The 229,226-nt window shown below is 59.6% G+C and carries 205 protein-coding genes, 2 tRNA genes and 6 pseudogenes (2 of these 213 running past the window's edge); 124 read left to right on the forward strand and 89 right to left on the reverse strand.

Features of this window, described 5'->3' with window-relative positions; genetic code table 11:
* The 13 genes from rpsB to lpxB form a co-directional block, all read left to right on the forward strand.
* On the forward strand, positions 1-386 hold the 3' portion of the coding sequence (rpsB, locus tag CCGE525_RS09765; RefSeq protein ID WP_120704078.1) for a 30S ribosomal protein S2. 382 nt of this gene lie to the left of the window's left edge; only the last 386 of its 768 coding nucleotides appear in the window; the start codon falls outside the window, past its left edge; it ends in the stop codon at positions 384-386.
* Between the two features lie 273 nt (positions 387-659).
* Positions 660-1,586, forward strand: coding sequence for a translation elongation factor Ts (gene tsf, locus CCGE525_RS09770; RefSeq protein ID WP_120704079.1), 927 nt, complete (start codon positions 660-662; stop codon positions 1,584-1,586).
* Between the two features lie 157 nt (positions 1,587-1,743).
* Complete coding sequence (pyrH, locus tag CCGE525_RS09775) at positions 1,744-2,463, forward strand: UMP kinase (RefSeq protein ID WP_120704080.1); 720 nt, start codon at positions 1,744-1,746, stop codon at positions 2,461-2,463.
* 56 nt (positions 2,464-2,519) lie between these two features.
* Positions 2,520-3,080 carry a ribosome recycling factor gene (frr, locus tag CCGE525_RS09780; RefSeq protein ID WP_120704081.1) on the forward strand — a complete coding sequence of 187 codons (561 nt, stop codon included), beginning with the start codon at positions 2,520-2,522 and terminating at the stop codon, positions 3,078-3,080.
* 106 nt (positions 3,081-3,186) lie between these two features.
* Complete coding sequence (locus tag CCGE525_RS09785) at positions 3,187-3,933, forward strand: isoprenyl transferase (protein ID WP_120704082.1); 747 nt, start codon at positions 3,187-3,189, stop codon at positions 3,931-3,933.
* A complete protein-coding gene (locus tag CCGE525_RS09790; RefSeq protein ID WP_120704083.1) occupies positions 3,933-4,766 on the forward strand; it encodes a phosphatidate cytidylyltransferase in 834 nt (277 codons plus the stop codon). The genes CCGE525_RS09785 and CCGE525_RS09790 overlap by 1 nt, the downstream gene beginning before the upstream one ends.
* Positions 4,767-4,790: 24 nt before the next feature.
* On the forward strand, positions 4,791-6,458 hold the full coding sequence (gene rseP / locus CCGE525_RS09795) for an RIP metalloprotease RseP (RefSeq protein WP_162950145.1): 1,668 nt from the start codon (positions 4,791-4,793) through the stop codon (positions 6,456-6,458).
* 204 nt (positions 6,459-6,662) lie between these two features.
* Complete coding sequence (gene bamA, locus CCGE525_RS09800; RefSeq protein ID WP_120704084.1) at positions 6,663-8,996, forward strand: outer membrane protein assembly factor BamA; 2,334 nt, start codon at positions 6,663-6,665, stop codon at positions 8,994-8,996.
* A gap of 50 nt (positions 8,997-9,046) precedes the next feature.
* Positions 9,047-10,114 (forward strand): UDP-3-O-(3-hydroxymyristoyl)glucosamine N-acyltransferase, encoded by a 1,068-nt coding sequence (gene lpxD / locus CCGE525_RS09805; protein ID WP_120704085.1) that lies wholly within the window; start codon positions 9,047-9,049, stop codon positions 10,112-10,114.
* The gene (gene fabZ, locus CCGE525_RS09810; protein ID WP_120704086.1) at positions 10,107-10,580 is read left to right on the forward strand and encodes a 3-hydroxyacyl-ACP dehydratase FabZ; all 474 of its coding nucleotides are present in this window, start codon (positions 10,107-10,109) and stop codon (positions 10,578-10,580) included. Before lpxD ends, fabZ begins: the two co-directional genes overlap by 8 nt.
* Positions 10,577-11,392 (forward strand): acyl-ACP--UDP-N-acetylglucosamine O-acyltransferase, encoded by an 816-nt coding sequence (gene lpxA, locus CCGE525_RS09815; protein WP_120704087.1) that lies wholly within the window; start codon positions 10,577-10,579, stop codon positions 11,390-11,392. Before fabZ ends, lpxA begins: the two co-directional genes overlap by 4 nt.
* 1 nt (position 11,393) lies before the next feature.
* The gene (locus tag CCGE525_RS09820; RefSeq protein WP_120704088.1) at positions 11,394-12,275 is read left to right on the forward strand and encodes an LpxI family protein; all 882 of its coding nucleotides are present in this window, start codon (positions 11,394-11,396) and stop codon (positions 12,273-12,275) included.
* Complete coding sequence (gene lpxB, locus CCGE525_RS09825; RefSeq protein WP_120704089.1) at positions 12,272-13,453, forward strand: lipid-A-disaccharide synthase; 1,182 nt, start codon at positions 12,272-12,274, stop codon at positions 13,451-13,453. The genes CCGE525_RS09820 and lpxB overlap by 4 nt, the downstream gene beginning before the upstream one ends.
* A 30-nt stretch (positions 13,454-13,483) precedes the next feature.
* Here lpxB and gltA read toward each other — a convergent pair whose 3' ends face one another.
* Positions 13,484-14,773 carry a citrate synthase gene (gltA, locus tag CCGE525_RS09830; protein WP_120704090.1) on the reverse strand — a complete coding sequence of 430 codons (1,290 nt, stop codon included), beginning with the start codon at positions 14,771-14,773 and terminating at the stop codon, positions 13,484-13,486.
* A gap of 280 nt (positions 14,774-15,053) precedes the next feature.
* Between gltA and CCGE525_RS09835 the strand changes: the two genes are divergently transcribed.
* Positions 15,054-17,513, forward strand: coding sequence for a ComEC/Rec2 family competence protein (locus tag CCGE525_RS09835; protein WP_120704091.1), 2,460 nt, complete (start codon positions 15,054-15,056; stop codon positions 17,511-17,513).
* Here the strand turns inward: CCGE525_RS09835 and lexA are convergent.
* The 3 genes from lexA to CCGE525_RS09850 form a co-directional block, all read right to left on the reverse strand.
* Positions 17,494-18,216 (reverse strand): transcriptional repressor LexA, encoded by a 723-nt coding sequence (lexA, locus tag CCGE525_RS09840; protein ID WP_120704092.1) that lies wholly within the window; start codon positions 18,214-18,216, stop codon positions 17,494-17,496. The two genes, CCGE525_RS09835 and lexA, sit on opposite strands and share 20 nt — an antisense overlap.
* Positions 18,217-18,647: 431 nt before the next feature.
* Positions 18,648-19,121: a DUF2721 domain-containing protein gene (locus CCGE525_RS09845; protein ID WP_120704093.1), complete on the reverse strand. Its 474-nt coding sequence runs from the start codon at positions 19,119-19,121 to the stop codon at positions 18,648-18,650.
* Positions 19,122-19,295: 174 nt separating this feature from the next.
* Positions 19,296-21,182: a mechanosensitive ion channel family protein gene (locus CCGE525_RS09850; protein ID WP_162950146.1), complete on the reverse strand. Its 1,887-nt coding sequence runs from the start codon at positions 21,180-21,182 to the stop codon at positions 19,296-19,298.
* 703 nt (positions 21,183-21,885) lie between these two features.
* Here CCGE525_RS09850 and CCGE525_RS09855 point away from each other — a divergent pair.
* From CCGE525_RS09855 to CCGE525_RS09925, 15 genes are all read left to right on the forward strand, one after another.
* Entirely contained in the window at positions 21,886-22,773 is an 888-nt protein-coding gene (locus tag CCGE525_RS09855; protein ID WP_120704095.1) for a VOC family protein, read from the forward strand.
* Complete coding sequence (kdsA, locus tag CCGE525_RS09860; protein WP_120704096.1) at positions 22,770-23,609, forward strand: 3-deoxy-8-phosphooctulonate synthase; 840 nt, start codon at positions 22,770-22,772, stop codon at positions 23,607-23,609. Before CCGE525_RS09855 ends, kdsA begins: the two co-directional genes overlap by 4 nt.
* A gap of 149 nt (positions 23,610-23,758) precedes the next feature.
* Positions 23,759-25,033 (forward strand): phosphopyruvate hydratase, encoded by a 1,275-nt coding sequence (eno, locus tag CCGE525_RS09865; protein WP_120704097.1) that lies wholly within the window; start codon positions 23,759-23,761, stop codon positions 25,031-25,033.
* A gap of 284 nt (positions 25,034-25,317) precedes the next feature.
* Positions 25,318-25,629 (forward strand): FtsB family cell division protein, encoded by a 312-nt coding sequence (locus CCGE525_RS09870; protein WP_120704098.1) that lies wholly within the window; start codon positions 25,318-25,320, stop codon positions 25,627-25,629.
* Positions 25,630-25,787: 158 nt separating this feature from the next.
* Positions 25,788-26,831 (forward strand): pyruvate dehydrogenase (acetyl-transferring) E1 component subunit alpha, encoded by a 1,044-nt coding sequence (gene pdhA, locus CCGE525_RS09875; protein WP_120704099.1) that lies wholly within the window; start codon positions 25,788-25,790, stop codon positions 26,829-26,831.
* 18 nt (positions 26,832-26,849) lie between these two features.
* Complete coding sequence (locus CCGE525_RS09880) at positions 26,850-28,232, forward strand: pyruvate dehydrogenase complex E1 component subunit beta (protein ID WP_120704100.1); 1,383 nt, start codon at positions 26,850-26,852, stop codon at positions 28,230-28,232.
* 15 nt (positions 28,233-28,247) lie between these two features.
* The gene (locus CCGE525_RS09885; RefSeq protein ID WP_120704101.1) at positions 28,248-29,615 is read left to right on the forward strand and encodes a pyruvate dehydrogenase complex dihydrolipoamide acetyltransferase; all 1,368 of its coding nucleotides are present in this window, start codon (positions 28,248-28,250) and stop codon (positions 29,613-29,615) included.
* A 25-nt stretch (positions 29,616-29,640) separates the two neighbouring features.
* Complete coding sequence (locus CCGE525_RS09890; RefSeq protein ID WP_120704102.1) at positions 29,641-30,282, forward strand: SGNH/GDSL hydrolase family protein; 642 nt, start codon at positions 29,641-29,643, stop codon at positions 30,280-30,282.
* A 128-nt stretch (positions 30,283-30,410) separates the two neighbouring features.
* Positions 30,411-31,856 carry a dihydrolipoyl dehydrogenase gene (gene lpdA / locus CCGE525_RS09895; protein WP_120704103.1) on the forward strand — a complete coding sequence of 482 codons (1,446 nt, stop codon included), beginning with the start codon at positions 30,411-30,413 and terminating at the stop codon, positions 31,854-31,856.
* A 55-nt stretch (positions 31,857-31,911) separates the two neighbouring features.
* On the forward strand, positions 31,912-32,172 hold the full coding sequence (locus tag CCGE525_RS09900; RefSeq protein ID WP_120704104.1) for a GlsB/YeaQ/YmgE family stress response membrane protein: 261 nt from the start codon (positions 31,912-31,914) through the stop codon (positions 32,170-32,172).
* 7 nt (positions 32,173-32,179) lie between these two features.
* Positions 32,180-32,428, forward strand: a complete 249-nt coding sequence (locus tag CCGE525_RS09905) for a GlsB/YeaQ/YmgE family stress response membrane protein (RefSeq protein ID WP_120704105.1) — start codon at positions 32,180-32,182, stop codon at positions 32,426-32,428.
* Between the two features lie 36 nt (positions 32,429-32,464).
* On the forward strand, positions 32,465-33,436 hold the full coding sequence (lipA, locus tag CCGE525_RS09910; protein WP_120704106.1) for a lipoyl synthase: 972 nt from the start codon (positions 32,465-32,467) through the stop codon (positions 33,434-33,436).
* 156 nt (positions 33,437-33,592) lie between these two features.
* Positions 33,593-34,186, forward strand: coding sequence for a P-loop NTPase family protein (locus CCGE525_RS09915; RefSeq protein ID WP_120704107.1), 594 nt, complete (start codon positions 33,593-33,595; stop codon positions 34,184-34,186).
* Between the two features lie 31 nt (positions 34,187-34,217).
* Entirely contained in the window at positions 34,218-34,793 is a 576-nt protein-coding gene (locus CCGE525_RS09920; protein WP_120706351.1) for a P-loop NTPase family protein, read from the forward strand.
* Positions 34,794-34,802: 9 nt separating this feature from the next.
* A complete protein-coding gene (locus CCGE525_RS09925; RefSeq protein WP_120706352.1) occupies positions 34,803-35,249 on the forward strand; it encodes a type II toxin-antitoxin system RatA family toxin in 447 nt (148 codons plus the stop codon).
* A gap of 15 nt (positions 35,250-35,264) precedes the next feature.
* Here CCGE525_RS09925 and CCGE525_RS09930 read toward each other — a convergent pair whose 3' ends face one another.
* Both CCGE525_RS09930 and CCGE525_RS09935 read right to left on the reverse strand, forming a co-directional pair.
* Positions 35,265-35,762: a CinA family protein gene (locus tag CCGE525_RS09930; protein WP_120704108.1), complete on the reverse strand. Its 498-nt coding sequence runs from the start codon at positions 35,760-35,762 to the stop codon at positions 35,265-35,267.
* Positions 35,759-36,979, reverse strand: a complete 1,221-nt coding sequence (locus CCGE525_RS09935; RefSeq protein WP_120704109.1) for a bifunctional 2-C-methyl-D-erythritol 4-phosphate cytidylyltransferase/2-C-methyl-D-erythritol 2,4-cyclodiphosphate synthase — start codon at positions 36,977-36,979, stop codon at positions 35,759-35,761. The genes CCGE525_RS09930 and CCGE525_RS09935 overlap by 4 nt, the downstream gene beginning before the upstream one ends.
* Positions 36,980-37,203: 224 nt before the next feature.
* Between CCGE525_RS09935 and dusB the strand changes: the two genes are divergently transcribed.
* The 8 genes from dusB to hflX all read left to right on the forward strand — a co-directional run bounded on the left by dusB (position 37,204) and on the right by hflX (position 47,445).
* A complete protein-coding gene (gene dusB / locus CCGE525_RS09940; protein WP_120704110.1) occupies positions 37,204-38,232 on the forward strand; it encodes a tRNA dihydrouridine synthase DusB in 1,029 nt (342 codons plus the stop codon).
* A complete protein-coding gene (locus tag CCGE525_RS09945) occupies positions 38,229-39,383 on the forward strand; it encodes a two-component system sensor histidine kinase NtrB (protein WP_120704111.1) in 1,155 nt (384 codons plus the stop codon). The genes dusB and CCGE525_RS09945 overlap by 4 nt, the downstream gene beginning before the upstream one ends.
* Positions 39,380-40,831 (forward strand): nitrogen regulation protein NR(I), encoded by a 1,452-nt coding sequence (gene ntrC / locus CCGE525_RS09950; protein ID WP_120704112.1) that lies wholly within the window; start codon positions 39,380-39,382, stop codon positions 40,829-40,831. Before CCGE525_RS09945 ends, ntrC begins: the two co-directional genes overlap by 4 nt.
* A 285-nt stretch (positions 40,832-41,116) precedes the next feature.
* Positions 41,117-43,390: a sensor histidine kinase NtrY-like gene (locus tag CCGE525_RS09955; RefSeq protein WP_120704113.1), complete on the forward strand. Its 2,274-nt coding sequence runs from the start codon at positions 41,117-41,119 to the stop codon at positions 43,388-43,390.
* On the forward strand, positions 43,380-44,744 hold the full coding sequence (gene ntrX, locus CCGE525_RS09960; protein WP_107107966.1) for a nitrogen assimilation response regulator NtrX: 1,365 nt from the start codon (positions 43,380-43,382) through the stop codon (positions 44,742-44,744). The genes CCGE525_RS09955 and ntrX overlap by 11 nt, the downstream gene beginning before the upstream one ends.
* Positions 44,745-44,817: 73 nt before the next feature.
* Positions 44,818-45,681, forward strand: a complete 864-nt coding sequence (locus CCGE525_RS09965; RefSeq protein ID WP_120704114.1) for a D-amino-acid transaminase — start codon at positions 44,818-44,820, stop codon at positions 45,679-45,681.
* A 108-nt stretch (positions 45,682-45,789) separates the two neighbouring features.
* Complete coding sequence (gene hfq, locus CCGE525_RS09970; protein WP_007693481.1) at positions 45,790-46,032, forward strand: RNA chaperone Hfq; 243 nt, start codon at positions 45,790-45,792, stop codon at positions 46,030-46,032.
* 60 nt (positions 46,033-46,092) lie between these two features.
* Positions 46,093-47,445, forward strand: a complete 1,353-nt coding sequence (gene hflX, locus CCGE525_RS09975) for a GTPase HflX (protein WP_162950245.1) — start codon at positions 46,093-46,095, stop codon at positions 47,443-47,445.
* A gap of 14 nt (positions 47,446-47,459) precedes the next feature.
* Here hflX and mazG read toward each other — a convergent pair whose 3' ends face one another.
* Together mazG and CCGE525_RS09985 are read right to left on the reverse strand one after the other, a co-directional pair.
* Complete coding sequence (gene mazG / locus CCGE525_RS09980; protein WP_120704116.1) at positions 47,460-48,296, reverse strand: nucleoside triphosphate pyrophosphohydrolase; 837 nt, start codon at positions 48,294-48,296, stop codon at positions 47,460-47,462.
* A 26-nt stretch (positions 48,297-48,322) separates the two neighbouring features.
* Complete coding sequence (locus CCGE525_RS09985) at positions 48,323-48,910, reverse strand: deaminase (RefSeq protein ID WP_120704117.1); 588 nt, start codon at positions 48,908-48,910, stop codon at positions 48,323-48,325.
* A 289-nt stretch (positions 48,911-49,199) separates the two neighbouring features.
* On the opposite strand from CCGE525_RS09985, the gene cysG reads away from it, so the two are divergent.
* The 5 genes from cysG to CCGE525_RS10010 all read left to right on the forward strand — a co-directional run bounded on the left by cysG (position 49,200) and on the right by CCGE525_RS10010 (position 54,215).
* Entirely contained in the window at positions 49,200-50,642 is a 1,443-nt protein-coding gene (gene cysG / locus CCGE525_RS09990; protein ID WP_205587445.1) for a siroheme synthase CysG, read from the forward strand.
* 3 nt (positions 50,643-50,645) lie between these two features.
* A complete protein-coding gene (locus CCGE525_RS09995; protein WP_120704119.1) occupies positions 50,646-50,960 on the forward strand; it encodes a DUF2849 domain-containing protein in 315 nt (104 codons plus the stop codon).
* 7 nt (positions 50,961-50,967) lie between these two features.
* Positions 50,968-52,647 carry a nitrite/sulfite reductase gene (locus CCGE525_RS10000; protein WP_120704120.1) on the forward strand — a complete coding sequence of 560 codons (1,680 nt, stop codon included), beginning with the start codon at positions 50,968-50,970 and terminating at the stop codon, positions 52,645-52,647.
* Between the two features lie 10 nt (positions 52,648-52,657).
* Positions 52,658-53,170 carry a DUF934 domain-containing protein gene (locus CCGE525_RS10005; protein ID WP_120704121.1) on the forward strand — a complete coding sequence of 171 codons (513 nt, stop codon included), beginning with the start codon at positions 52,658-52,660 and terminating at the stop codon, positions 53,168-53,170.
* 232 nt (positions 53,171-53,402) lie between these two features.
* Positions 53,403-54,215, forward strand: a complete 813-nt coding sequence (locus CCGE525_RS10010; protein WP_120704122.1) for a ferredoxin--NADP reductase — start codon at positions 53,403-53,405, stop codon at positions 54,213-54,215.
* A 155-nt stretch (positions 54,216-54,370) separates the two neighbouring features.
* Here CCGE525_RS10010 and CCGE525_RS10015 read toward each other — a convergent pair whose 3' ends face one another.
* The 4 genes from CCGE525_RS10015 to CCGE525_RS38260 form a co-directional block, all read right to left on the reverse strand.
* Positions 54,371-54,985 (reverse strand): GntR family transcriptional regulator, encoded by a 615-nt coding sequence (locus CCGE525_RS10015; protein ID WP_120704123.1) that lies wholly within the window; start codon positions 54,983-54,985, stop codon positions 54,371-54,373.
* A 284-nt stretch (positions 54,986-55,269) separates the two neighbouring features.
* On the reverse strand, positions 55,270-55,476 hold the full coding sequence (locus CCGE525_RS10020; protein WP_120704124.1) for a hypothetical protein: 207 nt from the start codon (positions 55,474-55,476) through the stop codon (positions 55,270-55,272).
* A gap of 161 nt (positions 55,477-55,637) precedes the next feature.
* Positions 55,638-55,895: a GlsB/YeaQ/YmgE family stress response membrane protein gene (locus CCGE525_RS10025; protein WP_120704125.1), complete on the reverse strand. Its 258-nt coding sequence runs from the start codon at positions 55,893-55,895 to the stop codon at positions 55,638-55,640.
* A 133-nt stretch (positions 55,896-56,028) separates the two neighbouring features.
* A complete protein-coding gene (locus tag CCGE525_RS38260) occupies positions 56,029-56,319 on the reverse strand; it encodes a hypothetical protein (protein ID WP_162950147.1) in 291 nt (96 codons plus the stop codon).
* A gap of 381 nt (positions 56,320-56,700) precedes the next feature.
* On the opposite strand from CCGE525_RS38260, the gene CCGE525_RS10035 reads away from it, so the two are divergent.
* Positions 56,701-56,776: transfer RNA gene (locus tag CCGE525_RS10035), tRNA-Lys, on the forward strand.
* Between the two features lie 54 nt (positions 56,777-56,830).
* On the opposite strand, the gene CCGE525_RS10040 is transcribed toward CCGE525_RS10035, so the two are convergent.
* Positions 56,831-57,064, reverse strand: a complete 234-nt coding sequence (locus CCGE525_RS10040; RefSeq protein WP_120704127.1) for a helix-turn-helix domain-containing protein — start codon at positions 57,062-57,064, stop codon at positions 56,831-56,833.
* An 878-nt stretch (positions 57,065-57,942) separates the two neighbouring features.
* On the opposite strand from CCGE525_RS10040, the gene CCGE525_RS10050 reads away from it, so the two are divergent.
* Together CCGE525_RS10050 and CCGE525_RS10055 are read left to right on the forward strand one after the other, a co-directional pair.
* Entirely contained in the window at positions 57,943-58,695 is a 753-nt protein-coding gene (locus CCGE525_RS10050; protein ID WP_120704129.1) for a cytochrome c biogenesis CcdA family protein, read from the forward strand.
* Positions 58,696-58,740: 45 nt separating this feature from the next.
* Entirely contained in the window at positions 58,741-59,703 is a 963-nt protein-coding gene (locus CCGE525_RS10055) for an AEC family transporter (RefSeq protein ID WP_120704130.1), read from the forward strand.
* Here the strand turns inward: CCGE525_RS10055 and CCGE525_RS10060 are convergent.
* Entirely contained in the window at positions 59,680-60,882 is a 1,203-nt protein-coding gene (locus CCGE525_RS10060) for a UbiH/UbiF family hydroxylase (RefSeq protein WP_120704131.1), read from the reverse strand. The genes CCGE525_RS10055 and CCGE525_RS10060 overlap by 24 nt on opposite strands.
* Before the next feature lie 214 nt (positions 60,883-61,096).
* Here CCGE525_RS10060 and pcsA point away from each other — a divergent pair, with 214 nt between their 5' ends.
* The 16 genes from pcsA (at position 61,097) to CCGE525_RS10140 (ending at position 80,338) form a co-directional block, all read left to right on the forward strand.
* Positions 61,097-61,822: a phosphatidylcholine synthase gene (gene pcsA / locus CCGE525_RS10065; protein ID WP_120704132.1), complete on the forward strand. Its 726-nt coding sequence runs from the start codon at positions 61,097-61,099 to the stop codon at positions 61,820-61,822.
* Positions 61,823-61,834: 12 nt separating this feature from the next.
* Positions 61,835-62,815: a quinone oxidoreductase family protein gene (locus CCGE525_RS10070; protein ID WP_120704133.1), complete on the forward strand. Its 981-nt coding sequence runs from the start codon at positions 61,835-61,837 to the stop codon at positions 62,813-62,815.
* A 41-nt stretch (positions 62,816-62,856) separates the two neighbouring features.
* Positions 62,857-64,431 (forward strand): ABC transporter ATP-binding protein, encoded by a 1,575-nt coding sequence (locus tag CCGE525_RS10075; protein ID WP_120704134.1) that lies wholly within the window; start codon positions 62,857-62,859, stop codon positions 64,429-64,431.
* A complete protein-coding gene (locus tag CCGE525_RS10080; protein ID WP_120704135.1) occupies positions 64,421-65,506 on the forward strand; it encodes an ABC transporter permease in 1,086 nt (361 codons plus the stop codon). Before CCGE525_RS10075 ends, CCGE525_RS10080 begins: the two co-directional genes overlap by 11 nt.
* A complete protein-coding gene (locus tag CCGE525_RS10085; RefSeq protein ID WP_120704136.1) occupies positions 65,503-66,423 on the forward strand; it encodes an ABC transporter permease in 921 nt (306 codons plus the stop codon). Before CCGE525_RS10080 ends, CCGE525_RS10085 begins: the two co-directional genes overlap by 4 nt.
* 53 nt (positions 66,424-66,476) lie before the next feature.
* A complete protein-coding gene (locus CCGE525_RS10090) occupies positions 66,477-67,553 on the forward strand; it encodes a BMP family ABC transporter substrate-binding protein (protein ID WP_120704137.1) in 1,077 nt (358 codons plus the stop codon).
* Positions 67,554-67,698: 145 nt separating this feature from the next.
* Positions 67,699-68,661, forward strand: a complete 963-nt coding sequence (gene ytfQ, locus CCGE525_RS10095) for a galactofuranose ABC transporter, galactofuranose-binding protein YtfQ (RefSeq protein ID WP_120704138.1) — start codon at positions 67,699-67,701, stop codon at positions 68,659-68,661.
* Positions 68,662-68,862: 201 nt separating this feature from the next.
* Positions 68,863-70,386 carry a galactofuranose ABC transporter, ATP-binding protein YtfR gene (gene ytfR / locus CCGE525_RS10100; RefSeq protein ID WP_120704139.1) on the forward strand — a complete coding sequence of 508 codons (1,524 nt, stop codon included), beginning with the start codon at positions 68,863-68,865 and terminating at the stop codon, positions 70,384-70,386.
* The gene (locus CCGE525_RS10105; protein WP_120704140.1) at positions 70,383-71,411 is read left to right on the forward strand and encodes an ABC transporter permease; all 1,029 of its coding nucleotides are present in this window, start codon (positions 70,383-70,385) and stop codon (positions 71,409-71,411) included. The genes ytfR and CCGE525_RS10105 overlap by 4 nt, the downstream gene beginning before the upstream one ends.
* Positions 71,408-72,376 (forward strand): galactofuranose ABC transporter, permease protein YjfF, encoded by a 969-nt coding sequence (gene yjfF, locus CCGE525_RS10110; RefSeq protein WP_120704141.1) that lies wholly within the window; start codon positions 71,408-71,410, stop codon positions 72,374-72,376. The genes CCGE525_RS10105 and yjfF overlap by 4 nt, the downstream gene beginning before the upstream one ends.
* 16 nt (positions 72,377-72,392) lie before the next feature.
* Positions 72,393-73,139 carry a FadR/GntR family transcriptional regulator gene (locus CCGE525_RS10115; RefSeq protein ID WP_120704142.1) on the forward strand — a complete coding sequence of 249 codons (747 nt, stop codon included), beginning with the start codon at positions 72,393-72,395 and terminating at the stop codon, positions 73,137-73,139.
* Positions 73,140-73,241: 102 nt separating this feature from the next.
* A complete protein-coding gene (glmU, locus tag CCGE525_RS10120) occupies positions 73,242-74,603 on the forward strand; it encodes a bifunctional UDP-N-acetylglucosamine diphosphorylase/glucosamine-1-phosphate N-acetyltransferase GlmU (protein WP_120706353.1) in 1,362 nt (453 codons plus the stop codon).
* A 118-nt stretch (positions 74,604-74,721) separates the two neighbouring features.
* Positions 74,722-76,548, forward strand: a complete 1,827-nt coding sequence (gene glmS / locus CCGE525_RS10125) for a glutamine--fructose-6-phosphate transaminase (isomerizing) (RefSeq protein WP_120704143.1) — start codon at positions 74,722-74,724, stop codon at positions 76,546-76,548.
* 177 nt (positions 76,549-76,725) lie between these two features.
* Positions 76,726-77,430 (forward strand): DUF502 domain-containing protein, encoded by a 705-nt coding sequence (locus tag CCGE525_RS10130; protein ID WP_120704144.1) that lies wholly within the window; start codon positions 76,726-76,728, stop codon positions 77,428-77,430.
* Between the two features lie 59 nt (positions 77,431-77,489).
* Entirely contained in the window at positions 77,490-78,581 is a 1,092-nt protein-coding gene (locus tag CCGE525_RS10135; protein WP_120704145.1) for an IS630 family transposase, read from the forward strand.
* A 278-nt stretch (positions 78,582-78,859) separates the two neighbouring features.
* Positions 78,860-80,338 (forward strand): esterase-like activity of phytase family protein, encoded by a 1,479-nt coding sequence (locus CCGE525_RS10140; protein WP_120704146.1) that lies wholly within the window; start codon positions 78,860-78,862, stop codon positions 80,336-80,338.
* A gap of 43 nt (positions 80,339-80,381) precedes the next feature.
* On the opposite strand, the gene recG is transcribed toward CCGE525_RS10140, so the two are convergent.
* Complete coding sequence (gene recG, locus CCGE525_RS10145) at positions 80,382-82,487, reverse strand: ATP-dependent DNA helicase RecG (RefSeq protein ID WP_120704147.1); 2,106 nt, start codon at positions 82,485-82,487, stop codon at positions 80,382-80,384.
* A gap of 172 nt (positions 82,488-82,659) precedes the next feature.
* Here recG and CCGE525_RS10150 point away from each other — a divergent pair, with 172 nt between their 5' ends.
* Complete coding sequence (locus CCGE525_RS10150) at positions 82,660-82,974, forward strand: FAD assembly factor SdhE (RefSeq protein WP_120706354.1); 315 nt, start codon at positions 82,660-82,662, stop codon at positions 82,972-82,974.
* Positions 82,971-86,471 (forward strand): transcription-repair coupling factor, encoded by a 3,501-nt coding sequence (gene mfd, locus CCGE525_RS10155; protein WP_120704148.1) that lies wholly within the window; start codon positions 82,971-82,973, stop codon positions 86,469-86,471. Before CCGE525_RS10150 ends, mfd begins: the two co-directional genes overlap by 4 nt.
* Before the next feature lie 62 nt (positions 86,472-86,533).
* On the opposite strand, the gene CCGE525_RS10160 is transcribed toward mfd, so the two are convergent.
* The gene (locus CCGE525_RS10160) at positions 86,534-87,442 is read right to left on the reverse strand and encodes a LysR substrate-binding domain-containing protein (protein WP_120706355.1); all 909 of its coding nucleotides are present in this window, start codon (positions 87,440-87,442) and stop codon (positions 86,534-86,536) included.
* 107 nt (positions 87,443-87,549) lie between these two features.
* Here CCGE525_RS10160 and CCGE525_RS10165 point away from each other — a divergent pair, with 107 nt between their 5' ends.
* The 4 genes from CCGE525_RS10165 to CCGE525_RS10180 are packed head-to-tail and all read left to right on the forward strand — an operon-like array spanning position 87,550 to position 91,305.
* A complete protein-coding gene (locus tag CCGE525_RS10165) occupies positions 87,550-88,296 on the forward strand; it encodes an SDR family oxidoreductase (RefSeq protein WP_120704149.1) in 747 nt (248 codons plus the stop codon).
* Between the two features lie 2 nt (positions 88,297-88,298).
* Entirely contained in the window at positions 88,299-89,003 is a 705-nt protein-coding gene (locus tag CCGE525_RS10170) for a cupin domain-containing protein (RefSeq protein ID WP_120704150.1), read from the forward strand.
* Complete coding sequence (locus CCGE525_RS10175) at positions 89,000-90,103, forward strand: flavin monoamine oxidase family protein (protein ID WP_120704151.1); 1,104 nt, start codon at positions 89,000-89,002, stop codon at positions 90,101-90,103. The genes CCGE525_RS10170 and CCGE525_RS10175 overlap by 4 nt, the downstream gene beginning before the upstream one ends.
* Positions 90,100-91,305 (forward strand): MFS transporter, encoded by a 1,206-nt coding sequence (locus tag CCGE525_RS10180; protein ID WP_120704152.1) that lies wholly within the window; start codon positions 90,100-90,102, stop codon positions 91,303-91,305. The genes CCGE525_RS10175 and CCGE525_RS10180 overlap by 4 nt, the downstream gene beginning before the upstream one ends.
* Before the next feature lie 101 nt (positions 91,306-91,406).
* Here CCGE525_RS10180 and CCGE525_RS10185 read toward each other — a convergent pair.
* Positions 91,407-91,707 (reverse strand): annotated as a pseudogene (locus CCGE525_RS10185) (DsbA family protein); the annotation flags it as partial.
* Between the two features lie 253 nt (positions 91,708-91,960).
* On the opposite strand from CCGE525_RS10185, the gene CCGE525_RS10190 reads away from it, so the two are divergent.
* The 3 genes from CCGE525_RS10190 (at position 91,961) to CCGE525_RS10200 (ending at position 94,787) form a co-directional block, all read left to right on the forward strand.
* On the forward strand, positions 91,961-92,365 hold the full coding sequence (locus CCGE525_RS10190) for a YciI family protein (protein ID WP_120704153.1): 405 nt from the start codon (positions 91,961-91,963) through the stop codon (positions 92,363-92,365).
* The gene (locus CCGE525_RS10195) at positions 92,362-93,624 is read left to right on the forward strand and encodes an RNA polymerase sigma factor (protein WP_120704154.1); all 1,263 of its coding nucleotides are present in this window, start codon (positions 92,362-92,364) and stop codon (positions 93,622-93,624) included. Before CCGE525_RS10190 ends, CCGE525_RS10195 begins: the two co-directional genes overlap by 4 nt.
* Positions 93,625-93,806: 182 nt before the next feature.
* On the forward strand, positions 93,807-94,787 hold the full coding sequence (locus tag CCGE525_RS10200; protein WP_120704155.1) for an SDR family oxidoreductase: 981 nt from the start codon (positions 93,807-93,809) through the stop codon (positions 94,785-94,787).
* A gap of 97 nt (positions 94,788-94,884) precedes the next feature.
* Here the strand turns inward: CCGE525_RS10200 and CCGE525_RS10205 are convergent, their stop codons facing one another.
* Entirely contained in the window at positions 94,885-95,556 is a 672-nt protein-coding gene (locus CCGE525_RS10205) for a DsbA family oxidoreductase (protein WP_120704156.1), read from the reverse strand.
* A 110-nt stretch (positions 95,557-95,666) separates the two neighbouring features.
* The gene (locus CCGE525_RS10210) at positions 95,667-97,475 is read right to left on the reverse strand and encodes an extracellular solute-binding protein (RefSeq protein WP_120704157.1); all 1,809 of its coding nucleotides are present in this window, start codon (positions 97,473-97,475) and stop codon (positions 95,667-95,669) included.
* 267 nt (positions 97,476-97,742) lie between these two features.
* Here CCGE525_RS10210 and CCGE525_RS10215 point away from each other — a divergent pair, with 267 nt between their 5' ends.
* On the forward strand, positions 97,743-98,402 hold the full coding sequence (locus CCGE525_RS10215; RefSeq protein WP_120704158.1) for an invasion associated locus B family protein: 660 nt from the start codon (positions 97,743-97,745) through the stop codon (positions 98,400-98,402).
* Between the two features lie 150 nt (positions 98,403-98,552).
* Here the strand turns inward: CCGE525_RS10215 and hspQ are convergent, their stop codons facing one another.
* The 3 genes from hspQ to CCGE525_RS10230 form a co-directional block, all read right to left on the reverse strand.
* Positions 98,553-98,882 (reverse strand): heat shock protein HspQ, encoded by a 330-nt coding sequence (hspQ, locus tag CCGE525_RS10220; RefSeq protein ID WP_120704159.1) that lies wholly within the window; start codon positions 98,880-98,882, stop codon positions 98,553-98,555.
* A gap of 233 nt (positions 98,883-99,115) precedes the next feature.
* A complete protein-coding gene (gene glnA / locus CCGE525_RS10225) occupies positions 99,116-100,525 on the reverse strand; it encodes a type I glutamate--ammonia ligase (RefSeq protein WP_120704160.1) in 1,410 nt (469 codons plus the stop codon).
* Positions 100,526-100,587: 62 nt separating this feature from the next.
* Positions 100,588-100,926 carry a P-II family nitrogen regulator gene (locus CCGE525_RS10230; protein WP_003539626.1) on the reverse strand — a complete coding sequence of 113 codons (339 nt, stop codon included), beginning with the start codon at positions 100,924-100,926 and terminating at the stop codon, positions 100,588-100,590.
* Between the two features lie 348 nt (positions 100,927-101,274).
* On the opposite strand from CCGE525_RS10230, the gene CCGE525_RS10235 reads away from it, so the two are divergent.
* Positions 101,275-102,750, forward strand: a complete 1,476-nt coding sequence (locus tag CCGE525_RS10235; RefSeq protein ID WP_120706356.1) for an NAD(P)H-hydrate dehydratase — start codon at positions 101,275-101,277, stop codon at positions 102,748-102,750.
* 6 nt (positions 102,751-102,756) lie between these two features.
* Here the strand turns inward: CCGE525_RS10235 and CCGE525_RS10240 are convergent, their stop codons facing one another.
* Both CCGE525_RS10240 and uvrA read right to left on the reverse strand, forming a co-directional pair.
* Positions 102,757-103,563 (reverse strand): DUF72 domain-containing protein, encoded by an 807-nt coding sequence (locus CCGE525_RS10240; protein WP_120704161.1) that lies wholly within the window; start codon positions 103,561-103,563, stop codon positions 102,757-102,759.
* 29 nt (positions 103,564-103,592) lie between these two features.
* Entirely contained in the window at positions 103,593-106,514 is a 2,922-nt protein-coding gene (gene uvrA / locus CCGE525_RS10245; protein ID WP_120704162.1) for an excinuclease ABC subunit UvrA, read from the reverse strand.
* A 291-nt stretch (positions 106,515-106,805) separates the two neighbouring features.
* Here uvrA and CCGE525_RS10250 point away from each other — a divergent pair, with 291 nt between their 5' ends.
* Complete coding sequence (locus CCGE525_RS10250) at positions 106,806-107,366, forward strand: single-stranded DNA-binding protein (RefSeq protein WP_120704163.1); 561 nt, start codon at positions 106,806-106,808, stop codon at positions 107,364-107,366.
* A gap of 69 nt (positions 107,367-107,435) precedes the next feature.
* Here the strand turns inward: CCGE525_RS10250 and CCGE525_RS10255 are convergent, their stop codons facing one another.
* Positions 107,436-108,068 carry a MarC family protein gene (locus tag CCGE525_RS10255; RefSeq protein ID WP_120704164.1) on the reverse strand — a complete coding sequence of 211 codons (633 nt, stop codon included), beginning with the start codon at positions 108,066-108,068 and terminating at the stop codon, positions 107,436-107,438.
* A gap of 226 nt (positions 108,069-108,294) precedes the next feature.
* Between CCGE525_RS10255 and gyrA the strand changes: the two genes are divergently transcribed.
* Positions 108,295-111,096: a DNA gyrase subunit A gene (gene gyrA, locus CCGE525_RS10260; protein WP_120704165.1), complete on the forward strand. Its 2,802-nt coding sequence runs from the start codon at positions 108,295-108,297 to the stop codon at positions 111,094-111,096.
* Positions 111,097-111,202: 106 nt separating this feature from the next.
* On the opposite strand, the gene CCGE525_RS10265 is transcribed toward gyrA, so the two are convergent.
* From CCGE525_RS10265 to CCGE525_RS10270, 4 genes are all read right to left on the reverse strand, one after another.
* Positions 111,203-112,093, reverse strand: a complete 891-nt coding sequence (locus CCGE525_RS10265) for an NAD-dependent epimerase/dehydratase family protein (protein ID WP_120706357.1) — start codon at positions 112,091-112,093, stop codon at positions 111,203-111,205.
* A 229-nt stretch (positions 112,094-112,322) separates the two neighbouring features.
* The gene (locus CCGE525_RS39565; protein ID WP_281024653.1) at positions 112,323-112,457 is read right to left on the reverse strand and encodes a hypothetical protein; all 135 of its coding nucleotides are present in this window, start codon (positions 112,455-112,457) and stop codon (positions 112,323-112,325) included.
* 40 nt (positions 112,458-112,497) lie between these two features.
* Positions 112,498-112,656, reverse strand: coding sequence for a hypothetical protein (locus tag CCGE525_RS38265; protein ID WP_162950149.1), 159 nt, complete (start codon positions 112,654-112,656; stop codon positions 112,498-112,500).
* Between the two features lie 93 nt (positions 112,657-112,749).
* Complete coding sequence (locus CCGE525_RS10270; RefSeq protein ID WP_120706358.1) at positions 112,750-112,965, reverse strand: hypothetical protein; 216 nt, start codon at positions 112,963-112,965, stop codon at positions 112,750-112,752.
* Positions 112,966-113,160: 195 nt separating this feature from the next.
* On the opposite strand from CCGE525_RS10270, the gene coaD reads away from it, so the two are divergent.
* The 6 genes from coaD to CCGE525_RS10300 all read left to right on the forward strand — a co-directional run bounded on the left by coaD (position 113,161) and on the right by CCGE525_RS10300 (position 118,197).
* Positions 113,161-113,664, forward strand: a complete 504-nt coding sequence (coaD, locus tag CCGE525_RS10275) for a pantetheine-phosphate adenylyltransferase (protein ID WP_120704166.1) — start codon at positions 113,161-113,163, stop codon at positions 113,662-113,664.
* 37 nt (positions 113,665-113,701) lie between these two features.
* Positions 113,702-114,274 (forward strand): peptidylprolyl isomerase, encoded by a 573-nt coding sequence (locus CCGE525_RS10280; RefSeq protein WP_120704167.1) that lies wholly within the window; start codon positions 113,702-113,704, stop codon positions 114,272-114,274.
* Between the two features lie 29 nt (positions 114,275-114,303).
* Positions 114,304-114,813 (forward strand): peptidylprolyl isomerase, encoded by a 510-nt coding sequence (locus CCGE525_RS10285; protein WP_120704168.1) that lies wholly within the window; start codon positions 114,304-114,306, stop codon positions 114,811-114,813.
* A 73-nt stretch (positions 114,814-114,886) separates the two neighbouring features.
* Positions 114,887-115,972 (forward strand): tRNA preQ1(34) S-adenosylmethionine ribosyltransferase-isomerase QueA, encoded by a 1,086-nt coding sequence (gene queA / locus CCGE525_RS10290; protein ID WP_120704169.1) that lies wholly within the window; start codon positions 114,887-114,889, stop codon positions 115,970-115,972.
* 6 nt (positions 115,973-115,978) lie between these two features.
* On the forward strand, positions 115,979-117,109 hold the full coding sequence (tgt, locus tag CCGE525_RS10295) for a tRNA guanosine(34) transglycosylase Tgt (RefSeq protein ID WP_120704170.1): 1,131 nt from the start codon (positions 115,979-115,981) through the stop codon (positions 117,107-117,109).
* Positions 117,110-117,426: 317 nt separating this feature from the next.
* Positions 117,427-118,197, forward strand: a complete 771-nt coding sequence (locus tag CCGE525_RS10300) for a cell wall hydrolase (protein ID WP_120704171.1) — start codon at positions 117,427-117,429, stop codon at positions 118,195-118,197.
* 94 nt (positions 118,198-118,291) lie between these two features.
* Here CCGE525_RS10300 and CCGE525_RS10305 read toward each other — a convergent pair whose 3' ends face one another.
* From CCGE525_RS10305 to CCGE525_RS10325, 5 genes are all read right to left on the reverse strand, one after another.
* On the reverse strand, positions 118,292-118,714 hold the full coding sequence (locus CCGE525_RS10305) for a DUF4864 domain-containing protein (RefSeq protein ID WP_120704172.1): 423 nt from the start codon (positions 118,712-118,714) through the stop codon (positions 118,292-118,294).
* Positions 118,715-118,814: 100 nt separating this feature from the next.
* Positions 118,815-120,080: a beta-ketoacyl-ACP synthase II gene (gene fabF, locus CCGE525_RS10310; protein ID WP_120704173.1), complete on the reverse strand. Its 1,266-nt coding sequence runs from the start codon at positions 120,078-120,080 to the stop codon at positions 118,815-118,817.
* A gap of 21 nt (positions 120,081-120,101) precedes the next feature.
* Positions 120,102-120,608 carry a winged helix-turn-helix transcriptional regulator gene (locus CCGE525_RS10315; RefSeq protein WP_120706359.1) on the reverse strand — a complete coding sequence of 169 codons (507 nt, stop codon included), beginning with the start codon at positions 120,606-120,608 and terminating at the stop codon, positions 120,102-120,104.
* A gap of 219 nt (positions 120,609-120,827) precedes the next feature.
* Positions 120,828-122,729, reverse strand: a complete 1,902-nt coding sequence (locus CCGE525_RS10320) for an ABC transporter ATP-binding protein (protein ID WP_120704174.1) — start codon at positions 122,727-122,729, stop codon at positions 120,828-120,830.
* A 2-nt stretch (positions 122,730-122,731) separates the two neighbouring features.
* Positions 122,732-124,576, reverse strand: coding sequence for an ABC transporter ATP-binding protein (locus CCGE525_RS10325; RefSeq protein ID WP_425375898.1), 1,845 nt, complete (start codon positions 124,574-124,576; stop codon positions 122,732-122,734).
* A gap of 370 nt (positions 124,577-124,946) precedes the next feature.
* Here CCGE525_RS10325 and CCGE525_RS10330 point away from each other — a divergent pair, with 370 nt between their 5' ends.
* Entirely contained in the window at positions 124,947-125,603 is a 657-nt protein-coding gene (locus tag CCGE525_RS10330) for a dihydrofolate reductase family protein (protein ID WP_120706360.1), read from the forward strand.
* A 158-nt stretch (positions 125,604-125,761) separates the two neighbouring features.
* Positions 125,762-126,181, forward strand: a complete 420-nt coding sequence (locus tag CCGE525_RS10335; protein WP_245472120.1) for a hypothetical protein — start codon at positions 125,762-125,764, stop codon at positions 126,179-126,181.
* A 276-nt stretch (positions 126,182-126,457) separates the two neighbouring features.
* On the opposite strand, the gene CCGE525_RS10345 is transcribed toward CCGE525_RS10335, so the two are convergent.
* The 7 genes from CCGE525_RS10345 to CCGE525_RS38940 all read right to left on the reverse strand — a co-directional run bounded on the left by CCGE525_RS10345 (position 126,458) and on the right by CCGE525_RS38940 (position 137,064).
* On the reverse strand, positions 126,458-127,651 hold the full coding sequence (locus tag CCGE525_RS10345; protein ID WP_120703951.1) for an IS91 family transposase: 1,194 nt from the start codon (positions 127,649-127,651) through the stop codon (positions 126,458-126,460).
* Positions 127,652-127,661: 10 nt separating this feature from the next.
* Entirely contained in the window at positions 127,662-128,549 is an 888-nt protein-coding gene (locus tag CCGE525_RS10350) for a tyrosine-type recombinase/integrase (RefSeq protein ID WP_120703950.1), read from the reverse strand.
* Positions 128,550-129,025: 476 nt separating this feature from the next.
* On the reverse strand, positions 129,026-130,219 hold the full coding sequence (locus CCGE525_RS10360) for an IS91 family transposase (RefSeq protein ID WP_120703951.1): 1,194 nt from the start codon (positions 130,217-130,219) through the stop codon (positions 129,026-129,028).
* A gap of 10 nt (positions 130,220-130,229) precedes the next feature.
* Positions 130,230-131,117, reverse strand: coding sequence for a tyrosine-type recombinase/integrase (locus tag CCGE525_RS10365; RefSeq protein WP_120703950.1), 888 nt, complete (start codon positions 131,115-131,117; stop codon positions 130,230-130,232).
* Between the two features lie 476 nt (positions 131,118-131,593).
* Positions 131,594-132,787: an IS91 family transposase gene (locus tag CCGE525_RS10375; protein WP_120703951.1), complete on the reverse strand. Its 1,194-nt coding sequence runs from the start codon at positions 132,785-132,787 to the stop codon at positions 131,594-131,596.
* A gap of 10 nt (positions 132,788-132,797) precedes the next feature.
* Positions 132,798-133,685: a tyrosine-type recombinase/integrase gene (locus CCGE525_RS10380; protein WP_120703950.1), complete on the reverse strand. Its 888-nt coding sequence runs from the start codon at positions 133,683-133,685 to the stop codon at positions 132,798-132,800.
* A 610-nt stretch (positions 133,686-134,295) separates the two neighbouring features.
* Positions 134,296-137,064, reverse strand: coding sequence for an autotransporter family protein (locus CCGE525_RS38940; protein ID WP_245472121.1), 2,769 nt, complete (start codon positions 137,062-137,064; stop codon positions 134,296-134,298).
* A gap of 925 nt (positions 137,065-137,989) precedes the next feature.
* On the opposite strand from CCGE525_RS38940, the gene CCGE525_RS10395 reads away from it, so the two are divergent.
* Together CCGE525_RS10395 and CCGE525_RS10400 are read left to right on the forward strand one after the other, a co-directional pair.
* Complete coding sequence (locus CCGE525_RS10395) at positions 137,990-138,730, forward strand: class I SAM-dependent methyltransferase (RefSeq protein ID WP_162950150.1); 741 nt, start codon at positions 137,990-137,992, stop codon at positions 138,728-138,730.
* Between the two features lie 585 nt (positions 138,731-139,315).
* Positions 139,316-140,053, forward strand: a complete 738-nt coding sequence (locus CCGE525_RS10400) for a hypothetical protein (protein WP_120704177.1) — start codon at positions 139,316-139,318, stop codon at positions 140,051-140,053.
* Positions 140,054-140,059: 6 nt separating this feature from the next.
* Here CCGE525_RS10400 and CCGE525_RS10405 read toward each other — a convergent pair whose 3' ends face one another.
* A complete protein-coding gene (locus tag CCGE525_RS10405; RefSeq protein WP_120704178.1) occupies positions 140,060-141,487 on the reverse strand; it encodes an ISNCY family transposase in 1,428 nt (475 codons plus the stop codon).
* Between the two features lie 407 nt (positions 141,488-141,894).
* On the opposite strand from CCGE525_RS10405, the gene CCGE525_RS10415 reads away from it, so the two are divergent.
* Positions 141,895-142,197 (forward strand): adenylate cyclase, encoded by a 303-nt coding sequence (locus CCGE525_RS10415; protein WP_205587446.1) that lies wholly within the window; start codon positions 141,895-141,897, stop codon positions 142,195-142,197.
* A 97-nt stretch (positions 142,198-142,294) separates the two neighbouring features.
* Here the strand turns inward: CCGE525_RS10415 and CCGE525_RS10420 are convergent, their stop codons facing one another.
* The 4 genes and pseudogenes from CCGE525_RS10420 to metG all read right to left on the reverse strand — a co-directional run bounded on the left by CCGE525_RS10420 (position 142,295) and on the right by metG (position 145,973).
* Complete coding sequence (locus tag CCGE525_RS10420) at positions 142,295-142,786, reverse strand: YbaK/EbsC family protein (protein WP_120704180.1); 492 nt, start codon at positions 142,784-142,786, stop codon at positions 142,295-142,297.
* Positions 142,783-143,610 (reverse strand): MBL fold metallo-hydrolase, encoded by an 828-nt coding sequence (locus CCGE525_RS10425; protein WP_120704181.1) that lies wholly within the window; start codon positions 143,608-143,610, stop codon positions 142,783-142,785. The genes CCGE525_RS10420 and CCGE525_RS10425 overlap by 4 nt, the downstream gene beginning before the upstream one ends.
* Before the next feature lie 4 nt (positions 143,611-143,614).
* Positions 143,615-144,397 carry a TatD family hydrolase gene (locus tag CCGE525_RS10430; RefSeq protein WP_120704182.1) on the reverse strand — a complete coding sequence of 261 codons (783 nt, stop codon included), beginning with the start codon at positions 144,395-144,397 and terminating at the stop codon, positions 143,615-143,617.
* A 14-nt stretch (positions 144,398-144,411) separates the two neighbouring features.
* Positions 144,412-145,973: pseudogene (gene metG / locus CCGE525_RS10435) on the reverse strand (methionine--tRNA ligase).
* A 305-nt stretch (positions 145,974-146,278) separates the two neighbouring features.
* On the opposite strand from metG, the gene CCGE525_RS10440 reads away from it, so the two are divergent.
* On the forward strand, positions 146,279-147,022 hold the full coding sequence (locus tag CCGE525_RS10440; protein WP_245472122.1) for a sulfite exporter TauE/SafE family protein: 744 nt from the start codon (positions 146,279-146,281) through the stop codon (positions 147,020-147,022).
* A 13-nt stretch (positions 147,023-147,035) separates the two neighbouring features.
* Here the strand turns inward: CCGE525_RS10440 and CCGE525_RS10445 are convergent, their stop codons facing one another.
* The 6 genes from CCGE525_RS10445 to CCGE525_RS10470 all read right to left on the reverse strand — a co-directional run bounded on the left by CCGE525_RS10445 (position 147,036) and on the right by CCGE525_RS10470 (position 153,104).
* Positions 147,036-148,073: a DNA polymerase III subunit delta' gene (locus CCGE525_RS10445; RefSeq protein WP_120704183.1), complete on the reverse strand. Its 1,038-nt coding sequence runs from the start codon at positions 148,071-148,073 to the stop codon at positions 147,036-147,038.
* A complete protein-coding gene (tmk, locus tag CCGE525_RS10450) occupies positions 148,070-148,753 on the reverse strand; it encodes a dTMP kinase (RefSeq protein ID WP_120704184.1) in 684 nt (227 codons plus the stop codon). The genes CCGE525_RS10445 and tmk overlap by 4 nt, the downstream gene beginning before the upstream one ends.
* Positions 148,754-148,904: 151 nt before the next feature.
* The gene (locus tag CCGE525_RS10455) at positions 148,905-150,116 is read right to left on the reverse strand and encodes a D-alanyl-D-alanine carboxypeptidase family protein (protein WP_120704185.1); all 1,212 of its coding nucleotides are present in this window, start codon (positions 150,114-150,116) and stop codon (positions 148,905-148,907) included.
* 71 nt (positions 150,117-150,187) lie between these two features.
* On the reverse strand, positions 150,188-151,366 hold the full coding sequence (locus CCGE525_RS10460; RefSeq protein WP_120704186.1) for a septal ring lytic transglycosylase RlpA family protein: 1,179 nt from the start codon (positions 151,364-151,366) through the stop codon (positions 150,188-150,190).
* A 249-nt stretch (positions 151,367-151,615) separates the two neighbouring features.
* Positions 151,616-152,488: a sigma-70 family RNA polymerase sigma factor gene (locus tag CCGE525_RS10465; RefSeq protein ID WP_120704187.1), complete on the reverse strand. Its 873-nt coding sequence runs from the start codon at positions 152,486-152,488 to the stop codon at positions 151,616-151,618.
* Positions 152,481-153,104: a flavodoxin family protein gene (locus CCGE525_RS10470; RefSeq protein ID WP_120704188.1), complete on the reverse strand. Its 624-nt coding sequence runs from the start codon at positions 153,102-153,104 to the stop codon at positions 152,481-152,483. Before CCGE525_RS10470 ends, CCGE525_RS10465 begins: the two co-directional genes overlap by 8 nt.
* Before the next feature lie 224 nt (positions 153,105-153,328).
* On the opposite strand from CCGE525_RS10470, the pseudogene CCGE525_RS10475 reads away from it, so the two are divergent.
* Positions 153,329-153,777, forward strand: a pseudogene (locus CCGE525_RS10475) (helix-turn-helix domain-containing protein); the annotation flags it as partial.
* Between the two features lie 205 nt (positions 153,778-153,982).
* Positions 153,983-154,378, forward strand: a complete 396-nt coding sequence (locus CCGE525_RS10480; RefSeq protein ID WP_120704189.1) for a cupin domain-containing protein — start codon at positions 153,983-153,985, stop codon at positions 154,376-154,378.
* A gap of 65 nt (positions 154,379-154,443) precedes the next feature.
* Here CCGE525_RS10480 and CCGE525_RS10485 read toward each other — a convergent pair.
* Positions 154,444-154,533: transfer RNA gene (locus tag CCGE525_RS10485), tRNA-Ser, on the reverse strand.
* Between the two features lie 123 nt (positions 154,534-154,656).
* Complete coding sequence (locus tag CCGE525_RS10490; RefSeq protein WP_120704190.1) at positions 154,657-154,911, reverse strand: hypothetical protein; 255 nt, start codon at positions 154,909-154,911, stop codon at positions 154,657-154,659.
* Between the two features lie 199 nt (positions 154,912-155,110).
* Here CCGE525_RS10490 and CCGE525_RS10495 point away from each other — a divergent pair, with 199 nt between their 5' ends.
* Positions 155,111-155,707, forward strand: a complete 597-nt coding sequence (locus tag CCGE525_RS10495) for a DNA-3-methyladenine glycosylase (RefSeq protein ID WP_120704191.1) — start codon at positions 155,111-155,113, stop codon at positions 155,705-155,707.
* A 119-nt stretch (positions 155,708-155,826) separates the two neighbouring features.
* Here CCGE525_RS10495 and CCGE525_RS10500 read toward each other — a convergent pair whose 3' ends face one another.
* From CCGE525_RS10500 to CCGE525_RS10520, 6 genes are all read right to left on the reverse strand, one after another.
* Positions 155,827-157,371, reverse strand: a complete 1,545-nt coding sequence (locus CCGE525_RS10500; RefSeq protein WP_120704192.1) for a DHA2 family efflux MFS transporter permease subunit — start codon at positions 157,369-157,371, stop codon at positions 155,827-155,829.
* Positions 157,364-158,602 (reverse strand): HlyD family secretion protein, encoded by a 1,239-nt coding sequence (locus CCGE525_RS10505; protein ID WP_120704193.1) that lies wholly within the window; start codon positions 158,600-158,602, stop codon positions 157,364-157,366. Before CCGE525_RS10505 ends, CCGE525_RS10500 begins: the two co-directional genes overlap by 8 nt.
* Positions 158,595-159,059 carry a MarR family winged helix-turn-helix transcriptional regulator gene (locus tag CCGE525_RS10510; protein WP_120704194.1) on the reverse strand — a complete coding sequence of 155 codons (465 nt, stop codon included), beginning with the start codon at positions 159,057-159,059 and terminating at the stop codon, positions 158,595-158,597. The genes CCGE525_RS10505 and CCGE525_RS10510 overlap by 8 nt, the downstream gene beginning before the upstream one ends.
* A 262-nt stretch (positions 159,060-159,321) precedes the next feature.
* Positions 159,322-160,545 (reverse strand): glycosyltransferase, encoded by a 1,224-nt coding sequence (locus tag CCGE525_RS10515; protein ID WP_425375887.1) that lies wholly within the window; start codon positions 160,543-160,545, stop codon positions 159,322-159,324.
* On the reverse strand, positions 160,506-160,943 hold the full coding sequence (locus CCGE525_RS39820) for a hypothetical protein (protein ID WP_425375888.1): 438 nt from the start codon (positions 160,941-160,943) through the stop codon (positions 160,506-160,508). The genes CCGE525_RS10515 and CCGE525_RS39820 overlap by 40 nt, the downstream gene beginning before the upstream one ends.
* A gap of 602 nt (positions 160,944-161,545) precedes the next feature.
* A complete protein-coding gene (locus CCGE525_RS10520) occupies positions 161,546-162,340 on the reverse strand; it encodes a helix-turn-helix transcriptional regulator (RefSeq protein ID WP_120704195.1) in 795 nt (264 codons plus the stop codon).
* A 1,064-nt stretch (positions 162,341-163,404) separates the two neighbouring features.
* On the opposite strand from CCGE525_RS10520, the gene CCGE525_RS10525 reads away from it, so the two are divergent.
* The 5 genes from CCGE525_RS10525 to CCGE525_RS10545 all read left to right on the forward strand — a co-directional run bounded on the left by CCGE525_RS10525 (position 163,405) and on the right by CCGE525_RS10545 (position 170,800).
* Positions 163,405-164,319 (forward strand): fibrinogen-binding protein, encoded by a 915-nt coding sequence (locus tag CCGE525_RS10525; protein ID WP_120704196.1) that lies wholly within the window; start codon positions 163,405-163,407, stop codon positions 164,317-164,319.
* A gap of 154 nt (positions 164,320-164,473) precedes the next feature.
* On the forward strand, positions 164,474-166,513 hold the full coding sequence (locus tag CCGE525_RS10530; RefSeq protein WP_120704197.1) for a hypothetical protein: 2,040 nt from the start codon (positions 164,474-164,476) through the stop codon (positions 166,511-166,513).
* 26 nt (positions 166,514-166,539) lie between these two features.
* Positions 166,540-168,900 carry a type I secretion system permease/ATPase gene (locus CCGE525_RS10535; protein WP_120704198.1) on the forward strand — a complete coding sequence of 787 codons (2,361 nt, stop codon included), beginning with the start codon at positions 166,540-166,542 and terminating at the stop codon, positions 168,898-168,900.
* A 5-nt stretch (positions 168,901-168,905) separates the two neighbouring features.
* On the forward strand, positions 168,906-170,267 hold the full coding sequence (locus tag CCGE525_RS10540) for an HlyD family type I secretion periplasmic adaptor subunit (protein WP_120704199.1): 1,362 nt from the start codon (positions 168,906-168,908) through the stop codon (positions 170,265-170,267).
* Positions 170,268-170,308: 41 nt separating this feature from the next.
* Positions 170,309-170,800 carry a hypothetical protein gene (locus CCGE525_RS10545; RefSeq protein ID WP_120704200.1) on the forward strand — a complete coding sequence of 164 codons (492 nt, stop codon included), beginning with the start codon at positions 170,309-170,311 and terminating at the stop codon, positions 170,798-170,800.
* Positions 170,801-170,877: 77 nt separating this feature from the next.
* Here CCGE525_RS10545 and CCGE525_RS10550 read toward each other — a convergent pair whose 3' ends face one another.
* Entirely contained in the window at positions 170,878-171,159 is a 282-nt protein-coding gene (locus tag CCGE525_RS10550) for a hypothetical protein (RefSeq protein ID WP_120704201.1), read from the reverse strand.
* Between the two features lie 180 nt (positions 171,160-171,339).
* Here CCGE525_RS10550 and CCGE525_RS10555 point away from each other — a divergent pair, with 180 nt between their 5' ends.
* Genes CCGE525_RS10555 through CCGE525_RS10575 form a run of 5 tightly spaced genes read left to right on the forward strand, consistent with a single transcriptional unit; the run spans position 171,340 to position 176,830 of the window.
* Positions 171,340-173,232, forward strand: coding sequence for a peptidylprolyl isomerase (locus CCGE525_RS10555; protein ID WP_120706363.1), 1,893 nt, complete (start codon positions 171,340-171,342; stop codon positions 173,230-173,232).
* Between the two features lie 25 nt (positions 173,233-173,257).
* The gene (gene trpD / locus CCGE525_RS10560; RefSeq protein ID WP_120704202.1) at positions 173,258-174,274 is read left to right on the forward strand and encodes an anthranilate phosphoribosyltransferase; all 1,017 of its coding nucleotides are present in this window, start codon (positions 173,258-173,260) and stop codon (positions 174,272-174,274) included.
* Positions 174,275-174,286: 12 nt separating this feature from the next.
* Entirely contained in the window at positions 174,287-175,102 is an 816-nt protein-coding gene (gene trpC, locus CCGE525_RS10565) for an indole-3-glycerol phosphate synthase TrpC (RefSeq protein WP_120704203.1), read from the forward strand.
* Position 175,103: 1 nt separating this feature from the next.
* Entirely contained in the window at positions 175,104-175,598 is a 495-nt protein-coding gene (gene moaC, locus CCGE525_RS10570; RefSeq protein ID WP_120704204.1) for a cyclic pyranopterin monophosphate synthase MoaC, read from the forward strand.
* 5 nt (positions 175,599-175,603) lie between these two features.
* Positions 175,604-176,830, forward strand: coding sequence for a molybdopterin molybdotransferase MoeA (locus CCGE525_RS10575; protein ID WP_120704205.1), 1,227 nt, complete (start codon positions 175,604-175,606; stop codon positions 176,828-176,830).
* A 67-nt stretch (positions 176,831-176,897) separates the two neighbouring features.
* Here the strand turns inward: CCGE525_RS10575 and gnd are convergent, their stop codons facing one another.
* Entirely contained in the window at positions 176,898-177,923 is a 1,026-nt protein-coding gene (gene gnd / locus CCGE525_RS10580; RefSeq protein ID WP_120704206.1) for a phosphogluconate dehydrogenase (NAD(+)-dependent, decarboxylating), read from the reverse strand.
* Positions 177,924-178,388: 465 nt separating this feature from the next.
* Here gnd and CCGE525_RS10585 point away from each other — a divergent pair.
* The 3 genes and pseudogenes from CCGE525_RS10585 to CCGE525_RS10595 all read left to right on the forward strand — a co-directional run bounded on the left by CCGE525_RS10585 (position 178,389) and on the right by CCGE525_RS10595 (position 180,813).
* A pseudogene (locus tag CCGE525_RS10585) lies at positions 178,389-179,380 on the forward strand (MBL fold metallo-hydrolase).
* Positions 179,381-179,404: 24 nt separating this feature from the next.
* Positions 179,405-180,406 (forward strand): dicarboxylate transporter/tellurite-resistance protein TehA, encoded by a 1,002-nt coding sequence (tehA, locus tag CCGE525_RS10590; protein WP_120704207.1) that lies wholly within the window; start codon positions 179,405-179,407, stop codon positions 180,404-180,406.
* A 35-nt stretch (positions 180,407-180,441) separates the two neighbouring features.
* Positions 180,442-180,813, forward strand: coding sequence for a VOC family protein (locus CCGE525_RS10595; protein WP_120704208.1), 372 nt, complete (start codon positions 180,442-180,444; stop codon positions 180,811-180,813).
* Positions 180,814-180,892: 79 nt separating this feature from the next.
* On the opposite strand, the gene CCGE525_RS10600 is transcribed toward CCGE525_RS10595, so the two are convergent.
* A complete protein-coding gene (locus CCGE525_RS10600; protein ID WP_120704209.1) occupies positions 180,893-182,029 on the reverse strand; it encodes a citrate synthase in 1,137 nt (378 codons plus the stop codon).
* An 84-nt stretch (positions 182,030-182,113) separates the two neighbouring features.
* On the opposite strand from CCGE525_RS10600, the gene CCGE525_RS10605 reads away from it, so the two are divergent.
* Positions 182,114-183,202, forward strand: a complete 1,089-nt coding sequence (locus CCGE525_RS10605; RefSeq protein WP_120704210.1) for a citrate synthase/methylcitrate synthase — start codon at positions 182,114-182,116, stop codon at positions 183,200-183,202.
* A gap of 29 nt (positions 183,203-183,231) precedes the next feature.
* On the opposite strand, the gene CCGE525_RS10610 is transcribed toward CCGE525_RS10605, so the two are convergent.
* A complete protein-coding gene (locus CCGE525_RS10610) occupies positions 183,232-184,107 on the reverse strand; it encodes a LysR family transcriptional regulator (protein ID WP_205587447.1) in 876 nt (291 codons plus the stop codon).
* A 100-nt stretch (positions 184,108-184,207) separates the two neighbouring features.
* Between CCGE525_RS10610 and CCGE525_RS10615 the strand changes: the two genes are divergently transcribed.
* Positions 184,208-184,807, forward strand: coding sequence for a LysE family translocator (locus CCGE525_RS10615; RefSeq protein WP_120704211.1), 600 nt, complete (start codon positions 184,208-184,210; stop codon positions 184,805-184,807).
* 256 nt (positions 184,808-185,063) lie between these two features.
* Positions 185,064-186,962 (forward strand): TPR end-of-group domain-containing protein, encoded by a 1,899-nt coding sequence (locus tag CCGE525_RS10620; protein WP_162950151.1) that lies wholly within the window; start codon positions 185,064-185,066, stop codon positions 186,960-186,962.
* Positions 186,963-186,981: 19 nt separating this feature from the next.
* On the opposite strand, the gene CCGE525_RS10625 is transcribed toward CCGE525_RS10620, so the two are convergent.
* The 5 genes and pseudogenes from CCGE525_RS10625 to CCGE525_RS10645 all read right to left on the reverse strand — a co-directional run bounded on the left by CCGE525_RS10625 (position 186,982) and on the right by CCGE525_RS10645 (position 191,671).
* Positions 186,982-188,841, reverse strand: coding sequence for a CHASE2 domain-containing protein (locus CCGE525_RS10625; protein ID WP_120704213.1), 1,860 nt, complete (start codon positions 188,839-188,841; stop codon positions 186,982-186,984).
* A 13-nt stretch (positions 188,842-188,854) separates the two neighbouring features.
* Positions 188,855-189,382, reverse strand: a complete 528-nt coding sequence (locus CCGE525_RS10630; protein ID WP_120704214.1) for a FecR domain-containing protein — start codon at positions 189,380-189,382, stop codon at positions 188,855-188,857.
* 86 nt (positions 189,383-189,468) lie between these two features.
* Complete coding sequence (locus CCGE525_RS10635; protein ID WP_120704215.1) at positions 189,469-190,518, reverse strand: HoxN/HupN/NixA family nickel/cobalt transporter; 1,050 nt, start codon at positions 190,516-190,518, stop codon at positions 189,469-189,471.
* 170 nt (positions 190,519-190,688) lie between these two features.
* Positions 190,689-191,122 (reverse strand): annotated as a pseudogene (gene tnpA, locus CCGE525_RS10640) (IS200/IS605 family transposase).
* 156 nt (positions 191,123-191,278) lie between these two features.
* A complete protein-coding gene (locus CCGE525_RS10645) occupies positions 191,279-191,671 on the reverse strand; it encodes a rhodanese-like domain-containing protein (RefSeq protein ID WP_120706365.1) in 393 nt (130 codons plus the stop codon).
* A gap of 65 nt (positions 191,672-191,736) precedes the next feature.
* Between CCGE525_RS10645 and ftrA the strand changes: the two genes are divergently transcribed.
* Positions 191,737-192,774 (forward strand): transcriptional regulator FtrA, encoded by a 1,038-nt coding sequence (gene ftrA, locus CCGE525_RS10650; protein WP_120704216.1) that lies wholly within the window; start codon positions 191,737-191,739, stop codon positions 192,772-192,774.
* Here ftrA and CCGE525_RS10655 read toward each other — a convergent pair.
* The 4 genes from CCGE525_RS10655 to CCGE525_RS10670 form a co-directional block, all read right to left on the reverse strand.
* Positions 192,737-194,365, reverse strand: a complete 1,629-nt coding sequence (locus CCGE525_RS10655; RefSeq protein ID WP_120704217.1) for a CTP synthase — start codon at positions 194,363-194,365, stop codon at positions 192,737-192,739. The two genes, ftrA and CCGE525_RS10655, sit on opposite strands and share 38 nt — an antisense overlap.
* Before the next feature lie 144 nt (positions 194,366-194,509).
* Complete coding sequence (gene secG / locus CCGE525_RS10660; RefSeq protein WP_120704218.1) at positions 194,510-195,073, reverse strand: preprotein translocase subunit SecG; 564 nt, start codon at positions 195,071-195,073, stop codon at positions 194,510-194,512.
* Between the two features lie 115 nt (positions 195,074-195,188).
* Positions 195,189-195,959 carry a triose-phosphate isomerase gene (gene tpiA, locus CCGE525_RS10665; protein WP_120704219.1) on the reverse strand — a complete coding sequence of 257 codons (771 nt, stop codon included), beginning with the start codon at positions 195,957-195,959 and terminating at the stop codon, positions 195,189-195,191.
* A gap of 139 nt (positions 195,960-196,098) precedes the next feature.
* A complete protein-coding gene (locus tag CCGE525_RS10670) occupies positions 196,099-196,995 on the reverse strand; it encodes an alpha/beta fold hydrolase domain-containing protein (RefSeq protein ID WP_120704220.1) in 897 nt (298 codons plus the stop codon).
* Positions 196,996-197,195: 200 nt separating this feature from the next.
* Here CCGE525_RS10670 and parE point away from each other — a divergent pair, with 200 nt between their 5' ends.
* From parE to CCGE525_RS10685, 3 genes are all read left to right on the forward strand, one after another.
* A complete protein-coding gene (gene parE, locus CCGE525_RS10675) occupies positions 197,196-199,259 on the forward strand; it encodes a DNA topoisomerase IV subunit B (RefSeq protein ID WP_120704221.1) in 2,064 nt (687 codons plus the stop codon).
* Between the two features lie 165 nt (positions 199,260-199,424).
* The gene (locus tag CCGE525_RS10680) at positions 199,425-200,558 is read left to right on the forward strand and encodes an esterase-like activity of phytase family protein (protein WP_120704222.1); all 1,134 of its coding nucleotides are present in this window, start codon (positions 199,425-199,427) and stop codon (positions 200,556-200,558) included.
* 139 nt (positions 200,559-200,697) lie between these two features.
* A complete protein-coding gene (locus CCGE525_RS10685; protein WP_120704223.1) occupies positions 200,698-201,876 on the forward strand; it encodes an AI-2E family transporter in 1,179 nt (392 codons plus the stop codon).
* Between the two features lie 103 nt (positions 201,877-201,979).
* On the opposite strand, the gene CCGE525_RS10690 is transcribed toward CCGE525_RS10685, so the two are convergent.
* The 4 genes from CCGE525_RS10690 to CCGE525_RS10705 form a co-directional block, all read right to left on the reverse strand.
* On the reverse strand, positions 201,980-202,465 hold the full coding sequence (locus CCGE525_RS10690; RefSeq protein ID WP_120704224.1) for a GNAT family N-acetyltransferase: 486 nt from the start codon (positions 202,463-202,465) through the stop codon (positions 201,980-201,982).
* A 12-nt stretch (positions 202,466-202,477) separates the two neighbouring features.
* Positions 202,478-203,632 carry a DUF2336 domain-containing protein gene (locus CCGE525_RS10695; protein ID WP_120704225.1) on the reverse strand — a complete coding sequence of 385 codons (1,155 nt, stop codon included), beginning with the start codon at positions 203,630-203,632 and terminating at the stop codon, positions 202,478-202,480.
* Positions 203,633-203,746: 114 nt separating this feature from the next.
* Positions 203,747-204,352: a flavin reductase family protein gene (locus CCGE525_RS10700; RefSeq protein ID WP_120704226.1), complete on the reverse strand. Its 606-nt coding sequence runs from the start codon at positions 204,350-204,352 to the stop codon at positions 203,747-203,749.
* Positions 204,352-204,939, reverse strand: coding sequence for a nitroreductase family protein (locus CCGE525_RS10705; RefSeq protein ID WP_120704227.1), 588 nt, complete (start codon positions 204,937-204,939; stop codon positions 204,352-204,354). Before CCGE525_RS10705 ends, CCGE525_RS10700 begins: the two co-directional genes overlap by 1 nt.
* A 110-nt stretch (positions 204,940-205,049) precedes the next feature.
* On the opposite strand from CCGE525_RS10705, the gene CCGE525_RS10710 reads away from it, so the two are divergent.
* A complete protein-coding gene (locus tag CCGE525_RS10710; RefSeq protein WP_120704228.1) occupies positions 205,050-206,174 on the forward strand; it encodes a hypothetical protein in 1,125 nt (374 codons plus the stop codon).
* A 39-nt stretch (positions 206,175-206,213) separates the two neighbouring features.
* On the opposite strand, the pseudogene CCGE525_RS10715 reads toward CCGE525_RS10710, so the two are convergent.
* The 5 genes and pseudogenes from CCGE525_RS10715 to CCGE525_RS10735 all read right to left on the reverse strand — a co-directional run bounded on the left by CCGE525_RS10715 (position 206,214) and on the right by CCGE525_RS10735 (position 210,744).
* Positions 206,214-207,052: pseudogene (locus CCGE525_RS10715) on the reverse strand (lysophospholipid acyltransferase family protein).
* 145 nt (positions 207,053-207,197) lie between these two features.
* On the reverse strand, positions 207,198-209,183 hold the full coding sequence (gene thrS, locus CCGE525_RS10720; RefSeq protein WP_120704229.1) for a threonine--tRNA ligase: 1,986 nt from the start codon (positions 209,181-209,183) through the stop codon (positions 207,198-207,200).
* 123 nt (positions 209,184-209,306) lie between these two features.
* Positions 209,307-209,837: a DUF1697 domain-containing protein gene (locus CCGE525_RS10725; protein ID WP_120704230.1), complete on the reverse strand. Its 531-nt coding sequence runs from the start codon at positions 209,835-209,837 to the stop codon at positions 209,307-209,309.
* Positions 209,838-209,841: 4 nt separating this feature from the next.
* A complete protein-coding gene (yidD, locus tag CCGE525_RS10730) occupies positions 209,842-210,264 on the reverse strand; it encodes a membrane protein insertion efficiency factor YidD (RefSeq protein ID WP_120704231.1) in 423 nt (140 codons plus the stop codon).
* 15 nt (positions 210,265-210,279) lie between these two features.
* Complete coding sequence (locus CCGE525_RS10735; protein WP_120704232.1) at positions 210,280-210,744, reverse strand: iron-sulfur cluster assembly scaffold protein; 465 nt, start codon at positions 210,742-210,744, stop codon at positions 210,280-210,282.
* Positions 210,745-211,035: 291 nt separating this feature from the next.
* Between CCGE525_RS10735 and folE the strand changes: the two genes are divergently transcribed.
* The 3 genes from folE (at position 211,036) to CCGE525_RS10750 (ending at position 213,208) form a co-directional block, all read left to right on the forward strand.
* The gene (folE, locus tag CCGE525_RS10740; RefSeq protein WP_120704233.1) at positions 211,036-211,659 is read left to right on the forward strand and encodes a GTP cyclohydrolase I FolE; all 624 of its coding nucleotides are present in this window, start codon (positions 211,036-211,038) and stop codon (positions 211,657-211,659) included.
* A gap of 25 nt (positions 211,660-211,684) precedes the next feature.
* Positions 211,685-212,134, forward strand: coding sequence for a phosphoribosyl-AMP cyclohydrolase (gene hisI / locus CCGE525_RS10745; protein WP_120704234.1), 450 nt, complete (start codon positions 211,685-211,687; stop codon positions 212,132-212,134).
* 108 nt (positions 212,135-212,242) lie between these two features.
* Positions 212,243-213,208: a patatin-like phospholipase family protein gene (locus tag CCGE525_RS10750; RefSeq protein ID WP_120704235.1), complete on the forward strand. Its 966-nt coding sequence runs from the start codon at positions 212,243-212,245 to the stop codon at positions 213,206-213,208.
* 175 nt (positions 213,209-213,383) lie between these two features.
* On the opposite strand, the gene CCGE525_RS10755 is transcribed toward CCGE525_RS10750, so the two are convergent.
* Together CCGE525_RS10755 and CCGE525_RS10760 are read right to left on the reverse strand one after the other, a co-directional pair.
* Complete coding sequence (locus CCGE525_RS10755; protein ID WP_120704236.1) at positions 213,384-213,818, reverse strand: CBS domain-containing protein; 435 nt, start codon at positions 213,816-213,818, stop codon at positions 213,384-213,386.
* A gap of 166 nt (positions 213,819-213,984) precedes the next feature.
* Positions 213,985-214,755: a rhomboid family intramembrane serine protease gene (locus CCGE525_RS10760; RefSeq protein ID WP_120704237.1), complete on the reverse strand. Its 771-nt coding sequence runs from the start codon at positions 214,753-214,755 to the stop codon at positions 213,985-213,987.
* 322 nt (positions 214,756-215,077) lie between these two features.
* Here CCGE525_RS10760 and CCGE525_RS10765 point away from each other — a divergent pair, with 322 nt between their 5' ends.
* From CCGE525_RS10765 to CCGE525_RS10795, 7 genes are all read left to right on the forward strand, one after another.
* Complete coding sequence (locus CCGE525_RS10765) at positions 215,078-215,740, forward strand: PAS domain-containing protein (protein WP_120704238.1); 663 nt, start codon at positions 215,078-215,080, stop codon at positions 215,738-215,740.
* An 84-nt stretch (positions 215,741-215,824) separates the two neighbouring features.
* Complete coding sequence (locus tag CCGE525_RS10770) at positions 215,825-216,454, forward strand: PilZ domain-containing protein (RefSeq protein ID WP_120704239.1); 630 nt, start codon at positions 215,825-215,827, stop codon at positions 216,452-216,454.
* A gap of 70 nt (positions 216,455-216,524) precedes the next feature.
* Positions 216,525-217,502: a prolyl aminopeptidase gene (gene pip, locus CCGE525_RS10775; protein WP_120704240.1), complete on the forward strand. Its 978-nt coding sequence runs from the start codon at positions 216,525-216,527 to the stop codon at positions 217,500-217,502.
* A 386-nt stretch (positions 217,503-217,888) separates the two neighbouring features.
* A complete protein-coding gene (locus CCGE525_RS10780) occupies positions 217,889-218,494 on the forward strand; it encodes a transglutaminase-like cysteine peptidase (protein ID WP_120704241.1) in 606 nt (201 codons plus the stop codon).
* A gap of 441 nt (positions 218,495-218,935) precedes the next feature.
* Positions 218,936-219,706 carry a hypothetical protein gene (locus CCGE525_RS10785; protein WP_120704242.1) on the forward strand — a complete coding sequence of 257 codons (771 nt, stop codon included), beginning with the start codon at positions 218,936-218,938 and terminating at the stop codon, positions 219,704-219,706.
* Positions 219,707-219,824: 118 nt separating this feature from the next.
* On the forward strand, positions 219,825-221,363 hold the full coding sequence (locus CCGE525_RS10790) for a serine hydrolase (protein ID WP_120704243.1): 1,539 nt from the start codon (positions 219,825-219,827) through the stop codon (positions 221,361-221,363).
* A 132-nt stretch (positions 221,364-221,495) separates the two neighbouring features.
* Positions 221,496-221,771 carry a hypothetical protein gene (locus tag CCGE525_RS10795; RefSeq protein ID WP_120704244.1) on the forward strand — a complete coding sequence of 92 codons (276 nt, stop codon included), beginning with the start codon at positions 221,496-221,498 and terminating at the stop codon, positions 221,769-221,771.
* Between the two features lie 58 nt (positions 221,772-221,829).
* Here the strand turns inward: CCGE525_RS10795 and CCGE525_RS10800 are convergent, their stop codons facing one another.
* A complete protein-coding gene (locus tag CCGE525_RS10800; RefSeq protein WP_028753281.1) occupies positions 221,830-222,264 on the reverse strand; it encodes a DUF1489 family protein in 435 nt (144 codons plus the stop codon).
* A 105-nt stretch (positions 222,265-222,369) separates the two neighbouring features.
* Between CCGE525_RS10800 and CCGE525_RS10805 the strand changes: the two genes are divergently transcribed.
* Positions 222,370-223,392, forward strand: a complete 1,023-nt coding sequence (locus CCGE525_RS10805; RefSeq protein ID WP_162950152.1) for a serine hydrolase domain-containing protein — start codon at positions 222,370-222,372, stop codon at positions 223,390-223,392.
* Positions 223,393-223,427: 35 nt separating this feature from the next.
* Here the strand turns inward: CCGE525_RS10805 and CCGE525_RS10810 are convergent, their stop codons facing one another.
* The gene (locus CCGE525_RS10810; RefSeq protein ID WP_120704246.1) at positions 223,428-224,834 is read right to left on the reverse strand and encodes an L-serine ammonia-lyase; all 1,407 of its coding nucleotides are present in this window, start codon (positions 224,832-224,834) and stop codon (positions 223,428-223,430) included.
* Between the two features lie 200 nt (positions 224,835-225,034).
* On the opposite strand from CCGE525_RS10810, the gene CCGE525_RS10815 reads away from it, so the two are divergent.
* The 3 genes from CCGE525_RS10815 to CCGE525_RS10825 all read left to right on the forward strand — a co-directional run bounded on the left by CCGE525_RS10815 (position 225,035) and on the right by CCGE525_RS10825 (position 227,285).
* Complete coding sequence (locus CCGE525_RS10815) at positions 225,035-225,727, forward strand: DUF599 domain-containing protein (RefSeq protein ID WP_120704247.1); 693 nt, start codon at positions 225,035-225,037, stop codon at positions 225,725-225,727.
* Between the two features lie 82 nt (positions 225,728-225,809).
* Positions 225,810-226,799 (forward strand): acetyltransferase domain-containing protein, encoded by a 990-nt coding sequence (locus tag CCGE525_RS10820; RefSeq protein WP_120704248.1) that lies wholly within the window; start codon positions 225,810-225,812, stop codon positions 226,797-226,799.
* A gap of 12 nt (positions 226,800-226,811) precedes the next feature.
* On the forward strand, positions 226,812-227,285 hold the full coding sequence (locus tag CCGE525_RS10825; protein WP_120704249.1) for a methyltransferase family protein: 474 nt from the start codon (positions 226,812-226,814) through the stop codon (positions 227,283-227,285).
* Between the two features lie 46 nt (positions 227,286-227,331).
* Here the strand turns inward: CCGE525_RS10825 and CCGE525_RS10830 are convergent, their stop codons facing one another.
* The 3 genes from CCGE525_RS10830 to mgtE form a co-directional block, all read right to left on the reverse strand.
* The gene (locus CCGE525_RS10830; RefSeq protein WP_120704250.1) at positions 227,332-227,781 is read right to left on the reverse strand and encodes a hypothetical protein; all 450 of its coding nucleotides are present in this window, start codon (positions 227,779-227,781) and stop codon (positions 227,332-227,334) included.
* Positions 227,782-227,874: 93 nt separating this feature from the next.
* A complete protein-coding gene (locus CCGE525_RS10835) occupies positions 227,875-228,261 on the reverse strand; it encodes a MerR family transcriptional regulator (protein WP_028753287.1) in 387 nt (128 codons plus the stop codon).
* 124 nt (positions 228,262-228,385) lie between these two features.
* On the reverse strand, positions 228,386-229,226 hold the 3' portion of the coding sequence (gene mgtE, locus CCGE525_RS10840) for a magnesium transporter (RefSeq protein ID WP_120706366.1). Its footprint extends 578 nt past the window's final position; only the last 841 of its 1,419 coding nucleotides appear in the window; its start codon lies off the right edge, out of view; it ends in the stop codon at positions 228,386-228,388.

Consider the following 229,226-nt stretch of genomic DNA (forward strand, 5'->3'; position numbering starts at 1 on the left):
AGGGCTTCACCAAGAAGGAACGTCTGAACCTTGAGCGCGAGCGTGAAAAGCTAGACAAGGCTCTTGGCGGTATCCGCGATATGGGCGGCACCCCGGACCTGATGTTCATCATCGACACCAACAAGGAAAAGATCGCGATCGACGAAGCCAAGCGCCTTGGCATTCCGGTCGTCGCAATCATCGATTCGAACTGCGATCCGGACCTGATCGACTATCCGATTCCGGGCAATGACGACGCCTCGCGTGCTATCGCTCTCTACTGCGACCTCATCTCGCGCGCTGCCATCGACGGCATCGCTCGTCAGCAGAGCGCATCCGGCCGCGACCTCGGCGCTTCCATCGAAGCTCCGATCGAGGAGACTCTGGTGGACGGCACCGAAGCCTGATCGCGCCCCGCGGCGGACAGACCTTTGTCCGTCTGGGCCTATTGAAATCCGGGATAAGGCCGTTTGCGACTTCAAGAAGTTCGGGCGGCCTTATCGCGTTTTACATAACGCCTTGCCTGGGCGGTAAATCCAGGCTTGTTCCAATCGAGAATTCCACAGTATGACGCAGCTTCATAACGCTGTCATACTTACGGGTACATTTCGTCCCTCAAATCGGTGCCGCTTCGGCTCAAAACCGCATGCCGCACCGTATGAACCGACAAGAGGAAGCTTATGACCGAGATTACGGCTGCACTGGTGAAGGAACTGCGCGAAAAGTCTGGCGCAGGCATGATGGACTGCAAGAAGGCGCTGACCGAAACCAACGGCGATATCGAAGCCGCGATCGACTGGCTGCGCGCTAAGGGCATCTCCAAGGCCGACAAGAAGTCCGGCCGCACCGCCGCTGAAGGCTTGGTCGCCATTGCCGGCGCCGGTCACAAGGCCGTTGTCGTCGAGCTCAACTCCGAAACCGACTTTGTGGCCCGTAACGATGCCTTCCAGGACCTCGCTCGCGGCATCGCCGAAGTTGCGCTGTCCACCGACGGCACGGTCGAAGCCATTTCGGCTGCGACCTATCCCGCATCCGGCAAGCCGGTCGCAGACACCATCAAGGACGCGATCGCAACCATCGGCGAGAACATGACGCTTCGTCGCGCGGCCAAGCTGGAAGTCGAGCACGGCGTCGTGGCGACCTACATCCACAACGCTGCAGGCGACGGTATCGGCAAGCTCGGCGTTCTGGTCGCGCTGAAGTCGGTCGGTGACAAGGCCGTTCTGACGTCGATCGGCCGCCAGGTTGCCATGCACATTGCTGCGACCAACCCGCTCGCTATCCGCGCCGAAGAAGTCGATGCCGCGGTCGCCGAGCGCGAACGCAACGTCTTCATCGAGCAGTCCCGCGAATCCGGCAAGCCGGACAACATCATCGAAAAGATGGTGGAAGGCCGCATGCGCAAGTTCTTCGAGGAAGTCGCTCTTCTCTCGCAGGCTTTCGTCATCAACCCGGACCTGACCGTCGCTGCTGCCATCAAGGAAGCTGAAAAGACCGCCGGCGCGCCGATCGAAATCACCGGCATGGCCCGTCTGCTTCTCGGTGAAGGCATCGAGAAGGAAGAGACCGACTTCGCTGCCGAAGTCGCCGCTGTTGCCAAGGGCTGATAGGCGAAATCATTTCGCCTGTTGACGAAACGAAACCATACCCCAGATAGGTGAAACCATATCAGGGGAAACCCGTGGGCATCGCGTGACAACGCGGTGCCCTTCGTGTATCCGGCATTCACAATTAATCCCCCCGCGATCACTTCAAGGAGCCACGATGTCCCAGCCGATCTACAAGCGCGTATTGCTCAAGGCCTCCGGCGAAGCTCTGATGGGCAGCCAAGGGTTCGGTATCGACGTTACCGTCGCTGACCGGATTGCATCCGATATTGCTGAAGCGCGCGAGATGGGTGTCGAAGTCGGCGTCGTCGTCGGCGGTGGCAATATTTTCCGCGGCGTCGCCGTGGCCTCCAAGGGAGGAGACCGCGTGACCGGCGACCATATGGGCATGCTCGGGACCATCATCAACGCGCTGGCATTGGCCACCTCGCTGCGCAAGCTGGACATCGATACGGTGGTACTCTCCGCCATTTCCATGCCGGAAATCTGCGAAAGTTTTTCGCAGCGCGCCACGCTCTATCATCTCTCGCTTGGCCGTGTGGTGATCTTTGCCGGTGGCACCGGCAATCCCTTTTTCACCACCGATTCCGCGGCAGCGCTGCGCGCCGCCGAAATGGGCGCCGAGGCAATCTTCAAGGGCACGCAGGTCGATGGCATCTATTCCGCCGATCCGAAGAAGTTCCCGGATGCTGAGCGCTTCGAGCATCTGACCCATAGTCAGGTGCTGGAAAAGGGGCTCGCCGTCATGGATGTGGCGGCTGTGGCACTGGCGCGGGAAAATTCAATTCCGATCATCGTCTTTTCAATTCATGAAAAAGGCGGCTTCGCGGAAATCTTGACCGGCGGCGGCCACAAGACCATCGTATCAGACAACTGACGTTCCGGTGGCACCGGCTCCGCCCGGCGCCGCCTACTACATGGGAGTTTAAACATATGAGTGAAGGCACCGACCTCAAGGAACTGAAGCGCCGCATGGATGGCGCCATTGCGGCATTCAAGAGCGATATCGCCTCGCTGCGCACGGGGCGCGCATCCGCCAACATTCTCGACCCGGTCACGGTAGAAGCCTATGGTTCGCGCATGCCGCTGAACCAAGTCGCCAACATCACCGTGCCCGAGCCCCGCATGCTGACCGTCTCCGTCTGGGACAAGGCGATGGTGGGCGCCGTCGAGCGGTCGATCCGCGAATCCAATCTCGGCCTCAACCCGATCGTCGATGGACAAAATCTGCGCATTCCGTTGCCGGAACTCAACGAAGAGCGCCGTCGTTCGCTGGTCAAGGTCGCCCATGAATATGCCGAGAAGGCGAAGGTGGCGATTCGCCATGTCCGCCGTGACGGCATGGATGGTCTCAAAAAGGCCGAAAAGGACGGTGTAATCGGTCAGGACGAAAGCCGTGCCCAGTCCGAGCGTGTGCAGAAGATGACGGACGATACGATTTCGGACATCGACCGCTTGCTAGCCGAGAAAGAAAAGGAAATCATGCAGGTCTGATTGCATGCTAGAGCATCCCGCTTTCGGTCAGGAGACATTGAAAGCGGCGAGGGTGCGCTAGATTTATAAGCCTAGAGCATTTCCTGCCGAACGAAACCGGATCCATATGTCAGCTCCCACCTTCTCTGCCATACCCCATCACGTTGCCATCATCATGGATGGCAATGGGCGCTGGGCCAATGCGCGCGGTCTGCCGCGCACCATGGGTCACCGTAAGGGCGTAGAGGCGGTGCGGGAGACGGTGAGAGCCGCCGGTGATGTCGGTGTAAAATACTTGACGCTCTTTGCATTCTCCTCGGAGAACTGGCGCCGTCCCGAAACAGAGGTGAGCGATCTTCTTGGTCTGCTCAAAGCCTTCATCCGACGGGACCTTGCGGAATTGCATCGCCAGAACGTCCGCATTCGGGTGATTGGAGATCGCTACAATCTGCGCAGCGATATCCTGCCGTTGTTGATCGAGGCGGAAGAGACCACCAGGGACAATACTGCCCTGACGCTGGTCATTGCCTTCAATTATGGCTCACGCGACGAGATCGCTCGCGCCGTTGTCGGTCTCGCCAAGGACGTCGAAGCCGGGCGACTGCGCCCGCAGGATATCCACCCCGAATTGATCGATGCCCGGCTGGATACTGCCGGAATACCCGATCCCGATCTGATCATCAGGACCAGCGGTGAGGAGCGGCTGTCGAACTTTCTACTCTGGCAGGCCGCCTATTCGGAATTCATGTTCATGCCGGAATACTGGCCGGATTTCAGCCGCGATCTTTTCTTCTCCGCGCTGGAGAAGTACGCCGCGCGCGACCGGCGGTTTGGTGGCCTTTCAGCCAAGCAGGCCGCGGCCGTGGGGTCGTGATGAGTCGTGAGCTCAGGCTGCGCATCATTTCCGGCGTCATCCTCGCCGCGGTCGTTCTGGCTGCCACGTGGTATGGCGGCCTGAGCTTTCGCATCCTGGCGGCGGCGATAGGCCTGCTCGTCTATTATGAATGGTCGACGATAACGGATCTGCATGGCCGCGATCCCCAGGGCAATGCACTCGGCTGGTTGGGCCTGGTCCTGATAGCCGGCGCGACGCTGATGGAGGAATCGGTCTATTCCCTGGAAGTGTTGGTCGTCTTCGTTGCGATCACGGCCATCATGGTCACTATACGCCACAAAAGCTGGTGGCTGCCCGGCGGAATATTCTATGCGGGATTGACGGCCATAGCCCTCGCCGAGATCCGCGACGACGATCTGCGCGGCTTCGTGCTGATGCTGTTCATCTTCGCCACGGTTTGGGCGACGGATATTTTCGCCTATTTCGTCGGCCGTGCGATCGGAGGACCGAAGCTTGCCCCGCGCATATCGCCGGGGAAGACATGGTCGGGCGCGATCGGTGGTGCTATCGCCGCCGTTATCGCCGGCACGGCGGTCGTCTGGAGTTTTTTTTCTGCGGATGATTTATGGATTCCGGCGCTCGCGCTTGTGCTGTCAATCTGCAGTCAGATCGGTGATTTATTCGAGTCTTTCATCAAGCGCCGTTTCGGAGTCAAAGACTCCAGTCACCTGATTCCCGGCCATGGCGGCGTCATGGATCGGGTCGATGGACTAATTTTTGCTTGTTTTGCGGCGTTTTTGTTAGCTATCGTAATATCGCTGACAATGAGCGGCGAGACTATGTCATTGGGCGGCGTTCTGCTCGGTGTCTGAAATCAACGCGAACAGGATCGTTGCATGGGTAGCGCGGCAGGCATCATCGGCTTCTTGACGAACAACGTCATCACGTTTGTTTTCGTGCTGTCATTGCTCGTTTTTGTGCATGAGATGGGTCATTATTTGGTCGGGCGCTGGTCCGGCATCCGTATCATGGCATTTTCGCTCGGTTTTGGTCCGGAAATCGCCGGCTTTACCGATCGCCACGGCACCCGCTGGAAGCTGTCGATCATCCCCCTTGGCGGCTATGTCCGTTTCTTCGGCGACGAGGACGCATCGAGCAAGACCGATGTCGACCAACTCTCAGCCATGACGGAGGAGGAGCGCGCCCGGTCCTTTGCCGGCGCCAAGCTCTGGAAGCGGGCGGCAACCGTCGCGGCCGGTCCGATCGCCAATTTTATTCTCGCCATCGCAATCTTCGCCGTGCTCTTCAGTGTCTATGGCCGCACCGTCGCCGATCCGGTTGTCGCCATGGTCACGCGCGGAGGTGCAGCCGCTGAAGCGGGGATTGAACCCGGCGACCGTCTCGTCGCCATCGACGGCACGAAGGTGACGACTTTCGACGAGGTGCAGCGCTATGTCGGCCTGCGCCCCGGCCGCAATATTGTGCTGACCGTCGAACGCGACGGTCAGAAGCGAGAATTCGGGATCGTGCCGAAACTCGTGGAAGACACTGATCAGTTCGGCAACAAAATGGAGATGGGCCGCATCGGCATCGCTCTCGTCGATCCGCTGGTGACGGCGGTCGCGCCGAGTGGACCGGCCGCCCAGGCGGGAGTGCAGGCAGGCGACCGTCTGATCGCCGTCGACGGCAACAATGTTGCGACCTACTACGATATCGCACGCTATGTCGCCGATCGCCCCGGCAAGAGCCTCGTCCTGACCGTCGAGCGCAACGGCCAAACACGCGATTTTCCGATGGTGCCGGAAACCCTGACGGCAACCGACGCTTCTGGAAACAAGAAGGATGTCGGTAGCATCGGCATTTCGCCGGTGGACCCGCTCGTTGCTTCGATTGTACCGGGCAGCCCTGCCGAAGAAGCGGGCATTATCGTCGGCGACCGCATCCTGTCCGCGGATGGGCGCACGATCGATGCCATCGGCGAGGTGCAGCGTTATGTCGCTTCCCGCCCGGACAAGGCCGTGACGCTGTCCGTCGAGCGCGGCGGCAAGACGCTTGACGTCCAGGTGGTGCCGAAGAAGGCGGAAGAACCCGATGCCTTCGGCAACCAGATGGAGATCAGCAGCATCGGTATTGCCGACGGCCAGAAGCCGATCAAACTCCGCTATGAGACATATGGTCCGCTCCAGGCACTGAGCGAAGGCGTCAAGCAAACCGGTAGCATTGTTTCCGGCACCTTCGAATACCTCGGCAACGTCATCGGCGGTTACATGAAAGCGGATCAGCTTGGCGGCCCCATCCGGGTCGCGCAACTTTCCGGGCAGATGGCAACCCTGGGTTTTTCGGCGGTGCTCCAATTCGCCGCCATACTTTCTGTTTCCATTGGGTTATTAAATTTGATGCCGGTGCCGGTACTTGATGGCGGGCACTTGATGTTCTATGCGATTGAAGCCGTAAGGGGAAACCGCTGGGTGCGCGGGCGCAAGATATCGCTTTCCGAATTGGTTTTGCGATGGTGCTGTCACTCATGGTGTTTGCGACATGGAACGACATCAGCTCCAGGATAGGCTGATGGGGCAGTAAAGAGGAAATAACGATTTATTTACGCTGTTTCAAAGCTGTAGTGGCGAATGAGCCACGGTTTGAAATGAAGTAAACAGAAATTAACGTGCTCCCTTGCTTGTATGTCAAAAGCGGGTAAAACGACACACGTGGCCGGAATCGGGTTCGCTCGGGGCTGGGGACGACTGATAAAAAGGTAAGAAGTTAAGATGAAGGCTGGTTCAAGATTTTTGAACGCAGTATCGGCGGTAGCGCTGTCTGCTGGTGTTGTTGCGTCGGGCGCTGGTGTTATCACCCTTGCTTCTGCCTCCGTTGCAGAAGCCGCTGTCATACAACGGATCGATGTCAGGGGAGCTGAGCGCGTTGGTGCAGAGGCTGTTCGCGACAATATGACGATCAAGCCTGGCAAGAACTTCTCGCCTGCTGATATCGATAATTCGGTAAAGCAGCTTTATGCCACCGGATACTTCTCCGATGTGCACGTGACCGTCTCTGGCAGCACGCTGGTCGTTTCCGTCAAGGAAAACCAGCTGATCAACGCGGTGGTCTTCAACGGCAACCACAAGATCAAGGACGACAAGCTGCAAGGCATCGTTCAGACCCATGCTGCCGGCCCCTACAACGAAAGCCAGATTCAGGCCGACATCAAGACCATCAAGGACGCCTACGCCGCGATCGGTCGTAACGACGTCCAGGTGACGACGCAGACCGTTCCGGTCGCGGAGGGTCGCATCAATGTGGCCTTCGTCATCAACGAAGGTGAGCGCACGAAGATCGACAAGATCAACTTCTCGGGCAACCAGGCTTACAGCAGCGGTCGCCTCGCTTCGGTCATCAGTACCAAGAAGAGCAATTTCCTGTCGTTTCTGACCCGCAAGGACGTCTACAGCGCCGAGCGCCAGCAGGCGGACCAGGATGCGCTGCGTCAGTTCTATTACAATCACGGTTATGCCGATTTCCGCATCGTCAGTGCCGATGCGACGCTGAACGAGCAAACCAACGAATACACGCTGAACTTCAACGTCGATGAAGGTCCGCGCTATACCTATGGCGACATCAATGTCGTTTCGACGGTTGAGGGCATCAATGCGGACGACCTGAAGAGCCTGGTCATCACCCACAAGGGCGATGTCTACAGCGCCAAGGACATCCAGACCTCGATCGAAAACATTTCCAAGCGCGTTGCGTCCGCCGGCTATCCGTTTGCTCGCATCACGCCGCGCGGAAACCGTGATCTGAGCGGCCACACGATCGGTATCGAATATCTGGTCGATCAGGGCGAGCGCGCCTATGTCGAGCGCATCGAGATCCGCGGCAACACCCGCACGCGTGATTACGTCATTCGCCGCGAGTTCGACCTCAATGAAGGCGACGCTTTCAACCAGGAAATGATCACTCGCGCCAAGCGCCGTCTCGACGCGCTCGGCTACTTCACCAAGGTCGATATCTCCACCGCCCAGGGCAGCGCACCGGATCGCGTCGTTGTTATCGTCAACGTCGAAGACCAGCCGACTGGTTCGTTCGGTATCGGCGCGGGTTACGCCGTCGGCAACAATGGCGGTCTGTTGCTGGAAGCTTCGGTTGAAGAAAAGAACTTCCTCGGTCGTGGCCAGTACATCCGTATCGCTGCAGGTGCCGGCACGCAGGGCAGCCGTACCTATAACATCTCGTTCACCGAGCCCTACTTCCTCGGCTATCGTCTGGCTGCCGGCTTCGACATCTTCAAGAACCAGACCTCGAGCGACGATTTCTACGACTATTCGGAAGAAGGCTTCTCGCTGCGCGTTACCGCGCCGATCACCGAGAACTTCGCGACGACCCTGCGCTATAACTACAAGCGCCTCGAGTACACCGGAACGAATGATTGGCAGGATAACCTGTCCGCTCCCTATATAAATCTCGTGGAGAATGGCCCCTGGATTCAGTCGACGGTTTCGCAGACCTTCACTTACAATACCCTGGACGACCAGAACCTGCCGCGTGAAGGTATCATCGCCAAATTCACGCATGAATATGCGGGTCTGGGCGGCGACTCCGACTTCTACAAGCTGAGCGGTAAGGCTCGTTACTATAAGATGATCAGTGACGAGGCCGATATTATCGGCTCACTGACGGTCGGTGCTGGTTACGTGCTGCCAACCAACGGCAACCTGAACGTCTTCGATCAGTTCACGCTCGGTGGTCGCGAAGTCCGCGGCTTCGAGAATGCTGGTATCGGTCCGCGTACGTCGCATGGCGACCCGCTTGGCGGTACGACCTACTTTACCGCTTCGGCTGAGGCGAGCATGCCGATGCCCGGCGTTCCGCAGGATATCGGTCTGCGGCTCGCAGCCTTTGCCGATGCGGGCACGCTCTACGGCAACAAGGCCGATCTCTTCGGTGACGTATTGCACGACAGCAGCGCGATCCGTGCCTCGTTGGGTGCGGGCCTGATCTGGGCGTCGCCCTTCGGCGTCATCCGTGTTGACTATGCTGTGCCGGTTCTCAAGCAAGACTTCGACAAGACTGAGAATTTCCGGTTTGGCATTGCCAACCAGTTCTGATATCCGCAGCCCAGAACTGCAGACTTAACACCGTTCTGGAGCTGGTGCTTATGGAACATATCGGTTTTTTCCCGCCCCATGATGGCGTCAGCCTCCGTGCGCTGGCCGAGCATCTTGGGGCGGAGCTTGTTGATGAGGCCTTTGCCGGTGTCATCATCAAGTCCATCGCTCCCGTTTACCGGGCTGGCGAAGGCGACGTTTGCTATATTCTTTCCCGGAAGAACCGGGCGGAACTGGAGACCTGCCGGGCTTCGGCGATCATTTGTCTGCCGGCATTGAAGTCTTTCGTTCCCGCCCACATTCCGGTTCTCCTTTCCAGAAAGCCACATACGGATTTCGCGCTGGCCGGTGCTTTGCTGCATCCGCAAGCCATGCGCCCGGTTGCGTTGACATCGGCCCCGACATTGATTTCGCCGGCGGCCTTCATCGATCCGACTGTCAAGCTTGAAGCGGATGTCGGCGTGGAGCCATGCGCAGTCATCGGAGCAGGTGCTGAGATCGGCGAGGGAACACGCATCGGAGCAGGCGCCATGATCGGTCCGGGCGTCAAGATCGGGCGCAATTGCACGATCGGCGGCGGCGCCAGTGTGCTTTGTTCCTATCTCGGTAATGGCGTGATCATCCACAATGGCGCGCGTATCGGCCAGGACGGTTTTGGCTATGCGCCGGCACCGCGGGGCATGGTGAAGATCGTGCAGATCGGCCGCGTCATCATTCAGGATAACGTCGAGATCGGCGCCAACACCACGATCGATCGCGGCACCATGGATGATACGGTCATCGGCGAGGGCACCAAGATCGACAATCAGGTACAGATCGGACATAACGTCCGTATCGGCCGCCATTGCGCCATCGTCAGCCAGGTCGGCATAGCCGGCAGCACGACGATTGGCGACGGTGTGCAGATCGGCGGTCAGGCCGGCCTGAATGGTCATATCCATATCGGCGACGGTGTTCAGATCGGCGCCAAGAGCGGTGTGATGAACAGCATTCCGGCGGGTGAGCGTTATGCGGGCCTTCCGGCCCGGCCGTTGTGGGATTTTCTGAGAGAGTCGGCGGAGATCGCAAAACGGTCAGGAGCCAGGGACAAGAAGGACGGGAGTGCGGAGCATGACTGAAGAAGCCAAGACGTCGCTGTCGACGGCGGACGTCATCGAAATTATGAAGCTTTTGCCGCATCGCTATCCTCTCCTGATGGTCGATAAGATCATCGAGATCGACAGCGATAATTCCGCGATCGGTATCAAGAACATCACGGCCAATGAGCCGCAGTTTACCGGCCACTTCCCGGGATCGCCGATCATGCCGGGCGTTCTGCTGATCGAAGGCATGGCGCAGACGGCAGGCGCGATCTGCGCCCGCAAAGACGGAATCGGCGGCAACCTCGTCTATTTCATGACAATCGACAATGCCCGTTTCCGTAAGCCGGTCGTGCCTGGCGACCGTGTTGAATTTCACGTCGCCAAGCTCAAGCAGCGCGGCACGATCTGGAAGTTCCACTGTGACGCCAAGGTCGATGGTTCGCTGGTTGCCGAGGCCGATATCGGCGCGATGATCGTACGGAAGGACCAAGAGCAGGCATGAGCAGCATCGCAAAAAGCGCGCGCATTCATAAGCTCGCGGTCGTCGAGGACGGAGCGGTCATCGGCGAGAATGTCGTCGTCGGCCCGTTCTGCCATGTCGGTCCCAAGGTCGTGTTGAATGATGCTGTCGAGCTGCTGACGCATGCAATCGTGACCGGCCGGACGACGATCGGTAAGGGCACGAAGATATTCCCCATGGCGGTCGTCGGTGGCGATCCGCAGAGTGTGCATCACGGCGGCGAAGAGACGACGCTGGACGTCGGCGAGAATTGCACGATCCGCGAAGGCGTGACTATCAACACCGGCACGGCTGACTACGGCGGTAAGACCATCGTCGGCAACAACAATCTGTTCCTTGCCAATTCGCACGTCGCCCATGATTGCCGTGTCGGCAACAATGTCATCATGTCGAACAATGTCATGCTGGCCGGGCATGTCACCATCGAAGACCGCGCTATCCTCGGCGGCGGCTGCGCTGTGCATCAATTCACCCGCATCGGTCGGCAAGCCTTCATCGGCGGTCTTTCGGCCGCGAGCTATGACGTTATTCCCTATGGCATGCTGAACGGAAATCCGGGTGTGCTCTCGGGTCTCAACATAGTCGGCATGTCCCGCGCGGGAATTGAGCGCTCGATCATCCATACGGTTCGCCGCGCCTATAAAAGCATTTTCGAAGGCGAAGGCTCGATCCGCGACAATGCGGCCGCGATCCGCGATGAATATGCCGATTGCAAGGAAGTGATGGAGATCCTCGATTTCATCGCCGCCGACAGCGATCGCGCGTTGTCGTCGCCCAATCGTGGCAAGAGCTGAGGTGGCCGCGAGCGGTCAAGACCATAAAGGCCGGCTGGCGATCATCGCGGGTAGTGGCTTTTTGCCCGCCTATGTTGCCGATGCCGCGCGCCAAGCCGGCGAAAATCCGGTTGTTATTGCACTGACGGATGAAGCGGATCGGGATTGGTCCGGTTTCGACCATGCCAATCTCGGTGTCGGCAATTTTGCCGGCCTCGAGACCATGTTCCGCCGCTATGGCGTCGACCGGGTCGTGATGTCCGGCGGCGTTGCGCGCCGCCCCGCCTGGCGCGATGTGCGCCCAACCTGGCGCGTGATCAGGGAGCTGCCATCGACCATCCGCACCCTTCTTTCCGGCGGCGACAATGCCGTGCTGCAGATGGTGATTCGCCTGATCGAGGCCGGTGGCGTCCGGGTCGTCGGCGCACATGAAATCGCACCGGATCTACTGGCGACCACCGGGCCACTTGGCCGCCTCTCGCCGTCGGAAGAGGACCTGCGCGATATCGCGCAAGGTGCAAAGGCAGCCGATGCCTTGGGGCTGCTGGATGTCGGGCAGGGCGCCGTCAGCGTCGGCGGTCGCGTCGTGGCGCTGGAAGGCGCCGAGGGCACGGACAAGATGATCGAGCGTGTCGCAAGTTTGCGGGCTGAGGGGCGCATATCAACGCGTCGCCGCGGCGTGCTGGTCAAGCTCTGCAAGCCGCAGCAAGATGTGCGCGCCGATCTGCCATCGATCGGAGTTTCGACTGTGCTCAACGCCAAGAAGGCTGGTCTTGCCGGTGTTGCCGTCGAGGCGGGCAGGGCGCTGGTGCTCGACCGCGAGGCGGTCATCGCTGCTGCTGACGAGACCGGGCTTTTCGTCTGCGGCATCGACCGTGGCCTCAGCGCGGAGGGCTTCATGTGAGCGGCGTGCCATTGAAGCTGGCTGTAGTCGCTGGTGAGGTCTCCGGCGATCTGCTCGGCGGCGATCTCGTCGCGGCACTGAAGCAACGATTCGACGGTCCTGTGGAACTGATAGGCGTCGGCGGCGATGCGTTGGAGGCGCAGGGCTTGCGCTCGCTTTTCGATTATTCCGAACTGTCGATCATGGGTTTTGCGCAGGTTATCAAGCGCTTGCCGAAACTGCTTGCTCGCATCCGTCAGACGGCGGACGCCATCATCGCGGCCAAGCCTGATGTCCTTCTGATCATTGATAGCCCGGATTTCACCCATCGCGTCGCCAAAAAAGTGCGCGCAGCGCTGCCGGATTTGCCGGTCGTCGATTATGTCTGTCCGAGCGTCTGGGCGTGGAAAGAGTACCGCGCGCAGAAAATGCTCGCCTATGTCGATCACGTGTTGGCAATCCTGCCGTTCGAGCCGGCGGCAATGCAGCGGCTGGCGGGGCCGGCGACGACCTATGTCGGCCATCGCCTGACAGTGGATCCGAGCCTGCTCGAGACCCGCCGCCGGCGCAAGCTTCGCGTTCTGAGTGCGCCTGATGGCGAGAAGACGATCCTGCTGTTGCCTGGTTCGCGCTCCTCGGAAATCCGCCAGCTTCTGCCGGTTTTCGAGCAGGCGGTACTGGAGCTTAGCCGGCGAGATGATCGCGTTCGTTACCTGCTGCCCACCGTTCCGCGACAGGAGGCATTGGTGCGTTCCCTCCTTGAAAACTGGAGCGTCAAGCCGGATGTTTTCGTCGGTCAGGATGCCAAGTGGAACGCTTTTGCGGAAGCGGATGCGGCGATGGCGGCCTCCGGCACGGTGATCCTGGAACTGGGGCTTGCCGGTGTCCCCGTTGTCTCGACCTACAAGACCGAGTGGCTCGCCCGGTTTGTGATGACGCGCATCAAGACCTGGACAGCGGCCTTGCCGAACCTGATTGCGGATTATGCGGTCTTACCCGAGCTGATCAACGACGTGCTGCTGCCCGGCCTGCTGGCGCGCTACATGGAGCGACTGTCCAACGATACGACGGAGCGGGCGGCCATGCTTCAGGGCTATGATCTGGTGTGGCAGCGTATGCAGACTGAAGAGCCACCCGGCGAAAAGGCGGCGGCGATCGTTCTCGATGTCTTGTCCAAGAAAAAACCCGGCCATTTCTGACCGGGTTTTTTTTGTTGTTTGCTTTTCGGCTTAACGCTTGGAAACCGGAACGTATTCGCGCTGCGCTGCGCCGATGTAAAGCTGGCGCGGGCGGCCGATACGCTGATCCGGATCTTCGATCATTTCGTTCCACTGAGCGATCCAGCCGACGGTGCGGGCAAGAGCGAACAGCACCGTGAACATGGTGGTGGGGAAGCCCAGAGCCTTCAGCGTAATGCCGGAATAGAAGTCGACATTCGGGTAGAGCTTCTTCTCGATGAAATAGTCATCGGTCAGTGCGATACGCTCGAGTTCGATCGCGATGTCGAGCAACGGATCGTCTTTGATGCCGAGTTCGCCGAGAACTTCGTGCGCCGTCTTCTGCATGATCTTGGCGCGCGGATCGTAGTTCTTGTAGACGCGGTGGCCGAAGCCCATCAGGCGGAACGGATCGTTTTTGTCCTTGGCGCGGGCGATGTATTCCGGGATGCGATCGACCGTGCCGATTTCCGTCAGCATGTTCAGCGCAGCTTCATTGGCGCCGCCATGGGCAGGACCCCAGAGGCAGGCGATGCCGGCAGCGATGCAGGCAAACGGATTGGCGCCCGAGGAGCCGGCGAGGCGAACCGTCGAGGTCGAAGCGTTCTGCTCGTGATCGGCGTGCAGGATAAAGATGCGGTCCATGGCGCGGGCGAGCACCGGGTTGACCACATATTCCTCGCAGGGCACTGCAAAACACATGCGCAAGAAATTCGACGCGTAGTCGAGATCGTTCTTCGGGTAAACGAAGGGCTGGCCGATATGGTACTTGTAGGCCATGGCGGCAAGCGTCGGCATCTTGGCGATCATGCGTAGGCTCGCAACCATGCGCTGGTGCGGATCGGTGATGTCGGTCGAGTCGTGATAGAAAGCCGACAGAGCGCCGACGCAGCCGCACATTACGGCCATCGGATGCGCATCGCGGCGGAAGCCGGTGAAGAAGCGGGACATCTGCTCATGCACCATGGTGTGGTGCACGACGCGATAATCGAAGTCCTTCTTCTGAGCTGCGGTCGGCAATTCGCCGTAGAGCAGCAAGTAGCAGACTTCAAGGAAATCGCCGTGTTCGGCAAGCTGTTCGATCGGATAACCGCGATGCAGCAGAACGCCTTCGTCGCCATCAATAAAAGTGATGCTGGATTCGCACGACGCAGTCGAAGTGAAGCCAGGATCGTAAGTGAAAGTGGAGGTGTTCTTATAAAGGGCACCAATATCAATGACACTTGGGCCGATGGTTCCGGTTTTCACCGGGAGCTCCACCGTCTTTTCGCCCCAAGTTAGTTTCGCGCTTTGTTCCGTCATGCTGATCCTCCAAGATTTGGCGGGATTGACGCCTTAAAAAGCGCCAAAGGGTTAAGCGGCTAACGATTAGCTATATGATCCAGAGCCTAATGCCAAGTTATCCTTACGCCTATTTGTGCATTGCAGTATCAACTTTTGGGCACTGCGATAAGCCGATCTGCCTTGTTCATCTGCAGATTGCTGTCATTTCTTGACGATCAGGCCGATTTCGGTTGAATTCACCGTACGGTGACGGCAAAAATCCCGTTATAGCTGTAGTTTTGCGTAGGCGTGGGGGCGAATGCCTAATTTAGAGGCACCGGATCAGCCGGCGGATAGCCGGGATATTGCTGCGGTTGCCGTGCGTGACCGCGGCATGACCGCCACTATTCTTCGTGCCAAAGTGACCCAACCGCAGCGGACGCAGGATCACGTGCCGCTTGTTGCGCGTCTTCGTCTCGCGGCGGCCAGTATCAGACTCACCATTTACCATTTGGCCGAAGAAGAGGCGGCGCATGGTCGCGCAGTGCTTTTTGCTCCGGTCTATATCGGCACCGGCGCGATTTTTTGGTTCACGGCTGGCGCCGATCCGCCGCCGCAGGCCGTTTTTGCCGCTCTCCTGATTTTCGCGGTCAGTTTCTTCCTCAAGCGGGAGGTGGGCCGAGTGCCGCGGCACTTGCTGTTTGCCGGCATGCTGCTGAGCGCCGGCATGGCTTTGGCACAATGCGAAACCTGGCGCGCATCAACCGTAATGCTCGACTCCGCGGTCACGACCACCATCACCGGGGGGATCGAACGGCGCGAGGCCGACGACAAGGGGCGTTGGCGTTATGTCGTCGCTCTCGAGGCAACGGAAAAACCAGCAATTCGGCGGCAGCCGGAGCGTGTCACCATCTTCGAGCGCAAGCAGCCGCAGCCTTTCGAACTTGGCGATCGCATCCAAGGCAGGGCGCGTCTGACGCCGCCGGCCGGACCCGCCTTGCCCGGCCTCAACGATTTTGCCTTCAGCGCCTATTTCGACGGCATCGGCGCAAATGGCTTCGTGTATGGAACGCCGACGCTATTGTCACCGGCCGGAGATATTGCCGAAAGATCGATTCTCGACAAAGCGGATATCTGGCTTGCTGGCTTGCGCAGCAGCATCGGCGACAGAATCAGAATGCTGCTGCCTGGTGACACCGGCGCCTTTGCGGCTTCTCTTGTCACCGATGAGAGACGCGCAATCTCAAAGGATACGACGGAAGCGCTACGGACCTCCGGCCTTGCGCATATCATCGCCATCTCCGGCCTGAACATGGCGCTCTCAGCGGGCATTTTCTATGTCGGCCTGCGTTATGCTCTCAGCCTGTTTTTCGGCGTGGCACAGGCCTGGCCAACGAAGAAGATCGCAGCCTTCGGTGCGCTGATCACGGTGACTGCCTATTATCTTATTTCCGGTTTCGGTGTGTCGGCGGAACGCGCATTCATCATGATGGCGATCATGCTGATCGCCGTGCTTTTCGACCGGCCATCCCTCAGCCTCCGCAACGTGGCGCTGTCGGCGATCGTCATCCTCATTCTGTCGCCGTCACAGGCGCTCGGACCAAGTTTCCAGATGTCCTACGCAGCGACCCTGGCATTGGTGTCAGGCTATACGCTCTGGACTAGGAGACGGCATCGGGAAAGCATACTCTCCCGCTTCCAGATCATGCGTCCGCTGCTCTTCGTCTCACGATTCTTCGGCGGCATATTGTCGACCTCCTTTATCGGCGGCGCGTCGACGGCGATCTTCTCGATAGAGCATTTTCACCGCTTGGCGACATATGGTCTTGTCGCCAATTTGGCTGCCATGCCGGTCGTTTCCTTCATCGTGATGCCGTTTGGCATGGCGGCGACGCTGCTGATGCCATTCGGTGTTGATGCCCCCTTTTGGCAGGTCACCGGCACGGGACTTGATATCGTCATCGTCATTGCCAAAACGGTGGCGGCCTGGGGCGGCAATATTCCCTTCGGGCGACTGCCAGTCTGGTTGTTCCCAACGATTATCGTCGGTTTCTTACTGATGACGTTGCTGAGGACGTGGCTGCGACATGCAGGTGCGCTTCTGATCATCGGTTCGGTCGCAATTGTCGCACTCAGCCCTGATGTCCGAAAGCCTGACCTGATAATTTCCGAAGACGGCACGTTGGTCGCCTTGCTGCGGAATGGTGCGTTGACGACCAATCGCGAAAAGCCGCCCGATTTCATCTTCGAGCAGTGGCAACGAGCGCTGGCGATGACCGAGCAGCATCCGCCGACGATACTTCCGCCGGACAATCAGCTACCCAAGATCAGCAAATCGGACGCTCATCGCCGCCTCAGTTCCGACGAGCAGACTGCCGTGCGAAAGGCGATGGATGCGGCGCTGGACAATACCGGCGAAGGCGGCTTCGCCTGCCAGAAGGGGGCGTGGTGCGTGGCGATACTGGATAATGGCGACATGCTCGTCGCCATCGAAAACGCTGCCTATCTCGCTCCGGCCTGCGACACCGCCAATATCGTCGTGACTCCCATCCGGCTGCGTCTCGATCGCTGCCGCTCCGGCGCAGTGCTTTTTACGGGCGCTACGCTACGCCGGACAGGCTCCATTGAAATGGACCTCAGCGCCGACAAACCGGCAACAACAACCGCGTTTCAAACTTTGACGCGGCCATGGAATTTGCATCGCGCCTATGATTGGCGATCGGGCACCTTTGGAGCGCCGATCGCACCGATGTCTCCGGTCAGTGATAACGGCGAATGAGGCCGACGAGCTTGCCCTGCACTTTGACGCGATCCGGTCCGAAGATGCGGGTCTCGTAAGCCGGGTTAGCCGCTTCAAGCGCGATCGACGCACCCTTGCGGCGGAAGCGCTTCAATGTTGCCTCTTCATCATCGACGAGAGCGACGACGATATCGCCGGGGTTGGCGGTCGTAGCGTTGCGGATAATCACCGTATCGCCGTCAAAGATGCCGGCGTCGATCATCGAATCGCCTTTGACTTCAAGCGCATAATGTTCGCCCGAGCCAAGCATATCGGCTGGAACGGTGATGTCGTGGGTATTGTTCTGGATCGCTGAGATCGGTACACCGGCAGCAATGCGGCCCATGACCGGTACGGAAACGGAACTGTTGTTTTCGTCATTCACCGGCCTGGCAGGAGCCGGCGGCGGTACCAGCTGCGGCTTGCCAAGGCTGCCCTCGATGACGCTCGGCGAAAAGCCGCGGCGTGGCTGCAGGCTGGGACTATAAGCCTCCGGCAGCTTGATGACCTCCAGCGCGCGAGCCCGGTTCGGCAGACGGCGTATGAAGCCACGCTCTTCCAGAGCAGTGATGAGACGGTGAATGCCGGATTTGGACGCGAGGTCCAACGCATCCTTCATCTCATCGAAAGATGGCGGGACACCGGACTCCTTCATTCGTTCGTGAATGAAGAGAAGCAGTTCCTGCTGCTTGCGTGTCAACATCGTCTTCGGACCCCAAAATTGAGAAAAGCGTCGTGAAACAAATCCAGAACGGACACTATATGTTCCATATGTGTTCCGCAAGCCCTTAAATTTTGGTGAATATTTTGTAACCGCATCAAAGAAATAAGAACATAACCGGTCCCAGCCCGACGGTTTTTCAGGGTATCCGTGTGCTAACAATCGGAAATATAAGCGGAATCTGAAATGGAAGGAATTTTTCCGATTGAAAGCCACGTGTTTCCAAGGCGATGAAAAGCCACGCTATTTGCGTAATAAGCTCTTTGGAGGACGATGTTCTCCGAATGACGGAATTGCAGGCGGTGGATCAAGCTAAGGGGGCCGAATCTAAGAGTGACGCGACTGCGGGAATCGGTACTTCCGTGACGAGATCGGGCGCGAATTCAACAGGCTGGGCGGATTTCAGATATGTTTCACAATCCCTCGCGCCGGCGCTCGAGCAAGGCGCGGTCGTTGGCTATCTGCTTCAGCATGCTGCGCCCGGCCAGGAACATCTCGAAGAGAAAGGCCGCAAAAGCGCCCATGAGCGCGACGACGGCAAGGCCGAAGAACCAAAGCAGCATCTGTTCGCGAAACTGCTGGCGAATCGCTCCGCTCATGAGGCCGAGCGTTGCTAGGCATGTGCACACGCCCGATAGCGTGCCGAGGAGGACGGCAACCTCGAGCGCCAAAGTTCGCCGTCGCAGATAATAGAGCTGCAGCAGCCGTGCTTCATCCGGATCGTCTGAAGTCACCCGCTCGAAAAGGTTGTTGACCCGATCTGAGACACGAGCGAGCCGGGCCGAGAAGACATTGAGGCACCCGGCGGTGCCTGCAAGCAGAAAGACCGGCGTCAAAGCTATCTGAATGACGTGTGCAGCATTGGATGTTAGCTGGTCGCTCAGCACGTTTGGTCTCCTTCAAATCCAATGTCATCCGGTATCAGGCGCTTGCGGCTGTCATTGCGTCAACGACGCGGGCAAAAGAAGGTTACAAGTGACGGCAACCGTCGTTGGCGCGCATTTCTCCGTCAAGGCCGAGTCCCCGACCTCCTCCTGTCGGTGACCGGCGGCGCACACGTTTCATGTTCGCGGCGATGGCGATCCCGCCAAATGTTCACCCCACTTCTTTTGCAGCATCAAAGCGGCGTCGGATTTCTCTTCTCCGCTCGCGTGCACGCCCGGCTGAGCGAATTCGATGCCATTTTCCATAAAAGCGTCGCGGATCATGGTATAGGCCTGCCGTCGAATGTAGGTCTGCCGGCCTGGGAGAGCGGTAAAGGCAAAGCTGAGTTCGACACCGAAGTCGCCGATCTGCTCGACCCCCTTCATCTGCAGTGTCTCAAGGATCTGCGGTCCGATTTCCGGATCCGCCTTCATTTGCTCGCCGATCTGTTCGATGATTCTTTTCGCCTTGGCGACATCGGTGTTGAAGGGAAACCGCAGCAAGAATTTGTCGGTCGCCCAGTCGCGACTCATATTCTGAACCGCGCCGAGTTCACCGAAAGGAACCGTAAACACGGGGCCGCGATGATGCCGAAGCCTGACGGAGCGGAGGCTGAAGGATTCCACCGTTCCCATATAGCTCCCGCTTTGAATGTACTCTCCGACGCGGAAAGCATCGTCCATGAGGTAGAAAATACCGCTGACAATATCCTTGACGAGCGTTTGCGAGCCGAAGCCTACCGCCACGCCGAATATTCCGGCTCCCGCGATCAGCGGTCCGATCTGTACGCCCATTTCCGCGAGCACGGTAAGGACGGCAGCGGCAATGACGACGGCCGCAAGCGCGTTGCGGAAAATTGGTAGCAGGGTGCGCAGGCGGCTTGCGCGCGCCGCTTCCGCGGATGGCGACGATGCGGCGTTGTTGGCGTCACCCATTCTTGCATCAATGAAAGCCTTCGATAATTGCCAGCAAAGATCGGCTAGAATCAGAATGACGATGCTCTTCAACGCACCGCGGACCGTGGCGTCAACCGTCGGATTTTCTCGTGCGAGAATGTTGGGATTGTATTGCCAGATGAATATGATCCACGCGACCGCCGCAACGATGACAAGCGCCCGCGCGCCCCGAACGGCCAGCACCATGCGCGCGCTGTTCTTGTTGTCGTTGGGCCAATGTCCTTTTGCGAAAGCCTCGGCCGTTTGCCCGACGGCAACTAACAGCTTGGGAAGAACAATGAGATAGATTCCCGCCCAGAAAAGGCCGAGGAAGTTGGTCGCCCAGAAAAACCAGATGCAGATCATGTAAAGCGAATAGAGGACGTTCACAACGGTTTGCTGTCCGGTGGCGGTTACATTTTCCGGTCGTCGCCAGACCGCCTCGATTGCGATCAGCAATAGAAGAATGGAGGAGCCATAGGAGACGATGGTTTCGACGTCTCTGTCGATGAAGAGCGGTCTAGCCAGCGACGTGGTGGCGCCTGCTATCGCCAGAACGGCAATAAACAGGCGGATCCTGCGATGGCCGAAGGCGGACAGAGCGCCGGCGTCCGCCAATATCTTGCAGACGGCAAACGCCAGGCGGGCCATGATGAACGCCAGCAAATAAAACAAAATCACCACGTGTAGAAGCGGTGGCCAGTCTACGGCAAGGAAGATGGCGGAGCTGACGAGGGCGAAGGTGACCCACGGCCCGAATTCGCCGACCGCGAGTGCGATGAGAGGATTCTGGAATCGCGCTTTAACGACGGTTTTCTTGAAAAACCATTCCGCCGCGAGGCCGACACCGACCAATGCGGCGAACAACACAAAAACCGGTGCAAAGCCGTTATTCCTTGCCTGTTCCCGCACCCTGCTAGTTGCAGCGGCAATCTGCGCCGGTATGTTTGGAATGGCTGATCGTAGCGCCTGATATCGGCTGCGAGCCCGGGCTTCTCCGGTTTCGATCATGGTCTCGGCAATTGCAGGTGCCTGTGGCTCGGCTGCCTGCCGCTTTTCCAGCCATTGGCGCAGCTCCGGATCGTTCATCAAGCGAAGCAGTTCCGACAGCTTCGCGGGAGGTGGCGTTTCTGGCGATTGTGCCCGACATGGCTGCAGCGAAAGCGCCATGAAAAGAATGGTGAACACAAAAAGGATCAGGCTACGGGGGAGGAGAGAAACCTGCTTCACGTCCCCCGGATATGCTCCCTAAAGGCAAGATAGAAACGAGCCGGCAGAGACAAGATCGCGCGTGCGGGCGCCCCCTCGACGAGCATCAAGCGCATGTCTCCCCGCAAGCACCCGATAAACCAAATTAAGTACTGCCGCGAAAATAGAAGTAACGGCAGATCGCTCTCGTATCTTTCCGGGCTCGGATGGTGAACTGTGCTGGCTTTGGATCATCCGAAACGGAAGAATGCGTATTTTTGTCTTGCTGTCGGGAAAGAGGCTTTCGGCGCTATCGTCACCACCATCAATTACCTGCGACTGCATTCCAGGTCATTTTATTGCAGTATGGCACGGATACTGATCGAATTGTCGTGCTTCCACAAGGGAGAGTTTCATGCCGAAGCCTATGTAATTCGGCTAGGTCGGTAGGGGTTTATCAGTCTACGAGGGAAGCACCAAAGTTTTGGTCCGGCTGCTCCAAAGAGTTTCCTGCGGGGAGAACCATGCTTCGGTCTACTGCAGTGCTTTCGTCTTGAATTGAGTGGCAGATGAGCGCAAACCTGCGGACCTGAAGGAAGAGACCATGACCTCATCACCGCATCCGCTCGATCATCTCGTTCTGCCGACGGTCAATATCGCTGTGGCGCGAGAACGGCTGGGCAAGCTCGGCTTTACCGTCGCCGCCGATGCCCGCCATCCTTTCGGTACTGAGAATGCCTGCGTTTTCCTTTCCGACAAGACCTATCTGGAGCCCTTGGGCGTTGCTTCCCGCGAGCAATACGAGGCGAGCGCCGAGGAGGGCAATGTCTTCGTCGCCCGCGACCAGGCCTATCGTTTTCGCATCGACGAAGAAGGCTTTTCGGCCATTGTTTTCGGTACTGACGATGCGGTCGCCGACGACGAGCGATTCCGGGCCGGCGCCATCTCCGCCGGAAATATGCTGGATTTTACTCGGCCGATGCGCATGCCGGATGGCTCGGAAGTGACAGCCGGTTTCCGCCTTGCATTTGCGGCCGATCTGCGTTCGCCGGATTTCTTTACCTTCTGCTGCCAGCGCATAAATCCATTGCCGGCCAATCGCAGCGCCCTGGAGCGCCATGCCAATGGCGTGACCGGCATTGCACGGGTTGCCGTATCGACGCCGAAGCCGGCAGCGTTTCGCGGCTTTTTCGAACTGGTCGCCGATGGACCGAAGATATCGACACATTCCTTCGGCGTCACGATCGAGACAGCCAATGCCAAGATCGAGGTCCTGACCCCGGAAGGCATGGAAGCCTTTTATGATCTACCCGTGCCTGAGGACGATCCCGGCCTTCGAGCACGGGCAATCCTTTTCAAGACGCGCGATCTTTCCGTGACATCGGCGCATTTGGCTGCTAACGGCGTCACATACACGCGTAAAAACAATCGTATTCTGGCAAAGCCCGCCCCTGGACAGGGCGCGCTGTTCGCCTTCGAGGAGATAGCATGAGCACCAATTCGGAAGTGATCGCCGGCGAGGGCGCATCCAAGGTTCTGTTTTCCAATACCGCCAGGCTGTCGCTGATTGCTGGCCCCTGCCAGATGGAGAGCCGCGATCATGCCTTCATGGTCGCCGGTGTGTTGAAGGAACTCTGCGGCAAGCTCGGTATCAGCCTTGTCTATAAGTCGTCCTTCGACAAGGCGAACCGCACGTCACTCTCCGGCAAGCGCGGCATTGGGCTTGAAAAATCCATGGAAGTCTTTGCCGATCTGAAGAAGGAATACGGCTTCCCGGTACTGACCGACATCCATACGGAAGAGCAGTGCGCTATTGTCGCCAAGACGGTGGATATTCTGCAGATCCCCGCTTTTCTGTCCCGACAGACCGACCTTCTTGTCGCCGCCGCCAAGACCGGTCGCGTCGTCAACGTCAAGAAGGGTCAGTTCCTTGCGCCCTGGGACATGAAGAACGTGCTGGCGAAGTTGAATGAGAGCGGCAACCCGAATGTGCTTCTCTGCGAGCGCGGTGCTTCCTTCGGTTACAATACTTTGGTCTCCGACATGCGCTCGCTGCCGATCATGGCGGCGATGGGCGCACCGGTGATTTTCGATGCGACTCATTCCGTGCAGCAGCCGGGCGGCCAGGGTGGTTCCACCGGTGGTGATCGTCGTTTCGTGGAGACCCTGGCACGCGCAGCTGTCGCTGTCGGCGTCGCCGGCGTCTTCGTCGAGACACATGAAGATCCGGACAATGCCCCATCTGATGGCCCCAATATGGTCTACCTGAAGGACATGCCGCGGCTTCTGGAAAAGTTGCTGGCCTTCGACGCAATCGCCAAGGCCTGAGAATCAAGAGGCATTCAACAGGCTGACATCAAGTTGCGCTACGCGGCCTGTAGGAGTGTTTGATCGAGGTGCGGAGCAGCATTGTAATTTCCGCGTCTTCGATTAAGACGATTTAAATCGATTTATAAACCAGCGAGCAGGAAGCTATCATGACCGCAATCACCGACATTATCGCCCGCGAGATTCTCGACAGCCGTGGCAATCCCACCGTCGAAGTCGATGTCTACCTCGAAGATGGCAGCATGGGCCGCGCAGCGGTTCCGTCGGGCGCCTCGACGGGCGCGCATGAAGCCGTCGAAGTTCGCGACGGCGGCAAGCGTTATCATGGCAAGGGTGTCGAGAAGGCCGTCGAAGCCGTCAATACCGAGATCTTCGACGCGATCGGTGGAATCGACGCTGAGAACCAGATCCAGATCGATAACATCATGATCGAACTCGACGGCACTCCGAACAAGTCCCGCCTCGGCGCCAACGCCATTCTCGGCGTGTCGCTTGCCGTCGCCAAGGCTGCCGCCCAGAGCGCCAACCTGCCGCTCTATCGCTATGTCGGCGGCGCCCATGCCCGCCTGCTGCCGGTTCCGATGATGAACATCATCAACGGCGGTGCCCATGCCGACAATCCGATCGACTTTCAGGAATTCATGATCCTGCCGATCGGCGCAGATACCCTCCGCGACGCCGTGCGCATGGGCTCTGAAGTTTTCCACGTTCTCAAGAAGGAACTGGCTTCGCAGGGCCACAACACCAATGTCGGTGACGAAGGCGGCTTCGCACCGGGCCTCTCCAGCGCCCCGGCCGCCCTCGACTTCATCATGAAGTCCATCGAAAAGGCCGGCTACAAGCCGGGCGAGGAGATCGCTCTCGGCCTTGACTGCGCTTCGACGGAATTCTTCAAGGATGGCAAGTACGTTCTGGAAGGCGAAGGCCGTACGCTGGAATCCGGCGCCATGGCCGAATATCTTGCCGAGCTCGCCGCCAAGTATCCGATCATCTCGATCGAAGACGGAATGGCCGAAGACGATTGGGAAGGCTGGAAGATCCTGACCGATCTGACCGGTAAGAAGACGCAGCTCGTTGGCGACGACCTGTTCGTCACGAACTCGGCTCGTCTGCGCGACGGCATCCGCATGGGCGTCGCCAACTCGATCCTCGTCAAGGTTAACCAGATCGGCTCGCTGACGGAAACGCTCGACGCCGTCGAAACCGCGCACAAGGCCAACTACACGGCCGTCATGTCGCACCGTTCCGGCGAAACCGAAGATTCGACCATCGCCGATCTCGCAGTTGCTACCAACTGCGGTCAGATCAAGACCGGCTCGCTGTCGCGCTCCGATCGTCTTGCCAAGTACAATCAGCTCATCCGCATCGAAGAAGCGCTCGGCCCTCAGGCACAATATGCCGGCCGTTCCATCCTTCGCGGCTGATAATTCATACCCCTGAAAATCCACGGGATTTTCGGAAAGGTTTAGTTTGCGGCGGATAACGATCCGAGTCGCCTTATAAGCCAATATTTTCCTGGCCTTGGACCGCGCCTTCGGGCGCGGTTTTTTGTTGGAAAAATGGCAGAGTCAACGGATGGTTAATCTCTCGCGACTAGTGTCGTCATAGATGTTTGATTTAGCGTGATCTTATCCGGAACTGCTTCGCATCCGTTGTGCGTGCCCAAGGTTCGGGATCATTCTCGGTAGAGCGTTTTGAGCAAGCGAGTATGTGGACAAAATATCATAAGAAGAGAAAGTTCGGCCGTTTCATTCTTCCCGCCATCACGATCGCCTTCGTGAGCTATTTCGGCTATCACTGCATTCATGGCGATTACGGCCTGAAGGCGACCGAGGTCTTCGAGCAGCAGCGCATCGATCGCAGCAGGGAGCTTGCCGATCTCGTCGCCAAGCGCGAACACCTTGAAAAGGAAGTAGCATTGCTCAGCGACGGCTCGCTGGACAAGGATATGCTCGACCAATATGCGCGCTATCAATTGACCTATTCCAAAGCCGACGAAATCGTCATTTTCAATAAATAGTCACAATTAACCTAATTTCGGTTAATCGCCTTTTTCATAAGCATATCAATCGCTTGTGAAGAATATGAGCCATGCAATTATAGCATTGCTGTGGCGAACAATCTTCCTTATGTTACGCAGCACTACAGAACCGATGCTACTCACATAGGGAGGGTTGAATGGCGCCGCGAAAATCCGCGTCCGTTTCCAGCCGCAAGACAACATCCAAACCCGTCAAAGAAACCAACGGTGGCGCGATCGCGGAATTCGACCGCGATGCGGAGCTCAAGGCCTATCGTGAGATGCTCCTGATCCGCCGCTTTGAAGAGAAGGCCGGCCAGCTCTATGGCATGGGCTTCATTGGCGGCTTCTGTCACCTCTACATCGGCCAGGAGGCCGTCGTCGTCGGCATGCAGCTGGCGCTGAAGGAAGGCGACCAGGTCATTACTGGCTACCGCGACCACGGCCACATGCTGGCGACCGGCATGAGCGCTCGCGGCGTCATGGCGGAACTCACTGGACGCCAGGGCGGCTATTCCCGAGGGAAGGGCGGCTCCATGCACATGTTCTCCAAGGAAAAGAACTTCTACGGCGGCCATGGCATCGTCGGCGCGCAGGTCTCGCTCGGTACCGGCCTCGGCTTCGCCAACTGGTATCGTGGCAATGACAATGTCAGCGTCGCCTATTTCGGCGACGGCGCTGCCAACCAGGGCCAGGTCTACGAAAGCTTCAATATGGCGGAGCTCTGGAAGCTGCCGGTGATCTACGTGATCGAAAACAACCGCTACGCCATGGGCACGTCCACGGCGCGCGCAACCGCGCAGGCGGACTTCTCCAAGCGCGGCGCCTCTTTCGGTATCCCCGGCATCCAGGTCGACGGCATGGACGTTCGTGCCGTCAAGGCGGCTGCCGATGAAGCTGTCGAATATTGCCGTTCCGGCAAGGGTCCGATCATTCTGGAAATGCTGACCTATCGCTACCGCGGCCATTCCATGTCGGACCCGGCCAAGTATCGCTCCAAGGACGAAGTGCAGAAGATGCGCTCCGAGCATGACCCGATCGAGCAGGTTCGTGCCCGCCTTCTGGAAAAGGGTTGGGCGTCGGAAGACGAGCTGAAGGCGATCGACAAAGATGTCCGCGACATCGTCGCCGACAGTGCCGATTTCGCCCAGGCCGATCCGGAGCCGGATGCATCCGAGCTCTATACCGACATTCTGCTCTAAATCGGGGAGGGACGATCCATGCCCATCGATATTCTCATGCCCGCCCTTTCTCCGACGATGGAAGAGGGCACCCTTTCGAAATGGCTCAAGAAGGAAGGTGACAAGGTCACTTCCGGTGATGTCATTGCCGAAATTGAGACCGACAAGGCCACCATGGAAGTGGAAGCCGTTGATGAAGGCACGATCGGCAAGTTGCTGATCGACGCCGGCACCGAAGGCGTCAAGGTCAACACCAAGATCGCGATCCTCTTGCAGGACGGCGAGTCTGCAGACGCGATTTCTTCCGCCAAAGCGGCACCCGCTGCCGAGCCCGTAAAGACTGAGGCCCCGGCAGCCGCTCTGGCGCCCGCAGCAGCACCGGTTCCGGCCCAGCCGAAGGTTGCCGCTCCTGCCGATCCGGAAATTCCGGCCGGCACGGAAATGGTGTCGATGACAGTGCGTGAAGCGCTGCGCGACGCCATGGCCGAAGAAATGCGCGCCAATCCGGACGTGTTCGTCATGGGCGAAGAAGTCGCCGAATACCAGGGCGCATACAAGGTCACCCAGGGCTTGCTGCAGGAATTCGGTCCGCGTCGCGTGATCGACACCCCGATCACCGAGCATGGCTTTGCCGGCGTCGGTGTCGGTGCCGCGATGGCTGGCCTTCGCCCGATCGTCGAGTTCATGACCTTCAACTTCGCCATGCAGGCGATAGACCAGATCATCAACTCCGCCGCCAAGACGCTCTATATGTCGGGCGGCCAGATGGGTGCTCCGATGGTCTTCCGTGGCCCCAACGGCGCGGCAGCGCGCGTTGCTGCCCAGCACAGCCAGGACTATGCAGCCTGGTACAGCCACATTCCGGGTCTCAAGGTCGTCATGCCCTACACGGCAGCCGACGCCAAGGGCCTGCTGAAGGCGGCGATCCGCGATCCGAATCCGGTCATCTTCCTTGAAAACGAAATTCTTTACGGCCAGCACTTCGACGTGCCGAAGCTCGACGATTTCGTTCTGCCGATCGGCAAGGCCCGCATCCACCGTCCCGGCAAGGACGCAACGGTCGTCTCCTTCGGTATCGGCATGACCTATGCCACCAAGGCGGTCGCCGAACTGGAAGCCCAGGGCATCGATGTCGAGCTGATCGACCTTCGCACCATCCGCCCGATGGACCTGCCGACGGTCATCGAATCCGTCAAGAAGACCGGTCGCCTGGTCACCGTCGAGGAAGGCTATCCGCAGTCGTCCGTTGGAACGGAAATCGCCACCCGCGTGATGCAGCAGGCCTTCGACTATCTCGATGCGCCGATCCTGACGATCGCCGGCAAGGATGTGCCCATGCCCTACGCCCACAACCTCGAGAAGCTTGCGCTTCCGAATGTCGGCGAAGTGGTCGATGCGGTGAAAGCCGTTTGCTACAAATAAGGGGAGGGCTCATCGATGCCTATCAACATCACCATGCCTGCCCTCTCGCCGACCATGGAAGAGGGCAACCTCGCCAAGTGGCTGGTCAAGGAAGGCGATAAGATCAAGTCCGGCGACGTCATCGCCGAGATCGAGACCGACAAGGCAACGATGGAAGTCGAAGCTGTCGACGAGGGCACCGTCGCCAAGATCGTCGTTCCGGCCGGCACCGAAGGCGTCAAGGTCAATGCGCTGATCGCGGTTCTGGCCGGGGAAGGCGAGGACGTTTCCGCCGCTGCCTTGGGTGCTGCTGCTGCTGCGCCTGCCGCTGCTGCTGCGCCTGCCGCTGCGGCGCCTGCGCCGAAGGCGGAGACGGCTCCGGCTCAATCCGCGCCGGCTGCACAGCCCGCGCCAGTTGCGCCAGCGGCCCTCTCGACGGATGGTCATCGCACCTTCGCCTCGCCGCTCGCTCGCCGTCTTGCCAAGGAATCCGGCATCGATCTGGCCGCGCTCGTCGGCTCCGGTCCGCATGGCCGGGTGATCAAGAAGGACATCGAAGCCGCTGTTGCCGGTGGTGGCGTTGCAAAGGCCGCTCCGGCGGCTGCCCCCGCTTCGCAGCCGGCCGCCGCTGTTCAGGCTCCGGCGGCAGCCGCGCCGAAGGGCATGTCGGAAGATGCCGTTCTCAAGCTGTTCGAGCCCGGTTCCTACGAGCTCGTGCCGCATGACGGCATGCGCAAGACCATTGCCAAGCGCCTGCAGGAATCCAAGCAGACCGTTCCGCATTTCTACGTCACCGTCGATTGCGAGCTGGACGCACTGTTGGCGCTGCGCACGCAGCTCAACGATGCTGCTCAGAAGTCGAAGGATGGCGTTCCGGCCTATAAGCTCTCCGTCAATGACATGGTCATCAAGGCGCTGGCGCTGGCGCTGCGCGATGTGCCGGATGCCAACGTCTCCTGGACCGACAACAACATGGTCAAGCACAAGCACGCCGATGTCGGCGTCGCCGTCTCCATTCCGGGCGGTCTGATCACGCCGATCATCCGCAGCGCCGAGTTGAAGACGCTGTCGGCCATCTCCAATGAGATGAAGGACTACGGCAAGCGCGCCAAGGAGCGCAAGCTGAAGCCCGAGGAATATCAGGGCGGCACCACTGCTGTGTCCAATATGGGCATGATGGGCGTCAAGAACTTCTCCGCTGTTATCAACCCGCCGCATGCGACCATTCTCGCCGTTGGCGCGGGTGAGCAGCGTGTGATCGTCAAAAAGGGTGAAATGGCCATCGCCACCATGATGAGCGTCACGCTGTCGACCGACCATCGCTGTGTCGACGGTGCGCTTGGCGCGGAACTTCTGGCAGCCTTCAAGGGCTACATCGAAAACCCGATGGGGATGCTCGTCTGAGCCTTGTCGTCAAGCGGAGGCATGAATGACCAAGACCGTTCTGTGTTATGGCGACTCGCTGACATGGGGCTATAACGCCGAGACGATCGGTCGTCATGCCTTCGAAGATCGATGGCCGAGCGTGCTGCAAAAGGCGCTCGGCGATCGGGTTCGGATGATTCCGGAAGGGCTGAACGGCCGCACCACCGCTTTCGACGACCATCTCGCCGATTGCGACCGCAATGGTGCGAAGGTCTTGCCGACGATCCTGCAGACGCACGCGCCGCTCGATCTTGTCATTATCATGCTGGGCACCAATGACATGAAGCCGGTGCTTGCAGGTTCGGCCTTTGCCGCCTTGCAGGGCATCAGCCGGTTGATTCAGCTCGTGCGCAATCATACATGGGCGTTCGGTCACGAAGTCCCCGATATTCTGATCGTTGCGCCACCCGTCATCACCGAAACCGCCAATCCGGCTTTCGCCGCCAACTATCTCGGCGCGATCAAGGAGTCGGCGAAGCTTGCGACGCTCTATCGCGATCTGGCCGACGAGCTTGGCTGCGGCTTTTTCGATGCGGGCACGGTTGCCGTCACCACGCCGCTCGACGGCGTGCATCTCGATGCCGAAAATACCCGGGCGCTCGGCCGTGGTCTCGAGCCGATCGTGCGCATGATGCTCGGGCTCTAACGATTTGATTGAGTGCGACCTTACTCGAAAACCGCTTTCGCTTTGTGGTTCTTCGGTTCGGCATCGTGCTTCGGAAAAATTAAGGCAGGCTGAGCCTCGACCGGCCGCCAACCAAAGGCAGGAAACATATGGCTGAGAATTACGACGTCATCATTATCGGCTCCGGTCCCGGCGGCTATGTCGCCGCCGTGCGCGCCGGCCAGCTTGGCCTGAAGACGGCGATCGTCGAACGCGAGCACCTGGGCGGCATCTGCCTGAACTGGGGCTGCATTCCGACCAAGGCGCTGTTGCGTTCGGCCGAAATCCTCGATCATTCCAATCATCTGAAGGACTACGGCCTTGTCCTCGAAGGCAAGGTTACGCCGGATGTGAAGGCGGTCGTCGCCCGTTCGCGCGGCGTTTCTCTTCGCCTCAACATGGGCGTCGGCTTCCTGATGAAAAAGAACAAGGTCGACGTGATCTGGGGTGAGGCCAAGATCACGAAGCCCGGCGAAATCGTGGTCGGCAAGTCGACCAAACCTGTCGTCGAACCTCAGCATCCGTTGCCCAAGAACGTCAAGGGCGAGGGTACCTACACTGCCAAGCACATCATCGTCGCCACTGGCGCCCGCCCGCGCGCACTTCCCGGCATCGAGCCGGACGGCAAGCTGATCTGGACCTATTTCGAGGCGCTGAAGCCGGATTTCCTGCCGAAGTCGCTGGTGGTCACGGGCTCGGGCGCGATCGGCATTGAATTTGCGAGCTTTTATCGCTCGCTGGGCGTCGATGTCACCGTCGTCGAAATCATGCCGACCATCATGCCGGTCGAGGATGCCGAAATTTCCGGTATCGCCCGCAAGCAGTTGGAAAAGCGCGGCCTGAAGATCTTCACCAGCACGAAGGTCACCAAGGTCGACAAGGGCGCCAACAGCATCACCGCACACATAGAAACCGCAGACGGTAAGGTGCAGCAGATCACCGCCGACCGCATGATCTCTGCCGTCGGCGTGCAGGGCAACATCGAGAATCTTGGCTTGGAAGCGCTCGGCGTGAAGACCGATCGCGGCTGCGTCGTCATCGACGGCTACGGCAAGACCAACGTACCGGGCATCTATGCGATCGGCGACGTCGCCGGCCCGCCGATGCTGGCGCACAAGGCCGAGCATGAAGGGGTAGTCTGTATCGAGAAGATCGCTGGCCTGCCGAACGTGCATCCGACCGACAAGAGCAAGGTGCCGGGCTGCACCTACTGCCAGCCGCAGGTCGCCTCGGTCGGCCTGACGGAAGCCAAGGCGAAGGAACTCGGCCGCGACATCCGCGTCGGCCGCTTCCCGTTCACGGCCAACGGCAAGGCGATCGCTCTCGGCGAGGACCAGGGGCTTTGCAAGGTCATCTTCGACAAGAAGACCGGCGAACTGCTCGGCGCCCATATGGTCGGCGCCGAGGTTACCGAATTGATCCAGGGCTTTGTCGTCGCCATGAATCTGGAGACGACGGAAGAGGAACTGATGCACACGATTTTCCCGCATCCGACCGTTTCGGAAACGATGAAGGAAGCCGTGCTGGACGCTTACGGCCGCGTGCTGAACGCTTGATAATTTCCTGCTTCGCCCTCTATCCACAGGGTGGAAAATTGCAAAGGAAATCATCATGTCTATCGGTACTGAGGCTTGGATCGTCTTTCTGCTGATCGGTCTGGTGGCGGGATTTCTCGCCAGCCTGGTCGTCGGCGGAGGCGGCTTGATCAGTTGCTTGTTGAGCGGCGTGATTGGTGCTTTCGTGGGCGGGTTCCTATTTAATTCGTTTGGAATTTCGCTGGGCATACAAAATGCGCTCGTGGTCGAGATCATTCATGCGACGGTCGGCGCGATCATTGTGGTACTGCTTGCGAGGGCGATAGCGTGGGGGTAAAGGCGCGATGGAAGGCGTAGGCTGGCTTGGTCTGATTATCATCGGCGGCCTTGCGGGCTGGCTCGCGGGCAAGCTGATGGAGGTGCGCTACGGCATCATCCTCAACATCGTTCTTGGCATTGCCGGCTCGGTCGTTGCCGCGGGCATTCTGGTGCAACTGCATGTCGGCGTGCCTGGCGGCCGGCTTGGTTATTTCGTCACCGGTTTCATCGGTGCATGCATTCTGATATTTCTCGCCAAACTCGTCCGGCGATGAAAAGGCCGTGAGTGAGCGGCGGAAAGTAGACGTTTCATGGTCACGATTCTCGACACGATCAATCCAGACGCAAAGCGCGTACGGCATCCGGAAAAGGCGCATCGGCCGGATACGGAAGTTCTGCGCAAGCCGGATTGGATCCGTGTCAAGGCGCCGACATCGAAGGGCTATGCCGAGACCCGCTCGATCGTGAAGGAGCACAAGCTCGTTACCGTCTGCGAGGAGGCCGGCTGCCCGAACATCGGCGAGTGTTGGGACAAGAAGCACGCCACCTTCATGATCATGGGCGAGATTTGTACGCGCGCCTGTGCCTTCTGCAACGTCTCGACCGGCAAGCCGAATGCGCTCGATATGGCGGAGCCTGAAAATGTCGCCAAGGCCGTCAAGGAAATGGGCCTCAGCCACGTTGTCATCACGTCCGTTGACCGCGACGATCTGGAAGACGGTGGTGCCGAGCACTTCGAAAAGGTGATCTGGGCGATCCGCGCCGCTTCGCCGGCAACGACGATCGAGATCCTGACACCGGACTTCCTGCGCAAGCCGGGCGCTCTCGAACGTGTCGTTGCCGCCAAGCCCGACGTTTTCAATCACAATCTGGAAACGGTGCCGTCGAAGTATCTGACGGTGCGTCCCGGTGCCCGCTATTTCCACTCGATCCGCCTGTTGCAGCGGGTCAAGGAACTCGATCCGACCATGTTCACCAAGTCCGGCATCATGGTCGGCCTCGGCGAAGAGCGCAACGAAGTGCTGCAGTTGATGGATGATCTCAGGACCGCCGACGTCGACTTCCTGACCATCGGCCAGTATCTGCAGCCGACCCGCAAGCATCATCAGGTCATGAGCTTCGTCACCCCGGACGAATTCAAGTCCTACGAGACGGTTGCTTACACCAAAGGCTTCCTGATGGTCGCCTCCAGCCCGCTCACCCGCTCGTCCCACCACGCCGGCGACGATTTCGCCCGCCTGCGGGCTGCCCGCGAGAAGAAGGTTCTGCTGGCGGCTGAATAAAATTCAATCTCTTGCCTTTTGAACGAACCGCGGCGATTGTGCCGCGGTTTTTGTTTGTGCCGTCATCAAATCATCATCTGCGCGGCTTAGGGAACACAGCCCCGCCGTTTGTTACCGGTATCGGCGCCTGTCTTGGTTGTATATGGAGCCGACCCCGTGGAGCAGATATCAGCGCCGCAAGCGCCGCCCTATGCCGTCGACATCGAGACTGCAGCGTCCATCCTCGATAATGCCGAACGCATCCTCATCATCGGTTGCTCCGGCACCGGCAAAAGCACGTTGGCGCGATCGATCGCGTCATTGCGTGGGCTGACTTACGTATCGATGGACCGTGACATTTTCTGGCTGCCCGGTTGGAAGCATCGGCCGCGCCCGGAGGCTATCGCGCTGATCAAGCAGGCGGTTGCTGGCCCACGTTGGATCATGGACGGTAACAGCCCTGGAACCTTGCCGTTGAGGCTGCCACACACCGACATCGTCATATGGCGAAGACCGCCGCGGCATGTGGCGTTGAGGGGCGTTATTTCGCGATGGCTGCGCTACCGCGGCCGTTCGCGGCCCGAGATGGCGGCCGGATGCCCCGAGCGGCTGACCTCGACTTTCCTTCGCTATATCTGGACTTTCGAGAGGGAAGAAGTTCCGCAATTCATGGAAATGCTCGCGCTTCATGGCCGCCAGGTGCCGGTCCTGACACTGAAGTCCTACCGCGAGGGTGATGAACTGTTGGCGCGTCTGCGCTCTGGCCGGTGAGAGCGGAGGAAACGTCGTGGATCAGATCGCAATGAAGCTGCGTAACGAGGTGACCGACCTGAGGCAGGCGGCGGATCGTATCCGCAGCGCCGACCGCATCCTCGTGATGGGATGCTCCGGAGGCGGTAAATCGACTTTGTCTCAGAAGATCTGCGCGTGCTTGGATCTGCCTTACGTCTCGATGGATCGCGAGTTTTTCTGGCTGCCGGGCTGGGTGAAGAGAGACAAGGCCGAGGAGCGCGCCCTGATCGCAGCAAAGGTTGCCGAGGAGCGTTGGCTGATCGATGGAACGGCACCATCAAGTTTTGATCTGCGGTTGCCACGCACGGAGTTTGTTCTTTGGGTGCGCATGCCGCGCTGGTTGTGTATGTGGGGGGCATTGTCGAGAGCCGTGCGGTGGCTGGGACGGTCCCGCCCGGACATGGCGCCGGGTTGTCCCGAGCGCATCGATTCAGATTTCCTGCGTTACATCTGGGACTGGGAGCGCAAATTTGCGCCTAAAGTGTTGGTCGGCCTCGCTCAACACGGCCCCGACGTGCCGGTCCTACAGCTAAAATCCCGCCGCGAAATGCGCAGGCTTCTTGATCTTCTGGGCCGTCCTGCTTAATTGCCGCTCATGCCTCAGTTTGAAACGCACCGCCCCGTCCCGCACACGCCTGACCAGATGTTCGACCTCGTCGCCGATGTCGAGCGCTATCCGGAATTCCTGCCGCTTTGCGAGGCGCTGGTTGTCCGCAATCGCAAGGAGCGCGACGGCAAGGTATTGTTGGTCGCCGACATGACCGTCGGCTACAAGGCGATCCGCGAGACTTTTACGACGCAGGTGCTGCTCAACAAGGCGGAGCGGGCGATCGACGTGAAATATATCGACGGGCCGTTCAAATATCTCGACAACCGTTGGCGCTTCACGCCGTCGGAAAGCGGCGGCTGCAGCATTGATTTCTTCATCGACTATGAGTTCAAGAGTCGCATCCTTGGCGCCCTGATGGGATCGATGTTCGATCGCGCTTTCCGTATGTTCACGGATGCCTTCGAGACACGCGCGAAAAAGATCTACGCCTGAAGCGGGAGTTCGGCGTTACTTGCCGAGATTGATCAGCATTTCCAATGCGGTCTTCAAGGTGGCGAGCCGAACCTTGTCGCGGCCGATGTCGCCATAGCGCATTTCGTGATGGATGAGTGCGCCGCTACGCGCCTTGGCGGCTAGATGGACCAGCCCCACGGGCTTTTCCGCAGAGCCGCCACCGGGTCCGGCAACACCGGTGACTGCGACGGCAAAGTCAGCCTGAGAGCGGAAAAGGGCGCCATGCACCATCTGCAGTGCCGTCTCTTTCGACACGGCACCGAACTGCGCGAGCGTCTGCTCTTGGATGCCGAGCATGTCCATCTTCGCCGTATTCGTATAGGTGACGAAGCCGCGGTCGACGACTGCCGATGAGCCCGGAATTTCCGTCAGAGCGCCCGCGATCAGCCCGCCGGTGCAGGATTCCGCGGTAGCGACCATCCAGCCCTTTGCTGTGAAATCGGTGATGATGCCGTTGGCGAGTGCCAGTATATCGTCGGGAAAATGAGTCATGCCTTGCCTCCGCGATAAACGACGGTCGCCGTGGCAATGGCCGCAATGCCTTCGCGGCGGCCGACGAAGCCGATCTTCTCGTTCGTGGTTGCCTTCACCGAGCAACGTTCGAGGTCGATCCCCAAAAATTCCGAGAGTTTGGCGCGCATCGCCTCGCGGTGCGGCCCGACCTTCGGAGCTTCGGCAATCAGCGAGACATCGGCATTCATGATTGTGCCGCCATGGTCGCGGACGATCTTTGCCGCATGTTCGATGAAGATGCGGGAGGGGGCGCCCTTCCATTGTGGATCGGAGGGCGGAAAGTGGTCACCTATGTCGCCGGCTCCGCAGGTGGCGAGCAAGGCGTCGGTCAGCGCATGCAGCGCCACATCGGCGTCGGAATGGCCCTTCAGCTTCTGGTCATGCGGAATGAAGACGCCACAGAGCGTCACGCCATCGCCCGGCTCGAGCTGGTGGACATCGTAGCCGTTGCCGGTGCGTACATCCGGCAGGAGGCTGGCGGAAAGCTTTTCATCGGCCATGACGATATCCCTTTTGACCGTCAATTTGACATTATCGGAACTGCCGGCAACGAGCGTCACCGGCAAACCGCTCCATTCGGCGATCGCGGCATCGTCGGTGAAATCCGTCTTGTTCTCGGCAGCTGCCTTTTCATGTGCGGCCAGAATATCGGCGAATCGGAAGGACTGCGGCGTTTGCGCGGCGTAGAGCCCTGTGCGCGGCACGGTTTCCGTTACCCGTGCATCGGCATCAGCGCGTTTTAGTGTATCCGTCACTGGCATGGCGGGCAGCACGGCAGGCGCGCCGGCGGCCAGAGCCACCGCGACGCGATCGAGCAGTGCGTGATCAAAGAAAGGGCGTACCGCATCATGGATCAGGACATGCGTGACGCCGGTATTTTCCAGTTGCCGTAGCCCGGCAAGCACGGATTGCTGGCGGGAAGCGCCGCCGAAGGCAATCCCGACCTCCGGCGAATCGGCAACCTGTCGCAGCGCAACCTGCAGCAGCGCCTCGTCGTCGCGATGGATAACGATCACGATCTTTGCCGCTTGCGGCCATGTCACGAATTTTTCAAGCGTATGCGCAATAACCGGCCGGCCGCCGATCGGGCGATACTGCTTCGGGCCTTCCTCCGGCGATCCCGCCCGCTCGCCACGCCCGGCAGCAACGATCACGATTCCGACCGACATCGGTTGCATTGAGTGCATTTGCGTCATAAACCCCCAGAGATGAAAGGCTTTCGCTCCAGCATGATCTCCAAAAGTGTAAAGCGGTTTTTGGACAGGATCATGCCAAGCAGATCGCCAAAGCGAGATCTCGCTCTATCTAGCAGGGTCTATCGCCTCGAATGGGCATTTTCCAGCATTTGCCCGAAAAATATCGGCATTCTCCGAAACCCCTTGGCAAGCCTCGTAAGACTGTCTAAAAATAGTGCAGATATATGGTGTGCCTGAAAGATAATCATTTGTTTCCGTCCGAGCTTGCAGCCCCATTTTCCATTGGCCCCGTGCCCATTCGCAATCGCGTGATCCTCGCGCCGATGTCAGGCGTGACGGATTTGCCTTTCCGGCAGCTCGCTTTGCGCTATGGGGCTGGCCTCGTCGTGACTGAAATGGTCGCCAGCCGCGAATTGGTGCAGGACACGGCGGAATCCTGGGCGCGGCTAAGAAGTGCCGGGCTGAAGCCGCATATGGTGCAACTGGCCGGTCGCGAGCCGCATTGGATGGCCGAGGCGGCTAAGATTGCCGCCGATAATGGCGCCGACATCATCGACATCAATATGGGTTGCCCGGCCAAGAAGGTCATCGGCGGCTATTCCGGTTCGGCGCTGATGCGCGATCCGGATCATGCGCTGAGTCTGATCGAGGCGACGGTCAAGGCGGTCGATATTCCCGTGACACTGAAGATGCGGCTCGGCTGGGACGAAAATTCCATCAATGCGCCGCACATCGCCCGCCGTGCGGAGGAAGCCGGGATAAAGCTCGTGACCATTCATGGCCGCACGCGCATGCAATTCTACGAGGGCAGGGCGGATTGGGATGCTATCCGCGCCGTGCGCGATGTCGTGTCCATTCCGCTGGTCGCCAATGGTGATGTCGACACGCCTGAGGACGCGCGAGAGATACTCCGGCGCTCCGGTGCCGATGCCGTCATGGTCGGTCGCGGCTGTCAGGGGCGGCCATGGCACGCAGGTGTGCTTGCCGGTCATCGCCACCCGGACCGCAGCGAAATCGCCGATATCGCCCTCGAGCACTATCAGATGATGCTGGCGTTCTACGGCGAAGCCGTGGGTATTCGCCATGCCCGCAAGCATCTCGGCTGGTATCTCGACCGTTACGCTCCCATTGTAACAGGTGCTGAAAAAGCGGGAATCGTGACTTCGAAAGACAGCCGGGAGGTTGCGGCATTGTTCCATGCAGCACTGCAGACCGGGTCCGATCTCGGCCAAAGCGTCCAGGAGGCCGCATGAGTTCCAAATCCGATTCCGGAGCGACGGATCACATGGGCAGCATGGCCATGGCCGTTCTCAACGCGATCCAGAACCCGGTCGTTATGGTCAATGAGGCCGGCCTGATCGCATTCGCCAATTGGGAGGCCGAAGCCTTCTTCGGCGCCAGCGCTTCGCACCTGTCGCGCTATGAAATTTCCACATTCATTCCTTTCGGCAGCCCGCTACTGGCCCTGATCGACCAGGTGCGCGAACGCCGCGGTCCGGTCAATGAATATCGCGTCGATCTCAGTTCGCCGCGCCTCGGCCAGGACAAGCTGGTGGACATCTATGTCGCGCCCGTTTCGAGCGAGCCCGGCTCGGTGGTGATCGTCTTCCAGGAACGGTCCATGGCCGACAAGATCGACCGGCAGTTGACGCATCGTGCCGCCGCCCGTTCGGTGACGGGCCTCGCCTCGATGCTGGCGCATGAGATCAAGAATCCGCTCTCCGGCATCCGCGGTGCGGCCCAATTGCTCGAACAATCGGTTGAGGATGACGACCGCGGCCTGACGCGTCTCATCTGCGACGAGACTGATCGAATCGTCTCGCTGGTCGACCGCATGGAGGTCTTTTCCGACGAGCGTCCGATCGACCGCGTGCCGGTCAACATCCATTCCGTCCTCGATCATGTGAAGGCGGTCGCGAAGGCGGGTTTTGCACGCAATATCAAGGTCACCGAGAATTATGACCCGTCGTTGCCGGCGGTCTATGCCAACAGAGACCAGCTCGTGCAGGTTTTTCTCAATCTGGTGAAGAACGCTGCCGAAGCCGTCGGCGAGCGGCCGGATGGCGAGATTATGCTGACGACCGCCTATCGCCCCGGTATCCGCCTTTCCGTCGCCGGTACGCGCGAGAAGATCTCGTTACCGCTGGAATTCTGTGTGATCGACAACGGTCCAGGCGTGCCCGCCGACCTCTTGCCGCATCTCTTCGATCCGTTCATCACCACGAAGACGAACGGTACCGGCCTCGGTCTGGCGCTAGTCGCCAAGATCATCGGTGACCATGGTGGCATCGTCGAATGCGACAGCCAGAGCCATCGCACCACTTTCCGCGTCCTGATGCCTGCCTCCAAGGGCACCACGCTTGAAGACGCTCCTCTTCCGAACTCTACAGGGACTACTCGATGACAGCTACGATCCTTGTCGCCGACGACGATGCGGCCATCCGTACCGTGCTCAATCAGGCTTTGAGCCGCGCGGGCTACGATGTGCGCATCACATCCAATGCCGCCACGCTCTGGCGTTGGGTTTCCGCCGGTGAAGGCGACCTCGTTGTAACCGACGTCGTCATGCCTGACGAAAACGCCTTCGATCTGCTGCCGCGCATCAAGAAAGCACGACCGGAGCTGCCTGTTCTGGTCATGAGTGCGCAAAACACGTTCATGACGGCGATCAAGGCCTCGGAAAAGGGCGCCTACGATTATCTACCGAAGCCTTTCGATCTGACGGAATTGATCGCCATTATCGGCAGGGCCTTGTCCGAGCCGAAGCGCAAGCCTGCCAAGCTGGATGACGACATGCAGGACGGCATGCCGCTGGTCGGTCGTTCAGCCGCCATGCAGGAAATCTACCGCGTGCTGGCGCGGCTGATGCAGACCGACCTGACGCTGATGATCACCGGCGAGTCCGGAACCGGCAAGGAGTTGGTGGCCCGCGCGCTGCATGATTATGGCAAGCGCCGCAATGGCCCCTTCGTTGCCATCAACATGGCCGCCATCCCGCGCGATCTGATCGAATCCGAATTGTTCGGCCACGAGAAGGGCGCCTTCACCGGCGCGCAGACGCGTTCGACGGGCCGTTTCGAGCAGGCCGAAGGCGGCACGCTGTTTCTTGACGAAATCGGCGACATGCCGATGGATGCTCAGACCCGTCTTCTTCGCGTGCTGCAGCAGGGTGAATATACGACCGTTGGCGGCCGCACGCCGATCCGTACCGACGTCCGGATCGTTGCTGCCACCAACAAGGATTTGAAGCAGGCGATCAACCAGGGCCTCTTCCGCGAGGATCTTTATTATCGCCTCAACGTCGTGCCGCTACGCCTGCCGCCGCTGCGCGACCGCGCCGAAGATATTCCCGATCTCGTCCGCCATTTCGTGCAGCAGGCGGAAAAGGAAGGGCTCGGTTCGAAGCGGTTCGATCAGGAAGCGCTGGAACTGATGAAGGCCTATCCCTGGCCGGGCAACGTGCGCGAGCTGGAGAACCTGATCCGCCGACTGATGGCGCTTTATCCGCAGGACGTGATCACCAAGGAGATCATCGATGCGGAGCTGCGCGCCGATGTGCCCGACAGCCCGATCGAAAAAGGCCCGGTTCGCACGGGCTCCATGACCATTGCCCAGGCGGTCGAGGAGAATATGCGAACCTATTTCGCCGGCTTTGGTGAGAATCTGCCGCCGCCGGGGCTCTATGATCGCGTTCTTACCGAAATGGAATATCCGCTGATCCTTGCCGCGCTGACCGCGACCCGCGGCAATCAGATCAAAGCCGCCGATCTGCTTGGCCTTAACCGCAATACGCTGCGTAAAAAGATCAGAGAACTGGGTGTTTCCGTCTATCGAAGCTCCCGCACGGCTTGACAATGTGATCGGATGCGTTGCATTTTCGCCACAATGCGTTGCTTAAAGGTCACGCAGCCGGTTCGCTGTTTTGGCGGTAGCGATTCGTCGAGTGCGCTTATGCGCAAGGGGAAATTGTTCAAAAACTTCAGATCGTTGCTTAAATGATTTGAAACCTGGGTTTCGCGTCGACGCAAAACCGGATGACAGTTCCAGCCTTTGCCGATCGCTCGTATTGCCGTCAAAACAGTGCTGATGCAATTTGGCCAAGGCGTCAACCGTCGCCTGTGCCCGGAGATATTGGGAATGAAGCAGGACGCGGTGTCGCCGGCAGCGAGCGACGAGGCGGTCGTCAAAGTGACGGATCGCCGAGCATCCTTTGCCCTTCCTGGCCTGATCCTGGCCGGCGGCGCACTGTTGTGCGCCATTGCCACGCTGCTGGTACTGCTGGGGCTGACGCCGATTGCCCCTACATCATCTGTCGTCTTCACCTCGGTCGTGATCAACGGCCTGTTCGTTCTGGGGCTGATTGCCCTGATCGCGCGTGAAGTTGCGCGCCTTTTGAAAGCGCGCAGCCGTGGCCGCGCTGCGGCGCGCCTGCACATACGCATCGTCGTTCTCTTTTCCATCGTCGCGATCACGCCCGCAATCCTCGTGGCGATCGTTGCCAGCTTGACGCTGAATGTCGGCCTTGATCGCTGGTTTGCGCTGCGCACGCAGCAGATCATCAGCTCCTCGCAGAATGTGGCGCAGGCCTATCTGATGGAGAACGCCAGCTATCTGCAGGGCCAGACCGTTTCCATGGCGAACGACCTGGAGCGCAATCGTACGCTCTACAGTCTCGACCGCACCGGTTTCGCCGATCTGATGACCCGGCAAGCCAAGGGCCGCGGTTTGCTTGGCGCTTTCCTGGTGCGCCGTGACGGCACCGCGATTGTTCAGGCCGACATCAAGACCGAGCGCCCGCTGCCGGCAATACCGAAGGATGCGCTCGAAGCCTCCGCCGACGGCCAGCCGACCCTCATCCCGCCTGGAGTGACCAACCTCGTCGGCGCCATCATCAAACTGGACGAAATTCCCGGCTCCTTCCTCTACACGGTCCGCGCCGTCGACCCGCGTGTCATGAACGCCATGCGCATGGTCGAAGACAACACGGCTGAATACAAGGCGATGGAAGAGGGGCGCATGTCCCTTCAGATTGCCTTTGCCGTCCTCTACATCGGCTTTGCGCTGATCGTGCTTCTCGCAGCAATCTGGACCGCAATCGCGGTTGCCGATCGCATCGTTCGGCCAATCCGGCTTTTGATCAGCGCCGCTGACAATGTCGCGTCCGGCAACATGAATGTACTGGTGCCGGTGCGTGCCGCTGATGGAGACGTTGGCAGCCTGTCGCGAACCTTCAACAAGATGATCTCGGAGATTCGCACGCAGCGTGACGAGATCCTCGAAGCCAAGGATGAGGTGGACGATCGCCGCCGCTTCATCGAGGCAGTGCTCTCCGGCGTTACCGCAGCCGTGATCGGCGTCGAACATGACCGGCGCATCACCATCGCCAATACATCCGCCGAAGAGCTGCTGACCCTGAAGAGCGATGAGCTGGTGGGAAAGAACCTGGCTGAGATCGCACCCGAGGTCGATCAGGTCGTTACCGAGGCCACGACGCGGCATCGCAGCGATTTCCGCAAGCAGATCAGCCTGGTGCGTGGCGGCACGGTGCGGACGCTAAGCGTTCAGGTGACGCGGGAAGAATCGCGCGACTCGAACGAATCCTACGTCATCACGCTCGACGACATTACCGATCTGGTCATCGCTCAGCGCTCGACCGCGTGGGCCGACGTCGCCCGCCGCATTGCGCATGAGATCAAGAACCCGCTGACGCCGATCCAGCTTTCGGCCGAACGTATTCGCCGTCGCTTCGGCAAGAATATCGCCGAAGCCGATCGCCCGGTCTTCGATCAATGCACCGACACGATCATCCGCCAAGTCGGCGATATCGGCCGCATGGTCGATGAATTCTCGTCCTTCGCCCGCATGCCGAAACCGACAATGGAACCAAGCGACTTGCGCGATATCCTGCGTGACGCGGTGTTCCTGCGCGAAATGGGCAACAACCATGTCAAATTCGAGCGCGAACTCGGCGATGAACGGCTGGAGGGCATGTTTGACACGCGCATGCTCGGCCAGGCCTTCGGCAATCTCATCAAGAATGCTGTTGAGGCGATCGAGGGTGTGCCGAGCGGCGAGACCCGTGAGGAGCCCAAAGTCCTCGTACGCTCGTTCCTCGATGCCGAACGCGACCGCTTTACCGTCGATGTCATCGACAACGGCCGCGGCCTGCCGGTCGAGAACCGGCACAGCATTCTCGAACCCTACATGACGATGCGCGAGAAGGGCACCGGCCTCGGGCTCGCCATCGTCAAGAAGATCATTGAAGACCATGGCGGGCAGCTCGAGCTGCATGATGCTCCCGCCGATTTCGACCAGGGCAGGGGCGCCATGATCCGCGTGCATTTGCCGCGCCGTGAGCAGGCCGCCGTCGCCCAGCCAGCAAGTGATAAGGAAAGTGTATATGGCATCTGATATTCTCGTGGTGGATGATGAGGAAGACATTCGCGAAATCGTTTCGGGAATTCTTTCGGATGAGGGGCATGAGACTCGCACCGCGTTTGACAGCGACAGCGCTCTGGCAGCGATCTCCGATCGAGCGCCGCGGCTGATCTTCCTGGATATTTGGATGCAGGGCAGCAAGCTCGACGGTCTGTCGCTGCTGGATGAGATCAAGACGCGCCATCCGGAACTGCCGGTGGTGATGATCTCCGGTCACGGCAATATCGAAACCGCCGTCTCGGCTATTAAGCGTGGCGCCTTCGATTTCATCGAGAAACCGTTCAAGGCCGATCGGTTGATCCTGATCGCTGAGCGCGCGTTGGAAAATTCCAAGCTGAAGCGCGAGGTTTCGGAGCTTAAGCGCCGCACGGGCGATGCCGTCGAATTGATCGGCACGTCGGTTGCCGTCTCGCAGCTTCGCCAGACCATCGACAAGGTCTCCCCCACCAATAGTCGCGTGATGATCTTTGGCCCGTCAGGTTCCGGCAAGGAGCTCGTGGCCCGTATGATCCACAAGAAGTCGACACGGGCCAATGGTCCTTTCGTCGCGCTGAATGCCGCGACGATTACGCCCGAACGCATGGAAATTGCCCTCTTCGGCACCGAGGGTTCGCCCGGTCAGCCGCGCAAGATCGGCGCGCTGGAAGAGGCGCATCGCGGCATCCTCTATCTCGACGAGGTCGGCGAGATGCCGCGCGAGACGCAGAACAAGATCCTGCGCGTGCTGGTCGATCAGCAGTTCGAACGTGTTGGCGGCTCGAAGCGGGTGAAGGTCGACGTGCGTATCATATCGTCCACGGCCTACAATCTCGAAAGCCGGATTGCCGAAAGCCTGTTCCGCGAAGATCTCTACCACCGTCTTGCCGTGGTGCCTGTGCGCGTGCCGGCGTTGGCCGAACGACGCGAGGATATTCCTTTCCTCGTCGACCAACTGATGCGGCAGATTTCCGAGCAGGCCGGCATCCGCTCGCGCCGGATCGGCGACGACGCCATGGCGGTGCTGCAGGCGCATGATTGGCCGGGCAATATCCGCCAGCTGCGCAACAATATCGAACGTCTGATGATCCTGGCGCGCACTGATGGCCCGGAGACGCCGATCACGGCGGAGATGCTGCCGACCGACCTCGGCGACATGCTGCCGAAGGTCTCCGCCAAGAACGACTATCACATCATGACACTACCGCTGCGCGAAGCCCGCGAAATGTTTGAGCGGGACTATCTGATCGCGCAGATCAACCGTTTCGGCGGCAATATTTCCCGCACGGCCGAGTTCGTCGGCATGGAGCGCTCGGCGCTGCATCGCAAGCTGAAGTCGCTCGGCGTCTGAAGTCGTTTGCGTGGCAGTTTCGATCTGCCACGCAACTCTCTCATATTTTTATAAATTCTGATCAGGGTCCGCCATGCCGAGAATAGCTTATGTCAATGGTCGTTACGTCAAGCACAGCGACGCCATGGTTCATATCGAGGATCGCGGCTATCAATTTGCCGACGGCGTCTATGAAGTCTGCGAAGTCCGTCACGGCTTGATCGTTGATCTCACCCGCCATCTCGACCGGCTCAACCGCTCGCTCGGAGAATTGCGCATAGCCTGGCCGATGAGTCGCGCCGCGCTGATCCAAGTGATTCGCGAAACCGTGCGCCGCAATCACGTCCGCAATGGCCTGTTCTATCTGCAGGTCACCCGCGGCGTCGCCCGCCGTGATCATGTCTTCCCGGCCGACGGCACGCCATCCTCGATCGTTGTCACTGCCAAGAGCACCGATCAGTCCGCCATCGTCAAGAAAAATGCCAATGGCATCAAGGCAATTACCGTGCGCGACAATCGCTGGGATCGGGTCGACATCAAGTCGGTCGGGCTTTTGTCGAACGCGTTGGCTCGTCAGCAGGCCAAGGAAGCCGGCGCACAAGAAGCAATCTATATCGACCATAACGGCATGGTGAAGGAGGGTGCTGCGACCAACGTCTGGATTGTCGATCCCGATGGCAACCTGGTCACTCGTCCCGCCGAGCATGGCATTCTGCGCGGCATCACGCGCACGACGCTGATGGATGTGGCCGCGATACTCGAGCTTCCTATCGTCGAGCGCTTCTTCTCCGTCGAAGAGATGATGGCGGCGCGCGAAGTGTTCATCACGGCAGCCACAAGCATTTGTTTTCCCGTGGTTGCTATCGATGGCGAGACCATCGCCAACGGTCATCCTGGAAGCGTTTCGCAGAAAATTCGCGAAGCCTTTTTCGACGTTGCGGAAAAGACTGCGATTTGATACCAACATGCGCTGGGGAGGAGAGAATGAGGATATCTCCTATCCGGGGTCTCAGTATATCTTGATATTTCACCGGCTTAGGCTGGCAAAAAAGAAAGAAGCGGCGCGATGGCGGAACGTTCTCAGAATTTGCAGGACCTATTTCTCAATACAGTTCGCAAACAAAAGATTTCACTCACAATCTTTTTGATCAATGGCGTAAAGCTTACGGGCGTTGTTACGTCCTTCGACAATTTCTGCGTCCTGCTGCGCCGCGATGGCCATTCGCAGCTCGTCTACAAGCATGCGATCTCGACGATCATGCCTGGCCAGCCGATGCAGATGTTCGAGAGCGAAGAAGTCGCATCCTAACTAGGATTTGCCGCTATCACGACACGCGATACGAAAAATGATTCCATCATCCCGGAAGCGATAAAGCATCGGGATGACACGCATGCCGTTGTTGTTGTCCCCGTTCTGAAGCAGGCGCGCGCGGCGCGTTCCGCGCAGGCTGATGGTGCGATAACAACCTCACGTTCCCCCGAGAGCCGGCTCGAAGAAGCCAAGGGTCTCGCACTGGCGATTGACCTTGATGTCGTCAACGGCTCGATCGTGCCGATCAGCGATCCGCGTCCGGCAACGCTTCTCGGCACCGGCAAGATCGAAGAGATCCGCGCACTGCTTGATGAATTCAATGCCGGCCTGGTGATCGTCGATCATCCGCTTACGCCGGTACAGCAGCGCAATCTCGAAAAGGAATGGAACGCCAAGGTCATCGACCGCACGGGCCTCATCCTCGAAATCTTCGGCCGTCGCGCCTCCACCAAGGAAGGCACGCTACAGGTCGAACTTGCGCATCTGAACTATCAGAAGGGCCGATTGGTCCGAAGCTGGACCCACCTTGAGCGCCAGCGCGGCGGTGCGGGCTTCATGGGCGGCCCCGGCGAAACTCAGATCGAAGCCGACCGGCGCTTGCTGCAGGAGCGGATCATCCGGCTTGAGCGCGAGCTGGAGCAGGTGGTGCGCACCCGTCAGCTTCATCGCGCCAAGCGCAGGAAGGTGCCGCATCCGATCGTGGCGCTGGTAGGCTATACCAATGCCGGCAAGTCGACGCTGTTCAACCGGATCACTGGCGCCGGCGTTTTGGCCGAGGACATGCTATTCGCGACGCTCGATCCGACGCTGCGGCGCATGAAGTTGCCGCATGGCCGCACCGTGATCCTGTCCGATACCGTTGGCTTCATCTCCGACCTGCCGACCCATCTCGTGGCCGCTTTCCGCGCCACGCTGGAAGAGGTCTTGGAAGCCGACCTGATCCTGCACGTCCGCGATCTTTCGGATGACGACAATCAGGCGCAGAGCGCCGATGTCATGCGAATCCTCGGCGATCTCGGCATCGGCGAGGCGGAAGGAGCGGAACGCATCCTCGAAGTCTGGAACAAGATCGACAGACTGGAACCGGAGACGCACGACGCCATTGTCCAAAAGGCGTCGACCACCGAAAACGTTATCGCGGTCTCGGCAAAAAGCGGTGAGGGCGTCGATCGCCTGATGAACGAAATCAGCCGCCGGCTCTCCGGTGTTCTGACCGAGACGACGATCACGCTGCCCGTCGACAAGCTGGCGTTGCTGCCCTGGCTCTACAATCACGCCATCGTCGATGGTCGCGAAGACAATGAGGACGGCACGGTCACGCTAGACGTACGCCTGACCGAGACGGAAGCGGCGGAGCTGGAGCGGCGCATGGGCCATGGCCCAAAGCCGCAACGCGAGGACTGGGAATAGCGTCCCGCTGCGTTCTATTCAGCGAGTTGACGCTCAATCGCCTTGGCCGCCTGCCAGATATCTTCCATCCGCTCCAGTGAGGCACCGTCCAGCGTCTCGCCTTCGGCAGCTAGTGTCGTTTCGATGTGATTGAAACGACGGCGGAATTTCGTGTTTGTGCCGCGCAACGCCTGCTCGGGATCCGCTTTCACATGCCGCCCGATATTGACGACTGCGAAGATCAGGTCACCCAGCTCGTCACTGACTTTGGCCTTGTCGCCGCTCGCAAGCGCCACCCGCAATTCGTCGATCTCTTCCTCGATCTTGTCGAGGATCGGTTCGGGCGCTGACCAGTCGAAGCCGACTTTACCGGCGCGTTCCTGCAATTTCAGCGCCTCGGTCAGGGCGGGGAATGTGCGCTGCACCGAACCGAGGAAACCGGTTTTGAAATCCTCGGAAATACCCCGCCTTGCCCGGCGCTCGGCGCGCTCGCGCTTCTCTTCTGCCTTGATCTGTTCCCATTGCAGCTTCACTGCATCGGGGGTATCTGCGGCGGAGACGGCGAAGACATGCGGGTGCCTGCGGATCATCTTGCGGGTAATGGCTTCCACCACGTCGCCGAAGGAGAATTCGCCCGCTTCCTCGGCCATACGGGCGTGGAAAACGACCTGTAGCAGAAGATCGCCAAGCTCCTCGCAGAGGTCGTCCATGTCCTTGCGTTCGATCGCGTCCGAAACCTCATAGGCCTCCTCGATCGTGTAGGGCTTGATGGTCTCGAAGGTCTGGACGATGTCCCAGGGGCAACCGGTCTCGGGATTGCGCAGCGCCGCCATGATTTCGATCAGGCGGGATATGTCTCGCGATGCTTCCATCGGGGCCTCTATCAATCTTGTCTTGGTCAGTTCAGTGGAATGTCGTTTTCGCTCTTGGACGCCTGATAGCTGTCGGAGAGCCCGGCATAGGCGGCCTTGATGCGCGCCGTCTGTTCCCGAAGTGTCGTTTTCAGTGGATCCGCCTCGGTTTCGATGAGATCGGCGACCGCAAAACTGTTCCAGAAAGCATTCTGCCGGCGATAGCCGCCCGGTTCCAGTCCGAATACCTCTTTCAGGATTTTCAGGTCATGCGGAATTGCAAAGGCGTCGCGGGAATCCTCGTGACTGAAGAAATAGTAGAAATTATCGAAACCAGCCCAGGTGATGGCTGACATGCACATGGTGCAGGGCTCATGGGTCGAGAGGAAAATCAGATCCTTGGTCGCCGGCTTTTCGTCGAGTTCATAAAAGCGCTTTAGCGCATGGACCTCGCCATGCCAGAGCGGATTTTCCAGCTCGTTGTTTGTTTCGGCGATGACCAGCGACAGGTCTGATTTGCGCAGGATCGCTGCGCCGAATACCTTGTTTCCAGCGGCCACCCCTCTTTGTGTCAGTGGCAGGACATCGAGTTCCATGACATCGAGGAGGCGAGCGGCGATGGTGTTGGCAGACAAACGGTAGACTCCGGGGCGTTTTCGTTTACTTTAACGGCATTGTCGGCGCGGCGGAATGCGCAAATGACGTATGGACTCCATTTGCCACAGGGAATAGGACTGTCTTTGATGGCAAGAAGTCTCAAAAGTCTATGGATTTCCTGTATTTATGTTATTCTGAGTGTCTGGTGAGTTTTGCTCAAATCGGAGAGATGTCGAGCAAAAGAATACGGACTCGCCGGGGCATTAGAATTTCTGTTTCTTCATTCTCTTGGCCGCTAGGGTGATATTCGGGCAATCTCGAAGTGGAATGATAATGCCTCCCAAGACTGACAAGCTTTCGGTGTTTCCCGCCTTCTTTCGTATGGAGGGACGGACGGCGGCTGTTTTCGGCAATGGTGATGAAGCCTTCGCCAAGACGCGGCTGCTGATGAACACGCAGGCGAAGATCGTCGCCTACACGCAAACGCCGGAAGCCGACTATCATTCCTTCCTGATCGCCAACCGCATCGAAACCGTGCGCGCTGCCTTTTCGCCGGATCAGGTCAAGGGCGCTGCTCTGGTATTCGCCGCCACCGGCGATGCCGAAGCCGACCGCGCCATTGTCGATGCTGCTCGCGCCGAAAGAATTCCGGCGAACGCTGTCGATCAGCCGGACTATTGCGATTTCTACACTCCGGCGCTCGTCAACCGCGCCCCCGTTGCTGTTGCCATCGGTACCGAGGGCGCAGGCCCTGTGCTGGCGCAGATGATCCGGGCGCAGATCGACCAGCTGCTGTCGCCCTCGCTCGGCAAACTCGCGGAGCTGGCGACGAGCTATCGCAAATCCGTCGATCGCCTCGTTCCGCGCGGCGTCGCTCGCCGCGTCTTCTGGCGTCGCTTCTTTTCCGGCCCCGTCGCCGACGCCGTCAGTGCAGGTCATTTGCCCCAGGCCGAACGCGCCGCCGACAGCTTGCTGCACTCGATGCACAAGGTTGAAGGCCATGTGTGGCTGGTGGGCGCCGGTCCGGGCGCGGAGGATCTGCTGACGTTGCGCGCTCAGCGCGTGATGATGGAAGCCGATGTCGTCGTCTATGACGCGCTCGTGCCGCAGGCGATCGTCGACATGGGCCGCCGCGATGCCGAGCGTCTTTCTGTCGGCAAACGCAAGGGCTGCCACACCAAATCGCAGGAAGAGATCAACGATCTGCTGGTGCAGCTTGGCCAAGACGGTAAACGCGTCGTGCGGTTGAAGTCTGGCGATCCGCTGGTTTATGGCAGGGCAGGCGAAGAGATGGCTGCCCTGCGTGCCGCCGGCGTGACCTATGAGATCGTTCCGGGCATCACGTCCGCCTTTGCCGCGGCTGCCGATTTCGAGCTTCCGTTGACGCTGCGCGGCGTCGCCTCATCGCTGGTCTTCACCACCGGTCACGACCTGACCGGCGACGTCCTGCCGGACTGGGCGAGCCTCGCCTTATCCGGCGCGACCATTGCCGTCTACATGGGCCGCACGGTCGCCGCTTCCGTTGCCGGCCGCTTGATGAACGCCGGGCTTCCTGCCGAGACGACCGTCGCCGTCATCGAGAACGCCAGCCGCCGCGATCGCCGCCTGATGCACGGCACATTGAAGGATCTGCCTGACCTGGAGCATCGCGATGAGCTGAACGGCCCGGTCATGGTCATCATCGGCGATGCGGTCGCCGGCGCCAATTTCGAACAGTCCGAGCCGCTGGTCCGTCAGGAGACCGCCGCTCAAGAATTTGCAAGGAGCTGACCGATGGTCGACAAGGTTCTGACCGCCAACCGGCTGACCGATGGCATTGCCGTCTGGTTGAATGCCAATGGTGAGTGGGTGCCCTCGCTGCAGGAGGCGCTTGTCGCTCGTCATGCGGAGGCGGAAGCTGCGCTCGAGGCGATCGGTAAGCAGGCCTACGCCGACAACAAGGTTGTCGATGTCGCCTTGATCGAAGTTCAGGCAACCGGCGGCAAGCTCTGGCCGCTGCGCCTGCGCGAGCGCATCCGTGCCGAAGGTCCCACCATGGAATACGCGCCGGGCTACGCCGCGGCCGATCCGGAATTCATTGCAGTCTGAGGAAATCATGTATCGCTACGACGAATTTGACCACGCCTTTGTCGCGGAACGGGTTGCACAGTTCCGCGATCAGGTGCAGCGGCGCCTTTCGGGAGAACTCTCGGAAGATGCGTTCAAGCCGCTGCGTCTGATGAATGGCGTCTATCTGCAGCTCCATGCCTACATGCTGCGTATCGCTATTCCCTATGGCACGCTAAGCTCACGCCAGGTGCGCATGCTTGCGCATATCGCCCGTACCTATGACCGTGGTTATGGCCATTTCACCACCCGCCAGAACCTGCAGTTCAACTGGCCGAAGCTGTCCGATATACCCGATGTGCTTGCCCAGCTTGCCTCCGTTGAGATGCACGCCATTCAGACGTCAGGCAATTGCATTCGCAACGTCACGGCCGACCATTTTGCCGGTGCCGCCGCCGACGAAGTCGCCGACCCGCGTCCCTATGCGGAAATCCTGCGCCAGTGGTCTTCCGTCCATCCGGAATTCTCCTTCCTGCCGCGCAAGTTCAAGATCGCCGTCACCGGCGCCGAACGTGACCGTGCCGCCATCCAGGTGCACGACATCGGCCTGCATCTGAAGAAAAACGATAAGGGCGAGATCGGCTTCGCCGTCTATGTCGGCGGCGGGCAGGGCCGCACGCCGATGGTCGCCAAGCTGATCCGCGACTTCCTGCCGGAAGAAGACCTGCTCTCCTACACAACCGCCATCGTGCGCGTGTACAATCTGCACGGCCGTCGCGACAACAAATACAAGGCCCGCATCAAGATCCTCGTGCACGAAACCGGCGCCGAGGAACTGGCTCGTCAGGTCGAGGTCGAGTTTGCGAAACTGAAGGACACGGAACTGAAGCTTCCTGAGGCCGACGTTCAGGCGATCGCGACCTATTTCGCGCCGCCGGCTTTGCCAGAGCGCGCCGAAGGCTGGGAAAACCTTGCTCGATGGAAGAAGGCCGATCCCGATTTTGCCCGCTGGGTGCAGCAGAACGTGCAGCCGCACAAGAACCCCGATTACGGCATGGTGACGATCTCGCTGAAGCCGATCGGCGGCATTCCGGGCGATGCTTCGGATGCGCAGATGGACGTGGTCGCCGATATCGCCGAAGAATATGCTTTCGACGAAATCCGCGTCAGCCATGAGCAGAACCTGATCCTGCCGCATGTGGCGCTCGCCGATCTCGAAGCCGTCTATCGCGGCCTGGTCGCTGCCGGCCTGGAGACCGCCAATGCCGGCCTGATCACCGACATTATCGCCTGCCCAGGGCTCGATTATTGCGCTCTCGCCAATGCTCGTTCGATCCCTGTTGCGCAGGAAATCTCCAAGCGCTTTGGGTCGGCCGAGCGTCAGGCCGAGATCGGTGAGCTGAAGATCAAGATTTCGGGCTGCATCAATGCCTGCGGCCATCACCATGTCGGCCATATCGGTTTGCTGGGCGTCGAGAAGAAGGGTGCCGAGCTCTATCAGATCACGCTTGGCGGCTCCGGCGATGAGCATACTTCGATCGGTGAGATCATCGGCCGCGGCTTCGAGCCGGACAAGGTGACCGATGCGATCGAGACGATCGTAGACACCTATCTCGGCTTGCGCCTGGAACACTCCGAAACCTTCCTCGCCGCCTATCGTCGCGTCGGACCGCAGCCCTTCAAGGACGCGCTTTATGGCTCGTCCTCGAATGCGGCCGAAGCGGCATAAGGAGATGATCATGACGAAGATTTGGCGGGAAACAGGTTTTGTCGCAAACGATCCCTGGGTCATCGAGACCGATGATGTCAAGGCGACCGAAGAGCAGAAGCCGCTGCTCGGCCTCGACGCATTGATCGCCAGGGCTGAGGAAAGCAACGATGTCGGCCTGGGCGTTTTGATCAAGCCGGCCGACGATGTGACGAGGCTGGAGCCCTATCTCTATCGCTTGGAGATCGTCGCCGTCGCGTTCCCGGCTTTCAACGATGGCCGTGCCTTCAGCCACGCTTCACTGCTCCGTCAGCGTCTAGGCTACACCAATGAGCTGCGCGCCGTGGGCGATGTGCTGATCGATCAGATTCCGTTGATGCTGCGCGTCGGCATTGACAGTTTCGCGGTCACCAACGAAACGGCGCTCAAGCGGCTTTCGGAAAATCGCCTGCCGGGCATTCCGCACCACTATCAGCCGGCCGTCAGGCACGCGGAAGGCGGCCAGGCCTTTAGCTGGCGGCGGTTATCGGCTAAATCGGCTTGACCATCGCGAAGGTGGCAACTCGCGGCAATTTGACAAGGTCGATTGCCATGTTCTTGCCGATCACCATATGTATTCTGGTGTCGGTTAAATCTTGACCGGAATACGCATATTTCAGTCCCGCATCGCGAGATGGAATAGAATGCCTTTAAATGCGGGCTATATTATAATATCAGCCTCGCAACGAGCAGACCGCAAGAACGACATAGACGACGAATACGGGATCCGATACCGAATGAACGCCCCCGCCAAGACCGAAGAATTTGTTTCCGCAGTGCCCGCCGGCGTTTTCGCCGAGAAGGTGCTGAGCGTGACTCATTATACCGACCGGCTCTTTCGTTTCACGATGACCCGGCCGCAGGGCTTCCGTTTCCGCTCGGGTGAATTTGCGATGATCGGGCTTATGGTCGACGGCAAGCCGCTTTACCGCGCCTATTCGATCGCGAGCCCCGCCTGGGCGGATGAGCTCGAATTCTTCTCAATCAAGGTGCCCGACGGTCCGCTGACGTCGCATCTGCAGAATATCAAGCCGGGCGACGAGGTACTGATGCGCAAGAAGCCGACCGGTACGTTGGTGCTCGACGCACTGACGCCGGGCAAGCGGCTGTATATGTTCTCGACGGGTACGGGCATTGCGCCTTTCGCCAGCCTAATCCGCGATCCCGAGACCTATGAAAAGTTCGAGGAAGTAATCCTCACCCACACCACCCGCGATGTGGCGGAGCTGAAATACGGCTTCGATCTCGTCGAAGAAATACGCAACGATGAAATGTTGAGCGAAATCGTCGGCGACAAGCTGCGCCACTATGCGACCGTCACCCGCGAAGAGTTTCCTTTCAAGGGCCGGATCACCGATCTTATCGAAAACGGCAAACTCTTCGCCGATCTCGGCGTTCCCGCGTTGGATCCTGCGATCGACCGCGGCATGATCTGCGGCTCCTCGGCCATGCTGAAGGACACCAAGGACCTGCTTGAAAAGGCGGGCCTCAATGAAGGCGCCAATAGCAAGCCGGCCGAATTCGTGATCGAACGTGCTTTCGTCGGCTAAAGCAATCCAGGAAAAGTGCGAAGCCGTTTTCCGTCCCGGATTGCGAAAAACAAAAGATGGAGCGGTTCAGCGTTTTCGTGAAAAGCGGAGCCGCTCTGAGAGTTTTTCAAATATCGGAATAGGGAAGGGCGGTCTCAGCACCGAGGCCGCCCTTTTCATTTGTCGCTGAGATAATCAATCAGTGTCGCCATCGCTTTGCGGGCGTCTTCGGCACTGCCCTGATGGATCGCCCTGATGACCCGCACGTGCAGAGCGATCGACCGGTCCATGCCGTCGGGCGTTGCGGTCGAATACCAGAGCCGCCGCGAATGGGTCTGCACCGGTCCGAGTGCGGCCGTGATGAAGCCATTCGGGCAGGCCTCCTCGAGGATTTCATCGAATGTCTTGTCGGCGGCGAAGAAGCCCGAAAGATCGCCTGTGGCGGCGCAATCGGTCATCAACCTGGCACAGTCGAGTAGTTGCTCCCGTTGTTCCCGGGTGGCATGGCTGGCGACCAGCGATGCTGCCATCGGCTCGAGTTCGCGTCTGACCTGCATGACGTGTATATGGTCTCCCGGTCGAATTTCCGCGATCTGCAACCCGACGCGGGGCCGCACATGGATCAGCCCCTGCCATGCCAGCTTCTGGATTGCCTCGCGCACCGGCGTGCGTCCGTGGCCTGCCAATTCGATCAGTTGCTTCTCCGTTACCAGCGCACCGGGTTTCAGCGCCAGCGTAACGATCCGATGCTCAAGGGCGAGATAGGCGAGATGGCTTTGCGAATCCTGCATTCCCGGCTGATTCCGATCAGTACTGATATATCACATACTGGCACGTCGTTTTCGCGATGGCAAGCTGTCGTGATATATCAGGTCAGCGTGGAGCGACCGGGGCTGAGTTGATGCAGGCCAGCCGTCTGGCGAACGGCACCATCTGCCGCTGTCGGTGAAGCCTGCCTCAGGCTCGTTGCCGTCATCAGGAACACGCCGGCGAGCCGTCGGGAACTGCCGAAGTTCTGATCTTGGTACAGCGGGGGGCGCGGCGAGAGTTCGATTCAAATCGCCGCAATATCGGATCAAATGCCGATTGCGGAGGAAAGGCTTGGCGGTTTCCGCTTGGCAGCCATCAGCAAATCCAGCTCCGTCGAAGACGGGCCGAATTTGTCGTACAGCCGCTTGGCCTCTTTGTCGTCGAGGTGATATTTCCGCGCAAATTCAGCGATGCTATACGGGCGACCGCGTATCACCTTCCGGCCCGGCATCTGATTGGCGCTTTCCGTCATGCTTCCAACCTCCTCTTGCGTCCTATCAACGAAGCTAGGGCCGCAGGCGAGGTTGAAAAGGTCGCGACGTCACACAAACGTAATAAAAAGGGAAGACGAACTGTCTCGTCTTCCCTTTGAATGGCCCTGCTCTAAAGGGTTTCTTGCCGTGCGGCGCGCGTCTATCGTCTGATCAATCGGCCGACGAAAATCAGGATGCAGGCACCGATAAAGCCGGTGATCAAATAGTTGATCCACGCGTTGAACGGCAATGCGATGTGCAGGATTCCCAGGAGCCAGCTAGCTACAATTGCCCCGACAATGCCGAGGATGATGTTCATGATGAGGCCCATGTTGCTTTCCATGAGCTTCTCGGCGAGCCAGCCAGCAAGGCCGCCGATGATGATTGCTGCGATCCAACCGACGTGTGCGTCTTCCATAGAGAACCTCCTGAGGGAATCGGCGGGTTGTTAACAAATGTCGATATACACCAAAAGCGATTCGGCCCGCAAACAAATGGGCGTGGCTCGCGATCGGGCTACTCGTTGCAATCGTGATTATTGAGGGAAAATGTTACGGTTGTTCCGGCACACCAAGGCAAGCTCTGAGATCGGCAAGCTGTTTTCCCAGCTCCTCGGTGATTTCATCGGTCGTGTCTATGAAGCGGTTGTTTTCGACGGCGTGCACCCGGATACGGCCTTGTTTCAGACAACGCAAATGAAAACGCAGAAATTGTTCCTGTGCTTTGCACCATTTGTAAAGCTCGGGTTTCTGCTTCATGGCGTCCCCCAGTGCCGGACCAAACCTGATACCGAACAGATGACCTGAGAATGCAGCAACAAGCTTCGACAACGTCGTATACATTCAAATCATCGTATTAAAACTGTGGTAACATTCTAAAGTAACGCTCGCCGAGTCATTCATTTGAATGAGAAAGGCGTAGTTGGCACGCAAAAATTGCGCGGCAAGCTCCCAAAAAGGCAAGGATAAACCAAAGCTAGTCTCAGAATTGCGGAATTGCTCAGTGCTTTATCATCAAAACGACCGATCACCGCATCTTGTGACAAAAGCCCCAGCTGTCCGCTGATCTTCGCGGTTCAGCCGGCGAGAAGGACAGGTTTCACCACCTCGACATGGGGAAAAGCATTTTGCATCGCTGCAACGACGATTTTGGGTTGACCGCGATAGGGTGTCTGCATATGTTCCGCGCACTTCCAGCCGGGGTGCAAATCACCCGCGGACGGGGAGAGCGTAGCTCAGCTGGTAGAGCAACTGACTTTTAATCAGTAGGTCATGGGTTCGAATCCCATCGCTCTCACCAAAACTTCGCAAAAATCAGCTATTTGCGATGGGACGAACGGTTTCTGCGCCGCCGCTACCCGGCGGACGCTCGTTCCACATAGCGCATGATTCGGGTCACGGTAGAGCGACTGACGCCTGCCTCGCGGGCGATGCAATCCATCGACTTTCCTTCGGCCTTCAGTCGCAACACGTTTTCGGATTTGTGCCTCATCGCATCGGCCGACGAATCATGTGCCGGAATCATGCCAAGGGAGTTGCCATTTTCGCCCCTCAAGGCTTCGAAATGCTCTGTATCGACAGGCGCCATAACACGCTCCTCGCAGTCATTGGACGATTAGAAACAATGGTGCCCATGTTGAAGCAGGTAAATTCGGATATTAGCGGTATGTGAAGAAGGCCCTAATTGGTGAGCCGCTTCCGCCATCCGTATACGCCGCTATACGGCCCATAGCTCAGAACGAACGCGAGAGGCCGTCGGCAGTTCCCTGCGACCGGCTTCTCGCTTCGGGCATCGAGATACGTGTTTTTGAAATGTCGCTATTGAGCATGGGGCGCATGAGTTATATTCGGTCTGTCTCGCAGCGAGTTTGCGCGGCGTGGTTATATGCAATTGGGGATTGCGGATAGCGTAGGCGACCGACATTGGGGGTAGGGTCGAACGAGTTCTTTAAAGGAATTACCCGATGATGGGACGACATCGATTGAATTGGTTGGCAGTGACGATTTTCGCGGAGCTTGCCACAGCCACCCAGGCAGCCCCTCCTGCCAGCAAGCCCGATACCAGCAATCCCGCCTCCAGCTTCCAATACAGGCGTGCGGACCTCGGCAGCGGATACGCGACCGTCAATATATTGAAGATGCCGGACCGGTCGTCATATTTCATCACCTGTAACTGCGACGATCGCACCCTTCAGGACATGGTCTGCCCGACCCGGGCATATGCCTGCACGTGCGTGCCGAGCGCTTATTTGGTGTGCCAGTAATAGAGCTGGGAAAGCCAGCATTCGCCGACCGATTTTTTAAGAAACGACAGAACCCGCTTCGGCGGGTTTCTTTTGTGCCTCAACGATTTTCTGTTCGCTGACCAACGTCACGGCGTCGCCCGCGCCACCCGCGAAAAGGTGATTGGCCTTCCGGCTGCCATGACGCTAGTAAGACGATGGAATGACATAGCCGGAGTCTATCGTGTCGCTTGCAGATATCTCGCTTCTGAGCGCCTTGTTCGCCGGAGCGCTTTCGTTTCTTTCGCCCTGCGTATTGCCGCTGGTGCCGCCTTATCTCTGCTATATGGCCGGCATTTCCGTCGAGCAATTCCGCGGCGGCGGAGCGGCTGTGGCAGTGGGGCCAAGCGTTCGCGGCAATGTCTTGTTTTCGGCGCTGTTCTTCACGCTCGGCTTTGCGACCGTCTTCATTGCCCTGGGTGCTGGAGCGTCCTCGATCGGCATCCTGCTGCGTCAGCATCTCGATATCCTTGCCAAAATCGGCGGCCTGATCATCGTCATTATGGGCCTGAATTTCCTCGGCGTTTTCCGGCTTGGCTTTCTCGCGCGCGAGGCTCGTTTTCAAGGTGGTGGCAAGCCGGCAACGCTGACGGGCGCCTATATCATGGGCCTTGCCTTCGCCTTCGGCTGGACACCCTGCATCGGTCCTGTGCTCGGCGCGATCCTCGGCGTTGCGGCTTCGCGCGAGACAATCGGCGCGGGCGCCGGGCTGCTTGCCATCTATTCGCTCGGCCTTGCCATCCCCTTCTGGATTGCCGCTGGCTTTTCCGGTGCCTTCATGAGCTTTCTCGTCCGTTTCCGCCGCCATCTCGGTACTGTCGAGAAGGTCATGGGCGGGCTGCTCGTATTGACCGGCTTGGCGTTCATATTCGGCTATGTCAGCGACATGGCGATCTGGTTCCAGCAGACCTTTCCAATTCTGATGCAAATCGGTTAAGCCCCTCCCGCCTTCATTTCCAATCACCCAAAATGGATATTCCCGATGGCTGACATTGTCGGTCTGTTGCTGCCGTTCTTCGGCCTGATCGTGATCGGTTACATCGCCGCGCGCATCACGAAACAGCCGACCGAGGCGCTCGGCTGGCTCAATACCTTCATCATCTATGCCGCGCTGCCGGCCTTGTTCTTCAAGCTCGTCTCGCAAACGCCGATCGAGCAGTTGACGCGTGCCGATTTCGTCGTCACCGACATTGCCGCGACCTACCTGATCTTCCTGCTGCTGTTCCTGATCGGATGTTTCCTGCGCCGCAATTCGCTGGCCGACAGCACGATCCAGGCCTTTGCTGGTGCTTACGGCAATATCGGCTATATGGGTCCCGGTCTGGCGCTGCTGGCGCTCGGCGAGAAGGCCGCCGTTCCCGTCGCCCTGATCATCTGCTTTGAAAATGCGCTGCATTTCATCGTCGCGCCGGGGCTGATGGCAATCGAGGGCGGTGATAAACGTTCGCCCTGGCGACTTGCTGGCGACATTGCGAGAAAGGTGCTGCTGCACCCCTTCATTTTGTCGACCGCCCTCGGCTTTGCCGCCGCCGCCCTTTCGATCCACCAACCGGTCGCCTTCCAGCGTTTCGTCGACTATCTCGCCCAGGCTGCCGCACCCTGCGCGTTGTTCGCCATGGGCGTGACATTGGCGCTGCGGCCGCTGAAACGTATCCCGACCGAGATCGGTTATATCGTGCCGGTCAAGCTCATACTGCATCCGCTGGTGGTTTATATCGTGCTGCAGGCCGTCGGCGGGTTCGACGCGATCTGGATCGAATCGGCGGTGCTGCTCGCAGCCTTGCCAACGGCGACGAATGTATTCGTCATCGGCCAGCAATATGGTGTCTGGCAGGAGCGGGCCTCCGCCACGATCCTGATCACCACCGCCTGTTCAGTGGTGACGGTGTCGCTAGTGCTTTACCTGATCAAATCCGGTGCCTTACCTGCGCAGCTTTTCTCTTAGCATAGAGGGAAAGCCGCGCAGGCTGCCGCCCGGCTCGATGCCTTCGCGCATAACCAAGTTGCGCAGCGGGGGAATGGCCGAAAGGACGTGCAGCCCCGCAGCCCGAAGCATCTGGACAGGCAGGAAATCCGTAAGCAGCGAGCGGTTCAACAGGTCGACGCTCGCCGTGCGGCTGATGATATCGAGCCGGCGGCGGCGGTCGAAACTGTCGCCTGCAGATGCCGAAATCGGCTGGCCGGTGGGGCTTGCCAGAATTTCGACGAGCGTCAGGATATCGCGCAGGCTGAGGTTCAACCCCTGAGCGCCGATCGGCGGAAAGACGTGGGCGGCTTCGCCGATCAGCGCGACGCGCCCCTTGCCGAAGCTGTAGGCCGTCATGCCGGAGAGCGGCCAGACCTGTACGCTGTCTTCGACGGTGATTTTGCCGAGCATCGACTGCATCCGATCCTCGATCACGCGGCCGAGGTCTTCCAGCGATTTCTCGGCATTGACCGCGGCGTCCGCCGGCTTCTGCACCCAAACGAGGCTCGAGCGATTGCCAGGCAGGGGGACCTGGGTGAAAGGCCCGCTTTCGGTGTGGAACTCGGTCGAAATGTCCTGATGCGGCAGTGAATGCGCGAAGTTCAGCACCATGGCCGATTGCGGATAGGACCAGCGCTTCACCTTGATCCCGACGGTTTCCCGCACCATCGAATTGCGTCCGTCCGCGCCGACGACGAAAGCCGCTTCGACCGTCTCGCCATCCTCCAGCGTAATGGCAACGCCATCGTCGCGCACGGCGATCCCTGCCGCGCTGGTCTCGATAAGCTCGATGTTGCCTTCCGCCTTTACGGCTTCGCTGAGGGCATTGAGCAGCGACTCGTTCGGGATATTGTAGCCGAAGGCGTCGAGGCCGATCTCCGAAGCACGAAAGGCGACGGTCGGCGCACGCAGTAGCCGCGTCGTGCCGTCGATGATCTGCATCGTGGTCAACGCTGCGGTGGAAGGCGCAATCTTGTCCCACAGCGCCAGCCGCTCCAGGAAGCGAATCGATTGGTCCATCAGTGCCGTCGTCCGCCGGTCGGCTTTGTGATGCGCCGCCGCCACGAGGGCAACAGCCCGCCCACCGCGCGCCAATGCGATCGCCGCGATCATACCTGCCAGACCGCCGCCGATAACAGCTATTTCAACCTGCTTCATATTGATGCCTCATTGTCTTTAGCTCTGAAAATAAACGCTTAGCCTGTTGAAATCCATGGGATGAAACATCGCAACGGGTGAAAATGACAGGAACTCACGCTAGCCTGTGGCGGCGCAAGCGTTTTTGCGCTGGCAGTGCCGTGCAAAGGGTGCATATTAGCAAGAAAAAATCGCCTGCCGGGGCAGGTAGATAAGCAGGCGAGTGACGGGGCGTATGAAAATCTTCAACTACAAGCGGGTGCCTTACGCGGAGATTCGTGCTTTTTCCGTGCATATATTGACGGCATCCGGCTCTTTTCTTGCCTTCCTCGGCGTCGTCGCGGCGTCGGAACATCGTTTTGTCGATATGTTCTGGTGGCTCGGTCTGGCATTGCTTGTCGATGGCATCGATGGACCGATTGCCCGCAAGGTCCGCGTCAAGGAAGTGTTGCCGAATTGGTCCGGCGACACGCTCGACAATATCATCGACTATGTCACCTATGTGCTTCTACCCGCCTTCGCGCTTTATGAAAGCGGCATGATCGGCCAGCCCTGGTCCTTCGCCGCCGCCGGGATGATCGTCGTCTCCAGTGCCATTTACTACGCCGATACGGGCATGAAAACGGACGAATATTTCTTCTCCGGTTTCCCGGTCGTCTGGAACATGGTGATCTTCACGCTCTTCGTCATCGGCGCCAGTGCGACGACCGCCCTGGTCCTCGTCGGCGTTTCGGTGGTCTTGACATTCCTGCCGATCAATTTTCTGCATCCTGTGCGGGTCAAGCGGCTGCGCCCGCTCAATCTCGGTATATTCCTGTTCTGGTCCGCACTCGGCATGTATTCGTTGCTGATGCACTTCGTCATGCCGCAATGGGCTGTTGCCTTGTTTGTCATCAGCGGCATCTACCTCTATTGCATTGGCGCTGTTCTGCAGTTTTTCCCGTCCCTCGGGCGCCAATAGGATTTACAAGCCATGAAGAAGACCCAGGCCATTCGCATCCATCAAAACGGCGGTCCGGAAGTCATGAAGCTGGAGGAGGTAGATCTGCCTTCACCAGGTGCCGGCGAGGTGCAGATCCGCCATGCCGCGATCGGACTGAATTTCGTGGATATCTATTTCCGATCGGGCCTCTACAAGGCGCCTTATTTCCCGCTGCCGCTCGGCAAGGAAGCGGCCGGCACGATTTCAGCCGTTGGACCGGGCGTGAGCGATTTTGCCGTCGGCGATCGTGTTGCCTATGTTGGCGGTGATGGTGCCTATAGCGTCGAGCGCAACATCGAAACGCGTTATGCGGTCAAGGTGCCGGATGATATCGAGCTAGAGACCGCTGCGTCGATGATGCTGAAGGGGATGACGGCCGAATATCTCCTCAACCGCACCTTCAAGGTCGGACCCGAAACCGTGCTGCTGTTTCATGCCGCGGCCGGTGGCGTCGGATTGATCGCGGGTCAATGGGCAAAGGCGCTCGGCGCCACGGTGATCGGAACGGCCGGTTCGCCGGACAAGGTCAAAATGGCGCTGGCGCATGGCTACGACCATGTCATTGATTACAGCCGCGAAAGTTTCGTGGACCGCGTCCGGGAGATCACAGGCGGCAAGGGTGTCGATGTTGTCTACGATTCGATCGGCCGTGATACCTTTCCGCAGTCCCTCGATTGTCTGCGGCCGCGCGGCATGTGGGTGACCTTCGGTCAATCCTCTGGCCCGATTGAAAATTTTGACCTTGCGATCCTCAATCAGAAAGGTTCACTTTTCGCCACACGGCCAAGCCTTTTCGCCTATATCGCGACTCCTGAGGAGCTGAGAGCTAGCGCAAAGGCATTATTTGCTGTTGTGCAAGGCAGCAAAGTGCGTATCAATATCAACCAGACCTATCCGTTGAGCGATGCGGGGCGCGCGCACACGGACCTGGAAACAAGAAAAACGAGTGGAACTACGCTGCTGATCCCATAGATCCAAAAAGGGCAGGATGTTGGGAAAGAAATGAGGGGAACGTGTCGTCATCCGATGTGCCGGCAACCGGTGCGTTATTGTCGGTTCGCAAACTGACGAAGCTGTTCGGTAGCTTTGCTGCCTGCAATGGAATTGATCTGGAAATCCAACCGGGCGAGATTCATGCACTGCTCGGCGAAAACGGTGCAGGCAAATCCACGCTGGTCAAGATGCTATTCGGCGTTTTGGAGCCGACTGAAGGCGAGATTGCCTGGGAAGGCCAGCCTGTTTCGATCGGCTCGCCGGGTGAAGCGCGCAAGCTCGGCATCGGCATGGTGTTTCAGCATTTCTCGTTGTTCGAAGCGCTGACGGTCGCCGAAAACATCGCCCTTTCCCTCGATGATGGCATCCCGATCGGCAGGATCGCCGAGGAGGCTGCGACCCTGTCCCGAGCCTATGGCCTGCCGCTCGATCCCGATGCGCATGTTGCCGACCTTTCCGTCGGCGAGCGCCAGCGCATCGAAATCGTCCGCGCGCTGCTGCAGAATCCGAAGCTGATCATTCTCGACGAGCCGACCTCGGTGCTGACGCCGCAGGAAGCCGACCGCATGTTTGAAACGCTGTTTCAGCTTCGGGACGAAGGCCGCTCGGTCCTTTATATCAGCCACCGTCTGGAGGAGGTGCAACGCATCTGCTCGCGGGCGACGGTGCTGCGTCACGGCAGGGTGACCGGCGCCTGCGACCCACGGCAGGAAACGCCCGCTTCGCTCGCGCGCATGATGGTCGGCAGCGATGTTGCGAGCGTGCATCATGAAAGTCTTGGAAAAAAGGGTGATATTCAGCTCGAGGTCGCTGGCCTTTCGGTGCCGGCGCGCACGCCTTTTGCCATGTCGCTAAAGGACGTTTCGCTGCGTGTTCGCGCCGGCGAAATTCTGGCGATCGCGGGAGTCGCGGGCAATGGGCAGGGAGAGCTGTTCGATGTCGTTTCCGGTGAGCATACTGTAGCGTCGGACGATCTGATCCGGGTGCGCGGCCAGGCGGTCGGCACCAAGGGCATCAACGCGCGCCGCCTGCTCGGCGCAGGCTTCGTGCCCGAAGAGCGGCATGGCCATGCCGCCGTTACCAGCCTCAAGCTCTCCGACAATCTCGTGCTGGCGCGCAGCCAGTCCGACCGCAAGGCATTCCTCGGTGGCGGCTTCCTGAAAGTTATCAGGCACGGTGCCGTCAGGCAGGCGGCCAAGCGTATCTCCGAAGCCATGGACGTGCGCAAGAGCGGCGACGACCCGATGGCCGGATCGCTGTCGGGCGGCAATCTGCAGAAATTCATTGTCGGGCGTGAACTCGACCGGCAGCCCGCCGTCCTTGTCGTCAACCAGCCGACCTGGGGCGTGGATGCCGGCGCGTCGAGCCGCATCCGCCAGGCGCTCGTCGATCTTGCCAGCAATGGATCGGCCGTTCTGGTCATCAGCCAGGATCTCGACGAGATATTCGAAGTGGCCACCGATGTTGCGGTGATCTCGGAGGGGCGGCTGTCGCCTTCCTACACTATCGGCGAGCTGACGCGCGAGAAGATTGGCCTGCTGATGGGCGGCCTGCATGAATCCAAGACCCATTCGGAGCCTTCGCATGCGCATTGAACTCGAAAGGCGCCTGCAGGTCTCGAAACTGTTCGGCTTCCTGTCGCCGCTGCTTGCGCTCATGCTGGCGCTGATCGCCGGCACCATCATGTTCGCCCTGCTCGGCAAGGATCCCGTGGAGGCGCTGGACGCTTTCTTCGTTGAGCCGCTGCTTGAGATCTGGTCGCTGCACGAACTGGCGATCAAGGCCGGTCCGCTGATCCTTATCGCCGTCGGCCTTTGCGTCTGCTACCGCTCCAACAACTGGAACATCGGCGCGGAAGGCCAATTCACCATCGGTGCGGTTGCCGGCTCCTACATTCCGATCGTCTTCACCGACTGGCATTCGCCGATGGTCCTGCCGCTGATGCTGATCGCCGGCGCCATCGGCGGCGCGCTCTATGCCGCCATTCCAGCGTTGTTGAAGGCGCATTTCAATACCAATGAGATCCTGACGAGCCTGATGCTTGTCTATATCGCACAGCTCTACCTGGATTGGCTGACACGCGGGCCTTGGCGCGATCCGCAGGGCCATAATTTCCCGCAGAGCATCGATTTTCCCCCCGAAGCGACGCTGCCGGCGATCTGGGAGGATTCCGGCCGCGCGCATTGGGGGATAGTCTTCGCCATCGTCGCGGCGATCCTTGCCTGGTTCATGATGAAATACACGCTGAAGGGCTTCGAGATAACCGTTCTCGGCCAATCGGAACGGGCAGGGCGCTTCGCCGGCTTCTCCTCGCGGAAAATGGTCTGGTTCGGCTTCCTGTTCTCCGGCGCGCTCGCGGGTCTTGCCGGCATTTCCGAGGTTGCTGGCTCGATCGGCCATCTGCAGCCGGCGATTTCGCCGGGCTACGGCTTTACCGCCATCATCGTGGCTTTCCTGGCGCGTCTCAATCCGCTCGGCGCAATCCTCTCCGGCTTCGTGCTGGCGCTTACCTATCTCGGCGGCGAGGCGGCGCAATTGTCGCCCGGCATCTCCGCCAAGGCGGCGAGCGTCTTTCAGGGACTGTTGCTGTTCTTCGTGCTCTCTTGCGATACGTTGATCTACTACAAGATCCGGCTGACTTGGTCACGGGTACGGGGAGGTGCGGCATGAGTGTCTTTGAGGCCATCCTCCTGACGATCATCACGGCCTCGACGCCGCTCGTCATCGCCGGTCTCGGCGAGTTGGTGGTGGAGCGCTCCGGTGTGCTCAATCTCGGCGTCGAAGGCATGATGATCATGGGCGCGGTCGCCGCCTTTGTCGGCGCCCAGATGAGCGGATCGCCCTATGTGGGCCTTATTACCGGCATTGTCGCCGGCGCGCTGTTTTCGCTGCTGTTCGGATTCCTGACGCTAACGCTGGTGACCAACCAAGTGGCGACGGGTCTGGCGCTCACCATCCTCGGCCTCGGCCTCTCCGGCATGATCGGTGAAGGCTATGTCAGCGTACCTGGGGTGCAGCTGCGCGCAATCGTCTTCCCGCTCCTATCAGACATCCCGCTTGTTGGGCCGGTGCTCTTCAAGCAGGATTTGACGTTTTATCTCTCGATCGCGCTGCTCATCGGCGTCAGCTGGTTCCTCTTCCGCAGCCGCGTCGGCCTGAAGCTGCGCGCAGTCGGGGATAGTCACGGCTCGGCACATGCCCTCGGGATAGACGTTATCCGCACGCGTTATCTCGCAGTCATGTTCGGCGGCGCCTGTGCGGGACTTGCCGGGGCGCAGTTGTCGCTGGTCTACACGCCGCAATGGGTCGAGAACATGTCGGCCGGTCGCGGCTGGGTGACGCTGGCGCTCGTTGTCTTCGCGTCCTGGCGGCCGATGCGCGTCCTGGCCGGCGGCTATCTCTTCGGCGCGGTGACGATTCTGCAGTTTCATGCCCAGGGCTTCGGCGTCGGCATTCCGTCACAGTTTCTGTCGATGTTGCCCTATGCATCGACTATTGTGGTTCTCGTCATCATCTCTCAAAATCGCCGCGCGACCCTGATCAATACGCCAGCGTCGCTCGGCAAGGCCTTCGTTCCGGAGCGCTAAGAACAACAAACCGGACGGATTTCGTAAATTATGTCAAACCAGCAGGGGTAACCATGAAGAAACTAGCACTCACACTCGCCACCACGGCCGCTGCCATTATCGGCTTTAGCGCTGCGGCCGAAGCTGCGCCGACTAAGATCTGCTTTGTCTATGTCGGCTCGCATACGGACGGCGGCTATTCGCAGGCACACGATCTCGGCCGTCAGCAGATCCAGAAGGAATTCGGCGACAAGATCGATACGCCGTATCTCGAAAACGTTCCGGAAGGGCCTGACGCCGAGCGCGCCATCGAACGTCTCGCACGCTCCGGCTGCTCGCTGATCTTCTCCACCTCATTCGGCTTCATGGATGCGACCGCCAAGGTCGCCGCGAAGTTCCCGAAGGTGAAGTTCGAGCATGCGACCGGTTTCAAGAGCGGCCCGAACCTCGCCACCTACAACTCGCGCTTCTATGAAGGCCGCTACATCCTGGGGCAGATCGCCGCCAAGATGTCGAAGAATCACGGCGCTGCCTACATTGCCTCCTTCCCGATTCCGGAAGTGGTCATGGGCATCAACTCCTTCGAGCAAGGCGCGCGCTCGGTCGACCCGAACTTCAAGCTTAAGGTCATCTGGGTCAACACCTGGTTCGACCCGGGCAAGGAAGCCGACGCCGCCAAGGCCATGATCGACCAGGGCGTCGACATTCTGACCCAGCATACCGACACCACCGCGCCGATGCAGGTGGCCGAGGAACGCGGTATCCATGCCTTCGGCCAGGCGACCGACATGCTTGCCTCTGGCCCGCATGCGCAATTGACCGCCGTCGTCGACACCTGGGGTAACTACTACTCCAAACGCGTCCATGCGCTGCTGGATGGCACCTGGAAGGCCGAACAGAACTGGGACGGCCTGAAGGATGGCATCCTGAAGATGTCGCCCTACACCAACATGCCTGACGACGTGAAGAAGATGGCTGAAGAGACCGAAGCCAAGATCAAGTCCGGCGAGCTCGCGCCTTTCACAGGCCCGATCAACAAGCAGGATGGCACGCCCTGGCTGAAGGCCGGCGAAAAGGCCGATGACGCCACTCTGCTGGGCATGAACTTCTATATCGAAGGCGTCGACGACAAGCTTCCAGCAGCTAAATAAGCATGCTCGAAATCGCGAAGGTTGAAAGAGGGCGCCCCAAGGCGCCCTTTTTTGTTGCACTGCATCACAGAATGTCGATTTACAAAAGTATTACTATATGATTTTTTCCCTGTGGCCGTAGGAGACGGCCAATTGGGAGGACATCATGAAATTGAAGACTGCACTGGTGAGTGCCACGATTCTCGCTGCTTGCATGTTTACGTCTGCGTCGGCAAAGGACTTGGTCGTTGGCTTTTCGCAAATCGGTTCGGAATCCGGCTGGCGCGCGGCGGAAACGACGGTTACCAAGCAGCAAGCTGAGAAGCGCGGCATCGATCTCAAATTCGCCGATGCTCAGCAGAAGCAAGAAAATCAGATCAAGGCGATTCGCTCCTTCATCGCACAGGGTGTTGATGCGATTCTGCTGGCTCCCGTCGTCGAAACGGGATGGGATTCCGTCCTGAAGGAAGCAAAGGAAGCCAAGATCCCGGTCATTCTGCTTGATCGCACGATCAACGCACCAAAGGATCTCTATCTGACCGCTGTCACCTCCGACCAGATTCACGAAGGCAAGGTCGCGGGCGACTGGCTTGTGAAGACGGTTGGCGACAAGAAGTGCAACATCGTCGAGCTTCAGGGAACCACCGGTTCCTCGCCGGCTATCGCCCGCAAGAAGGGCTTCGAAGAAGCCATCAAGGGCCATGACAATCTGAAGATCGTGCGTAGCCAGACGGGTGATTTCACCCGTGCCAAGGGCAAGGAAGTCATGGAAAGCTTCCTGAAGGCCGAAAACGGCGGCAAGGATATCTGCGCGCTTTACGCTCACAACGACGACATGGCCGTCGGCGCCATCCAGGCGATCAAGGAAGCCGGTCTGAAGCCGGGCAAGGATATCCTGACCGTATCCATCGATTCGGTTCCGGACCTCTTCAAGGCCATGGCAGCCGGCGAAGCTAACGCTACGGTGGAACTGACGCCGAACATGGCCGGCCCCGCCTTCGATGCCCTCGACGCCTACCTGAAGACCAAGAAGGAGCCGCCGAAGTGGATCCAGACCGAGTCCAAGCTATATACGCAGGCTGACGACCCGCAGAAGGTCTACGAGGAGAAGAAGGGCCAGGGCTATTGATGTAAAAAAAGCGAACCACATCGGCTGGCAAACGGCCGGTGTGGATTCTCAAGCGCGGAACTGCCGAAGCGCACAAGATGCTCTAGATATAAAAGATTTAGAGCGACCTTTGTGTGTTCGGATGGACGCACGGCGCTTTAAGCGAGCGGCAAGTTCCGCGCTTTTTTGCATACCAGCTCAATCCAAGGAAATGCTTACTCCATGGCTCATGATGTCGAGCGCCTTCTGACCGCTACCGGCTTCTGTAAATATTTTCCCGGTTCCACCGCCCTTGATCATGTCGATTTCACATTGCTGCGGGGGGAAGTCCATGCGCTTCTCGGCGAAAATGGTGCCGGAAAATCGACACTCATCAAGTGCATGACCGGTGCCTACCGCCGCGATGCAGGCAGCCTCGTTCTCGACGGTGCCGAGATCGACCCGCATGATACGCTTGCAGCGCAGAGGCTCGGTATCGGAACGGTCTATCAGGAGGTGAACCTCCTTGCGAATTTGAGCGTCGCCGAAAATCTGTTTCTCGGCCGTCAGCCAAGACGCTTTGGCATGGTCAGCAGCCGCGTGATGAACAGCATGGCGAAAGACCTGCTGTCGCAATACGGCATAGAAATCGATGTCAGCCGCCAGCTTGACCGTTTCTCCGTCGCAATTCAGCAAGTCATCGCGATCGCGCGTGCTGTCGATCTCTCTGGCAAGGTTCTGATTCTCGACGAGCCGACCGCCAGCCTCGACACCCAGGAAGTCGCCATGCTTTTCGGTATTATCCGGAATCTGAAGCAGCGCGGACTAGGCATTGTTTTCATTACGCATTTTCTTGAACAAGTTTATCAGATCTGCGACCGCATAACCGTTCTGCGCAACGGTCGGCTGGTGGGTACTCGCGATGCGGAAGGCCTTTCGCGGCAGACCCTCATCGCCATGATGCTCGGCCGCGAACTTGCGCAGGCCGAGGCGACCGCGAAACAGGCGGTCAGCGAAAGCGGGCCGGTAAGATACCGCTTCACCAATTTCGGCAAGCGCGGCAAGATCAAACGCTTCGACCTTGAGGTTCGTATCGGCGAAGTGGTGGGGATTGCCGGACTGCTGGGCTCCGGACGCACGGAGACCGCGGAGGTGCTTTTCGGCGTCGAGCGCGCCGATAGTGGCGAGGCAAAGATAGAGGACAAGACGGTGGCTCTTTCGGGCCCGCGCGCCGCCATCAAGAACGGCTTCGGCTTTTGTCCGGAAGACCGCAAGACGGACGGCATCATCGGTGATCTGTCTATCCGCGAAAACATCGTCATGGCGCTCCAGGCCCGCCGCGGCTGGGCGCGCCCGTTGCCGCGTGGCGAGCAGAACGCAATCGCCGACCGCTACATCAAAGCACTGGATATTCGCACCACCGACCGCGAAAAGCCGATCAAGCTGCTGTCCGGCGGCAATCAGCAGAAGGCCATTCTGGCGCGCTGGCTGGCGACCAATCCCAACTTCCTGATCCTGGACGAGCCGACGCGCGGCATTGATGTCGGTGCGCATGCCGAGATCATCCGCCTGATCGAAGATCTTTGCGGTCAGGGAATGTCCCTTGTCGTGATTTCCTCTGAATTGGAAGAACTCGTGGCCTATAGTTCCCGCGTTATCGTTCTGCGCGACCGCGAGCATATTGCGGAACTGACAGGCGATAAGATTTCCGCCAGCAATATCGTCGACTCCATAGCGACGGGCGAGAGCAAGCGGGAGGACGCATGAGTTCGCAGATTAAGTCCTTATTGTTTCGATTGGCTCCCCAGCTCATTGCGCTGGCTGCCATTCTTCTTTTGAATTTCATCATGTTCCCGCAGTTTTTTCATCTGGAACTGCAGAATGGCAGATTGTACGGCAGCATCATCGACGTTCTCAATCGCGGTGCGCCGGTCGCACTTCTATCCATCGGCATGACACTGGTCATCGCCACTAAGGGCATCGATCTCTCGGTCGGCGCGGTGATCGCAATTTGCGGCGCCGTCGCGGCATCCGCAATCGTCTCCGGAGATTCGCTCGCTTATACGCTGATGTTGACCATCGCGGTCGGGCTCGCATGCGGGCTATGGAATGGCTTCCTGGTCGCGGTTCTCGACATCCAACCGATCATCGCCACGCTGGTGCTGATGGTCGCGGGCCGCGGGATAGCCCAGTTGATCACCGAAGGCGTTATCATGACCTTCAATGACGACGGGCTCATCTTCCTGGGAAGTGGGTCCTTCGCCACTCTGCCGATGCCGGTTGTCATCTGGTTGTTGGTGGCATTGGCGGTCATTCTTCTGGTGAGGCGCACGGCGCTCGGCATGCTGGTCGAGGCGATCGGCATCAACCGGCGGGCCAGCACGCTGTCGGGCATACAGACGCCGGTACTACTGATCGCCGTCTATGCGCTGAGCGGCCTTTGCGCTTCGATCGCCGGCATCATCGTCTCCGCCGATATCAAGGGCGCGGACGCGAACAATGCTGGCCTTTGGCTCGAACTTGATGCGATCCTGGCTGTTGTCGTCGGCGGCAATTCCCTTCTTGGCGGCCGCTTCAGCATTGTCGGCTCGCTTATCGGCGCGATGATCATCCAGTCGGTCAATACAGGTATTCTGCTGTCCGGCTTCCCTCCGGAATTCAATTTGGTGATCAAGGCCGTCATCGTCATCATCATTCTGGTCATCCAGTCACCGGCTCTCCAATCCGTCTCGGCGTTTTTCTGGCGTCGGCGCGGCGCGGCGCAGATGATCCATGAGGAGCAGGCAAAGTGAATTCGAAATATCTTCCTCTGCTTGCGACGATCGTCATTTTCCTGCTGGCCTATACCGGCTGCGTGCTGCAGTTTCCGACCATGCTGTCGACGCGGGTTGTCGGCAATCTGCTGACGGACAACGCTTTTCTTGGAATTGCCGCCGTCGGCATGACCTTCGTCATCCTCTCCGGCGGCATCGATCTGTCGATCGGTTCGGTCATTGCCTTTACCGGCGTCTTTCTGGCGATCATTCTGCGGGATACCTCGATCCATCCTTTGTTTGCCTTCGCGCTCGTTCTGGTGATTACGACAATCTTCGGTGCAGGCATGGGCGCCATCATCCACTACCTCAGCATGCCGCCATTCATCGTCACGCTGGCGGGCATGTTTCTTGCGCGCGGTATCGCTTTCGTCCTGTCGATCGACAGCATCCCGATCGAGCATGATTTCTATTCGCAATTGAGCGATCTTTACCTGTTGCTGCCGGGCGGCGGCCGTCTGACGCTGATCGGCGGCATCATGCTTGTCGTCTTTGCCGGCGGCATCCTATTGGCGCACCGCACCCGCTTCGGAGCCAACGTCTATGCGCTGGGCGGCGGGGTGCAGACGGCTCAGTTGATGGGCGTTCCAGTGGGCCGCACGACGATCCAGATCTATGCGCTGTCCGGCTTTCTCGCCGGTCTATCCGGAATCGTTTTTTCGCTCTATACGTCGGCTGGATATTCGCTGGCTACGGTTGGCGTCGAGCTCGACGCTATCGCCGCAGTGGTGATAGGCGGAACATTGCTCACGGGAGGAGCAGGGTTCGTAGGAGGAACTCTCATCGGAATTCTCATACAGGGCTTGATTCAGACTTATATCACCTTTGATGGAACGCTCTCCAGTTGGTGGACTAAGATATTGATCGGGCTGCTGCTCTTTGCGTTTATTCTGATGCAGAAGGGACTTCTGCTGCTTTCCCGCTTCAATCGACGTTACGCCTAAGGGAAGGACAGAGTATTTGCGCAGTAGATTGCTTGAAACCAGGAAAACCGAAGGAAAATCGCGAACGAGCCATGCTCAGGTCGTGGATGATCTTGGAAAAGCAATCGTGTCGGGTGCCTTTCCCGTCGGCAGCATCCTTCCCGGCGACAGCGAACTTCTGCAACGGTTCAAGGTGTCGCGAACGGTTCTGCGCGAAAGCATGAAGACCCTGGCGGCAAAAGGCTTGGTCGTTCCGCGTGCCCGGGTTGGCACTCGGGTCACCGAGAAGATCCATTGGAACATGTTCGACAGCGCGGTGCTGACTTGGCACTTTGAAAGCGGCGTCAACGAGGAGTTTCTCCTCCACCTCTATGACATTCGTCTGGCCTTCGAGCCGTTTGCCGCCAGTCTCGTAGCGGAGCGCGCCAGCGCGGAGGAAATCGAGTTGCTGCGGCGGCTTGCGATGGCCATGGCCGCGCCGGAGCATACGTCCGACAGTCTCGCCGTCGCCGATCTTCATTTTCACCTGGCGATCACGGAAGCCTCACACAATCCCTTCATGCGCTCGCTCGGCGGCCTGATCGAAGCAGCCCTTGTCGGCATGTTCCGCATGAGCGCGCCGCCTGCCAGCAATGGCTTCAGAAATATTGCCGATACGCATATGGCCATTGTGGACGCCATTGCGGCGGGTGACGGACTGGCTGCATATAAGGCGATGGAATTTGTCATCTTCGACGGCCGCAAGCATGTCCAGGAAGCTTTCGCGGCGCTCGCAGACGCTTGATGTCTACGTCTAATTTCGCCGTAGTTCACCGCTCAACTAGTTGCTATGAGAACACGATGCCTATTCATGGGCCTCGTCGGACCGTATCTTTCGGAGCTTGAAATGGAACGCACCTGCCTCGCCATCATCCTCGCCGCCGGTGACAGCACTCGTATGAAGTCGTCGATCTCCAAGGTCCTGCACCCGATCGCCGCTCGTCCGATGATCGCGCATGTGATGGAAGCGATCGCCAAAGCCGATATTTCCGCTGCCGCACTGGTCGTCGGCCGCGATGCGGAGGAGGTGACAGCCGCAGCCGCCATCGATGGCGTCAAGGTGGAGGCCTATCTGCAGAAGGAGCGTCTCGGCACCGGCCATGCGGTCCTCGCCGCTCGCGAGGCGATCGCTGAAGGCTATGACGATATCCTGGTGGCTTACGGCGATGTGCCGCTGCTCACCGACGCGCCCCTTTGCGCCGCGCGCGAAGGGCTCGCCGCCGGCAATGACATCGTCGTCATCGGCTTTCATACGGATAATCCAAACGCTTATGGCCGGCTGCTCGTCAAGGATGGCGAGCTGATCGCCATCCGCGAGGCGAAGGATGCGACCGATGCCGAGCTTGCAGTCACATGGTGCAACAGCGGTCTTATGGCGATCAATGGCCGCAAGGCCCTCGACCTGCTCGACCGCATCGGCAATGACAATGCCAAGCGCGAATATTATCTCACCGATCTCGTCGAGATCGCCCGCTCTCTCGGCGGCCACGCAGTCGCCGTCGACGCGCCGGAAGTGGAGATGACGGGCTGCAACAATCGCGCCGAACTCGCTGTAATCGAACGGCTCTGGCAGGAGCGGCGGCGTCATGAGCTGATGCTTTCGGGCGTCACCATGATCGCGCCGGAAACCGTGTTTCTTGCCTTTGACACGGTGATCGGCCAGGACGCGGTGATCGAGCCGAATGTTGTCTTCGGTCCCGGCGCCATCATCGACGGCGGCGCCGTCATCCACTCCTTTTCACACATCGAAGGCGCCCATGTCAGCGCTGGCGCCACGGTCGGCCCGTTCGCGCGGCTGCGCCCGGGTGCTGACCTTGCTGGCGGCTCGAAGGTCGGCAATTTCTGCGAGGTGAAGAACGGCAAGATCGGCGAGGGCGCGAAGGTCAACCATCTCACCTATATCGGCGATGCCACGGTCGGGGCCGGCAGCAATATCGGTGCGGGCACGATTACCTGCAACTATGATGGGGTCAACAAGCACGAGACTCACATCGGCGCCAACAGCTTCGTCGGCTCGAACTCGTCGCTGGTGGCGCCCGTACGCATCGGCGATAACGCCTATGTGGCCTCAGGCAGCGTCATCACCGAGGATGTCCCCGCCGAAGCGCTTGCCTTCGGCCGTGCCCGCCAGGAGGTAAAACCCGGCCGTGCCAAGCTCCTTCGCGAGCGGGCCTTGGCCATAAAAGCGGCGAAGAAGGGCAGCCACTAAGCCGAAAGTGTAGGGTCGCGTAACGGTCGGAAACCGAAAGTGACCATCGCAGCAATTGAGAAAACTGCTAGAATCATTAGGACTTGCTCCAATTTTCTTGGGCCAGACGGAGACGTGCATGTGCGGCATTGTGGGGATTGTTGGAACGAAGCCTGTGGCAGGACGATTAGTGGATGCTTTGCGGCGTCTCGAATATCGCGGCTATGATTCAGCGGGTGTTGCGACCATCCACAACGGCATAATGGACCGCCGTCGCGCCGAAGGGAAACTCTTCAATCTTGAAAAGCGGCTGGACGTCGAGCCGCTGCCGGGCGTCACCGGCATTGCTCACACCCGTTGGGCGACTCATGGCGTTCCGAATGAAACCAACGCCCATCCGCATTTCGTCGAAGGCGTTGCCGTCGTGCACAACGGTATCATCGAGAATTTTTCCGAACTGCGCGAGGAATTGAGGGCCGAAGGCCGGGTCTTCGCCACGCAGACCGATACGGAAGTCGTCGCACATCTCCTGGCGAAATATCTCCGCCAGGGCCTCGATCCACGTGCGGCGATGCTGAAGATGCTGAATCGGGTCACCGGTGCCTATGCACTGGTCGTCATGTTCCAGGACGATTCCGAAACGCTCATGGCGGCCCGCTCTGGCCCGCCACTTGCCATCGGTTTCGGCGACGGCGAGATGTTCCTCGGCTCCGACGCTATCGCGCTGGCGCCCTTCACCAACGAAATCACCTATCTGGTCGACGGCGACTGCGCGATCATCACCCGGGATGGCGCCACTGTCGTCGATTTCAGCGGCCAGGAGGTCAGCCGCCCTCGGCAGATATCGCAGGCGATTGCCTACGTGGTCGACAAGGGCAATCATCGCCATTTCATGGAAAAGGAAATCTATGAGCAGCCGGAGGTGATCTCCCATGCGCTCAGCCAATATGTCGATTTCTTCAGTCATCGGGTGCACCCATCCGCATCCGCGATCGATTTCAGCACGGTGTCCAGCTTGGCGATCTCAGCCTGCGGCACGGCCTATCTCGCCGGCCTGATCGGCAAATACTGGTTCGAGCGTTATGCCCGCTTGCCGGTGGAGATCGATGTCGCTTCCGAGTTCCGCTATCGCGAGATGCCGCTATTGCCCTCGCAGGCCGCGCTGTTCATTTCGCAATCCGGCGAGACGGCCGATACGCTGGCATCGCTGCGTTACTGCAGGGATCACGGCCTGAAGATTGGCGCCGTCGTCAATGTCAAGGAATCGACCATCGCGCGCGAATCCGATGCGGTGTTCCCGATCATGGCCGGCCCCGAAATCGGCGTGGCCTCCACCAAGGCCTTCACCTGCCAGCTTGCCGTCCTGGCGTCTTTGGCAATCTGCGCCGGCAAGGCGCGTGGCACGGTCAGCGCCGAGGATGAACAGGCGATGGTGGGCCACCTCGTGGAGATGCCGCGCATCATGGCCCGGGTGCTGAACATCATCCAGCCGCAGATGGAAAGCCTTTCCCGCGAGATCTCCAAGTTCAAAGACGTCCTTTATCTCGGTCGTGGCACCAGCTTTCCGCTCGCCATGGAAGGCGCGCTGAAGCTCAAGGAGATCTCCTATATCCACGCCGAAGGCTATGCGGCCGGCGAGCTGAAGCACGGTCCGATCGCGCTGATTGACGAAAACATGCCTGTTATCGTCATCGCGCCTTACGACCGTTTCTTCGACAAGACCGTCTCCAATATGCAGGAGGTGGCAGCGCGTGGCGGTCGTATTATCTTCATCACGGACGAGGCAGGGGCCACCGCCTCGACCTTGCCGACCATGGCGACGATCACGCTGCCTGTTGTCGATGAAATCATCGCGCCGATGATCTTCTCTCTGCCGATCCAACTGCTCGCCTACCACACCGCTGTCTTCATGGGCACGGATGTGGATCAGCCGCGCAATCTCGCCAAGTCGGTGACCGTGGAATAGGCCGAATTCCCCCGCTTTTTTCCTAGGATAACGTCGTCGTGAACCGGGCTCTGATCCGGGCCGTTGGCGTGACTGCCGGGTTGTGCGACGCGCCGATTTCTGGCACGTTTCACATGGGAGTTGGTGGGGAGAATTTGCCGGTTAGCGGTGGCGACGGAACGGAGTTTCGAACGGCGAATGACCGAAACACTCATCAAAATGTCTGTGGCAACGCGGATTAGAAACAATTTCCTGGCGGGCCTGATTATATGCGCGCCGATCGCTATTACGCTCTGGCTCACCTGGTCGGTGGTCCACTGGGCAGATAGCTGGGTCCGGCCCTACATTCCGGCGCGCTACGATCCCGAGAGTTATCTGAATTTCGCCGTTCCGGGCACTGGTCTGGTGATCGCGATGATCTTCATCACGATCGTTGGTTTCCTCGCCAAAAACCTGATCGGCCAGAGCATCGTCCGCTTCGGCGAATCGATCGTGCACCGCGTGCCGCTGGTGCGGACCATCTACAAAAGCGTGAAGCAGATTTTCGAAACCGTGCTGAAGGAGCAGGGCACATCTTTCAAGAAGGTTGGGCTGATCGAATATCCGAGCCCCGGCCTTTGGTCGATGGTATTCATCTCGACCGATGCCAAGGGTGAAATCGCCTCGAAGTTCAATGCCATGGGGCATGATATGGTGGCCGTTTTCCTGCCGCCGACGCCTGTCCCAACAGCCGGCTTCCTGGTTTTCGTGCCGCGCGAAAAAATCACGATTCTGGATATGAGCCCGGAAGACGGCGCTAAGCTGCTGATCTCAGGCGGCCTGGTCTCGCCGGAATATCGGGAAAAGCTGATCGGCAAGGAGCTGCCGCCGCCAGCGCCTCTCCCCGTAAAAACGTTGACCTAGTCACCTGGAACAGAAGTTCATTACATTGTACGCTTGGCCTCTTCATGGGAGGTTGAGCAATGGCAAATGCGACTGGCCGACCGACGGCACCCCTGATTTTGAGCGAGGCGGAGCGGGAATATCTAGAGCGACAGGTTCGTAAACATCGCGTTGCTCGTTCCATGTCTGAGCGGTGCCGGATCATTCTTCGCTGCGCCGACGGGATTGCGAGCAAGACCGTTGCGAGCGAACTTGGCGTACATGAACATACGGTTGGCAAATGGCGACGGCGCTTTCTTAAAGATCGGCTCGATGGCCTGCTCGACGAAGTTCGCCCTGGCCGGCCCCGAACGATCGACGATGATCAGATTGCTGCTGTGATCGAGCGCACGCTGCGTTCTACGCCAAGCGATGCGACCCACTGGTCGATCCGCTCGATGGCAGGAGTCGCCGGCTTTTCGCACACGACGATCCGCCGGATATGGAACGCCTTCGGCCTGCAGCCGCATCGCACTGAGACGTTCAAGCTGTCCAGCGATCCCCTGTTCGTCGATAAGGTCCGCGACATCGTCGGTCTTTATCTGTCGCCTCCCAATCGGGCGCTGGTTCTCAGTGTGGACGAGAAGAGCCAAATCCAGGCACTCGATCGCGAGCAGCCAGTCCTGCCGATGATGCCTGGCGTGCCTGAACGGCGTACCCATTCTTATGTTCGCCACGGCACAACGACGTTGTTTGCAGCTCTGGATGTCGCCTCCGGCTTTGTCATCGGCAAATGCTACAAGCGGCATCGGGCCACCGAGTTCCTCGACTTCCTGAAGCAGATCGATGCGAATGTGCCGCCCGATTTGGACGTGCATATCGTGATGGACAACTATGCAACGCACAAAACTGCATCGATCAAGAACTGGCTGCTGCGGCGGCCACGCTACCACGTGCACTTCACCCCAACCTCGGCTTCATGGATCAACCAAGTCGAACGCTGGTTTGCGGAATTAACCCGCAAGCAATTACGTCGTGGCGTCCATACTTCGACAGCTCAACTCGAAGCCGACATCAAAAGCTTCATCGAGCGCCACAACGAAAATCCCAAGCCGTATCGGTGGACCAAATCGGCAGACGACATTCTCGCCGCCGTCAAACGCTTCTGTCAGAAGGTCGACAACAGCTTATGACACGAATTTCCGATTCAGCTGACTAGAGCCGCCGCTCTTTTTCCGATCTCCTGTGTATCGCTCACGCGTTCTGGGCGAGTTGTCATGTCCCTATCATGTTGCCGTCTTAGACCGTCTGCCGGAAGGACAGTCGGGCGCATCCTACTGCATATCTGCAATCGACAGATGCAGATAATGGTCGTTCGAAGCCGGCCAGCGGCCGGCCTTGGGGTGAATGCCGTTCCAACAAAAAGAGCTTTTCCATCAGGAAGGATATTGCCGTGAGAAACTTGCGTTCAATGACTTTGCCGCTGCTGTCTGCAGCGCTCGCCACGTTCGTTTTCGCTGCCCCGGTTGCAGCCCTCGCAGATAATTCCGTCACCGTCAGTGGAGTCACGCTGGTCAACAAGGGTCGCGTTGCCATTGGCCGCATTCCTGCCAATCAGCGCGACAAGTTCGGCGAGACCTTCGGTTCCGGTTCGGGCATGTCGATCGACACCAAGAGCTGGGTGCGCAATGCCGATGGTTCCTACAAGGGTTCGCTGTGGCTGCTGCCTGATCGCGGCTATAACGCTGTCGGCACCACCGATTACCGTCCGCGTCTCAACACCGTCGACATCCAGTTGACGCCGGTTGCCCCTGGCGCAATGCCGCCGGCCGGCAAGGAACAGTCGGGCGTCGATGCGAAGCTTGCTGACGCCATGCTGCTGACCGATAACAAGGGCGCCGACACGACCGGCCTCGATCCCGCTAATGGCACTCGCGCTCCGGCCGACGGCATGCCGCTGCTGCCGCAAGCACCGAACGGCAAGATCTCGCTCGACGATGAAGCCATCGTCCGTCTGCCCGACGGCACAATGTTCATCAGCGACGAATACGGCCCCTACATCTACCGCTTCTCGGCCGATGGACACATGATGTCGGCCACGCAGCCGCCGGAAGCCCTGCTGCCGATGCGTCAGGGTAAAGTGAACTTCGCTTCGAACAATCCCGGTCCCGGCGAAACAGCTCCCGATCCGAAGGATCCGAGCAGCGGCCGCCAGAACAACCAAGGTCTCGAGGGCATGTCTATAACTCCGGACGGCAAGTTCCTGATCGCCGTACTGCAGTCCGCGGCCCGTCAGGACGGCGGTGATTCCGGCTCGACCCGACAGAACACCCGCGCGATGGTCTATGATGCCGCCGATCTGGCGCATTTGAAGCTGGTGCATGAATATGTCGTGCCGCTGCCGGTCTTCAAGGACGACAAGGGTAAGACGATCGTCGCCGCCCAAAGCGAAATCGTGGCACTGTCGCCGACGAGCTTCCTGATGCTCGCTCGCGACAGCGGTAATGGCTATGGCCAGAAGGGCGAGAAGTCGCTCTATCGCGATATCGATGTCGTCGACGTCTCTGCTGCCACCGATATCCATGGCACCGCATTCGATGCCGACAAGCCGGTTGCGCCGAAGGGCGTTGTTGACCCGTCCGTGAAACCAGCGACCTTGACCCGCTTCATCGACATCAACGACAGCGCCGACCTCGCCCGCTTCGGTCTCCATAACGGCGCGCCGAACGATCGCAACAACCTCTCGGAAAAGTGGGAAGCCATGTCGCTCGCCAGCGTCCAGGATCCCAAGCTGCCAGACGATTATTTCCTGTTCGTCGCCAACGACAACGATTTCCTGACCCAGGACGGTTTCCAGGTTGGCGCCGCCTATAAGGGTGACGGCGGCGCCGATGTCGATACCATGTTCCAGGTATTCCAGGTCACGATCCCCGGCCTTTCGGTCAAGTAACGGGCCCCTGACATGGATGGACGCGATTGCCGCGTCCATCCACCTATCCCGCTCTCAGGAACCGGATCGCCTCATCGCGGCGGAAAAGATAGAGCAGAGTACGCACCGCCATGCCGCGTTCCCCCGTCAACTCCGGATCGCGTTCAATCAGATAGGCGGCATCCTTGCGGGCGATTTCCAGGAGATCGGCATGGGCTTCGAGGCTGGCGATGCGGAAGCCCGGCGTTCCGGACTGGCGCGTGCCGAGCAACTCGCCTTCGCCGCGCAGCTTCAGATCTTCCTCGGCAATGCGGAAACCGTCCTCGGTGTCACGCATGATCGACAGGCGCGCATGACCGGTTTCACCCAACGGACCCTTATAGAGCAGGATGCAGGTGGATGCCTCGTCGCCACGTCCGACACGCCCACGCAACTGATGCAACTGCGCCAGACCGAAACGTTCGGCATGCTCGATCACCATGATTGTAGCGTCCGGCACATCGACCCCGACTTCGACGACAGTCGTAGCGACCAGCAGACGGATATCGCCGTTCTTGAAGGCCATCATCACAGCGTCCTTCTCCGGTCCGCTCATGCGGCCATGGATAAGGCCGATGCCGGGCCCGAGCGCCTTGGTTAAGGTCGCATGCCGCTCCTCCACCGACATTAAATCGGATTCTTCGGTTTCTTCCACAAGTGGGCATATCCAATAGGCTTTTTTGCCTTCGCATAAAGCGCTCTTCAGTCGTGAAACGATATCACCGGTTCGCTCGGTCGGAATGGTGATCGTCTGGATCGGCTTGCGGCCGGCGGGCTTTTCGGTGAGCTTGGAGACATCCATGTCACCGAAGGCGGCAAGCACTAGCGTGCGCGGGATTGGCGTAGCCGTCATGACCAGCATGTGCGGTGAGATGCCCTTTGCGGTCAGTCGCAGCCGCTGGTGGACGCCGAAGCGGTGCTGCTCGTCGACGACGGCGAGCATGAGATTGGCGTAGGTCACGCTGTCCTGAAACAGCGCATGCGTGCCGATCACGATCTGCGCTTCGCCCGAGGCGATGCGTTCGAGGATGGTGTCGCGCTCGCGGCCCTTGGTGCGGCCGGTCAGCACTTCGACGGAAAGATTGGCGCTGGCGGCGAATTTCGAGATCGTCGCATGATGTTGCCGCGCCAGGATTTCAGTCGGCGCCATCAGCACCGCTTGGCCGCCGCTTTCGATGACGGCGGCAATCGCCATCAGCGCCACCAGCGTCTTGCCGGCGCCGACATCGCCCTGCAGCAGCCGCAGCATTCGCTCCGTGCCGGCCATGTCCTTGAGGATATCGGCCACGGCATCCCTCTGACTGTTCGTCATGGAGAAAGGAAGGGATTCCAATATCTTCCGGCTGATTGCTCCAGTGGGATGTACCGGCTGCCCGGCAACCTTACGCAAGCGTTGACGCACGAGCGACAGCGACAATTGCCCGGCCAGGAATTCGTCATAGGCAAGCCTGCGGCGGGCCGGCGCCTGCGGATCGATATCGGCGGCATCGCGCGGCGCATGCAGCATGTGAAAGCTGTCAGAGATCGAAGGGAAGCCCTGCTTCTGCGTCAGCGCCGCATCGTCCCATTCCGGTAGCTCCGGCATGCGCGTCGTCGCCGCTTCGATCGTTTTGCGCAGGAATTTCGGCGAGAGACCGGCGGTCAGGGGATAGACCGGCTCGACGAGCGGCAGGTTCTCCGCCTCGCTCTCGCGCACGATATAGTCCGGGTGGACCATCGACGGGCGGCCGTTGAACCAGTCGACCTTGCCGCTGACGGTCACCACCTCATCGATCGGCAATTGCTTTTCCAGCCATTGCGCCTTGCCCCGGAAGAACACCAGGCCGAGTTCGCCGGTTTCGTCGTGCAGGAAAACGCGGTAGGGCACGTTGCTGCGCGCGTTCGGCGGCGGCTGATGGCGATCGACGCGGCCCGTGATGGTGACGATCGCACCCTGCGGTGCCCGCGCAATGCCCGGCTGTTCGCGCCGGTCGACGATGGAATGCGGCGCATGAAAGAGCAGATCGATGACGCGGCAATCGTCGATGCTCTCCCGATCGAGCAGCTTCACCAGCAGCTCGGCAATCTTCGGCCCGACGCCGGGCAGCGAAGAGACGGAGGTAAACAGCGGATCGAGGATGGCGGGTCGCATGGCCGGCAAAATGCGACGGGGAGGGTGGCTTGGCAAGGCCTGAGGGTCACGCGGGCTTCTACGAGGCGCATACTCCCCGGAAAATTGCATCTCAGGTGCTTTTTTCCGAAAAACCGGTTCCCACCTTTCAAGGCTGGTTTTATAGAGACCCATCAACATGAAGGTGTTTTTGATGACTGGGCTGACACTCAGCAGTGCCGATCTCGATCCTCGCCGCCGGCGCATCCTGTTTCGCTGCTGGCACCGCGGTATCCGCGAGATGGATCTTGTTTTCGGCCAGTTCGCCGACAAAGAGTTGCCGGGGCTCGCCGAGGTCGAACTCGACGAGCTCGAGCGCATCATGGCTGAAGAAGACAATGATCTTCTGAGGTGGATCCTTGGTAGCCAGCCGACGCCGCAGCATCTGCAGACTCCGCTCTTTGAGCGCCTGGCATCCTATAAGCCCGATTTCGAAGAGATCGCCGAAAGGTTCGGACTAACCAAATGATCCCCGGTTTCGACGCGAAGAAGCTGATCGCGGCAAGCGAGCCGCTGACGGTCGGCCATGTTCCCTCCGGCCTGGAGCCTTTCCTGCTGGCCGAGCTGGCTAAGACCGGCCAGCCGGTTGCCTATGTCATGTCCGACGGCCAGCACATGGCTGATGTCGAACAGATGCTCGGCTTCATCGCGCCCGACATTCCGGTATTGACGCTGCCCGCCTGGGACTGCCTGCCCTATGACCGCGTTTCGCCGAGTTCCGACACTTCGGCCCGCCGTCTCGCGGCGCTCTCCGGTCTGATCGCCCATCATCACAAGCCGCATGCCGCAATCGTCCTGGTGACGGTCAATGCCATGTTGCAGAAGGTGGCGCCGCAGGATGTGATCGAGAGCCTGACGTTCTCGGCCCGGCCGGGCAATCAGGTGCGCATGGACGACATCGCCAGCCGCCTGGAGCGCAATGGCTTCGATCGCGTCGCGACCGTGCGCGAAGTCGGCGAATATGCCGTGCGCGGCGGCATTCTCGATGTCTTCGTGCCGGGTACGGAAGAACCCGTGCGCCTGGATTTCTTCGGCGACACGCTGGAAAGCATCCGCAGTTTCGATCCCGCCAGCCAGCGCACCACCGGCCAGATCCGCTCCCTCGACCTCAACCCGATGAGCGAGGTGACGCTGACGCCGGATACGATCAGCCGTTTTCGCAAGAACTATCTTTCCGCTTTCGGCGCCGCCACGCGCGACGACGCGCTCTATGTGGCGGTCTCGGAAGGCCGTCGCTATGCCGGTATGGAACACTGGCTGCCGCTATTCTACGAGAAGCTGGAGACGGTTTTCGATTATCTCCGCGGCTTCCGGCTGGTCACCGATCACACGGTGCGGGAAGCCGCCGAGGAGCGCTCCAAGCTCGTTTTCGACTATTACGACGCTCGCCTGAATTCCGGGCAGGCGACCAAGGGGCAGATGGCGCAGGGCACGCCCTACAAGCCGGTAACGCCCGGCCAGCTCTATCTCGATGGCAGCACCTTCGCCAAGGCGCTCGATGCCTTCAACGCTATGCGTATCTCGCCCTTCAACGAGCACGAGGGTGAGGCTCGACGCGTGGTCAGCGTCGATGCCCGCCAAGGGCCGCGCTGGGCCCGATCATCGACCGATAGCGCTGATAACGAGCGCGTCAACGTCTTTGACGCTGTGGTCAAACACATCGCTGATCGCCGCGCATCCGGCGGCAAGGTCCTGATATCGGCCTGGACCGAAGGCTCGCTTGATCGCCTGCTGCAGGTGCTGGCCGAACACGGGCTTGCCCGCGTCAAGACGATCGAGGCCTTCAAGGATATTCGATCGCTGGAAAAGGGCGAGGCGGCGGCGGCCGTGCTGAGCCTGGAAGCCGGCTTCGAGGCTGGTGATCTCATCGTTATCGGCGAGCAGGACATTCTCGGCGACCGCATGGTGCGCCGCTCCAAGCGCCGCAAGCGCGCCGCCGATTTCATCTCCGAAGTGGCCGGTCTCGACGAAGGTTCGATCGTCGTTCATGCCGAACACGGTATCGGCCGCTTCGTCGGCCTCCGGACCATCGAGGCGGCTGGCGCGCCGCACGCCTGTCTCGAGCTGCAATATGCGGACGACGCCAAACTGTTCCTGCCGGTCGAAAACATCGATCTCCTGTCGCGTTACGGCGGCGAGGGCACCGAGGCGCAGCTCGACAAGCTCGGCGGCGGCGCCTGGCAGATGCGCAAGGCCAAGCTCAAGAAGCGCCTGCTGGATATGGCCGGTGCGCTGATCCGCGTTGCAGCCGAACGCCTGACCCGGCACGCGCCGGTACTGACCTCGCCGGAAGGGATTTACGACGAGTTCGCCGCTCGCTTCCCTTACGATGAGACCGAAGACCAGATGAATGCCATCGACGCGGTGCGCGACGATCTCGGCGCCGGCCGGCCCATGGATCGTCTCGTCTGCGGCGACGTTGGCTTCGGCAAGACGGAGGTGGCGCTGCGTGCCGCCTTCGTGGCCGCCATGAACGGCGTGCAGGTCGCCGTCGTGGTGCCGACGACGCTGCTTTCCCGTCAGCATTTCAAGACCTTCTCCGAGCGCTTCCGTGGCCTGCCGATCCGGATTCAGCAGGCATCGCGCCTTGTCGGCTCCAAGGATCTGGCGTTGACCAAGAAGGAAGTGGCTGACGGCAAGACCGATATCGTCGTCGGCACGCATGCGCTGCTCGGCGCCGGCATCCAGTTCGCCAATCTCGGCCTGCTCGTGATCGACGAGGAGCAGCATTTCGGCGTGAAGCACAAGGAGCGGCTGAAGGAGCTGAAAAGCGATGTGCATGTGCTGACGCTATCGGCGACGCCGATCCCGCGCACGCTGCAGCTCGCCATGACCGGCGTGCGCGAACTGTCGCTGATCACCACGCCACCGGTCGATCGCATGGCTGTGCGCACCTTCATCTCGCCCTTCGATTCGCTCGTCATCCGCGAGACGCTGATGCGCGAGCATTATCGCGGCGGCCAGAGCTTCTATGTCTGCCCGCGCCTTGCCGATCTCGCCGACATTCATGCTTTCCTGCAGTCCGATGTGCCGGAGCTGAAGGTCGCCGTCGCCCACGGCCAGATGCCGGCGGGTGAGCTCGAAGACATCATGAACGCCTTCTACGAAGGCCGCTACGACGTGCTGCTGTCCACCACCATCGTCGAATCCGGTCTCGACGTGCCGACGGCCAATACGCTGATCGTCCACCGTGCCGATATGTTCGGCCTGGCGCAGCTCTACCAGTTGCGCGGCCGCGTCGGCCGTTCGAAGGTGCGCGCCTTCGCCCTGTTCACCCTGCCGGTCAACAAGGTGCTGACGACGACCGCGGAGCGCCGCCTCAAGGTGCTGCAGTCGCTCGACACACTCGGCGCCGGTTTCCAGCTCGCAAGCCACGATCTGGATATCCGCGGTGCCGGCAATCTGCTCGGCGAGGAACAGTCCGGGCATATCAAGGAAGTGGGTTTCGAGCTCTACCAGCAGATGCTCGAAGAGGCGGTCGCAGAGGTGAAGGGCGTCGACGAGATCCAGGATACCGGCTGGTCGCCGCAGATTTCCGTCGGCACACCGGTCATGATCCCCGATGATTACGTGCCGGATCTGCATCTGCGCATGGCGCTCTATCGCCGCCTCGGCGAGATCACGGAAATCAAGGAGATCGACAGTTTCGGCGCCGAAATGATCGATCGGTTTGGACCGATGCCGATCGAGGTGCAGCATCTCCTGAAGATCGTCTACATCAAGTCGCTCTGCCGCACAGCCAACGTCGAGAAACTTGACGCCGGCCCGAAGGGCGTCGTCGTGCAATTCCGCAACAAGGAGTTCCCGAACCCAGCCAATCTTGTTGGCTATATCGCCAAGCAGGGCACCATGGCAAAAATCCGCCCCGACCAGAGCGTGTTCCTGACCCGCGACCTGCCGACACCGGAAAAGCGGCTGCAGGGCGCGGCTGTGCTGATGACGCAATTGGCGGAATTGGCGAAGTAGGGAGGCATTCCTCGGTCAGCAGGCCGGTGGTATTGGCAACCGCTTTCGGTCCATTGCGCTTATCAGCGACAATTCAACGCTGCTAGCCAATCATGAAACGCGGTTACTTCGTAGCGGCGTAGGGCCTTCGGCGACGCCACCACATAGTAGGCCCATTTCACGGGCCACCGCACCTCGGGCATCAGATGGACGAGGCGACCGCCTTCCAGTTCCTGTGCGACGAGCGCCTTGCGGACGAGTGCGACGCCCCTCGCGGTCACCGCAGCCTGAATAACCGCCGCCGTCGAGTTAATCTTCAGTCCGCCGTCCGCAGGCGGCTCGTTCGCGCCGGCGCGGGCAAGCCACTCGGCCCAGGTTGGGAAGTCGCCGCCCGGATGGGCGGTCCCGTCGTGGATAAGCGTCTGCTCCGCGATCCAACCTGCCGTTACGTCTAGCTCGGTGGGTATGAGCTTGTTATGGCAGACGGCGATAATCTCTTCACCCATGAGGAATGTCGATCGCACACCCTTCCATGAACCCAAACCGCACCGGATGCCGACGTCTGCTTCGCCCTGGGCGAGATCGATCACGCGATCGGAAACGTCGAGCCGGACGTCGATGTTCGGGCAGGTCGCGGAAAAATCTTCCAGTCGGGACAGGAGCCAGTTTGCTACCAGCGCCTGCGAGGCCGTGACGAGCACGACCGATCTCGCCTTCCGGCCGCGCAGTTTCCTCAAACCCGATTCCAGAAGGTCGAGCCCTTGTGCGATGTCCTCTAGCGCATCTTGGGTCTCGTCGACTGGCGTCAGCCGCTCGGCTCCAGAGCGGCTTCTTTTTAACAGCGGGTAACCGACCCAATCTTCGAGCGACCGGACGAGCTGCCCTACCGCCGGGGGCGTGACGTCGAGTTCCGTCGAAGCACCCACGAAGCTTCCGTGTCTCGCCGATGCTTCCAAAGCCTGCAAGGACTTCAATCTGGTCAAGTTTCTCATGACGCTCACGACAAAGATTTTCTTTCTTTGCGATATCGCGCGTTTTCCTCGCGATTGCAAATCCGCGCGCTAGTTTCGGAAGATCGACGGCACGAGGAAAGTGAGAGATGGTTCTGGAAGGAAAGTTTGCTTTGGTGACGGGTGGTTCGAGCGGGATCGGCCTGGCCGCCGCCCGGACGCTGCGTAACCACGGAGCCCGCGTCGCGATCGCCGGGCGGTCGCGGGAGAAGCTCGACCGAGCCGTAGGGGAGCTCGGTGGCGACGTGCTTGCCATGGAGACCGACGTCGCATCTCTCGACGATCTTGGCCGGATGAAGGCGGAGATCGAGACGTCGTTCGGATCGCTGGATATCCTGTTCGCCAACGCCGGCGTCGCGCTCGGCACGCCTTTGGCGACCGCGGACGAGGCGACCTACAACAAGATCATGGACGCGAATGTAAAGGGGGTCTTCTTCACGGTGCAGACGGTGCTGCCGCTGATGCGCGAGGGAGGCTCGATCATCCTGAACACGTCCTGGCTGAACCAGGTGGGGACGCCCGGTCGGGCGATCCTGTCGGCGTCGAAGGCTGCGGTCCGCTCGTTCGCTCGTACGATGTCGGCGGAACTGCTCGATCGGAAGATCAGGGTCAACGCCGTCAGCCCCGGTTCCATCGAGACGCCTATTCATCGGGGAAACAACCAGACCGAGGAAGAGTTTCGTGTTTATGCGGACCGGGTGGGCGCGCAGGTGCCGCTGGGCCGCATGGGACGGCCGGAGGAGATAGCTGCCGCGGTCCTCTTCCTCGCCAGCGATGCATCGAGCTACATGCTCGGCGCCGAGGTGGTGATCGACGGCGGCAGATCGGAGCTGTGACCATGCTATTGAACGAAGATTTCTCCAAGCGCGTCATCGTCCATGCCGCCAAGCTTGACTGGGTTCCAAGTCCAGCGAAGGGCGTGGAGCGGCGCATGCTTTTCCGGATCGGTGAAGAAAAGGCTCTCGCGACATCGATAGTCCGCTACGCTCCCGAAAGCAGCTTTTCTCATCACGAACACCCAGGCGGCGAAGAATTTTTTGTTCTGGACGGCGTCTTCCAAGACGGGAGCGGTGACTTCCCGGCTGGCACCTACGTGCGCAATCCTCCCGGAACGGGACACGCGCCGAAGAGCGATGGAGGGTGCACCATTCTCGTGAAGCTATGGCAATTCAAGGCGAACGACCGCGAACGTATCGTCCGGCGACCTGGCGAGGGTACGAAGGGTGCTGCCCGTCCCGGCGTCGCCTCGGCGGAGATACTCTTCGACGGCTCGAACGAGTTGGTGATGCTGGAGGAATGGCAGCCGAATGCCGACGTCGAAGTCGCCAATCCGAACGGTCTGGAGCTTCTGGTCGTCGAAGGTGCTTTCACAGAAAGCGGCGACTTCCTCGACCGCTGGAGCTGGTTGCGGCTTCCGGCTGAGCAGCCCTTTCGGGCCGAGGCAGGACCGTCTGGCGCGCGCATCTGGTACAAGTCCGCGCCCCTTTTGCATGAAGATGTAAGTCAATTCGATGCACCCACGACGGAGGGGCAAGGCAGATGAGCACAAGACAGGTTGTCGTTATCGGAGCGGGGCTGGCGGGACTGTACACGGCGCACGCGCTGCATTCGGCTAACGTCGATGTTCTCATCATTGAGGCACGCGACCGCATCGGGGGCCGCATCCTGACGGCCGATGACGCCGGTCTTCCAGCGGACGATGGATTCGATTTGGGTCCGTCCTGGTACTGGCCGCAGATGCAGCCTGCCATGGAGGCTCTTGTAGCCGAGCTTGGCCTCGAATCCTTCCATCAGAATAGCGTGGGCGACGTGATCTTCGAAAAGATGTCGCGCGAGCAGCCGCAGCGGTATTCTCCGGCGATGGAGAACCATCAGTCGATGCGCCTTTTCAGGGGAACTTCGGCCACCGTGCGGGCGCTAGCGGAAAGGCTGCCGGCTGGCTCCATCCGTCTTCAGACCACGGTGACCGCGGTCTCCCTCGCCGATGCCGGCGTCGAGCTGACGCTAAAGAGGACCGACGGAAACACCGAGACGCTGCTTGCAAGGCGCGTTGTCGCCGCCCTTCCTCCGAGACTGCTCGAGGCGACGGTGTCGTTCTCGCCCCCGCAGGATTCAGCGATGGCCGCCCGATGGCGAGCTACGCCGACTTGGATGGCTCCGCACGCGAAATTCTTCGCAGTCTACGACGAGGCCTTCTGGAAGACGAACGGCTTGTCGGGCACCGCGCAAAGCATGGTAGGGCCGATGGTCGAGATCCACGATGCTACGACGGCGTCCGGCAAGGCCGCCCTGTTCGGGTTTCTCGGTGTTGGGGCAGGCCAGCGGAAAGCTCTTGGCGAGGAAGCGTTGAAGAAGGCATGCCTTGCACAGCTGGGGAAGTTGTTTGGCAAGCAGGCGCTGAGGCCACGTGCCACGATCCTCAAGGACTGGGCGGCAGACCCGCTGACGGCGACCGCCACGGACCTATCCGACGGCTCGCATCCGGAAGCTGGAAATCCGCAGTGGGTTTCGGGTCCATGGGAAGGCTGTCTTCTTCTGGCCGGCAGCGAGACCAGCCCAATTGAGCCCGGATACCTGGCGGGCGCGGTGGTCGCTGCCAAGATTGCCGCCGAACAGATACTTGCCAATACGGACATCTTATGAGCATCGCATATGAGGTCCCGGCCGAGCCGGGCATTGCCAGGCGCAACGCGTGGATACTCACTGTTGCGCAGTCGTTCGGAGGCGCGAATGCCCCGATCGTCATCTCCCTCGGCGGCCTCGTCGGCCAGCAGCTCTCTCGCGACCCGGAGCTGATAACACTGCCCGTCAGCCTGCTCAATCTCGGGCTGGCACTGGGGACGCTGCCAGCTGTCTTCGTCATGCGCAGGTTCGGTCGCCGGAGCGGCTATCTCCTTGGGACGATGATCGGAATGGCCGCAGGTCTGGTCGCCGCGATGGGCATTGTCTTTTCGAGCTTTATGGTCTTCTGCCTGGGCACCTGCACGGCGGGCTTCTATTCGTCCTATGTCCAGAGCTACCGTTTCGCGGCTGCGGATAACACGTCGGGACCTCAGGCACAAAAGGCGATCGCCCGTGTCATGGTTGGCGGCCTGGTCGCCGCGATCATCGGCCCGCAGCTCGTCATCTGGACACGTGATGCGGTTCCCGGAATTTCCTTCGCTGGCAGCTTCCTGAGCCAGGCCGCTCTTGGCGCGCTTGCCTTTCCGGTCCTGTGGTTTCTTCGCTCGTCCTCGGTCCAGAAGATGGAGGGACAACACGTAGCGGAACGGCCGCTGCTGCAGATACTGACGTCGCGCCGATATCTACTGGCCATCGCAACCGGCGTCGTTTCCTACGGCCTGATGACCTTCGTCATGACAGCCTCACCGATCGCGATGGTAGGACATGGTCACTCGATCGACCAGGCGGCTCTGGGCATCCAGTGGCACATCCTCGCGATGTACGGGCCGAGCTTCGTGACCGGCCGTCTGATGGTGCGCTTCGGCAAAGAGCGCGTCGCCGCCGTCGGCCTCCTTCTTATTGGCAGTTCGGCCGCCGTCGCCCTTTCAGGATACGACGTTGCGCACTTCTGGGTTTCGCTCGTCCTGCTCGGCGTCGGCTGGAACTTCGGCTTCATCGGTGCAACGTCGATGGTCGCCGACTGCCACACGCCTGCCGAGCGAAGCAAGGTTCAGGGCGCGAATGACTTCCTGGTCTTCGGGACAGTAGCGTGCGCGTCGTTTTCGGCTGGATCGCTCCTACACAGTTCCGGGTGGGAAACGATCAACTGGATTGTGTTGCCTGCGGTAGCCTTGGTGTTGGTGCCGCTGGTGTGGCGAGCCGCTCGACCGAGGCTGGTCTAGTTTTACGCCGGCGATGTCCGCTTGTGGTGAAACGGTCTCCAACTCTTTCAAGAAGCAGCCTGCCATTCGCTACGCAAGAGCTGGAAATCCGCAGGCGGTTATCAATTCATCCCGGCCCGCGCCTCGGCCCTTCATTTTGGCGATGTCGCGCAGCGACCCCGCCAGCACGTCCGGCGTTTGCGCGCCGCTGACGGCACATTGCTGGTCGAAGATGAAGAAGGGGACGCCGGTGACGCCGATCTTCTGGGCGGCGTCGATTTCGCCGACGATGAGATCGCGGTCGGCATTGGAGGAGAGCAGGGTGGCGATGACGGAGCGGTCAAGCCCGGCTTTTTCGGCGATATCCAGCAGCACCGCGTGATCGCCGACATTCCGGCCTTTCTCGAAATTGGCCTTGAACAGGACGTTTTCCTGACTCGCGATATGCCGACGCCGGAAAGCGGTTGCAGGGCCTCGCAGCCGTCATGACGCAGCTTGCGGAACTTGCTAAGTAGAAATAAGCGGTATCATGTGGCAAATGCCACTAGGAGAGCTTGAGGCGGCTCGCCGCTGACCTTCGTGCTCCCGTCATGAATTTTTTTCCGCAGTCCTGTCGATTCCGAGAGTCCTCATTCGTCGTGTGGATCGCATCAACCCCAATCAAGGAGAAAGACCAATGCGTTTTATGATGCTCATGATCCCCGGCGGATATGCGTCGGCAGCGCCCGATGCCATGCCGAGCGCCGAGGCGGTGGCTGCAATGATGAAATACAATGAGGAGCTGAAGAAGGCCGGTGTGCTGCTGGCGCTGGAAGGCCTGCACCCGCCGGCTTCTGGTGCCAGGGTCAGCTTCAAGGGCGGAAAGCCGACGGTCGTCGATGGTCCTTTCGCCGAAGTCAAGGAAGTGTTGGGCGGCTATTGGATGATCGACGTCCGCTCGCGCGACGAGGCTATCGAGTGGGCACGCCGCTGCCCGGCTTCGGAAAATGACGTGATCGAGATTCGCCGCGTCCACGAGATGAGCGAATTCCCCGAGGACGTCCAGAAGGCGGCGGAAGGCTTCAGTGAGCTGAAGGGGTGACCGATACCGGTGCCATCGAAGCGGTCTGGCGGATCGAGCAGCCGAAGCTCGCCGCCAGGCTAACTCGATTGTTGCGCGACGTCGGCTTGGCCGAAGAGATCACACAAGATGCCTTTGTGCTGGCCCTGGAACGCTGGCCGCGGGATGGTATTCCGCGCAACCCGGCGGCCTGGCTGACCCAAGTCGCCAAGAATCGGGCACTCGACCGACTGCGCCGCACGACGCTGATCGACGGTAAGCACCGCGAACTGAAGATCGACCTGAACGAACTGGAACGTGCGACACCCGATATTGAGGCTGCTCTCGACGAGGACATCGACGACGACCTGTTGCGGCTGATTTTCACCGCCTGCCATCCAGTGCTGCCAGCCGAGCAACGCGCCGCCCTCGCTTTGCGCCTGCTCGGCGGTCTATCCACATCCGAGATCGCCCGCGCCTTCCTAATGCCTGAAGTCACCATTGCCCAACGCATCGTGCGCGCTAAACGGACCTTGCGGGATGCCGCCATTTCGTTCGAAACCCCGCGTGGTGAAGAGCGGCGGGAACGCCTCGGCGCCGTGCTGGAAGTGGTCTATCTGGTCTTTAATGAGGGTTATGTGGCAACGGAGGGGCCGCACTGGCTGCGCGCCGATCTCTGCGGCGAGGCCCTGCGCCTGGGTCGCTCGCTGACAGCGCTGATGCCGGAGGAATCCGAGGTGCAGGGATTGATGGCGCTGATGGAGTTGCATGCCTCGCGCTTTGCCGCCCGTACCGACAAAACAGGCAATCCGATCCTGCTGCTCGACCAGGACCGCAGTCGCTGGAACTGGTCGCTGATCCGGCGCGGCCTCGACGGCTTGAACCGCGCGATGACGCTGACTCCGACGCCCGGCCCCTATTTGTTGCAGGCGATGATCGCGGCCGGCCATGCCCGCGCGGTGACGGCGGCCGATACCGACTGGATCGCTATCGCCGCGTGTTATCAGGCGCTGGCATTGACGGCGCCTTCGCCGATCGTCGAGATCAACCGGGCAGTGGCGGTCGGCATGGCGTTCGGGCCTGCCCAGGGCCTCGCCATTGTCGACGCGCTGAGAGACGAACCGCGCTTGAACGGGTCGCATCTGCTCCCCACGGTGCGCGGCGATCTCTTAGAGAAGTTGGGACGAACCGCGGAAGCGCGCGCCGAGTTCCTTCGTGCCGCCGAATTGACCGGCAATGACAGAGAGCGAGCTTTGTTGCTTGCTCGCGCCAATCCGTCCAGCCCCCAGCGTGGCGCTTAAGAGCATCGAACCACGAACATCCGGTCGGCTTAATGCTCACGCAAGGACGGCATTCAAAGCGGACACATCCATGCTCACGATGTAATGATGGGTGCGCGAGATTTCGCGGGAGACGCTCAGGTTGTTTCGCGTTATGAAGAGTGAACTACAGATCTCGCCCTTCAGACACTGAGGTCCCTCATATGGCTTTGAAAATCCTTTTCATTGGCGGCACCGGTCAAATCTCATACCCATGCGTCGAGCGCGCTGTTGCACGGGGCCATCATGTCAGCGTCTACAACCGCGGCTTGAGAGGCGATCCGTTGCATGCGGGGGTGACCTCGATCGTCGGCGAGCTTGGTTCGGCCGCCTATGCGGATCTCGCCAAGGCCAATTATGACGTTGTCTGCCAGTTCATCGCTTTCACGCCCGACCAGGTCGCGCGCGACATCGAGGTGTTTGCGGGCCACTGCGGCCAATACATCTTCATCTCCTCAGCCTCGGTCTATGAAAAGCCGGCGCGCCATTATGTCATTACCGAACAGACGCCGGCGATCAACCCCTACTGGCCCTACAGCCAGGCCAAGATTGCCTGCGAAGAGTTGCTCAGAAAGTCCGAGAATTTAGCCTGGACAATCGTCCGCCCTAGCCACACCGTTCGCACGGGCCTGCCCATCATGATGGGCGACAGCGACGTCATGGCGAGACGCATGCTGGACGGCGAGCCCACCATCGTAGCGGGCGACGGCCGCACACCCTGGACACTGACCCGCTCAGTCGACTTCGCAGTACCTTTCGTCGGGCTTTTCAGCAAGCAGGCGGCGCTTAGCGAGATTTTCCATATCACTTCCGATCGTGCGCATATCTGGGATGATATTCAAAAGACGATCGCCAGGATGCTAGGCGTGGAGGCCAAGATCGTCCACGTACCGACGGACACCCTGATCAAGTACAATCCGGATTGGGTGGGTCCCCTAGTCGGCGACAAGGCCTGGACTGCGATCTTCGACAATTCGAAGGTCAAGAGCGTGGCGGGCGACTTCACCTGCGCCGAGAGCCTGGATGAAATCCTGGCGGAACCGATCATGCACCTCAAGCAGCGCATGGCCAAAAGCCGTCCGCCTAAGGGTGAACTCGATGCTCTGGTCGATAGGATTTGCGCCGCGCAAAGCGCTCTCGGCTAAGCAGGTCCCTTGAGGATCGGCGACACTGAACGGTCGCCAATCCTTTCAAGAAATGGCCTGTGGCATCGGCTGTACAACGGCGGAAATAAGCAGGCGCTCAGTTCATCCCCGCCCGCGCCTCGGCCTTCATCTTGGCAATGTCGCGCAGCGCGCCCGCCAGTACATCCGGCGTCTGCGCCCCGCTGACGGCATATTGCTGGTCGAAGATGAAGAAGGGCACGCCGGTGACGCCGATCTTCTGAGCGGCGTCGATTTCGCCGACGATAAGATCGCGGTCGGCATTGGAGGAGAGCAGCGTGGCGACGACGGAGCGGTCAAGCCCGGCCTTTTCGGCAATATCCAGCAGCACGGCGTGATCGCCGACATTGCGGCCTTCCTCGAAATTGGCCTTGAACAGGGCGCTCACCACCTTTTCCTGCTTCTCACGGTCCTCGGTTCCCGCCCATTGGATGAGGCGATGTGCGTCAAGCGTATTCGGGCCGATCTTTATGGCTTCGAAATCGAAGTTGATACCCACTTCGCGACCGAGATCGGTCAGCATCTTGTGCCCCTGCGCGACACGCTCCGCGCCGCCAAGCTTCTGCTCAAGCGCCTTCTTCTGGTCGACGCCCTCCGGTGGATAGTCGGGGTTGAGGCGATAGGGCCGCCAGTTGATGTCGACGCCCACTTCATCCTGCACCTCGGCGATCGCCAGCTCCAGTCGGGCTTTGCCGAGATAGCACCACGGACAAACGACGTCCGAGACGATATCGATCGTGATGCGTTCCATGGCTCAATCCTTCCGATCTATTGGGGTTCAAGGTGCCATCTAGGCCTTTGGGCTGACCGCTTCAACCGGTTACCGAAAAGGAACCGGTAACATTTGACGGCGGAGGCGCCTTATTGCACCGATGCATCCCACCAGACGGGCAACTGATAGCCATAAAGCGGCAGAACATCGGGATGAGCGATGCGGCTGCGCCGCGCCACCCATTGCTGGTCGATATGATAGAGCGGCACGAGATAATAGCCCGAGATCAGAATGCGGTCGAAGGAGCGGACAGCGTCGCGAAAATCCTCGGCCGAATGGGCCGTCAGGAAATGCGAGATCAGCGTATCGACATCTGGGTCGGCGATGCCGGCGTAATTGAAGCTGCCTGGCGCCTTGGCGGCGGCCGATCCCCATCGCCCAAGCTGCTCCGTGCCGGGCGAAAGAGAGGAAGGATAGGCTTTCAGGATCATGTCGTAATCGTAGCTTGCCGTCCGCAGCTGATATTGCGAATCGTCGACCGTGCGGATCGTCACCGCGATGCCAAGGAGCGCCAGGGATCGGCGATAGGCGATGGCGATACGTTCCTGGTCGGCATTCTGCGTCATGATCTCGAAGCTGAGTTGGCGCCCGGCGCTATCGACCATCTTTTCGCCCCGGATCGTGTAGCCGCCTTCCTTGAGCAGATCCACAGCCTTGCGCAGGATAGCGCGGTCGCGACCAGAACCGTCGCTGACGGGCAGCCTGTAGGTGCCATCAAGCACATCACGATCGATGCGATCTTTGATCGGGCCTAGCATGGTAAGTTCGTGCGCATCCGCGGGCACCCCGAGCGAGGAAAGATCAGAGTTCTGCCAATAACTCTGCGTGCGCGTATAGGCGCCCGACGAGAGATTGCGGTTGACCCATTCGAAATCGAAGGCCAGCGCCAGGCCCTGCCGCACCTTTTTGTCGGAAAAGATCGGCCGGCGCGTGTTGAAGACGAAACCGAACATGCCGCTCGGCAGTCTCGGCGTGAAAACCTCCTTGACGATGGCGCCGGAGGTGACGGCAGGGAAATCATAGGCCTGCTGCCAATGGCCAGGGCTACCGTCGGGATAGACGTCGATATCGCCCTTCTTGAACGACTCGAACAGCGTGGCCTCCTGCAGGAAATAGGTGACCGATATCTCGTCGTAATTGTCGACGCCGACTTTCGCGGGAATATCCTTGCCCCAATAACCAGGATCGCGCTGGTAGATGATGCGTTGACCTGGATCGACGCTCTTGACCTTGTAGGGCCCGGAGCCGACTGGAATGGCGAGCGTGGTCCGTTCGAAAGTCTCGGGATCGATGATGTGTTTCGGCAGAATCGGCAGCATGGCGATAATCAGCGGCGTTTCGCGATTCGCCTTTTCGTTGAAATGAATCAAGACGCCATGCTCGCCGACCTTCTCCATCTTGCCGACACCTTTCAGCGGAGATGAAAGGTTTGGGCGACCCTTGTCGCGCAAGAGCTGGAAGGTGAAGATCACATCTTCCGGCGTCACTGGTTGTCCGTCCGACCACTTGGCCTTCGGATTGAGGTTGAACTGGATGAAGCTGCGGCTGTCGTCCCATTCCACCGTCTGCGCCAGCAGTCCATAGAGCGTAAAGGGCTCGTCGCTCGAGCGTTGCATCAGCGACTCGTAGACGAGATTGCCGTAGGCCGGGTCCCACATGCCGCGCGCCGTGGTGCCCATACTTTTCAGAATGAAAGGATTGAGATTGTCGAAGGTACCGACGACACCATAGTTGATATGTCCGCCCTTTTTGACGCTGGGATTGACGTAGGTGAAATGCGCATAATCCGCCGGTAAGGCAGGATCGCCATGCATTGCGATACCATAGAGCGGCTGAGCAATTGCCGCGCTGCAGAATGTTGAGAAGAACAGGAAAATAGCGATCCGGAGCGCTCGCATGGCATCCTTTCCGGTAAGGGGGCACGATTCTGCGGAACCTTATCACGACAGTGCCGAATCCAACACGCAACCAGGGGAATTCTTAGGTCTCGACAGAAAAGACCAAAGAAACGCTGGATATCCTCGCCTGTGCGATGTAACAGGGGTGCCGGGTTTCTCGGGTCATGCATTTGCCTTAATCTTTCGACAGGTGGACGGCAGTTTGACCCGATTGGCATGGGGCGGCAGGCTGTCGTCCCGCATCGGATTTCAGGAGGCGCTTTCGCTATGATGTTCAAGACTGACAACAAAATGCGGGCAGGACTTTCTGCTCTGGCTCTTATGATCGGTGCAGCGCTTCCGGCTGCTGCTTTCGCTCAGGATGCCTCAGACGCAGCTCCTGCTGATGGTGGTGGCAACGCCGCTCAGCCGCGCCTCGGCTGGTACAAGACCTGCACCAAGCAGGACGATGCCGATATCTGCATCGTTCAGAACCTGATCATGGCCAACAACGGCCAGTTGGTGACCGCAGTCGGCCTCATCTCCATCGACGGCAAGGTCAACCGCAAGATCCTGCAGATTTCCGTTCCGACCGCACGTCTGATCGCTCCGGGCATCACCATGCAGGTCGACGGCGGCAAGGGCCAGAAGATCGACTACGCTGTCTGCCTGCCGGACAAGTGCACTGCCGAAGTGCCGCTGACCGACGCGATGATCGCGGCTCTGAAGAAGGGCACTGACGTGACCTTCACCTCGATCAACTTCCGTCGCGCCCCGAACCCGATCAAGATCTCGCTCGACGGTTTCGGCGCAGCCTATGACGGCGCAGCGATCTCCGATTCGAAGCTGGCCGAGAGCCAGAAGAGCCTGCAGGACAGCATGCAGAAAAAGGCTGAAGAAGCCCGCAAGAAGCTGGAAGACGCCCAGAAGGCCGCCAAGCAGCAGTAAGTTGCGACGCTTTCAAGATTTCATGAAAAAGCCCGGCTTCGCGCCGGGCTTTTTCATTGTTGCCGTATGTCCAAAAACATGAAGGCCAGAAACACGAAAGGGAAGACGTTGGGAGCGTCTTCCCTTCGAAAACTTGCATGAAATTGATGCCTAGTGGGCGAAGCTCATCTTGGGCTTGAACTCGCCTGTGGGCCCCTTGTCGAAGATCTGAGCGATCTGCGGATTGCGAAGCGGGACGCCGCTCTCGTCGCTAATCAGATTCTGCTCGGACACGTATGCGACGTATTCAGTCTCGTCGTTTTCGGCGAGAAGGTGATAGAAGGGCTGGTCCTTGCTGGGCCGCACTTCCAACGGAATGGAATTCCACCACTCTTCGGTATTGGCGAATTCCGGGTCGACGTCGAATATGACACCACGGAAGGGAAACATCCGGTGCCGAACTACGTCGCCGATATTGAATTTTGCAGTTCGTTGTTTCATGGCGACTTCCTTTCAAGCGATCATGTGGTGGGTTTCACCACCGATATCAAGGATTCTGCCCCGATTCCTTCATCTAACCGTCACATTCGATCAACGCCGCTCGCCCCACTTTGTTCGATTCCGCGACACACGAATTATGACATCCAGCAAGGCGGCCGTGACCGAAAATGCGTCTGCCTCACGCTTGCCAGCATGGGAAAGCCCCGGCGAAACCGGGGCTTTCACCTCGGTTCTTATGCCGAGTAGTACATATCGTATTCAACCGGATGCGGGGTCATTTCGAAGCGCATGACCTCCTGCATCTTCAGCTCGATGAAGGCATCGATCTGATCGTCATCAAAGACGCCGCCGGCGGTCAGGAACTTGCGGTCCTTGTCCAGGCTTTCGAGCGCTTCACGCAGCGAACCGCAAACCGTCGGAATCTTCTTCAACTCCTTCGGCGGCAGATCGTACAGGTCCTTATCCATGGCCTTGCCCGGATGGATCTTGTTCTTGATGCCGTCGAGGCCGGCCATCAGCATGGCGGCGAAGGCGAGATACGGGTTGGCGACCGGGTCCGGGAAGCGGACCTCGACGCGCTTTGCCTTCGGGTTGGAGCCGAACGGGATACGGCAGGAAGCCGAACGGTTGCGAGCCGAGTAGGCGAGCAGGACCGGAGCTTCATAGCCCGGGACGAGACGCTTGTAGGAGTTCGTCGACGGGTTGGTGAAGGCGTTGATGGCCTTGGCATGCTTGATGATGCCGCCGATGTAGTAGAGGCAGCTTTCGGAAAGGCCTGCATATTCGTCGCCCGCGAAGGTCGGCTTGCCGCCCTTCCAGATCGACTGGTGAACGTGCATGCCCGAGCCGTTGTCGCCGAAGATCGGCTTCGGCATGAAGGTTGCCGTCTTGCCGTAGGCATTGGCGACCTGGTGAACGACGTACTTGTAGATCTGCATCTTGTCGGCGTTGCGCACCAGCGTGTCGAACTTGATGCCAAGTTCGTGCTGAGCGGCGGCGACTTCGTGGTGATGCTTTTCGACGACAACGCCCATTTCGGCGAGAACCGTCAGCATTTCCGAACGCATGTCCTGGGCGCTATCGACCGGCGGAACCGGGAAGTAGCCGCCCTTGATACGCGGACGGTGGCCAAGGTTGCCGGTTTCGTAGTCGGTGTCGTCGTTGGACGGCAATTCGCTGGAGTCGAGCTTGAAGCCGGTATTGTAGGGATCGGCCTTGTACTTGACGTCGTCGAAGACGAAGAATTCAGCTTCCGGACCGAAGAAGGCGGTGTCGCCGATGCCGGATGCCTTAAGATAGGCTTCAGCCTTCTTGGCGGTACCGCGCGGGTCGCGGTTATAGGCTTCGCCGGAGACCGGGTCGAGGATGTCGCAGAGGATGACCATGGTGGACTGCGCGAAGAACGGATCCATGTGGACCGTATCGGTATCGGGCATCAGTACCATGTCGGATTCGTTGATGGCCTTCCAACCCGCAATCGAGGAGCCGTCGAACATGACGCCATCGGCGAACATGTCTTCGTCGACGCATACGATGTCCATCGTGACATGCTGCAGCTTGCCCTTGGGATCCGTGAACCGCAGGTCAACGAACTTGACGTCGTTATCCTTGATCTGTTTGAGAATTTCGCTTGCGGTCGTCATTAAAATTTCTTCCCTTGACTTAGATGACGATTACGGGCCACGGCCGGAAAAGGCCGGGCCGATTAAATGGCGTCTATACCCGTTTCTCCGGTGCGGATTCGAATGACCTCTTCCACATTGGAGACGAAAATCTTGCCGTCGCCGATACGGCCAGTCTGTGCCGCCTTGCGGATAGCGTCGATCACCGCTTCCGCATTTTCGTCGGCCAATACGACTTCGACCTTAACCTTGGGCAGGAAGTCGACGACGTATTCGGCACCACGGTAGAGCTCCGTGTGACCTTTCTGACGACCGAAGCCCTTCGCTTCCGTGACAGTGATGCCCTGCAGGCCGACTTCCTGAAGGGCTTCCTTCACTTCGTCGAGCTTGAAAGGCTTAATGATCGCTTCGATCTTTTTCATGAGAAAATGTCTCTCCGCTTCTCCCGTTACAGCAGGACTACTCCCGCTTGGCCAACTTGATGCATGTATCATGCCAGTTCACAGAGGCCTGCCGTAAAAATCTCGGCGAATTGACGCCGAGAACCCGGATTGATGAGGATTTTTCGGAAAATTGAAAGCGATTTCGCACCGAAACGCATCAGATGAGGCAAAATTTTGCAAAAAAGTGCTGTATTTCTCACAATTGTCCTTCGAGAGGATTTTTAGCGCATCTGCATAAAAATCATGCAAATGCATGCTCTATGAGCAAATGGTGCCTCGGAATGGCGGTTGTTTTTCAGGCAGGTTTCGCATTCAATAGTGAGCATCATGATGTCACAACTCGCCGATCTGCTTCTTTCGCCCGATGATATGGCTGCCGTCGATCGGGCGGCGGCCGCGTCAGGCATAGACTCCTACGGACTTATGGAAAAGGCAGGCCAGGCTGTGGCCGCGAGCGCCCTTCGGCATTTCCCTGAGGCCTTGCGGTATGTCGTGCTCTGCGGTCCCGGCAACAACGGCGGCGATGGTTATGTCGCGGCACTGGCCTTGCAGCAAAGCGGAGCGGTGATGCGGCTCTTCTATCTCGGCGATCCCAAAAAACTGAAAGGCGATGCTGCCCGTGCCTTTGCGGATTGTCCGGTCGTCGGCGAAACAATGGCGCGCTATTCGCCGCGCCCCGGGGATATCGTCATCGATGCCATTTTCGGCGCCGGCCTCTCTCGTTCCGTCCCTGATGAAGTTGCTGCAGTCATCGCGGAGATTACGGAGGCCCGCCTTCCCGTCATCGCCGTCGATTTGCCCTCCGGCCTTGACGGTCGCAGCGGTCAGGTGCTCGGCACCGCCTTCCGCGCTGTGCGGACGGTCACGTTCATGACCCGCAAGCCTGGTCATCTGCTGATGCCGGGGCGGGACCTTTGCGGCGTGTTGGAGGTTTTCGATATCGGCATTCCAGCACGCATTGTCCGCGCGCAGGCGAACGGCATGATCGCGGAAAACACGCCGGCGCAATGGCAGGCGGACCTGCCTACGGCCGCGACGGATACTCACAAATACAAGCGCGGCCATCTGGTGGTCTTTTCCGGCGGCGCGACGGTGACGGGTGCGGCGCGCATGTCGGCTATGGCCGGGCTGAAGGCGGGGGCAGGGCTCGTCACCATCGCCTCGCCGGAACAGGCGCTGGCCGTCAATGCGGGCCTGCTGACCGCGATCATGCTGCGCGTGGTCGACGACGAAACCGCCCTGCGTGCCTGGCTTGCCGACCAGCGCCTCTCGACTTTCGTCCTCGGCCCCGGCTTCGGCGCGGGCGAGAAGGCTCGGCAATTTGTGCTGGCCCTCAGCGAACGCCATCTGGTGCTCGATGCTGACGGTATCACGTCATTTCGCGATGATCCGCAACGTTTGTTTGATGCTTTTGCTGACGGTCCGACACGCTTGGTGCTGACGCCACATGAGGGTGAGTTCGCCCGCCTTTTCCCCGATATCGCTGCAGACAATACGTTGAGTAAGGTCGAGAAGGCGAGGGCGGCGGCGGCACGCGCCCATGCCGCCATCATCTATAAGGGCGCCGACAGCGTCATTGCCGCACCCGACGGCCGGGCGCTGATCAACGCCAATGCCCCGTCATGGCTTGCCACTGCTGGCTCAGGCGACGTACTCGCCGGCATCATCGGCGGACTTATGACGCAAGGGGCACCCGCATTCGAAGCTGCGGCGGCTGGTGTCTGGCTGCATGGCGTGGCCGGGCAGAGGGCGGCAAAGGGGTTGACGGCCGAAGACCTCGTCGCTCACGTCACACCTTTCTGACAACCGCTATTTCACCACTTCTTCCTGCAACGCGATCGCGCCATGCGGCGCATTGACCTTGCCCTCGTGGATCATGAAGGCAAAGACGTCGCGTGGCTCAGCCTTGACCTTGCGAACTCCATCGATCAGCGGCAGATCATCAGGTATCCCGCCCTCGGCCCACGTTTCCAACCGCTTCGCCCAGGCCTTCAAGTCCTTCGGCGCGTAACAGGTCTTTATGTCGTCAGAACCCTTCTGTAGGCGGGCATAGACGAAATCGGCGGTGACATCGGCGATCATCGGATATTCAAAGTGTTCGGCGCAAACCGGCGCGACATTGTATTTGGCGAGCAGAGCAATGAATTCCGGCACCTTGAACGAGTCATGCCTGACCTCGACGACGTGCTTGAGCGCCAAGCCGTCCTGTTTGCTCGGCAGCAATTTCAGGAATGCCTCGAAATCATCCGGATCGAACTTCTTGGTCGGAGCGAATTGCCAGAGTAGCGGCCCGAGATGGGCGCCCAGTTCGCTGATACCGGAGTCGAGGAAGCGTTGCATCGATTCGCCGGCTTCGGAGAGCACACGCCGGTTGGTGACGAAACGCGTCGCCTTGAGCGAGAAGATGAAACCATCAGGCACATCGGCCGCCCATTTGGCAAAAACCTCCGGCTTCTGCGTGCTGTAATAGGTGCCGTTGACCTCGATCACCCTCAGCTTGCGGCTGGCGAAATTGAGCTCGTCCTTCTGCTTCAGCGTGTCGGGATAAAATGTCCCGCGCCAAGGCTCAAAGGTCCAGCCGCCGATACCGGTTCGGATCGTGCCTGCAGTGGTCATTCTCTCCTCCATTGATCGGCTAGGTTAGCTCACTCTGCGGCAACCACCTTCTTCATCGGCCGCCGCTCCAGCAGTTCCTTCAGAAACTGACCGGTATAGGACCGCTTCTCCTTGACGATCGCTTCAGGTGTGCCGACCGCAACGATCTCCCCGCCGCCATCGCCGCCTTCGGGACCGAAGTCGAGGATCCAGTCGGCGGTCTTGATGACCTCGAGATTATGCTCGATAACAACAACCGAATTGCCCTGATTGACCAGCTCGTGCAGCATTTCCAGGAGTTTAGCGACGTCGTGGAAATGCAGGCCGGTGGTTGGTTCGTCAAGGATATAAAGGGTGCGGCCCGTCGATCGCTTCGATAGTTCCTTGGCTAGCTTGACGCGCTGCGCCTCGCCACCCGAAAGCGTATTAGCCTGTTGGCCGACCTTGATATAGCCGAGACCGACATCTTTCAGCGACTGCAGTTTGTCGCGCACGGCTGGAACGGCCGCGAAGAAATCGACGCCCTCTTCGACTGTCATGTCGAGCACATCGGCGATCGACTTGGTCTTGAAGGTGACGTCCAGAGTTTCTCTGTTGTAGCGCTTGCCGTGGCAGACGTCACAGGTGACGTAAACGTCAGGCAAGAAGTGCATTTCGATCTTGATGACGCCATCGCCCTGGCAGGCTTCGCAGCGGCCGCCCTTGACGTTGAAGGAGAAGCGACCGGGCTGATAGCCACGCGCCTTGGCCTCCGGCAGACCGGCGAACCAGTCGCGGATCGGCGTGAAGGCGCCGGTATAAGTTGCCGGGTTCGATCGCGGCGTGCGGCCGATCGGCGACTGGTCGATGTCTATCACCTTGTCGATATGTTCGAAGCCGTCGATGCGATCATGATCGGCCGGGATTTCGCGCGCGCCCATGACGCGGCGGGCGGCAGACTTGTAGAGCGTCTCGATCAGGAACGTGGACTTGCCGCCGCCGGAAACGCCGGTGACCGCGGTGAAGACGCCGAGTGGGATCGAGGCCGTGACGTTCTTAAGGTTATTGCCTCTTGCGCCGATAACCTTGATCTCCTTGCCCTTCTTGACCTTGCGGCGCTCGTCGGGAACGGGAACGCCAAGCTCGCCGGAGAGATATTTGCCGGTCAGCGACTTCGGATTGGCCATGACGTCCCGCGGCGTGCCATGTGCCACGATCTCGCCGCCATGGACACCGGCGGCCGGACCGATATCGACGACATCATCCGCCGTCAGGATCGCATCCTCGTCGTGTTCGACGACGATCACCGTGTTGCCGATGTCGCGCAGATGTTTCAGCGTTTCCAGCAGACGGGCATTGTCGCGCTGATGCAGACCGATCGACGGTTCGTCCAGCACATAGAGCACGCCCGTCAGGCCCGAGCCGATCTGCGAGGCAAGGCGAATGCGCTGGCTTTCGCCGCCGGACAACGTACCGGAATTGCGCGACAGGCTTAGATATTCGAGGCCGACATCGTTGAGGAAACGCAGGCGGTCGCGGATCTCCTTGAGGATACGCACGGCGATCTCGTTCTGCTTGTCGGTGAACGTCGCAGGCAGTCCTTCGAACCAGTCGCGGGCAACGCGGATCGACATTTCTGCGGTCTGGCTGATATGCAGCTTGTTGATCTTTACCGCCAGCGCTTCCGGCTTCAGGCGATAGCCATTGCAGGCCGGGCAGGGGGCTGCCGACATGAAACGCTCGATTTCCTCGCGCGCCCAGGCGGAATCCGTTTCTTTCCAGCGGCGTTCGAGGTTCGGCACAATGCCCTCGAAATTCTTATGCGTCGTGTAGGACCGGGCGCCGTCGGCGTAATGAAACTCAATCTTGTCCTCGGTGCCGTTCAGGATGACGTCTTTCGCCGTATTGGACAACTCGCTCCAGCGGCTGCCAAGCTTGAAACCGTAATGCTTGCCGAGCGCTTCCAGCGTCTGATTGTAATAAGGCGAGGTCGACTTGGCCCAGGGCGCAATGGCGCCGTCGCGCAGCGTGCGCTCCGGCTCCGGCACAATCAGGGCGGGATCGATCTTTTGCAGCGAACCCAGCCCGTCGCAGGAAGGGCAGGCGCCGAAGGGATTGTTGAACGAAAACAGCCGCGGCTCGATCTCAGGAATGGTGAAACCGGAAACCGGGCAGGCGAACTTTTCCGAAAACAGCACGCGCTCATGCGTCTCGTTCAACGACTTGTTGGCCGAGCCGCCGGCCGCGGTTTCTTCCGGCGGCAACGGTTTGTCGGCGAATTCCGCGATGGCGAGGCCGTCGGCAAGGCGCAACGACGTTTCGAAGCTGTCCGCCAGACGCGCTGAGACGTCGGGCCTGATGACGATACGGTCGACTACCACGTCGATATCGTGTTTGTACTTCTTGTCGAGCGCCGGGACATCGGCGATCTCGTAAAACTGGCCGTCGACCTTGACGCGCTGGAAGCCCTTCTTCATGAGCTCCGCCAGTTCCTTCTTGTACTCGCCCTTGCGGCCGCGCACGAGCGGCGCCAGGATATAAAGCCTGGTGCCTTCGCCGAAGGCGAGCACGCGGTCGACCATCTGGCTGACCGTCTGGCTCTCGATCGGCAGGCCGGTGGCCGGCGAATAGGGCACCCCGACGCGGGCGAATAGAAGACGCATATAGTCGTAGATTTCAGTGACCGTGCCGACCGTCGAGCGCGGGTTGCGCGACGTGGTCTTCTGCTCGATCGAAATCGCTGGCGACAGGCCGTCGATCTGATCGACGTCCGGCTTCTGCATCATTTCCAGGAATTGCCGCGCATAGGCCGACAGGCTCTCGACGTAGCGGCGCTGTCCCTCGGCATAGATCGTGTCGAAGGCGAGCGAGGACTTGCCGGAGCCTGAAAGGCCCGTCATGACGATCAGCTTGTTGCGCGGAAGATCGAGATCGATCCCCTTGAGATTGTGCTCGCGCGCGCCACGTATGGAAATAGTCTTCAGTTCATTCATCGTCGTCTGCTGGTCCCTTGGTGTCTGCCCTTATTTAGTGATGCCCGCCCGTGAGTCGAGGCTGAAATGAAGGACAACGCCGGGTTTTCGATTCGGTTGACAGGATCATAGAGGTGAATTAGAACAAAGAAAGAACAAATTTGCCTCTGGGTCAAGGTCGCATGCTGTATAATGTCTGTGGATGACCGCGGCATATGGTGCCGCTTAAATAGCGCCTGATGGCGGCAATGGTCTAAGGTGCGTGGATAGAATTTCAGAGCCGTCGATAGGCGGCAAGCAGGGTAGGTAATCATGGCCGGTAGTGTGAACAAGGTAATTCTGGTTGGAAATCTCGGGGCGGACCCGGAAATCCGCCGCACGCAGGACGGCCGTCCGATCGCCAACCTCAACATCGCGACGTCGGAAACCTGGCGCGACCGCAATTCCGGCGAGCGCCGGGAAAAGACGGAGTGGCACCGCGTGGTGATCTTCAACGAAGGTCTCTGCAAGGTCGCCGAGCAGTATCTGAAGAAGGGCGCCAAGGTCTATATCGAGGGCGCTCTCCAGACGCGCAAATGGCAGGATCAGAACGGCCAGGATCGTTATTCGACCGAGGTCGTACTGCAGGGCTTCAATTCGACGCTGACCATGCTGGACGGCCGTGGCGAAGGCGGCGGCGCTGTCGAAGGCGGCCGCGGTGGACGCGGAGGCGGTGACTTTGGCGGTGGTTACGGCGGCGACTATGGCGGTGATGACTATGGTCAGCCTTCGTCGCAATCCTCTGGCCGCAGCGCCGGCGGTAATCGTGGCGGTGCCGCAAGCAGCAGCGGCGGCAATTTCTCGCGTGACCTGGACGACGATATCCCGTTCTGATCGCGCGGCTTTGATCTGTAGGTCATACCGGATTGAATTGAATGGCCCGCCTTTCCCGGCGGGCTTATTTTATGCGAGCTTGAGTGCCGCTTTCGCCCCATCCACGACGAATTGGGCGGCGAGCGCGGCGAGGATGACGCCGAGCAGGCGTGTCAGGATGGCGCGGCCGGTTGATCCCAGCATGCGATCGAGCCTGTCCGAGACGGCCAAAGCTGCGAAGACCAGTCCGAGATTGACGGCGATAACGAGGATCAATTGGGCTCGGTCAAACGTGGTCTGCAGCGAACCGGCCAGCAGGATGGTTGCCGAAATGGCGCCCGGTCCCGCGATCAGCGGCAAAGCCAAGGGAAATACCGCGATATTCTGGATATGATCCTTGGTGATTGCGACTTCCGTCGTCTTTTCCTTCCTATCCTGCCGTCTCTCGAACACCATCTCGAAGGCGATCCAGAAGAGCAGCAGGCCGCCGGCGATGCGGAAGGCGCCGATGGAAATGCCGAGAATGCCGAGCACGCTGGCACCGAACAAGGCAAAGGCCGCCAGGATGAAGAATGCAATCAGCGAACCACGCAATGCCACCTGGTGGCGTTGAGCTCGGTTCATGCCGGTTGTAAGGCCGATGAAGAGCGGAGCAAGACCTGGCGGATCGACGGTAACGAGCAGCGTTGTGAAGGCATTGATCAGCGTGTCCGCGCTCGCCATATGATCCCCGGCACTTGTTTCTAATTTGTTGTTGGTCCATTGATATGCGAGGAATGTGGTTTCGCAAAGCGCAATGCGGCGCTACTGAGACCTTCTGCCACGGAAATGTTCGATTTGGCGGGTTAAGAGGGCAAAAGCCTGTTCAAAAGCACCGGTCAAAATTGGCGCTGACTGGGCCTTTCGGCTATAAATTCCGCAGTGATTCTAAAAGAGATCGTGATCTGTTTTGACTGAGCAAACACCACCCGGCGGCGGGAAGCTCCCGCCAGGCATCGAGCCAATTTCCATCATGGAGGAAATGCAGCGGTCGTATCTCGATTACGCCATGAGCGTGATCGTCAGCCGCGCGCTTCCCGATGTTCGCGATGGTCTCAAGCCCGTCCATCGGCGCATCCTGTATGGCATGTCGGAACTCGGGATCGATTGGAACAAGAAATATGTGAAATGCGCCCGCGTCACCGGTGACGTGATGGGTAAATATCACCCGCACGGCAATCTGGCGATTTATGACGCGCTCGCCCGCATGGCGCAGCCTTGGTCGCTTCGGCTGCCTCTGATCGACGGCCAGGGCAATTTTGGTTCAGTGGACGGCGATCCGCCGGCGGCCGAACGTTATACGGAATGCCGCCTGCAGAAAGTGGCGCATTCGCTGCTCGACGACCTCGACAAGGAAACCGTCGATTTCCGCGAGAACTATGACGGCACGTTGAGCGAACCCGTCGTGGTGCCGGCAAAGTTCCCGAACCTGCTGGTCAACGGTTCCGGCGGTATCGCCGTCGGCATGGCGACCAATATTCCGCCGCATAACCTGTCTGAGGTGATCGACGGCTGCATCGCGCTGATCGACAATCCGGCGATCGAACTGCCGGAGATCATGCAGATCATCCCGGGTCCGGATTTTCCGACCGGCGCCAAGATCCTCGGCCGTGCCGGCATCCGCTCGGCCTACGAGACCGGACGCGGCTCCATCGTCATGCGCGGCGTCGCAGCGATCGAACCGATGCGCGGCGACCGCGAGCAGATCATCATCACCGAGATCCCCTATCAGGTGAATAAGGCGTCGATGATCGAGAAGATGGCCGAGCTCGTGCGCGAAAAGCGCGTCGAAGGCATCTCCGACCTGCGCGACGAATCCGACCGCCAGGGCTACCGCGTGGTGATCGAGCTGAAGCGCGATGCTAATGCCGAAGTCATCCTCAATCAGCTTTATCGCTATACCCCGCTGCAGACCTCTTTCGGCGCCAACGTGGTCGCGCTGAACGGCGGCAAGCCGGAGCAGCTGACCCTGCTCGACATGCTGAGAGCCTTCGTGTCCTTCCGCGAAGACGTGGTCAGCCGCCGCACCAAATATCTGTTGCGCAAGGCGCGCGAGCGCGCCCACGTCTTGGTCGGCCTGGCGATTGCGGTCGCCAATATCGATGAAGTGATCCGCGTCATCCGGCGGGCACCCGACCCGCAATCGGCGCGCGAAGAACTGATGACCCGCCGCTGGCCTGCGGAGGACGTCGAATCCCTTATCCGGCTAATCGACGATCCGCGCCATCGCATTAACGACGACGGAACCTATAATCTCTCGGAAGAACAGGCGCGCGCCATTCTCGAGCTGCGTCTCGCCCGTTTGACCGCACTTGGCCGCGACGAAATCGGCGACGAACTCAACAAGATCGGAGCCGAGATCAAGGACTATCTCGAGATCCTGTCATCGCGCGTCCGTATCCAAGCCATTGTAAAAGAAGAGCTTATTGCCGTGCGCGATGAGTTCGGCACGCCGCGCCGGACCGAAATCGTCGACGGTGGCCTGGAGATGGACGACGAGGATCTGATCGCCCGCGAGGATATGGTCGTTACCGTTTCGCATCTCGGCTATATCAAGCGAGTGCCTTTAACCACCTATCGCGCCCAACGCCGCGGTGGCAAGGGTCGCTCCGGAATGACGACGCGTGACGAGGATTTCGTTACCCGGCTATTCGTTCTGAATACCCATACGCCGGTTCTGTTCTTCTCGTCGCATGGCATCGTCTACAAGGAGAAGGTCTGGCGCCTGCCGATCGGCACGCCGCAGTCGCGCGGCAAGGCGCTGATCAACATGCTGCCGCTGGAGCCCGGCGAGCGCATTACCACGATCATGCCGTTGCCCGAGGACGAGGCCACCTGGGACAATCTCGACGTCATGTTCTCCACGACGCGTGGCACCGTGCGCCGCAACAAGCTGTCGGACTTCGTTCAGGTCAACCGTAATGGCAAGATCGCCATGAAGCTGGAGGAAGAGGGCGACGAAATCCTCTCCGTGGAGACCTGCACCGAACATGACGACGTCCTTCTGACGACGGCGCTAGGTCAGTGCATCCGCTTCCCGGTTTCGGACGTGCGCGTTTTTGCCGGCCGCAATTCCATCGGCGTACGCGGCATTACGCTGGCCTCTGGCGACAGCATCATCTCGATGACCATCGTCAATCACGTCGATGCCGAACCCTGGGAACGCGCCGCCTATCTCAAGCGCGCCGCAAGTGACCGCCGCTCGACCACGGGCGAGGACGAGGAAATTGCGCTGGTGGGCGAGGAAGTCACCGAGGAGGGACAGCTTAGCGATGAACGCTATGAAGAGCTGAAGGCGCTGGAACAATTCGTGCTGACGGTCTCGGAAAAGGGCTTCGGCAAGCGTTCGTCCTCCTACGATTTCCGTATCTCCGGCCGCGGCGGCAAGGGTATCCGCGCCACCGATACCTCGAAGACCAGCGAGATCGGCGAGCTTGTGGCTGCCTTCCCGGTCGAAGACGGCGATCAGCTCATGCTGGTATCGGACGGCGGTCAGCTGATCCGCGTTCCGGTCGGCGGAATCCGCATTGCCAGCCGCGCCACCAAGGGCGTCACCATCTTCTCGACCGCCAAGGATGAAAAAGTCGTTTCGGTCGAGCGCATCAGCGAGCCGGACGGCGATGATGAGGCGGGCGACGATGGCGCCGAGGACGACGCTTCGAACGGTAATGCCGAAATCTCGAATAGTGACGAAGGCGCGACCGAAGAATAAGGTTCGTGTCGCTCAACATGTGAAAATAGAGACCGGGTGGCTTGGCTGCCCGGTTTTTCGTTGATGGCACCGTTTTTCGATGTGCCGCCGCCGCATAAAAACCGGGCTATTCCGATTGTTTATTGGTTTGGGAAAAGGGCGGAAGAACTTCCAGGCTTCCTCGCTGCAATTGCGCGAAAACCTCATCGTAGCCGAAGCGAAAGTGCCATCCGAGGACAGTGCCTGCAGATTTCGATGCGTAGACGCGATCGATGTTTTGCGGCAAAGGCCAGCTTCGCTGTGCGAATTTGGCGGCAAGCCCAGGCGCGCGCAATTTGATGACGGCGGCCACATCGACGGCGAGCGCCTCGCAATCTTCCGCTTTGAACAGCGTGCCGGCGGAGATGATATGCCGTTGAAAATGATCGCCGCCGTTCGTCAGCGCCGCGGCATGTGCATCCGCGACATCTCGGATGTCGACGCCGCGATGCAGCCGATAAGCAGCCATCACATTTGCTGGTTCTGGAAAGCTGCGAGACATGCGCAAAACGCGCACGTGCAGATCCGGACCGGCCATATCCTCCAGTATCCGCTCGGCTTCCAGTTTCGTGCGATGATAGATGCTTCTTGGTTGTGGTACGGTGTCTTCGTCGACCCATGTGCAGCGGCCCGGAAGAACCGCGTGGCCGTAAAGCGCCGTCGTGCTGGTAAACACCAAGCGCTTCACGCCAGCGGCCAAGGACGCCTCGGCCAGTAGACGTGTTCCTTCGACATTGACTCGATAAAACTCGCCATCGGGGACCGTTCCGACATGCGGCGCGTGCGGAGCCGCGCAATGGACGATCGCATCCGCACCCGTCAGTGCTCCGCGCAACAGCACTGCATCCGCAAAATCTCCGAGGAGATGCGTTGTCGAAAAGGGCGAGCGATCGATCCCTGCAACCGCGTGATTTGTCGCCAAGGCGTTGAAGATCGCACGGCCAAGGCGCCCAGAGCTGCCTGTAAGGACTATGCGCATGTCGATCCCCCTGTGAAACTGGATAGCCATAGCACGATTGACGCGATTGCCATGCTCTTCGATGCAATACCAGCACCCTGCCGTAATGGCGACGGGGAGCAGAGGTCAGTGGCTCAAGCGTCACGGCATATAAAAAAACCGGACGCTTGGGGGAGCGTCCGGTTCGAATTAACCCGAGCGATTGGAGGGCCGCGCTCGGGATGGGGGAGGTATCGGAAAACCTTGTCGTTCAGAGCGCTCTATGGCGCTTGTTCAGCTTCTTGCTCTCCTCGCTTTCGCGATAGAGCGCCGAGATAGTGGACGCGACGGACACAACGAACATGATGCTGATGAAGAGCGTAAGCAGCGTTAGTATCGTGAACATGATCGCTCCCTTCCTCTCGTGGAACTAGCGTTCAGGCCCCTTAATATTGGCTTGTGGTAACGAAGGGACGAGCCGAAGCAAAGGGGCCGTAGATCTTCGACTGGTCAGGCTTTTGATCGTAAAGAGCGATTGTCGCTGCAAGCATTCCCGAAATCATCGTCATCCAAACAACGTTAATAAGGGTGATCTTGTCGGGCATACTCAGTTTCCTTCTTACCGCAATGAGCAAATCTAAGGTTCGGGCTTTAACGCGGCGGCCGGTGAATGGTTCCGCCTGATGTTGAGGCTCTATTTACCAACGTCCGTCTGAAGCGACTTTGAATGCCTTGTTCATCTGGCGTTCAGATTCGCGATGCGTTTTGCGCATGGCGATGGCGATTTCTTGAGCAGAATTGGTGTTGTCAGCCTGGTGCATCCATTCTATTTCGTAATTGTCCGCGAAAAGATGAACGAGGTATTCGACGAAGAAAGAGCCGATAATGGCGACTGCAACCGCGAGGACCAGCATGGCCTGATATTCCTTGAGCCGATGAGCCGATGGAACCGGCCCGTTTCGATGTTGATGCGAATAAAACATTGCTGATCTGAAACAGGGTTGAACGCCGCATTCATCTGCTGTTCAGAGGCGGGCGAGGGGTTGTAAATGACTTGCGATACCAGCCTATCCGTGACAAAAGGCGTCGAAACAATGGGCCGGCCTGGTATGACGATAGCCTTTTATCCCGGATCCTTCGATCCGATGACCAATGGACATCTGGACGTCCTTGTGCAGGCGCTGAATATCGCCTCCAAGGTTATCGTCGCCATCGGCATCCATCCCGGCAAGATACCGCTTTTCTCCTTCGAAGAACGAGCGGAACTGATTACCCGGTCGCTCGCCGATGCACTGCCGCAGAAGGCGGGCGATATTTCCGTCGTCGCCTTCGACAATCTGGTCGTCGATGCGGCGCGCAAGCACGGCGCGAGCGTCTTGGTGCGGGGTCTGCGCGACGGCACCGATCTTGACTATGAAATGCAGATGGCCGGCATGAACCGTCAGATGGCGCCTGACATTCAGACCTTGTTTCTGCCTGCTGGCACGGCATCGCGGCCTATAACCGCCACATTGGTGCGGCAGATCGCATCCATGGGCGGCGACGTCAGCGCCTTCGTGCCATCAGCGGTTCTTGAAGCCCTGACAAACAAGTTGAAAAATTCGGCCAAATAGAAGACCGGCCGACATTTATTTTCCGAACGGAGCACCCATGAAACTCTTTCATCTCGCATTGGCAGGCTTTCTCAGCCTTGCCGCCTTCGCAGGTAGCGCCTTCTCGGCAGCGGCCGATGAATTTCTGACGATCCAGCTCAAGGATGGCCCGGTCGTCATTCAGCTCATGCCCGACGTTGCCCCGAAGCACGTCGCGCAGATCGAAGCGCTAGCGAAGAAGGGTGCATACGACAATGTTGCCTTCCACCGCGTCATCGATGGCTTCATGGCCCAGACCGGCGACGTGAAGTTCGGCAACATGACCAAGGGCTTCGACCCCCAGAAGGCCGGCACCGGCGGCTCCGATCTGCCCGATCTTCCGGCCGAGTTCTCTAAGGTTCCTTTCACGCGTGGCACGGTCGGCATGGCGCGCGCCCAGGATCCGAACTCCGCCAATTCGCAGTTTTTCATCATGTTCGCTGACGGCGATTTCCTGAACGGCCAATATACGGTCGTCGGCAAGGTCGTCTCCGGTATGGAATTCGTCGACAAGATCAAGCGCGGCGAAGGCCAGAACGGCGAAGTGAAGAGCCCCGACCGGATGATCAAGGTCACGGTCGGCAAGAAGTAAGATTCGAGAAGAGAAAAGAGGAAACGAAAATGGCTGAGATCAAGGATCCCGAAAACACCCTCATCCTGGAAACCACCAAGGGTCAGGTTGTCATTCAGTTGCTGCCGCAGGTCGCTCCGGAGCATGTTGCCCGCATCAAGGAACTTGCCCGCGAGAAGGCCTATGACGGCGTCGTTTTCCACCGCGTCATCGACGGGTTCATGGCCCAGACGGGCGACGTTCAGTACGGCAAGCAGGGCGGCGAGAGCTTCAATCCCGGCCGTGCCGGCATGGGCGGTTCTTCCAAGCCGGACCTGAAGGCTGAATTTTCCGCAACGTCGCACATCCGTGGCACCTGCTCGATGGCCCGCTCGCAGAACCCGAACTCGGCCAACTCGCAGTTCTTCATTTGCTTTGCCGATGCGCCGTGGCTGAACAAGCAGTATTCGGTCTGGGGTCAGGTAATCGACGGCATGGACAATGTCGACAAGATCAAGCGTGGCGAGCCGGTGCGTGATCCGGACTCGATCGTTTCCGTGCGGGTTGCCGCCGACGTCTGATCGTGATTATTCCTGAAGCCCGCCTCTCGCGCCTTGGCGTGGGGGCGGGTTTCGCTTTGTTGAGATTGCCAGAATGCGCGTTGACCTTTTCGATTTCGACCTGCCGGACGAGCGCATTGCGCTGAGGCCCGCCGAGCCGCGCGACAGCGCACGCCTGCTCGTCGTCGATCCGAATAACTCGGAGGCGACTCTGCGTGATTATCGCGTCCGTGATCTGCCGTCTTTCTTGCGCCCGGGCGATGCTGTTGTCTTCAACGATACGAAGGTCATCCCGGCTCAGTTGGAAGGCATTCGTCATCGCGAAGGTGCGCCCGGCCAGCAGGTATCGGCGACGCTGCACATGCGCGCTGCGCCCGACCGCTGGAAGGCTTTCGCCAAGCCGGGTAAGCGCATCAAGATCGGCGATCGCATCCAGTTCGGCCATGGTGAAAATGTCTGCATCCTTGGTGCGCTAGATGCGGTGGTAGAGGAGAAGGGCGAGGGCGGAGAGATAACGCTGCGCTTCGATCTCTCCGGTCCGGCTCTGGATGAGGCTATTGCCGCCGTCGGCCATATCCCGCTGCCGCCCTATATCGCTGCCAAGCGCCCTGAGGATGAGCGCGACCGTGCCGACTACCAGACGATTTACGCCCGCGAAGAGGGGGCCGTCGCTGCGCCGACCGCGGGGCTGCATTTCACCCCGTCACTGTTTGCCGCGCTTGATGCCATGGATGTCGAGCGGCATTTCGTAACGCTGCATGTCGGCGCCGGCACCTTTTTGCCAGTGAAGGCTGATGACACCGAAGACCACAAGATGCATTTCGAAATCGGCTATGTCGACGCGATGACGGCGACGAAGCTGAACACGGTGAAGGCGAGGGGCGGTCGCATCGTCTGCGTCGGCACGACCTCGCTGCGGCTGATCGAAAGTGCCGCCGGCAACGATGGAACGATCAAGCCCTGGTCGGGCGCGACCGGCATCTTCATCACGCCGGGCTATCGCTTCAAGGCGGTGGATCTTTTGATGACCAATTTCCACTTGCCGCGTTCGACGCTGTTCATGCTGGTATCGGCCTTTGCCGGTCTTGATACCATGCGCGCGGCCTATACCCATGCTGTTGAGACGGGCTATCGCTTTTATTCCTATGGCGACGGCAGCCTGCTCTACCGGAAAGACTAAGACGAGATGAGCGAGAGCTTTCAATTCCAGTTGAAGAAGACCGATGGCGGCGCCCGTCTCGGCGAAGTATCCATGCCGCGCGGCACGATCCGTACGCCGGCCTTCATGCCGGTTGGTACCGTCGGTACCGTCAAGGCCATGTATCTCGATCAGGTGCGCGAGACCGGCGCCGATATCATCCTTGGCAATACCTATCATCTGATGTTGCGCCCGACCGCGGAACGCGTCGCCCGTCTCGGCGGTCTGCACGAGCTGATCCGCTGGCGGCACCCGATCCTGACTGACTCCGGCGGCTTCCAGGTCATGTCGCTTTCCGGCCTGCGCAAGCTCGACGAGAAAGGTGTCACCTTCAAGTCGCATGTCGATGGCAGCACGCATCATATGTCGCCGGAGCGTTCGATCGAGATTCAGGGCCTCCTCGGTTCCGACATCCAGATGCAGCTCGACGAATGCGTGGCGCTGCCAGCGACGCCAAAGGAGATCGAGCGCGCCATGGAGCTGTCGCTGCGCTGGGCCGAGCGCTGCAAAGTTGCGTTCGGTGACCAGCCGGGCAAGGCGATGTTCGGCATCGTACAGGGCGGCGATGTGCAGGAACTGCGTGTCCGTTCGGCGCAAGCTTTGAAGCAGATGGACTTGAAAGGCTATGCCGTCGGCGGCCTTGCCGTCGGCGAGCCGCAGGATGTGATGCTGCGCATGCTGGAGCTCACCCTGCCTGAACTGCCGGCCGACAAGCCGCGTTATCTGATGGGCGTCGGCACGCCGGACGATATTCTGAAATCCGTCGCCCGCGGTATCGATATGTTCGACTGCGTCATGCCGACGCGCTCTGGCCGCCACGGTCTGGCGTTTACCCGCCGCGGCAAGGTCAATATCCGCAATGCCCGCCACGCCGAGGACATGCGCCCGCTCGACGATCAGTCGACTTGCCCGGCCTCGCGCGACTATTCCCGCGCCTACCTGCACCATCTCGTCCGTGCCAACGAGGCGCTCGGCGGCATGCTGCTCTCCTGGCACAATCTTGCCTACTACCAGGAACTGATGCAGGGCATCCGTCAGGCGATCGCGGAAGGCCGCTTCGCCGATTTCATGGCCGAGACGCAGGAGAATTGGGCAAGGGGCGATCTGGAGCCGGCGTGAAAACCCGGCTGACGCTCAGACTGTGCCGCCGAGCGACTCGATTCCGATGTCGAAACAACGGCTTTCTTCCCATTGCGGCTTACTCCTGAGGCATTTCGCCGAAACCTATTTCGGACTGGCCGACAACCCTGTCAGTCGGCGATTTGCGATGCAAACCGAGGTCGGCAAACGGTTCGGACGCGGTGCTCTCAGCCACTGATAAGGTCCATTTGTCATATTTTTGGTCCTTTACGTTTGAAATTCCTGCGAACTTCGGCTACAGAAAGCGTTCGACTTTATCGTTAAGGGCTCACTAATAAAATAGGAGGCACCTGCCGTTGAGGGCGCAACGCGCATTGGGGACCTGTCTTTCCGGACTATTGTTTGTCGGACTGGCGGCCACGGGCTGTACGACGGTGGCGAAAGCACCCTTGGCCAGCAACAACTCTTCCAAGTCCATTCGACCGGCGAAGGTAACTTACAACTATACCGCAAAAGATCGCGATTGTTTGAAGCGAGCGATGTATTTCGAGTCCGAGCACTCGGACCATGATGGATACATGGCAGTGGGATCAGTCGTCATGAACAGGCTCACCTCTGGCGCCTATTCCTCGTCGATCTGTGGCGTCGTCGCGCAAAAAAGGCAATTTGCGCCGGGCGTGATGACGAGGACGGTCAGCGACCTGGCGGAACCCGATCTCGACCAAGCGGCATCGGAGGTTCTCGATGGAGAACGGCATCCGGACGTCAAGGACGCGATGTTCTTCCACACCGAAGGCCTGAAGTTCCCTTACAATAACATGCACTATGTTGCCGTGGCGGGCGGAAACGCCTTCTATGAGAAACGCGGGCTGGACGGAGCGCTTGAAACGCCGGCGCCGCTCCCGGGGTACGAAGTTGCAATGAACTACGTGCCTGTGAACTCGGTCACAACAGCGCCATCTCCGATTTTGTTGCCAACTGCTGACCAGATTCCCATTCCGATGCCGGATCCGACCACGACTGCAAGCATCAGCGCAACGCCAACGTCTGCCATAGCCGTTCCGGCACCTCGGCCTGCGTTTGATGGGGTGGTTCAGCGCGTCAGTTTCGGCAGGGCGGGCGGCTAAAACTCGTCCAAGCGTGATGGACATTTTGATCGGAGTTATCGGACGCAAAGCAGCCGTTCGGACAGCATCTGTAACGGAGGCGAGGGAAGTTCGATCAGATTCCCTCGCTCGTCGTATTCGGCAGGATCTGCACGCCATTGATCTTGTAGTTACCATCCGGCTGACGTGTGATTTCATAGATCGCCGTCCAGTCCTTGTCGTCCCTGCCGGTGATCAGCACTTCCTGATAGACGACGGCACCGTTGTCGATGGCGCGGCTCTTGCCGAAGGCGTAGTTGCCGGGGTGGTATACCGGTTGATAGCTCTTCTTGACCATGGCGAAGAAGGTGTCCTTGTCGGGAAAAAGCGCTTTGATGCCGGGCGCTGCGAAGGAGTATGCGGTGGCGGCATCATCGTGCAGGAAAGCTTCGATCTGTTCCTGAATCAGCGTCTGTGCCGACTGGACAGGATCTTCCGCGCGTGCGGTCGGCGCGAAGGCGAGGGTGATGCCGAGGGCGGCGAGAGATAAAGCGCGCATGCCAGTGATCTCCGGCAATATCGTGGAGAGCATAGCGCGCTTTATGATTTTGCAGAAGGGACGACGGGCGGGCCGTCCGGATCAGCCTTTCTAAGCCCGGCTATTGCCAGCGGCGGAACAGAGCGCTGGCATTCACGCCGCCAAAACCGAAACCGTTGGAGATGGCATATTCCATTGCCATCGGCCGGGCAGTCGCGCCGACAATATCGATACCCTCGGCGGCCGAGTCCGCCTCCTGCAAATTGCGGGTTGGAGGCGCAATCTGATCGCGCAGCGCCATGATCGTGAAGACCGCTTCTAGGCCGCCGGCGGCACCCAGGAGATGGCCCGTCGCCGCTTTAGTACCACTGACGGCGATACCGCCGTCGCGGCCGAACACGGTCTTGATCGCCTCGATCTCGCCCCGATCGCCGACCGGGGTGGAAGTAGCGTGCGCATTGAGGTGTTTGACTTCGTGAGGCGAAATGCGGGCCTGGGAAAGAGCCGCCAGCATCGCCCGGCGCGCACCATCACCGTCCTCGGGGCTTGCGGTCATGTGATAGGCGTCGGCAGCGGTGCCGTAGCCGACGAGTTCGGCAAGCGGAGTGGCACCGCGGGCAAGAGCGTGGTCCAGCGTCTCGATCACCAGCATGCCGGCGCCTTCGCCCATGACGAAACCATCGCGGCCGGCGTCGAAGGGGCGGGAGGCTTCTTCCGGCCGATTACTGAAGCCGGTGGAAAGCGCACGCGCCGCCGCAAATCCGCCGAGGCTGACCTTATCGATACAGGCCTCCGCGCCACCGCAGATCGCCACGTCGGCTTCGCCGGCACGGATGAGCCGCGCCGCATCGCCGATCGCCTGGACACTGGCCGCGCAGGCCGTCACAGGCGCACCGAGCGGGCCTTTGTAGCCATAGCGGATGCTGACCTGGCCAGCCGCCAGATTGACGAGGAAGGAGGGGACAGTGAAGGGCGACAGCCGCCGCACGCCGCGCGTCTCGGCCGTGCGCACAGCATCGGCGATCGCCGGAAAACCGCCGATACCGGAGGCGATGACCGTGGCTGTGCGCTCAAGCTCTTCGAGATTGGTCGGTTGCCAACCGGCTTGTTTGATCGCTTCTTCGGCAGCCGCCATCGCGAAGAGGATGAAGCGATCCATCTTCTTCTGGTCTTTGACCGGCACGTAGCGATCGACATCGAAACCGGCCTCGCTGTCCTCTTCGAGGCTTGGCACGACGCCACCAACCTTCGCTGCGAGATCGCCGACCATCTCTTCAGGCAGGAGCCTGAGGCCAGAGCGGCCCTCGACCAGCCGCTTCCAGGCGGTTGCGACGCCGACGCCCAGTGGTGAAACCAGGCCCATGCCCGTTACGACGATGCGATCCATAATGGGATACTCCTATCTCTATCAGGCGTCGAAGCCCAAGAACCATGCCTTCATCTGCGCTATCCGTTCATGGACGGCCTCATCCGCAGCCGGCCCGGGTGCCAGAATCGTATCTTCAGGGTGAAAAGCGCGGCCCGTTACGCGGTCAATGAGCAGGGGATCGCGATCCTCGCCGGTCGCCGCGTCGGCAAGCCGCATCGAGATTTCCTCCGGCGGCATATGCCGGTTACCCCAGGTAAATAGCGCCATGAGAACGGGGAAGAAATCGCGTCCCTTGTCGGTCAGCACATATTCGTAGCGCGGCGGCCGCTCGCTGTATAGGCGTCGCTCGAACAGGCCTTCGTCCGTCAAATGCCTCAGCCGCCGCGTCAGGATATTCGGAGCAACACCGAGATTCTTCTGGAACTCATCGAAGCGTGTCAGTCCCTGGAGCGCATCGCGCAGGATCAGAATGCTCCACCAGTCCCCGACGCTTTCGAGCGCACGGGCGGCGGGACATTTGAAAGTGCTGAAGCTTGTTCTCTGCATGGCCGAGGCGAATAGCACGAGTAACTATCATCATGCAAGTCACCGATGGTGCGGAGCGACAGCCACCTCGGTGCTTCGAGGGCTTGCCGCTTCGCGTCAAGGCACCTCAGCATGAGGTGGGGAGGCAGAACGATGCGGGAGAATAGCCCTTATGGTGAGGCGCGGAAGGCCGAAGGGCTGGAGCCTCGAGCCAAGGGGGCGGATGGCATAATCCCAGGCTTACGTATGCGACTCCGCTGGCACCGAAGAGGTCACTTCGTCCTCGGGAATATCGTCGAAGGAGGCATAGTTGAGGTTATAGAGCTTCGAATAGAGCTTGCCATTGGCCATGAGCTGATTGTGGTTGCCGCTTTCGATCAACTGGCCGTTCTGAAGAACGATGATGCGGTCGGCCTCACGAATGGTGGCAAGGCGGTGTGCAATCACAAGGCCGGTGCGGCCCTCGAGCAGCTTCACCAACGCCTTCTGGATTAGCATTTCGGTATAGCTGTCGATATTCGCGGTTGCCTCGTCGAGCACGAGTATCTTCGCATCGGCGACAAGCGCGCGGGCGAAGCTGACGAGTTGGCGCTGGCCGAGCGACAGACCGCCGCCACGTTCGCCAAGCATGGTGTCGTAGCCATCGGCAAGCCGCATGATGAACTCATGTGCGCCGACCGCCTGCGCAGCTTCGATAATCTCCTCGCGGGTCGCCTCGGCCTTGTTGTAGCGAATGTTCTCCAAAACCGTGCCGGTGAACAGGAAAGGTTCCTGCAGCACCATGGCAATCTGCCGGCCAAGCGAATCCTGGGTGAGGGAGCGCACATCGTGACCGCCGACCAGCACCTGGCCCTGCTGCACGTCGTAGAAGCGATGGATCAGCGCCATGGAGCTCGACTTGCCCGAGCCGGTCGGCCCGATCAGCGCCACGGTCTCGCCGGGATTGACCTTGAAGCTGACATTCTTCAGCACCGGATGTTTCGGATTGTAGCCGAAAACGACATCGCGGAATTCGACCGAGCCGTCCATATCTGACGACAGCACCTTGGCATCGGGCGCATCTTTGATGTCGACCGGCACGTCGAGCACGTCCGTCAGCCGCTGGCCGGAGGCCATGGCGCGCTGCATGACGGAATATTGCATGGTGAGCGAGCGGATCGGGTCGAAGAAACGCTGAATGTAGAACAGGAAGGCGACCATGACGCCGACGTCGAGCTTGTGGTTCAGCACCATCGAACCGCCAACGATAATGACGATGGCCATGGCCATGCCCGTTAGCGTATCGACGATCGGCACCATCACCTGCGCGTACCTCGCGGCGGTCAGATGTGCCTTGAGATTGGTATATGCCTTGTCGTCGAAAAGGCCGAAATTGACGCTTTGCCGGTGCATGCCTTGAACGGCGCGCACGCCATGGATCGCCTCGGCCAAGGCGCCGTTGGTGACGGAGTTGGTCTCATGCGCGTTCATGAAGGCGACACGCGCCTTCGGCAGCCAGAACAGGCGGACGATGAAGAGGATCGGCATGACCGATAGTGTCAGCAGGCCGAGCCGGAAATCGAGCGACAGCAAGACGACGACGATACCGAAGAGCAGGGCGATATCACCGACGGAAAGCACGGATGTTTCAAGGAATTCCTGCATGGAGTTGACGTCGCCCTGAAGGCGCGACATCAGCCTGCCGACTTCGGTCTTGTCCATGAAGGAGAGCGACACCCGTTGCAGATGCGCGAACATCGCCCGGCGGATATCGAAGAGCACTTCTTCCGCGACCTGGCCGACAGCCGTCTCCTGCACGTAGCTTGCGGCATAGTTGACGAGAATCGCCGCAGCAAAGATCGCCAAGGCCAGCCAAAGTGCTGAATAGTTGATCGCACCAGGCGCCATCGCATGGTCGATCGCATAGCGGATGACGAGCGGTATGACGATCTGCGACCCCGTGAAGAGAAGCACGGCCCCGACCGCGATGTAGATCTGGCGGCGATAGGGACTGATGAAGGACCAGATGCGGCGGATGATCTTGCCATCGAAGACCTTGCCGAAGATCTCTTCCTCAACGCGATGCGAGCCGACCACGGCACGGGGAGGGCGCCGTCCATCCTCGCGCACATCGTTGCGCTCGGTTTCAGTGGTTTCCGACATTGTCAGGCCTCCCTTTTCGCTGCTGAGACCTTGTCGTCAGGCACCTTCGAGACATCGTCATCCGGGCGAACCTGCAGGTCGTACAGCGCCTTATACCGCCCTCCAGCGGCAAGGAGCTGCTCATGGGTTCCGCGCTCGACGATCTCGCCGTCTTCGATGAACAGGATCCGGTCGGCGTGCATGAGCGAACTCAGCCGGTGGGCGACAATGAGGGTCACCCGGTCGCGGGCAAAACGCTTCATGGCGCTGCGGATGCGTTGCTCGGTGGCTGCGTCGATCGCAGCGGTGGAATCGTCGAACACCATCACCGCCGGCTTCAGCATGAGCGTACGCGCGATCGTCAAGCGCTGACGCTGCCCACCGGAAAGCGACACGCCGCGTTCGCCAACGACCGTGGTATAGCCGGCCGGCAGGCCGAGAATATAGTTGTGCAGTTGGGCGGATTCGGCGGCCCGCTCGATGCGCTGCTCCTTCGCCCAGGGATCGCCATAGGCGATATTGTTTTCGATGCTGGTGGTGAACAGGAAGGAATCCTGCTGCACGACGGCAACGGATTCGCGCAGCGACTGCAGCGTCGCTTTGCGGATGTCCTGGCCGTCGATCGTGATGCGGCCGGATGTAACATCGTAGAAGCGCGGAATCAGATGCGCGATGGTAGATTTGCCGCTGCCGGGCGGACCGACGATGCCGATCGTTTCGCCGCGCCGCGCCTCGAAGCTGATGTTCCTGAGGATGGGGCGTTTTTCCGGGCCGGGATAGGCAAAGCCGACATTTTCGAAGCGCAGAACGCCGTCCGTGACGGCAAGCGGCTTGGCGTCCGGTGCATCCTTGATGGCAATGTCGAGATCAAGCAGGGCAAACAGCCGCGAGCCGCAGGTCGATGCGCGGGCAAAAGCGTTGACCATCAGGCCGAGCTGGCGCACCGGCATCTGCAGTATGGTCATGAAGGTCAGGAACGAGGCGAGAGTGCCGACGCTGATCTCGCCCGCAATCACCTTGTTGCCGCCGACCCAGAGCACGAGGCCCATGGCCGCGAAGAAGGAGAAGTTCATGGCGCTGGTGTTGACGACGCGGATACCGACGCGCTTGTGGGCGAGGGTAAGCGCATTGTGGGACGCCCTGTCGAACTTCATCAGTTCGTGGGCTTGCGCCGCGAAGGCGCGCACGACACGAATGCCTCCGAGATTTTCTTCCATCACGCGCGTCAGCACCGAGAGCCGTTCCTGCAGGTCGAGCCAGGTCGCACGCAATCTGAGCTGCGTCACTGAAGAGCGCCAGGCAACGAAGGGCACGAAGCTCAGCGCCAAAAGCCCGAGCAGGACATCGGTTGACAGCAGCATATAGGCCCCGACGCCGATCAGCATGGTGAGCAGCACCATGCGCACCAGCGCCGTTGAAAAATACATGCGCACGCCCTCGAGATCGAGCAGGCCGACGGTGATGAGATCGCCGGAATGCACGGTGTCGTGGAAGCTGAAGGAGAGCTGCTGGATCTTTTCGTAGCAGGCGAGCCGCAATTCGTAGCCCATATGATGCCCGACGGCTTCGCTGTAATAGTTCTGCACCATCGTGAAAAGGCCGCGCATGATACTGACGACGAGCAGGAGCAGGGCGGTCGTCAAAAGCGCATTTTCAGCGATCTGGCCGGCTGCGCCGCCAGCAACCGCCGTTTGTGTTTGGTCCACCGCACGGCCGAGCAGGCGCGGGATCAGCAGCTGCAGTGTTGCCGCAACGAATGTCGAGCCGATCGCAAAGCTGGTTTGCCAGGGGTGCCGCAGCGTCATATGCGTGATCCGCACGATGGTGGAGAGACCCCGACCCCAGCCGGCCGCACTAACATGCGCCAACGAAGCCAATGGCTTCGCCGCGCTTCTTGATGAATCGCTGCTCACGCTTTTATCCAGGCATTTTCGAACGAGGCGGGCCCGAAATCGGGTTCGGATCGCAAAGGAAATATTGGTAGGACGAATGTCGCCGATTCCAGCCTGTCATTCAAGAGTCAATTGGTCACAAGTGCTACCTGGACGTTAGATTGCGTGTTTGGGGATGGGCCGTATTCGACTGTGTTACGGTGTGACGAATTTGCGTTCGGACATCGTGGCGGCAGGCGCTGCCGGCAGTGATGAAAAGTCTCGGACAGAAATTCCAAGCGCCCGTCGGTTTCACCTGGAGAGAAACGTCCTAGGATCGACAACCCCGGAGTTCATGGAGGATATCATGCGCAGGATCATTGCAGCTACATTCGTCAGCCTGGACGGCGTCATGCAGGCGCCAGGCGGTCCGCAGGAGGATCCGACCGGCGGATTCCAGTTCGGCGGCTGGACGTTCCATTATTTCGACGAAGCGACAGGCGCAGCCCTGGGCCAGATGTTCGACAAGCCATTCGACCTGCTGCTTGGCCGCAAGACCTACGATATCTTTGCCGCCCATTGGCCCTACGCCGGTGAAGACGACCCGATCGCCGTGCTGTTCAACAAGGTCACCAAATATGTTGCGACCCGCAAGGATGCCACGCTTGACTGGAACAATAGCCAATCGCTTGGCGCCGATGTCGCGGCAGCGCTGACGGAACTTAAGAAAGGCGAGGGGCCGGATCTCCTGATCCAGGGGAGTAGCGATCTTATTCAGACTCTGCTTCGCCATGGACTGATCGACGAATACAATCTGCTGATCTTCCCCCTGGTGCTTGGCAAGGGCAAAAGGCTCTTCGGCGATGGAACCGCTCCGGCCGCCATGAAACTCATCCGCTCGCAATCCTTCCCAAGCGGCATCATCATGGCAACTTACGAGCCCGCCGGCGACGTCAAGACCGGCTCTTTTGCGCTGCAGGACCCGTCGGAGGCTGAAATCCAGCGCCGCCAGAGTTTGGAATAATCGCCAAGAGATTGCATGATCCCGCCATACACTACGAAAAAAGACCCAGAACCGATGTTGGGTGTCGATGGAGGCAATCCTATTTGCTACCATGACACGAAATATCTGAGGAATCACGGCGCAGATTGCAAAGGCGCATGTGGGGAAAAAGGGGCGCAATGAAAAAGCTTATGATTTTGGTGGCCATCACTACGGTGGCCTTTTCTGTGTCGGCGCAGGCGCAACCGGTCTGGAGCAAAGGCGGGTATGAATACGACAAAAATCTTTTGAGCGATCCCACGACCCTCAACTGGAACATCGACGCATGTAGCCACGGCGCCATCAAATCTGAAGTGCAGGAGAAGCTGGCGAAGCTGATGGGCGTTTCAGAGGCCAATGTCCGCTATGAGTTTTGCCGCAGGGTCCTCACGGCTTACGCGAAGGGTGCCATCCCCTATGAGGACTACCTTCAGTTTGCCAAAAGTCACGTTCTGGCTCCGAGCATTTGGAGGGCTTTGAAGATCGCCGGTTCGGTGAAGGTTTTTCGATGCGGGCCGCGGTGTGACGGTGGCGGCTGGGCGTGTGTCGGCCCGCGTTGAAAAACCTTCCAAGGAGGAGGCCTGCGGGGGCTGGGTGGAGCGCCTATGGGGAAAGCGTGCGGCTGCGGTTTTCTGAGGTGGCTATCGGTGGGAGCGTCGGGTGCAAGCGGGTTGCCCCGAAGGCTTGCAATGACGCGATCGGGGTTGGGGTGCTCCTCTTTCGTAGGCCTCGCATCGGCGGTTTTGCAGTGTGCGGCGTTGCCTGGCGCAAATCGGCGCCACCCCGGAATGCATCGCAGATCCGGGCCGGCCTTGGCTGATGTGACAGGCGTTTCGTCATGCGGCGTCCTTTCGGGGTGGCGCACGGGATTTGGGTCGCTGGCCACGGCGGAATATCTCGACGATGCGCATCGGGCCGCCGCAATCTGGGCATGGCTGCCTCAGGGTGAGCGGGATGCTCTCGGCGCTTGGCGTGTCGTCCTGTGATGGCGCTTCCGTCCCGAGCAGTTTCCTTATCTTTGCGACATTGGCCTTGCGGCCTGCTCCGGCCAGCAGGCCGTAGTGGCGGATGCGGTGGAATCCGTCGGGCAGCACGTGGATTAGGAAGCGGCGGATGAACTCGTCGGTGGCCAGCCGCATGACCTTGTGACGGTCACCGGTCTTGATGCGGTAGTCCTTCCAGCGGAAGGTGACCGCCTCGGCATTCGCGCTGATCAGGCGGCTGTTCGAGATCGCCACGCGGTGCGTGTAGCGGCTGAGATAGGCCAGCACGGCCTCGGGGCCGCCGAATGGGGGCTTGGTGTAGACGACCCAGTCGGATTTGCGGAAGGGGGCAAGCCAGGCAGCGAAGGCATCCGCCTCTGCAAGCCGGGCTAGATCGCCGAAGAAGCAGAGCACCCCGGATTGACTGAGTGCCATCAGTCCTTCGAGAAACAGCCGCCGAAACAGACGAGACAGAACCTTTATGGGCAGAAGGAACCCCGGGCGACAGCCAATCCAGCGCGTGCCATCCGGCGACAGTCCACCGCCGGGCACGACGATGTGCACATGCGGGTGATGGGTCAGCGCCGACCCCCAGGTGTGCAGCACGCTGGTCATGCCGATGTTTGCGCCAAGGTGCCGGGGATCGGCGGCGATGGTGGTCAACGTCTCCGCCGATGCCCGGAATAGAAGATCATAGACCGTCTTCTTATTCCAATAGGCGATCTGCGCGATCTCGGCGGGGATGGTGAAGACAACATGGAAATACTCGACCGGCAGCAGGTCTTCGGCACGGGCGGCCATCCAGTCCCGCGCCGCGGGTCCCTGGCACTTCGGGCAGTGCCGATTCTTGCAGGAATTGTAGGCGATGTGATGGTGGCCGCATTTGGCACAGGCTGCCACATGCCCGCCGAGCGCCTCGGTTCGGCAGGCCTCGATCGCCGCCATGACCTTGAGCTGGGTCAGGCTAACATGCCCGGCATTGGCCCGCCGCCACGCCGGGCCATAGGCACGGAAGATGTCGGCGATCTCCAGTTTTGGCCGGATCACCGGACGGGCGCTACTCCAGTTCGCGTCGGAGCGTTTGGTCCTGCAGCTTCTTCAGGGTCTCGAACGGGCTGATCGTGTCGCGGATCGTCTTCGTGGCGACATGCATATAACGGGCGGTGGTCGTCAGCTTGGCGTGTCCCAGAAGGACCTGGATCACCCGCACATCCGTGTTCGCTTCCAGCAGGTGGGTGGCAAAACTGTGCCGCAGGGTGTGCAGCGTCGCTGGCTTGGCGATCCCGGCCAGTTTTTTGGCGGCGGTGAAGGCGCGGTTGAGCTGCCGCGGCGAGATCGGGTTGATCTTCGGTTTGCCAGGAAAAAGCCAGCCCTGCGGCCGTGACTCGCGCCAATAGTCGCGCAAGAGTTCCAGCAGCAGGGGCGACAGCATCACCTTGCGGTCCTTCTGTCCCTTGCCCTGTTCGACATGGATCAGCATCCGATCGCTGTCGATGTCGCTGATCTTGAGGTTGCAGACTTCGGAGGCCCGCAGTCCGGCGCCATAGGAGATGCTGAGCGCCGCTCGATACTTCAGGCCCGGCCCCTGGGCCGCCACAAGCAGGTCGGAAACCTCCTCAACGCTCAAGACAACGGGCAACTTCTGCGGTTGCCGACGGAACTGCATATGCCGCTTCATCTCTTCGCGGTCGCAGGTGATGCCGAAAAAGAACCTCAGCGCGACGATGCGGGCGTTGAAGGTCGGCGGCGTGACGCCCGCATTGGTCATGTGCAATTGGTAGGCGCGCAGGTCGTCGGGTGTCGCGGTATCCGGAGATCGCTTCAGAAACCCGGCGAAATCCTTGATCGCCCGAATATGGGCTTGCCGGACTTTGTCGCCCATCCCGCGGATGCGCATGTCTTCGATCATCCGTTCGCGCAGCGGGGTCGTCTTCTCCTCCGTCATGGGAACCTCCTGTCTGGTGATTGAGAAGACCCCAATCCTCAGCCAGGACGGCAAACCCACAAAATGCACGGCGTTCAGATCGTTGCTGCACCGTCACCACGGGCGCCAATGCCGCGCGAGCGGCTTCGTCCTTGGTGAAGGTTTTTCGATGCGGGCCGCGGTGTGACGGTGGCGGCTGGGCGTGTGTCGGCCCGCGTTGAAAAACCTTCCAAGGAGGAGGCCTGCGGGGGCTGGGTGGAGCGCCTATGGGGAAAGCGTGCGGCTGCGGTTTTCTGAGGTGGCTATCGGTGGGAGCGTCGGGTGCAAGCGGGTTGCCCCGAAGGCTTGCAATGACGCGATCGGGGTTGGGGTGCTCCTCTTTCGTAGGCCTCGCATCGGCGGTTTTGCAGTGTGCGGCGTTGCCTGGCGCAAATCGGCGCCACCCCGGAATGCATCGCAGATCCGGGCCGGCCTTGGCTGATGTGACAGGCGTTTCGTCATGCGGCGTCCTTTCGGGGTGGCGCACGGGATTTGGGTCGCTGGCCACGGCGGAATATCTCGACGATGCGCATCGGGCCGCCGCAATCTGGGCATGGCTGCCTCAGGGTGAGCGGGATGCTCTCGGCGCTTGGCGTGTCGTCCTGTGATGGCGCTTCCGTCCCGAGCAGTTTCCTTATCTTTGCGACATTGGCCTTGCGGCCTGCTCCGGCCAGCAGGCCGTAGTGGCGGATGCGGTGGAATCCGTCGGGCAGCACGTGGATTAGGAAGCGGCGGATGAACTCGTCGGTGGCCAGCCGCATGACCTTGTGACGGTCACCGGTCTTGATGCGGTAGTCCTTCCAGCGGAAGGTGACCGCCTCGGCATTCGCGCTGATCAGGCGGCTGTTCGAGATCGCCACGCGGTGCGTGTAGCGGCTGAGATAGGCCAGCACGGCCTCGGGGCCGCCGAATGGGGGCTTGGTGTAGACGACCCAGTCGGATTTGCGGAAGGGGGCAAGCCAGGCAGCGAAGGCATCCGCCTCTGCAAGCCGGGCTAGATCGCCGAAGAAGCAGAGCACCCCGGATTGACTGAGTGCCATCAGTCCTTCGAGAAACAGCCGCCGAAACAGACGAGACAGAACCTTTATGGGCAGAAGGAACCCCGGGCGACAGCCAATCCAGCGCGTGCCATCCGGCGACAGTCCACCGCCGGGCACGACGATGTGCACATGCGGGTGATGGGTCAGCGCCGACCCCCAGGTGTGCAGCACGCTGGTCATGCCGATGTTTGCGCCAAGGTGCCGGGGATCGGCGGCGATGGTGGTCAACGTCTCCGCCGATGCCCGGAATAGAAGATCATAGACCGTCTTCTTATTCCAATAGGCGATCTGCGCGATCTCGGCGGGGATGGTGAAGACAACATGGAAATACTCGACCGGCAGCAGGTCTTCGGCACGGGCGGCCATCCAGTCCCGCGCCGCGGGTCCCTGGCACTTCGGGCAGTGCCGATTCTTGCAGGAATTGTAGGCGATGTGATGGTGGCCGCATTTGGCACAGGCTGCCACATGCCCGCCGAGCGCCTCGGTTCGGCAGGCCTCGATCGCCGCCATGACCTTGAGCTGGGTCAGGCTAACATGCCCGGCATTGGCCCGCCGCCACGCCGGGCCATAGGCACGGAAGATGTCGGCGATCTCCAGTTTTGGCCGGATCACCGGACGGGCGCTACTCCAGTTCGCGTCGGAGCGTTTGGTCCTGCAGCTTCTTCAGGGTCTCGAACGGGCTGATCGTGTCGCGGATCGTCTTCGTGGCGACATGCATATAACGGGCGGTGGTCGTCAGCTTGGCGTGTCCCAGAAGGACCTGGATCACCCGCACATCCGTGTTCGCTTCCAGCAGGTGGGTGGCAAAACTGTGCCGCAGGGTGTGCAGCGTCGCTGGCTTGGCGATCCCGGCCAGTTTTTTGGCGGCGGTGAAGGCGCGGTTGAGCTGCCGCGGCGAGATCGGGTTGATCTTCGGTTTGCCAGGAAAAAGCCAGCCCTGCGGCCGTGACTCGCGCCAATAGTCGCGCAAGAGTTCCAGCAGCAGGGGCGACAGCATCACCTTGCGGTCCTTCTGTCCCTTGCCCTGTTCGACATGGATCAGCATCCGATCGCTGTCGATGTCGCTGATCTTGAGGTTGCAGACTTCGGAGGCCCGCAGTCCGGCGCCATAGGAGATGCTGAGCGCCGCTCGATACTTCAGGCCCGGCCCCTGGGCCGCCACAAGCAGGTCGGAAACCTCCTCAACGCTCAAGACAACGGGCAACTTCTGCGGTTGCCGACGGAACTGCATATGCCGCTTCATCTCTTCGCGGTCGCAGGTGATGCCGAAAAAGAACCTCAGCGCGACGATGCGGGCGTTGAAGGTCGGCGGCGTGACGCCCGCATTGGTCATGTGCAATTGGTAGGCGCGCAGGTCGTCGGGTGTCGCGGTATCCGGAGATCGCTTCAGAAACCCGGCGAAATCCTTGATCGCCCGAATATGGGCTTGCCGGACTTTGTCGCCCATCCCGCGGATGCGCATGTCTTCGATCATCCGTTCGCGCAGCGGGGTCGTCTTCTCCTCCGTCATGGGAACCTCCTGTCTGGTGATTGAGAAGACCCCAATCCTCAGCCAGGACGGCAAACCCACAAAATGCACGGCGTTCAGATCGTTGCTGCACCGTCACCACGGGCGCCAATGCCGCGCGAGCGGCTTCGTCCTTGGTGAAGGTTTTTCGATGCGGGCCGCGGTGTGACGGTGGCGGCTGGGCGTGTGTCGGCCCGCGTTGAAAAACCTTCCAAGGAGGAGGCCTGCGGGGGCTGGGTGGAGCGCCTATGGGGAAAGCGTGCGGCTGCGGTTTTCTGAGGTGGCTATCGGTGGGAGCGTCGGGTGCAAGCGGGTTGCCCCGAAGGCTTGCAATGACGCGATCGGGGTTGGGGTGCTCCTCTTTCGTAGGCCTCGCATCGGCGGTTTTGCAGTGTGCGGCGTTGCCTGGCGCAAATCGGCGCCACCCCGGAATGCATCGCAGATCCGGGCCGGCCTTGGCTGATGTGACAGGCGTTTCGTCATGCGGCGTCCTTTCGGGGTGGCGCACGGGATTTGGGTCGCTGGCCACGGCGGAATATCTCGACGATGCGCATCGGGCCGCCGCAATCTGGGCATGGCTGCCTCAGGGTGAGCGGGATGCTCTCGGCGCTTGGCGTGTCGTCCTGTGATGGCGCTTCCGTCCCGAGCAGTTTCCTTATCTTTGCGACATTGGCCTTGCGGCCTGCTCCGGCCAGCAGGCCGTAGTGGCGGATGCGGTGGAATCCGTCGGGCAGCACGTGGATTAGGAAGCGGCGGATGAACTCGTCGGTGGCCAGCCGCATGACCTTGTGACGGTCACCGGTCTTGATGCGGTAGTCCTTCCAGCGGAAGGTGACCGCCTCGGCATTCGCGCTGATCAGGCGGCTGTTCGAGATCGCCACGCGGTGCGTGTAGCGGCTGAGATAGGCCAGCACGGCCTCGGGGCCGCCGAATGGGGGCTTGGTGTAGACGACCCAGTCGGATTTGCGGAAGGGGGCAAGCCAGGCAGCGAAGGCATCCGCCTCTGCAAGCCGGGCTAGATCGCCGAAGAAGCAGAGCACCCCGGATTGACTGAGTGCCATCAGTCCTTCGAGAAACAGCCGCCGAAACAGACGAGACAGAACCTTTATGGGCAGAAGGAACCCCGGGCGACAGCCAATCCAGCGCGTGCCATCCGGCGACAGTCCACCGCCGGGCACGACGATGTGCACATGCGGGTGATGGGTCAGCGCCGACCCCCAGGTGTGCAGCACGCTGGTCATGCCGATGTTTGCGCCAAGGTGCCGGGGATCGGCGGCGATGGTGGTCAACGTCTCCGCCGATGCCCGGAATAGAAGATCATAGACCGTCTTCTTATTCCAATAGGCGATCTGCGCGATCTCGGCGGGGATGGTGAAGACAACATGGAAATACTCGACCGGCAGCAGGTCTTCGGCACGGGCGGCCATCCAGTCCCGCGCCGCGGGTCCCTGGCACTTCGGGCAGTGCCGATTCTTGCAGGAATTGTAGGCGATGTGATGGTGGCCGCATTTGGCACAGGCTGCCACATGCCCGCCGAGCGCCTCGGTTCGGCAGGCCTCGATCGCCGCCATGACCTTGAGCTGGGTCAGGCTAACATGCCCGGCATTGGCCCGCCGCCACGCCGGGCCATAGGCACGGAAGATGTCGGCGATCTCCAGTTTTGGCCGGATCACCGGACGGGCGCTACTCCAGTTCGCGTCGGAGCGTTTGGTCCTGCAGCTTCTTCAGGGTCTCGAACGGGCTGATCGTGTCGCGGATCGTCTTCGTGGCGACATGCATATAACGGGCGGTGGTCGTCAGCTTGGCGTGTCCCAGAAGGACCTGGATCACCCGCACATCCGTGTTCGCTTCCAGCAGGTGGGTGGCAAAACTGTGCCGCAGGGTGTGCAGCGTCGCTGGCTTGGCGATCCCGGCCAGTTTTTTGGCGGCGGTGAAGGCGCGGTTGAGCTGCCGCGGCGAGATCGGGTTGATCTTCGGTTTGCCAGGAAAAAGCCAGCCCTGCGGCCGTGACTCGCGCCAATAGTCGCGCAAGAGTTCCAGCAGCAGGGGCGACAGCATCACCTTGCGGTCCTTCTGTCCCTTGCCCTGTTCGACATGGATCAGCATCCGATCGCTGTCGATGTCGCTGATCTTGAGGTTGCAGACTTCGGAGGCCCGCAGTCCGGCGCCATAGGAGATGCTGAGCGCCGCTCGATACTTCAGGCCCGGCCCCTGGGCCGCCACAAGCAGGTCGGAAACCTCCTCAACGCTCAAGACAACGGGCAACTTCTGCGGTTGCCGACGGAACTGCATATGCCGCTTCATCTCTTCGCGGTCGCAGGTGATGCCGAAAAAGAACCTCAGCGCGACGATGCGGGCGTTGAAGGTCGGCGGCGTGACGCCCGCATTGGTCATGTGCAATTGGTAGGCGCGCAGGTCGTCGGGTGTCGCGGTATCCGGAGATCGCTTCAGAAACCCGGCGAAATCCTTGATCGCCCGAATATGGGCTTGCCGGACTTTGTCGCCCATCCCGCGGATGCGCATGTCTTCGATCATCCGTTCGCGCAGCGGGGTCGTCTTCTCCTCCGTCATGGGAACCTCCTGTCTGGTGATTGAGAAGACCCCAATCCTCAGCCAGGACGGCAAACCCACAAAATGCACGGCGTTCAGATCGTTGCTGCACCGTCACCACGGGCGCCAATGCCGCGCGAGCGGCTTCGTCCTCGGGCCTAAAGACGTCGCAGGGTCGCGGGCAGGGTGACATCGTCCTTCCGGTTTCCGCAAAAATGGACTCCGGCGAGACGTTCAAAGGCTCCACGATAGCGTCGCACGGCACCGGCCGCTTCTCGGTCCAATCCTCGCGCCATTCGGTGAAATGTGCCGGCACCTACGACCTCAGGGACCGGCGCCCGACAGTGACTCTTCCCATCAAATGTTCGGACGGTCGCACTGGCAATGCCGAGGTCACCAGAACGCCGGACCTCATGTCAGCCTGGGGGAAGGTAAAGCTGTCGGATGGAAGCACCGGACGGCTGACCGTTGGTACGGTTCGCAAACAGTCGTGACAGGCGGGAACAGTACAGCGTGGCACGGAGGCCTGGCACCGGCGAAGTTGGCTGAATTTGCCAGGTTTCCATGACCTCAAATGGTTACGGTGCTCATAGCCGAGGTGTCGGCGCGGCTGCCCGCGCCGTAGCCGATTCTACCACTTGACCCGGAGGCCGGCGGTTCCGCTGATGGCATAGCTGTCGCCGAAGTTTTCGAGCGAAGACTTGGCCGCGACCTCGCCATAGAGCGAGAAGCGGTCACCGTTCCAATCATAGGAGCCGCCGAGGGTGAGCCCCGCCCAGACACGGTCGTTTTCGTTCTTGAAGCCGACACCGGCGACGTCCACGGAAGTACCGTCCAGAAACTCGGAGTAAAGATTGGCGGCGCCGTAGAATTTTGCGCGTGCCGTCTGACCATTGTCTTTCCGCCAGGTCTCCTCGCGGTCGAGCGCCACGCCAAGCCGGCCGATCAGGCTGTCACCGTTATTGAGGGAAACGCGCGCTGCGAACCGGTCGTTAAAGCTGTCGAAATTGACGGAGGAATAGACGAGCTGGGCCTGCGGCGTGATCGACCATGGTCCTGCGGCAGCAAAGCGTTTGCCGGTCTCAAGGCTCAGGGCGTAGCCGAAGCCGTTGTTGCCATTCTCCAAGTCGCCATCGAAAAGATCCGATTTAAGGTTGCTGTCATACCAAGTCGCCTGGCTCTGCGTGTCGACATAGAAGCCATTCTCGCCGTACCAGGTAAGCGTCGCGCCGACGCCATAGCCGTTCGTGTGAATGTCGCCGTCGCCGTAAACCGAGCTGATATTGCCGGAGACCGTGCCGTAATGCACGTTGAAGCCGCCGATCAGCCGGCCGTTATGATCCTGATAAAGCTCGCTGTCGAGCCCGCCTTCCAGCTTGAACAGATCGTAATCGTAGCTGGTGTCGCTCGTGCTGATATCCGGCTCAATTCTGGCATGCATGCCCTCTGTGCGCAGCCAGAAGCCCTCCAACCCCTTGGCTGGCGTGACCTTGTCGTCGGCGGGCCAGTAGCGGTCGCCGAGACGCTGCTGCAGCGTGGAAAGCCCGTTCAGGCTGAGCAGCAGTTGCGGATAAGCTTCATAAAGCGGAACGCCGGGCTGATAGAGCGGCGCTTCGGGAACGACGGGCGTGGCAGGATCGGCTGGATTGGACAGCAGCGCCGAACGGAGATACCAATCGCCGTCGGCCGGGTTAGAGATGCCGTTCTGATAAAGCCGATAGGCATAGGCGCCGGCGACGACGGCCTGATTGCCCTGGAAAACATAGTCGCCCTGCAGCGAGAAGGTGCCGGCCGAGACGCCGCCGATATCGATGATCTTGATGCCTTCGACAGTCTGTGCGCCCGCGCCGCCGAGGTTGATCACTTTGACATTGGTCGTGCCGGACGTGTTGCCGGTGACGACGAGACGATCGGTGGGAGATGCGTCGTTGCCGAGCGCGGTTTCGATCTCCAGCGTGCCGCCGTTGCCGGCATAATCGCCATTGATCGTCAGCGTTCCGATCGAATTGCCGGGGGCGATGGTGCCGGCATTGCTGGTCGTGCCGACCTGGCCATTGCCCTGCAGCCGCCCGCCCGCCAAAACATCGAGCGTGCCGCCGAGAATGCCGTTCACCGACAGCGTACCCGCCTGGACGATGGTATTGCCGGCGAACGCGGAATTGTCGGCCGTCAGGATGGTCTTGCCGCTGCCAATCTGGCTGATGGTGCCACTGCCGGAAATCAGATTGTCGAAGGTAAAAACGTCCGAGCGGTTGAAGGCCAGCGTCCCGTTATCGGTGATCTTGCCGACGACACTGCCCGAGGTGCCGCCGTCGCCTATTGCCAGTGTACCATTCTGAATATCCCAATTCGTCGTTGCCGTGCCAGTGCCGATCAGCGACCACGTGCTGCTGCCTGTCTTTTCGAACGTGTCGAAGTTCTGGTATTGCGGGCCGATTGTCGAGACATCGAAGCTGTCGCTGCCGGTACCGCCGAGTCGGAGCACGTCTGTAGTCGGTGTTGCGCCAGCGACGACATTGCCCTGGATCACCGAACCCGGCTGCAGTTCGAGCGTCAGCGTGCCCGTCGTCGCCGCCGACCGGTCGATCGCGTTCGCCTGGCCGGCACCGGCGCGGATCGTGCCACTATTGACGATGTTGAGGCTCAACGTTGCGGTCGAGGCCGCGATGGCGACGGCGCCCGTGCCGCCCTCGATCATGCCGGAATTGACGATCTGTCCCGCCGTCGCGCCTTGCGCGGAAATGCCCGCACCTGCAGCTCCAGTTCCGTTGCCTGGCCCGTTTCCTCCGCGGATCGTCCCAGTGTTGAGGATTGTGTTGGGGCCGCCAATCACATTGCCGTAAGCGACACCTGCTCCGCCGCCAACCGACGTGCTGTCGCCACCAACGATGGTGCCGTTATTGGTTAGAGACGAGCCTGAAAGCACACGCACGCCGGCGCCGCCCGATGCGAGTGCACCACCGCCGCCACCCCCATCGCCACCGCGGATCGATCCGTCATTGGTGAATTTGGTGGCAGAAACGACGGCGCCGATCTGCCCTGCCGTCGTGGCGGCGGCACCGGCGTTTGCTGCCGTGAGAGTGCCGGAGAAGGTGACGGGGACAAGAGCTCCGGTCGCTTGCTGGATTGTGAGAGTGCCTCTGGTGGTGCCGGCTGCCGGATCGTAGGTATTCGACAGGACAAACCCGTTGGTATCGATCGTGATCGATTTCGTCGGGATCGGCATTGTCGCCGTTGAAATGGAGAAATTGCCGGTCATGGTGATCGTAGAACTTGGGTCGCCGTCCCCGTTCGCGGTCGTGATGGCATTGCGCAGTTGCGTTTCGTTGCTAACCGGGTAATCCCTCGCGGTAGCTGCCGATGGGAGCCAGCTTGAGAGCGCCAGTGTAGCGAGGCTCACGCCCGCAAGAAATTTTCCATTGCCAATAGTCCACTTGCAATCGCCGCCGCCCACGCACGTCTCCATAAGTAATTTCTAGCGAAAAAAATGCATTCATAAGACGAAATTTTCCGAGTCTATTGGTGCTGTTCCCGTAAGCCGCTGCCTAGCCAAAAAGCGAAGCCGCATGTCCAAAAAGCGGCGGTTTGTTGCTGAATGTTGCTGGGTAGCAACATTGTGTTTCTGAATGTGACAGTTATATAAATCAACAAGTTAAGGGTTATTAATTTCCATGCGGGGAACATGCCGCGCCGTAAGGATGCCGCTCGTAGATCTCGCAATGGGGCACCAGCTGGCGACAATTTAAAGGCTGGTGATTCTGGCAGTACTCGCCCGGCAGCAATTGCGGCATGCTTTGTTGCGCCCATGCTCGAAAATGGACGACACCATCGACGTTGCGGTCATCAGGCATCGTCACTCATAGCAACGGCGCCTCTGGTTCGTGGGTCGATTGGATCGATGATGCCGGGCCGGGCGCTCTTCGGGAAGCCGACATCTTTGGCGATCGGCCACCCAAGCGCATCATGCCTGCCTTACGGGGAGGGGATTGGGCTTCTTCGTGCAAATGTGCGTTGAAAACGCCAACTGGCACTTTGCATTCGGGGCATTTTCGCAGCCGATCGTTGAGACGGCGATCTCACAATAGATAGTCGAGCGGTGACGGCTGAGCTGAGGAGCCATCTTGTGGGACATGTTTATCCGCTGCGCTCGTGCTGTCGCCGTAGGATCAACACGGATTAATGAATCCGTATTAGGCCGGGCTATTTGGTTCCACTTGTGGTACCCTTCGAAAATGAAGGATCCACCATTGGCCGCGACTGGCCTGGTGCCTTCTGGAATTTTGGAAATATTTCCACGCATTAGGTCAAACGGGGAGGAGACCGGCATGACCCATGATGCACGTCTGGTGCGCGAGCGTGACTTTCACAACGAACGCTTCAGTGCCCCGGAAGAACGCAAAGAGGACTCGTTCTATTTCGCCGTCAAACCCGCAGTAGACGCTTATTGGCGGCTGGTGAGGGCGGCTTGCCCGGAGCGGGAAGTGCTCGAATACGGGTGCTCGAACGGCATGAGCAGCATTGGTCTTGCGCCCTCCGCCAAGCGGATCACCGGTATCGACATTTCGGATGTCGCTATTCAACAGGCCACGAATGCGGCAGTTCGCCGTGGGTTCAGCAACGTGACGTTCCAAGTCGACAATGCCGAAGACATGAAGCTACCGTCGGCGGGTTTTGATGTCGTCTTCGGCAGTGGTATCCTTCACCACCTCGTCCTGGAGAAATCGCTTCGCGAGATCCGGCGTGTGCTGCGACCCGGCGGCAGGGCCTTCTTCTTCGAGCCGCTCGGTCACAACCCCGTGATCAATCTCTATCGCAACTGGACGCCCGACGCCCGCACGGTCGATGAGCACCCGCTCTTGAAATCCGACTTCGCGATCGTGCGCAAGTATTTCTCGAAGTGCGATCTGGAATTCTTCGGGCTCGCCACGCTCGCTTCCATACCGTTTCGCGGGAGCCCGCTCGGCGCCGCGGTCCGGGCGGCCGGCGAGCAGATCGACAATTTGCTGCTTAAAATCCCGGGCGCCAGATGGCAGGCCTGGATCGTCGTCATGGCCTTGGAGGCATAAACGCCACGCGATCGAAGTCCCAACCTGCCGTTCCCGCAGTTGCGCGAACGGTCGAGAAGCTACGCAAGTGCATCACGCCGACGTTTAGGAAGGCTGACGCCGTCGGCCACCGGCAATCTGTTCCGGCCGCCAGTGGGTCCGGGACTTCTCGATCACCATGTTTCGCGGACGCGGATGGCGCCTGAGTTTTCTCGAGCGCCGTCTCGTTGATCGGAACTTGCGCTCGACAAGGCAGTGAAGCATTGCCGATCGGCGAGGGTCAGTTGCGGATAGCCTCGGGAAATGCCAAAATCTCCAAAGCGAAACCATTGAAATCATTGGCATGTCGCACTTGGAAATAGAATGTACCCCTCCTACAAGCAATGTCAAAGCTGATTAGAGGCGCGACGTTGTCAGCCGGTTAGAAACGCGACATTGGCTCTAGCGATCAGCCCCCGACCGAACCGGCTCATCCGGTTGCAAGGGAAGGGAGGGGGGGGTGATAACATTCCCCTTCGGCTTTAGCTTTCTCACTGGCAATTGATCTTTTGCCGCTCGATACTCTCCGGCATCTGCATGGCGCAGGGTAGGGATCAAAGTGGCACGATGCTTCCGGAAATCAAACTGCAGGGTGACGTCAATATCACCGCGCTGTCACCACTTCTTCGCGGTATGCTTTTGTCTGTTGCCTATGCTGACGGTGAGGGTGGCATAGGATTGACGGCGACCGGCGCCATGAACCGCAAGTTCGTGCATTGGGCCGCTGTGCACTTCCTCTGGCCAGGGTTCACAGCCGAAGACCTCTACAGCATGAACAAGGTGCTGAACGAAAGCGACATGCCGCCGCTCTGGGTCGTGCGCGATATGACACGTCATCTGAAACTTCTTCGCCGGAAAAAGGATGTGCTGCTGCTAACCAGACGCGGACGGGAGTTTCTGGTGAACCCACAAGCCTTCTTCGATCTGGTCGCCACAGATTATCTCTATTCCTATGTCCATGCCACCGAGCGAGAAGAAGAAGTCCGGGCGCGATTAAGGTGGTGGCGCATGTTCCTCAATCTTCTCAATATCAAGGCCAGAGAAGGTTGCACGCCAATGGACGTTGTAAAGATCCTCTATCCGGACTTCGCGTCTCTGTCGGACACGGAGATAACCCTAGAAGCCTGGCAGTTGAAATCCGAGCTCCAATATGGCGTCTTTCGACGCTTGTGCTGGCTCGGCTTGCTCTATGAGGCCCGAGAGGGGCTCACGGTTCTGCAGGGCGGATCCTTCCACAAGACGCCACTTTGGGCAGCTTGCCTGCAGTTGGAATCGGACACGCAGAGCGACATCGGCGTGCATTGACGATCCCTATTCCGCCGCTGGCTGCCTCGATAGCGCTTTCTCTCGCCGCGCAATCACCGCCGGATCGTTCATGAAATCCGTCCTCCGACCGGGCTTGCGGCCACGTTTCTGATAACCGTTGCTTTGGCTGCCATCCGGTATTCCAAACATATGATCCGTCTGGCCGGCGCGGCTGGGACCACTCTTGCTGCGCTGCTGTTCCCGTCCAGCCTGCATCTCCGCGACGATCGACAGCATGTCGTCCAAACGCTTGTTCTCAACGACTGCCGAGCGATGCACCGATCGCAGCTTGTCGAAGGTTCTGTAGGGCAGGGTATAACTCTCATGCATGATCTCGAGGCGACCGTCCGGATAGTCACAGACGATGACCTTCTTACCCGCCAGCGCCGTTGCGCGCTCTGTCGGGTCGAGAATGAACAGCACCTTGTCGTAGCGCAGCGTCAGGGCCTGCGACAGCGTGCGGACTTCTTTGCGGCACATGGCCCCATCAAGGTTCTCATGATCGGCCAGTGACCGATGCATATCCTTCGGATTGCGTGGCGGCTTGCCGAACCGCTTATTGAAATCTGCCATGAATTCTGGCGCATAGGCGTTGGCTGCCGCGATTGTGTCAATGCCACGAAGCCGCAATTCCTTCACCAACCGGTCCTGCAGCGTCTGATTGGCCCGCTCTACGCGGCCTTTGGCCTGCGGGGTGTTGGCGCAAATAATGTCGATGTTCAGCTCATAAAGTGCCCGGCCAAACTGCGTCAACCCGCTCGTCCGGTCTTTCTCCGACGCCTGGGTTGAACGAAAGACACCGTGCTTGTCGCTGTAGAAAGCGAGCGGTTTGCCCCACTGCTGTAAATACGCCTTCGTCGCATGCAGGTAGTCGAATGTGTTCTCCGACCCGGCGAACCGTAGATGCAACAGCTTGCCGGTGGCGTCGTCGATGTAGACGAGCAGGGCGCATTTGGGGCCGCGATTCTCAAACCACCAGTGATGCGAGCCATCGATCTGCACCAGTTCGCCAAAGCAGTCGCGCCGGCCGCGTGGCTGGAAAACCCGCTTCTTGCGCTCACGACGCGAAACCCAGATGCCGGCCTCGGTCATCCATTGCCGCAGCGTCTCCTTGGCGACCGAGATCTGATGCACCTCGATCAGCTTCTCGCGCGCCAGCGTCGGACCGAAATCCGGATAGCGCTCGCGGATCAGATCCAGCGCCGCGTTGCGAAACTCCTCGCTGTGGCGCCGGTTGCTCGGCTGCAATCGCTTCTTCGAAACGAGGCCGGCTGGCCCATCCCGGTCATAGGCCTGTAGTAGCCGATGGACCTGACTTCGACTGAGGTCGAGCAGTTCGGCAGCCTGCACGACGCTCAGGCGTTCGTCACGGATCTTCTGGATGACTTCGAGGCGATGCAACTCTTTCTGCGACATGGTGATCAAACAGGACATGACGTCTCCAACCGCTCATGGTCTCGACCAGGCTTAGGGTCGTCATCCTTGCTCCCAACGTTGGCTTTAACCAGTGCGTCGAGAGGCGAGACTGTCGCATCTCTAACTGGCCCAACTGTCGCATTACTAAATAGCCGCTACAAGCAAATATCAGATAAGATAGATTATGGAACTAATCGATCATTTTGGCAGTGTTGCGTTCCGCCTCGTGTTAAGCGCAGCATCCCTTCGCCCGCTAGAAAACATGCCGCGCAATCTGAACTCGACGTCGATACCTCCAGTGACGAATGGCGGTGTCAGTGTTGGCGCTTAGTGCGCAGAGGGTGAAAGAATGAAAGCGCCGGCGAATAAATCGCGAGCCGAAGTGTTCACTCCTCACAGCGTAAAATGCTTTGGGAGAACACATCATGAAACATCTCGTCACGCCGATAATGCGTGGCGCATTCTTACTCATAGGCTCCACCGGCTTGGCTTTGGCCGCCAATGTCCACACGGCAACAGGGACAACGGGTCAGCCCAGCCAACATATTGGCAGCGTTCAAACGGGCAGTGCCACGCCGGGTAACGCCGCCTCTTCCCCAGGGTCAGCGTTCAACCCAAATGGGACCGCGGGAACACACTATGCGGGCAACGTGCCGCAGAGCTCCAAGAATCCGAAAAGCGTATCGCAGTACGATGTGGCTGGCTTCCAGCAGTCCCATAATCACTAAGTGACGGAATTGCGCTTAGCAGACTGTCCGTCAGTGCATGATTGAATCGTTGCGACCTCAAATTAGGAGGCCGCAGCCGCAGCCCACAGGACCTGTCTCAGCTCGGCCTTACACGAATGACATTGGCTCCGATCTTCTCCGCCAAAATCTTGGGATCGCAGGCAAAAATGCTATCCGGCCGTCCCGCCGCGCACCAGACCTGGTCATAGCCCAACAGGCTTTCGTCGATGAAAACCGGCAGTTTTACGCGATGGCCGATGGGACCGACGCCGCCGATAGCGAAGCCGGTTTCGTCGCGGACGCGATCGATGTCGGCGCGCTTTAGACGAAGCCCGTAAGTGGCTAAAATATATCCCGTATCGGCATTGTGGGCGCCGGAAACGAGAAGCAGCGTCAAGCCGTGAGTTTCCGCGTTGACGAAGACCAACGATTTGACGATCTGGCCGACGACGCACCCAGCCGCATTGGCAGCTTCCTCAGCCGTGCGGGTCGATTGCTCCATGCGCTTTATAGCGATGTCGAGGCCGAGGTCACGGGCCGCCAGCTCGACGCGCTCCAGGCTTGAAAGCTTCTTGCTGTCCTCGCTCATAGATCATCATCCTCTACATCGAGTTCGATCCGCATCTGATCGTAGGCCGGTTCGACATTGTCGGGTGTTTCCGCAAGCACGGTCGCATAATCAAGCGGTGTGTGCATATGCGTCAGGATCGCGTGCCGCGGCTGCAGCCGCTCGATCCAGGCGAGCGATTGCTCCAGCGAGAGATGGCTTGGATGCGGCCGGTATTGCAGCGCATCGATGATCAGGACATCGAGGTTTTGAACTCGCTCGACAGATTCCGCCGGGAAGTCGCTGATATCGCTGCAATAAGCAAGCGCGCCGATGCGAAAACCAAGCGAGTGGATGTCGCCATGCTGCTGCTTGTGCGGCCAGAAGGTGATCGGGCCGCCCGGCCCTTCGACCGTGAAACTTTTGTCCAGGCTTTCGATGATGATCGGCCGCACGATCGGCGGATAGTTGCTGCCCGGCGGCGTTTCCAGGCAATAGCCGAAGCCCTCGCGGATGCGGTCCATGGTCGGCTGGTCGGCATAGATCGGAATGAGCTCATGCGAATTGTGGAAGAAACCGCGCAGGTCGTCGAGGCCGTGGATATGGTCGGCATGGGCGTGCGTATAGAGCACCGCGTCGATGGACCCTACGCCAGCGCGGATCATCTGCTCGCGGAAATCCGGTCCGGTGTCGATGACGACGGTGGTAATGCCGCCATCCGGCGCGATCTGCTCGATCATGAAGGCGGAGCGTGTACGCCGGTTTTTCGGATTCTTGGGATCGCAGGCGCCCCAATCGCCGGTGATGCGCGGCACCCCCGGCGACGACGAGCAGCCCAAGATGGTGAAGCGCCGCCGGTGAGTCACGCCGTCAGACCCTCGTCATCCGGGAGAAGCAGCGGAACGCATTCTCAGTGGTAATTGCGGCGATCTCATCCATGCTGACGCCGATCGTATCCGCCAGCACCTCGGCCGTATTGACGACGTAGGATGGCTCGTTGCGCTTGCCGCGCCAGCGCTTCGGCGCAAGATACGGCGCATCGGTCTCGACCAGCAGCCGGTCATGCGGGATCGTCTTAGCGATCTCGCGCAGCTCCTCGGACTTCGGGAAGGTGAGAATGCCGGAGAAGGAAATATAGCCGCCGAGCTCGACCCCGGTGCGGGCGAGGGCCGGGCCGGAAGAGAAACAATGCAGGATGAAGGGGAAGGCCCCCTTCCCTGTTTCCTCGGTCAGGATCGCGGCCATGTCCTCATCAGCGCTGCGGCTGTGAATGACCAGCGGCAGTTGCGTTTCGCGTGCAGCCGCGATGTGGCGCAGGAAGCCGGTCTTCTGATCTTCCGGCTTCACGGTGTCGTAGAAATAATCCAACCCCGCCTCGCCGATCGCGACGACCTTCTCGTGCTGCTTGGCGAGCCGCACCAGATCCTCGATCTGGATATCCAATTCCTCGTCGGCATTGTTTGGATGCGTGCCGACCGAGCAGAAGACGGATGGATATTGCTCGGTGATCGCCAGCAGCCCATCGAGCTTGCGGACGCGGGTCGAGATGGTCACCATCTGCTTGACGCCGATCTCATGGGCGCGCGCGACGATCGCGTCGCGTTCTTCCGCGAAGTCGGCAAAATCCAGATGGCAATGCGTATCGATCAGCATGGCAGCAGAGACCCTTATTCGACCGCCGGCGCCACATAGCGCGGGAAGACCGGTTTGGGTGCTTCCAAGGGCGTTCCGGGAACGAGCCGTCCGGCCTCGCCGAGCGCCGCGAAATCGCGCTTATCAGCGGGAATGGCGATCAGATCGAGCAGCTTCGCCGAAGAGTCCGGCATGAACGGCTGCAGGAGAATGCCGATCTGGCGAACGACATCGGCGGTGACGTAGAGCACGGTTGCCATACGCGCCGGATCGGTTTTCTTCAAAGCCCAAGGTTCTTGGCCGCGAAATAGCGGTCGCTTTCGGAGACGACGGCTATGATCGAAGCCAGCGCGCGGTGGATGAGTTGCTTACCCATGTCCTCGCGCGTGGACGCCAGCAGCGCGTCGGCCTGCGCCAGCAGCGCCTTGTCCTCGTCGGTCAGCTCACCCGGTTCCGGGATCTTGCCGTCGCAATTCTTGACGATCATCGACAGCGAGCGGCTGGCGAGGTTGCCGATGCCATTGGCAAGATCGGAATTGATGCGCGTGCCGATCGCCTCTTCGCTATAGCTGCCGTCCTGGCCGAAGGAGACTTCGCGCAGGAAGAAATAGCGCACCTGATCCAGGCCGAAGTGGTTCACCAGATTGACCGGATCGACGACATTGCCGAGCGACTTCGACATCTTCTCGCCCTTGTTGAGCAGGAAGCCATGGGCATAGACGCGCTTCGGCAAGGGCAGCTTCGCCGACATCAGGAAGGCCGGCCAATATACGGCGTGGAAGCGGATGATGTCCTTGCCGATGATGTGTGCATCGGCCGGCCAGTATTTTGCCCGCGGATTGTTCCGGTCTTCGATATAGCCGGTCGCCGTGATGTAGTTCGTCAGCGCATCGACCCAGACATACATGACATGCGCCGGATCGTTCGGCACCTTGATACCCCAGTCGAACGTCGTGCGCGAAATCGACAGGTCCTTGAGGCCCGATTTGACGAAGGAGATCACCTCGTTACGGCGCTCGGCCGGACCGATGAAATCCGGGTTCTCCTCGTAATGCTTCAGCAAGCGGTCCTGGTATTCCGAGAGCTTGAAGAAATGGCTTTCCTCCTGCACCCACTCGACCGGCGTGCCCTGAGGCCCATAGCGGACGCCATCGGCGCGAAGCTCTGTTTCGTTTTCCTGGTAATAGGCCTCGTCACGCACCGAATACCAGCCGGCATAGGAATCCTTGTAGATATCGCCGGCGTCGGCCATCAGGTTCCAGATGTTCTGCGAGGTCACGTGGTGGCGGGCCTGCGTCGTGCGGATGAAGTCGTCGTTCGAGGCGTTGAGCAGCTTGCCCATCGCCTGGAACTCGCCAGAATTGCGGTCGGCGAGCTGCTGTGCCGTCAGGCCTTCAGCGCGCGCCGTCTGCTGCATCTTCTGTCCATGTTCGTCCGTGCCGGTCAGGAAAAAGACGTCGAGCCCGTCCAGCCGCTGGAAGCGCGCCATTGCGTCGGTGGCAATCAGCTCATAGGCATGGCCGATATGCGGCTTGCCATTGGGATAGGCGATCGCGGTGGTGATGTAGAACGGGGTCTTATCGGTCTTATCGGTCATATCGGGCAATGGTCCGCTTTACGGTTTCGTCATTGTTATTCTTGCACCTGCTCGCTTTAGCGCATGTTTGCTGGGAGCGAAACACCAAGTTTCGCGCTCGCAGCAATGCACGCTCCGTGGATGTCGTCGCTTGACTCGATCCAACCTCGGCTTTACCCCTTCACAAAACCAAAGCGCAGGACAGGGACCGCCGTGAATTTCATTTTCATATTTAGCAGCGTGTCCAACGGCTTGAAAGGGCCGTGGTTTTGAGTTTTCCGGCCTCGTTCCAACCCCTGTATTCCTTTTCCGGTTTTTTTGTCGGCATGTTGGTTGGCATCACCGGCGTTGGTGGCGGTTCGTTGATGACGCCCTTGCTGGTCTTGCTGTTCGGCGTCCATCCGGCCACTGCCGTCGGCACCGATCTCCTTTATGCTGCGATCACCAAGACGGCCGGCACTGCGGTGCACGGCATGCACGGACGGGTGAACTGGAAAGTGGTGGGGCTGCTTGCCTCGGGCAGCGTACCGTCCGCACTCCTCATGTTGTGGATCATGGCCGGTGTCAACCGTGAGAGCCCGGCGGTCGCCCAAACGATCACGCTGACCCTCGGCTGCCTTCTATTTCTAACGTCGCTGATGTTGATTTTTCGCGGCCAGATTTTGGATGCCATTCGAAAATGGCGAGGCGAGCGCGGGACACTGAAGCCCCGGACGATCGCTATATTGACCATCGTTCTGGGCCTTACGCTCGGTACGCTTGTCACCATGACGTCAGTCGGCGCCGGCGCGCTTGGCGTCACCGTGCTGCTGGTGCTCTATCCGCGTCTCGATGTACGGGAGATTGTCGGTTCGGATATCGTCCATGCCGTGCCACTGACATTGATCGGCGGCATGGGGTATTGGTTCATCGGCGAGATCAACTGGACGATGCTGTTTGCATTGCTGCTGGGCTCGATTCCCGGCATCGTCACGGGCAGCCTGCTGGCGCCGCGCTTGCACGAGCGGCTGGTGCGGCTGATCCTGGCCGTCACGCTGATGATCGTCGCCTGGAAGCTGCTCTTTCCTTAGAGCAAAGTCAGGGCTAGGCGGAAAGCTGCTGCTTGAGATCGCCGAGAATGGTGATGATCGTTTGCTTGCGATCGAGATTGTAGGCCTGCGATATGTTGAGCCGCTCGGTGACGTCAGCATAGAGGCGGGCGAGTCTTTCAGCCACGGTAAGATGCCCCTCCAGCGCAGCCGCCCTCGCCCGGGCCATGATGTCGTCGCCGATATGCGACACGAAGAAGCCGAAGATCGTGTCACTTTCCTTGGCCGACAGCGCGTCGGCAAGACGATGCATTGCCCGGCGTGCGGCAGGCCCGTTCGCCGCGATGACTTGCTCATAGGCCGCGACGATTTCGCCGCCGCCATAGTTCAGCAGTTTCAGCGCCTCGCTGACGCTGCCCTTGGCCGCCGCCAGCAACTCCGCGCCCTGTCCCTGCGCCAGGCTGATGCCGAGATGCGCAAGCGCGTTCCCCAAAGCATCGTCGCTCAGCGGCGCCAGCTTCAGCGGCAGGCAGCGCGATCGGATGGTTGGCAGCAGCTTGCCCGGCGCGTGCGATAGCACAAGAAACAAGGCCCGCTTCGGCGGCTCCTCGAGGATTTTCAATATGGCATTGGCGGCGCTGCGATTGAGATCATCGGCCGGGTCGATGACGACAATACGCCAGTTGCCGGTGCCGGAGGTCTGTGAAAAGAACTTGCCGGCGCGGCGCACCTCGTCGACGGTAATCGCGGACTTCACTTTGCCGGTCTTGTCGTCGACGGGACGGGCAAGATGCAGCAGATTGTGCGAGGCACCGCCGGAAATCTGTCGGCTGATGGCGGAATTAGGATCCGGATCGCCGATCGTCACCGGCGCGGCAGCCGGATCGGGATGAGACAGAACATGATTGGCGAAGCGGAAGGCGAGCGTCGCCTTGCCGATGCCCTCCGGTCCCTCGATCAGGATGGCATGGTGGCCTTTGCCGGAGCGATAGGATTGCGCCAGAAAGGCTTCCGCCTCCTCATGGCCGAAGAGTCTGATATTATCCTGAGGCGGAATCGCACCGTCCAGAACGCCGGGCCGCTCGTCGCTCATTGCGCCACTTCCGGGCTGGAGGCCGGCATATTGTCCGTCAATGTCAACCGCTCTTCGATGATGTCGGCAATTTCATCGGCAATTGCGTCTTCCGGGCGCTGCGCGTCGACGACGTGGCAACGGCCGGGGTCGCGCGCTGCGATGTCCAGAAAGGCTTCCCGACGCTTCTCATGGGTCTGCATCTCTTCTTTTTCGAAGCGATCCGGTGCCGCCGTCGCCGAAGCGCGCCTACGTGCGCGCTCAAGGCCGATCTCGGCGGGGATATCGAGGATCAGCGTGCAGTCCGGCACCACGCCGTTGACCGCGACCCGTTGCAGAGCTTCGATGAAATCAGGTTCGAGATTGCCGGTCACGCCCTGATACACGCGCGAGGAATCCATGAAACGATCGCAAAGTACGATCGTTCCGCGTGCCAGCGCCGGGCGGATGACCTCTTCGACATGATCGTTGCGCGCCGCGGCGAACAGGATCGCCTCCATCCGCGTGCCGAACATCTCGGCCGCGCCGGAGAGCAACACGTGCCGCACGGCTTCCGCCCCCGGCGAGCCGCCGGGTTCGCGGGTCACCAAAACGTTATGGCCAAGCCCGCGCAACCGTTCCGCCAGGCGACGAATCTGGGTCGATTTGCCGGCCCCTTCCCCGCCCTCGAAGCTCACGAACAATCCGGTTGCATCAGCCAATGATCATGTCCTGCCCTTGTTTTACGCTTTTCTGCCGTAGCGTGACGTGTGCCCTGTTTAACCCAAGATAGGCGCTGGTGAAACTACGCAAGTAACCGCGCCTGACATTCTATATAGGCCGTAAACAGGGATTTCGCGAGGCAGGAAACAATCAAGTTGGCGTCGGCGTGTCCCAGAGCCAGGAGAACAGCAGCGTTTCCGTCAGCTCCAGAAAGGCATCGAAGGCGCGGCTGCGAAGCGTCCCCTGGGCGACCGCCTCCTTGGTATAGAGCGGCAATTCGCGCAGCAGTCGCGCACCCGAAAAGACACGAAGCGTTCCCGCTTCGTAGCCGGCTGCGACGGGTGCCGTCAGCGGCCAGCGATAGACGATGCGGGCCGAAAGGCGATCGGGATTGTTGAGCGGCACGTAGACATCGACCGGTACTTTGGCGAGCACGCCGACCGTGGACTGCGCCCCGCCATAGACGCTGACGTTGCCGATCACTTCGCCATCGGCAAAGATACGCTGGCTCTTGAAGTTACTGAGGCCCCATTCCAGCACACGGCGGGTTTCCTCGGTGCGTTCCTTGTCCGATTTCAGGCCGCCGAGCGCCAGAATCAGCCGCCGGCCGTCGCGCTGGATGGAGGCGACGATCGAATAGCCCTCGCCTTCGGCAAAGCCGGTACCAAGGCCATCGACGCCGATGTTCAGCAAAAGCATCGGATTGCGGTTGCGCTGGAAGATCCTGTTCCAGGTGAAATCCGCCTGACCGAAATATTTGTAGAGATCGGCGTGCTTTTCCTGCAGGTCCTTTGCCAACGTCACCAGCTCGTGCACGGAGACTTTGCTGCCGCCACTGGGATCGTCAGGGTCCGGAAGGCCGGTGGAGTTGGTGAAAACCGCTTTGGGCATGCCGATCTCGCGCGCATGCGCCGTCATGCGCCGGGCGAATTCCGCTTCACTGATAGAAATGCCTTCGGCAAGGATCATGCAGCCATCATTGGCCTGCTGTACGGCAACGCCCTGTATCAGGTCGCCGACGCGCACGCGCGATTTCAGCGCGGCGAACATGGTCGACGTGCGCGACGGTGCACCGCCCTTGCGCCACGAATTTTCAGAAACCGGATATTCGGTATCGAGCGAAATCTCCCCTCGCCCGATCGCATCGAAGACGACATCCAGGGTCATCAGCTTGGCGAGAGACGCCGGAGAAATCGGTTGATTCTCATCCTTGGCAAGCAGGATCGTGCCGGTGGAGGCTTCAATCATGAAGGCCTGCGCAGCCTTGGTATCGAAAGCGGGCGGCGGTGCCTGCTGCGCCACGGCCGGCAGGCATTCAACCCCGATAAGAAAGGAAAACGCGAGAAAAAAGCCTCTTAACATGCCGGCTCCGCAATCCCATCGACCCCCAAAATCATTTTAGTCAGAGGTGAAGATTCAGGCAATGACGCCGTTCAATCGACTTGCGCCTGACCTTGATGCTGACGGTGATAGGCGGAGAGGATCGACTCCTGTGTCAGCCCGTCATTACGCACCATGACAGCATCGAAAGCCAGATTGACATAAACCGTCTTGACGGGCGCTTCCTGATAGGCGGCAACCGTGGAGGCGAGCGACGGCGCATCGAGGCTCGCCATGCCGGGTGCAAAATCCGGGCGCTCATAGGGAATGGGGCCAATAGCAGGCAACACGACCAGCGTCGGCTCGACGGGATCGACCGACGGCATGGCGCCGCCGTTCCAGGTCATCGGCGGCGGATTGTTGCGCTTGGTGCCATTGTAGGACGCCGTCGGCGTTGAACCGGCAAAGGCGGTGGCCGAATAAGGCGATGGCTTCGGGATCGGCGCGAACGCTGGCGCGGTATTCGCGGTATTGTAGCTGCGCTGCTGGCGGCTCGGCCGGCCGATATTATCCGAATCAGGCAGTTGATCGGCGGTGATGCGGCCGTTCGAAGCGACCATCACGCCGGTTGCGATCTGGCCGCCAGGATTGATGCTCGGCAGCCGCGAGCCCTTCGGAATGTACGAAGCCATCAGATAGGGGTCGTCATGACCGTCCATACGGGCACGGCCGACATACTGCACGCGCACGTCGCCGGTGCCGCTGTTTTGAAGATCGAGCATCTGCGCCGTCTTGTTGGAAAGGTCGATGATGCGGCCGGGATGGTAAGGTCCGCGGTCGTTGACGCGCACGATGATGGAGGAGCCGTTTTCGACATTGGTGACGCGCGCATAGCTCGGCAGCGGAAACGTCGGATGCGCGGCGGTGAGCGCCTGCTGGTCATAGACCTCGCCGTTTGCGGTCAAACGTCCGTGAAAGGCCGAGCCGTACCAGGAGGCGATGCCCACCTTGTTATAGGAATAATCTTCCTTGGGATAATACCACTTGCCCTTGACCGCATAGGGATTGCCGACCATGAATCGGCCGCCGCCCTTCGGGATCGGTCCGTTGAAGGCAACCCGCGGGCTCGCCTTAACGCCGTATTCCTTTTCGGAGAAATATTCCTTGCCGTGCTGACGCTTCGTGGCAACCTGCTGCGAGGTTCCGCAGGCGGTAACAGTGGCGCACATCAGAGAGAGAGCAAACCAACGCATACCCGTTGCGTATGTCACCGCACGATTATCGAATTTCATCTGTCCCACGCCGTTAATCAAATTACTATGGCAGAGGCATGCACCGGCATATCCCTCACCCGGTACTCTGCTACGCTTCAATCACCTAACGGTACTTTAATCATGATTGCATGTTGTCGAATTTGCGATTGGATTTGAGCGGAAACGGATATTTCTGAAGATTATGGTTAATGAATGTTTAAAGTGCGGCTACTTCCATGATCGCTTTTGTGCTCGTTACGTTGCCGTGCCGACCGGCAAGCGCAGCCGTCAGCGAGGCATGGCGCCGATAATATGCTGGAGTTTATCGGGGTTGCGCGTGCAATAGATTGCAACGACCTTTTCTTGCTCGATGTGTAGCGCGGTCGTCTGGACAACGTCGCCGCCCTCTACCGTTACGAAACCTGGTAAGCCATCGATGACGGCATAGTGGATCAGCTGCGAAGGCTGCGCGCAGAAAACGCGCGCCAGCTGCTCATGAAGCAGCATGACGGCAGCGAGCCCGATATGTGGCCGCAGCGACGTCGGTACCTTGCCGCCGCCATCGGCATAGACAATGACATCCTCGGAAAGCAAGGCTCGAAGGGAGGCCATGTCTCCAGCTCTCGACGCCGTGAAGAAGGCGGTGGCAAGCTTGAGCCCCTGTTCCTTGCCGACGGCAAAGCGCGGCCGGGCCTCGGCGACATGTGCCCTCGCCCGGCTTGCAAGCTTGCGGCAAGCTGCAGCTTCGCGACCGATCGTCGAGGAGACGTCATCGAAATCCATGCCGAACACGTCGTGCAGAAGAAAGGCGGCACGCTCCAGAGGCGAAAGGCGCTCCAAGGCCAGCATCAAGGGCAAGGTTATATCATCGACCGCATCGCCGTCCTCTGGATCGAAGATCGGCTCGGGCAACCAGGAGCCCACATAGGACTCCCGGCGACGGCGCGCCGATTTTAGCTCGTTCAGGCAAAGTCTGGTGACGATGGTCCGAAGGAATGCCGCCGGTTCGCGAACGGAGGCAGGGTCGGTCCCGAGCCATCGCATCCAAGCATTTTGCACGATATCCTCCGCGTCCGCGACAGATCCGAGCATCCTGTAGGCAAGCCGGACGAGGTGCGGGCGCAGCTCGGCAAAGATCGGGTCGGAAGGCGTTTCAGTCATGGGCGACAAGAGCGTATTGGAGAGGTACGGCTTGGCGGCCACGAACGAACTGCAGCGTCGTCAGCGCCACACGCCGCCCGAGATAGCGCGCTGTGGCGAGATCGGACGCGGGCGGGGCGGTCTCCGGGCCCTCATCGGTGTTCGCCTGCGCGGCGGCGCCAAGCCAGAAACCGAGACGGTTCATGTCCTCTTCGGAGCCGGTTGAAGAGCAGTTCGCCGGCGGAAGATCGAGGCCGACCCAATGCATTCCGTGCTGTGCCGCAAAGATCATCATCTGAATCAATGTCGAAAGCTTGTCACCGGACCGTGACCCCGAGGTCGTGAAGCCGGCCGCGATTTTGTCCTTCCACAGATAGCCCCTGGCGAGAACCGCATTCGACGTTGCCTCCTGGAACGCTTTGAACGACGCGGAAACCGCGCCCATATAGGTCGGCGACCCGAAGATGATCGCTTGCGCCGCATTGAGATCATCCCAGTGGCGCTCCACCTTGTCCACGGTCAGCAGCACAGCCTCCACGCCATCGACCTCCTCAATCCCCGCCCTCACGGCTTCCGCCTGACGGCCCGTATGCCCATAGCCGCTATGATAGACGATTGCGATACGTTGGTGGATCATTGTCATCTCCTTCGAAAATGGTGTTGCGAAGGAGATGACAAGGTAGGGGTCGGGATTGTGACATGCCCAGACCATGTCGGATGGAAAAGATTGAGAAAGGATATTAGCGGGCCGGGAACCATGAAGATGGGCACCATGTCTTCCCCATAATCACTTAAGGCACGCCATAGCTTCATCCACCTACGCAGCCTCTTTTGAGCCGCGAAGCAGGCCAAGTTCCCATGCCTGCCGGGTGGCTGCGTGCGTTGGGCGACTCACGCATCGCTCCGGCCCTTCGATTGATGCATGGTGATCCCGGTCGTGCCAGGCATCTCGACGAACTTGCCAAGGCATGTGCCATGTCCCGAACGACGTTTGCTTTCCATTTCAGGACGTCGCTGGCGTCGCGCCGCAGACCTATCTCACCGAATGGCGCATGCGCCTTGCCGAACGTGCCTTGCGGGACGAGACCACCTCTGTGGCCGTTGTTGGCCAATCGCTCGGCTACACATCTGAGAGCGCTTTCAGTACTGCCTTCAAGCGCGTGACCGGCAATTCACCCAAAGCATACCGAAATGCCGTTCGAGTTTCCGGTTCGTATAGAAGCCAGAACAACGACATTCATTTGCGAGGGGCACATGACGCCAGCGGCATCGACAATCCGTTCGGCACGAGATTGCCACCCATGTCTTAAGTACAAACTGTTACCTATGTCTTCGATATGCACACAGAACTTGATGGCGGAGCGAGTGGGATTTGAACCTGCGATCCCCTTACAGGTACGCCGCATTTCGAGTGCGATGCATTCGACCACGCTGCCACCTGATATCAGTCTGATTGACATTTGCTGGCGTTGTGACACCGTTCCGCATGGTTGCTGACCCACCTTTTGAGGCGAAATGACAAAACGATCGCAAGCAGTTATCACCACAGCCGAGGAGCGCCCGCGCGACGGATGGGACGATCACGTTCACGGCGCCATATCCTGGCACACGCTTTTGAGCAGCGATATCACCCCCACCGACAGCACGAGCGCGGGCATCGCCGAACTTGACCCCGGCGGCGAGCTCAAGCCCCATCGACATGACCCGTCGGAAGTCTACTTCATCTTTGAGGGAACCGGCATCTTGCGGATTGACGGTCAGGAGACGACAGTCAAGGCTGGCACCGCAGTCTTCATCCCTGGCGATGCTGAACACGGCATCCGCAACGAATCATCAGCCAATCTGAAATTCTTCTACGTCTTCCCGACCGGTTCCTTCGCGGACGTCGTCTATCGCTTCCCGGAGAATTGAGAAACCTCGGGGCTTTTCTCATCAAGTCAGTGGCCTGAGAAATACGGCAACTAGGGCCGATAGAATGGCGGAAGAGGTGGGATTCGAACCCACGGTACGGTTTCCCGCACGCCGGTTTTCAAGACCGGTTCCTTAAACCACTCGGACACTCTTCCTGTCGCTGAAGCGCAATGCTTCAGTAAATGTGGTCGGCTGGCTTTACAGCTATTCGGGCCGGAGCGTCAACCGGCCTGATCGAACTCCACGTCCAACGAATTGGCACAGCCAGGTAATGGCGACTATGCCCTCGGCTCGCCGCCGGGCGCATAGTGAGATTTCTGCTTGAACGGGAAGACGCTGCCGCAGCGGCAGCGGATCATGTATTTCGCCGGATCGTTCGATTTGCGTTCGTCGGAAAAGCCCGCCGGCATTTCGTCCACGAGAAAACCGGGATTCTGACGGCGAGGATTGTCGTCCTCCGAAACCTCGGCAAAGCCGCTATTGCCACAACGAGAACATTCGAGCTTTCTTGAATATCGATCCCGAGCAGCCATTTTCTTCCAGTCCGAGTCTCACATTGTCCCTTCCCTATCAGAGAACTTTTCGTTTCTGAACCCGCATAAAGAAATGATACGAGATCGGTAGGGTGAAATCTCAGGCCGACTGTGACTTCGGGGAAAATGATGTCCGGAATGTAGCGACCTCATCTGAGCGATTCGACATCGAACATGCAAAAGGACACCGCCCTAGCCCATGACGCCTGATGACCAGCCCTTATCAATCGGCACGCCGCCCCTTATCGGCCCTGCCCTCACCGCCTTCTTTTCCCGCGATGCAGTTACTGTTGCGTCCGATCTCATCGGCACCCGCCTCACCGTCTCAGGGGCCGGCGGTCGCATCGTGGAGACGGAGGCCTATCGGCCCGACGACGAGGCATCCCATAGCTTTCGCGGACCGACGGCGCGCAATGCGGCGATGTTCGGGCCGGCAGGGCGTGTCTACATCTACCGGTCCTACGGCATTCACTGGTGCCTGAATTTCGTCTGCAAGGACGCCAGCGCCGTGCTCATCCGGGCACTGGAGCCGGAGAGCGGCATCGAGGACATGATCGGGCGGCGCGGCGTTGCCGACCGCGTCGATCTCTGCAATGGGCCGGGAAAGCTGACGCAGGCCCTAGGCGTGGATATCAGCCTGAATGGGCTTGCGCTGGATGCGGCACCCTTCGAGATTGCCCTGGCCGAGCCTGTGCAGGTGGTTGCCGGCAAGCGGATCGGGATAACGAAAAACGTCGAGCCGCTATGGCGCTTCGGCGCGGCCGGCTCGCGTTTCGCCAGCCGCAGGTTTCCTTAGGGCATAACGCAATTCCGGGCGGAAAACCGCAGCACTTTTCCTGGAATTGTTCAAAAAAACCGCCGGGGTGGTGCCCGGCGGTCATGCTACCGCGTAGTGAAACTGGAAAGGCTACGCGGTCACTCCATCGCGATGCTGTGGTCGACAGCCGGCGGCGCCTTGGGTTTGCGCAGCAGCACAAGCAGCGGCATGGCGCAGATCGACATCAGCATCAGCAGTTTGAAATCGTCCATGTAGGCAATGATGGTTGCCTGCGTGGTAATCATGCCGTCGAGCGCGGCGCGGCCTGCCAACGTGAGCGGGCTGACGGTCTGAGCGACCGTCGCGTCGAAGGCATGGTTGAACGGCGTGACATAGGCGGCGATCGTCGAGTGGTTGACCTGGGTGTTTTCGGTGATCAGCGCCGAGACGACGGAGATGCCGACGCTCGAGCCGATGTTGCGCGAAAGGTTGTAGAGGCCGGTTCCCTCACCGCGCATGTGCGCCGGCAGTGTCGCAAAGGCGATCGTCGTCAGCGGCACGAAGAGGAAGCCGAGGCCCGCCCCCTGGACGAAGCCGACCGAAACCAGCGTCCATTGCGAAACATCGGGCGTCCAGCCGGTCATGTCGTACATCGCCCAGGCGGTCAGGGCGAGCCCGATGAACAGCAGCCAGCGTGTGTCCACTTTCCCGATCAGCCGGCCGACCAAGAACATGCACACCATCGTGCCGACGCCGCGCGGGCCCATGACGATACCGGCGGTAACGACCGGATAGCCCATCAAAGTCTGCAGGTAGGGTGTCATCAGCGCCAGCGAGGCCAGATAGGTGACGCCGACGATGAAGATGAACAGCATGCTGACGGTGAAATTCTGGTCCAGAAACAATCTCGGATTCACGAAGGAACGTTCCGCCGTGAATGTATGGACCAGGAAGAGATAGAAGGCGGCGGCGCAAACCAAGGCCTCGATGATGATCTCTCCGGAGTAGAACCAGTCCAGTTGCTCGCCGCGGTCGAGGAAAAGCTGCAGCGCGGCAATGGCGATCGACAGCATGCCGAAGCCGAAGAGATCGAGCTTGGCGAGCGCATCCCGCTTGGTTTCCATCACATAGACAACGATGCCGGCGAAGGCGAGCGCGCCGATCGGCACGTTGATGTAGAACACCCATCGCCAGGTCATGTTGTCCGTCAGCCAGCCGCCGATGACCGGTCCGAGCACCGGACCGACCATGACCGAGACGCCGAACAGCGCCATAGCCTTGCCCCGCTCCTCGACATTGTAGATATCAAGAAGAATGCCTTGCGACAGCGGCACGAGCGCTGCGCCGAACAAGCCCTGCAGCAGACGGAACCCGACGATCTGGTTCAACGACTGCGCTAGGCCGCACAGCACGGAGGCGGCGACGAAGCCCGCGATCGCAACCAGCAGCACGCGCTTGCGGCCGAACTTGGCCGACAGAAAGCCCGACGGCGGCGTCATGATCGCAGCAGCGACGATATAGGATGTCAGAACCCAGTTGATCTGGTCGGCACTGGCTGAAACGTCGCCCTGAATATGGGGCAGAGCGACGTTGGCGATGGTTGTGTCCAGCGCCTGCATGATAACGGCCAGGATGACGCAGGCGGTGATAGCACCGCGGTTGGCGATCGGGCCTGTGGATGAAGCTGCGGCAGCGTTACTCATTGTCCTGACCGTGGGATTTACCCAGCAGACCTGCGACGGCATCGGGCAGACCGCGGGCGTGACCGGTATCGACATCGGCGACGACACTCATGCCCATGCGCAGCGGCGGCTTGCCGTTCATGTCGTCGATGCTGATCTTCATCGGAATGCGCTGCACGACCTTCACCCAGTTACCCGTGGTGTTCTGCGCCGGCAGCAGCGAGAAGCTGGCGCCTGAGGCCGGCGCGATGCTCGAGACCGTTCCCTTCCAAGTCACGCCGGGATAGGCATCGACGGAGATCGAAATCTTCTGGCCAGGGCGGACATAGGTCAGCTCGGTTTCTTTCGGGCTGGCGCTGATCCACATATTGGTGGTGGAAACCAGCGAGAAACCCTGTTGCGCGGCGCTCAGATAGGCACCGACCTGTAGCGAAGGCACGTTGGCGGTAATGCCGTCGAACGGTGCGCGCACGATCGTATCGTCAAGTTCGCGCTGTGCATTGTCGACGGCTGCCTTGGCCTGCAAATAAAGCGGATTCTGCTCGACCGGCTGGTCGGCATCGCCGCCGAGCTGGGCGAGTGTCGTTGCCGCCTGCGCCTGCGCGACGGCGACCTTCTGCTGAGCTGCTTCGAGATTGTGTTTGGCCTGATCATAGGCAGCCTTGGAGGCGACCGAGCTGTTGATCAGGTTTTGCTGACGGTCATATTCGGTCTGGTAATAGGGAATATCCGCCTGCGCCTGCTCGATTTCGGCGAGCGCCTGCTTATAGCTCGCCTGCAGGTTCAGGATTTGGTTGCGGGCGGCGCCGAGCTGTGCCTGCGCGCCTTCCAGCGCAATGCGGAACGAATCGGGCTTCAGGCGGAAGAGCACCTGCCCTTTCTTCACCACCTCGTTGTCATGCACATCGACCGAAATCACCGTGCCGGAAACATCGGTCGAAACGCCGACCATATCGGCCTGAATATAAGCATTGTCCGTGGACATGATCTGCCCGCCGGTGACGTAATAATAACCGCCTATGACGAGGGCGACCGGCAGCAGCGCGAAGAGGACCGGCCGCGTCGGGCTGCGGCGCTTGCGCGGTTTCTCGTGCGTTGCCACCGGAGCGGCGGCACCGGCCGCGGCGGGCGCAGGCGCAGGGTTGGAAGACGGTGCTTCTGCAACTGCGCCTTGGTTCTGTTCGATTGTGGTCTGTTCGTCGGCGGAATTTGCGTTTGCAGGTACGCGAAGCGAAGAGGATGCGTCAGCCATGATTTGTCTCTTTGTCGGCCACCGTCGCGCGGCAGGCCTGGACCAGGTTCGTTTTCATAAGGGTAAGCAACTGATAAAGGCGCTCGTGATCTTCGGAAGAGACCCCATTCAACGCCTCCTTGCGGGTTTGGTCGCCTATGCTGCGCATGGTGTCGAGCAAAGGCCGAGCCTCCTCGCGCATATAAAGTAGCCAGCTTCGGCGATCGCTCGGATGCTGACGACGCTCGACCAGGCCGCGTTCGGCCAGCTTGTCGAGGATGCGCACCAGCGTGATCGGCTCGATTTCCAAGATTTCGGCAAGGCCCGCCTGATGGATCCCCTCATTGTTCGAGAGATAGGCGAGCGTTTGCCACTGCGAACGCGTCAACCCCATATCTTTGGCGCGCTGCTCGAACCGCTTCCGAAGAAGCCGGGCAACGTCATGCAGGAGAAAGCCAAGGGTCGGTGTCGCGTTCATGATATAAGAAGCCTGCTATTCATAAGCAACCTTATAATACCGTCACGTATAGTAAGTGAGCATGCGATACAAGAGGCCAAAGGACGATCTTGTGCGGATCGTCAAAAATGTCGCAGGGGTGTCGCAAAGATGTCGCAGTGGCGTGGGGATGTGCGGGAGGTGGCCGGACGCGGGCTTGAAGGTGGAGATCACCCTATAAACCGGACAAGCTCTGAATTCACAGACCAGCGACCGTTATGTGTTCAGGTGAACGCACGGAGCGCTAACGGGAAAGTGTGTTTTCCATCGCATGCCGGATGGTGATCAGCACGATCAGCGCCACGTAGATCACCGCGTTGATCGCTGCGAAGATAAAGAGGCCTTGAGCAGCTTTCCGATCCACGGCGAAGGCCATTGCCAGCGCGGAGGCAAGGCTGAGCACGATATAAGGCGCAACGACGCGTAGCGGCAGCGCTCGTGTCACCGTCTCCGTCTGCGTCACGCGGAAATCGCTTGGAGAATGCTTGACATGATCACGAATCGCAGCTGCGGAGCCCATCAACGACCAGGGCCAGCGCAGCAGCAGAAGCGCTATGTTCTCCCAGCTCACGATCTTGGCGTTGGCGGGCCGGAATGTACCGGTCGCGCGCCAGACAAAGGCCAATGCGATCAACGCGCCGACGATCGGCAGGAAATGCAGCAGGAAGGCGGGATAGGCGACATCGACAAAACTATGGCCTGTCAGGAGCGTTATGATCGGCAGCGTGAAGATGGCAGCCAGGCTTAAAGAGAATAGCGGATACCAAAGCTGAGAGAACAGAAACTGGAATTTCAACCATCCGGGCAGTTTCTGCAGATCGGTCCGTGAATATTGCAGCAGGGCCGTCGCTTGGCTGCGTGACCGGTCGAATTCCTGTGCCATGGCCCCGGCGAAAGTCGCCGGACCGTCGCCATGGGTGATCGCATCCAGTGCATGCACACCGCGCCAGCCGCCGGCATTCATCGCAAGTGATGTCGAATGATCGTCAGCTAGCTCGGGCCCGGGCCCACCAGTCTCTTTCAAAGCCGCGGTGCGCACGGCGCAATGCGTGCCGATGCAGAGCGGTGCCCAGCCATTGTTATAGCCGGCCTGTAGCAAGCCTCGAACGCCGGCTTCGGCATAAAGCTTGCCCCTTGCCGCCCAGCTCGACACGGCATTGGCGTCAGGGATGCCCGGCGCCGAGACATAACCGATACTGGGATCCCGGAATGGTCGAATCATTTCGCGCAGATACGTTTTGTCCGGCACCTGGCCAGCATCGAGTTGCACGACGAAATCATATCGCTTGTAGCCGAAGCGATCGTAGAAAGACGTGAGAATGGCCTCCCTGCAAGGCGATGGAGCCTCGACGCCTTTGGACGCCGTGGAGGTGAAGACGCCATGCTCCATGCACCATTTCATCATTTCCAGATCGGGATTCTCGTCGGTCAACCAGACATCGAAGTCGCAGCCGATCTGATCGAGCACCGCCCGCAATGTCGCCTGCACAACGGGAAGGGGTCATGAGATCCTCTGGTGACGACCACAGCGATGCGCCCTGAAGGCAAAGGCCCACCACCCCGCGGCATCCGTCGCGCATCATGGATGATGAAGATGAAATAGGCCGGCAGACCGGTGATCCAGGCCAGGAGCAGCGTCACCAGCAGATAGGATGGCCAGCCGATGACGTGATCGCCGCGGAGCCACCAAAGCCAGAAGAAGGTCATGGCCGCGGTCCAGAGGGCTATACCGCTCAGATTGGCGAAGCGCGCCCTGCCCTCGAATACCCGCTCCGTTGCCGGACCAATATCGGTTGGTTTGACGGACGGCTGACGCATGGCGCTGATGCCGATTGCAGCAGCCTTGGCGGCGCGGGTCTTGCTCATGGCGTCACCTCCAGACCAAATGAGAGTGTGGTGGTGCTCCACCGCTGACAAAAGCCACTTCAGTGACGCGGAGGGACGGATGGCAACCCTTTCGAGGAGTAGGGATCGCCATCCACGGGAATAAATTTACGCACAACACCTCCCCTGCCCTTACTCAACTAACGGTTCTTATGGAGCCGCCTGCTGTACTGAAAATACATTGATTGAGAAGAGTAACGTAAATTTATTTGCAGTAATAATTCGTGTAAAACTCCAATTTTTCTCAATATCGAATCGGGTATTAACTTGGTTTATGAGCTGATGATAAAACGACTTTACGCTACGTCAACGGAAATTTGATGAATGATTAGGCAAAGTATACTAAATAGCTATTTCTCAGGCGATGTATTGGCCTTTTAGTGCAGGGAATGTAGTCCACTTTCATGAGCGGCCTGCGTGGCAGGGTTAACGCAAATGCGGCGGAGATAGCGCGGCAGGCAATCGCCCTCGGTCAGATCTCCGGCGATGCGGTGCGGCAAGATATCCGGCCCGAACCGGACAAACAGAAAACGGCCGCCCACGATGTCGCGAACGGCCGTCCCCTCTCAATTCCTATATGTGGATCAGTTTCGCCAACGACGTGACGGATCGCGATCCAGCCCGTTGTCCGAGTTGAAGAAGCGTGAGGCCGCTTCCGTTCGATTGCGGACATTCATTTTTTTGTAGATGTTGCGGACGTGAACTTTGACCGTATTCTCGGACAGGCTGAGCTGGTCCGCTATGATCTTGTTCTGTGTCCCCTTGCAAATGAGATCCAATATTTGGACCTCGCGCGTGGTCAGCGCCTGCAGGCTGCCGCTGCGCATGGCGATAGTGTCCTCATAGGGTCTATGGCCGTTCGCAAAACGTGTCTGTGCCTGATAGAGCGGCTGGCTGACATGTGGCCCGTCCCCAGAGAGCCGGCGCAGCAGCGCCGAGGGGAAGTGTTCGCCACCTTTCATCAGCAGGTCGATCGCTGCCATGAACACGTCGAGGCGCAGATTGAGCGGCAGAACGCCGTGAATATTTCGCCCCTCGACAAGTCTGGCGACGTATGGATCGTGCAGATCGATAGTCTCGACGACCAGCCCGATCGATATTCCGGGCGAGTTTGCCCTTATTGCATGTAGAGTATCCTGCATTACCTCGGATTGAAGATGGTAAAGCAGGATCAGCTTGACGCCCTCCAGAACCTTGCCCTGAAGCGCCTTCGAGTCAGAAATGCTAACGATGTCATATGCCGCAAACCTGGTACCCAAAGTCTGCACCAGGCATTCGGAAAAGAGATCGGCATCCGCCAGTACGACGATAGTCTCTCTCAGGTTTATGATATTATGATTGTCCTCAGCATCCCCTGTTCTTACGCTTGCGATGTACATTTGTGCATCCCCCAAAGCTCGCAGCCATGTCTTGTTAACCCGCTTTTTGCCGGAATGTTTTTTATGAGCACCGTGCCCTGATAGGACTGTTTATGCAGTCTTCTTATGCAGTCTTCTTTATTAGAGTAAGACTATATTAATCCATGCGATTGTAATTGGAAATTGCCCAAAGGGGTTAGTTTTGCGGCAAAAGCGTTAAAAATTGTCACGAATGTGGGAATTTGGCTAAATTGGGTGCCGTCTTAGTGCTTAGATTTGCACATTTTCGGACATTTCTGTTTACTTGGCCAACCCAGGGTGGTTTTCGTCTACAACTAGGTCGCGGCCCAACCCGTCCGAACTCAGGCATTTTGTCGATAGACGACTCTACAAACTCAAGACTGGCCTAAAGCATAGTAAGCGTCGATATACTTTTTATTACATTTTGAAATTTCATGAACATGATCCATTTTTGCAACGGTTTTGGACTTAGTTAGAATTGTAAAATATTACTTAAGTGCATCGCGACAATTCGTGGCCGCTTAAGTCGGACGGATTAAGACTGCACGAGCGGGCGATACGCTGCGTGATACGGACAGGGCAACAGCTGGCTCATAAAATCCGGAAAAATCGAGTGACAACAGTGGTTTAAGTCCTGTGTACTCATTCGATGAAATCCCATTTATGGAGCCGAAACAGAGCGGTAGCCCGAATTGGTATCTATGAGCTCGTGCCGTTTTCAATCAAAATCCCACTGTTCCGCACCAACCGCGGAATTTTGGGGCAACGGCAATCCGGTCTTTAGTTTCGCGTTCCCGGTCAACCTCCTCCCCCCAAATTCTTAGAGACAGTCGAGAGCAGAAGGCGCTGACGCTCAAACTGAGCGCCGGGGCGGATTTGCGCATTTTGTTTCGCGTAGCCGCAAATCCCAATGGGCCAGGTCTGAACCAACAGGCCGGTTTTGACGGTAGACATGTAATGCGTAGACCTGCCGCAACGTTAACAGAGTTGGGGCCGTCGCGAGCAGATCCCATTTAGATGAGAGGGACTTCCGGGACGGCCTCCTCATTTGGAGGAAAAGGAAGATGTCTCCTGATTTAGGTATCGCCAACGTCAGCGCCGATGAGGCTGGCGCATTGGCGGATGGTTTTGCGACCAGTGCCGTCAATTCGACGCAAGTCGATGACGGTTCGACTGGTCTTGTCGGCGTCGCCAATACCAACAACAGCAACAATACCAATACCACCGATACCAGCCTCGACGTCAAAAACAACGGTGACAATCGCGACAATACCAATAACGGCGACAATCGCGATAACAGCTATGATCAGAACCACGACAACACCGCAATCACCAAGACCGACACCGAAGCCAACAACAACGGTGACAACCGCGACAACAGCTACGATTACAAGGCGATCACCAAGACCGACACCGCCATACACACCGAAGCTAACAACAACGGTGACAACCGCGACAATTACTCTTACAGCGACTCCAGCACTCATTCCAATTCTAACTACGATTTTGGAACGATCAAGGATGTCCATGATGTCGGCAATCTCGGCGTCGCCGGCCATGATCTGAACTTCAATCTGGGAGATGATTACTCCTTCAATCTCAATATCGATGGTGTGCTCAACAATGCGCTGGGCGGCGGCGGAGGCAATGATACCGGCTTCAGTCTGGTTCAAGCCAACAATCTCGCTAATCAGGATCAGGCCTATGGTGTGCAGATGCAAAACCAAGGTGCCAGCCTCGACCTGACCGCCGAAGGTGGTCATTCCCATGCCGATGGCCTCGCTCTCGATCCCACCTTCAATTGGAGCGGAGTGCCGAGCGTGGGCCACGACATGACCGGGACGGCGACAGCGGATTCTACCGCCATCATCTCCAATTCCGGCTTCCATCAGGAAGTGGTCCAAGGCGCCAATATGCTGACCAACACTGCTGATATCACCGTTGGCGGCGATCACCACGTCACCTCCGACCACTCCTGATTTCGAAGCGAGAGCCGCGCATTTTGTGCACCGGCCCGAGGACCGGCCGGTGCACATGCCGTGGCTTGAACCTGGACTTCCCTGAAATGAGAGCCGTCCGCGACGGCATCGATCCAGATGGGCCAGGTGTTTCGGAAAAGTGGGGGGTCGCATCATGCATGTAGAAAAAATATCGGAGATCATCGCCCACTTCATCGGGCTCTTCGACACGCAGATCGAGGATTTGCGTCTACGGCTGACCTATAGCGATGCGACATTGCCGGAGGACAGATCGGAGGAACAGCCAGAGCCGGCCGCAGCAAAGGACGACTTCTCTTCCGAGCTGACGACGGTCGACTACGCGCCCGAGGTGAAATACATCGCATCGCCCTATGAGTTCCGCTACGGCTATGCACGTCTGCACGACGATGCCCATCAAGTGCGCATAACCGATCGCGAAGGTCACGCTCCGGCGGCGATTGCCGTCATCCACGGCCCCTCCGCCATCGAGTTCCAGCCCGCGGCTCTGCCGGGTAAACTCGACTTTCAAATAGGCCCAGGCCCAGGTTCGGAGACCGCCCATCTGGTGCAGGCCAATGTCTTGCGCGACGACGATGTGCTCGACATGACGAATTCTTCCCATCACATCGGTCGCGATCTCTCCGACGTCTACGACTGGCTCGGGCAAGCGACCGTGAAAGCCGAGGAGCTCTCACCGTTTTCCTCCCTGCGGCAGCCGGAGAGCACCGAGGGCGTGATAAAGATCAGCGACGAGCTGCACACATTTGCCAAAACCATCGAGGAAAACGGCGGCGCCGATGTTCAATCCCCCGACGGCAGCCATTACTTTGCGATTGCCGGCAATCAGCTTGACGGCATCTTCATCAACGGTGTGCAGGTCAACAGCGTCCCAAATCTCGAAGACTCCATGCCCACTCGTGGCCTCGCCGCGCAAAAGCCGGTCGAGGCGATGGATGGACCCGTTCATCAGACGGGATCGGGTCCGAACTCTCTCAATGTCGAGGCCGGTGGCAATGTCGTCGCAAACCTCGTCAACATCATCGATACGAATGTCATTTCACACGTCATGGCCGTCATGGGCGATTATCATTCGATCAATGCGATTTCACAGAGCTATATTTACAGCGACAACGACAAAGTCGATTGCATCCCGGGCAGTAATGACCAGTCCTCGCAGAGCGCCTTGACGATCGCCAAGAACATCGCCGGTTTCGAACAAAGCCAGCTTCAGGCGACGTCGACACCCGATCATCACACCGACGACGCCAATTCGGTTTTCCCGAGCTTCTGGCACGTCAGCGTCATCCAGGGCGACGTCTCGTTCCTACACTGGACCGAGCAATATAATTTCCTCTCGGACAATGACACCATGCGGGTGACGACCACTGGTGCCGAGACGTCGGTGCTGACCGGCGGCAATACATTGGTCAACCTCGCCTCCTATGTTGGTCTCGGCACGCAATACGATCTGATGATCGTGGGCGGCCACGCGTTCAACATCAATTCGATCAGCCAGATTTCGGTGCTCTATGGCAATGACGTCGTAACGGGCACTCAACCCGGCGACCATGTTCAGACCGGCGGCAACCTGCTCTGGAATCTCGCCTCGATCAATCATGTCGGGCTGTCCGATCGTTTCGCTTCGATGCCCGATTTCGTCAACGACACGGTCAAGAATATCCAGGATCACATCAATGAGATACCGGACGGGCTTGCCCATGACCCGAACTTCGCCGGTCAACAGGCGCTGAATGTTCTTTACGTCGCCGGCAACTTCTTCGACGTCAACGTCATCAAGCAGATCAACATCGTCGGTGCCGGCGACATCGTGCATAAGGTTGCAAGTGACGTGGTGGCGAACAACCAGAATGCCACGGTCTCCATCGACACCGGCAGTAACGCCTTGGTCAATATCGCAAATATTACCGACTATACCGGCGCCGGCCATACGACCTATCTCGCCGGCAATCTTTATTCCGATACCGTCCTCATCCAAGGCGGGCTGGTCGATCATGGCCAGACTGATGCGAACCAGCAAAGTCACCCGTTGGCCAACGAAGCGATCGCCTTTCTGGACAATCACGATCAGCAAACCACGCAGACGCAAACTACGCATGATGGAACCATTGATCTCGGCCACGACATGTCTTGGCACAACGGCACCGTTGGCGACGTTATGCAGACTGTTACGTAGCCGGAGACAGTTGAAGGGTGCTTTCGATGAATCAGATTTCAAAGCTGAGCCTGGCGGAAGGCCGGTCATTGCACCTGAAATCGTTGGATTCTGGCGAAGACGAACAGGCGGTCGCGCGCAACACTGCGTCCTACATGGCAACCATCGAGGATGCCGTGGAGAGCCTGAAGCGGCTGCGGCGCGAGCCCAAGACGGTGGCGGCACAAGCTTTTCCTGCCCATCCGCCGAAATTGGATACGCCATCTGTAAGCACGGTGGAATCCGTAGGCACGCTGGACAAGACGACCGCCCCCGCAGAGATTTCTTTGGTGACGGAGGCCGACGGCGGCCCTGCCGCATCTGTGACCGACCTCGATATGCGGCGGGTGTCGCTCGCTTCGGACATCGATCCGATCCCTGTGATTGATCCAGCGCCAGAGGCGGCTCCCGCGACCGAAGCGCCGGAAGCCGAAATTCCGAAGCCCGAGGCACCCAAGCTTGAAATACCCAAGATTGAAGTGAAGGTGAGCCACCCTCAGCCGCTACCCCGGACGATCGACAACGATCCCGGTCCGGTTCGTGAGAACGAGCGTCGGCCTGCCGGCGGCCATGGTGGCGATGGTGAAAGCGGCAAAGGAAGCGGCGGAGGAGGCAACGACGGCAGCGTCTTCCATAAACGCGTCCCCCAGCCGATCAATTTCGCCGCCAGCCTGCACAAGGGCATTTCCGTCGTTCAGCACAACTTGTTGATTGTGATGATCTTCACCTTGGCCATCAATGTTCTGGTGCTGGCAATCCCGATCTACCTCTTCCAGATTTCCGATCGGGTGCTGACCAGCCGCTCGATCGATACTCTGGTCATGCTGACCATCGCCGTCGTCGGTGCCATTCTCCTGCAGGTCATCCTGGACTCCGTGCGCCGCTTCATCCTGATGCGCACGGCCGTCGAACTGGAAGTGCAGCTCGGCGCGCCGATCCTGAGCGCGGCCGCCCGCGCATCGTTGAACGGCAACGGTCGGGACTACCAGACGCTCGCCGATCTGCAGCAGCTCCGGTCCTTCTTGACCTCGGGCACGCTGCTCGCCTTCCTCGATGCCCCGTTGATGCCGCTCTTCGTCGTCGTCGTCTATCTCGTGCATCCACATCTCGGCATGATCGTCATGACGTGCTGCGCCGTCCTGTTCGGTATCGCCTATCTCAATCAGAAGATGACGGCGAAACAATTTGCCGAGGCCAATGCCTTCGTCAGCCGCGCCAACTTCCATCTCGATTCCATGGCGCGTAACTCGCAGATCATCAATGCGTTGGCGATGATCCCCGAAGCTGTGAAGATGTGGGGCCGCGAGACGGCTGGATCGCTGAAGTCGCAGGTGGCCGCCCAGGACCGCAATATCGTCTTTTCCGGTCTCACCAAGGCTTGCCGTTTGATCACCCAGGTCACTCTGCTCGGCTGGGGCGCGCATCTGTCGCTCTCCGGCCAGTTGACGGGCGGCATGGTGATTGCCGCTTCCATCATCTCCGGCCGAGCACTGGCGCCTGTGGAAGGCGCGATCGAGGGTTGGAACCAGTTCAATCATTCCCGGGCCGCCTATGGCCGCATCAAGCAGCTACTGTTGAATTCGCCGCTGAATTTCCCGCGGCTGCGCCTGCCCAATCCCGAAGGGCGGCTCGATGTGGAGCGTATTCTGTTTGTCCCGCCGCCGCAGAAGCGCGTGATTTTGAACGGTATTTCCTTTTCGTTGAAGAAGGGGGAATCGCTCGCCGTCATCGGCAATTCCGGTTCCGGCAAGACGACGCTCGGCAAAATGCTGGTGGGTTCGATCCTGCCGACCTCCGGAAATGTCCGGCTCGATCTCATGGATCTGCGCAATTGGGACCAGCGCCAGTTCGGCGAAAGCATCGGTTACCTGCCACAGGACGTGCAGCTCTTTCCAGGCACGATCAAGGCCAATATCGGCCGCATGCGCGATGACGTCGAAGACCGGCTGATCTACGAGGCGGCCGTTCTTGCCGATGTGCACGAACTGATCGCCACTTTTCCGCAGGGTTATGAGACGGTGGTCGCCGCTGACGGTGCGCCGCTTTCGGGCGGCCAGAAGCAGCGCATAGCGCTTGCCCGCGCTTTCTTCGGCAATCCGAAGTTTGTTGTTCTCGATGAGCCGAATTCCAATCTCGACACTGCCGGCGAGGCAGCCCTTGCCCGCGCGCTCATCCACGCCAAGAAGGAGGGTATCACCACTGTGACGATCACCCAGCGCCCTGCCCTGCTACAATGCGTCGACAAGATCCTGGTTCTGAAGGATGGGTCAGTGGCGCTGTTCGGCGAGCGTACCGAGGTGCTGAGAACGCTGAGTGGCAAGTCGAACAACGAGATCGGCAATCGGCCGGCGGCAAGGATCGAAGGGTGAGCGCCATGTTCGGGACAAACAAGGGCAAAAAGAAAGAAGACAATGAAACCGGGCAGATCGAATGGTACAGCGAGGTGCCGCGATCAATCAGGCTTTATAGCGTCTCGGGTTTCGCAATCCTGTTCGCCTCTTTCGGCGGTTTCGGCTACTGGGCCGCGACCGCGCCGATCGCCTCGGCCGTCATTGCCCAAGGCAGTTTCGTCGCAACCGGCAACAACAAGATCATCCAGCATCTCGAGGGCGGCATCATCAAGGAGCTGATGGTGAGCGAAGGACAGGTCGTGCAAGAGGGGGATGTCCTGCTCACGCTTGATCCGACGGCAGCTCTTGCCAATGATCGGGCGCTAAAGCTGAGACGGCTGAGGCTGGAAACGGTGGTTGCCCGATTGAGAGCCGAGGCCGAGGGCAACGAGGAATTTAAGGTCCCTGATATCGTTACGGCGGAGGCCGACGATCCCGATGTGACCTCCCTGATACAGAGCCAGGTTGTCGTCTTTCACAGCAAACAATCCAAACTGCAGGAACAGCTCAACCTTATTGAAAAGAACATCCGTTCGCTCGAATTTCGCACGCAGGGATATCAGGGCCAGCGGCAGTCCTTCGTGACGCAGCTCGGCCTTTTGACCGACGAACAGGATTCGAAAGAGAAGCTTGCGAAAGAGGGCGTCGTCAGACGTACCGACCTTTTGGCCGTACAGCGCGCAGTCGCAGACGCGATGGGCGAGCTTGCCCGCATCGACGCAGAGCTGAACGAGAATGAAGCCCAGGTGGCCAAATACCGCCAGGAATCGATCATTGCCATCAATACCAACAAGCAGGCTGCGCTCGATGCATTGGAAACGGCCGAATCCGATCTGGACAGCGTGCGCGAGCAGGTGCGCGAGGCCGCGGGCGTGCTTGATCGTACCGTCATCCGCTCACCGGTGAGCGGCACGGTCATCCGCTCCTACTATCATACCGCCGGCGGTGTCATCACGACGGGCAAGCCGATCATGGAGATATTGCCGAACAACGTACCGTTGATCATCGAGGCGCAGGTCCTGCGTACCTCGATCGACCAGTTGCGTGAAGGCGAATCCGCCTCCGTCCGCTTGTCGTCTCTCAACCGGCGCACGACGCCGGTTCTGAACGGCAAGGTATTCTACGTTTCGGCCGATTCGATAGAGGACAATTCCGGTTCGACGCAGCGCGATGTCTATGTTGTTCGCGTCCAGATCCCGAGTGAGGAGATCAAACGCATTCCGGGCTTCAAGCCCGTACCCGGCATGCCCGCGGATGTTTTGATACAGACTTCCGAACGCACCTTTTTCGAATATCTCTCCAAGCCGGTGGTCGACAGCATGTCGCGCGCCTTCAGGGAGCGGTGAGTGAGTTTGTACATCTGACCAGTTGAGCTTAGGACCGCGCCATGCCTGCAATGTCCGATATCTTGTTACGCGTCGGCCGCCTGAACTATGTCTGGACCAACACCGAAAGCCTTTTGATTTACATCATCGCGCATCTGCTGAAGGTGGAGAAGGACGCGGCCATCATCGTCTTTCTGACGCTGAACACCACGCGCGCGCGCATCGATTTGGTCGAGCGTCTGGCGAAACTGTCATCAACACCGGCAGAAGACAGCCGCGCCGTGCTGGCGCTGATGACCCGCCTGAAGCGGGAATCGAAGATGCGCAACAAATACAACCACTGCATCTATTCCTTCGACGAAAACGGCGAGATCTCCAGCACGCAGCTCATGCGTCTGGTGGAGGACGACCGTCACGTTAAATACGGTAAGGTTGAGCAACTGGATCTTCGCGAAATCGAGAGGCTGGAGAACTCGATCAAGGAGATTGTCGAGATCAGCAAGGCACTTTGGATCTTCATCCGCGCCAGCCCCAGTTTTCATGACGAGCTTTAGAGCAACTCCAGGAAAAGTGCGAAGCGGTTTTCCGTCCGGAATTGCGTAAAAACAAAGGGATAGGTCACGTCAGGCGCCTAACGGCGGCTGAGAAGGCCGACTAGGTAACCGATGCCGGCTGCGGCCGCGATCATGAAGATCGGCTCCTGGCGAACCCTTTCACGCAATTGATCGGTTAGTTCCTGCGCCTCCTCGGTGACGACGGTCTTTGCGCCCTGCCCGACCGCGGCCATGCTGCGGGAGAGTTTCGTCAGATCCTCTCGAAGGGCGGCGATCTGTGCGGTCAGATCTTCGACGGCGGTTTCAGCATGTGCCTGTGATGAGGCGGATTGGGCGGAAGCGGATTTCGTTTCGGCCATCGTCGGCTCCTCCAGTTATCTCAGCATTGAACGTCAATCCTGGGTAAAGGTTCCGGCGCCGCAGCGCCCCATAAGGTGTTTTCCTTGGTAGCTCTTCAATTCCGGTTCGGATTGTTCTAAGGAACTCCGATTACTTTGCCCGTGGGCGAAGACGGTGTTGATGACGAGGTTTGCCTTCTGATGTTCGATGTGTTGAGAAAAATCGCCCAGACCTGGGTTGCCAAGGGCTTGATGCTTATTCTGGCGGCAGCCTTTGGCATATGGGGGGTCGAACGATCGCTCATCGGCGGCAGCGGTAGCAGTACCGTCGTGACGGTCGGCGATCAGCAGATCGGTATCAACGAATTCCGGCTCGCCTATCGTCGTCAGATTCAGGCCATCAGCCAGCAACTGCGCATGCAGATCACGCCGGAGCAGGCGCGTGCCTTTGGTATCGGACAGCAGACGGTCGGCCAGCTTGTTGCCGGGGCTTCTCTCGACCAGCTTGCCAGCGATATGAATCTCGGGCTGTCCCAGGATCGCCTCGCCCAACTTATCGGCGACGATCCGGCATTCAAGGCGCTGAACGGCGCCTTCGACCGACAGAAGTTCGAGAGCTTGCTACGCAACAGCGGCATCAATCCTGACGACTACATCAAGGAACGCAGCAAGGTTGCGGTCCGTAGCCAGATCGTCGAGGCGGTCTCCAATGGCTTTACCGCGCCGAAGGTTCTGGTCGACGCCGTCAAGCAATATCATGATGAAAACCGCAGCATCGATTATCTGCTGTTGACCAACGCCAATATCGATCCGATCAAGGCGCCGGCCGAGGACGTGCTGTCGAAATGGTTCGATGGCGTCAAGTCGAAGTACCGCGCGCCTGAATACCGCAAGATCGCCTATGTGAAACTGCAGCCCGAGGATGTTGCCGATCCCTCAAGCGTGACTGACGATGCGGTTCGTGCCGAGTTCGAGAAGCGCAAGGATAGCTTCACGACGCCGGCAACGCGCACGATCGAACAGCTTACCTTTGCCAATAAGGACCTCGCCAACGCAGCCGCGGATGCGCTGAAGACCGGAACGACGTTTGATCAATTGGTCACCGATCAGGGGAAAAAGCCGGCCGACATACTGCTCGGCACCTTCACCAAGGATCAGGTTCCGGATAAGACCATCGCCGAGGCAGCTTTTGCAGTTGCCAAGGAAGGCGGCACGACCCCCGTCGTCGAAGGTTCGTTCGGTCCGGTCATTCTGCGCGTTACCAACGTGAAGGCTGAAACGGCGAAGAACTTCGACGATGTCAAGGAAGACATCCGCAAGCAGATTGCGCTGAACAATGCCGCCAGCGAAATCACCGACGTCCACGACAAGTTCGAAGACCTGCGCGGCTCCGGCGCTTCGCTGCAGGAAGCTGCGCAGCAACTGAAGCTGAAGATGGTGACCATCGATTCGATCGATGCAACCGGCCTCGACAAGAGTGGCAACGAGATCAAGGACCTGCCTGCCAAGCAGCAATTGCTGGCGGAGGTCTTCAAGGCCGAGCAGGGCAGCAATGCCGCGCCCGTGACCATCGGCAATGACGGCTACGTCTGGTACGACGTGCTGAACATCACGGCTGATCGCGATCGCCCGCTCTCCGAGGTGCATGAGAAGGCCGTCGCCGACTGGACCGCCGAGCAGCAGAAAGTCGCGCTCGCCGCCAAGGCCGCCGAACTGAAGCAGGAAGCGCAGAAGGGCAAATCGCTTGCTGACATCGCCGCGCCCCTTGGCATCGCCGTCGAAAGCAAGACTAACGTTACCCGCACGACGGACGACCCGGTTCTCGGCCGTGGCGGCGTCGCCGCAGCTTTCTCCGGCCCCGTCGACACGGTCGCCAATGCTATCGGCGCTGACGATACGACGCAGATCCTCTTGAAGGTCACCGACGTCAATGACAATCCGACCACCGACGCGCTGAACAACGGGGACCAGCAGGCAGCTCAGATCGCCAACGCCGCCGGCGACGACATTCTCGATCAGATGGTCGCCGACCTGCAGTCGAAATACAGCGTCACGGTCAACCAGAGCCTCGCCGAGCAGGCGATGTCTCGCTAGGCCCGGTCGGGAGGATCGATAGCCGATGGCTGAATTGAAACCTTTCCTCGCCAAGGTCGCCAACCGCGAGGCGCTGACGCGTGATGAAGCGCGCCAGGCATTCGATATCCTGATGTCGGGGGAAGCCACACCTTCGCAGATCGGCGCTTTCCTGATGGCGCTACGCGTGCGCGGCGAGACGGTCGATGAGATTGTCGGTGCGGTCACGACGATGCGTGCCAAGATGCTGCCCGTGGAAGCGCCGGCGGATGCGATCGATATTGTGGGCACTGGTGGCGATGGTGTCGGCACCTACAATATCTCGACGCTCGCCGCATTTATCGTGGCGGGTGCAGGCGTGCCGGTCGCAAAGCACGGCAACCGCGCTCAAAGCTCCAAGGCCGGCACGGCCGATACGCAATCCGTGCTGGGCATCAAGCTCGACATTGGTCCAGAGGTGATCGCTCGTTGCATCCGCGAGGCCGGTATCGGCTTCATGTTCGCACAGCTGCACCATGCCTCCATGCGCCATGTCGGCCCTTCGCGCGTCGAACTTGGCACGCGCACGATTTTCAATCTGTTGGGGCCGTTGTCGAACCCAGCCGGCGCGCGTCGGCAACTGCTCGGCGTCTTCGCGCCGCAATGGGTCGTGCCGCTTGCCGAGGTGCTGAAGGATTTGAATGCCGAAAGCATTTGGGTCGTGCACGGCAACGGTTTGGACGAAATCACCACGACCGGCACGACCTCGGTGGCAGCGCTTGAAAACGGCAAGATCCGCACTTTCGAGCTGACACCTGCCGATTTCGGTCTCCCACACGCCGATCTTGCTGACCTCAAGGGTGGCGATGGTGTCGCCAATGCGGCAGCGCTGCGAGCCGTGCTGAGCGGTGCGAAAAACGCCTATCGGGACATCGCGCTCGCCAATGCTGCGGCATCCCTCGTGATTGCCGGCAAGGCGGAAACGCTTCATGATGGCATGAAGCTCGCAACGCAATCGCTCGACAGCGGCGCGACCGCTGTTGCGCTGGAAAAACTGATCGCCGTCTCCAACGACGAAGGATAGGATCAGGACATCATGACCGATATCCTCCAGAAGATCGAAGCCTATAAGCGTGAAGAGATCGCCGCCGCCAAGGCCAAGGTCTCGCTTGCCGATCTCAAGGCCATGCAGGCCGGCCAGTCGGCGCCGCGCGGCTTCCATAAGGCGCTGGTTGCCAAGAAGAACGCCGGTGCCTTTGGCCTGATTGCCGAGATCAAGAAAGCGAGCCCGTCCAAAGGGCTCATTCGTCCCGATTTCGATCCGCCTGCCCTTGCCAAGGCCTACGAAGCCGGCGGTACTGCGTGCCTTTCAGTGCTGACAGATAGTCCGAGCTTTCAGGGAGCGCCGGAATTCCTGACCGCCGCCCGCGCCGCCTGTTCTTTGCCGGCATTGCGCAAGGATTTCATGTTCGAGACCTATCAGGTGCATCAGGCGCGCGCTTGGGGTGCTGATTGCATTCTCCTGATCATGGCTTCGCTCTCCGACAGCGATGCGGAGCGCCTGCAGGACGAAGCCTTCGGCCTCGGCATGGATGTGCTGGTCGAAGTGCACGACGCCGAGGAGATGGAGCGGGCATTGAAGCTGTCCTCACCGCTCATCGGCATCAACAATCGCAATCTGCGCACCTTCGAGGTCAGCCTGACGGTCAGCGAAACCCTGTCCACCATGGTTCCGGAAGGCCGGCTGCTGGTCGGCGAAAGTGGTATCTTCACCCATGCCGACTGCAAGCGTCTTGAAGCCGTGGGCATCACCACCTTCCTTGTCGGCGAGAGCCTGATGCGAAAGGACGATGTGACGGCTGCAACGCGCCTGCTGCTCACGGGCGAAACCGGCGTTCTGGCGGCCGAGTGAAATGAGCGCGGAGAAAGCCGGCCTTACCCATATCGGCGCCTCCGGCGAGGCGCATATGGTCGATGTCGGCGACAAGGCCGAGACCACCCGCATCGCCACCGCCGAAGGCCATGTGAAAATGAAGCCGGAAACACTGGCGCTGATCCGCGAAGGCAATGCCAAAAAGGGCGATGTCATCGGCACGGCCAGGCTCGCCGGTATCATGGCCGCCAAGCAGACTGCCAATCTCATCCCGCTCTGTCACCCGCTGATGCTGACGAAAGTCACGGTCGATATCGCCGAAGATGCGGCCCTGCCTGGCCTGCGCGTGACTGCCACCGCAAAGCTTACCGGCCGTACCGGCGTCGAGATGGAGGCGCTGACGGCTGTCTCTGTCGCATGCCTGACAATCTACGACATGGCCAAGGCCGCCGACCGGATGATGGAAATCGGCGGTATCAGGCTTTTGCAGAAATCCGGCGGTAAATCCGGCGATTTCCGTCACCCGGAGGTCTGATACCTATGAGCCTTTTACCCGTTACCGATGCTCAGGCGCGCCTGCTGAATAGCACAACGCCGCTCCATCGCGTCGAAAGCGTTACGCTCGACATGGCTGAAGGCCGGGTTCTGGCCAAGGATCTGACTGCACGCCTGACGCAGCCACCCTTCGATGCCTCGGCGATGGATGGCTATGCGATACGCTTCGAAGACGCCGCCGAGCCCGGTGCGCTGCTGACCGTGATCGGTGTTTCCGCCGCGGGCCGCGCTTTCGAAGGCACGGTCGGCAAAGGCGAAGCGGTGCGCATTTTCACCGGCGCGCCGGTTCCGGCGGGCGCCGATTGTGTGCTGTTGCAGGAAGATGCTGAGCGGCTGGAGGATGGCCGCATCCGCACGACCTATCCCCTGCGCAAAGGACAGCATATCCGTCCGCGCGGACAGGACTTTGCTGAAGGCGAAGTGGTGCTATCCGCAGGCACGGTGATGGATTTTTCGCGGCTGACGGTTGCGGCCGCGATGAATCAACCGACACTTGACGTTTATCGCCGCCCATTGGTGGCGATTCTTGCGACTGGTGACGAGTTGGTGGCCCCTGGCAGCGAGCCCGGCCCATCGCAGATCATCGCCTCGAATACATTCGGTATCGCGGCGCTGGCCCGCAACGCTGGCGCTCATGTGCTTGATCTCGGTATCGTGCCTGACGACAAAGAGGAAATCACCGCGGCAATCGGCCGAGCGCAGGTGGCGAAGGCCGATGTCATCGTCACACTCGGCGGTGCCTCGGTCGGCGATCATGATCTGGTGCAAGCCACCATGGTCGCAGCTGGCATGCAGCTCGATTTCTGGCGTATCGCCATGCGTCCGGGCAAGCCGCTGATGGTCGGCAGCCTCGGCGAAACGCATGTCCTCGGCCTTCCGGGAAATCCGGTCTCCAGTCTCGTCTGCGGCCTGCTGTTCCTGGAGCCGCTGATCCGCAAGCTTGCCTCGCTGCCGCCGGTAACGCGCGAAAGCACGGCGCGAACCGCCGTAGTGCTCGCCGCCAACGATCAGCGTCAGGACTACGTCCGTGCGACGCTGACGAAATCCGCAGATGGCGGGTGGGTGGCCGAGCCTTTTTCCAAGCAGGATTCCTCTATGATGAAGATCTTTTCCCGCTCGGACTGCCTCATCATTCGCCCGGTGCGAGCCCCCGAGCTTGCTGCCGGCTCGGTATGCCCGGTCCTATTGCTACGCCCGGAACTGCTTAGCTAAGCCGGATATGAAAAAAACCGGGCAGTTTTACCCGCCCGGCGTGAATTTCGTCGAATCCAAAGAGGAATTACTTCGCCGGCTTCTCGTGGTGGCCGCCGAAGCCCGCGCGCATCGCCGAAAGAACCTTGTTGGCATAGTCGTCATTGCCGCGCGAGGCGAAGCGGCCGTAGAGCGCGGCGCTGAGCACCGGCGTCGGGACACCTTCGTCGATCGCAGCCGAAATGGTCCAGCGGCCCTCGCCCGAATCCGAAACGCGGCCAGCATATTGCGAAAGGGCAGCATCGCCATGCAGTGCGTCGGCGGTGAGGTCGAGCAGCCATGAGGTGATGACGCTGCCGCGGCGCCAGACTTCGCTGATTTCGGCGATGTCGAGGTCGTATTGATAATATTGCGGATGAGACAGCGGCGCGGTTTCGGCGTCGGCTTCGGTGCTCTGCAGGCCGATATTCGCGTGACGCAGCACGTTGAAGCCTTCGGCGTAAGCGGCCATCAGGCCGTATTCGATGCCGTTATGGACCATCTTGACGAAATGGCCGGCGCCGGACGGGCCGCAATGCAGATAGCCCTGCTCGGCAGTGCTGACGCTTGCGGCCGCTTCGGCCCGCATCTTGGACGGCTCGACATCGCCGACACCAGGCGCGAGCGTCGCGAAGATCGGCGACAGATGCTGAACCGTGGCCTTTTCACCGCCGATCATCAGGCAGTATCCGCGCTGCAGGCCGAAAACGCCGCCACTGGTGCCGACGTCGACATAATGAATGCCCTTTGGCTTCAATTCTTCGGCGCGACGGATGTCGTCATGATAATAGGAGTTGCCGCCATCGATGACGATATCGCCGTCCTCGAGCAGCGGAACGATCTTGGCCAGCTCCTTGTCGACGATCGCAGCCGGCAGCATCAGCCAGACGGCGCGGGGACGGGAGAGCTTCGATACGAAATCTTCGAGCGATGTGCTACCGGTGGCGCCGAGCTGTTCAAGCGCCGAGATGCTTTCCGGACGCGCATCGAAAACGACGGCGCGGTGGCCGTCCTTCATCAGGCGCTGCACCATGTTGCTGCCCATGCGGCCGAGGCCAATCATTCCGATTTGCATATGTCAGTCTCCTAGGAGGGGTTTAATCGTTTTGAAAAGTCCATAAAGACATTTCGCAGCATTTGCCAATGAACAAATGACGGGCGAGCTATGCAGGCGCGCAGGATCGGGCAGAAAATACCGAGCTCACGCATCTGTGATATTTGCCCGTCGCCGTTCCCGCTTCGTCCTGCAACCGTCTCCCCGCAGTTGCCCGGCAAGCCGGATATCTACACCGTCCTTGATAGCACGAATCTAGCTTCGCCGGCTTGAACAGAAACGGCTATTTCAACAAAGCCATCAAAATTCAACAATCCATTGCGGTCGGCCAAGTGCATAATTCCGCCCGCACGTTCGGAGAGGCATTTCCGGCGAGCGTCTCTGTTTGCCTTCTTCGATCGCCAGGGCTCTTTCTCCAGAGCCGCCAATCCGATCCTTCGATCACAGATGTTTCAGATCACCTGAACTTTCGGAACGGACTTTATCATGCCGACCGTTACGACCAAAGACGGAACAACCAATCAGCATATCGGCCCCACGCGGCGCGGCTTCTGCCTCTGCTGCATCGCCGGTGCGACGTTTGCCGCCACCGGTGCGTGGCTGACGCCGGCGGAGGTTTTCGCCAAGGCCGGCAATATCGTCGAAATGATCCGCGGTGAAGCCGCGACGGCCCAGATCAAGACGCATAGGCTGCGCAAGGACGTCAGCGTGCTCGAAGGCTCCGGCGGCAATGTCGCTGTACTCACGGCAGTGACGGCAAGCTTTTGATCGACGCGGGCATCACTGCCTCGCGCCCGTGCATCGAAGAGGCTTTGACTGCTCTCGGTAACGAGCCGATCGTTCGCCTCATCAACACGCATTGGCATTTCGACCATACCGACGGCAATGAATGGCTGCACGGTGAAGGCGCCGCGATCATGGCGCATGTCAACACGCTGAAGCATCTCTCCGCCGCCCAGCGCGTACAGGACTGGGACTTCGATTTTCCTGCCTCGCCCGCGGGCGCTCTGCCGACCGATCTGATGAACAACGAGCGCACGGTCAAGCTGAACGATGAAACGATCGCTCTGAAGCACTACGACCCGGCTCATACGGACGGCGACATCTCAGTTTATTTCCAGGAAGCCGATATCCTGCATACCGGCGATACTTTCTGGAATGGCATCTATCCCTTTATCGACTATTCGACCGGCGGGAATATCGACGGCATGATCAAGGCCGCCGATGCCAATGTTGCCGCGACGACGAACAAGACCATCGTCATCCCGGGGCATGGACCAATAGGTGATAAGAAGCAGCTTGTCGCCTATCGTGATATGCTGAAGGCAGTACGCGACAATGTTGCCAAACTGAAGAAGAAGGGCCATTCGCTGGACGAGATCGTCGCGGCAAAACCGTCGGCGAAATTCGATGCGAAATGGGGTAAGTTCGTCATCGATCCGCGTTTCTTCACACAGCTCGTCTTTGAAGGCGTTTAACGTCACTTGCTCCAAGGAGGCACCATGACCGCTCCCCTGAAACTGCCGCTCGTTCCGGCAGCATTCTTTGGCATGGTGCTCGGTCTCTCCGGTCTCGGCAATACCTGGCGCGCGGCGACGCGCGTCTGGCATTTACCTGCGGCGATAGGCGAGACGATCACTTTTGTCTCCGTGGCTGTATGGGCGGTGCTGATCGTGCTCTACGCCCTGAAATGGGCGGCGGCTCGCGAAGAGGCGCTGAAGGAAGTGGTTCATCCCGTGCAGTGTTGCTTCGTCGGCCTTGTCGGCGTCGCCACAATGCTGGTGGCCGGAGGCTTGCTGCCCTACTCCCGCATCGGTGCTGAAACCCTGTTCATCCTTGGGGCCATCTACACGCTGGCCTTCTCGGTCTGGAGAACCGGCGGTCTCTGGCAGGGTGAGCGCGATGTCGCCGCCACGACGGCCGTGCTTTATCTGCCAAGTGTGGCCGGAAGTTTCGTGACCGCCACCGTCGCCGCCGCCCTCGGCTTTCCCGATTGGGGCCAGCTTTTCTTCGGCGCCGGATTCTTCGCCTGGCTGGCGATCGAGTCCGCTTTGCTGCACCGTCTTTTGACGGCACCGGCGTTGTCGCCGCCGCTGCGCCCAACGCTCGGCATCCAGCTTGCACCGCCGGCCGTAGGCGCGGTCGCCTATATCAGCGTCATGCCGGGACCACCCGATCTTCTCGTGCATGCCATGATCGGCTATGGCATCCTGCAGGCATTGATCATGCTGCGTCTGCTGCCGTGGATCAGCAAGGAGGGCTTCAGCCTCGCCTACTGGGCCTTCACCTTCGGCGCGACGGCGCTGGCGACCGCGGCCTTGCGTCTGATCGATCGCGGCGACACCGGTCCGGTCGCGCAACTTGCACCGATCCTCTTCATTGCCGCCAATATCGCCGTTGGGCTGATCGCGCTCGCCACGATCTGGCTGATTGCCGATCGCAAACTGACCATCGGCTGGGCGGACTTGTCACGCGGGGATACCGGCGCCGTACGACAGCGTTGACCTGCTGCTGCGTGTCGGAAGATTCAGGAGGAGATATGCTGGATCACGTTACAATTGGAGTGAGCGATGTGGAACGGTCGAAGGCCTTCTACGACGCGGCCTTGCTCCCGCTCGGAATCGAACGTCTATATGGCGAGGGGGCGATTTTTGCCGGATACGGGATCAGGCCGGGGGCCTTCTTCTGGATAGGACATCGAGACGCGTCGCAAACAGGCGTCCACGTTGCTTTCGCGACGCAAAGCAGAGCCGTCGTTGACCAGTTCTATGAAGCGGCGCTGGCGGCAGGCGGACTGGATAATGGACCTCCAGGCATCCGATCTCACTATCACCCCGACTACTACGGCGCTTTTGTTCTTGATCCCGATGGACACAACATCGAGGCTGTCTGCCGACTGGCGGCAGGTTAGATCTAGCGATAGAGCACGCGCCCGAGTTTGTTCCGGGATCTTCGCGACAAAGCTTGTCAGGCAAAGCCGTTTTCGTTGTTTACTCCACCGGCGGACCGACATAGCGCGCGCGTGGCCGAATGAGACGGCCGCTTGTGGATTGCTCCATGGCGTGCGCCAGCCACCCGACTGTGCGAGCGAGCGCGAACATGATCAACGGCGCGTCCTGTGGCAGATGGTAGGCCGATGTCATCGCCGTCAGCGCGAAATCAACGTTGACGCGTTCTCCAACCAGCTCTTCGGCTACGTTGCGGACCTCCGCGAACAAGGGCGGCAGCGTAAAGCAGGCAAGCAGCGCCTGGGCGCGTGCATCGCCGTCGGGATAGAGCGGGTGGCCGACCGCCGGTAGCGGCCGCCCTTCGGCGAGGTAACTTCGTACGGCCTCCTCCGCCCCGATCGTGGCGGCGCGGGCAATCAGCGAGCGTACGCCTTGCCACGCGCCGCCATGGAGTGGCCCGGTCAGTGTCGAAAGGCCGGAAAGCGCTGCGGCTGACAGTGTCGCACCGGCAGATGCGGTGATTCGTGCCGTGAAGGTCGAGGCATTCAGCTCGTGGTCGGCGAAGAGCACGAGAGACCGACGGATGAGATCGTCGGCATCTGGCCGGTTCCAGGCTGCCGAGAGGCGCTGATGCAGCGGTAGATGAGGCAGGCCGGGTGCCAGCGCATCGGCGACAGTGCCGAATACGCTTTCCGCTTCGGTTTGCAACGCTGGCAGCGATCGTCCAAGCGACGGCAGATCGGTTGTGGCGCGCTCGGCCAAAGCGCAAAATGCCGTCGTTAGGGCGGGTTGCCTGCTGCGGCCGCCCTGCCCTTCCAGCCGCCGCAGCGGTCGCTTCATGTCCCACAGGAGCAGCGCGATTTCCTCCAACGTCGCGTGGTCGGCAAGCTTCACTGCATCTTGCCCGCGATAAAACAGCCGTCCTGCTGCGACAGTTGACAGCGCCGACGGTAGCACCGGATCACCCCATTGGATGGCATCGGCCGCCACCGCCTCGGTTTTTCGGCGTCCCGCATGGCGCGCTGCCAGCCGCTTGACGTCATCGGTGAAATAAAGGCTCCGCCGCGTATCGGTCGGATCGGGTTTCGCACGGATGCGGCCACGGCTGACATTGGCGTACAGCGTCTGCGATTTGGTGCCCAGCAGGTTCAGCGCCTGCGCTGCCGTCAGCCAGCTCATGGTCTCTCACATTGATCAATTGCATCAAGATTGACGTCAATAAAAATAGGACTCATCTAAGCGCATAGTCAAAGGAGAATGACGATGAAAAGTGGTCTCGAAGATATTGTTGCTGCCGAAACCAAGCTTTCCGACGTGGATGGCACCGCTGGCCGCCTGATCATTCGCGGTGTGTCGCTGGATGATCTGGTGGCGACCAGCCGCTTCGAGGATGTCGCCGCGCTGCTGCTGGACGGCCTGTTCGAGGAGCATTCCGATGCCGCAAGCATCAGGGCGCAATTGGGTGTCGCGCGCGTAGAGTTGTTCACACATGTCAAAGCGGCAGATGCAGTTTTGCTGGCTCTGCCGCCTGTGGAGGCCATGCGGGCGCTTTTGGCTCGTATCGAAGACGGCGAGAATTTTGCTACCGCCATCCGTTTGATGGCTGCGCCAGCGGTGTTCCTGCCTGCCCTGTTGCGCCTTCAGAAAGGTGAAAAGCCGATCAAGCCGGATGCTTCCCTCTCCCAATCCGCCGACATCCTGCGCATGCTGACCGGCAAGGCTCCGACGCCGCAGCAGACGGCTGGCCTCGACGCCTATCTGGTGACGATCTCGGATCACGGGCTGAATGCGTCCACCTTCGCCTCCCGCGTCATCGCCTCAACCCATGCCGGCCTGACCTCGTCGGTACTGGCGGCGATCAGCGCCTTGAAGGGACCGCTGCATGGCGGTGCGCCCGGCCCAGTGCTCGATATGCTGGATGCGGTCGGCGAGCCGGCCAATGCGCGCGCGTGGCTGTCGCAGGCACTTGACCACGGCGAACGGCTGATGGGTTTCGGCCACCGCATCTATCGCGTCCGCGATCCGCGTGCCGATGCGCTGAAGATGGCACTGCGGCCGATCTTCGAGAGCGGTCAGGCAGATGCTGGCCGCATCGCGCTTGCCGAAGCGATCGAGGCCGCGGCATTAGCGTTGTTGAAGGAACGCAAACCGGACCGTCCGCTCGAAACCAATGTCGAATATTATACCGCCCTGCTGCTCGACGCCCTCGGTTTCCCGCGCAACGCCTTTACCGGCGTCTTCGCGATCGGCCGCACGGTGGGCTGGATTGCGCATGCGCGCGAACAGATGCTCGATGGCCGCCTGATCCGTCCGCAGTCGCGCTATGTCGGACCGTTGCCAAAGGCCGCCTAGTGAAAGCGGGTCGCAAGGTAGATTGATCTTTAAGCGGCTGCGATCTGTCGCGGCCGCATCAGCCCTTCGCGGATATGGCGGGCAAGTTCGGTTGCCGGTGGTGTCGCTTCGCTTTTCGACAAATAGAGATTGACGGAAAAGATGGGCAAGTCAGGCAGGCCGTCGCCCGCCCCGAGGATGTCGAGGTCGGCAGGGACAGTGGAGGCAAGCCAGGTGGTGATCGCGAGGTCGGTGCGAACCGTCGCCGTCGTCGCCTCGATATTGCCGTTCTCGAACACGGTGCGCCAGCGCCGCCCGTCATCGCGCAGCGCCGCGAAGACCGATGGCCGGAAGGCGCAGGTATCGGCCACCATCGAAATCGGCAACGGACTCTTGCGGTAGGCGCTGCCCGCTTTTGCACCCACCCAAACCAGCCGGTCGACAGTCAGGCATTCGCCCTTGGACGTGCCGAGCGGCTCCTCGATGATGCCGAGATCGATCGCGCCATTGTCGAGCGCCTGCATCAACTCGGGCGATGAGCCGCAGACTAGGGAAATCTCAACCTGCGGATGACGTTCGGCATAGGCCTTTAGAACCGGCGCCAGAACCGTCCCGACAAGATCATGGGGCACGCCGAGCCGCACGCTGCCTTCGACAATGGTTTCTGTCATGTCGGCCCAGATGTCGTCATTGAGTATCAACATCCGGCGGGCATTGCCGAGCAGCCGTTCGCCCGCATCCGTCAGCCGCAATCCGCGATTTTCCCGTTCGAACAGGGTACAGCCGAGCATGTCTTCCAGCCGCTTGATCTGCTGGCTCACGGCACTCTGCGTCATGTGCAGCATATTGGCGGCAACCGTCATGCTGCCGTGATCGGCCACGGCGGTAAAAGTTCTGATGAGAGCGATATCGAAGTTTCGAGCCATTTCTCTATAATAAACGCTAATGCATCGGTCCTTCAACATTCATTTTTCTGATGGCGGCTATTCGCCTATGTCTTCACGGAAAAATGAAGGCTGGCACTGCATGACTATCGAAGCCCTTTTGCCCCTGATCCTTTTTGCTTTCGTCTCGACCATCACGCCGGGCGCTGCAACAACGCTCGCCACGGCCTCTGGTGCACATTTCGGTTTTTGCCGGTCGATACCCGTGATCACTGGCTGCGCCATTGGTCTTGGTTCCGTCGCTTGCGCGGCGGCGGCCGGGCTTGGCAGCCTCCTGATGGCTCTGCCCGCACTGCAGATCGCGATGAAAGTGCTTGGCTCACTCTACCTCACTTGGCTAGCCATACGCATCGGCCGAAGTGGCCCGCCACGTCTGGATGGCGAAATGGCGAAGCCGACTAGCTTTGCGGCCGGTGTCTGGATGCTTTGGTACAATCCCAAGGGCTGGGCCATGACGATCGGCGCAGCCGCCTCGTTCGCCGCTTTGGCGACGGGCCCGGCGACTCTCGCCATTCTACTCGGCCTGACCTTTTGCCTCGTCGCCGCATTTTCGCTGGCTATTTGGTGCGCCCTTGGGCAATTGCTCGGGCGGCTGCTGAAAACGGCGTGGCAATGGCGCGCACTCAATTTTTTTCTCGCCTGCCTGCTGATCATTTCCATTGTTCCGATGTGGCGTGGATAAAGTCAAAAATGGCGAAAATGCTCATAATGTGTGGGATTTTGCGCAGTTTGGGCTAGTGAAAATAGTGGAATTATAGCCCTTACTACGAAGTGACTAGCCAGAAAGACCTCTCGCTTCCGACCCCCAATCGGTGTTATTTGCCGCGCCCAAAATCGTTTTCCAACTGCCATGGTGCAATATGGAACGCTACGCACGACATTGTGACAATATCGGCGTAAACTGTAGCCTTAGACCACAGGATGTATTCGGGGGGCACTTGGAGCGCCGACTGACTGCCATTCTTGCTGTCGACATCGTGGGCTACAGCCGCTTGATGGGAACGGACGAGGCCGGCACGCTGGCAGCGGTGAGGCAGCATCGTGCCGAAGTTCTGGACCCGAGGATCACCGAACATAAAGGGCGCATCGTCAAGCACACCGGTGACGGCATGCTGGTCGAATTTTCGAGCGTGGTGAACGCGGTTGCCTGCGCCACCGAAATCCAGCGCGATATGCTGACGCGGAACGAGGATGTACAGCAGGAGCGCCGCATCGAATTGCGCATCGGCATCAACCTCGGCGACGTCATTGTCGAGGACGGCGATATCTTTGGTGAAGGCGTCAATCTAGCGGCCCGCCTCGAAGCCATTGCCGAGCCGGGTGGTATAGCCGTATCCGCTTCGGTGCGCGATCATGTCGGCTCCCGTCTCGGTGTTTCCTTCGAGGATCGTGGCGAGCATTCCCTCAAGAACATCGCCCATACCGTCCGCGTCTATACGGTGTCTCTCAATGCGCCGACGACCTCGTCGGTCGTCGCTCTGCCTGCGCGGGATGGCCGCAAGCGGCTGGTGGCCGTGCTGCCCTTCGTCAACATGAGCGACGACCAAGAGCAGGAGTATTTCTCCGACGGGATTACCGAGGATCTCATCACTGATCTCTCGCAGATCTCGGACCTCAACGTTGTCGCCCGCAATACTGTCTTCACCTACAAGGGCAAGTCGGTGAAAGTGAAGCAGATTGCACAGGAGCTCGGCGCGGATTTCGTTCTGCAAGGCAGCGTCCGTAAGGCCGCCCAGCGTGTGCGCATCACCGGTCAGCTTATCGACGCCCGCAACGGCGCGCATCTCTGGGCCGGCCGCTTCGATCGCGACCTGACCGATATTTTCACCATCCAGGACGAGATCACCCATGCGATCGTCGATCAACTGAAGATCAAGCTGCAGCCGGAGGAAAAGAAGGCGATCGAGAGCGAGCCGACCGCCAATATCGAAGCCTATACCTATTACCTTCGAGGCCGGCAGTTCTCACACGCGTGGACGCGGTCCTACTTGCTATTGGCGAGGCGAATGTTCCTGAAGGCCGTCGAGCTGGATCCGGATTACGCCCGTGCCTATGCCGGTATCGCCGATTGCGACTCGGCGTTGAGGGACTGGAGCCCGCGTGAATACCCGCTGGAAAGCATCATGGCGATGAGCGCCAAGGCTTTGGAACTCGATCCTGATTTGGCCGAGGCCTATGCTTCGCATGGTCTGGCTCTGCATCAGAGCGGCCTGAACGAAGCAGCAACCGCCGCCTTCGCCCGAGCCATGGCGCTGCAGCCAAATCTCTACGAGGCGAATTTCCACTATGGCCGCTTTCTGTTCATGCATGGCCGGTTCGAGGAGGCAGTGCACTATTTCGAGCGTGCGGCCACCATTCGCACCGACGACTATTTGTCGCCCGTGCATTTGATCAGCGCGTTCCGCTCGCTCGGGAAGACGGAAGAGCTGGAGCACTGGGCGAGAATCGGCATCGAACGTGCCGAGCGGGCGCTAGATCTCAACCCGGAAAATTCCGGCCCCGCCCATCGCGGCGCTATCGCCCTTGCGCATCTTGGCGAGGCCGCACGTGCCAGGGAATGGGCGGCGCGTGCCCTCACGATCGATCCGGACGACATCTGTGCCCAATACAATGTTGCCTGCGCCTATGCCGTGCTCGGCGATCACGACGCGGCGTTGGATCTGCTGGAGAGATTGCTGCCGCTGAGTTCGGCCTACCAGGTGCTCTGGTTCAGCAATGATTCCGATCTGGATTCGCTGCGCGACTCGCCGCGTTTCCAGAAAATGTTCGAGGTGTTTGAGCAGAAGCACGCCCTGGAGGAACAGAGAGTAGCCAACGAAGATAAAGCGCTTTGTTAATGCGTTCTGTTTTTCGGAGTCATGACTGGCTGCGCCACAGCCAGACGGCCAGCGAACCGGTGCGACCGCGCAAATTTGCCTCGATCGGACCATCGAGCCTGCCTTCCAGATATGGCTCGCTGTCGGGTCCGGCCGATAGCAGCAGGTCGTTGCTAATGGCGATCTCGGCATTATTGCGGGCGGCCACCTCCATCAAGCGACTGGCGACATTGACGGTGTCGCCCGTTGCGGTGATCTGCTGACGGCCTCTGCCGCCGAGCCTCGAGGCGACGACGGTGCCGAAGTGCGCGCCGATCTTGAAGCCGATGCGAGAGGCGATCGCTTCCGGCAGCGCTCCAAGCCACCCTCTCATCCGGTCTGCAAGGCGAATGCAACAGCGTGCCGCATTGGCAGGGTCGTCCCGTTTCGGGTGCGGCAGGCCGAAGAGAATCATCGCACCGTCACCCATGAAGCTGGTGATGGCGCCGCCACAGGCTGTCACTTCTTCGTCGACAAGATCATAAAAGCCGTTCAGCAGCTCGCGTACCGCCGTTGGACCGATCGCCTCGCTGAGGCCGGTGAAGCCGTTGAGATCGATGAAGACAACAGCCGCCTCCTGCCGCACCGGCTCTGCCAGAAAGCCGGGATCGCGGGCAAGATATTCGGCAAGACCCGGCGCCTGGATACGCTGCAGGAGTTCGCTCTGCTGCGCAAAATGGCTGGCCTGTTTGCGGCCGAGCCAAAGCTGCGCGGCGCCGAACAGCAACGCCGGCGGCATGGCCGCCGCGATCGGCACGGCGGCACTCAGCCAGATACCATGTTTGAAGGCGCTGAGGTTGATCGACAGCCAGGCAAGGATGACGCAGAGCGCCATGATCAGGCCGATGGTGTTGCGCCGCCAGGTAAGCAGGCTAACGAGAACGAACGGCAGGCCTATGGCAAAGCCGAGGTCGATGAGGCGCACGCGGTGGTCGCGGATCAACCCGTCGCCAGCAATCAAATGGGTAATCGATGTGGAGATAACTTCCACGCCCGGCAACACTGGATCGAAGGGTGTCGGAAAGACATCGCCACCGCCGGTAACGGTGGCGCCGATGATGACGACATGGTCCTTGATAGCCTCCTCCGGCAATTGCCCGTTCAACGCCGCATTGGCGCCGATGGTGCGGATCGTGCCGCGCGGACCGTAGAACGATAGCGGCATGAGATAACCGGTATCGGTATGCACCGAACGGTCGCCGAGCTTGATATGGTCGGAGATGACGGTTGTACGTTCACCTGTCGCCACCGAGACGAGGCGCAGCGAGAAGGATGGCTCGATCCGCTCGCCACTTCGAAACAGCATGGGCACGAAGCGAGGCGTCCCGGTCTTGTCTGTCTGGACATTGACGACGCCATAGGTCGCGGCTTCCGCGAACCGCTGCTGTGGTTCCAGGAATTGCAGGGCGCTGGGTACGCGCGCAAGAGGCTCGTTGCTGTCCTCGGCAACACGCTGGCGGCTTTCGGGGAAGACGCCGGCGGCGGCGAGCACGGCATTGGTCCGCTTCAGTGATTGCGCCAGCGCCGCGTCGTCCGCCTCCGTGCCGGGATCGACCAAAAGCATGTCGAGCCCGATGGCTTTCGGCTTCTGTGCGGCGATAGCATCGACGATCTTCGCAAGAGTGGCGCGCGGCAAAGGATAGTGGCCGGCCTGACGCGAAGTCTCATCGTCGACGGCGACGATGGTAACGACATCGGGTGGTTGCCGGCTACCGACGAGCACATTCCTGAGATTGGTCAGCGTCGCTTCGGCACCGTCGATAACCGGAATGTCGCCCCGCAGATTGGCGATGCCGAGGCCTGCACCCCAGACGGCAGTCAAGACGAGCGCAATCAGCGTGTGCAGCGGTGGTCTGCGCATGACAGTCAGGATCTCACTGGCCGAGGCGGCCCATCAACGCGTTTATACGTGGCTGTCCCCAATTGGTGATATGCAGAGAGCTGTGGCCGCGATCAACGTCGACGCCCTGCCCTTGTCCAAGCGTAACGCCCTGCCCGGTCGAAATCTTGTTGACGGCGACACGGCCTCGCAGCACCAGCACTGATGTCTTGCCGCGTTGTGCATCGACTGCCCATCGCGTGCCGCGCACGGCAGCGATCGCTTGCGGCGTTATCACTTCGAACCCTCCTCGTATGTGGCTGCTATCGACATCGACCAGCGCCGCCCTACTATTGAGCACGATGGCATCCACGCGGCCATCGCGATTGCGGTCCGTGAACTGGTAACTTGCTCCGCGTTCAATGGTGATACTGAGGCCCGGTTCGCAATTCAGGGTCTGGCGCTGAGTGCTGACCGCCGGCCGCAGCGAACAACCTGTGGTCTGTGCCAGGGCTGAATCGGCCCCGACAGCGCACAGAACGACGACGACGGCAGCGCCGAGAAACCCGGTAGTCTGGATCATGATTGTGCCCCCTCATCGAATATAACTGTGGCCACGGGCGATAAATTCCAGCCGCAGCTATATAAATCTATGAAAACGATGATGCGTCAGGAGCGGTTGATCTGCAAGCTGTCGTAACCCTTGGCTTTGTAGAGGATGGTCGAAACCAGCCAGCTCAGCAGGAAGATACCGACAACGGCAAAGCCGAAATTGGCGAGATTGTCATTGAGATCGCCGATGAAGCTCCAGACGCCGCCTTCGAGGCCGAGCTTGTCCGAGATCAGCCCTAGCGCCTCGATACCGCCGATGAAGACGGCAACGACGACCGAAGCCGCGGTAATTGTCAGATTGTACCAGAGCTTGCGCACCGGTTTGACGAAAGCCCAGCCGTAGGCGCCGGTCATCAATATACTGTCGCTGGTGTCCATCAGCGACATGCCGGCGGTGAAGAGCACCGGGAAGACGAGGATCGTCCAGAAGGAGATGCCTTGCGCTGCCTGGGCTGCCGAAATGCCGAGCAAGCCGATCTCCGTCGCCGTATCGAAACCGAGACCGAAGAGAAAACCGATCGGATACATATGCCAGGACCGCGTTACGACCCGGAACATCGGCTGGAAGACGCGCGCCAGGAAACCGCCGCCCGCCAGCAAGGCGTCGAGGTCTTCGTCGACAAGCCTTTTGCCTCTTCGCGCGCGGTTGAAGGCTGACCATACGCCCTTGAGCACGAACAGGTTGGCAATGCCGATGAGAAGCAGGAAGGCGGCAGAGACCGCCGTACCGATCACACCTCCGATATCATGGAATGTGTCGAGCCGGCTTTGCATTGCTGCTGCTGTCGCGGCAATCACGATCGATCCGAGCACGACGATGGTCGAGTGACCCAACGAGAAGAAGAAACCAACAGAATAGGGCTGCTTCCTCTCCTGCATCAGCTTGCGCACCACATTGTCGATCGCCGCAATGTGGTCGGCATCAAATGCGTGCCTCAAGCCGAACATATAGGCGAGAAACGCGGTACCCAATAGCGACGGCCTGTCGGCAAATGCGGTCCATGCCCAAGTCCAGGCAGCAATGTTGAACGCAATCAGAACAATATAGGTGACGGCAATCTTGGTCTTCGACCGTTCTATCCGGTCGTCAAATGGATTGAGCATCATCTGTTTGTTCCCATTATGCTGACCGGCAAAGTGCCATGGAAACGGGGACCGCGCGACTGTTAAATGACGTAGTCGCGGAGCCGTTGTATCGTGGAAAAAGTCATAACCTCCACCAAAGGTGGAGGTTTGAAACGCTGCGCTTGAACCGCTAGAAGCGGTTTTGTTAGCGCTTAGTAGCTACGATTGAAGAGGTCGGCAAAGTCGGAAGCTTTGTCGGCCTTTTCCTGATTACGGATATATTGTCTGACGACCTGCTCGTTGTAGCCCGTCGTCGATACGAAATACCCGCGCGCCCAAAAGTGATAACCCTTGTAGCGGCGCTTGCGCGCATATTTGTTGGCAACGTAAAGGGCTGTCTTGCCCTTCAAAAGCCGACAATATGCGCAACCGAGTATTTCGGCGGGATCGATATCAACATATGCACATGGTCGGGCATCAAATGACCCTCTTCGATCTGGCAGCCTTTCTGCTGTGCCAGCCGACGTAAGAGTTCTCCCAACTCACGCCGTACGTCCCCGTAGAGTCTTTTCGTTCGGTATTTGCTGCCAAAAACAACGTGATACTTGCAGTCCCACGTCGCATGCGAGAGCGTTTGCTCATCCATAGAACCTCCTTGTTCGAAGTCTGGGCCGCGCCAGCGGTTCAAGCAGGAGGTCTCTCAACTACCGTGTAGAACTCGTCCAGTCCTCCACCATAGGTGGAGGTTTATTTATGGGTATAAGAAAAACCCGACGTATGCCGGGTTTGTCTTGTCGATTTGTCAGCCTACTTCGAACGGCTTGCCCTCATCCGCCCAGCCGGTGATGCCGCCGATCATCACTTTTACGCGCTTGCCGAGTGTGCCCAGGCGCAGCGCCGCCTTGTCAGTGCCATTGCAATGTGGTCCGGCGCAATAAACGACAAACAGCGTGTCTTCAGGCCACTCCGCCATCTTCCGGGCGGTCATCTTACCATGCGGCAGATTGATCGCGCCGGGGATATGCTGCTCCTGGAACATGGCTGGCCCGCGGACGTCAAGCAGTACGAAATCCGCATTGCCAGATGTTATGGCCTGATACACGTCGGAGCAATCAGTTTCGAAGGCAAGCCTCCGGGCATAGTGTTCGGCGACGAGGTTCGGGGCTGCTGCGGGGATTTCGCTGACTAGGGACATGGAACGCTCCTTCTTTGGTTCGATGCATTGATGCCTGAGCGGCCCCGCGGTTGAAATTGGCCGAAATGCCATATAGCGTCAATATCATGCCAAACGCTGATAGCCCCAAACTTCTCGGCCCGCATGTCGTCACCCTCGTCTATGACGGACTGTGCACGTTCGAATTCGGCGTTGCCTACGAAATCTTCGGCCTTCCGCGCCCGGAGATGGGTGATGACTGGTACCGCTTTTCCGCTTGCGCGATCGAGGATGGCCCGCTGCGCGCCGCCGGCGGACTCACGGTGCAGGTCGATCACGGACTTGAGGCTATTGCGGATGCGGATTTGATCGTCGTGCCAGGCTGGCGTGGCATCGGGACGCCGGTCCCTGCCCCGCTAGTCGCCGAGCTGCAGGCGGCCAGCCGCCGTGGCGTTCGCGTCATGTCGCTATGTTCCGGCGTGGCGGTCCTCGCTGCGGCAGGATTGCTCGCAGGCCGAAAGGCGACGACACATTGGCGCTATGTCGATTCCATTGCTGCGCGCTACCCGGACATCACCGTCGATGCCGATGTTCTTTATGTCGATGAAGATGGCGTGCTGACCGCCGCCGGAAGTGCGGCCGCTATTGATCTTTGCCTCCATGTCGTGCGCCGGGATTTCGGACCTGATATCGCCAACAGTGTTGCCCGCCGTCTCGTGGTGCCGCCTCATCGCGAAGGCGGCCAGGCGCAATATATCGAAACCCCGGTTCTCAGGCAGCGCGAGGGCGCCCGGCTAGGTCCGTTGCTTGAATGGATGCGCGAGCGATTGCACGAAGAGCAGCCCATTGCCGCGCTTGCGGCGCGGGCCGGCATGAGCGTACGCACCTTCCAACGCCGTTTCGAGGCGACCACCGGAATGGCGCCGGGCGAATGGCTGTTGAGCGAGCGGCTGCGGCGTGCCCGAGACCTGCTCGAAAAGCAGACCGCCATTTCGCTGGACGATGTAGCGGTGGCGAGCGGATTTGGATCACTCGCCACCATGCGCCATCATTTTCGGGAGAGGCTTGCGGTCAGTCCCAGCGACTATCGCAAGCGATTTGCCGCCCTTAGACCAGTCGGCTCTGCTCCGTCGCCGCTTCGATGAAGCTCGAGAACAGCGGATGCGGTTCGAGCGGGCGGGACTTCAATTCCGGATGATACTGGACACCGATGAACCACGGATGATCCGCATATTCGATCGTTTCCGGAAGCACGCCGTCCGGCGACATGCCGGAGAAGACGAGGCCGCAATCTTCCAGCCGTTCCTTGTAGTCAATGTTGACTTCATAGCGGTGGCGATGGCGCTCGGAAATGTCGGTAGAGCCGTAAATTTCGGAGATCTTCGTGCCCTTTTTCAGCGCAGCTTTATAGGCGCCAAGACGCATCGTGCCGCCGAGATCGCCGGATTCCGTGCGCTTTTGCAGTTCGTTGCCTTTCAGCCATTCCGTCATGAGGCCGACAACCGGCTCCTTAGTCGGACCGAATTCGGTAGAGGACGCGTGATCGACGCCGGCGAGATTGCGGGCAGCTTCGATGACAGCCATCTGCATGCCGAAACAGATACCGAAATAAGGCACCTTGCGCTCGCGGGCGAAGCGGGCCGCATGAATCTTGCCCTCGGAGCCTCGTTCGCCAAAGCCGCCGGGCACGAGAATGCCGTGTACCTTTTCGAGATAGGGTGCCGGATCTTCCTTTTCGAAGACCTCCGACTCGATCCATTCGAGCTTGACTTTGACGCGGTTGGCGATGCCGCCATGGTGCAGCGCTTCGATCAGCGATTTATACGCATCCTTGAGGCCGGTATATTTGCCGACGATGGCAATGGTCACCTCGCCTTCCGGCGTGCGGATGCGGTTGCAGACTTCTTCCCACTGTTCGAGCCGCGGCTTCGGCGCCGGCTCGATGCCGAAAGCGGCCAGCACCTCATTGTCGAGGCCTTCCTTGTGGTAGGCCATCGGCACGTCGTAGATGTTGGCGACGTCGAGCGCCTGGATGACGGCGGACGGACGGACGTTGCAGAACAGTGAAAGCTTGCGGCGCTCGGCCTCGGGAATTTCCCGATCGGCGCGCACCAGCAGGATGTCGGGATGAATGCCGAGCGCCTGCAGTTCCTTGACGGAATGCTGCGTCGGCTTGGTCTTCAATTCGCCGGCGGCCGGAATATAGGGCATCAGCGTCAGGTGAACGTAGATGGCCGAGCCGCGTGGCAGATCGTTGCCGAGCTGGCGGATCGCCTCCATGAAAGGCATGGCTTCGATATCGCCGACCGTGCCGCCGATCTCGCAGATGACGAAATCATAGTCGTCATTGCCCTCGGTCACGAAATCCTTGATCTCATTGGTGACGTGCGGAATGACTTGAACGGTGGCGCCGAGATAGTCGCCGCGGCGCTCCTTGTCGATGATGTTCTTGTAGATACGACCCGTGGTGATGTTGTCCGTCTTGGTCGCCGAACGGCCGGTGAAGCGTTCGTAGTGGCCGAGATCGAGGTCGGTTTCCGCGCCGTCGTCGGTCACGAACACTTCGCCGTGCTGGGTCGGGCTCATCGTGCCCGGGTCCACGTTCAGATAGGGGTCGAGTTTGCGCAGGCGGACCCGATAACCACGGGCCTGCAACAACGCTCCGAGAGCCGCGGCCGCAATTCCTTTTCCGAGGGAAGAAACCACGCCGCCAGTGATGAATACATATCGCGCCATGGGAGTCACCGGATACCTTTTCACAAATGATTCCGCTAGCCCTAAAATTCGTTTCCGGAATTTTGGCTACAGAACGCGGAATATGGACAAAACAAAACCGGCAGATCCGAAGACCTGCCGGAGGATTTTAGTAGCTGACCGGGCTTACTGGCCGGTCGGAACGCCGTTGCCGCCCTGGGCCGGCGTAGTGGTCGACGGCGCGGGCGCCGTCTGCTGACCCGTAGCGGGAGCCGTCTGCTGACCGGTAGCAGCCGGAGCCGGTTGCGTCGTGGTTGCGGCTGGTGCCTGCTGGGTGGTCGTCGGGGCGGGCTGTGGCGTCGTCTGGGATTGCGGAGCAACCACGCCGCTGTTCGGGACGCCGGTATTGTTGGCCGGCTGGGACTGACCGCCTGCCGGTGCAGCGCCCTTCTGGCCGCCAAGCGAATCGAGAATGCCGTTGCCCTGACCCGCAGTGCTCGGAATGCGGTTCAGAATGTCGGTCGGACGTCCCTCGAAGCGCGAGTAAACATTCATACCCAGCGCCAGCGCAAAGAACAGTGCGGCCAGTATAGCCGTGGTGCGGGTCAGCGCATTGGCCGTGCCGCGTGCCGACATGAAGCCCGATCCGCCGCCGATGCCCAGGCCGCCGCCCTCCGAGCGCTGAATCAGCACCACGCCGATAAGGGCGATGACAACCATGAGATAGATGACAAGCAGTACGGTTTGCATAGGTCCAGTCCTGCCCACGGGTGCGGGCATCAAAAAGAAAAGCTCGCGGCTCTTTACATGAGGCTCTCGCCTATTCCAAGTCCTTTTGAGATTGGAATCCGGCCAAGTGAAACCTTCAGGCGAACTGCCGTTCGAATGCGCCATAGATGGCAAGGAAGTCGACGGCTTTCAAGCTGTGGCCGCCAACGAGCAAACCATTGACATTGGAGATGGCAAGCAGCTCGGCCGCATTGTCGCCGTTAACCGAGCCGCCGTACAGAAGACGAATGTTCCGGCCATCTGTGCCGAAGCGTTCGACGAGCTCGTCGCGCATGAAGGCGTGTGCCTCCTCGATATCGGCGCGCGTGGGAATTTGGCCGCTGCCGATCGCCCATACCGGTTCGTAGGCTATAACGGTCGTCTCCGAGGTCGAACTTTCGGGGACCGAGGCACCGAGTTCGCGCTTCAGGACGTCCAGTGTCTGACCGCTGTTGCGCTCGTAGGCCGTTTCACCGATGCAGATGATAGTCGTCAGGCCAAAGGCATGAGCCGCTTCCGCCTTGGCGCGCACCAGCATGTCGCTTTCCGCATGGTTTCTGCGCCGTTCGGAGTGACCGACGATGACATGGGTGCCGAAGCAGTCCGCGATCATCTCGGCGGAAATATCGCCCGTATGCGGGCCGTTGATTTGCTGATGGCAGTCCTGCGCACCGATCGCCAGCGGACTATCGTCGCAGAGTGCCGTTGCGACGTAGAGCAAGCTCGCCGGCGGGCAGAGCAGCGTGTCGATCTTTTCGGATAGTGGCGCCTTCACCCCGTCAGCGATCGCCTTGATCTGGTCGAGGCTGGCCCGTGTGCCATTCATCTTCCAGTTTCCCGCCAGAAGCGGTCGTATTTTTGTTGCCATTCAGCGTTTCCCCCGTCACCTCTCTGCCGCACTAACAAAACTAGAGCGGAAAGAAAAGTTGTCGAAAGAGGCTGGAAGGAGTTCAAATCGTTTGAAAAATCGCTTTTCCGAAAATAATTCGAAATTTTTCCGAAAAGAATCATGACGGCTGTGGATCAATGATCCAATTCAGCACTCGTCGCCAGTCGGTCATACGCACCGGCGTGCCATGATTGCCTGTAGCAAACAGCGTGAACCGCGCCGGGTAATGCGTTTTGTAAAGCTTTTCGAACAGAGCCTCCTGGTTGGTAGCGGCGTAGACCGGATCCTTGCTGCCATGGGTAAACCAGATCGGCAATTTCGCCTTGTAGAAAGCGCTCTGGATGAAATCCGGATCCGTCACCCCGCTTAAAATCGCCATTCCTTTCAGACGTTTGACGCTTTCGGCGTCGCGGGTGATGCCCCAGCAGATGAAGCTACCCATCGAGGCGCAGGTGAGGATGACGGGTCTGCCGCCGGATTGCTCGTAGGAATAGCGGATCAGGGCCGCGATGTCCGCGACGCCGTCGCTATCGAAGCTTTTTACGCTCGGAGCATAGTAGGTGCCGCCATTGTTGTAGGCGAGGTTCTTCAGCCGGTTGAAGTTGCCGCCGAACGTATAGTCGTTCGACCCCAGCCTGCGATCGCCGCCGCGGCCGTGAATGAAGATCACCGTAAAAGCTTGCTTGGATGCCGGGCCGATGCGGGTGACGTCAAGCTTGCGGTCGCCGAGCGGCAAGGTCTCGTCCTGTTGCGCTTGCCAGCGCACGCCGGTTGCGACATAGGCCGGCTTGACGCGCCGTTCCGGCACCTCGTCGCGGCCGTTGATGTCGCGCATTTCCTGATAGTCGATCGTCTGGAAAGCACCATTGTCATGGCTTTCGAGGACCGTTTGATTGGAAAACAGATCGTCCTTGAAAGGCTTCAGGACCTCGGCGGCGGCACCCGTCGCGACCGCCAATGGCAAAAACGCCGCAATTGCGGCTAAAATCGACAAATGAGCTGTGGACATTCGCATGCGGACACTTCCCTCGATAGGCCCACGGGCTTGCCATTCGCAGCCCGGCAACGCAAATCTTTTTTCCGAATTTGCCCCGTCGCTGGGGCGCCGTCGCGCTCGCGCGCCGTTTCTGGCAGAATCACGATGATTCGCGAAACTGACGGCAAATGCGGTGATTTTGGGGTATGACCCCGTCAAGGACAAATCTGAACAGCTCCATGGATAACAGCAACGATCTTTTTTCCGGACTGCCCCTTTCGCCGAAACCGGAAGCGGCCGACAAGCCGGTCGTCAAGGCTGAAACGCCTGCGGCAACCCCTGCTCCACGCGCCGCGCCGACAACTTCGCCCGCCGAAGAATACGGCGCGAATTCGATCCGCGTCCTCGAAGGACTGGAGCCGGTGCGCATGCGCCCCGGCATGTATATTGGCGGTACGGACGAGAAGGCGTTGCATCATCTCTTCGCCGAAGTCATCGACAATTCCATGGACGAGGCCGTCGCCGGCCATGCCGATTTCATCGAAGTGTATCTCGACCAGAGGGGCTATCTGACCGTCACCGACAACGGCCGCGGCATTCCGGTTGAAAACCATCCGCAGGTGCCGGGCAAATCGACGCTCGAAGTCATCATGACCAAGCTGCATGCCGGCGGCAAATTCGACGGCAAGGCCTACGAGACCTCGGGCGGCTTGCACGGCGTCGGCGTCTCCGTCGTCAATGCACTGTCTGATGATCTCGAAGTCGAGGTAGCGCGCAATCGCAAGCTCTATCGCCAGCGCTTTTCGCGCGGTCTGCCGCAAGGCGGTCTGGAGGAGCTCGGCGATGTCCATAACCGCCGCGGCACCCGCGTCCGTTTTCACCCCGATCCGCAGATATTCGGCGAGCATGCTAAGTTCGATCCGGCCCGCGTTTTCCGTATGGCGCGCTCTAAGGCCTACCTTTTCGGCGGCGTCGAAATCCGCTGGAGCTGCGATCCCGAATTGGTACCGGCGGGCGGCGATGTTCCCGAAAAGGCTGTCTTCCATTTCCCAGGCGGCCTGAAGGATTATCTCAAGGCGACGATGGGCAATGAGTTCACCGTCACGCGCGAGATTTTCGCCGGCAAGTCGGAGAAGGCAAGCGGCCATGGCTCATTGGAATGGGCGATCACCTGGTACGGCGGCGATCCGCAGATCCATTCCTATTGCAACACCATCCCAACCCCCGAAGGCGGTACGCACGAGGCGGGCCTGCGCATCGCGCTGACGAAGGGTCTGAAAAACTATGCCGAGATGACGCAGAACAAGCGTGCGGCCGGCATCACCACCGACGATGTGATGATTTCCGGCGTCGGCATGCTTTCCATCTTCATCCGCGAGCCGGAATTCGTCGGGCAGACCAAGGACAGGCTGGCGACCGTCGAGGCGCAGCGCATCGTCGAAAACGCGCTTCGCGATCCCTTCGATCACTATCTCACCGACAATCCGGCCGAGGCCGAAAAGCTGCTCGAATGGGTGATCGAGCGCTCCGAGGAGCGCCTGCGCCGTCGCAAGGAAAAAGAGGTCAATCGCAAGACGGCAGTGCGCAAGCTGCGCCTGCCGGGCAAACTCGCCGATTGCTCGCAAAATACCGCCGAAGGCGCCGAACTCTTCTTGGTGGAAGGTGATTCGGCCGGTGGCTCTGCCAAGCAGGCACGCAACCGCACCAACCAGGCAATCCTGCCACTGCGCGGCAAGATCCTCAACGTCGCCAGCGCCGGCCGCGAAAAACTGTCTGCCAACCAGCAGATCGCCGATCTTGTCCAGGCGCTCGGTTGCGGCACGCGCTCGAAATATCGCGAAGAGGATCTTCGCTATCAGCGCATCGTCGTCATGACAGATGCCGACGTCGACGGCGCCCATATCGCCTCGCTGCTGATCACGTTCTTCTATCAGGAAATGCCTGAGCTGATCCGCGGCGGCCATCTCTTTCTGGCCGTGCCACCGCTCTACAAGATCACTCAGGGGTCGAAATCCATCTATGCCCGCGACGACGCCCATCGGCTGGAGCTGATGGAGAGCGAGTTCAAGGGAAAAGGCAAGATCGAGATCAGTCGTTTCAAGGGCCTTGGCGAAATGCTTCCCGCCCAGCTCAAGGAAACGACAATGGACCCGTCGAAACGCACGCTGTTGCGCGTCGAGATCGACGAGGTGGATTTCGAAGGCACGCGTGAAGCCGTTGATAATCTCATGGGCACCAAGGCCGACGCCCGTTTCCGCTTCATTCAGGAACGCGCGGCATTTGCGGAGAATCTGGATATCTGACAGCCAGGGTTCTCGATCACGCGACAACGACTTCGCGATATTTTTATCGAATTGGCCGACATCCGTAACGATAGCGTCACGGGCGGATGCATAGATGCGGCATCTCTGCGAACCCGCCAACTCGTGACCCCGCCAACTCGTTAACCCGGATGTGACGATATCGCCATGTTGAAGCCCTTTTTGATGACTGCCGCCGCTGCTCTTCTTGTCGGCTCAGCCGCCCGCGCCACGGATATCGGTAGGGTGATTGACGTTCCCTGCCCCTTCGGCGATTGCGATGCTGGTATCAGCCTCTCCTATCTCGGCGAATACGACATTCCGACAGGTTTCATGGAAAACGGTGTTGAAGTCGGAGGCCTCTCCGGCATCGACTTCGATCCTTCGACCGGCCACTACATCTCCATCAGCGACGACCGCTCCGAAAAAGCGCCGGCGCGCTTCTACGATCTCGACATCGATGTCAGCGCGGCCGGCCTCAAGGGCGTGACGGTTCTCGATCACGTGACCCTGAAAGACAAAAATGGCGAGCCTTTCGCCATTCGCACGGTTGATTCGGAGTCGATCCGCATTGGCAAGGACGGCATCTATTGGAGCAGCGAAGGCGACGGCAAGGCGCTTCTGCCGCCTTTCGTCCGCGTCACCAATCGTGATGGCAGCTTCGTGCGCGAACTGCCGCTGCCCGCGGGCTTTGCGCCGACCGCCGACAAGAGCACGGGCATCCGCGACAACCTTGCTTTCGAGAACCTGACCTTCCTTTCGGGTGGCGACCTTCTCGTCGGTATGGAATCCGCGCTCTATCAGGACGGACCGATGACGACGCTGACCAATGGTGCGCTCGCCCGCCTCATCCGCTATGACGCGGCCACGGGCGAACAGAAGGCGCAATATGTCTATCCGGTCTCGCCGATCCCGCAAGCGGCCGCCAAGGCCGGCGGCTGGAGTGATTTCGGCATGTCGGAGATCGTTGCATTGGACGACCGGCACGCGTTGTCGATCGAACGCGGCTATGGGCAGGATGTCGGTAACTCGGTCGTCATCAACATGTTCGATCTCGACGGCGCGACGGACGTTTCGAACATTCCTTCCCTGGCCAAGACTGATCAGCGCATCGTGCCGGTGCGCAAGACCCAGGTGATGGATCTGCGCGCTCTCGGCCTTAGGCCCGACAACATTGAGGGTGTCACCTTCGGCAAGGCGAAGGATGGCACGGATGTGCTGATCTTCGTTGCCGACAACAATTTCAATCCGACGCAGAAGACGCAGTTTTTTGCCTTCAAGGTGATCCGCCGGCCGCAATGATCAGCGGACTATTCTCGCATCGGTAGTCGTCCGGCTGTCACGGCAACGGATTATATAGGCTTTCAGGTGGTGGCCCTTGAAACAGCCTAGATCATACCCCATAACCGGTTGATCTAATAAAAAGAGTGAAGCAAGTCCGGTGGGTGTATTCGAACGTCATAAGCCAAGGGAACCGCGGTGGCTGGGGCCGAGCGCACCCGCGCGCATGGCCCTTATTCCGTCGATTTCGGCGGCGCGTTGGCTGCTGATCCTGATTGCGGCCGCCGGCATCTATTTCTTCTACGGTTTCCTTATTCCGGTGCTGGCCGCCGCGGTGATCGGCTTCGCCACCTGGCCGCTTTATAGCGACCTCGTGCGCCGCACCAACGGCAATACGACACTTGCAGCAACCATTGCCATCGCCTTCATCGTCACCTTCTTAGTGCTGCCGATCGTGCTTTCGGCCATCTATATGGTGGGCGAGGTGCGCGAATGGTTTGCCTGGGCTGTGCACGTCAACCGCGACGGAGCTCCGCCGCCGGAATGGATTCTGGCGCTGCCCATCGTCGGCTCGTGGCTTGGCGATCAATGGACTCAATATGTCGGCAGTCCCGGTTCCATTGGAGAATTGGCACAGCTCGTCAGCGGCGCTCATATCGGCAATATTTACCGGGCCGTACTTGCTGCTGGCGGCGGTGCCTTCCATGTCGTGCTGACTTTGCTGTTCATGCTGATCGCCCTGTTCTTCATATACCGTGACGGAGCGAATTTCGTCCGTCAGGTCGATCTCCTGGGTGAACGCATCCTGCCGAACCGCTGGGAGCGCATCTCCCGCGTGATCCCGGCAACGATCAGCTCCACGGTCATGGGCATGACACTGATCGCTATCGGCGAAGGCGTCGTGCTAGGCGTCGCCTACTGGATCGCGGGCGCGCCTTCGGCGGTCACCCTCGGCGTCCTAACCGGGGTTATGGCGCTGGTGCCCGGCGGCGCACCGCTCTCCATGTCGCTGGTTTCCATCTATCTGATTGCCAGCGGCTCGCATTGGGCCGGTATCGGGCTGTTCATTTGGGGCACCGTCGAACTTTTCGTCGTCGACAAGACGCTGCGGCCGAAGCTCGTTGGCGGCCCGATCAAGCTGCCCTTCCTGCCGACCTTTTTCGGCCTCGTCGGCGGCGTAAAGACCATGGGCTTCCTCGGCCTGTTCATCGGCCCAGTGCTCATGGCCATCATCGTCGCCATCTGGCGTGAATGGATCCGCGAAGCGGAATTGAGCGAGGAGCAGCACGCTCAGGAGCCGGAGCTGCAATTGCGTATCCGGGATGGTTCGGACGGCTGACTGGAGTATCCGTTTTGATCAGGCAGCTTTCGGTGACCTGCTTCAGCATGCCCGCGCATTTACTTGAACGCACAAAGACCGGTCCGCTCTTTTGAACCTGCGCTCAGCTCCGCGGAAGCGCCTTTTCCATGAACAGGCTGAGTGGATCAGGCTCGTAGCTGCCGAACGGTTCGATCTCTGTGTAGCCGGCCTTGCGATAGAGGCCGATTGCTTCCGGCTGATATATGCCCGTTTCGAGCCGTAGCGCCGTCAGGTTTCTTTCCGTCGCCGTGTCCTCCAGCGCTTCCATCAGCATCTGTGCGACCTTGCGCCCCCTAGCCAGCGGGTCGACAAACATGCGTTTGATCTCCGCGGTGCCATCACCCGCCTCGACCAGCGCGCAGCAGCCAATTATATCGCCATCGAGCCGTGCGACCCAGAAGGTCACTTCCGGCCTCTCCAGTGACTCGAGATCAAGCATGTGATTGCTTTCCGGCGGATAGAGCGATTGTGCATAAGCACTCGACATATCCAGGAGACGGATAACACCCTCTTGGCGCGGTGATTCAACAGTGATGGTCAGCGGCAAGGTAAATCCTAAAAGACACATCGCTAATTAATATCACGCTGCGGCAAGAGCCGCCAGCGCCGCGAATGTACGCGCAGTCCGCCGTCGCTCGGCATTGGCGAGCTTCTCCACCATATCGAGCAATTGAATTGCCGCGGCAGGAGATTGTTCGGCGAGGTGGAATTTACGCATCAGCCGGGCCGAAACATTTTCCAGCATAGTGCTACCGTGCGTGCGCGACGCCTCACGCCAGATCAATGTCGCCTCGACAAAGACGGTGCTGATGTCGCGCGGCAAGCCCGCAGACTCATAAAGCGCACGGACGGCAAAGACGCGGCCGGTGGAAAGGATGGAGCGGACGCGCCCCTCGTCGCAGGTGGAAAGGCTGGTAATCGCGCCGGCGAAGAAATCCACTTTGCCGGAACAAAGCGCATGCATGAGGAAAGCGGGCGTCAACCAGCCAACCTCCCGCAGGTGCTCGACCAGATCGGGAATATCCTCGTGCTGTACTGTCCCGGCCATGGAAACCGTGGCTGCCTGGCTGGCCTCGCGACTTACATGTTGCAATCTGGCTGCGCCGATCGTGGCCTGGACCAGATTTGAACCCGCCAATGCCTCGCTGACATGCCGCATCAGCAGGTGGCGAACATCCGAAGGCAAAGCGTCGCGGTCAAGAAGCAGGCCGCGGATCTCTGCATTGTCGCCAAAGCGCTCGGCAATCCGTTTTAACGAGGCGCGCGACAACGAGGCGCCATCGTTTTCTAGCAAGCAAAGGGTTTCGGTTTCGCCGCCGATTTCGGCAAGTGCAGCAGAAACCGACCGTGACACTCGCCCGCGCGAGGCGACCAGGACACGCGTCACATTGCTGCCACGTACCACAAGATCGACAAGATCGGCATCGGTGAACACCGGTGAAAATAGAATGATCAATCCGGCGATCTCCGGCTGGTCTTCCGCCAGAGACAGGATGACGTTGCGCGGAGCATCCGGAGAACGCGCCACGGCTTCGGCAAGTGCCAAGCGCACGCGCGGCGACGGATCGTCGAGCATATAGGTCATCGCCATCTCGGCGGCGGCACGCTCTTCCCGTGGCATTTCCGATTGAAGATAAGCGCGACCAAGGGCATTGGCCGCCCTCGCCCTGCTCTCTGCCTTGGCGGTCTCGGCCCAACGGAGAAATGCTTCTATGATCACGTAACGCCCCGATATCGGCGGGACGATTCCCGACCCGCAAACTCACATCAGATACGTTAATGATGAAAGGTTTACGGGTCGTTTACCTTATTTATTAACCACTAATGCGCGAGCGAGACGGCGCCGATATCATGGCGTCCTCGGACGCAGCAGTTCGAAGACATTGCTGCCCTCGCTGTAATCCATATAGCCCATGCGTGCGACGGGCCGTGCGAGCGCCATGTCGAGCCGGCCATCCCGGATGATCGTTTCATCGATATGGATGCCCACAACCTGGCCAAAGACCATGATATTTTCCGATGGCTCACCGCTGAGACCCTTGGGCCGCATGACCTCCGTCACCAGGCATTCAAGTACAGCGAAGGCTTCGGCGACATAGGGAGCGTCGACCAGTCGACCGGGTTTCGCGGTCAGTCCGGCCAGCGAGAACTCGTCGGTACCATAGGGTACGGCGGTCGACGAATGATTCATCTTTTCGAGGAGGTTGCGGCTGACGAGATTGGCGGTAAAGACATTGGTTTCTTCGACATTGCGAACGCTGTCCTTACGGCCCATCGACGAAAACATCACCAGCTTCGGCCGGTCGCTGACCGCGTTGAAGAAGGAGTAGGGCGAAAGATTCAGCGAGCCGTCCCTGCCCTTGCTGCCGATCCAGCCGATTGGCCGTGGCGCAACGATGGCCTTGAAGGGATCATAGGCCAAGCCGTGCTGATTGGTATCTGTCGTGTAGAACATCACGTGTCCTCTCCGCCGATCCAGGTCACGGTCTCAGTCAGTTCCGGTCGCGGGCGTTCCGTCGACGGGAAGGTCGAAGAGCCGATATGGATGAAGCCGGCGACCTTTTCGCCTGGTTGGACGCCAAGCAGCGGATAGGCACGCTCGTCGTAAGCGAACCATTCGGTCAGCCAGTTCGATACCCAGCCATGCGCATTGGCCGAGATCAGCAGGTTGAGGCAGAGCGCACCGGCTGACATCAACTGTTCCCATTCCGGAATCTTGAAATGCGGTCCCGCCTTGCTGACGACCGCGATGACGACCGGAGCGCGGGTGAAACGCGTGCGCTCGACCTGGATCATCTCTTCGGACAAGTCCGGCTTGGTTTCCAGCGCCAGCTTCAATAGTTCCTCGCCGATCCGCGCCCGCTCCTCGCCGCGATAGACGATAAAGCGCCAGGGGGCCAGCTTGCCGTGATCCGGGACGCGCGAAGCGAGCCGCAGGATATCTTCGATTTCGGCCTTATCTGGGCCGGGTTCGGTCATTTGAAAAGCAGGAATGGATCGGCGAACCGCCAGATAATCGACCAGCTTGATATCGGTTTTCATGGAATGATTGCTTTCATTTTCATGCGCGGGAGAACGTGGGTCTTGAATTTGCCACGGCATTGGTCTTGAAGTGGCCTGTGTTTTACCGGAAGTCAATCGGGTGGGAACTCATGTCAGGCATTTCATCCGCGCGCCTTTTGGTCACGGGTTTCGCGATCTTCGCGAGCCTGAGCACCGTTGCCTCGGCGGAAGATGCCTTCAAGGAGTTCAAGCAGCTCGACGGCAGCGTGAAGATGCCGAAGCTCAACGCCTTCATAGCACCAGGCAGTGAAAATTCTTCCGCCCGAACACTGCGCGACGTCTCGCTTGAGGCCAAGCTGGCACCGGACACCGGCCCGCAGTTGCAGGGCCTTTCCTGGTACGTCTTCAGTCCTTTCGCTGGCGCTGACGGCAAGCTGCCGCTCGTCGCAAGCTCGAAAGGCGGCTCGGCGTCCTTTCATCTCATGCCCGGCGATTATTTCGTCAACGTCTCCTTCGGTCGCGCCGGCGTCACCAAGAAGTTGACCGTGCCTGAAAGCGGGGTGCTGCAGAAGCAGACCATGGTGCTCGACGCCGGCGGCATGGTGCTGAACGCCGTCTCCGGTTCCGACGTTCGCATCCCATCGGACGAATTGAGCTTTTCGATCTATTCCAGCGATGCGAAGGAAGACGGTGAGCGCGGCCTCGTCATGTCCGACGTCAAACCGAACACCCTGGTGGGCCTCAGCGCCGGCACCTATCACGTCGTCTCCGAATATGGTGCCGTCAACGCCGTCATCCGTGCCGATATCCAGGTGGAAGCGGGCAAGGTGACCGAAGCCACGATCCAGCACAGAGCGGCGAAGATCACCTTCAAGCTGGTGTCGGACAAAGGCGGCGAGGCTATAGCCGATACGGCCTGGTCGATCCTGACCTCCGCCGGCGATATCGTCGGAGAAAGCCTCAGCGCCTTCCCGACCATGGTGCTTGCAGAAGGCCAATACACGGCCGTTGCCCGCAACAAGGACAAGATTTACCAACGCGACTTCACCGTCGCGGCGGGCACGAACACCGATGTTGAAGTTCTGATGAAGGAACAGCAGCCGCAGGATGCCAACGATCAGCGGCCAGCCCAACAGATTCCCGTTCTGCCGCCGGAAGTACAGCGGAACCAAGTGCCGCAGACGCAGCAGCCCGCTTCGAGCCAGCAGCGTCCATTGCCGACTTACGAGCAATTGGCACCGGCCGGCGGGGAAGATGGCGACAGCATGGATTGACGCTGCCGCAAGCGCCGACTCATATCATTCAGCGTGGGGCTAGCTGGCTCTTTTTCGCAGCGCCCGCTTCGGCGGCGCCATGGAAAATACGGCGCTGTAGAGCTTGGATAAGAGATCCTTGCGGTCGTTGCCTTCGCTGAGCGCTTCCCAGCTCATCAGCCCGCCGATATGCGCGGTGATGGTGCTGCCGGACAGACGGCGGAATTCTCGGATCAAAAGGGATAACCGCAAGGTCAGCGACACGCGGCTGGCGAGATGGAACAGCCGGCCGTTCTGTCCCTCGAAATAGACCGGAATGACGCTGGCGCGTGCTGCCTGGATGAGCTTGGCGGGAAAGATTTTCCAGGGCAGATCCTCGGCGCGTCCGAAGCCCTTCTTGGCGGTTGCGACGCCGCCGGCCGGAAAGACGATGATCGTCGTACCTTCTTTCAGCAACCGAACCGCCTCGTGGCGCGTCTTCATGTTCATCGCCATCGCCTCCTTGGTCTCCTCAAAAGAGACAGGCAGCGAATAATCGGCCATCTCAGGCACTTTCAGCAATTCGTTGGGATCAGCACCTTGAAGGGTCTGCCGAGCTGCTCGGCAAGCGCCAGGATTGCGATGCCATCACCAATGCCGAAGGGATGGTTGGCGACGATGACGATCGGCGCATCGGGAATCTCGCGCGGCGGCCACTCGCCCTTGGCAACCAAGCGCACATCGATGAGATCGAGCATCTTGCCGAAGACACGCTCGCTCTTGCCGACAATATCGCTGCGCCAGATGTCGTAGAGCCGGGCATAGCGATCGCGGCCGGACAGGCCCTCGATGGAGCGGATGAACCAGCGCTTGATGCGCGTATCCCGTTCATTGGCGTAGGATAGTTCTTTGAAATCCAAATCCGCGACGGGCTTCCCCGCTCCTTAAATCTCATAGGGCCGCATGTCAGGCAGGGCACGCAACACTCTGATTCAGTGTATATATTAAAGTTTAATGTCAGTTATCTGACGGCTCTATGAAGGTGCCGTCAGACAACTTCTGATGTCAAGCGGCTTTGGCCCGCTTGGCTTCGCGCTTGCGCAGGATGTCCGGCGGCGTAGCTTCGAGCGAAAGCGAAGCGATGGCTTCATCGAGCGCCATTGCCGTCTGCGCCTGGCTGCCGAGGCGGCGGATGTTAACCGAGCGCTCCTCGGCTTCCTTCTTGCCGCAGACGATGATGACCGGAACCTTCGTCACCGAATGCTCGCGGATCTTGTAGTTGATCTTTTCGTTGCGGAAATCGGTTTCGACATTGAGCCCGGCCTCGCGCAGCGCTTCCGCTACTTCGTTGCCGTAGTCATCCGCTTCCGAAGTGATGGTTGCGATGACCACCTGCTGCGGCGAGACCCAGAGCGGCATATGGCCCGCAAAGTTTTCGATCAGGATGCCGAGGAAGCGTTCCATCGAGCCGCAGATGGCACGGTGGATCATGACCGGCTGCGTCTTTTCGGAATGCTGGTCGATATAGAAGGCGCCGAAGCGTTCCGGCAGGTTGAAGTCGACCTGCGTCGTGCCGCATTGCCATTCACGGCCGATGGCATCCTTCAGCGTATATTCGAACTTCGGCCCGTAGAACGCGCCCTCGCCCGGCAGAATGCCGGTCTTGATGTTGTTCGATTGCTGCTTGATCGTATCCAGCACATTCATCATCACGCTTTCGGCGCGATCCCATAGATCGTCGGAGCCGACACGCTTGTCCGGACGAGTGGAAAGCTTGATCGTGATCTCATCGAACCCGAAATCCTTATAGACCGACAGGATCAGATCATTGATCTTTAGGCATTCGGCAGCCATCTGCTCGTCGGTACAGAAGATATGCGCATCGTCCTGTATGAAGCCGCGCACGCGCATCAGTCCATGCAGCGCGCCCGAGGGCTCGTAGCGATGCACGGCTCCGAATTCCGCAAGCCGGATAGGTAGTTCGCGGTAGGACTTCAAGCCATGCTTGAAGATCTGAATGTGGCCAGGGCAATTCATAGGCTTCAGCGCGAAGACGCGATCGTCGTCGGTCTCGTCGCCGGCGACAGTGACCTTGAACATGTTGTCGCGATACCAGCCCCAGTGACCGGAGGTTTCCCAAAGGGACTTGTCGAGCACCTGCGGCGCGTTGACTTCCTGATAGTCGTCAGCAAGCCGCCGGCGCATGTAGGACACCAGCGTCTGGAACATCCGCCAGCCCTTGCCGTGCCAGAAGACGACGCCTGGACCCTCTTCCTGGAAATGGAACAGGTCCATTTCGCGGCCGAGACGACGGTGATCGCGCTTCTCGGCCTCGGCGAGAATGTGCAGATAATTGTCGAGATCGGCCTGCTCGGCAAAAGCCGTGCCATAGATGCGGGTCAGCATCGGATTGTTGCTGTCGCCGCGCCAATAAGCACCGGCCACCTTCATCAGCTTGAAGGCCGAACCGATCTGGCCGGTGGAGGCCATGTGCGGCCCGCGGCAAAGGTCGAACCAATCGCCCTGATAATAGATCTTCAGGTCCTGCCCTTCCGGAATGGCATCGACAAGTTCGACCTTGTAGCGCTCACCCTTGGACGCGAAAACTTCCTTTGCCTTCTCGCGCGACCAGATCTGCTTGGTGAACGGCGCATTGCGCTGAATGATCTCGCGCATCTTCTTCTCAATGACCGGAAGGTCGTCGGGCGTGAAGGGCTCGTTCTTGGCGAAGTCGTAATAGAAGCCGTTTTCGATGACCGGGCCGATGGTCACCTGCGTGCCGGGCCACAGTTCCTGCACCGCTTCCGCCATGACGTGCGCCGCATCATGCCGGATGAGTTCCAGCGCGCGGTCGTCGTTGCGGGTGATGATCTCGATCTTGCCTTCGGTAACCGGGTCGGAGAGGTCGCGCACGGTGCCGTCGATCGCAACGGCGACGGCTTTCTTGGCAAGCGATTTGGAAATGGATTCGGCGACATCCCGGCCGGTTGCGCCGGCATCGTAGCTGCGCACGGAACCATCGGGAAATGTCAGGGAAACGGCTTGGGACATCGAAATTCTCCTTGTCCAGTCCCGCCAACGAATGCGGGTGGTTTAATGGAAGCGGTCAATCAGTGTTTTTGAACGCGGTCGCCTGATAGCGATATTTGGCGATTTAGTAAAGGAGAAGCGGCTTTAACGCCCGATCATCTCGGCCAATCCGCGCACCGTGTTCCAGTTTCGCAACGTGCCGACGCCGAGGCGTTTGGTGGTGAGCGCGGACAGCAGACGCGTTTCGCTCGCTTTCCCGCCGAAATCGATCCATAAGTCGCCGTCGATCACGGCCAAGCGCTCCGGGCCATTCCTGTGCTTCTCGAGCGTGTCTATCACCGACGGTGCCAGCGGCTGGCGCATGACGCGAACGATGACCTCGCTGCCCTCGCCGCCATCGAACGGATTGCCGGCGGCAAGCTTGCGCCAGGTCGCTGCATCGCGGACGATGATATCGACAGGCCTGCCAAAGGTTTGTGCGAAGCCAGCTTCAAGCCGAGTTTCGATCTCCGCTATTGGTTGTTCGTCGGCCTCGAAGACGAGATTGCCGGTCGCGACCAGCGTTTTAACACTGGAAAATCCGAGGCCTTCCGCCATCTCCCGCAACGTGCTCATGACGACGCGGCGCCCACTACCGAGGACGATGCTGTGCAGAAGCGCCACGTAGACTGCCATGCGATCAGGCAGCCTTTTGCCCTAGGCGGAAATAGCGCCATGGTGTCCACCAATGGTAGCGGTTTTCCAGCACTTCCGGTGCGGGATCAAGCCCGCTGGTACCGCCTGGCCCGCATCGCGCCACCCGGAACAGCGTCATCCAGCCGCCAGCCCACAGGCCATGACGGGCGATCGATTCGTAGCCGTATTCCGAGCAGGTAGGGATGTGACGGCAGGAATTGCCGATGAAGCCGGAAAGCGTCAGTTGGTAGAGGCGGATGAGGCCCATACCGAGCAGCCTGTCGGGCGTCTTGCGGAAGGGGCCGGAATAATTGCGCGATTTGACCGCCTTGTCGGCGGAAGGTGATCCACCGCGCTGCACATGTCTTGGAGGGGCAGCACCGCCCTCGTCTCCATCGTCGTCCTGCATCAGACAGAATTGGCACATAGATCAGCGCCTCGCTCAGACGGCTTCGGCGGTCTTGGTGCTTTCGCCCTCGCGCGCCGCTTCGATCTGTCCAACTGCGTCAACGACGGCGTCGAAGGTCAGCATCGTCGAGGCATGGCGCGCCTTGTAATCTCGAACGGGCTTCAAATAACGCATGTCTTCGAAGCGTCCATCAGGTCCCTCGCCGTCCGCCTTCAGCATCGCAAGCATATCTTCGCGTGCCTTGCGCAGTTCGGCTGCGGTGGCACCGACCACATGGCGGGCCATGATAGAGGACGAGGCCTGCCCGAGGGCACAGGCCTTGACGTCGTGGGCAAAATCGGTAACGACATCGCCGTCCATTTTCAGCCAGATCTTGACGCGGGAGCCGCAGAGTCTGGAATGGGCCTGGGCGCTTGCATCGGCGTCGGAAAGGCTGCCGATTCGTTCGATGTTGCCGGCGAATTCCAGGATCTTGCTGTTGTAGATGTCGTCCATCATCGATCTTGCTCCCACGTACCCGTTCAGTGTTTCATAACAAAAAACACAGCGTGTCGCGTTAGGACACTTTCACAGGAACAATGCCATACTATATGTATGTCGTTCGAAGGCCACGAAATTGCAATGGTCTTCTGTAAGTTTGATGGGAAACCGTGCAGGACGGCAGGCTTGTCCGCCAGCCAGAACGCCCCGGAGCCCGCCAAAGGTACATAGTTCCCCATGTTTCAGGGGAATGCCAGTGGCGAGTCCGACAAAATGAGATCCGCGTTGCGGATCAGGAGACCACAGGTAATGGACGCCATTGTAAAGAACTTTCCGCAGGCACTTGAATCCAATCCGGAATTGGACCGTCCGTCCCAAAAGGAAGCCGAAGACGCCGTTCGCGTTCTGCTTCGTTGGGCAGGCGACGATCCGCAGCGCGAAGGCCTGCTCGATACGCCGACACGCGTCGTCAAGGCGTACCGCGAGCTCTTCGCCGGCTACGATATGAACCCCGAGGATGTGCTCGGCCGCACCTTCGAAGAGGTTTCGGGCTACGATGACATGGTCCTCGTGCGCGACATTCCGTTCTTCTCGCATTGCGAACACCATATGGTGCCGATCATCGGCAAGGCGCACGTCGCCTATCTTCCGAGCGGCCGCGTTCTCGGCCTGTCGAAGATTGCCCGTGTCGTTGAAATCTTTGGCCGCCGCCTGCAAACACAGGAGGCGATGACCGCCCAGATCGCCAACGCCATCGACGAAACGCTGCGCCCACGCGGCGTCGCCGTCATGCTCGAAGCAGAGCATATGTGCATGGCGATGCGCGGTGTGCAGAAGCAAGGCTCGTCGACGTTGACGACGACTTTCACCGGTGCCTTCAAGGCCGATCCGGCCGAGCAGGTCCGTTTCATGACGATGGTCCGGAGCCGCTAATAAGGCTTCAAAGAAAGAGCCGGAGATGAACCTGGTATTCAACGAGCCTTCTGCAGACAAATCCGAACTAGAGGATGCGGGAGATTTCACCCCCCGTTTCGATGACCGCGGCTTGATCACCGCGATCGTTACCGACGCTCATGATGGTGAACTGCTGATGGTCGCGCATATGAATGCCGAGGCCCTGGCACTGACCATAAAGACAAAAACGGCGCATTACTTCAGCCGTTCGCGCGGAAAAATATGGAAAAAGGGTGAAACCTCCGGAAATCTGCAGACGGTGAAGGAGATGCGTACCGATTGTGATCAGGATGCTATCTGGCTGAAAGTTGAGGTCGCCGGTCACGATGCAACGTGCCATACTGGACGACGTTCCTGTTTCTATCGCACTGTCGAGCTGGAGGACGGGAAGCCGGTGCTGAACGTCGTGGACGATCACCTGCATTTCGATCCAGGCGAGGTCTACGGGCACTAAGAACCCGCACGCCGACTGAACAAGCAATAACCCAATATACGAATTGGAAAGAAAAAAGGGACAGTATTTTAGCAAGAGGCACGCATACGCCTCGGAGGGTGGCATACCATGTTGAATTGGGGGTTGATTCGTCAGAGCGCCGGACAGGTTCCTATGGGTTCGGGTCCAACCATCTCGCCCAACATTCCTGGTCCGCCCGCCCCCCCAACTCCCCCAAAGAAAGTAAAGATCGCTCTGGCGCTCGGCGGCGGCGCTGCCCGTGGCTGGGCGCATATTGGTGTGCTACGCGCCCTGAATGAGGCGGACATCGAGGTCGGCATGATAGCCGGCACCTCCATCGGAGCACTGGTCGGCGGCTGTTATCTCGCGGGCAAACTCGACGAGTTGGAGGCTTTTGCCCGCTCGCTGACCATGCGCCGCATCGCCAGCCTCCTCGATCTCACGATCGGCGGCAGCGGCCTTTTCGGCGGCATGCGGCTCACGAAGCGCATGCAGGAACACCTTGAAGGCTTTTCGATCGAAGAACTCGACCGCCCCTTCGTTGCCGTCGCCTCGGAATTGAACACCGGCCATGAGGTCTGGATCGCCAATGGTTCGCTGATCACGGCGCTACGGGCCTCCTATGCCCTGCCCGGCATTTTCGAGCCGGTTCGGACCAACGGCCGCACGCTGGTCGACGGCGCTCTGGTCAATCCCGTGCCCGTGTCCGTCTGCCGCGCCTACGAGCAGCCGCTCGTGGTCGCCATCAATCTGCATTATGACCTATTCGGCCGTTCCGCCGTCGTCAAACATACTGCCGGTCCGCTGCATGGCGAACAGCAACGCCGTGACGAAGCGCCCTATACCAAGCTTGGCATGACCGGCGTCATGGTCCAGGCTTTCAACATCATCCAGGATCGGATTTCCCGCGCCCGCCTTGCCGGCGACCCGCCGGACCTGGCGTTGCACCCGCGCCTCAGCGACATCGGTCTGTCGGAATTTCACCGTGCCGGCGAGGCAATCGAACGCGGCTATGAAGAGGCATCGGCCCGGCTTGCGGAGATCAGGCGCATGCAGGAAGCCTTTGCGCGGTAGGCGTCAATAGACACAAGCTTTGCAGAGGCAGGTCGCTCCAAGCCCAGCTTGCTTAACTAGGGGCGGGATAGGATCTCGCATATGGCGTAACGCCCGGCCCTTCGCTTTAGGCTCAGGGCGTTCGTCGCTGCAATCGACCACCGGGTCGATTGCTTCGGCTCTGCCGAACCGCTCCTCACCCTGCGATATAGGCTTTGATCTGTTCAGTCTCGAGTTCGATTTCGCGGATACGCCATTTGACGACGTCGCCGATCGAGATGATGCCGGTTAGCTTGCCTTTGTCTTCCACGGGGACGTGGCGGAAGCGGCGGTGCGTCATCAGCTCCATCAATTCATCGGTGGTGGTGTCTTCTTTGCAGCGGTGCACTTTCGCCGTCATCAGCGAGGCAATCGGCTGACTGAGGCTGTCCTGGCCATGCTTGGCAACTGCGTTGACGACATCACGCTCGGTGAAGATGCCGGAAATCTTACCTGCCATTCCCATGACGACGATGGCGCCGATGCGGTTCTCGTTCAGAATTTTGGCGGCTTCAGCGAGGGTCGTATTACCACTGGTAGTAACGACATTGCGACCTTTGGCATCAAGTATGGCTCTTACGGAAACTGACATTCGATCCTCCCATCTCGAAAGCACAGTGAACAATTGAGCGCCGGATTTGTTCCGAAACCGCCTCAAGGTTTCGGACCGTTGCTCCCGTTACCGACCGTGCCGGTCTCTTCCCATTACGGCCGATAAGGTTGGATGGTGCGCTAGTGAGGATGAGAAAGCAACAGCTTCATTCCGCTGATGGAGCCGAGTTTTCGACTTCAATGCGGGGTTGCCGGTCGAACAGCGAAAACAGGAGGAAGCCGAAAAGGAAGCCGCCGATGTGTGCATCCCAGGCGACCGGCTGGGCGCTGTCGCCGACAATCGTGATGCCAAAAGCGACGAGCGCATTGCCGGCGATCCACATCACGATATAGGCAACGACCGTGCGGCTGCGCAGCGAAGCCGCGATCGAGAGCCGAGGATTGAGATGCGCTTGGCGTATGCCGAAGCGGCGGGTGTCCATGGCGGGAAAAGCAAAACGGCAGGCCGCTCCCATCAGCCCCGAAACGACACCCGAGGCGCCGATCAGCAAGGTTTGATCGCCCCAATAGATGACGGCATGCAGGAATGCGGATGCAGCCGCGGAAAAAATCCAGAAGATCACGTAGCGTGCAACGCCGATGCGACGCGCTACGGGTGCGGCAAAGACCATCAGCCACAGTCCATTGAAGGCGATGTGTTCGATACTGCCGTGCAGGAGCGAATAGGTAACCGGCGTCCACAGCCATTCCAGCCCCTGCTGCGACAGCGGGAAAGCATAGCGGGCGGGAATGAAGCTGAAGGTGAAATACAGCCAATTCAGCGTTTCGTCCGACCACCAGGGCAGATTCTGAATAGCAAAAACGACGATAAGCAGGCCAAGGCTTGCGAGGATGACGGGTGGCACGTTGAAAGCAGGAACGCGCTGCGGCGGCCGATTTTCGTCGGGCTCATGGCGCGGTGGCTCTGCATCATCCATGTCTTGCTCTGATCTCTTGAGAAGGGACTCGAGACATACAGCAGCGAATATCAAAAAAAAAGCCGTCCAACCCGGGTGGACGGCTTGCTCGGGCGCTCCTCGTTGGGATGTACCGCACTGGTTTATGTCCCAACACCCGAGATAGTTTGTGCTGAAGGTCACCTCGTGAAGTGATGGAATATTTCTCTCACTCATCACCGCGGCGGGCAAATGAAACTCTCCGTTAACCTTAATGGCTCGGCGTTGGCACGAAATAAGCAGGGTGTTTCGTGAGGGCAATGAATGCCCCGGCATTTGAACTGAAACGGGACACGGACGCATCATGCGGCAGAAAACCAGCATCGAGATATTTACCTTTTGGGAGCAGCTTCGCGGCAATGCGGATGCGCCCCTGCGCAATTTGATACAGCCTTCGGCGGTCCGTCATATTCTGCCTGAACTCTTTATTTTGGAGGCCGTGCCGCATGAGGCGCCGCGTTTTCGGCTGGCCGGGACAGCGATTTGCAATCTCATGGGGCGTGAGCTTCGCGGCGAGAGTTTTGCCGCGCTCTGGGCCGGCCGCCAGCCCGATGATCCCGTGCGCATCGCCGCCGGCGTGATGGCACATGTGGTTCCGGCTCTGATCAACGCGACCGGTTACAGCATCAGCGGTCGCCACATGGCGTTCGAAATGGTGCTGATGCCGTTGCGTTCGGCCGGCGACGTCTGCGATCGGCTGCTCGGTTGCCTGACGCCTGGTGCACATGCAACATGGCTTGGTAGCGAACGTCTCGAGTTCCTGGCGCTCGATCGCAGCCGCTTGCTGTATGAACGCCCTGCCCGCCCCGTTGAACTCCCACCATATGCGGAACACGCAAATTTGATGTCCCCTCACGACGGGGTCGGGCTCGGTGACTTGATGCGCCGCATGCTGAATCCGAAGGCTGGCGGACGCAATCATGAGCCGGCTGACCCATCGCGACACACATTCGGCCGTCGTCTCTGAGCTTTCCCTTAGGTAAGACAACTTTACCTTAAGAAGTTTCGGCTAGTGATTGCATGAAACATAATCGGTTCAAGAAGCCTTTTCATGCATTCATTCCAGCCAGCCCAGACGATGCGGCCAAACCAATTGGCAGGGAATGCGCCTCGCAGGGATCAGGGGACCTTTCAGCGGGTTCCGATCAACATGCAGGGCCGCTTGATGTTGGCCAATTACGAAGAATTCGAATGCTTGGTTACCGACATGTCGCCGGGCGACATGTATGTGGCTTGCCAGGGCCGTCCGCGCACCAATGAGCGCGTCGTGGCCTATATCGACCATCTCGGCCGCGTCGAGGGCCATGTCGTCGCCGTCGACGGCCGTGGTTTCAGCATGTCGATCAACGCGACCGACCGCAAGCGCGAAAAGCTTGCCGCTCAGCTCACCTGGCTGGCCAACAAGCATGAACTCGGTCTGCCGGAAGATCGTCGCCACGATCGCCTGACACCGCGCACCAACCTCAGCGAACTGGCGCTGGAAGACGGCACGCGCTATGTCTGCCGCATCATGGATCTGTCGCTCTCGGGCGCTGCCGTCGACGTCGAGGCACGCCCACCGATCGGAACGCCGGTTCGTCTCGGTAACATGCGCGGTCGCGTCGTTCGCCACTTCATGGAAGGCGTCGCAATCGAGTTTCTCTCGGTACAATCCCGCGAGACGTTGCGCGAATTTCTCTAATCCGTTCATTCTGCTGTCACATCGATACTTGAAATAGCGGCGTTTCGCCCCTCTGTCTGCGTGATGGCCGATGAAGACGCTCTATCCTGAAATCGAGCCCTTTGATCAGGGCATGCTGGATGTTGGTGATGCCCAGAGCATCCGCTGGATGCAATCGGGCAATCCGGACGGCATTCCCGTCGTCGTCCTGCATGGCGGTCCGGGGTCGGGCAGTTCCGCCAGCACCCGCCGCTTTTTCGACCCGGAACACTATCGCATCATTCAATTCGACCAACGCGGTTGCGGTGGGAGCCTGCCGCATGCGTCCGAGCCGGAGGCCGATCTTTCCGCCAACACGACATGGCATCTGGTTGGCGACATCGAGCAGCTTCGGCTTTTCCTCGGTATCGAATGCTGGTTGGTCTATGGCAACTCCTGGGGCTGCACTCTGGCGTTGGTCTACGCTGAGGTCCATCCGGAACGTGTTGCGGCCCTCATTGTCGTTGGCGTCACCATGACACGGCAATCCGAGATCGATTGGCTCTATAACGGTCTGGCCCGCTTCTTTCCCGAGGAATGGGAGCGGTTCCGTGCAGCCCTTCCGGAGAGCGAGCGCGGCGGCGATCTGGTTACCGCATATCGTCACCTCCTCCGCAATCCCGATCCGGCCGTCCATGTCAAAGCCGCGAAGGACTGGCACGACTGGGAATCGGCTTCGATCCTCGTCGACCCGCGTGCGACTTTGCCGGGCCGTTGGTTCGATTCTCGGTATCTTACCGCAAGGGCACGTATCATCACGCATTACTTTCACCATCGCGGCTGGCTGGAAGAGGGACAGATATTGAGGGACATCGATCGGCTTGCAGGTATTCCTTGCACGATGATCCAGGGCCGGCTCGATCTCGAGGCACCTGTTGTCACAGCGTGGGAGCTGTCACGGGCGTGGCCGGCGGCCAGATTGGTCATTGTTCCCAATTCGGCCCATTCGCCGGCGACACTGGAGATGGCGGCGGCCATCGTCGAAGCAACAAACGAATTTCGCACGATTGTCGTTGCCGGCAAAAAATAATCAAAAATTTTTTGAACGCTTTTTCCCAAAATGGCACAGCGCAATGGGAATCTGGGCTATCGGCAAGTTTCCGACCACGTGCTGAGCCGAGGCGACCGTCCCGTTTCGGCTCAGCCATCGTCCAATGCTGTGCCTCCCCGATTTCTGCGGTCGGAAACAAAATCTTTTGAAAACAAGAGGATATGAGGATTCTCAATGCGCTGGCCCGCGCGGGAAAACATTCAAATTTTAATCGAATTCTCCGAAAGTTTGATTCAAGCTTTGCTCTCATTTTACGACAATTCGATCCTTATTTGAATCAACTAAGTCCTTAATTTAACTGCGTAATTTTGCGTCGGGTAAAAGCCTGCATGTCATTCTGATCCCAATAAAACAGGGACACGGACATGAGCTTTCAATTCCTTCTTCGCGGCTATGCCGCAATGGCTCTCTTTACCTTCGGCTGTCTCGGCTTCGCCCATGCGACGCCGGCCACCATGACGCTCACCGGCGATGCTGCGCCGCCGATCGGTCATTACGAGTTCTGTAAGGAAAATCCGAAGGAATGTGCCTATGCCGGCGGCGATGCCGGTCCTGCCATCCTGACCGAAGACCGCTGGAAGACCATCCTGAAAATCAATTATACGATCAACACGACGATCAAGCCGATGACCGACATGGAACTCTATGGCGTTGAAGAAAAATGGGCAATCGCGACCACCGCCGGCGACTGCGAGGATTACGCTCTGCGGAAGCGCAAGGAACTGATCGACGCCGGCTTTTCTGTCTCCGATCTGCTGATGACCGTCGTGCTGCAGCCAAACGGCGAAGGCCATGCCGTGTTGACGGTACGCACCGATCGCGGCGACTTCATTCTCGACAACATGCGCAATAAGGTGAAGCTCTGGTCGGATACCGAATATACTTTCTTGAAGCGCCAGTCCGCCGACGATCCGGCCCGCTGGGTCAAGATACAGGATGGCCGCGCCGTCGCGGTCGGCAGCTTGAGGTAAGTCTCACTTCTCCACGCGATCGCCGGTGACCTAGCACTGGCGGTCTGGATCAAGGGCTCCGGTCTGTCCCCGCATTTCTGTCCTGACCGGCGCCTCGGAGCCGTTCCCGCTGTCCCGGGAACGGCTCTTTTCGTTTCCGGAGCGTGCTTGGAATGATCTGAGGAAAAGTGCCCGGCGGCTCCTTGCCCGGAATTGTGGAAAACAAAAAAGATAGAGCGATTTTGCGATGCCATGAAAAGCTTAAGCGCGCCGGCCCGAAATCTGCCCCGATTTTCAGAAAGGTATATGCGCCAATAAATATGCGCACCAATGCATTCTTAACGACTCGTTAACCATCATGGCGGCAATCATTCGATAGCGAGACTCGTTAGGGGTCTTGAGCCGCGGCGGGTACGTCATTGACGATGGTTTCCAAGGCGGAATGGAACCGAAGGCAAGAGCATGACCCCTCCTCTGTCGTCCGCCCCCACGATCGACGAACAGCCGCTAATATCGAGCGGCCTGGTTTACCGTCTCACGGCCGGCATTGCCGTCCTTGCAGCCCTTACAGTTGCCATCACCATCGGCGGCCGCTGGCTCGGCGAGAAGATCTCGCTGGCCGGCCACACGGACAGTGTCAAACCGATCACGGTGACGATCGGCGAAGATTCATTGCGCCTTGGCGCCAATACCATTCGCTTCCCGAGCGAACGGGTAAACGGCGTTGCCGAGCGCATCGATCTTTACCTCACTTGGCCGCAAATGCAGGGCTATAGCGATGCCGACCGTCTACGGTTTGACGATATTTCGCAGTCTGCCTCGCTGATATTCCTGCAGCTCAGCCAGGGCACGATGTCGCGGGACATGTCCGGCCGGCTGGAGCCGATCTATTCGCATCTGATGGACGGTGCAGCCTTCGCCGGTCCGCATGGGCTGACGACACATCGTCTGCGCGCCGACGCCGGCTATAGCGACGAGGTGCTTCTGACGGCGCCGCGCGTTGGCGAGCCGGATTATGTCGTGCGCTGCATCTTGCCCTCCTCGCCAGATCGGGCGACCAGCGGCGACTGCCAGAGAGATATCAAGGTCGGCAAGGATCTCAGTGTGCTCTATCGCTTTTCCAGCAATCAGCTCGGGGACTGGCAGAGGATGGACGCTGCCGTCCGGAGCTTCGTCAATACCCGCCTCGTCGATGCGCCCGGCGCTGGCGGCATCTCGGTAAGTGATGACTAAAATGACGCGGAAACTTGAAACCACCTGTTCATCATAAACCGATTGGTAACGCTAAGCCCCTACTCTTAAACCCCAACGGGCGTTCATGGAGGCGGCGGCCGGATAATTGAGAACGTAAATGCAAGCAGAGAGTGAAGTAGTGTCCAGATCAATTTTCTCCGTATCCTCATCGCACTCCGGCAAGTTGCTGGCGAGGGTGTTGTTCGGTTTAGCAATCACGACGGCGACGGCGACGGTGACGGTCGATGCATCGAATGCAGCCGGCGGCCCGAAATATGCGGGCATCGTTATTGACGCGAACACGGGCAATGTTCTCTACAGCGAAAATGCGGATACGCTTCACTACCCCGCTTCGCTTACCAAGATGATGACGCTGTATCTGACGTTCGAGGCGCTCGAGGCCGGCCGGATCACACTCGATACCCCTGTTGTCTTTTCGCAGCATGCTGCCTCTCAGGCCCCGACGAAGCTCGGCATCGGTACGGGCCGCTCGGTGACCGTTCGCGAAGCGATCCTTGGCATCGTCACCAAGTCTGCCAATGATGCGGCTATGGCGCTTGGCGAAATGCTTGGTGGTTCTGAAGACAATTTTGCCCGTATGATGAACAACAAGGCACATGCGCTCGGCATGACGCGCACGACCTATCGCAACCCGAACGGCCTGCCGAATACCGCGCAGATGACGACGGCGCGCGACCAGGCCCGTCTGGGCGTCGCCCTGCGCGAACACTTCCCCGCATATTACGGCTTCTTTTCCCAGACGAGCTTCCGTCTCGGCAACAGAGTGATCCCGGGTCATAACCACCTGCTCGGCGCGATCCGCGGTGTTGACGGCATCAAGACGGGTTATACCCGCGCCGCCGGATATAATCTTGCGACTTCGGTGAAAGTCGACGGCCGGTCGATTGTCGGCGTCGTACTCGGTGGCGCCTCGACACCTGCGCGCGACAACCAGATGCGCAAGCTGATAGCCGCTTACCTGCCCCAAGCATCGACGAAACATATTGCCTCGAACGTCATCGCGCAGACAGCGACAGAAGCGCCCAATGTCCAGGCTGCAGGCGCTCGCATGGCGGCTGCCGGCAGTGCGAAGATGAGCAATGATGAAACCGCAGAGGCCGACGACGATCGTCAGCCGTCGAGCGCCGCAGCTTTCGCAGCGATAACGCCGAAGTCGAACAATCCGCTGCTTGCGACCAAGCAAAGGCAACACGCGGCAGCCGAAGAAGTCGCCTCCATCGAGCCGGCATCTGCGCCCGCGGATGACAGTGATACGGACGAGGTCGACACCGTTACGACGGCCTCGACCCCGAAGACGGATACCAAGGTCGTCAAGACCCAGAAGGTTGAGAAAGCGGAAAAGACCGAGAAGGCCGAAAAGCCAGAGAAGGTTGCCAAGGCCAGCAAGGCTGAAGATGGTCCGACCGGCTGGGTCGTCCAGATCGGCATTTCCTCCAGCAAGGACGGCGCCAGCGATCTGCTCGACTCTGCCAAGAGCAAGGGCGGCAAGGCGTTGCATTCGGCCAAGCCTTATACGCTTGCCTTTGACGGCGGCTATCGTGCCCGCTTCGGCGGCTTCGAGGACCAGAATGCGGCTGTTAACGCCTGCAAGGCCCTCAAGAAGGCCGGCGTGAAGTGCTGGGCAAGCTTGGAATAGGAGCGCGGCCACGGTTTTCCATGCCGCGTCATCCAGAGATTTACCGGATCTTGCATGCAATGTCCGGTTCTTCCGGCCACAGATGTCTATGGGGTCGGCCCTGAGTTTGTAATGTGTTACGGGGATGTGAAAATGGCGATGAACGAGAACTTTCCAGGCTTCTCGCTCGATGGCGCGGGAAAGACGAAAGCGAAGAGCTTTGCTCTTCATCCGCTGCATGAGGCAGCGCTGCGGTTGGCCGACCTCGGCCTCAACCGTTCGCGTTCGCGCAACAAGACGAAAGACCTGATCACCATCCTGCTCTGCCACGGCGCCCGCGCCTGGCGTTATTCCCAGCCGGAAGCCCACATCCATCTGCACATCACCTCGCCGAACGGCCAAGCTCCGGTGTTGATGCGACTGCGCTGAGTGAAGAATAGTGGTGCGGCGGCGCTACCGACGATCGTCGCAATGCTAGCCCGGGTGGCTACAGCAACCCCAGTTCGGAAAGCTCCCGCCTCAAATCCGCCGGGAGTTCGGCAACGCCACCAAGGCTGTCGAGGTCGCGCGGCACATCCTCTTGCGGCAGATACCGCCAACCCTGGAATGCCCGACGCGGCTGGCCGGCGGTTTCGACGACGCTCGGGTCGAGGATGAGCCGGCAGCGCTGAATGCCATCGGCATCGGTGAAGGTCTCGATGCCGAGCAGTTTCTGCCGCGCCTGCACCTGACCTTTGATCACCCAATAAAGCGAGCCGCCGTCCAACAGCTCCTCCATGCGCTTCGGCACCATCCGGGTCGTATGGGTGGTGTGCGGCTCCAGACCCGCGGCAATGGCGCTCATCGCCCGTTCGGAAACCCATTCGCGCAGGTCTTCAAGTGAGTCGGCGCCCACGCATAGTTTGATGAGATGCAAAGCCATGGCACCGTTGAAATCCTTTTGCCCGGCAGCGTCAAGCTTTTCACTGCGACATCCACAAACTCGATATCATCCTGTCCATAGATGGAACGATTCTCGGAGATGTCGATGAGGTGCGCCGACAACTACTACCCCACCAGCGAATGGACGATGGCGAATGAGCCGGACGACCTTGGATGGTCTCGTGCCGGTTTGGCGAATGCTTATGAGTTTGCAGCCTCCATCGGGTCCTCAGCCATCATGATCGTGCAAAACGGATTGGTTGTTAGCACCTGGGGAACTGTCGCCGATGTCACTGGCATTGCCTCGATGCGCAAGAGCCTGCTGAGTGCGTTGATCGGTACGCATGAAGTCGAAGGGACGATCGATCTGAACGCGACCCTGGCTGATCTCGGCATCGATGATTGCGAGCCGGCGCTGACACTTGCGGAGAAGCAGGCGACCGTTGCAGACCTTCTGATGTCGAGATCGGGAATCTATCATGCCGCAGCCGACCAGAACCCGGCAATGTTGCCGCCTCGAGGAATTCACCGCCCCGGAGAGCAGTGGTTCTACAACAATTGGAGCTTCAACATTCTTGGCGTCATCCTTGAGCGTCTGACCGGCGTTCCGATCGCGGAGGATTTTTCGCGTCGTATCGCTCAGCCATTGCGGATGCAGGATTTTCAGCCGCAGCATTTCTACTTCAAGACGATTCCCCAATCCCTGCATCCTGCCTATAAGATTAGAATGTCAGCTCGCGATCTCGCCCGCGTCGGCCTCCTCTTTATGAATTCGGGACGATGGGACGGGGTGCAGCTCATTCCGGAGGAATGGGTTCGCCGAAGCGTCAAGCCCTATACGGATCTCGGGCGCGGTGCCGGTTTCGGTTATAGCTGGTGGACCGGGCGATACATATTGCGGTCGACGGCAACATTGGTGCACCGCCATCAGGAAGAGAAGCAGTTTTACTGGGCTTCAGGCTTGGGCCACCAATACATCATGGTCTTGCCGGACATAGGAACGGTCATGGTTCACAGGGTAACCGATTCCGATAACGGCCCACGCGGGGAGCAGATCGAGCAGCTGCAGGCCATGCTTCTCGCCAGCCGCACGATCGGCGTGCCTTTGACCACGCCGATCACCGAATGACCGTCAATCCCGGCGATCAGACGAGTCCGGCGAGTTCAGCATTCCACGACATTGACGGCAAGGCCGCCGGTCGAGGTTTCCTTGTATTTTTCGCTCATGTCATAGCCGGTCTGGCGCATAGTTTCGATGCAGGCGTCGAGGGGCACAAAATGCTGGCCGTCGCCTTTGATGGCCAGTGATGCTGCCGTCACTGCCTTGACGGCGCCAAGCGCGTTGCGCTCGATGCAGGGCACCTGCACCAGGCCGGCGACGGGGTCGCAGGTCATGCCGAGATGGTGTTCCAGCGCAATCTCAGCGGCGTTTTCGATCTGCTCCGGTGTCGCGCCCATGACGGCTGCAAGCCCCGCAGCCGCCATCGCAGCCGCCGAGCCCACCTCGCCCTGACAGCCGACTTCGGCGCCGGAGATCGAGGCATTGTGCTTGATGATGCCGCCAACAGCAGCCGCGGTCAGCAGATAGTTGCGGATGCCGTCCTGGTCCCAATCCTCGTGGAAATGCTGGTAATAGCGGATCGTCGCTGGAATGACGCCAGCCGCGCCATTGGTCGGCGCGGTGACCACACGCCCGCCTGCGGCATTTTCCTCATTGACGGCCATTGCGTAGACGCTCAGCCAATCATTGGCGAGCAGCGGATTGATGCGGTTGCTGCGCCATTCCTCTTGCAGCTTGTCGTGGATGGCGCGGGCCCGGCGGCGCACTTTCAGGCCGCCCGGCATGATGCCTTCCACCTTCAAACCGCGGTCGATGCAGCTATTCATCGCCGCCCAAATGCGATCGAGCCCGGCATCGAGCTCTTCGCTGCTCATGCGCGTCTCTTCGTTGGCACGCTTCATCTGCGCGATCGAGAGGCCGGAGCGTTCGGCCATCTCCAGCATCTGTTTGGCGGTCGCGAAGGGGAACGGAATTCGCTCGCCGGAAGAGGCTTTCTTCTTGTCGGCGCGCATCTGGTCGAGCTCGGTGTCGGTAACGACGAAGCCGCCGCCGACGGAATAATAGACGCGCTTGACGAGCAGGCGTTCATCCTTGTCGAAGGCGGAAAAGCTCATGCCGTTGGCGTGGCCCGGCAGCGGCACCTTCTTGTCGAAGATCAGATCGGTCTTCGGCTGGAATTGATAGGCAGGATGGCCGGGCGGTGTAATGCGCCCGCTGCGCTCCACCTCCTCGATAACGGCATCCATCCGGTCGGGATCGACCTGGTCCGGACGCTCGCCCATCAGGCCGAGAATCACCGCCCTGCCCGTGCCGTGACCGATGCCGGTATGGGCGAGCGAGCCGTGCAAGCTGACCTTGATCGAAGCGACATGCACATTGGAGGACGGCCGTGGCCACTCGTTCGATAGTACGAGGTCCAGGAAACGATTCGCGGCCGACATCGGACCCATCGTGTGTGAACTGGAGGGCCCCACGCCGATCTTGAAAACATCGAAAACTGAAAGAAACATGGACCTTTGGTGCCTCCTCGGCAAATCGCGCGATGCCAAGGCTACGCCATCAACGCAACCCTTTACGGCGATCGACCGACATCGGATTTCATGCCTGCGACATTACATATAGGCATGATGTCGCGCAAACATAAGGCCATTGCGCCCGAATGGCCGTGCGCTACAGTCGGCGGGCATATGGACCTGGAGAATCTGCCCTCATGACGACCGCCGACTATGTCGCCCTCGCCCTCTTCGTTCTCCTCTGGGCCGCGCACAACTGGATCATCAGTAGCGCCCACTTCTTCAACCGCACCAGCCTGACGCTGGCCATGAACGAGCGCCGGCGCGAATGGATCTACAACTCGCTTCGCCGCGACCTGAAGATGATCGACACGCAGATTCTGTCCGGCCTGCAGAACGGCACCAGTTTCTTCGCCTCGACGTCGATCTTCGCCATTGGTAGCTGCTTCGCCTTGCTCGGCGCCACCGACAAGGTCAACGCCTTCTTCTCCGACCTGCCCTTTATCATCAACGGCGGCCGCGGCGCCTTCGAGATCAAGGTCGCGGGTCTCGCCTGCCTATTCGGTTACGCCTTCTTCAAATTCGGCTGGGCCTATCGTCTCTTCAACTATTGCACCATCCTCTTTGGCTCCTTGCCGATGCGGGAGGATGCCGAACTCGACCCCTTGGGGGCGGAACGCGCCGCCGAACGTGTCATCCGCATGAATGTCATCGCCGCACGCAATTTCAATGCTGGGCTAAGAGCCATCTTTCTCTCAATCGGCTATCTCGGTTGGTTCCTGAGCCCTTACGTATTCATCGTCACGACGATGTTCATCATCATCGTTCTGGTCCGCCGGCAGTTTTTTTCCGATGCGCGTCTGGCCATCATGGATATCGATGTGCCATGACATCGCGGCGCCCGCTCCAGTGAGCCTCTATTCCTGTGAGACAGTACAGACGACTTGAATTCATGCCTGGAAGGACCCGCCGATGGCCGTTATAGCCGAAAGCACCGATGCGCCGCAGAAATCGCCCCGCATCGGCATTCTGGACACGGCCCGCGGCATCGCGCTTCTGGCGATGGCGAGCTATCATTTCACCTGGGATTTCGAGTTCTTCGGCTATCTCGAATCGGGCACGGCGGAGACGGGCTGGCTGAAAATCTATGCGCGCGCCATCGCAAGCACGTTCCTGTTTCTCGCTGGCTTCAGCCTCGTGCTGGCCAACACGCCCGAGATCCGCTGGCGCCCCTATTTCAAGCGCCTCGGCATGATTGTTGCCGCCGCTGCGGCGATCTCCATCGTCACCTTCATCGGCATGCGTGACGAATGGATATTCTTCGGCATCCTGCACAGCATCGCCGCGGCTAGCATCATCGGCCTGCTCTTCCTGCGCCTGCCTGCTTTCGCCACGCTGCTTATAGCTGTCCTGCTCGCGGCCGGCATTCTTATCGATAATGTCGTCGCGCCGTTTTCGCTGCATTCCGCTGTCTTCGACGCGCCCTGGCTCTGGTGGGTCGGCTTGTCCGAGAACCTGCCGCGTTCGAATGACTACGTACCGGTCTTCCCCTGGCTGACGCCCTTCCTTTTTGGCCTCGGCGTGGCGCAACTGGCCACATCATTCGGGTGGCTTCGGCCACTGGCAAAACTCGGTCCCGGCCGGAATCTGATCGCGCGAGCGGGCCGTCACAGCCTGATCTTCTACCTCGTCCACCAGCCGGTGCTCTTCGGCCTCGTCTATCTGCTTTCGCTGGTCGCACCCGCGCCGCCGCCCGACCCCACGCTCACCTATATGAGGCAATGCCGGGCATCCTGCGTACGCTCCGGCAGCGAAACCATGTGCCGCAGCTTTTGCCAGTGCACGCTCGATAAATTGCAGGCACAAAACCTCTTTTCGCCCCTGGAATCCGGTGAAATCAAAGCAGATAGCGATGAACGAGTAAACCGAATCGCGTTACAGTGTTCGGAGCAAGCGCAATGACAGGGTTATTCTATGAATGCCTATCGTTCCAAGTCGCTGAGTTTTCCATGGCCGCCTTTAGTTTATAGTCTTGCAGTTATAACGGCGCTTTATCTGAGAAAGGACTATCCTGTGTACTTGCCCCATCTTTGGGCCATCGTCGCCTGGGGTGTCGGCGCCATTTTGACCATTGTTGCGGTCACGCTGAACGTCTGGGCAGTGAAGACATTGATGGATAGCCGAACGACCGTGCTGACGCAGCGTTGTACGGCGCATCTGGTAACGAAAGGGCCGTTCCGCTTTACCCGCAATCCGACCTACCTCGGCTATACGCTGCTGATGGCGGGCCTCGGTTTGATGATCGGCAATGTCTGGTTCCTCGCTATGGCTGCCGTCGCGGCGGCCTTGACCACACTGCTGGTCATTCGCTGCGAGGAGATGCACCTGCTCTCCCGCTTCGGCTGCGAATTCGAGTTTTATTGCAAGCACACGCGGCGCTGGCTTTGAAACCAGAGAGTGCCTGCACGAAGCCGCAGAACCGTTTAGTCGCTACTTATCGGCTTTCGACGAGAAGTAAAATCCGACCAATCTTCGTTCTCGTGCGTTGCACTAGGTCCATCGCGACCGAATCATTTTCACCAGCATAAAGATCGAATTCACGGACTTTTTCCCTGTCAGAAACCCCTTCCAGCCGGGTCGATGTTTTCCAGGTTAGAAAAGAGCAGTCGAGGTCGCCGCACTGGACGTTGACTTCGCCCGCCAAATATTGATTCGAATCGATGGTAACGCTCAGCTGAACGTGAGTGTCCTGGTTGTCGATAAGCTGACAGCGAACATGAAATCGGCAAATGAGCTGGCCATAGATCGCATCCTTGCCATCCAGTAAAAGGGCATAGGCAACCGGGATATCGGCATTCTCATTATCGGCCGCTTGGGAGTTGCCGACATTCAACGGAACGAGTGCGATCCCTATCGCGAAGACGAAGCTAAATCTTGCCGCCATACGCCATAACCCTCTGTGAACGCTCGGCTTCTACAGAGCATTCTCGTTGGGATTGTGGCGGCGGCGATGCGTCCTGTACTTTGACGGTAGTAATCAAGTCCCCACGCCGATCTCAGCCAAGCGGCCGAGGCAGGCCTCTTCGACATTGTCGAGTTCGGTCAGCGTGTCTTCGATATCCTTGCGCTTCTGGCGCAGCTCCTCGCGCTTTTCGTCGACGCGTTTCATCAGGAGTTTCAACTGGCCGATTTCACCCGGCGGTTCCTTGTAGACCTGGATGATCTCGCGGATTTCGGCAATGGTGAAGCCGATGCGGCGGCCGCGCAGGATTTCCTGGATCAGGCGGCGGTCGGCTGGCCGGAATAGGCGCGTGCGCCCCCTGCGTTCCGGATGAATAAGACCTTCGTCCTCGTAGAAACGCAGCGTTCGGGTGGAGACCCCGAATTCCCGCGTCAGCTCCGTTATGCTATAATACCTGTCCAACAAATAGTCCGCCTCTCTCGTACGAAGCTCATAATATTGACTTTTACGTAATAGTCAATTTCCGCACGGCGGCGATAGGCCTTTGAACTTCAGAAGATGCCCTGGATTCAATGGACTAGCGGCCTTAATGAATAGCGAACCACCAGGTCGCCAGACCCAGGAATGAGAAATATCCCGTACAATCCGTGACCGTCGTGACGAATGCCGACGAGGCGATCGCCGGGTCGGCGCCGAATCGATGCAGCACAAGCGGCAGAAGAATGCCGCCAAGGGCGGCTGCCACCAGATTGATGATCATCGCCGCGGCGATGACGATGCCGAGCTGGAAATCATGGAACCAGAAAGTGGCAATCGCACCCATGATGATGGCGAAGAGAATGCCATTGAGGACGCCGACGCTCGCCTCCCTGCGGATGACGCGAAAGGCGTTGTAAATATCGAGGTCGCCGGTTGCGAGCGCCCGCACGGTGACCGTCATCGTCTGCGTACCGGCATTGCCACCCATCGACGCGACGATGGGCATCAGTACGGCAAGTGCAACCATTTTCTCAATCGCGCCGTCGAAAACATTGATAATGCTGGAGGCCAGGATGGCCGTGATCAGATTGATCGCCAGCCAGACAAAGCGTGAGCGCACGATCGAAGTGACGTTGTCGGACAGCTCTTCGTCGCCGACGCCGCCAAGGCGCTTGATGTCCTCGTCAGCCTCCTCATGGATGACGTCGACCACGTCGTCGATGGTTAGCACACCAACGAGGCGTTCGTTCTCGTCAACGACTGCGGCAGACAGCAGGTCGTATTGCTCGAAGACCTCCGCCGCCTCTTCCTGGTCCATCACTGCCGGAATCGGGTGCGAGGTCTCTCGCATGATGCTCTCGACCTTGGTCTGTCGTTTGGTGCGCAGGATACGGTCGAGGTCGACGCTGCCGAGCAGCTTGAAGGTCGGGTCGATGACGAAGATCTGG

Origin of the sequence: Rhizobium jaguaris (assembly GCF_003627755.1) — a bacterium.
GTDB lineage: Bacteria > Pseudomonadota > Alphaproteobacteria > Rhizobiales > Rhizobiaceae > Rhizobium > Rhizobium jaguaris.

Excerpts from the sequence above, each read along its gene's own strand:
- tsf (WP_120704079.1), top strand. The coding sequence starts at position 660 with ATGACCGAGATTACGGCTGCACTGGTGAAGGAACTGCGCGAAAAGTCT.
- pyrH (WP_120704080.1), top strand. The coding sequence starts at position 1,744 with ATGTCCCAGCCGATCTACAAGCGCGTATTGCTCAAGGCCTCCGGCGAA.
- frr (WP_120704081.1), top strand. The coding sequence starts at position 2,520 with ATGAGTGAAGGCACCGACCTCAAGGAACTGAAGCGCCGCATGGATGGC.
- CCGE525_RS09785 (WP_120704082.1), top strand. The coding sequence starts at position 3,187 with ATGTCAGCTCCCACCTTCTCTGCCATACCCCATCACGTTGCCATCATC.
- CCGE525_RS09790 (WP_120704083.1), top strand. The coding sequence starts at position 3,933 with ATGAGTCGTGAGCTCAGGCTGCGCATCATTTCCGGCGTCATCCTCGCC.
- rseP (WP_162950145.1), top strand. The coding sequence starts at position 4,791 with ATGGGTAGCGCGGCAGGCATCATCGGCTTCTTGACGAACAACGTCATC.
- bamA (WP_120704084.1), top strand. The coding sequence starts at position 6,663 with ATGAAGGCTGGTTCAAGATTTTTGAACGCAGTATCGGCGGTAGCGCTG.
- lpxD (WP_120704085.1), top strand. The coding sequence starts at position 9,047 with ATGGAACATATCGGTTTTTTCCCGCCCCATGATGGCGTCAGCCTCCGT.
- fabZ (WP_120704086.1), top strand. The coding sequence starts at position 10,107 with ATGACTGAAGAAGCCAAGACGTCGCTGTCGACGGCGGACGTCATCGAA.
- lpxA (WP_120704087.1), top strand. The coding sequence starts at position 10,577 with ATGAGCAGCATCGCAAAAAGCGCGCGCATTCATAAGCTCGCGGTCGTC.
- gltA (WP_120704090.1), bottom strand. The coding sequence starts at position 14,773 with ATGACGGAACAAAGCGCGAAACTAACTTGGGGCGAAAAGACGGTGGAG.
- CCGE525_RS09835 (WP_120704091.1), top strand. The coding sequence starts at position 15,054 with ATGCCTAATTTAGAGGCACCGGATCAGCCGGCGGATAGCCGGGATATT.
- lexA (WP_120704092.1), bottom strand. The coding sequence starts at position 18,216 with ATGTTGACACGCAAGCAGCAGGAACTGCTTCTCTTCATTCACGAACGA.
- CCGE525_RS09850 (WP_162950146.1), bottom strand. The coding sequence starts at position 21,182 with ATGAACGATCCGGAGCTGCGCCAATGGCTGGAAAAGCGGCAGGCAGCC.
- CCGE525_RS09855 (WP_120704095.1), top strand. The coding sequence starts at position 21,886 with ATGACCTCATCACCGCATCCGCTCGATCATCTCGTTCTGCCGACGGTC.
- kdsA (WP_120704096.1), top strand. The coding sequence starts at position 22,770 with ATGAGCACCAATTCGGAAGTGATCGCCGGCGAGGGCGCATCCAAGGTT.
- eno (WP_120704097.1), top strand. The coding sequence starts at position 23,759 with ATGACCGCAATCACCGACATTATCGCCCGCGAGATTCTCGACAGCCGT.
- CCGE525_RS09870 (WP_120704098.1), top strand. The coding sequence starts at position 25,318 with ATGTGGACAAAATATCATAAGAAGAGAAAGTTCGGCCGTTTCATTCTT.
- pdhA (WP_120704099.1), top strand. The coding sequence starts at position 25,788 with ATGGCGCCGCGAAAATCCGCGTCCGTTTCCAGCCGCAAGACAACATCC.
- CCGE525_RS09880 (WP_120704100.1), top strand. The coding sequence starts at position 26,850 with ATGCCCATCGATATTCTCATGCCCGCCCTTTCTCCGACGATGGAAGAG.
- CCGE525_RS09885 (WP_120704101.1), top strand. The coding sequence starts at position 28,248 with ATGCCTATCAACATCACCATGCCTGCCCTCTCGCCGACCATGGAAGAG.
- CCGE525_RS09890 (WP_120704102.1), top strand. The coding sequence starts at position 29,641 with ATGACCAAGACCGTTCTGTGTTATGGCGACTCGCTGACATGGGGCTAT.
- lpdA (WP_120704103.1), top strand. The coding sequence starts at position 30,411 with ATGGCTGAGAATTACGACGTCATCATTATCGGCTCCGGTCCCGGCGGC.
- CCGE525_RS09900 (WP_120704104.1), top strand. The coding sequence starts at position 31,912 with ATGTCTATCGGTACTGAGGCTTGGATCGTCTTTCTGCTGATCGGTCTG.
- CCGE525_RS09905 (WP_120704105.1), top strand. The coding sequence starts at position 32,180 with ATGGAAGGCGTAGGCTGGCTTGGTCTGATTATCATCGGCGGCCTTGCG.
- lipA (WP_120704106.1), top strand. The coding sequence starts at position 32,465 with ATGGTCACGATTCTCGACACGATCAATCCAGACGCAAAGCGCGTACGG.
- CCGE525_RS09920 (WP_120706351.1), top strand. The coding sequence starts at position 34,218 with ATGAAGCTGCGTAACGAGGTGACCGACCTGAGGCAGGCGGCGGATCGT.
- CCGE525_RS09925 (WP_120706352.1), top strand. The coding sequence starts at position 34,803 with ATGCCTCAGTTTGAAACGCACCGCCCCGTCCCGCACACGCCTGACCAG.
- CCGE525_RS09930 (WP_120704108.1), bottom strand. The coding sequence starts at position 35,762 with ATGACTCATTTTCCCGACGATATACTGGCACTCGCCAACGGCATCATC.
- CCGE525_RS09935 (WP_120704109.1), bottom strand. The coding sequence starts at position 36,979 with ATGACGCAAATGCACTCAATGCAACCGATGTCGGTCGGAATCGTGATC.
- dusB (WP_120704110.1), top strand. The coding sequence starts at position 37,204 with ATGGTGTGCCTGAAAGATAATCATTTGTTTCCGTCCGAGCTTGCAGCC.
- CCGE525_RS09945 (WP_120704111.1), top strand. The coding sequence starts at position 38,229 with ATGAGTTCCAAATCCGATTCCGGAGCGACGGATCACATGGGCAGCATG.
- ntrC (WP_120704112.1), top strand. The coding sequence starts at position 39,380 with ATGACAGCTACGATCCTTGTCGCCGACGACGATGCGGCCATCCGTACC.
- CCGE525_RS09955 (WP_120704113.1), top strand. The coding sequence starts at position 41,117 with ATGAAGCAGGACGCGGTGTCGCCGGCAGCGAGCGACGAGGCGGTCGTC.
- ntrX (WP_107107966.1), top strand. The coding sequence starts at position 43,380 with ATGGCATCTGATATTCTCGTGGTGGATGATGAGGAAGACATTCGCGAA.
- CCGE525_RS09965 (WP_120704114.1), top strand. The coding sequence starts at position 44,818 with ATGCCGAGAATAGCTTATGTCAATGGTCGTTACGTCAAGCACAGCGAC.
- hfq (WP_007693481.1), top strand. The coding sequence starts at position 45,790 with ATGGCGGAACGTTCTCAGAATTTGCAGGACCTATTTCTCAATACAGTT.
- mazG (WP_120704116.1), bottom strand. The coding sequence starts at position 48,296 with ATGGAAGCATCGCGAGACATATCCCGCCTGATCGAAATCATGGCGGCG.
- cysG (WP_205587445.1), top strand. The coding sequence starts at position 49,200 with ATGATAATGCCTCCCAAGACTGACAAGCTTTCGGTGTTTCCCGCCTTC.
- CCGE525_RS09995 (WP_120704119.1), top strand. The coding sequence starts at position 50,646 with ATGGTCGACAAGGTTCTGACCGCCAACCGGCTGACCGATGGCATTGCC.
- CCGE525_RS10000 (WP_120704120.1), top strand. The coding sequence starts at position 50,968 with ATGTATCGCTACGACGAATTTGACCACGCCTTTGTCGCGGAACGGGTT.
- CCGE525_RS10005 (WP_120704121.1), top strand. The coding sequence starts at position 52,658 with ATGACGAAGATTTGGCGGGAAACAGGTTTTGTCGCAAACGATCCCTGG.
- CCGE525_RS10010 (WP_120704122.1), top strand. The coding sequence starts at position 53,403 with ATGAACGCCCCCGCCAAGACCGAAGAATTTGTTTCCGCAGTGCCCGCC.
- CCGE525_RS10015 (WP_120704123.1), bottom strand. The coding sequence starts at position 54,985 with ATGCAGGATTCGCAAAGCCATCTCGCCTATCTCGCCCTTGAGCATCGG.
- CCGE525_RS10020 (WP_120704124.1), bottom strand. The coding sequence starts at position 55,476 with ATGACGGAAAGCGCCAATCAGATGCCGGGCCGGAAGGTGATACGCGGT.
- CCGE525_RS10025 (WP_120704125.1), bottom strand. The coding sequence starts at position 55,895 with ATGGAAGACGCACACGTCGGTTGGATCGCAGCAATCATCATCGGCGGC.
- CCGE525_RS38260 (WP_162950147.1), bottom strand. The coding sequence starts at position 56,319 with ATGTATACGACGTTGTCGAAGCTTGTTGCTGCATTCTCAGGTCATCTG.
- CCGE525_RS10040 (WP_120704127.1), bottom strand. The coding sequence starts at position 57,064 with ATGGCGCCTGTCGATACAGAGCATTTCGAAGCCTTGAGGGGCGAAAAT.
- CCGE525_RS10055 (WP_120704130.1), top strand. The coding sequence starts at position 58,741 with ATGGCTGACATTGTCGGTCTGTTGCTGCCGTTCTTCGGCCTGATCGTG.
- CCGE525_RS10060 (WP_120704131.1), bottom strand. The coding sequence starts at position 60,882 with ATGAAGCAGGTTGAAATAGCTGTTATCGGCGGCGGTCTGGCAGGTATG.
- pcsA (WP_120704132.1), top strand. The coding sequence starts at position 61,097 with ATGAAAATCTTCAACTACAAGCGGGTGCCTTACGCGGAGATTCGTGCT.
- CCGE525_RS10070 (WP_120704133.1), top strand. The coding sequence starts at position 61,835 with ATGAAGAAGACCCAGGCCATTCGCATCCATCAAAACGGCGGTCCGGAA.
- CCGE525_RS10080 (WP_120704135.1), top strand. The coding sequence starts at position 64,421 with ATGCGCATTGAACTCGAAAGGCGCCTGCAGGTCTCGAAACTGTTCGGC.
- CCGE525_RS10085 (WP_120704136.1), top strand. The coding sequence starts at position 65,503 with ATGAGTGTCTTTGAGGCCATCCTCCTGACGATCATCACGGCCTCGACG.
- CCGE525_RS10090 (WP_120704137.1), top strand. The coding sequence starts at position 66,477 with ATGAAGAAACTAGCACTCACACTCGCCACCACGGCCGCTGCCATTATC.
- ytfQ (WP_120704138.1), top strand. The coding sequence starts at position 67,699 with ATGAAATTGAAGACTGCACTGGTGAGTGCCACGATTCTCGCTGCTTGC.
- ytfR (WP_120704139.1), top strand. The coding sequence starts at position 68,863 with ATGGCTCATGATGTCGAGCGCCTTCTGACCGCTACCGGCTTCTGTAAA.
- CCGE525_RS10105 (WP_120704140.1), top strand. The coding sequence starts at position 70,383 with ATGAGTTCGCAGATTAAGTCCTTATTGTTTCGATTGGCTCCCCAGCTC.
- glmU (WP_120706353.1), top strand. The coding sequence starts at position 73,242 with ATGGAACGCACCTGCCTCGCCATCATCCTCGCCGCCGGTGACAGCACT.
- glmS (WP_120704143.1), top strand. The coding sequence starts at position 74,722 with ATGTGCGGCATTGTGGGGATTGTTGGAACGAAGCCTGTGGCAGGACGA.
- CCGE525_RS10130 (WP_120704144.1), top strand. The coding sequence starts at position 76,726 with ATGACCGAAACACTCATCAAAATGTCTGTGGCAACGCGGATTAGAAAC.
- CCGE525_RS10135 (WP_120704145.1), top strand. The coding sequence starts at position 77,490 with ATGGCAAATGCGACTGGCCGACCGACGGCACCCCTGATTTTGAGCGAG.
- CCGE525_RS10140 (WP_120704146.1), top strand. The coding sequence starts at position 78,860 with ATGACTTTGCCGCTGCTGTCTGCAGCGCTCGCCACGTTCGTTTTCGCT.
- recG (WP_120704147.1), bottom strand. The coding sequence starts at position 82,487 with ATGCGACCCGCCATCCTCGATCCGCTGTTTACCTCCGTCTCTTCGCTG.
- CCGE525_RS10150 (WP_120706354.1), top strand. The coding sequence starts at position 82,660 with ATGACTGGGCTGACACTCAGCAGTGCCGATCTCGATCCTCGCCGCCGG.
- mfd (WP_120704148.1), top strand. The coding sequence starts at position 82,971 with ATGATCCCCGGTTTCGACGCGAAGAAGCTGATCGCGGCAAGCGAGCCG.
- CCGE525_RS10160 (WP_120706355.1), bottom strand. The coding sequence starts at position 87,442 with ATGAGAAACTTGACCAGATTGAAGTCCTTGCAGGCTTTGGAAGCATCG.
- CCGE525_RS10165 (WP_120704149.1), top strand. The coding sequence starts at position 87,550 with ATGGTTCTGGAAGGAAAGTTTGCTTTGGTGACGGGTGGTTCGAGCGGG.
- CCGE525_RS10170 (WP_120704150.1), top strand. The coding sequence starts at position 88,299 with ATGCTATTGAACGAAGATTTCTCCAAGCGCGTCATCGTCCATGCCGCC.
- CCGE525_RS10175 (WP_120704151.1), top strand. The coding sequence starts at position 89,000 with ATGAGCACAAGACAGGTTGTCGTTATCGGAGCGGGGCTGGCGGGACTG.
- CCGE525_RS10180 (WP_120704152.1), top strand. The coding sequence starts at position 90,100 with ATGAGCATCGCATATGAGGTCCCGGCCGAGCCGGGCATTGCCAGGCGC.
- CCGE525_RS10190 (WP_120704153.1), top strand. The coding sequence starts at position 91,961 with ATGCGTTTTATGATGCTCATGATCCCCGGCGGATATGCGTCGGCAGCG.
- CCGE525_RS10200 (WP_120704155.1), top strand. The coding sequence starts at position 93,807 with ATGGCTTTGAAAATCCTTTTCATTGGCGGCACCGGTCAAATCTCATAC.
- CCGE525_RS10205 (WP_120704156.1), bottom strand. The coding sequence starts at position 95,556 with ATGGAACGCATCACGATCGATATCGTCTCGGACGTCGTTTGTCCGTGG.
- CCGE525_RS10210 (WP_120704157.1), bottom strand. The coding sequence starts at position 97,475 with ATGCGAGCGCTCCGGATCGCTATTTTCCTGTTCTTCTCAACATTCTGC.
- CCGE525_RS10215 (WP_120704158.1), top strand. The coding sequence starts at position 97,743 with ATGATGTTCAAGACTGACAACAAAATGCGGGCAGGACTTTCTGCTCTG.
- hspQ (WP_120704159.1), bottom strand. The coding sequence starts at position 98,882 with ATGAAACAACGAACTGCAAAATTCAATATCGGCGACGTAGTTCGGCAC.
- glnA (WP_120704160.1), bottom strand. The coding sequence starts at position 100,525 with ATGACGACCGCAAGCGAAATTCTCAAACAGATCAAGGATAACGACGTC.
- CCGE525_RS10230 (WP_003539626.1), bottom strand. The coding sequence starts at position 100,926 with ATGAAAAAGATCGAAGCGATCATTAAGCCTTTCAAGCTCGACGAAGTG.
- CCGE525_RS10235 (WP_120706356.1), top strand. The coding sequence starts at position 101,275 with ATGATGTCACAACTCGCCGATCTGCTTCTTTCGCCCGATGATATGGCT.
- CCGE525_RS10240 (WP_120704161.1), bottom strand. The coding sequence starts at position 103,563 with ATGACCACTGCAGGCACGATCCGAACCGGTATCGGCGGCTGGACCTTT.
- uvrA (WP_120704162.1), bottom strand. The coding sequence starts at position 106,514 with ATGAATGAACTGAAGACTATTTCCATACGTGGCGCGCGCGAGCACAAT.
- CCGE525_RS10250 (WP_120704163.1), top strand. The coding sequence starts at position 106,806 with ATGGCCGGTAGTGTGAACAAGGTAATTCTGGTTGGAAATCTCGGGGCG.
- CCGE525_RS10255 (WP_120704164.1), bottom strand. The coding sequence starts at position 108,068 with ATGGCGAGCGCGGACACGCTGATCAATGCCTTCACAACGCTGCTCGTT.
- CCGE525_RS10265 (WP_120706357.1), bottom strand. The coding sequence starts at position 112,093 with ATGCGCATAGTCCTTACAGGCAGCTCTGGGCGCCTTGGCCGTGCGATC.
- CCGE525_RS39565 (WP_281024653.1), bottom strand. The coding sequence starts at position 112,457 with ATGTTCACGATACTAACGCTGCTTACGCTCTTCATCAGCATCATGTTC.
- CCGE525_RS38265 (WP_162950149.1), bottom strand. The coding sequence starts at position 112,656 with ATGCCCGACAAGATCACCCTTATTAACGTTGTTTGGATGACGATGATT.
- CCGE525_RS10270 (WP_120706358.1), bottom strand. The coding sequence starts at position 112,965 with ATGCTGGTCCTCGCGGTTGCAGTCGCCATTATCGGCTCTTTCTTCGTC.
- coaD (WP_120704166.1), top strand. The coding sequence starts at position 113,161 with ATGACGATAGCCTTTTATCCCGGATCCTTCGATCCGATGACCAATGGA.
- CCGE525_RS10280 (WP_120704167.1), top strand. The coding sequence starts at position 113,702 with ATGAAACTCTTTCATCTCGCATTGGCAGGCTTTCTCAGCCTTGCCGCC.
- CCGE525_RS10285 (WP_120704168.1), top strand. The coding sequence starts at position 114,304 with ATGGCTGAGATCAAGGATCCCGAAAACACCCTCATCCTGGAAACCACC.
- queA (WP_120704169.1), top strand. The coding sequence starts at position 114,887 with ATGCGCGTTGACCTTTTCGATTTCGACCTGCCGGACGAGCGCATTGCG.
- tgt (WP_120704170.1), top strand. The coding sequence starts at position 115,979 with ATGAGCGAGAGCTTTCAATTCCAGTTGAAGAAGACCGATGGCGGCGCC.
- CCGE525_RS10305 (WP_120704172.1), bottom strand. The coding sequence starts at position 118,714 with ATGCGCGCTTTATCTCTCGCCGCCCTCGGCATCACCCTCGCCTTCGCG.
- fabF (WP_120704173.1), bottom strand. The coding sequence starts at position 120,080 with ATGGATCGCATCGTCGTAACGGGCATGGGCCTGGTTTCACCACTGGGC.
- CCGE525_RS10315 (WP_120706359.1), bottom strand. The coding sequence starts at position 120,608 with ATGCAGAGAACAAGCTTCAGCACTTTCAAATGTCCCGCCGCCCGTGCG.
- CCGE525_RS10320 (WP_120704174.1), bottom strand. The coding sequence starts at position 122,729 with ATGTCGGAAACCACTGAAACCGAGCGCAACGATGTGCGCGAGGATGGA.
- CCGE525_RS10330 (WP_120706360.1), top strand. The coding sequence starts at position 124,947 with ATGCGCAGGATCATTGCAGCTACATTCGTCAGCCTGGACGGCGTCATG.
- CCGE525_RS10335 (WP_245472120.1), top strand. The coding sequence starts at position 125,762 with ATGAAAAAGCTTATGATTTTGGTGGCCATCACTACGGTGGCCTTTTCT.
- CCGE525_RS10350 (WP_120703950.1), bottom strand. The coding sequence starts at position 128,549 with ATGACGGAGGAGAAGACGACCCCGCTGCGCGAACGGATGATCGAAGAC.
- CCGE525_RS10365 (WP_120703950.1), bottom strand. The coding sequence starts at position 131,117 with ATGACGGAGGAGAAGACGACCCCGCTGCGCGAACGGATGATCGAAGAC.
- CCGE525_RS10380 (WP_120703950.1), bottom strand. The coding sequence starts at position 133,685 with ATGACGGAGGAGAAGACGACCCCGCTGCGCGAACGGATGATCGAAGAC.
- CCGE525_RS10395 (WP_162950150.1), top strand. The coding sequence starts at position 137,990 with ATGACCCATGATGCACGTCTGGTGCGCGAGCGTGACTTTCACAACGAA.
- CCGE525_RS10400 (WP_120704177.1), top strand. The coding sequence starts at position 139,316 with ATGCTTCCGGAAATCAAACTGCAGGGTGACGTCAATATCACCGCGCTG.
- CCGE525_RS10405 (WP_120704178.1), bottom strand. The coding sequence starts at position 141,487 with ATGTCCTGTTTGATCACCATGTCGCAGAAAGAGTTGCATCGCCTCGAA.
- CCGE525_RS10415 (WP_205587446.1), top strand. The coding sequence starts at position 141,895 with ATGAAACATCTCGTCACGCCGATAATGCGTGGCGCATTCTTACTCATA.
- CCGE525_RS10420 (WP_120704180.1), bottom strand. The coding sequence starts at position 142,786 with ATGAGCGAGGACAGCAAGAAGCTTTCAAGCCTGGAGCGCGTCGAGCTG.
- CCGE525_RS10430 (WP_120704182.1), bottom strand. The coding sequence starts at position 144,397 with ATGCTGATCGATACGCATTGCCATCTGGATTTTGCCGACTTCGCGGAA.
- CCGE525_RS10440 (WP_245472122.1), top strand. The coding sequence starts at position 146,279 with ATGTTGGTTGGCATCACCGGCGTTGGTGGCGGTTCGTTGATGACGCCC.
- CCGE525_RS10445 (WP_120704183.1), bottom strand. The coding sequence starts at position 148,073 with ATGAGCGACGAGCGGCCCGGCGTTCTGGACGGTGCGATTCCGCCTCAG.
- CCGE525_RS10455 (WP_120704185.1), bottom strand. The coding sequence starts at position 150,116 with ATGTTAAGAGGCTTTTTTCTCGCGTTTTCCTTTCTTATCGGGGTTGAA.
- CCGE525_RS10460 (WP_120704186.1), bottom strand. The coding sequence starts at position 151,366 with ATGAAATTCGATAATCGTGCGGTGACATACGCAACGGGTATGCGTTGG.
- CCGE525_RS10465 (WP_120704187.1), bottom strand. The coding sequence starts at position 152,488 with ATGACTGAAACGCCTTCCGACCCGATCTTTGCCGAGCTGCGCCCGCAC.
- CCGE525_RS10470 (WP_120704188.1), bottom strand. The coding sequence starts at position 153,104 with ATGATCCACCAACGTATCGCAATCGTCTATCATAGCGGCTATGGGCAT.
- CCGE525_RS10480 (WP_120704189.1), top strand. The coding sequence starts at position 153,983 with ATGACAAAACGATCGCAAGCAGTTATCACCACAGCCGAGGAGCGCCCG.
- CCGE525_RS10490 (WP_120704190.1), bottom strand. The coding sequence starts at position 154,911 with ATGGCTGCTCGGGATCGATATTCAAGAAAGCTCGAATGTTCTCGTTGT.
- CCGE525_RS10495 (WP_120704191.1), top strand. The coding sequence starts at position 155,111 with ATGACGCCTGATGACCAGCCCTTATCAATCGGCACGCCGCCCCTTATC.
- CCGE525_RS10500 (WP_120704192.1), bottom strand. The coding sequence starts at position 157,371 with ATGAGTAACGCTGCCGCAGCTTCATCCACAGGCCCGATCGCCAACCGC.
- CCGE525_RS10505 (WP_120704193.1), bottom strand. The coding sequence starts at position 158,602 with ATGGCTGACGCATCCTCTTCGCTTCGCGTACCTGCAAACGCAAATTCC.
- CCGE525_RS10510 (WP_120704194.1), bottom strand. The coding sequence starts at position 159,059 with ATGAACGCGACACCGACCCTTGGCTTTCTCCTGCATGACGTTGCCCGG.
- CCGE525_RS39820 (WP_425375888.1), bottom strand. The coding sequence starts at position 160,943 with ATGAGCAAGACCCGCGCCGCCAAGGCTGCTGCAATCGGCATCAGCGCC.
- CCGE525_RS10520 (WP_120704195.1), bottom strand. The coding sequence starts at position 162,340 with ATGTACATCGCAAGCGTAAGAACAGGGGATGCTGAGGACAATCATAAT.
- CCGE525_RS10525 (WP_120704196.1), top strand. The coding sequence starts at position 163,405 with ATGTCTCCTGATTTAGGTATCGCCAACGTCAGCGCCGATGAGGCTGGC.
- CCGE525_RS10530 (WP_120704197.1), top strand. The coding sequence starts at position 164,474 with ATGCATGTAGAAAAAATATCGGAGATCATCGCCCACTTCATCGGGCTC.
- CCGE525_RS10535 (WP_120704198.1), top strand. The coding sequence starts at position 166,540 with ATGAATCAGATTTCAAAGCTGAGCCTGGCGGAAGGCCGGTCATTGCAC.
- CCGE525_RS10540 (WP_120704199.1), top strand. The coding sequence starts at position 168,906 with ATGTTCGGGACAAACAAGGGCAAAAAGAAAGAAGACAATGAAACCGGG.
- CCGE525_RS10545 (WP_120704200.1), top strand. The coding sequence starts at position 170,309 with ATGCCTGCAATGTCCGATATCTTGTTACGCGTCGGCCGCCTGAACTAT.
- CCGE525_RS10550 (WP_120704201.1), bottom strand. The coding sequence starts at position 171,159 with ATGGCCGAAACGAAATCCGCTTCCGCCCAATCCGCCTCATCACAGGCA.
- CCGE525_RS10555 (WP_120706363.1), top strand. The coding sequence starts at position 171,340 with ATGTTCGATGTGTTGAGAAAAATCGCCCAGACCTGGGTTGCCAAGGGC.
- trpD (WP_120704202.1), top strand. The coding sequence starts at position 173,258 with ATGGCTGAATTGAAACCTTTCCTCGCCAAGGTCGCCAACCGCGAGGCG.
- trpC (WP_120704203.1), top strand. The coding sequence starts at position 174,287 with ATGACCGATATCCTCCAGAAGATCGAAGCCTATAAGCGTGAAGAGATC.
- moaC (WP_120704204.1), top strand. The coding sequence starts at position 175,104 with ATGAGCGCGGAGAAAGCCGGCCTTACCCATATCGGCGCCTCCGGCGAG.
- CCGE525_RS10575 (WP_120704205.1), top strand. The coding sequence starts at position 175,604 with ATGAGCCTTTTACCCGTTACCGATGCTCAGGCGCGCCTGCTGAATAGC.
- gnd (WP_120704206.1), bottom strand. The coding sequence starts at position 177,923 with ATGCAAATCGGAATGATTGGCCTCGGCCGCATGGGCAGCAACATGGTG.
- tehA (WP_120704207.1), top strand. The coding sequence starts at position 179,405 with ATGACCGCTCCCCTGAAACTGCCGCTCGTTCCGGCAGCATTCTTTGGC.
- CCGE525_RS10595 (WP_120704208.1), top strand. The coding sequence starts at position 180,442 with ATGCTGGATCACGTTACAATTGGAGTGAGCGATGTGGAACGGTCGAAG.
- CCGE525_RS10600 (WP_120704209.1), bottom strand. The coding sequence starts at position 182,029 with ATGAGCTGGCTGACGGCAGCGCAGGCGCTGAACCTGCTGGGCACCAAA.
- CCGE525_RS10605 (WP_120704210.1), top strand. The coding sequence starts at position 182,114 with ATGAAAAGTGGTCTCGAAGATATTGTTGCTGCCGAAACCAAGCTTTCC.
- CCGE525_RS10610 (WP_205587447.1), bottom strand. The coding sequence starts at position 184,107 with ATGGCTCGAAACTTCGATATCGCTCTCATCAGAACTTTTACCGCCGTG.
- CCGE525_RS10615 (WP_120704211.1), top strand. The coding sequence starts at position 184,208 with ATGACTATCGAAGCCCTTTTGCCCCTGATCCTTTTTGCTTTCGTCTCG.
- CCGE525_RS10625 (WP_120704213.1), bottom strand. The coding sequence starts at position 188,841 with ATGCGCAGACCACCGCTGCACACGCTGATTGCGCTCGTCTTGACTGCC.
- CCGE525_RS10630 (WP_120704214.1), bottom strand. The coding sequence starts at position 189,382 with ATGATCCAGACTACCGGGTTTCTCGGCGCTGCCGTCGTCGTCGTTCTG.
- CCGE525_RS10635 (WP_120704215.1), bottom strand. The coding sequence starts at position 190,518 with ATGATGCTCAATCCATTTGACGACCGGATAGAACGGTCGAAGACCAAG.
- CCGE525_RS10645 (WP_120706365.1), bottom strand. The coding sequence starts at position 191,671 with ATGTCCCTAGTCAGCGAAATCCCCGCAGCAGCCCCGAACCTCGTCGCC.
- ftrA (WP_120704216.1), top strand. The coding sequence starts at position 191,737 with ATGCCATATAGCGTCAATATCATGCCAAACGCTGATAGCCCCAAACTT.
- CCGE525_RS10655 (WP_120704217.1), bottom strand. The coding sequence starts at position 194,365 with ATGGCGCGATATGTATTCATCACTGGCGGCGTGGTTTCTTCCCTCGGA.
- secG (WP_120704218.1), bottom strand. The coding sequence starts at position 195,073 with ATGCAAACCGTACTGCTTGTCATCTATCTCATGGTTGTCATCGCCCTT.
- tpiA (WP_120704219.1), bottom strand. The coding sequence starts at position 195,959 with ATGGCAACAAAAATACGACCGCTTCTGGCGGGAAACTGGAAGATGAAT.
- CCGE525_RS10670 (WP_120704220.1), bottom strand. The coding sequence starts at position 196,995 with ATGCGAATGTCCACAGCTCATTTGTCGATTTTAGCCGCAATTGCGGCG.
- parE (WP_120704221.1), top strand. The coding sequence starts at position 197,196 with ATGGATAACAGCAACGATCTTTTTTCCGGACTGCCCCTTTCGCCGAAA.
- CCGE525_RS10680 (WP_120704222.1), top strand. The coding sequence starts at position 199,425 with ATGTTGAAGCCCTTTTTGATGACTGCCGCCGCTGCTCTTCTTGTCGGC.
- CCGE525_RS10690 (WP_120704224.1), bottom strand. The coding sequence starts at position 202,465 with ATGTGTCTTTTAGGATTTACCTTGCCGCTGACCATCACTGTTGAATCA.
- CCGE525_RS10700 (WP_120704226.1), bottom strand. The coding sequence starts at position 204,352 with ATGTTCTACACGACAGATACCAATCAGCACGGCTTGGCCTATGATCCC.
- CCGE525_RS10705 (WP_120704227.1), bottom strand. The coding sequence starts at position 204,939 with ATGAAAACCGATATCAAGCTGGTCGATTATCTGGCGGTTCGCCGATCC.
- CCGE525_RS10710 (WP_120704228.1), top strand. The coding sequence starts at position 205,050 with ATGTCAGGCATTTCATCCGCGCGCCTTTTGGTCACGGGTTTCGCGATC.
- thrS (WP_120704229.1), bottom strand. The coding sequence starts at position 209,183 with ATGTCCCAAGCCGTTTCCCTGACATTTCCCGATGGTTCCGTGCGCAGC.
- CCGE525_RS10725 (WP_120704230.1), bottom strand. The coding sequence starts at position 209,837 with ATGGCAGTCTACGTGGCGCTTCTGCACAGCATCGTCCTCGGTAGTGGG.
- yidD (WP_120704231.1), bottom strand. The coding sequence starts at position 210,264 with ATGTGCCAATTCTGTCTGATGCAGGACGACGATGGAGACGAGGGCGGT.
- CCGE525_RS10735 (WP_120704232.1), bottom strand. The coding sequence starts at position 210,744 with ATGATGGACGACATCTACAACAGCAAGATCCTGGAATTCGCCGGCAAC.
- folE (WP_120704233.1), top strand. The coding sequence starts at position 211,036 with ATGGACGCCATTGTAAAGAACTTTCCGCAGGCACTTGAATCCAATCCG.
- hisI (WP_120704234.1), top strand. The coding sequence starts at position 211,685 with ATGAACCTGGTATTCAACGAGCCTTCTGCAGACAAATCCGAACTAGAG.
- CCGE525_RS10750 (WP_120704235.1), top strand. The coding sequence starts at position 212,243 with ATGTTGAATTGGGGGTTGATTCGTCAGAGCGCCGGACAGGTTCCTATG.
- CCGE525_RS10755 (WP_120704236.1), bottom strand. The coding sequence starts at position 213,818 with ATGTCAGTTTCCGTAAGAGCCATACTTGATGCCAAAGGTCGCAATGTC.
- CCGE525_RS10760 (WP_120704237.1), bottom strand. The coding sequence starts at position 214,755 with ATGGATGATGCAGAGCCACCGCGCCATGAGCCCGACGAAAATCGGCCG.
- CCGE525_RS10765 (WP_120704238.1), top strand. The coding sequence starts at position 215,078 with ATGCGGCAGAAAACCAGCATCGAGATATTTACCTTTTGGGAGCAGCTT.
- CCGE525_RS10770 (WP_120704239.1), top strand. The coding sequence starts at position 215,825 with ATGCATTCATTCCAGCCAGCCCAGACGATGCGGCCAAACCAATTGGCA.
- pip (WP_120704240.1), top strand. The coding sequence starts at position 216,525 with ATGAAGACGCTCTATCCTGAAATCGAGCCCTTTGATCAGGGCATGCTG.
- CCGE525_RS10780 (WP_120704241.1), top strand. The coding sequence starts at position 217,889 with ATGAGCTTTCAATTCCTTCTTCGCGGCTATGCCGCAATGGCTCTCTTT.
- CCGE525_RS10785 (WP_120704242.1), top strand. The coding sequence starts at position 218,936 with ATGACCCCTCCTCTGTCGTCCGCCCCCACGATCGACGAACAGCCGCTA.
- CCGE525_RS10790 (WP_120704243.1), top strand. The coding sequence starts at position 219,825 with ATGCAAGCAGAGAGTGAAGTAGTGTCCAGATCAATTTTCTCCGTATCC.
- CCGE525_RS10795 (WP_120704244.1), top strand. The coding sequence starts at position 221,496 with ATGGCGATGAACGAGAACTTTCCAGGCTTCTCGCTCGATGGCGCGGGA.
- CCGE525_RS10800 (WP_028753281.1), bottom strand. The coding sequence starts at position 222,264 with ATGGCTTTGCATCTCATCAAACTATGCGTGGGCGCCGACTCACTTGAA.
- CCGE525_RS10805 (WP_162950152.1), top strand. The coding sequence starts at position 222,370 with ATGAGGTGCGCCGACAACTACTACCCCACCAGCGAATGGACGATGGCG.
- CCGE525_RS10810 (WP_120704246.1), bottom strand. The coding sequence starts at position 224,834 with ATGTTTCTTTCAGTTTTCGATGTTTTCAAGATCGGCGTGGGGCCCTCC.
- CCGE525_RS10815 (WP_120704247.1), top strand. The coding sequence starts at position 225,035 with ATGACGACCGCCGACTATGTCGCCCTCGCCCTCTTCGTTCTCCTCTGG.
- CCGE525_RS10820 (WP_120704248.1), top strand. The coding sequence starts at position 225,810 with ATGGCCGTTATAGCCGAAAGCACCGATGCGCCGCAGAAATCGCCCCGC.
- CCGE525_RS10825 (WP_120704249.1), top strand. The coding sequence starts at position 226,812 with ATGAATGCCTATCGTTCCAAGTCGCTGAGTTTTCCATGGCCGCCTTTA.
- CCGE525_RS10830 (WP_120704250.1), bottom strand. The coding sequence starts at position 227,781 with ATGGCGGCAAGATTTAGCTTCGTCTTCGCGATAGGGATCGCACTCGTT.